This is a genomic window from Opitutia bacterium KCR 482 (assembly GCA_029269845.2).
GTDB lineage: Bacteria > Verrucomicrobiota > Verrucomicrobiia > Opitutales > Intestinicryptomonadaceae > Merdousia.
Genome location: CP149973.1, coordinates 1 through 230,686 on the forward strand (window position 1 = coordinate 1; position 230,686 = coordinate 230,686).

Annotated in this window: 188 protein-coding genes, 3 tRNA genes, 2 other RNA genes and 1 riboswitch (1 of these 194 cut by a window edge); of the genes, 110 read left to right on the top strand and 83 right to left on the bottom strand. The window is 55.9% G+C overall.

What is annotated here, in order from left to right; genetic code table 11:
* Nucleotides 1-21 precede the first annotated feature (21 nt).
* Together dnaA and P3B99_000010 are read left to right on the top strand one after the other, a co-directional pair.
* Nucleotides 22-1,395 carry a chromosomal replication initiator protein DnaA gene (dnaA, locus tag P3B99_000005; protein WYJ07512.1) on the top strand — a complete coding sequence of 458 codons (1,374 nt, stop codon included), beginning with the start codon at nucleotides 22-24 and terminating at the stop codon, nucleotides 1,393-1,395.
* A gap of 230 nt (nucleotides 1,396-1,625) precedes the next feature.
* On the top strand, nucleotides 1,626-2,366 hold the full coding sequence (locus P3B99_000010; protein WYJ07513.1) for a GDSL-type esterase/lipase family protein: 741 nt from the start codon (nucleotides 1,626-1,628) through the stop codon (nucleotides 2,364-2,366).
* Between the two features lie 316 nt (nucleotides 2,367-2,682).
* Here P3B99_000010 and P3B99_000015 read toward each other — a convergent pair whose 3' ends face one another.
* From P3B99_000015 to P3B99_000040, 6 genes are all read right to left on the bottom strand, one after another.
* On the bottom strand, nucleotides 2,683-4,119 hold the full coding sequence (locus P3B99_000015) for a hypothetical protein (protein ID WYJ07514.1): 1,437 nt from the start codon (nucleotides 4,117-4,119) through the stop codon (nucleotides 2,683-2,685).
* Between the two features lie 18 nt (nucleotides 4,120-4,137).
* Nucleotides 4,138-5,568: a hypothetical protein gene (locus tag P3B99_000020; GenBank protein ID WYJ07515.1), complete on the bottom strand. Its 1,431-nt coding sequence runs from the start codon at nucleotides 5,566-5,568 to the stop codon at nucleotides 4,138-4,140.
* 66 nt (nucleotides 5,569-5,634) lie between these two features.
* Nucleotides 5,635-9,084 (bottom strand): hypothetical protein, encoded by a 3,450-nt coding sequence (locus P3B99_000025; protein WYJ07516.1) that lies wholly within the window; start codon nucleotides 9,082-9,084, stop codon nucleotides 5,635-5,637.
* A 218-nt stretch (nucleotides 9,085-9,302) separates the two neighbouring features.
* Nucleotides 9,303-10,256 (bottom strand): TIM barrel protein, encoded by a 954-nt coding sequence (locus tag P3B99_000030; GenBank protein ID WYJ07517.1) that lies wholly within the window; start codon nucleotides 10,254-10,256, stop codon nucleotides 9,303-9,305.
* Between the two features lie 60 nt (nucleotides 10,257-10,316).
* Nucleotides 10,317-11,420, bottom strand: coding sequence for a tRNA 2-thiouridine(34) synthase MnmA (gene mnmA / locus P3B99_000035; GenBank protein WYJ07518.1), 1,104 nt, complete (start codon nucleotides 11,418-11,420; stop codon nucleotides 10,317-10,319).
* On the bottom strand, nucleotides 11,417-12,967 hold the full coding sequence (locus P3B99_000040; protein WYJ07519.1) for a sigma 54-interacting transcriptional regulator: 1,551 nt from the start codon (nucleotides 12,965-12,967) through the stop codon (nucleotides 11,417-11,419). Before P3B99_000040 ends, mnmA begins: the two co-directional genes overlap by 4 nt.
* A 107-nt stretch (nucleotides 12,968-13,074) precedes the next feature.
* Between P3B99_000040 and dnaX the strand changes: the two genes are divergently transcribed.
* From dnaX to xerA, 5 genes are read left to right on the top strand one after another with little or no spacing between them, the layout of a single operon-like run.
* The gene (gene dnaX, locus P3B99_000045; GenBank protein WYJ07520.1) at nucleotides 13,075-14,220 is read left to right on the top strand and encodes a DNA polymerase III subunit gamma/tau; all 1,146 of its coding nucleotides are present in this window, start codon (nucleotides 13,075-13,077) and stop codon (nucleotides 14,218-14,220) included.
* Entirely contained in the window at nucleotides 14,162-14,539 is a 378-nt protein-coding gene (locus tag P3B99_000050) for a hypothetical protein (GenBank protein ID WYJ07521.1), read from the top strand. The genes dnaX and P3B99_000050 overlap by 59 nt, the downstream gene beginning before the upstream one ends.
* Nucleotides 14,539-15,873 carry a DNA recombination protein RmuC gene (locus tag P3B99_000055; GenBank protein WYJ07522.1) on the top strand — a complete coding sequence of 445 codons (1,335 nt, stop codon included), beginning with the start codon at nucleotides 14,539-14,541 and terminating at the stop codon, nucleotides 15,871-15,873. Before P3B99_000050 ends, P3B99_000055 begins: the two co-directional genes overlap by 1 nt.
* Nucleotides 15,863-16,966, top strand: a complete 1,104-nt coding sequence (gene meaB, locus P3B99_000060; GenBank protein ID WYJ07523.1) for a methylmalonyl Co-A mutase-associated GTPase MeaB — start codon at nucleotides 15,863-15,865, stop codon at nucleotides 16,964-16,966. Before P3B99_000055 ends, meaB begins: the two co-directional genes overlap by 11 nt.
* Entirely contained in the window at nucleotides 16,959-17,897 is a 939-nt protein-coding gene (gene xerA, locus P3B99_000065; GenBank protein ID WYJ07524.1) for a site-specific tyrosine recombinase/integron integrase, read from the top strand. The genes meaB and xerA overlap by 8 nt, the downstream gene beginning before the upstream one ends.
* Before the next feature lie 38 nt (nucleotides 17,898-17,935).
* Here the strand turns inward: xerA and P3B99_000070 are convergent, their stop codons facing one another.
* Nucleotides 17,936-18,496, bottom strand: coding sequence for a manganese efflux pump MntP family protein (locus tag P3B99_000070; protein ID WYJ07525.1), 561 nt, complete (start codon nucleotides 18,494-18,496; stop codon nucleotides 17,936-17,938).
* Nucleotides 18,497-18,586: 90 nt separating this feature from the next.
* Between P3B99_000070 and P3B99_000075 the strand changes: the two genes are divergently transcribed.
* Nucleotides 18,587-19,498, top strand: a complete 912-nt coding sequence (locus tag P3B99_000075) for a hypothetical protein (GenBank protein ID WYJ07526.1) — start codon at nucleotides 18,587-18,589, stop codon at nucleotides 19,496-19,498.
* Nucleotides 19,499-19,504: 6 nt separating this feature from the next.
* Nucleotides 19,505-19,963, top strand: coding sequence for a D-aminoacyl-tRNA deacylase (gene dtd / locus P3B99_000080; protein WYJ07527.1), 459 nt, complete (start codon nucleotides 19,505-19,507; stop codon nucleotides 19,961-19,963).
* 684 nt (nucleotides 19,964-20,647) lie between these two features.
* Here dtd and P3B99_000085 read toward each other — a convergent pair.
* From P3B99_000085 to P3B99_000095, 3 genes are all read right to left on the bottom strand, one after another.
* Complete coding sequence (locus tag P3B99_000085) at nucleotides 20,648-21,493, bottom strand: hypothetical protein (GenBank protein WYJ07528.1); 846 nt, start codon at nucleotides 21,491-21,493, stop codon at nucleotides 20,648-20,650.
* Between the two features lie 137 nt (nucleotides 21,494-21,630).
* Complete coding sequence (gene amt, locus P3B99_000090; protein ID WYJ07529.1) at nucleotides 21,631-22,953, bottom strand: ammonium transporter; 1,323 nt, start codon at nucleotides 22,951-22,953, stop codon at nucleotides 21,631-21,633.
* 28 nt (nucleotides 22,954-22,981) lie between these two features.
* Nucleotides 22,982-23,323 (bottom strand): P-II family nitrogen regulator, encoded by a 342-nt coding sequence (locus P3B99_000095; protein ID WYJ07530.1) that lies wholly within the window; start codon nucleotides 23,321-23,323, stop codon nucleotides 22,982-22,984.
* Between the two features lie 280 nt (nucleotides 23,324-23,603).
* On the opposite strand from P3B99_000095, the gene P3B99_000100 reads away from it, so the two are divergent.
* From P3B99_000100 to P3B99_000125, 6 genes are all read left to right on the top strand, one after another.
* Nucleotides 23,604-23,735, top strand: coding sequence for a hypothetical protein (locus P3B99_000100; protein ID WYJ07531.1), 132 nt, complete (start codon nucleotides 23,604-23,606; stop codon nucleotides 23,733-23,735).
* A gap of 10 nt (nucleotides 23,736-23,745) precedes the next feature.
* Entirely contained in the window at nucleotides 23,746-24,381 is a 636-nt protein-coding gene (locus tag P3B99_000105; protein WYJ07532.1) for a CPBP family intramembrane glutamic endopeptidase, read from the top strand.
* Nucleotides 24,375-25,331, top strand: coding sequence for a tRNA-dihydrouridine synthase family protein (locus P3B99_000110; protein WYJ07533.1), 957 nt, complete (start codon nucleotides 24,375-24,377; stop codon nucleotides 25,329-25,331). The genes P3B99_000105 and P3B99_000110 overlap by 7 nt, the downstream gene beginning before the upstream one ends.
* Nucleotides 25,316-26,539 (top strand): hypothetical protein, encoded by a 1,224-nt coding sequence (locus P3B99_000115; GenBank protein WYJ07534.1) that lies wholly within the window; start codon nucleotides 25,316-25,318, stop codon nucleotides 26,537-26,539. Before P3B99_000110 ends, P3B99_000115 begins: the two co-directional genes overlap by 16 nt.
* Before the next feature lie 146 nt (nucleotides 26,540-26,685).
* Nucleotides 26,686-27,708: a metallophosphoesterase gene (locus tag P3B99_000120; protein ID WYJ07535.1), complete on the top strand. Its 1,023-nt coding sequence runs from the start codon at nucleotides 26,686-26,688 to the stop codon at nucleotides 27,706-27,708.
* Nucleotides 27,709-27,871: 163 nt separating this feature from the next.
* Nucleotides 27,872-28,711: an ATPase gene (locus P3B99_000125; protein WYJ07536.1), complete on the top strand. Its 840-nt coding sequence runs from the start codon at nucleotides 27,872-27,874 to the stop codon at nucleotides 28,709-28,711.
* A gap of 115 nt (nucleotides 28,712-28,826) precedes the next feature.
* On the opposite strand, the gene glmS is transcribed toward P3B99_000125, so the two are convergent.
* Complete coding sequence (gene glmS / locus P3B99_000130) at nucleotides 28,827-30,677, bottom strand: glutamine--fructose-6-phosphate transaminase (isomerizing) (protein WYJ07537.1); 1,851 nt, start codon at nucleotides 30,675-30,677, stop codon at nucleotides 28,827-28,829.
* A gap of 190 nt (nucleotides 30,678-30,867) precedes the next feature.
* Between glmS and P3B99_000135 the strand changes: the two genes are divergently transcribed.
* The 7 genes from P3B99_000135 (at nucleotide 30,868) to P3B99_000165 (ending at nucleotide 37,234) form a co-directional block, all read left to right on the top strand.
* Nucleotides 30,868-31,443, top strand: coding sequence for a LysM peptidoglycan-binding domain-containing protein (locus tag P3B99_000135; protein WYJ07538.1), 576 nt, complete (start codon nucleotides 30,868-30,870; stop codon nucleotides 31,441-31,443).
* 5 nt (nucleotides 31,444-31,448) lie between these two features.
* Nucleotides 31,449-32,390 (top strand): ParB/RepB/Spo0J family partition protein, encoded by a 942-nt coding sequence (locus tag P3B99_000140; GenBank protein WYJ07539.1) that lies wholly within the window; start codon nucleotides 31,449-31,451, stop codon nucleotides 32,388-32,390.
* The gene (locus P3B99_000145; protein WYJ07540.1) at nucleotides 32,390-33,313 is read left to right on the top strand and encodes a hypothetical protein; all 924 of its coding nucleotides are present in this window, start codon (nucleotides 32,390-32,392) and stop codon (nucleotides 33,311-33,313) included. Before P3B99_000140 ends, P3B99_000145 begins: the two co-directional genes overlap by 1 nt.
* Before the next feature lie 71 nt (nucleotides 33,314-33,384).
* A complete protein-coding gene (locus P3B99_000150) occupies nucleotides 33,385-34,242 on the top strand; it encodes a prephenate dehydrogenase (protein ID WYJ07541.1) in 858 nt (285 codons plus the stop codon).
* An 11-nt stretch (nucleotides 34,243-34,253) separates the two neighbouring features.
* A complete protein-coding gene (aroA, locus tag P3B99_000155; protein WYJ07542.1) occupies nucleotides 34,254-36,248 on the top strand; it encodes a 3-phosphoshikimate 1-carboxyvinyltransferase in 1,995 nt (664 codons plus the stop codon).
* On the top strand, nucleotides 36,249-36,908 hold the full coding sequence (locus tag P3B99_000160; GenBank protein ID WYJ07543.1) for a lysophospholipid acyltransferase family protein: 660 nt from the start codon (nucleotides 36,249-36,251) through the stop codon (nucleotides 36,906-36,908).
* A 2-nt stretch (nucleotides 36,909-36,910) separates the two neighbouring features.
* On the top strand, nucleotides 36,911-37,234 hold the full coding sequence (locus tag P3B99_000165) for a multidrug efflux SMR transporter (GenBank protein WYJ07544.1): 324 nt from the start codon (nucleotides 36,911-36,913) through the stop codon (nucleotides 37,232-37,234).
* Nucleotides 37,235-37,348: 114 nt separating this feature from the next.
* Here the strand turns inward: P3B99_000165 and P3B99_000170 are convergent, their stop codons facing one another.
* Nucleotides 37,349-37,591, bottom strand: a complete 243-nt coding sequence (locus P3B99_000170; protein WYJ07545.1) for a hypothetical protein — start codon at nucleotides 37,589-37,591, stop codon at nucleotides 37,349-37,351.
* A 104-nt stretch (nucleotides 37,592-37,695) separates the two neighbouring features.
* Here P3B99_000170 and P3B99_000175 point away from each other — a divergent pair, with 104 nt between their 5' ends.
* A complete protein-coding gene (locus tag P3B99_000175; GenBank protein ID WYJ07546.1) occupies nucleotides 37,696-38,109 on the top strand; it encodes a DoxX family protein in 414 nt (137 codons plus the stop codon).
* Here P3B99_000175 and P3B99_000180 read toward each other — a convergent pair.
* From P3B99_000180 to P3B99_000200, 5 genes are all read right to left on the bottom strand, one after another.
* A complete protein-coding gene (locus tag P3B99_000180; protein WYJ07547.1) occupies nucleotides 38,102-39,040 on the bottom strand; it encodes a LacI family DNA-binding transcriptional regulator in 939 nt (312 codons plus the stop codon). The two genes, P3B99_000175 and P3B99_000180, sit on opposite strands and share 8 nt — an antisense overlap.
* Nucleotides 39,041-39,237: 197 nt before the next feature.
* Nucleotides 39,238-39,597 (bottom strand): 50S ribosomal protein L19, encoded by a 360-nt coding sequence (gene rplS / locus P3B99_000185; GenBank protein ID WYJ07548.1) that lies wholly within the window; start codon nucleotides 39,595-39,597, stop codon nucleotides 39,238-39,240.
* On the bottom strand, nucleotides 39,594-40,292 hold the full coding sequence (gene trmD / locus P3B99_000190) for a tRNA (guanosine(37)-N1)-methyltransferase TrmD (GenBank protein WYJ07549.1): 699 nt from the start codon (nucleotides 40,290-40,292) through the stop codon (nucleotides 39,594-39,596). Before trmD ends, rplS begins: the two co-directional genes overlap by 4 nt.
* Nucleotides 40,293-40,340: 48 nt before the next feature.
* Nucleotides 40,341-40,604, bottom strand: a complete 264-nt coding sequence (gene rpsP / locus P3B99_000195) for a 30S ribosomal protein S16 (GenBank protein WYJ07550.1) — start codon at nucleotides 40,602-40,604, stop codon at nucleotides 40,341-40,343.
* 373 nt (nucleotides 40,605-40,977) lie between these two features.
* Complete coding sequence (locus P3B99_000200; protein ID WYJ07551.1) at nucleotides 40,978-43,356, bottom strand: family 78 glycoside hydrolase catalytic domain; 2,379 nt, start codon at nucleotides 43,354-43,356, stop codon at nucleotides 40,978-40,980.
* 131 nt (nucleotides 43,357-43,487) lie between these two features.
* Between P3B99_000200 and P3B99_000205 the strand changes: the two genes are divergently transcribed.
* Nucleotides 43,488-44,591 (top strand): DNA polymerase III subunit delta, encoded by a 1,104-nt coding sequence (locus tag P3B99_000205; protein WYJ07552.1) that lies wholly within the window; start codon nucleotides 43,488-43,490, stop codon nucleotides 44,589-44,591.
* A gap of 2 nt (nucleotides 44,592-44,593) precedes the next feature.
* Nucleotides 44,594-45,220: an ElyC/SanA/YdcF family protein gene (locus tag P3B99_000210; protein ID WYJ07553.1), complete on the top strand. Its 627-nt coding sequence runs from the start codon at nucleotides 44,594-44,596 to the stop codon at nucleotides 45,218-45,220.
* A gap of 368 nt (nucleotides 45,221-45,588) precedes the next feature.
* On the opposite strand, the gene P3B99_000215 is transcribed toward P3B99_000210, so the two are convergent.
* Both P3B99_000215 and P3B99_000220 read right to left on the bottom strand, forming a co-directional pair.
* Entirely contained in the window at nucleotides 45,589-47,172 is a 1,584-nt protein-coding gene (locus P3B99_000215) for an endo-1,4-beta-xylanase (protein WYJ07554.1), read from the bottom strand.
* Nucleotides 47,173-47,192: 20 nt separating this feature from the next.
* Nucleotides 47,193-48,764, bottom strand: a complete 1,572-nt coding sequence (locus P3B99_000220) for an endo-1,4-beta-xylanase (GenBank protein WYJ07555.1) — start codon at nucleotides 48,762-48,764, stop codon at nucleotides 47,193-47,195.
* A 216-nt stretch (nucleotides 48,765-48,980) separates the two neighbouring features.
* Between P3B99_000220 and P3B99_000225 the strand changes: the two genes are divergently transcribed.
* Nucleotides 48,981-51,194 (top strand): hypothetical protein, encoded by a 2,214-nt coding sequence (locus P3B99_000225; GenBank protein WYJ07556.1) that lies wholly within the window; start codon nucleotides 48,981-48,983, stop codon nucleotides 51,192-51,194.
* Between the two features lie 64 nt (nucleotides 51,195-51,258).
* Here the strand turns inward: P3B99_000225 and P3B99_000230 are convergent, their stop codons facing one another.
* The 12 genes from P3B99_000230 to P3B99_000285 form a co-directional block, all read right to left on the bottom strand.
* A complete protein-coding gene (locus tag P3B99_000230; protein ID WYJ07557.1) occupies nucleotides 51,259-52,215 on the bottom strand; it encodes an alpha/beta hydrolase in 957 nt (318 codons plus the stop codon).
* A 126-nt stretch (nucleotides 52,216-52,341) separates the two neighbouring features.
* Nucleotides 52,342-54,840, bottom strand: coding sequence for a DNA gyrase subunit A (gyrA, locus tag P3B99_000235; GenBank protein WYJ07558.1), 2,499 nt, complete (start codon nucleotides 54,838-54,840; stop codon nucleotides 52,342-52,344).
* 15 nt (nucleotides 54,841-54,855) lie between these two features.
* Nucleotides 54,856-57,342 (bottom strand): DNA topoisomerase (ATP-hydrolyzing) subunit B, encoded by a 2,487-nt coding sequence (gene gyrB, locus P3B99_000240; GenBank protein WYJ07559.1) that lies wholly within the window; start codon nucleotides 57,340-57,342, stop codon nucleotides 54,856-54,858.
* A 310-nt stretch (nucleotides 57,343-57,652) separates the two neighbouring features.
* On the bottom strand, nucleotides 57,653-59,455 hold the full coding sequence (gene ispG, locus P3B99_000245; protein WYJ07560.1) for a (E)-4-hydroxy-3-methylbut-2-enyl-diphosphate synthase: 1,803 nt from the start codon (nucleotides 59,453-59,455) through the stop codon (nucleotides 57,653-57,655).
* Between the two features lie 2 nt (nucleotides 59,456-59,457).
* Nucleotides 59,458-61,218 carry a site-2 protease family protein gene (locus tag P3B99_000250; protein ID WYJ07561.1) on the bottom strand — a complete coding sequence of 587 codons (1,761 nt, stop codon included), beginning with the start codon at nucleotides 61,216-61,218 and terminating at the stop codon, nucleotides 59,458-59,460.
* A gap of 1 nt (nucleotide 61,219) precedes the next feature.
* Nucleotides 61,220-62,383, bottom strand: a complete 1,164-nt coding sequence (gene dxr, locus P3B99_000255; protein WYJ07562.1) for a 1-deoxy-D-xylulose-5-phosphate reductoisomerase — start codon at nucleotides 62,381-62,383, stop codon at nucleotides 61,220-61,222.
* Nucleotides 62,384-62,391: 8 nt separating this feature from the next.
* Nucleotides 62,392-63,234 (bottom strand): phosphatidate cytidylyltransferase, encoded by an 843-nt coding sequence (locus P3B99_000260; GenBank protein ID WYJ07563.1) that lies wholly within the window; start codon nucleotides 63,232-63,234, stop codon nucleotides 62,392-62,394.
* Between the two features lie 4 nt (nucleotides 63,235-63,238).
* Nucleotides 63,239-63,979 carry a polyprenyl diphosphate synthase gene (gene uppS / locus P3B99_000265; protein WYJ07564.1) on the bottom strand — a complete coding sequence of 247 codons (741 nt, stop codon included), beginning with the start codon at nucleotides 63,977-63,979 and terminating at the stop codon, nucleotides 63,239-63,241.
* Nucleotides 63,980-63,993: 14 nt separating this feature from the next.
* Nucleotides 63,994-64,092, bottom strand: an RNA gene (gene ffs, locus P3B99_000270) — signal recognition particle sRNA small type.
* A 173-nt stretch (nucleotides 64,093-64,265) separates the two neighbouring features.
* Entirely contained in the window at nucleotides 64,266-65,039 is a 774-nt protein-coding gene (tpiA, locus tag P3B99_000275; protein ID WYJ07565.1) for a triose-phosphate isomerase, read from the bottom strand.
* A 25-nt stretch (nucleotides 65,040-65,064) separates the two neighbouring features.
* Complete coding sequence (locus tag P3B99_000280) at nucleotides 65,065-66,273, bottom strand: phosphoglycerate kinase (GenBank protein WYJ07566.1); 1,209 nt, start codon at nucleotides 66,271-66,273, stop codon at nucleotides 65,065-65,067.
* Between the two features lie 567 nt (nucleotides 66,274-66,840).
* Nucleotides 66,841-68,397: an IMP dehydrogenase gene (locus P3B99_000285; GenBank protein ID WYJ07567.1), complete on the bottom strand. Its 1,557-nt coding sequence runs from the start codon at nucleotides 68,395-68,397 to the stop codon at nucleotides 66,841-66,843.
* Nucleotides 68,398-68,532: 135 nt separating this feature from the next.
* Between P3B99_000285 and P3B99_000290 the strand changes: the two genes are divergently transcribed.
* From P3B99_000290 to P3B99_000345, 12 genes are all read left to right on the top strand, one after another.
* Nucleotides 68,533-68,832, top strand: coding sequence for a hypothetical protein (locus P3B99_000290; GenBank protein WYJ07568.1), 300 nt, complete (start codon nucleotides 68,533-68,535; stop codon nucleotides 68,830-68,832).
* On the top strand, nucleotides 68,757-70,619 hold the full coding sequence (locus tag P3B99_000295; protein WYJ07569.1) for an alpha-galactosidase: 1,863 nt from the start codon (nucleotides 68,757-68,759) through the stop codon (nucleotides 70,617-70,619). The genes P3B99_000290 and P3B99_000295 overlap by 76 nt, the downstream gene beginning before the upstream one ends.
* 194 nt (nucleotides 70,620-70,813) lie before the next feature.
* Entirely contained in the window at nucleotides 70,814-73,078 is a 2,265-nt protein-coding gene (locus P3B99_000300) for a sodium-translocating pyrophosphatase (GenBank protein WYJ07570.1), read from the top strand.
* 588 nt (nucleotides 73,079-73,666) lie between these two features.
* Nucleotides 73,667-74,716 (top strand): LacI family DNA-binding transcriptional regulator, encoded by a 1,050-nt coding sequence (locus P3B99_000305; GenBank protein ID WYJ07571.1) that lies wholly within the window; start codon nucleotides 73,667-73,669, stop codon nucleotides 74,714-74,716.
* 279 nt (nucleotides 74,717-74,995) lie between these two features.
* Complete coding sequence (locus P3B99_000310; GenBank protein WYJ07572.1) at nucleotides 74,996-75,901, top strand: PfkB family carbohydrate kinase; 906 nt, start codon at nucleotides 74,996-74,998, stop codon at nucleotides 75,899-75,901.
* Between the two features lie 18 nt (nucleotides 75,902-75,919).
* Nucleotides 75,920-77,278 (top strand): hypothetical protein, encoded by a 1,359-nt coding sequence (locus P3B99_000315; GenBank protein ID WYJ07573.1) that lies wholly within the window; start codon nucleotides 75,920-75,922, stop codon nucleotides 77,276-77,278.
* 29 nt (nucleotides 77,279-77,307) lie between these two features.
* On the top strand, nucleotides 77,308-78,114 hold the full coding sequence (gene iolB / locus P3B99_000320) for a 5-deoxy-glucuronate isomerase (GenBank protein ID WYJ07574.1): 807 nt from the start codon (nucleotides 77,308-77,310) through the stop codon (nucleotides 78,112-78,114).
* The gene (gene xylB, locus P3B99_000325) at nucleotides 78,114-79,637 is read left to right on the top strand and encodes a xylulokinase (GenBank protein WYJ07575.1); all 1,524 of its coding nucleotides are present in this window, start codon (nucleotides 78,114-78,116) and stop codon (nucleotides 79,635-79,637) included. Before iolB ends, xylB begins: the two co-directional genes overlap by 1 nt.
* Before the next feature lie 17 nt (nucleotides 79,638-79,654).
* Nucleotides 79,655-81,100 (top strand): FAD-binding oxidoreductase, encoded by a 1,446-nt coding sequence (locus tag P3B99_000330; protein WYJ07576.1) that lies wholly within the window; start codon nucleotides 79,655-79,657, stop codon nucleotides 81,098-81,100.
* A gap of 19 nt (nucleotides 81,101-81,119) precedes the next feature.
* On the top strand, nucleotides 81,120-82,202 hold the full coding sequence (locus P3B99_000335) for a hypothetical protein (GenBank protein ID WYJ07577.1): 1,083 nt from the start codon (nucleotides 81,120-81,122) through the stop codon (nucleotides 82,200-82,202).
* 4 nt (nucleotides 82,203-82,206) lie between these two features.
* On the top strand, nucleotides 82,207-83,034 hold the full coding sequence (locus P3B99_000340) for a class II fructose-bisphosphate aldolase (GenBank protein ID WYJ07578.1): 828 nt from the start codon (nucleotides 82,207-82,209) through the stop codon (nucleotides 83,032-83,034).
* A gap of 70 nt (nucleotides 83,035-83,104) precedes the next feature.
* Nucleotides 83,105-84,361: an MFS transporter gene (locus P3B99_000345; protein WYJ07579.1), complete on the top strand. Its 1,257-nt coding sequence runs from the start codon at nucleotides 83,105-83,107 to the stop codon at nucleotides 84,359-84,361.
* Between the two features lie 91 nt (nucleotides 84,362-84,452).
* On the opposite strand, the gene P3B99_000350 is transcribed toward P3B99_000345, so the two are convergent.
* Together P3B99_000350 and typA are read right to left on the bottom strand one after the other, a co-directional pair.
* Nucleotides 84,453-85,529: an aldose epimerase family protein gene (locus P3B99_000350; GenBank protein ID WYJ07580.1), complete on the bottom strand. Its 1,077-nt coding sequence runs from the start codon at nucleotides 85,527-85,529 to the stop codon at nucleotides 84,453-84,455.
* Between the two features lie 168 nt (nucleotides 85,530-85,697).
* Nucleotides 85,698-87,536 carry a translational GTPase TypA gene (gene typA / locus P3B99_000355; GenBank protein ID WYJ07581.1) on the bottom strand — a complete coding sequence of 613 codons (1,839 nt, stop codon included), beginning with the start codon at nucleotides 87,534-87,536 and terminating at the stop codon, nucleotides 85,698-85,700.
* A gap of 137 nt (nucleotides 87,537-87,673) precedes the next feature.
* On the opposite strand from typA, the gene P3B99_000360 reads away from it, so the two are divergent.
* Genes P3B99_000360 through P3B99_000375 form a run of 4 tightly spaced genes read left to right on the top strand, consistent with a single transcriptional unit; the run spans nucleotide 87,674 to nucleotide 94,134 of the window.
* Nucleotides 87,674-88,339: a CerR family C-terminal domain-containing protein gene (locus P3B99_000360; protein WYJ07582.1), complete on the top strand. Its 666-nt coding sequence runs from the start codon at nucleotides 87,674-87,676 to the stop codon at nucleotides 88,337-88,339.
* Between the two features lie 20 nt (nucleotides 88,340-88,359).
* Nucleotides 88,360-89,475 (top strand): efflux RND transporter periplasmic adaptor subunit, encoded by a 1,116-nt coding sequence (locus P3B99_000365; GenBank protein ID WYJ07583.1) that lies wholly within the window; start codon nucleotides 88,360-88,362, stop codon nucleotides 89,473-89,475.
* 3 nt (nucleotides 89,476-89,478) lie between these two features.
* Nucleotides 89,479-92,643: an efflux RND transporter permease subunit gene (locus P3B99_000370; GenBank protein WYJ07584.1), complete on the top strand. Its 3,165-nt coding sequence runs from the start codon at nucleotides 89,479-89,481 to the stop codon at nucleotides 92,641-92,643.
* A 15-nt stretch (nucleotides 92,644-92,658) separates the two neighbouring features.
* A complete protein-coding gene (locus tag P3B99_000375; GenBank protein ID WYJ07585.1) occupies nucleotides 92,659-94,134 on the top strand; it encodes an efflux transporter outer membrane subunit in 1,476 nt (491 codons plus the stop codon).
* A 318-nt stretch (nucleotides 94,135-94,452) separates the two neighbouring features.
* Here the strand turns inward: P3B99_000375 and P3B99_000380 are convergent, their stop codons facing one another.
* Genes P3B99_000380 through P3B99_000395 form a run of 4 tightly spaced genes read right to left on the bottom strand, consistent with a single transcriptional unit; the run spans nucleotide 94,453 to nucleotide 100,216 of the window.
* Complete coding sequence (locus P3B99_000380) at nucleotides 94,453-94,878, bottom strand: hypothetical protein (protein ID WYJ07586.1); 426 nt, start codon at nucleotides 94,876-94,878, stop codon at nucleotides 94,453-94,455.
* Nucleotides 94,868-96,799 (bottom strand): RNA polymerase sigma factor RpoD, encoded by a 1,932-nt coding sequence (gene rpoD / locus P3B99_000385; protein WYJ07587.1) that lies wholly within the window; start codon nucleotides 96,797-96,799, stop codon nucleotides 94,868-94,870. Before rpoD ends, P3B99_000380 begins: the two co-directional genes overlap by 11 nt.
* An 18-nt stretch (nucleotides 96,800-96,817) precedes the next feature.
* Nucleotides 96,818-98,659 carry a DNA primase gene (gene dnaG / locus P3B99_000390; GenBank protein WYJ07588.1) on the bottom strand — a complete coding sequence of 614 codons (1,842 nt, stop codon included), beginning with the start codon at nucleotides 98,657-98,659 and terminating at the stop codon, nucleotides 96,818-96,820.
* Nucleotides 98,660-100,216, bottom strand: coding sequence for a hypothetical protein (locus P3B99_000395; protein ID WYJ07589.1), 1,557 nt, complete (start codon nucleotides 100,214-100,216; stop codon nucleotides 98,660-98,662). It lies immediately after the preceding gene.
* A gap of 76 nt (nucleotides 100,217-100,292) precedes the next feature.
* On the opposite strand from P3B99_000395, the gene P3B99_000400 reads away from it, so the two are divergent.
* From P3B99_000400 to P3B99_000420, 5 genes are all read left to right on the top strand, one after another.
* Nucleotides 100,293-101,375 (top strand): DUF362 domain-containing protein, encoded by a 1,083-nt coding sequence (locus tag P3B99_000400; GenBank protein ID WYJ07590.1) that lies wholly within the window; start codon nucleotides 100,293-100,295, stop codon nucleotides 101,373-101,375.
* A 3-nt stretch (nucleotides 101,376-101,378) separates the two neighbouring features.
* Entirely contained in the window at nucleotides 101,379-101,912 is a 534-nt protein-coding gene (locus P3B99_000405; GenBank protein WYJ07591.1) for an NUDIX domain-containing protein, read from the top strand.
* Nucleotides 101,913-101,936: 24 nt separating this feature from the next.
* Nucleotides 101,937-103,262 carry a glutamate--tRNA ligase family protein gene (locus tag P3B99_000410; GenBank protein WYJ07592.1) on the top strand — a complete coding sequence of 442 codons (1,326 nt, stop codon included), beginning with the start codon at nucleotides 101,937-101,939 and terminating at the stop codon, nucleotides 103,260-103,262.
* Between the two features lie 266 nt (nucleotides 103,263-103,528).
* Entirely contained in the window at nucleotides 103,529-104,626 is a 1,098-nt protein-coding gene (locus P3B99_000415) for a hypothetical protein (GenBank protein WYJ07593.1), read from the top strand.
* Between the two features lie 149 nt (nucleotides 104,627-104,775).
* Nucleotides 104,776-106,317: an HDIG domain-containing metalloprotein gene (locus P3B99_000420; GenBank protein ID WYJ07594.1), complete on the top strand. Its 1,542-nt coding sequence runs from the start codon at nucleotides 104,776-104,778 to the stop codon at nucleotides 106,315-106,317.
* A 180-nt stretch (nucleotides 106,318-106,497) separates the two neighbouring features.
* Here P3B99_000420 and P3B99_000425 read toward each other — a convergent pair whose 3' ends face one another.
* Complete coding sequence (locus P3B99_000425; protein ID WYJ07595.1) at nucleotides 106,498-107,514, bottom strand: glycoside hydrolase family 43 protein; 1,017 nt, start codon at nucleotides 107,512-107,514, stop codon at nucleotides 106,498-106,500.
* A 167-nt stretch (nucleotides 107,515-107,681) separates the two neighbouring features.
* Nucleotides 107,682-109,820, bottom strand: coding sequence for a glutamine synthetase III (locus tag P3B99_000430; GenBank protein ID WYJ07596.1), 2,139 nt, complete (start codon nucleotides 109,818-109,820; stop codon nucleotides 107,682-107,684).
* Nucleotides 109,821-109,866: 46 nt separating this feature from the next.
* Between P3B99_000430 and P3B99_000435 the strand changes: the two genes are divergently transcribed.
* The 6 genes from P3B99_000435 (at nucleotide 109,867) to P3B99_000460 (ending at nucleotide 120,402) form a co-directional block, all read left to right on the top strand.
* Complete coding sequence (locus P3B99_000435; protein WYJ07597.1) at nucleotides 109,867-110,193, top strand: hypothetical protein; 327 nt, start codon at nucleotides 109,867-109,869, stop codon at nucleotides 110,191-110,193.
* Nucleotides 110,194-110,214: 21 nt separating this feature from the next.
* Nucleotides 110,215-114,735, top strand: a complete 4,521-nt coding sequence (gene gltB, locus P3B99_000440; GenBank protein WYJ07598.1) for a glutamate synthase large subunit — start codon at nucleotides 110,215-110,217, stop codon at nucleotides 114,733-114,735.
* A gap of 7 nt (nucleotides 114,736-114,742) precedes the next feature.
* Nucleotides 114,743-116,167, top strand: a complete 1,425-nt coding sequence (locus tag P3B99_000445; protein ID WYJ07599.1) for a glutamate synthase subunit beta — start codon at nucleotides 114,743-114,745, stop codon at nucleotides 116,165-116,167.
* A 14-nt stretch (nucleotides 116,168-116,181) separates the two neighbouring features.
* A complete protein-coding gene (locus P3B99_000450; GenBank protein WYJ07600.1) occupies nucleotides 116,182-117,708 on the top strand; it encodes a sigma 54-interacting transcriptional regulator in 1,527 nt (508 codons plus the stop codon).
* Nucleotides 117,709-117,809: 101 nt separating this feature from the next.
* Nucleotides 117,810-118,745, top strand: a complete 936-nt coding sequence (locus P3B99_000455; protein ID WYJ07601.1) for a ThuA domain-containing protein — start codon at nucleotides 117,810-117,812, stop codon at nucleotides 118,743-118,745.
* 46 nt (nucleotides 118,746-118,791) lie between these two features.
* Nucleotides 118,792-120,402, top strand: a complete 1,611-nt coding sequence (locus P3B99_000460; GenBank protein ID WYJ07602.1) for an endo-1,4-beta-xylanase — start codon at nucleotides 118,792-118,794, stop codon at nucleotides 120,400-120,402.
* A 19-nt stretch (nucleotides 120,403-120,421) separates the two neighbouring features.
* Here the strand turns inward: P3B99_000460 and P3B99_000465 are convergent, their stop codons facing one another.
* Nucleotides 120,422-121,420, bottom strand: a complete 999-nt coding sequence (locus tag P3B99_000465; GenBank protein WYJ07603.1) for a tyrosine-type recombinase/integrase — start codon at nucleotides 121,418-121,420, stop codon at nucleotides 120,422-120,424.
* A gap of 222 nt (nucleotides 121,421-121,642) precedes the next feature.
* Here P3B99_000465 and P3B99_000470 point away from each other — a divergent pair, with 222 nt between their 5' ends.
* The 4 genes from P3B99_000470 to P3B99_000485 are packed head-to-tail and all read left to right on the top strand — an operon-like array spanning nucleotide 121,643 to nucleotide 125,530.
* Nucleotides 121,643-122,404 (top strand): hypothetical protein, encoded by a 762-nt coding sequence (locus P3B99_000470; protein WYJ07604.1) that lies wholly within the window; start codon nucleotides 121,643-121,645, stop codon nucleotides 122,402-122,404.
* Between the two features lie 10 nt (nucleotides 122,405-122,414).
* A complete protein-coding gene (locus tag P3B99_000475; protein WYJ07605.1) occupies nucleotides 122,415-122,759 on the top strand; it encodes a pentapeptide repeat-containing protein in 345 nt (114 codons plus the stop codon).
* Nucleotides 122,722-123,483 (top strand): pentapeptide repeat-containing protein, encoded by a 762-nt coding sequence (locus P3B99_000480; GenBank protein WYJ07606.1) that lies wholly within the window; start codon nucleotides 122,722-122,724, stop codon nucleotides 123,481-123,483. The genes P3B99_000475 and P3B99_000480 overlap by 38 nt, the downstream gene beginning before the upstream one ends.
* Nucleotides 123,398-125,530 carry a pentapeptide repeat-containing protein gene (locus P3B99_000485; GenBank protein WYJ07607.1) on the top strand — a complete coding sequence of 711 codons (2,133 nt, stop codon included), beginning with the start codon at nucleotides 123,398-123,400 and terminating at the stop codon, nucleotides 125,528-125,530. Before P3B99_000480 ends, P3B99_000485 begins: the two co-directional genes overlap by 86 nt.
* Nucleotides 125,531-125,638: 108 nt before the next feature.
* On the opposite strand, the gene P3B99_000490 is transcribed toward P3B99_000485, so the two are convergent.
* From P3B99_000490 to P3B99_000510, 5 genes are read right to left on the bottom strand one after another with little or no spacing between them, the layout of a single operon-like run.
* Entirely contained in the window at nucleotides 125,639-125,956 is a 318-nt protein-coding gene (locus tag P3B99_000490) for a hypothetical protein (GenBank protein WYJ07608.1), read from the bottom strand.
* A gap of 43 nt (nucleotides 125,957-125,999) precedes the next feature.
* Entirely contained in the window at nucleotides 126,000-126,995 is a 996-nt protein-coding gene (locus P3B99_000495) for a M23 family metallopeptidase (protein ID WYJ07609.1), read from the bottom strand.
* Between the two features lie 2 nt (nucleotides 126,996-126,997).
* Nucleotides 126,998-127,501, bottom strand: a complete 504-nt coding sequence (locus P3B99_000500; GenBank protein ID WYJ07610.1) for a hypothetical protein — start codon at nucleotides 127,499-127,501, stop codon at nucleotides 126,998-127,000.
* A complete protein-coding gene (locus tag P3B99_000505; protein ID WYJ07611.1) occupies nucleotides 127,498-127,998 on the bottom strand; it encodes a hypothetical protein in 501 nt (166 codons plus the stop codon). The genes P3B99_000500 and P3B99_000505 overlap by 4 nt, the downstream gene beginning before the upstream one ends.
* Nucleotides 127,999-128,000: 2 nt before the next feature.
* Nucleotides 128,001-129,491, bottom strand: coding sequence for a carbon starvation CstA family protein (locus P3B99_000510; GenBank protein WYJ07612.1), 1,491 nt, complete (start codon nucleotides 129,489-129,491; stop codon nucleotides 128,001-128,003).
* A gap of 174 nt (nucleotides 129,492-129,665) precedes the next feature.
* Between P3B99_000510 and P3B99_000515 the strand changes: the two genes are divergently transcribed.
* The gene (locus tag P3B99_000515; protein WYJ07613.1) at nucleotides 129,666-130,091 is read left to right on the top strand and encodes a CrcB family protein; all 426 of its coding nucleotides are present in this window, start codon (nucleotides 129,666-129,668) and stop codon (nucleotides 130,089-130,091) included.
* On the top strand, nucleotides 130,088-130,462 hold the full coding sequence (locus P3B99_000520) for a CrcB family protein (GenBank protein ID WYJ07614.1): 375 nt from the start codon (nucleotides 130,088-130,090) through the stop codon (nucleotides 130,460-130,462). Before P3B99_000515 ends, P3B99_000520 begins: the two co-directional genes overlap by 4 nt.
* On the opposite strand, the gene tsaE is transcribed toward P3B99_000520, so the two are convergent.
* Both tsaE and P3B99_000530 read right to left on the bottom strand, forming a co-directional pair.
* Nucleotides 130,457-130,894: a tRNA (adenosine(37)-N6)-threonylcarbamoyltransferase complex ATPase subunit type 1 TsaE gene (tsaE, locus tag P3B99_000525; GenBank protein ID WYJ07615.1), complete on the bottom strand. Its 438-nt coding sequence runs from the start codon at nucleotides 130,892-130,894 to the stop codon at nucleotides 130,457-130,459. The genes P3B99_000520 and tsaE overlap by 6 nt on opposite strands.
* Nucleotides 130,894-132,075, bottom strand: a complete 1,182-nt coding sequence (locus P3B99_000530; protein WYJ07616.1) for a pyridoxal phosphate-dependent aminotransferase — start codon at nucleotides 132,073-132,075, stop codon at nucleotides 130,894-130,896. Before P3B99_000530 ends, tsaE begins: the two co-directional genes overlap by 1 nt.
* A 221-nt stretch (nucleotides 132,076-132,296) precedes the next feature.
* Between P3B99_000530 and P3B99_000535 the strand changes: the two genes are divergently transcribed.
* Both P3B99_000535 and P3B99_000540 read left to right on the top strand, forming a co-directional pair.
* Nucleotides 132,297-132,569, top strand: a complete 273-nt coding sequence (locus P3B99_000535; protein ID WYJ07617.1) for a metal-sensitive transcriptional regulator — start codon at nucleotides 132,297-132,299, stop codon at nucleotides 132,567-132,569.
* A 5-nt stretch (nucleotides 132,570-132,574) separates the two neighbouring features.
* Nucleotides 132,575-134,446 carry a cation-translocating P-type ATPase gene (locus tag P3B99_000540; GenBank protein WYJ07618.1) on the top strand — a complete coding sequence of 624 codons (1,872 nt, stop codon included), beginning with the start codon at nucleotides 132,575-132,577 and terminating at the stop codon, nucleotides 134,444-134,446.
* A 418-nt stretch (nucleotides 134,447-134,864) separates the two neighbouring features.
* On the opposite strand, the gene rsfS is transcribed toward P3B99_000540, so the two are convergent.
* Both rsfS and nadD read right to left on the bottom strand, forming a co-directional pair.
* Complete coding sequence (gene rsfS, locus P3B99_000545; protein ID WYJ07619.1) at nucleotides 134,865-135,461, bottom strand: ribosome silencing factor; 597 nt, start codon at nucleotides 135,459-135,461, stop codon at nucleotides 134,865-134,867.
* A 4-nt stretch (nucleotides 135,462-135,465) separates the two neighbouring features.
* On the bottom strand, nucleotides 135,466-136,062 hold the full coding sequence (nadD, locus tag P3B99_000550) for a nicotinate (nicotinamide) nucleotide adenylyltransferase (protein WYJ07620.1): 597 nt from the start codon (nucleotides 136,060-136,062) through the stop codon (nucleotides 135,466-135,468).
* A gap of 241 nt (nucleotides 136,063-136,303) precedes the next feature.
* Here nadD and P3B99_000555 point away from each other — a divergent pair, with 241 nt between their 5' ends.
* The 15 genes from P3B99_000555 (at nucleotide 136,304) to P3B99_000625 (ending at nucleotide 148,650) form a co-directional block, all read left to right on the top strand.
* Entirely contained in the window at nucleotides 136,304-137,269 is a 966-nt protein-coding gene (locus P3B99_000555) for an ROK family protein (protein WYJ07621.1), read from the top strand.
* Between the two features lie 178 nt (nucleotides 137,270-137,447).
* Nucleotides 137,448-138,134, top strand: a complete 687-nt coding sequence (locus tag P3B99_000560; GenBank protein WYJ07622.1) for a ThiF family adenylyltransferase — start codon at nucleotides 137,448-137,450, stop codon at nucleotides 138,132-138,134.
* A 56-nt stretch (nucleotides 138,135-138,190) separates the two neighbouring features.
* Complete coding sequence (gene thiS, locus P3B99_000565) at nucleotides 138,191-138,391, top strand: sulfur carrier protein ThiS (GenBank protein ID WYJ07623.1); 201 nt, start codon at nucleotides 138,191-138,193, stop codon at nucleotides 138,389-138,391.
* 1 nt (nucleotide 138,392) lies between these two features.
* Nucleotides 138,393-139,745, top strand: a complete 1,353-nt coding sequence (locus P3B99_000570; GenBank protein ID WYJ07624.1) for an MBL fold metallo-hydrolase — start codon at nucleotides 138,393-138,395, stop codon at nucleotides 139,743-139,745.
* 131 nt (nucleotides 139,746-139,876) lie between these two features.
* Nucleotides 139,877-139,950 (top strand) — tRNA-Gly (locus tag P3B99_000575).
* 49 nt (nucleotides 139,951-139,999) lie between these two features.
* Nucleotides 140,000-140,860, top strand: a complete 861-nt coding sequence (hisG, locus tag P3B99_000580) for an ATP phosphoribosyltransferase (protein ID WYJ07625.1) — start codon at nucleotides 140,000-140,002, stop codon at nucleotides 140,858-140,860.
* 54 nt (nucleotides 140,861-140,914) lie between these two features.
* Nucleotides 140,915-141,319, top strand: a complete 405-nt coding sequence (locus P3B99_000585) for a DUF3568 family protein (protein ID WYJ07626.1) — start codon at nucleotides 140,915-140,917, stop codon at nucleotides 141,317-141,319.
* 205 nt (nucleotides 141,320-141,524) lie between these two features.
* Nucleotides 141,525-141,887 (top strand): hypothetical protein, encoded by a 363-nt coding sequence (locus tag P3B99_000590; GenBank protein WYJ07627.1) that lies wholly within the window; start codon nucleotides 141,525-141,527, stop codon nucleotides 141,885-141,887.
* Nucleotides 141,884-143,281 (top strand): M20/M25/M40 family metallo-hydrolase, encoded by a 1,398-nt coding sequence (locus P3B99_000595; GenBank protein WYJ07628.1) that lies wholly within the window; start codon nucleotides 141,884-141,886, stop codon nucleotides 143,279-143,281. The genes P3B99_000590 and P3B99_000595 overlap by 4 nt, the downstream gene beginning before the upstream one ends.
* Nucleotides 143,265-143,732 (top strand): 6-carboxytetrahydropterin synthase, encoded by a 468-nt coding sequence (locus tag P3B99_000600; protein ID WYJ07629.1) that lies wholly within the window; start codon nucleotides 143,265-143,267, stop codon nucleotides 143,730-143,732. Before P3B99_000595 ends, P3B99_000600 begins: the two co-directional genes overlap by 17 nt.
* Nucleotides 143,729-144,346 carry a 7-carboxy-7-deazaguanine synthase QueE gene (locus P3B99_000605; protein ID WYJ07630.1) on the top strand — a complete coding sequence of 206 codons (618 nt, stop codon included), beginning with the start codon at nucleotides 143,729-143,731 and terminating at the stop codon, nucleotides 144,344-144,346. Before P3B99_000600 ends, P3B99_000605 begins: the two co-directional genes overlap by 4 nt.
* A 43-nt stretch (nucleotides 144,347-144,389) precedes the next feature.
* Nucleotides 144,390-145,076: a hypothetical protein gene (locus P3B99_000610; protein ID WYJ07631.1), complete on the top strand. Its 687-nt coding sequence runs from the start codon at nucleotides 144,390-144,392 to the stop codon at nucleotides 145,074-145,076.
* 75 nt (nucleotides 145,077-145,151) lie between these two features.
* A complete protein-coding gene (gene gpmA / locus P3B99_000615) occupies nucleotides 145,152-145,841 on the top strand; it encodes a 2,3-diphosphoglycerate-dependent phosphoglycerate mutase (GenBank protein WYJ07632.1) in 690 nt (229 codons plus the stop codon).
* A gap of 45 nt (nucleotides 145,842-145,886) precedes the next feature.
* The gene (locus P3B99_000620; protein WYJ07633.1) at nucleotides 145,887-147,617 is read left to right on the top strand and encodes a YgiQ family radical SAM protein; all 1,731 of its coding nucleotides are present in this window, start codon (nucleotides 145,887-145,889) and stop codon (nucleotides 147,615-147,617) included.
* A gap of 55 nt (nucleotides 147,618-147,672) precedes the next feature.
* Nucleotides 147,673-148,650 carry a glycoside hydrolase family 16 protein gene (locus P3B99_000625; protein WYJ07634.1) on the top strand — a complete coding sequence of 326 codons (978 nt, stop codon included), beginning with the start codon at nucleotides 147,673-147,675 and terminating at the stop codon, nucleotides 148,648-148,650.
* A 273-nt stretch (nucleotides 148,651-148,923) separates the two neighbouring features.
* Here P3B99_000625 and P3B99_000630 read toward each other — a convergent pair whose 3' ends face one another.
* The gene (locus P3B99_000630; protein ID WYJ07635.1) at nucleotides 148,924-150,324 is read right to left on the bottom strand and encodes a glycosyl hydrolase family 28 protein; all 1,401 of its coding nucleotides are present in this window, start codon (nucleotides 150,322-150,324) and stop codon (nucleotides 148,924-148,926) included.
* A 64-nt stretch (nucleotides 150,325-150,388) separates the two neighbouring features.
* Nucleotides 150,389-150,460: transfer RNA gene (locus tag P3B99_000635), tRNA-Glu, on the bottom strand.
* 153 nt (nucleotides 150,461-150,613) lie between these two features.
* Here P3B99_000635 and P3B99_000640 point away from each other — a divergent pair.
* Nucleotides 150,614-151,435, top strand: coding sequence for an archaeosortase/exosortase family protein (locus P3B99_000640; protein ID WYJ07636.1), 822 nt, complete (start codon nucleotides 150,614-150,616; stop codon nucleotides 151,433-151,435).
* 111 nt (nucleotides 151,436-151,546) lie between these two features.
* On the top strand, nucleotides 151,547-153,868 hold the full coding sequence (locus tag P3B99_000645) for a cation:proton antiporter (protein ID WYJ07637.1): 2,322 nt from the start codon (nucleotides 151,547-151,549) through the stop codon (nucleotides 153,866-153,868).
* A gap of 99 nt (nucleotides 153,869-153,967) precedes the next feature.
* Here the strand turns inward: P3B99_000645 and nrdG are convergent, their stop codons facing one another.
* From nrdG to P3B99_000680, 7 genes are all read right to left on the bottom strand, one after another.
* Nucleotides 153,968-154,501 carry an anaerobic ribonucleoside-triphosphate reductase activating protein gene (gene nrdG / locus P3B99_000650; GenBank protein ID WYJ07638.1) on the bottom strand — a complete coding sequence of 178 codons (534 nt, stop codon included), beginning with the start codon at nucleotides 154,499-154,501 and terminating at the stop codon, nucleotides 153,968-153,970.
* A gap of 24 nt (nucleotides 154,502-154,525) precedes the next feature.
* The gene (gene nrdD / locus P3B99_000655; GenBank protein WYJ07639.1) at nucleotides 154,526-156,703 is read right to left on the bottom strand and encodes an anaerobic ribonucleoside-triphosphate reductase; all 2,178 of its coding nucleotides are present in this window, start codon (nucleotides 156,701-156,703) and stop codon (nucleotides 154,526-154,528) included.
* A gap of 385 nt (nucleotides 156,704-157,088) precedes the next feature.
* Nucleotides 157,089-157,754, bottom strand: coding sequence for a thiamine phosphate synthase (thiE, locus tag P3B99_000660; protein WYJ07640.1), 666 nt, complete (start codon nucleotides 157,752-157,754; stop codon nucleotides 157,089-157,091).
* Entirely contained in the window at nucleotides 157,754-158,341 is a 588-nt protein-coding gene (locus tag P3B99_000665) for a hypothetical protein (GenBank protein ID WYJ07641.1), read from the bottom strand. The genes thiE and P3B99_000665 overlap by 1 nt, the downstream gene beginning before the upstream one ends.
* Before the next feature lie 52 nt (nucleotides 158,342-158,393).
* Complete coding sequence (locus P3B99_000670) at nucleotides 158,394-160,169, bottom strand: menaquinone biosynthesis decarboxylase (protein WYJ07642.1); 1,776 nt, start codon at nucleotides 160,167-160,169, stop codon at nucleotides 158,394-158,396.
* Complete coding sequence (locus P3B99_000675; GenBank protein WYJ07643.1) at nucleotides 160,166-160,762, bottom strand: UbiX family flavin prenyltransferase; 597 nt, start codon at nucleotides 160,760-160,762, stop codon at nucleotides 160,166-160,168. The genes P3B99_000670 and P3B99_000675 overlap by 4 nt, the downstream gene beginning before the upstream one ends.
* Nucleotides 160,755-161,627 (bottom strand): UbiA-like polyprenyltransferase, encoded by an 873-nt coding sequence (locus P3B99_000680; GenBank protein ID WYJ07644.1) that lies wholly within the window; start codon nucleotides 161,625-161,627, stop codon nucleotides 160,755-160,757. Before P3B99_000680 ends, P3B99_000675 begins: the two co-directional genes overlap by 8 nt.
* Nucleotides 161,628-161,793: 166 nt before the next feature.
* Between P3B99_000680 and P3B99_000685 the strand changes: the two genes are divergently transcribed.
* The 9 genes from P3B99_000685 (at nucleotide 161,794) to devC (ending at nucleotide 170,139) form a co-directional block, all read left to right on the top strand.
* Nucleotides 161,794-162,831: a CofH family radical SAM protein gene (locus P3B99_000685; GenBank protein ID WYJ07645.1), complete on the top strand. Its 1,038-nt coding sequence runs from the start codon at nucleotides 161,794-161,796 to the stop codon at nucleotides 162,829-162,831.
* Nucleotides 162,821-163,585 carry a menaquinone biosynthesis protein gene (locus tag P3B99_000690; GenBank protein ID WYJ07646.1) on the top strand — a complete coding sequence of 255 codons (765 nt, stop codon included), beginning with the start codon at nucleotides 162,821-162,823 and terminating at the stop codon, nucleotides 163,583-163,585. The genes P3B99_000685 and P3B99_000690 overlap by 11 nt, the downstream gene beginning before the upstream one ends.
* The gene (locus P3B99_000695) at nucleotides 163,569-164,627 is read left to right on the top strand and encodes a CofH family radical SAM protein (GenBank protein ID WYJ07647.1); all 1,059 of its coding nucleotides are present in this window, start codon (nucleotides 163,569-163,571) and stop codon (nucleotides 164,625-164,627) included. The genes P3B99_000690 and P3B99_000695 overlap by 17 nt, the downstream gene beginning before the upstream one ends.
* 1 nt (nucleotide 164,628) lies before the next feature.
* Nucleotides 164,629-165,372 (top strand): MqnA/MqnD/SBP family protein, encoded by a 744-nt coding sequence (locus P3B99_000700; protein ID WYJ07648.1) that lies wholly within the window; start codon nucleotides 164,629-164,631, stop codon nucleotides 165,370-165,372.
* On the top strand, nucleotides 165,366-165,938 hold the full coding sequence (locus P3B99_000705; protein ID WYJ07649.1) for a hypothetical protein: 573 nt from the start codon (nucleotides 165,366-165,368) through the stop codon (nucleotides 165,936-165,938). Before P3B99_000700 ends, P3B99_000705 begins: the two co-directional genes overlap by 7 nt.
* Nucleotides 165,939-165,981: 43 nt before the next feature.
* The gene (locus P3B99_000710) at nucleotides 165,982-166,686 is read left to right on the top strand and encodes a hypothetical protein (GenBank protein WYJ07650.1); all 705 of its coding nucleotides are present in this window, start codon (nucleotides 165,982-165,984) and stop codon (nucleotides 166,684-166,686) included.
* A complete protein-coding gene (gene xseA, locus P3B99_000715; protein WYJ07651.1) occupies nucleotides 166,661-167,956 on the top strand; it encodes an exodeoxyribonuclease VII large subunit in 1,296 nt (431 codons plus the stop codon). Before P3B99_000710 ends, xseA begins: the two co-directional genes overlap by 26 nt.
* A gap of 73 nt (nucleotides 167,957-168,029) precedes the next feature.
* A complete protein-coding gene (locus P3B99_000720; GenBank protein WYJ07652.1) occupies nucleotides 168,030-168,947 on the top strand; it encodes an efflux RND transporter periplasmic adaptor subunit in 918 nt (305 codons plus the stop codon).
* Between the two features lie 4 nt (nucleotides 168,948-168,951).
* Complete coding sequence (gene devC / locus P3B99_000725; protein ID WYJ07653.1) at nucleotides 168,952-170,139, top strand: ABC transporter permease DevC; 1,188 nt, start codon at nucleotides 168,952-168,954, stop codon at nucleotides 170,137-170,139.
* A gap of 66 nt (nucleotides 170,140-170,205) precedes the next feature.
* Here devC and P3B99_000730 read toward each other — a convergent pair whose 3' ends face one another.
* Nucleotides 170,206-170,769 carry a shikimate kinase gene (locus P3B99_000730; GenBank protein WYJ07654.1) on the bottom strand — a complete coding sequence of 188 codons (564 nt, stop codon included), beginning with the start codon at nucleotides 170,767-170,769 and terminating at the stop codon, nucleotides 170,206-170,208.
* Between the two features lie 146 nt (nucleotides 170,770-170,915).
* Nucleotides 170,916-171,914 carry a type I glyceraldehyde-3-phosphate dehydrogenase gene (gene gap, locus P3B99_000735; protein ID WYJ07655.1) on the bottom strand — a complete coding sequence of 333 codons (999 nt, stop codon included), beginning with the start codon at nucleotides 171,912-171,914 and terminating at the stop codon, nucleotides 170,916-170,918.
* A gap of 191 nt (nucleotides 171,915-172,105) precedes the next feature.
* Between gap and P3B99_000740 the strand changes: the two genes are divergently transcribed.
* Both P3B99_000740 and P3B99_000745 read left to right on the top strand, forming a co-directional pair.
* Entirely contained in the window at nucleotides 172,106-174,211 is a 2,106-nt protein-coding gene (locus P3B99_000740; GenBank protein ID WYJ07656.1) for a DUF6259 domain-containing protein, read from the top strand.
* Between the two features lie 11 nt (nucleotides 174,212-174,222).
* Nucleotides 174,223-175,254: a hypothetical protein gene (locus P3B99_000745; protein WYJ07657.1), complete on the top strand. Its 1,032-nt coding sequence runs from the start codon at nucleotides 174,223-174,225 to the stop codon at nucleotides 175,252-175,254.
* A gap of 120 nt (nucleotides 175,255-175,374) precedes the next feature.
* On the opposite strand, the gene ssrS is transcribed toward P3B99_000745, so the two are convergent.
* Nucleotides 175,375-175,562, bottom strand: a non-coding RNA gene (gene ssrS / locus P3B99_000750) — 6S RNA.
* Between the two features lie 217 nt (nucleotides 175,563-175,779).
* Here ssrS and P3B99_000755 point away from each other — a divergent pair.
* The 5 genes from P3B99_000755 to P3B99_000775 all read left to right on the top strand — a co-directional run bounded on the left by P3B99_000755 (nucleotide 175,780) and on the right by P3B99_000775 (nucleotide 182,346).
* On the top strand, nucleotides 175,780-176,073 hold the full coding sequence (locus tag P3B99_000755; GenBank protein ID WYJ07658.1) for a hypothetical protein: 294 nt from the start codon (nucleotides 175,780-175,782) through the stop codon (nucleotides 176,071-176,073).
* On the top strand, nucleotides 176,064-177,278 hold the full coding sequence (locus tag P3B99_000760) for an aspartate kinase (GenBank protein ID WYJ07659.1): 1,215 nt from the start codon (nucleotides 176,064-176,066) through the stop codon (nucleotides 177,276-177,278). Before P3B99_000755 ends, P3B99_000760 begins: the two co-directional genes overlap by 10 nt.
* A gap of 130 nt (nucleotides 177,279-177,408) precedes the next feature.
* Nucleotides 177,409-178,770 (top strand): threonine synthase, encoded by a 1,362-nt coding sequence (gene thrC, locus P3B99_000765; protein ID WYJ07660.1) that lies wholly within the window; start codon nucleotides 177,409-177,411, stop codon nucleotides 178,768-178,770.
* A 92-nt stretch (nucleotides 178,771-178,862) separates the two neighbouring features.
* Nucleotides 178,863-180,437: a citramalate synthase gene (cimA, locus tag P3B99_000770; protein ID WYJ07661.1), complete on the top strand. Its 1,575-nt coding sequence runs from the start codon at nucleotides 178,863-178,865 to the stop codon at nucleotides 180,435-180,437.
* A gap of 34 nt (nucleotides 180,438-180,471) precedes the next feature.
* Nucleotides 180,472-182,346, top strand: a complete 1,875-nt coding sequence (locus P3B99_000775) for a lysophospholipid acyltransferase family protein (GenBank protein WYJ07662.1) — start codon at nucleotides 180,472-180,474, stop codon at nucleotides 182,344-182,346.
* Nucleotides 182,347-182,466: 120 nt separating this feature from the next.
* Here P3B99_000775 and P3B99_000780 read toward each other — a convergent pair whose 3' ends face one another.
* From P3B99_000780 to P3B99_000795, 4 genes are read right to left on the bottom strand one after another with little or no spacing between them, the layout of a single operon-like run.
* Complete coding sequence (locus tag P3B99_000780; protein ID WYJ07663.1) at nucleotides 182,467-183,195, bottom strand: tetratricopeptide repeat protein; 729 nt, start codon at nucleotides 183,193-183,195, stop codon at nucleotides 182,467-182,469.
* A gap of 1 nt (nucleotide 183,196) precedes the next feature.
* A complete protein-coding gene (locus P3B99_000785) occupies nucleotides 183,197-183,991 on the bottom strand; it encodes a hypothetical protein (GenBank protein ID WYJ07664.1) in 795 nt (264 codons plus the stop codon).
* Nucleotides 183,988-184,824, bottom strand: a complete 837-nt coding sequence (locus P3B99_000790; protein ID WYJ07665.1) for an ABC transporter ATP-binding protein — start codon at nucleotides 184,822-184,824, stop codon at nucleotides 183,988-183,990. The genes P3B99_000785 and P3B99_000790 overlap by 4 nt, the downstream gene beginning before the upstream one ends.
* Complete coding sequence (locus P3B99_000795; GenBank protein WYJ07666.1) at nucleotides 184,821-185,099, bottom strand: acylphosphatase; 279 nt, start codon at nucleotides 185,097-185,099, stop codon at nucleotides 184,821-184,823. Before P3B99_000795 ends, P3B99_000790 begins: the two co-directional genes overlap by 4 nt.
* Nucleotides 185,100-185,276: 177 nt before the next feature.
* Here P3B99_000795 and P3B99_000800 point away from each other — a divergent pair, with 177 nt between their 5' ends.
* The 6 genes from P3B99_000800 to P3B99_000825 all read left to right on the top strand — a co-directional run bounded on the left by P3B99_000800 (nucleotide 185,277) and on the right by P3B99_000825 (nucleotide 192,286).
* On the top strand, nucleotides 185,277-185,993 hold the full coding sequence (locus P3B99_000800; GenBank protein ID WYJ07667.1) for an FKBP-type peptidyl-prolyl cis-trans isomerase: 717 nt from the start codon (nucleotides 185,277-185,279) through the stop codon (nucleotides 185,991-185,993).
* Nucleotides 185,994-186,183: 190 nt separating this feature from the next.
* Nucleotides 186,184-186,258, top strand: a tRNA-Pro gene (locus P3B99_000805).
* 269 nt (nucleotides 186,259-186,527) lie between these two features.
* A riboswitch (cobalamin riboswitch) is annotated at nucleotides 186,528-186,713 on the top strand.
* Between the two features lie 135 nt (nucleotides 186,714-186,848).
* Nucleotides 186,849-187,832 carry a DUF4465 domain-containing protein gene (locus tag P3B99_000810; GenBank protein WYJ07668.1) on the top strand — a complete coding sequence of 328 codons (984 nt, stop codon included), beginning with the start codon at nucleotides 186,849-186,851 and terminating at the stop codon, nucleotides 187,830-187,832.
* An 84-nt stretch (nucleotides 187,833-187,916) separates the two neighbouring features.
* Nucleotides 187,917-189,908 (top strand): TonB-dependent receptor, encoded by a 1,992-nt coding sequence (locus tag P3B99_000815; protein WYJ07669.1) that lies wholly within the window; start codon nucleotides 187,917-187,919, stop codon nucleotides 189,906-189,908.
* 2 nt (nucleotides 189,909-189,910) lie between these two features.
* A complete protein-coding gene (locus tag P3B99_000820) occupies nucleotides 189,911-190,888 on the top strand; it encodes a hypothetical protein (protein ID WYJ07670.1) in 978 nt (325 codons plus the stop codon).
* 159 nt (nucleotides 190,889-191,047) lie between these two features.
* Nucleotides 191,048-192,286: an FN3 domain-containing metallophosphoesterase family protein gene (locus P3B99_000825; protein WYJ07671.1), complete on the top strand. Its 1,239-nt coding sequence runs from the start codon at nucleotides 191,048-191,050 to the stop codon at nucleotides 192,284-192,286.
* A gap of 161 nt (nucleotides 192,287-192,447) precedes the next feature.
* Here the strand turns inward: P3B99_000825 and P3B99_000830 are convergent, their stop codons facing one another.
* A complete protein-coding gene (locus P3B99_000830) occupies nucleotides 192,448-193,494 on the bottom strand; it encodes a class I mannose-6-phosphate isomerase (GenBank protein WYJ07672.1) in 1,047 nt (348 codons plus the stop codon).
* Between the two features lie 110 nt (nucleotides 193,495-193,604).
* Nucleotides 193,605-194,582, bottom strand: coding sequence for a helix-turn-helix domain-containing protein (locus P3B99_000835; GenBank protein ID WYJ07673.1), 978 nt, complete (start codon nucleotides 194,580-194,582; stop codon nucleotides 193,605-193,607).
* A 201-nt stretch (nucleotides 194,583-194,783) separates the two neighbouring features.
* Here P3B99_000835 and P3B99_000840 point away from each other — a divergent pair, with 201 nt between their 5' ends.
* Nucleotides 194,784-197,531 carry a family 78 glycoside hydrolase catalytic domain gene (locus P3B99_000840; GenBank protein ID WYJ07674.1) on the top strand — a complete coding sequence of 916 codons (2,748 nt, stop codon included), beginning with the start codon at nucleotides 194,784-194,786 and terminating at the stop codon, nucleotides 197,529-197,531.
* A 106-nt stretch (nucleotides 197,532-197,637) separates the two neighbouring features.
* Here the strand turns inward: P3B99_000840 and P3B99_000845 are convergent, their stop codons facing one another.
* Nucleotides 197,638-199,446, bottom strand: coding sequence for a DUF5696 domain-containing protein (locus P3B99_000845; GenBank protein ID WYJ07675.1), 1,809 nt, complete (start codon nucleotides 199,444-199,446; stop codon nucleotides 197,638-197,640).
* 211 nt (nucleotides 199,447-199,657) lie between these two features.
* Here P3B99_000845 and P3B99_000850 point away from each other — a divergent pair, with 211 nt between their 5' ends.
* Complete coding sequence (locus tag P3B99_000850) at nucleotides 199,658-203,182, top strand: DUF4091 domain-containing protein (protein WYJ07676.1); 3,525 nt, start codon at nucleotides 199,658-199,660, stop codon at nucleotides 203,180-203,182.
* Between the two features lie 95 nt (nucleotides 203,183-203,277).
* On the opposite strand, the gene P3B99_000855 is transcribed toward P3B99_000850, so the two are convergent.
* Entirely contained in the window at nucleotides 203,278-204,558 is a 1,281-nt protein-coding gene (locus P3B99_000855) for a hemolysin family protein (GenBank protein ID WYJ07677.1), read from the bottom strand.
* 261 nt (nucleotides 204,559-204,819) lie between these two features.
* Between P3B99_000855 and P3B99_000860 the strand changes: the two genes are divergently transcribed.
* Nucleotides 204,820-208,050 (top strand): glycosyl hydrolase, encoded by a 3,231-nt coding sequence (locus tag P3B99_000860; protein WYJ07678.1) that lies wholly within the window; start codon nucleotides 204,820-204,822, stop codon nucleotides 208,048-208,050.
* 185 nt (nucleotides 208,051-208,235) lie between these two features.
* On the opposite strand, the gene P3B99_000865 is transcribed toward P3B99_000860, so the two are convergent.
* The 9 genes from P3B99_000865 to P3B99_000905 form a co-directional block, all read right to left on the bottom strand.
* Nucleotides 208,236-209,564, bottom strand: a complete 1,329-nt coding sequence (locus P3B99_000865) for a sugar porter family MFS transporter (protein WYJ07679.1) — start codon at nucleotides 209,562-209,564, stop codon at nucleotides 208,236-208,238.
* Between the two features lie 18 nt (nucleotides 209,565-209,582).
* On the bottom strand, nucleotides 209,583-211,649 hold the full coding sequence (locus P3B99_000870; GenBank protein ID WYJ07680.1) for a pyruvate formate lyase family protein: 2,067 nt from the start codon (nucleotides 211,647-211,649) through the stop codon (nucleotides 209,583-209,585).
* Entirely contained in the window at nucleotides 211,646-212,401 is a 756-nt protein-coding gene (locus P3B99_000875) for a radical SAM protein (GenBank protein WYJ07681.1), read from the bottom strand. The genes P3B99_000870 and P3B99_000875 overlap by 4 nt, the downstream gene beginning before the upstream one ends.
* Before the next feature lie 6 nt (nucleotides 212,402-212,407).
* Entirely contained in the window at nucleotides 212,408-213,484 is a 1,077-nt protein-coding gene (locus P3B99_000880) for an aldose epimerase family protein (protein WYJ07682.1), read from the bottom strand.
* 608 nt (nucleotides 213,485-214,092) lie between these two features.
* On the bottom strand, nucleotides 214,093-214,575 hold the full coding sequence (locus P3B99_000885) for a hypothetical protein (GenBank protein ID WYJ07683.1): 483 nt from the start codon (nucleotides 214,573-214,575) through the stop codon (nucleotides 214,093-214,095).
* 54 nt (nucleotides 214,576-214,629) lie between these two features.
* Nucleotides 214,630-215,016 (bottom strand): ACT domain-containing protein, encoded by a 387-nt coding sequence (locus tag P3B99_000890; GenBank protein WYJ07684.1) that lies wholly within the window; start codon nucleotides 215,014-215,016, stop codon nucleotides 214,630-214,632.
* Between the two features lie 15 nt (nucleotides 215,017-215,031).
* A complete protein-coding gene (locus tag P3B99_000895; GenBank protein ID WYJ07685.1) occupies nucleotides 215,032-216,363 on the bottom strand; it encodes a phenylacetate--CoA ligase in 1,332 nt (443 codons plus the stop codon).
* 24 nt (nucleotides 216,364-216,387) lie between these two features.
* On the bottom strand, nucleotides 216,388-216,864 hold the full coding sequence (locus P3B99_000900) for a 2-oxoacid:acceptor oxidoreductase family protein (GenBank protein WYJ07686.1): 477 nt from the start codon (nucleotides 216,862-216,864) through the stop codon (nucleotides 216,388-216,390).
* Between the two features lie 3 nt (nucleotides 216,865-216,867).
* The gene (locus P3B99_000905) at nucleotides 216,868-218,463 is read right to left on the bottom strand and encodes an indolepyruvate ferredoxin oxidoreductase subunit alpha (protein ID WYJ07687.1); all 1,596 of its coding nucleotides are present in this window, start codon (nucleotides 218,461-218,463) and stop codon (nucleotides 216,868-216,870) included.
* Between the two features lie 192 nt (nucleotides 218,464-218,655).
* On the opposite strand from P3B99_000905, the gene htpG reads away from it, so the two are divergent.
* The 3 genes from htpG (at nucleotide 218,656) to P3B99_000920 (ending at nucleotide 222,886) form a co-directional block, all read left to right on the top strand.
* Nucleotides 218,656-220,482, top strand: a complete 1,827-nt coding sequence (gene htpG / locus P3B99_000910) for a molecular chaperone HtpG (protein ID WYJ07688.1) — start codon at nucleotides 218,656-218,658, stop codon at nucleotides 220,480-220,482.
* A 218-nt stretch (nucleotides 220,483-220,700) separates the two neighbouring features.
* Nucleotides 220,701-222,266 (top strand): hypothetical protein, encoded by a 1,566-nt coding sequence (locus tag P3B99_000915; GenBank protein ID WYJ07689.1) that lies wholly within the window; start codon nucleotides 220,701-220,703, stop codon nucleotides 222,264-222,266.
* A 95-nt stretch (nucleotides 222,267-222,361) separates the two neighbouring features.
* Entirely contained in the window at nucleotides 222,362-222,886 is a 525-nt protein-coding gene (locus P3B99_000920) for a nitroreductase family protein (protein WYJ07690.1), read from the top strand.
* A 456-nt stretch (nucleotides 222,887-223,342) separates the two neighbouring features.
* Here the strand turns inward: P3B99_000920 and P3B99_000925 are convergent, their stop codons facing one another.
* Nucleotides 223,343-224,206 carry a cation diffusion facilitator family transporter gene (locus P3B99_000925; protein WYJ07691.1) on the bottom strand — a complete coding sequence of 288 codons (864 nt, stop codon included), beginning with the start codon at nucleotides 224,204-224,206 and terminating at the stop codon, nucleotides 223,343-223,345.
* Between the two features lie 105 nt (nucleotides 224,207-224,311).
* Between P3B99_000925 and P3B99_000930 the strand changes: the two genes are divergently transcribed.
* Entirely contained in the window at nucleotides 224,312-224,965 is a 654-nt protein-coding gene (locus tag P3B99_000930) for a phosphopantothenoylcysteine decarboxylase (protein ID WYJ07692.1), read from the top strand.
* A gap of 78 nt (nucleotides 224,966-225,043) precedes the next feature.
* Here the strand turns inward: P3B99_000930 and P3B99_000935 are convergent, their stop codons facing one another.
* From P3B99_000935 to scpB, 3 genes are read right to left on the bottom strand one after another with little or no spacing between them, the layout of a single operon-like run.
* Entirely contained in the window at nucleotides 225,044-225,301 is a 258-nt protein-coding gene (locus P3B99_000935; protein WYJ07693.1) for a DUF167 domain-containing protein, read from the bottom strand.
* Entirely contained in the window at nucleotides 225,301-226,362 is a 1,062-nt protein-coding gene (gene pheA / locus P3B99_000940; GenBank protein ID WYJ07694.1) for a prephenate dehydratase, read from the bottom strand. The genes P3B99_000935 and pheA overlap by 1 nt, the downstream gene beginning before the upstream one ends.
* Nucleotides 226,363-226,373: 11 nt before the next feature.
* Entirely contained in the window at nucleotides 226,374-227,297 is a 924-nt protein-coding gene (gene scpB / locus P3B99_000945) for an SMC-Scp complex subunit ScpB (GenBank protein WYJ07695.1), read from the bottom strand.
* Nucleotides 227,298-227,451: 154 nt separating this feature from the next.
* Here scpB and ilvD point away from each other — a divergent pair, with 154 nt between their 5' ends.
* Together ilvD and P3B99_000955 are read left to right on the top strand one after the other, a co-directional pair.
* Entirely contained in the window at nucleotides 227,452-229,290 is a 1,839-nt protein-coding gene (gene ilvD, locus P3B99_000950) for a dihydroxy-acid dehydratase (protein ID WYJ07696.1), read from the top strand.
* Between the two features lies 1 nt (nucleotide 229,291).
* Nucleotides 229,292-230,164: a YicC/YloC family endoribonuclease gene (locus P3B99_000955; protein WYJ07697.1), complete on the top strand. Its 873-nt coding sequence runs from the start codon at nucleotides 229,292-229,294 to the stop codon at nucleotides 230,162-230,164.
* Nucleotides 230,165-230,217: 53 nt separating this feature from the next.
* Here P3B99_000955 and P3B99_000960 read toward each other — a convergent pair whose 3' ends face one another.
* Nucleotides 230,218-230,523 carry a hypothetical protein gene (locus P3B99_000960; GenBank protein ID WYJ07698.1) on the bottom strand — a complete coding sequence of 102 codons (306 nt, stop codon included), beginning with the start codon at nucleotides 230,521-230,523 and terminating at the stop codon, nucleotides 230,218-230,220.
* 138 nt (nucleotides 230,524-230,661) lie between these two features.
* Between P3B99_000960 and rpmI the strand changes: the two genes are divergently transcribed.
* On the top strand, nucleotides 230,662-230,686 hold the 5' end (the start) of the coding sequence (rpmI, locus tag P3B99_000965) for a 50S ribosomal protein L35 (GenBank protein ID WYJ07699.1). The gene runs 167 nt beyond the window's last position; only the first 25 of its 192 coding nucleotides appear in the window; the start codon lies at nucleotides 230,662-230,664; its stop codon lies off the right edge, out of view.

A 230,686-nucleotide genomic window follows, 5' to 3' on the forward strand; every position in this document is an offset into this window, starting at 1 on the left:
ATGTGCCTGAATTTAAAAAAAATGGCCCCATTAACGATATCGACGACGCTGTCCGAAATTTGGCAAAAAGCCAAATCGGAGTTGGAACTCGTGCTCCCGCGCGAGGCCTTCGACGAATGGTTTTCGAATCTCGCGTGCGTCGGCGGCGACGAATCGAAAATCGTGCTCGGCTCTCCCAGCGCGTTCGCCCCGTATTGGATTACCGACAACTACCTCGACATTCTCTCCCAAAATTTGTCGATGGCGGCAGGGCACAACATTTCGGTTGAAATCACGGTCGTAAACTCCCCCGAACCCGCCGCGGCCGAAACTCCCGCGCCCCGCATGGCGAGGGCGGTCGTTGCGGAAGAGCCCAAGACGCTTCTTTCAATCAACCCGCGCAACACTTTCGAAAGCTTTGTCGTCGGCGAAAGCAACCAGCTTGCGCACGCGGCGGCTCTTGCGGTTGCCCAGAGCGTCGGCAAGGCGTTCAACCCGCTGTTCCTTTACGGCGACACCGGCTTGGGCAAAACGCACCTCATGCACGCAATCGCCCACTTTATCATAAAGAACAATCCGTCGGCAAAGGTCGTCTACATTTCGTCTGAGGCGTTTGTGAACGACTATATTAAAGCCTTGGGCGACGGCAACATAGCGTCGTTCCGCAAACGCTACCGCAACACCGACGTCCTGCTCATCGACGATATCCAGTTCTTCGCCAAAAAGGAGAGCAGCCAGAACGAATTTTTCCACACTTTCAACGATCTTTTCAACGCAAACAAGCAGATTGTGCTCTCTTGCGACAAGCCGCTCAACGAGGTTGAGGACATCGAAAAACGCCTTGTGTCGCGCTTCGCGTGGGGCATGTGCGTTGACATCAAAATGCCCGACTACGAAACGCGTCTGGCGATTTTGCGCCGCAAAGTGGCGTCGCTTGGCGACTCCGCGAACATCGGCGACGACGTTCTCGACCTCATCGCCCGCCGCTTTACAAAAAACGTAAGGCGCATGGAGGGCGCGCTCAACAAGCTGATAGGCTATTCGTCGCTGATAAATTCGAACGAACCCGTCTCCCTCGAAAAGGCGGCGTACCTTCTCGCCGACGACTTCGTTCAGGAGGAGGGCGCGGCGGTTGACGTGGAGCTTATCCAGAAGAAAGTCGCAGAGCACTACCATTTGGAGGTTTCCGACATTGTGGGCAAACGCCGCACGTCGATGATTTCGATGGCCCGCCAAACCGCGATGTACATTTCAAGAAAGCTCACAACGCACACTTTGCAGGAAATCGGCAAACGCTTCGGCGGGCGCGACCACGGCACGGTAATCCACGCAATGAGGACGGTCGAAACCCTGCTCGAACAGGACGAAAAGGTAAAGCGCACCGTCGCGTTCCTGATGAAGTCGCTTTCAGACTAATCTTTTTTCCCGCCGAATTTTAAAGCCTCCGAAAGGGGGCTTTTTTGTCGGTTAACGCGGGGGACGTCGAGGGCGCGGGGGACTTATTTCGCCGTTGCCGCGCGAAAATTTGCCGAGGGGTAGATAAGGCGTTTTTGCGCCGACGTTTTGGCTTGTGTTTCGTGGCGCGAAATGCTTTTCTTTTTATCGCAATCAATCGATTGCGGAACGGAATTTTAACGCAAAACATTATGAGAAAAATAGCAGTATCGTTGTTGTTGTCGCTTTTTGCGGCGACTCTCGCGTTCGGCGCAAATACCGCCGACAATTCAAAACAGGCAGTCCAGACCGTGAAACAGTCTAAAGACGCCAAGAAAAAGCCCGCCAAAAAACAGCGCGAATGGGCTAAGTTCGACCGCTACGAAAGCGCGAACGCGCGTATTAAAAAAGCGCCAGCTGCCGTCTTCATGGGCGATTCGATTACCGCCAACTGGTATTCTTTCCGCCCCGAATTTTTCGCCGAAAACAACTACGCGGGGCGCGGAATCAGCGGGCAGACTTCCTCCGAAATGCTCGTGCGCTTCCGCAACGACGTAATCAACCTCAAACCCAAATATGTGGCGATTATGGCGGGAACAAACGACGTCGCCGAGAACAACGGGAAAATCAAGCTCGAAAACGTTTTAAGCAACATCATTTCGATGGCGGAACTCGGCAGACTTCACGGCATAAAGGTTGTGCTGTGCTCCGTTCTGCCCGCAAGCAAAATTCCGTGGCGCAACATTCCGGAGCCTGCGCAGAAAATCGCAAAACTCAACTCGCTCATCAAGGATTACGCCGAAAAGAACGGCTTTGCGTACGTCGATTACTACTCGGCTCTCGTGGACGAAAACGGCGGGCTTCCCGAAAAATACTCGAAAGACGGCGTCCACCCGAAAAAGGAAACGTATCCTATCATGGAGGCGTTAATCAAGGCTGAGTTTGCCAAGTAGGGCGCGCTTCGAAAGCGGATTTTTAATTTAATTACAATATGCGGCGGCTGCGTTTTTGCTTTTTGCAGCCGCCGTTTTTTTTGCGATTGAAGCGGGAAGCAGGCAAAATTTTCGGTGTCCGCAAATTTTGCCGGCGGGGCGCATGCGTTCTGAATGTCCGCAGTTCTGGGCTTTCGACGGGCATTGCATCGGGGCGGCGGAAGCGCATTTACCCGTTTCCTGCGGGCGTCGGGCACAGCGGGCGGAAGCGCGTTTTCCGCTTCTACTGTCGCGCGGGTTTTGTTTGCGGCGGGAGGCGGGATAGTCGCCGCGCCCGCTATTTGCGGACGGGCAGTTCCCTCTGGTATGCGTTGCGCGGGCGGTTTTTGTCGAAATAGGCGATGCGGTCTTTCATCGAGGAGAAGTGTTCGGCAATCGCCTTTTCCCGCGCGGCGGAGTCTGTTCTGTCTACGAGAATGAATTTGCCTCCCGCGTTTCCGAGTTTTTTGAACGCGTTTTCGACGTCTGCGCCGCTTAGCGCGGGTATGCAGTTTTTGCCTTCCCGCGTGCCGTAGATATAGGTTTTTTTGAAAATGTAGAACACGTTGCCCTCGAACTCCGCCCCATTGCCGCCCGACGAAAAGTAGGCGGGCGCGCCCCACATGATGTTGTTGCGGATTGTCAGCCCCTCAACCGGTTTGCGCTCGTAGGAGAGTAGGGAGGAGTCCACGGTGTAGGGCGTGTCGAATTCGTTGAAGCCCGAATCAAAGGCGATGTTGTCGGAAAATTCGCAGTTTTCGTAGACGCTTTTTTCGTGCACCGTGGCGGTCCAGTGTTCAAACGCCTGACGGCAGCGCAGGAATCTGTTTTTGCGGAAGACTATGTTTTGGGGGCGCGACTTTTTGCCGAGGTGTCCCTGAATCGTCGCGCCGCAGTCGAACGTGCGCGAGATTGCACAGTTTTCTACGAGATTGTTGTTGCAGGGGTCGCTTTCGCTCATCCAAAATTCGATTCCGTTGCCGAAGCGCACCCAAGTTTTGTAGCTGCGCAGAATCGAGCCGCCGATGAGGTCGATGTCGAGATTGCGGAATTGGCAGCTCCACGCCTTGCTGATTCCGTGCGCTCCGAAGCCCTTGACCGCCACGTTTTGCACCGTGCAGTTGCGCAGGTTGCGAATGCCGAAATTATAGGGCAGAAGCGCGATTTTTTTTGCGAGCTTCGACGGGTGTGTCGGGCACTTGAAAAACAGGTGCGTGAACTTGTTGTTTTTGGGGGAGACTTCGCTTTTTTCGGCGTCGGACACCCAGAAGTCGCCGGTATCGCGCATGTTTTTGTAGTGGCGCGTCAGGCAGCCGTAGAGGCGGTCGTTTTCGATGTCGTAGACCGCGCCGATGTTGTTTTGCTCGCCGTCCGCCTTGAAGCCCGAAAATGTCGAGTGTTTTGTGAGGTCGAGCCGCCAGACGCCGTCGGGGAGCTTCTCCCACGCGTCCGATTTTTCGAGGATTTTCAGCCCGCAAAGGAGCGGCTTTTCGCCCTCGCCGTAGGCGTCGATTTTCGAGTTTTTGAAGCCGCTAAGCGATTCGAAGAAAACGTCGCCGCGTTTCAGAAACAGGTTTACGCCGTCTTTGGGGGCGGCGGCGATTGTGCGAAGCGGCGCGGAAAGCGAGCCGTCGTTTTTGTCGTCGCCCGCCGACGACGAAACGTAGACGTCTTTTGCGTTTGCCGCCGCGGCGAAGAGCGCGAGCGCGAATATCAGTGCATGTTTGATTTTCATAATTGTTGTTGCGGTTTGTTATTTTCTGTAAAAGAAGTCGCGGCGGTATTTTTCGCGGGTTTTTCTTTTGATTGTCTCTTTTTGCGCGGAGAACGATTCGAGCACCTCCTCTTTCAGCCGCTTGTCGCCGCGCCTTACAATTTTTACCGTGTTGCCGACGCCTCCGATTTTCCTTTCGAACGCCCCGGCGTCCGCGTCCGACTCCGCCCAGATTGTGTCGTCGGGCGAGCTTCTGTTGTAGTAGAGGTACTGCCCCTTGTAGACGTAGAACGTGTTGTTTTGCAGCAGCGCGGGGTGTTTCTGGACGCTGTAAACGGGCGCGCCCCAGAATATGTTGTTCTTTACGACAAGCCCCTCGACGGGGTTTCTTTCGTAGGAGAGCAGGTTGGCGTCGCGCGTTTCGGGCGATGAAAATTCGTTTTCGCCCATGTCGAAGCATTTGTTGTTCGAAAATTCGCAGTTTTCGTATTTCGCCGTTCCCTCCTTTGCGGTCAGGAAGTGCTCGAAAGCCTGTCTGCACCTGAAAAAAGAGTTGTTCGAGAACTTTATGTTTTTTGCCGACATGCCGTTTCCGCCGTGCCCCTGAATCGTCGCGCCGCAGTCGTATGTGCGCGAGATTCGGCAGTTTTCGACGAGGTTGTCGTTGCACGGGTCTTTGGCGGAAATCCAAAATTCGACGCCGTTGCCGAGCCTCACCCACTGCGAATACGAAAGCTGGACGCTCCCGCCGATGAGGTCGATGTCGAGGTTTCGGAATTTGCAGTTCCACGCCTTGCTCACGCCGTGCACGCCGAAGCCCTTGACGGCGATGTTTTGCACCGTGCAGTTGCGCAGGTTGCGGATTCCGAACGAGTAGGTTATGAAGCCGATTTTGTCGCGGGAGTCGGCGGGGTTTTTGTCGAACTTGAAATAGAGGTAGCGGAATGTCTGGCTTTTCGATGCGCGGACGTCGGAAGTCCAAATATTGTCTGATACCCAGAAGTCGCCGACATGCGACAGGTCTGAGAAGCTGCGCACCAAGTGCCCGTATACCTTGTCGGTTTTTGCGAAGTAGATTGCGCCGATGTTGTTTGTTTTTCCCTCCGCCTTGTAGCCTCCGAAATCCTCCCGCTTCGAGAGATCGAGCCGCCAGATGCCGTTGGGCAGTTTTACCCACGCGTCGTCGTTTTCGAGGATTTTCAGCCCGCAAAGAAGCGGCGCGTTGCCCTCGCCGTAGGCGTCTATTTCCGAGTCTGAAAAATCCTGCAAGGTTTCGAAGAAGACATCGCCGCGTTTCAGGAACAGGTTTACGCCGTCTTTGGGGGCGGCGGCGATTGTGCGAAGCGGCGCGGAAAGCGAGCCGTCGTTTTTGTCGTCGCCCGACGACGACGAAACGTATACGTCTTTGCCGAAAAGCGAACAGATTGCGGCAAATGCCACCGCGCCGATGAGAGCGAATTTTGATGCCATAAAAAATGTACCGTTCGAATAATCAGACGGTACATTGCGCGTAGAATTTCGTCAAGCCGATAAAACTCAGAGCACGAAGGGGTCTGCGCCGAGCGTTCCCGCCAGCGATTTCAGGTAGCCCATGCTCTTTACCGACTTAATCCGCGCCTTGACCGACTCTATTTCCGTCGCCGTTTGCGGCGTCTTTTCCTCGGCGGGCAGCGATTGCAGGTTTGCCAGCACCGTTTGCAGGTGGTTGACTTCAATCTGCTGTCTTGTGATGAGCCTTTCGGCGTACCACTCCGAGTTTATGACGCTTTCGAACGTGAACATTTTGCGGATAGACTCGTCTTCGAGCGTCTTGCCCTCGTAGTTGCCGTCTTTCATGATGTGCAGCAGTGCTTTGAGGGGCGGGCACGCGCCTTCGATTGAGCCGTCGTTGAAATACATTTCGGCGGCGCGTTTGTGCGCCCCCGCCATGTTGTCCATGCCGTCCACGAACGTTTCCATGTCTTGGAGTTCGGGGCGGAGCATGTCGGGGGTGAATATCGACGCGGGGGTCGAGAATATTCTGCCGAAGAAGCGTTTTACGAATTCGTCGGTGATTCGCCAGCCGAGGCGCGATGCGAGCACCTTTTTGCCCTTGTATTCGAAGTCTTTGCAGCGTTCTAGCATGCCGTCCTCGATGAGCTTTTCGGGGCGGAGTTCGTCGGGCTTCATGCGCGACCAGATTTCGGGCACGAGCAGGCTTATGTCGTGGTCGATTCTGTATTTCGGGCCGAGGTATCCCGTGCTGCTGAGCCAGCCGTCGTATTCCGTCAGCGCGAACGAGACGAGCGCGTTGTTGAGGTCGGTAATGGGGCAGAGCGCGTTGAACGGCGCTTTCGTCATTGCGCCCTCCAAGCCCGCTCCGACCGTGGACGGCGACTTGCCCGTCATCGACGCGATGTACTCCATGAAGAGTTCGGGAAGTTCCAGATAGTGCATGGGGCCGTGCACCGCAAGCGACCTTATGCCGTCGCCCGCGGGGTTGTTGCGTCTGCCAGAAATTACCGCGCACACGGGGTGCGGCACGGTTTTGTCGAGCGGAATGTGCCGCGCGAGCCTCATGCCTACGTTCGCCACATAGTACTTGCGCTTGTTTACGATGTCGTCCCTGTTTTGCAGGTAGCGGACGTTTTTGCTGGGCGCGCCATTTACGAGGCGCGGATTCGCCGAGCACACAACGTAGTCGGGCTTAGGCTCTTTGAGGAAGTGTTCGAGGTTCTCGCGCATGGGCGCGGTGAATTTGTCGAAGCGCAGCACGTCTTCGGCCATTTCCTGAACCTGCGGCCTGTCGAGCGGCTCGTAGTTCGAGAAGAACACGCCCTTTTTCGACATGTCCGATTCCGCGCGTTTGTCGTAGCCGCGCACCACCGCTTCGTCGGGACGCTGGAAGAGCCTGTATTCGCAGTTTTCCGTGAATTTTACCGACGCTTTCGGCTTCTTCGACATGTAGTCGGGCAGATAGTCAACACTGCTTCTTGCAACGACAACCGAGCTTGTGATGTCGTCCTCCATTTGCAGCTTGACCGACGGCGCGAAGTCTTTGCGCAGGCTGAACGTGCGCCACGAGCCGTCCTCCGTAAAGCCGATTCTAAGGTACGAGGTCAGCACGTTTGCGTTCTTGTATTTGAGCGTGTTGCCGCTTGTGCCGTTGATTGTGTCTACCGTGAATTTGTCCTGCCATTTGCCCTCCCATTCGGGGCGGTAGTGGCGTTTTACCGTCAGCACGATTTCCCTGATGTAGAACGGGATTGATTCGACCCACTTGTTGTATTCGTCGGTGAAGTCGTCCGAGGGCGTGAGCAGTTTTACTACCGAGCCCATCGTGCGGCGCGAATCCAGAATTTTGCGGCTGTTTTCGCCTTTGTTTTGCGAGGGGTCTTTGTTGCGGCTGCCGTAGTTTTTGTTGATGATTTCCTCAACGAGCGCGATGTCCTTCTTGAAATCGGCTACAATCGACGGCCCGTGGATAATGGCGTCGGAGATGTCTTTCGAGATTTCGCTCTTGCCGCCGCCCGAAACCGTCGCGGGCTTGTGGCAGTACATTCCCTCCTCGACCGTGCCGACAAGACGCCAGCGGCGGCTTTCGTGCGGCCTTGCCATTTCCACCTTGTAGCCGGCGGGGCTGATGTAGGTGATGTGCGGAAGCAGTTTTATGCTTTTCTGCTCGCCGTTTTTCTCCCATGTAACGGTTTGGGTTTTTAGCGAGAAATACGAGTCCTGGTCAACGTATATTACGTCGGGATATTTTTTGTCTCTCGCCCAGCCGTCGTCGAAAACTTCGATTCTGTCGCCGAGAAGCTCGACGAGTTCCGAGAACTTGCTGCGCGTGTTCGGCGCGTACGATTTCAGCCAGAAGTCTTCGCCGAGGTCGCGGCTTGCGAACGCCGTCGCGCCGCCGCTGTGCTCTTCCTCGCACTGTCCGTACATGTTCGCCGCAAAGCTGATTTGCGTTTTGATTTCCTTTTTGGAGTAGCCGAAATAGTTGTCGGCAAGCAGTGTTACGATTACGCCGCTCGAATCGCGGGCGGTGAGCTTGAAGGGCTTGCCGTCGTTGTAGATTTCGGATTCGTCCTTCCAGCACATGCCGTCGCGCTTTTGGCGGTCGGTTGCGTCTTCGAATTTGGGAAGCCCAAGCTCTTTCTTGGTGAGTTTTGTGAGGTAGGGGGCGAGCACGATGCAGCCCGTGTTGCCCGTCCAGGAGTCGTACTGGCGGTACGAGTCGTTCTTTTCAAGGTATGGATTTCCGCCGTTGCCGAAAATGCTTTCCACAAAGTCGAGGTTCGACACAAGCCCCCCGGGCGCGAAGAAGCGTATTTCCATTGTCTTCGCTTTCGAAACGTTCGGGATTTCGGGGCAGACAATCGGGCGCAGGAAGAGCGATACCCATGTGCGCGCCTTGTTTTTCTGCGTCGAGGTAATGGGCAGTTCGAGAATGTCGTCGGAGGCTTCGAACGCCTTTTTCCACATGTTTTTGAAGACGATTTTCGGTACCGCCTTTTTGTCGTCGGGAATCGGAAGCCCGCCCTCCGCGACGTGGAAGACGCCCGATGTCGTGCGCCTGTCGTTTTGCGGGTTGTTGAGAATGCCCTGACGCACCCTGAACGACTGCACGACTGAGTTTTGGTACATGTCGGAGTCGGGCGGCATGGAGAGCGTGCGCGCCGTGCCGAAATGGTCGAGCACAAAAGTTTTGTGCGGCAGGCTGGGCACGGGTTCGCGCTCGTCCATCACGTCTTCGAGGTAGGACTCTATGAACTCCATAATCCGCAGGTCGGACGGGCAGTAGATTTTAGACGAAAGTTTTGCGAACTCCCTGTAATTTTCGAGCAGCGGTTTTGCGAGTTCGAGAACCGGATAGTTCGATTCGTCGCCGAAAACGGGCTCGCCCGCAGCCGACAACCTCATGTTTACGTATTCGAAAAGCGCGTCGCCTCCGACTTCGTTTTCGCCGGAGTCGGGATTGATTCCGAGAGTTGCTCTATAATCCATAAAAACTAAAAAAATCAAGGCGCATGTTATAAGCAAAGCACGCCACTTCAAGCGAATTTTTGCGCCTTGCGGCAATAATTTTCCGTCCGAATTTCCTCCGAAATTTTCGCGGTTTTTTGCCGCAATTTGCTCAAACGCCCGCGTATATTATCGGACGAAAAAAAAATCCCGAAAACGCAATGTTTTCGGGATTCCGCTTCTCGGATTTTTTCGGAAGTCTACGCGACGTCGATTTCGCGGTACGCCCGCAGAACCTTTTCGTCGCCCGCTTCGGACTTGTCGCTTTGCAGGTGTTCCGCGCCGTAGATGCCTCGGTAGCCCTTGTCGTGGATATGTTTAATCAGGACTTTGTAGTTGATTTCTCCCGAAAGCGGCTCGGTGCGGTTGGGAACGTCGCCGAGGTGGTAGTAGGCGATTTCGTCCCATGCGGCGTCGATGTTGCGGATAAGGCTGCCCTCCGTGTTCTGCTGGTGGAAAACGTCGAAGAGGATTTTGCACGACGGGCTGTTTACCGCCTTGCAAATCATGTACGCGTCGGAGGTTTTTTGCAGCCAAAGACCGGGGTGCGCCGTGAACGAAAGCGGTTCGAGCACCATTATAAGCCCCGACTTCTCGCAGATTTCGGCGGCGTATTTGAGCTGTTCTACGACGTTCGCCATCTGGTAGGACTGTTCCAGCGAAAGGTCGGTATTGCCGATTACGACCGTCGTCCACTTTGCGTTGATTTCCTTGCCGATTTCGACGGTTTTCTTTGCCTCGGCCTTGATTCTTTCAATCGCCGCCTGTTTGTCGGGACGCGCCCCGCGCTTGTCGCTTTTGCAGGCGGTAAGCCACTTCCCGCCGCCTATCGACGACGTGAACACGCCGAAGTCCATGCCCAATTTTGCGATGCGGTCGGCAAGAGCCCTGCGCTTTTCGGGGGCGTATTTCATCATGTCGTTGTCTTCCATTGCGCGGAAGCCCTGGTCGTACCAGAAGTCGATTTTGTCTACGTCGGAAAGTCCCTTAGTGAGGTGGGGGCAGAGGTTTGTCCACTTGTAGATGTTAGCTGCGAATTTGCATTTGAAGGGCTTTGCGCCTTTTGCGCCGCCCGAGGCTTTTGCCGACGCGCCGATAACCGACGCGCCCAATATCGCGCCGAGCGTCTGTTTTGAGAATGTTCTTCTGGTCATTGTGTTGATGTAGGTTTGTGTTGCGCGGATTTCCGAATCCGCGGAGTGAAAGTTCGGAGACTATTTTTTGGAATTTTTAAAGTCAATATAAATTCCGCCGCCGAGGATTACCGACGGGTCGGAATCGTGAATGGCGAGCACTTGACCGCCCGCGATTGCCCGCTGGGGCTTCTCGAATTCCACCCTTGCGCGGTTGTCGGGAAGCGGCGTGAAGAGCACCTTTACGAGGTCGTCGCGGTATCGCACGCGGGCGTAGATTTCGCGCGGCTCCAAAATCGGCTTGTTAATCCAGTTGATTTCGTCGATTTCAGCGGACGCGCGCCAGAGGTCGGGGGCGTCGGGGGCGTCGAAGGCAACGACAAGCTCGTTTTTCTCGAAATTTTTTGCCACCACTACATACCTCTTGCCCTCGGCGTTCGACGGCACGCCTATTCCCTTGCGCTGCCCGATTGTGTAGTTGAACAGCCCCGTGTGGCGTCCGAGCACCTTGCCCGACGGATTCACGATGTTGCCGTCGCTTTCGGGAATGTAGTGTTTGAGGAAGTCCTGAATTTTGATTTTTCCGAGGAAGCAGATTCCCTGGCTGTCCTTTTTTTCGGCGTTCGGCAGCCCGTTCATGCGGGCGATGTCGCGCACTTCGCTTTTGAGCAGCGAGCCTATCGGGAACATTGCGTGTTGCAGCTGCCGCTGGGTAATCATGCAGAGGAAGTACGACTGGTCCTTGCTTGGGTCGGCGGCTTGCACGAGGTCGCGCGAGCCGTCGGGGTTCTCGCGCAGCGAGCAGTAGTGCCCCGTGGCGACGCGCCCGAAGCCGCGTTTTTCGGCGTAGTCGAGAAACTTTCCGAACTTCATTCTGCGGTTGCACATCACGTCGGGGTTGGGTGTCAGCCCGCACCTGTACCCGTCTACGAGGTATTCGACGATTTCCCTGTGGTACTCCTCTATGAAATCGACCACTTCGAACTCCACTCCCAAGTGCTCGGCGACCGCGCGGCAGTCGAGAATGTCCCGATGCCACGGGCAGTCTCCGAAAACGTCGATTCCCTCCTCGTTCACCCACGTTTTCATGTAGGCGGCGGAAACGTCCTCCCCCTGCTGGCGGAGCATTGTGAGTGCGACGGAGCTGTCCACGCCGCCCGAAAGGGCTGTCATTATCCTGCTCATTTCGAATTTTTGTACCACGACGCCGTTATGGCGTAGCGTTTGATTTTGTAGTTTATCACGCGTTCGGTGAGGTTGAGTTTGCGGGCGGCGGCGGCGGCGTTGCCCCTGTTGGCTTTGAGAGCCTCGGTTATAAGCTCGCGCTCGAACGACGCCACCATCGAGTTGAAGTCCACGTCCTCCCCGTAGGGAGCGGGTTTGTCCATGTAGCCCGCGCGGACGGCGGGGGTAAGGTTGTAGCCCGAAATCGCGGAGTCGTTCGACGACATCACCGCGCGCTCGATACAGTTTTCAAGCTCGCGCACGTTCCCCGGCCAAGTGTAGACGGTCATCATGTTGATTGCGGGCGTTGAAATGCGCTTGATGTTTTTGCCGTAGATTTTGTTGTATTTTTCAAGAAAGTGCTCGGCAAGGAGCACGATGTCGCTTTTTCTGTCGCGCAGGGCGGGGAGGTGGACGGTGTTTTTTGAAAGCGCAAGGTAGAGCTTTTTGTCGAAGCCGTTTTGCTCGACCGATTTTTCGAGGTCGGCGCACGATGCGCAGATAAGGCGGGCTTTCCCCGCGGCGTCGGTCGAGCCGTTGATTCTCCTGAATCTGCCCGTGGAAATGTATTCCGCAAGAAGCTTCTGGGCGGCGGGCGAAATTTCCGCGATTTCGTCGAGAAACACCGTTCCCCCCTTTTCGAGAAGCCCCTCCTTGCCGAAGTGCGCGTTTGCAAATGCGTCCTTTTCGAAGCCGAAGATTTCGCCCACAAGCGCGTAGTCGGGCAATGCCGCGCAGTTTACCACCGAAAACGGCTCTCCGCCGATTGCCCTTGCCACAAGCTCCTTGCCCGTGCCCGATTTTCCGCGTATCAGCACGGGCTTGTGCTGGCGCGAGAACCGCGCAATCGCCTCGTACACAATCTGCATCGCCCCGCAGTTGCCCAAGATGTTCGGCGGGCGCATGAGGGTTGTGCTAAGTTCCAGTTTAAGCCGCCTGTTTTCGTCGAGAAGCTTGTTGCGCTCCTCGTGCTTTAAGTAGATGAGCGCGACGGCGTCGGCGAGAATGTTGGCGACGGTTTCGAGCAGTTCGAGGTCGCGGTCGAGGTCGGCTTTTTTTGGCAGTTTGCGGTCTATGCTGAGAGTGCCGATGACCTGCTCTATGTAGATAATGGGCACGCAGACGAACGCGATTCCTTCGAGCGATTCTCCGCGGGTTTTCGTGCGGTCGAGAAATTCTGGGCTTTTTGAAATGTCCCTGATTACAACCGACTTCCCCTCCGCAGCCACGCGCCCCGTGACGCCCTCGCCCATTTTGTAGACGCCGCGCTTTATGGATTCGTCGTCCATGCCGTGCGACGCCTCTATAAAGAGATAGTCTCCGTCGCGCAGGGTGATTGTGCCGCGCAGAAGCCCCATTTCGCGGTCGAGAATTTCGAGGGTTTCGGCGATAAGCTCCGAGACGTTTTTTCTTCGCACCACCGCTCGGCTTATTTTGTGCAGCACCGACATTTCGAGGTCGTCGTATCGAATCTCGTTTTCGATGTCCTGTGCCGTCTTTTTTGCCATATTCGTCCATTTATTTCACGGAATCGGCGGCGTTTCAACAATAAATTCGGGCGGGCGGAAGCAAAAAAAACTTGTATCGACGGCAAGGCGGAATAGTCTTGGGGAAAATGAGTGAAGCTTACCAAGTCATAGCGCGCAGATACCGCCCGAAACAGTTTTCGGAACTCGTCGGGCAGGAGCATATCGTAAAGACCCTCACCAACGCGATAGAGTCGGGGAGGATTGGGCACGCGTACCTTTTCGTCGGTCCGAGGGGCACGGGTAAAACGACGGTCGCCAGACTTTTCGCAAAAGCCCTCAACGCAAAGGGCGGCCCGAATATCCACCCAGACGACAACGACGAAATCTCCCGCGCAATCATGGACGGCTCGTGCATGGACGTCGTGGAAATCGACGGCGCGTCGAACCGCTCGATTGACGAAATCCGCAATCTCCGCGAGGAGTGCCGCTACGCCCCTGCGCAGTGCACCTATAAAATCTACATTATCGACGAAGTCCACTCGCTGACCCCCGACGCATTCAACGCCCTTCTGAAAACGCTCGAAGAGCCGCCCGCGCACGTCAAATTCATTTTCGCTACGACAGAGGCCCACAAGGTTTTGGGCACAATAACGTCGCGCTGCCAACGTTTCGAATTCCGACCGATTCCCGAAAATCTCATCGCAAACCACCTTGCGGAAATCGCGAAGAAAGAGGAAATCTCCGCGACGCCAGAGGCGCTGGCGGCAATAGCGCGGCTCGCAAACGGCGGCATGCGCGACGCCCAGAGCATTCTCGACCAGATGATTTCTTTCTGCGGGCGCACGCTCGACGTCTCCGACGTAATCGGCGTCTACGGATTGGCGTCGGACGCGCAGATTTCGGGGCTTGTGGAAAACATGGCAAAGGGCGACTATTCCGCGGTGGTGAAGTCTGTGGACGAGCTTGTCAACGGCGGCTGCGACCTCTACCGCGCCTTGTGCGACATGCAAAACTATGTCCGCAATTCGATGATGGAGTCCTTCTCTACGGGCTACAAGGAGTTCGGCGGCAAACGCCTTTCGAGCGAGCAGATGATGCGCATGCTCGACGTGCTTCAAAACGCCGAAAAGGGACTGAAAAACGGGCTTTCCGAAAAGGCGAACTTCGAGGTCGCGCTCCTGAAAGCCGTCGAGCAGAGCAGGGCGCGGGCGATAAACACGCTCATCAAGGAACTTGAAAAACTTTCGAACGCCCCCGTCGAAGTTCAAAAAAAAAATAGCCCTTCTGCTTAGGGAGGTTTTGAAGGAGTCGCGCGACTTCGCCCGCGCATACGCGGCGGCGGTCGAACGCGCCCCGAAGGTCAAAAAATTCGCGCCGCCCACGGAGGAGCGCAAGGCGGTTGTGTACCAGTCGAACACGGCGGAGTTCGAGGCGGCGTTGGGCAAAATTTCGAAAGGGCTTCTGGCTGTGCTCGATTCGCAGTTCGGAAGCAAGCCGCAGTCGCTTGTTGTGGGCGGCATAAAAGATGAGCGTTCGGCGGAAAAGTCCGACGACGCCGCAATCGAGGACGAATCCGTTTTGCGGATTTTCGAAGAGGAGGATTCTGAATAATGGAACATGCTTTTATTTTGTTTTTCGCCGCGCTTGCCGCAATCGGGATTGCTTTCGGCGTTTGGAGGTGGCTGTCTGTCTCCCGCAACGCGAAGCGGCTTGCCGAAAACTCGGAGCGCGCTGCGGAGATGCTTGCGCGGCTCGCCTCCGAAACCGCCCGCGCCGACGCCGTGCTTGCCGAAAATTCCGAATTGAAGACGGAACGCGCCGCGCTCATAGAATCGAAAATCGCGGCGGAAAAAAAGCTCTCCGCCGCCGAGGAACGCGCCGCCGCGCTCGCCGAGCGCATCGCAAACCGCGCCGAGGAGGAACGCGCCTTGCGCGAGAAATTCGCGGCGGATTTCGAAAACCTTTCGAACAGAATCTTCGAAACCGCCCGCGGCAAAATGACCGCGGCGAACGCCGAGCAGGTCGGCATGGTTCTCGCGCCGCTAAAAAGCAGCCTCGGCGAGTTCCGCGAGCGCGTCGAAAAACTCAACGAAACGAGCGCGCGCAACAACGCGTCGATGGGGGCGCAGATAGAGTCGCTGCTGAAAATGAACACGCAGCTCGGCGACGAAGCCCGCAACCTGACGGCTGCGTTGCGCTCCAACAACAAAGTTGCGGGCAACTGGGGCGAGGCGGTTTTGGCGCGAATCTTCGAGTCTTGCGGCTTCATGGAGGGCATACATTTCCGCTCGCAGAAAAGCTACGCCGACACGCAGGGCGAGCAAAAACGCCTTATGCCCGACTACGTTGTGTATCTGCCGGACTCGCGCTCCGTCGTTGTGGACTCAAAACTCTCGCTTCCCGATTTCGTAGACTACTGCTCCGCCTCCGACGCCTCCGCAAAGCGCGCGGCGTTGACGAAATTCAAAAAATCCGTGCGCGAGCACCTCAACGAATTCGCTAAAAAATACAACGATTTGCCCGATATTACCTGCGGGTTCAAGGTTATGTTCGTGCCCGTCGAGGGCGCGTACAGCCTCATTGTCGAGGAGGACAAAACGCTTATCGCCGACGCCTACGCCGCAAACGTGCTCGTCGCCGGCCCTTCGGAAATCATGACCGTTTTGAAGTTCGCCGAAATCGCCTACCGCAACGAGGCGTTCGCAAAAAATCTCCGCGAAATCTGCAATGTGGGACGCCTTTTGCACGAGCGCGTCGAGCTTTTCTCCAAACGCTTCGAGCAGCTCGGAAACAAGATAACGACCCTCCAAAAGGACTACGACGACACCCGCAAAACGCTGTCGCAGGGCGGGCGGAGCGTGCTCGACACCGCGAAAAGATTTATCGAAAAATCAAAGAACGCAAACATCGACTTTGAAGAAAGCGAGCCAGAAAATGAGCGATGAACAAAAACGCCCCGAATGGGTTCCTGAAAACGCCGACAAACGGTTCTTCACGACTTCTGTAATGTCGGGAGTTCCGTCGCCGTCCGACGTTTCCTACGCGCCGCGCCCGAAGCGCAAAAAGCTCACTCTCGAAGACTACAAGGCGGGCGTGCTCGCCGCCGACAAAACCGTTCTGGCGCGGGCAATAACACTCGTGGAAAGCAATTCCGACGCGCACTTCGACGCCGCGCAGGAGCTTATCGCAAGCCTGCTTCCGCATTCGGGCAAGGCGTTCAGAATCGGAATTACGGGCGTCCCCGGCGCGGGGAAATCGTCGTTCATAGAGACTTTCGGCTCGATGCTCTGCAACGAGTTCGGCAAGAAAGTTGCGGTGCTCGCGGTAGACCCGTCAAGCTCGATAACCGGCGGCAGCATTTTGGGCGACAAAACCCGCATGGAAAACCTTTCGCGCAACGCAAACGCGTTCATTCGCCCGTCGCCGTCGGGCGGAGTGCTCGGAGGGGTCGCCCGCAAAAGCCGCGAAACAATGATTCTTTGCGAGGCGGCGGGCTACGACGTAATCCTCGTCGAAACCGTGGGCGTAGGGCAGAGCGAGGTCACCGTGCGCTCCATGACGGACTTCTTCCTGCTCGTGCAGCTTGCCGCGCAGGGCGACGAATTGCAGGGAATAAAAAAGGGCGTCATCGAGCTTGCCGACGGCATTCTCGTCAACAAGTGCGACGGCAACATGGTGGAACGCTCCAACCTCAAACGCGCCGAGCTTGCGGGGGTTCTCAACTTCCTCAACTCGCCTACGCCCGATTGGAAGCCGTTTTGCGACGTCTGCTCCGCGCTCACGGGCATGGGCATTCGCTCCGCGTGGGAGAAATTGGAGGAGTTCCGCAGGAAAACAACCGCCGACGGATACCTCGAAAAACGGCGCGGAGAGCAGGAAACCGAGTGGTTCAAGTCGCTGCTCGAACGCGAAATTTTGCGCAGATTCTACCGCCGCGACGGCATGGAGGAGGCAATCGCCCGCTACTCGAAACTCGTCTCCGACGCCGAAATTACCGCAGCCGCCGCCGTCAAAAAATTGATGTCCGACAATGGATAGCGGCGAACCGCAGATTTCCCCCGACCTCAAAAACACCGTGGCGGAGTTCCGTGCCTTTCTCAAAATGGAGCTTGGGCGGAGCGCAAACACGGTGGCTTCGTACACGTCCGACGTCGCGCAGTTCGCGGCGTTTCTACACGCGCGGAAAATAGAGTCGTTCGCCGACGTCGACGCCGACTCGCTTGTCGAGTGGATTTCGGGGATTGCCCGCAACACAAAGGCTTCAACGCAGTCGCGGAAACTCAGCGCAATGAAGTCGCTCGCGGGCTTCCTCGTAGACGAAAGGGTTTGGTCGAAAAACTACTGCGACCTCGTCGCGCGTCCGAAACTCAGGCGCAATATCCCCGAAATACTCTCCGCCGGGGAAGTCGCCCGCCTTCTGGAAGCCCCGCCTACCGACACCCCAGAGGGGCTGCGCGACCGCGCCATGCTCGAACTGATGTACAGCAGCGGGCTGCGCGTCTCCGAACTTTGCGGAATCCGCGAAAGCGACATCGACGTCGCCGAGCGCATTTTGCGCGTCGTCGGCAAAGGCTCGAAAACGCGCCTCGTGCCCGTCGGGGCGTACGCGCTTGCGGCAATCTCGGCATACAAGGCGGCGCGGCGCGACATCTTGGGGGGCGCGGAAGTTCCCGAACTTTTCGTAACGCGGCGCGGCGGGAAAATTTCGCGCAAAACGTTCTGGTATAATATAAAAAGATACGCAATAGCCGCAGGGATAGAAAAAAACGTAAAGCCGCACATTCTGCGCCATTCGTTCGCGACCCACCTGCTGCAAAACGGCGCAAATCTGATGTCGATACGCGAAATGCTCGGGCACAGCGACCTTTCCACAACGCAAATCTACACGAACCTCCTCAACGACGAAATCTGCGCCCAGCACGCAAAAAAACACCCGCGCTCGAAGATGGACGTTCCCGATTCGCTATGATTGCGCCGCGCCTGCAAAATGTTTGCGACTGATTGCGGCTATCCCGTAATCAGGATTTTTATTCCGATTAAAACAAGCACTATTCCGCCCGCCACCGCGAATTTTCCGTCGTACGAGCTTCCTATCCGCTTGCCGAACTTTATTCCGCACACCGAGAACGCGAACGTCGTAAGCCCTATGAAAATCGACGGGTACAAAATGGGGTATTTCGCGCACGAAAACGACACCCCGATTGCGAGCGCGTCGAGGCTCGTTGCAATCGCAAGCAGGAAAAGAACGCGGTAGTCGAGCTTCGGATAGGCGAAGCATTCGTCGATTTCCTCCTTCTTCGAAAATCCGTCGAACACCATTTTTCCGCCGACGAGCGCGAGCATCAAAAAAGCAATCCAGTGGTCGAACGCCGCGATGTACTCGTAGGCGAATTCGCCCAGATTCCAGCCCGCAAGCGGCATTATCGCCTGAAACAGCCCGAACGCCCCCGCGACTATCGCCGCGTTTTTGTTGGCGATTTTCGGCGCGCTTATTCCGCAGGCAATCGACACCGCAAACGCGTCCATCGAAAGCGCGATTGCGATAAATACCAGTTCGACAAAATTCATATCTTTCCGATAATGCCGCGCGCGCATTTTGGAACAAGAAAATTTTTGAAAATGGTTGAAAAACACCGCGTGTTTTGCGCTAATTGCCGCATGGAACGACTACTTCTCGACGGCGCGGAAATTTTGAAATTCAAAGCGGGCGCGTCAACATATCTTCTCAACCCAAAAGAGGGCGCGCGGCTCGTCAACTGGAACATTTCGATGGCGGACGGCGTCGTCCGCGACATTATCTACTGGGACGAAAACGCCCCGCTTTCGGGCGCGGATTTCGTTTCGGCTTCGGGCGGCATGTTCCCGATGTTCCCGTTCGGCGGGCCATCGTACGTCGACGGCAAAAAGGGCTTTTGGAAAAGCCCCGACGGCCGCGTTCTGCCCATGAAGCTTCACGGCTACGCATACGACGGCGTTTTCGAAACCGTCTTTTCCTCCGACTTCGACATTCGCCTGCGCCTCGTCCCCTCCGACGCCCTGCGCGAGGCTTACCCGTACAAGTGCGAATTTTTTGTCCACTACCGCTTCGGCGAGCTGTCGTTCTCTTGCGAGCTGATTCTCTCGAACGAATCGCCGGAAAAAATCCCGTGGGGCTGCGCGCTCCACCCTTATTTCTACCTGCCGTGGATTGGCGGAACTTCGCGCAAAAACTACCGCCTCCTCTCCGACGCAAAAAAGGCGTTTTCTTTCGACGGCGCAACGGGAACGTCGTCGCCCGCCGACATCTTCAAAAACTCTTTCGACGACCCCTCCATGGTCAACAAAGTCTGGACTTCCCTCAAACAGGCGTCCGCAAAGTTCGGACCGAAAAACGGCGAGGAGGACATTACCGTGAAAATCGGCGGCGGCGGCAAAGAGCTCGGCGCGTCGTTCATAACGTGGTCGAAGCCCGACGCGCCGTTCTACTGCGTCGAGCCGTGGATGTCTCCGCCGAATTCTGCGGCAAAACCCGTGCATTTTGTCGAGGCGGGTGAGACAAAATCTTTCTCGGCGGAATTTTCTCTCATTTAAAACGATATGCGGGCTGTATTTCAAAGGGTAAAAAACGCGGCGGTCGATGTTCTCGACGAGCCGCAGCACCGTTCAGCCGAAATCGGCGCGGGCGCGCTGATTTTGCTTGCTGTCGAAAACAACGATACAGAGGACGACGCAAAATGGCTTGCGTCGAAAATCGTCCGCATGCGCGTTTTCGGCGACGCGGAGGGAAAGATGAATCTTTCGCTTTTGGACGTCGGAGGCGACGCGCTTGTGGTGAGCCAGTTCACGCTGTACGGCAGCCTGAAAAAAGGCACAAGGCCGTCGTTCAACCGCTCGGCGAGGGCGGAAATTTCGAAGCCGCTGTACGAAAAATTTTTGGAATGCTTGGAGGCGGAGCTGGGAAAGAAAGTGGGAAGAGGCTTGTTCGGGGCAATGATGAACGTAAGCCTAACCAACGACGGGCCCGTAACCATTATCCTCGATTCTGACGGGGCGTGAAAATACCCCTCTAAGAGCGTTTCGCGAATGTCTCAGACTGCTCGCGTACATAAGTACGCCACGCACCCTGAGCCACTCGCAAAGCCACTCTTATAGGGGCATTTTGACGCCCCTAACAAGTGAGCGCACGGCGCGAAGATTTTTAGGTTGCTTTGGGATAAAAGCGGAGTAGGGCGTTTGTGTAGCCGACTTATGTTTGCGGATTGCTCGCGTACATAAGTACGCCACGCACCCTGAGCCACTCGCAAAGCCACTCTTATGGGGGCATTTTGACGCCCCTAAAAACGGCGCGTGAAAGCACCGTTGATGCGGCGTTTCCTCGCACACTCAGACCGCTCGCGTACAAAAGTACGCCACGCGTCCTGTCTGCGCGAGAAAGCCACCGCCTGAACGGCACTTTGACGCGCCTAACAAATGAGTGCTTGCGCACGAAGATTTTTTAGAGTGCGTTGGGGTAAAAGTTTCGTAATTAGTTAGCTGAGATTCCATGTTAGCGGATTTCCGTTTTCCCTTTTTTATCCGCGCAAAGCGCGTCTATTTTAATTTGTTTCTTACAAAACAGAGAATATCCCAACGCAAGTAATTGGCGAAGCCAATACGAACTGATACAAAAAAGGCGCGGTTATAGCCGCGCCGAATAATAACTATAAGGAACGAAGTTCCGTAGGGTGGCGCGACTCGCGCCTAGAAGCCGATGGAGGCTTTTGTGCCGAACCAAACTCTGCTTGCAGTGGATTCAAGTTCGGTGTAGTCGTTGTTGTATGCGTAGCGAACACCGACGGAGAGCGTGCAGTATTCGTTGATGGCAACGACAGCGTCTGCGGAAGCCGCAAAGTAGCTGTATCCGCCGCTTGTAGCGGTCGTCGTCCAGCCGTAGACGGCAGCGAGGTCGATTGTGCCCCAGTTTCTGTCGGCAATCCACTTTGTGACGGGAGCCGAGTAAGTCGCGCCGGCTTCGAGCGTGTAGACGCCGAGAGTGAAGTCGTAGTAGGCGGCGGCGGTCGGGCTTACGTTGAAGTCGCCGAGGAAGTCTACGGTGTCGTAGGAAACCGCGAATTTCATTTCGTGCGAGTTCGGGTCGACAGCGTTGTCCGTGTAGGTGTATGCCGTGTAGCCGAGGTCGAACGTGAAGTTCTTGATTTCGTATGTGATGCCGGCATAGAAGTCAATCTCGTCGGAAACGCCAGCCTTGGTGGGGGTGTTGGCCCAAACGCCGGCATAGGCCGCGAAGCCGTGGCTGAGGTCGTACGCCGCGTCGATTTGCGGATTGAGGGAAGCGCCCGCGAGAGCCATGCCGCGGAAGACGTATTCCGATTCAAATCCGAGCGTGAGCGACGCCGAGAATTTGTCGAGAACCTTCGCGCAGACTTCTTCGTCGGCGAGAGTGTTGATTGCTTTCGCTTCGGGCTGAGCTGCGGGAGCGGCAGCGGGAGCCGCGGGGGCTGCTACAACCGTAGCTTCCGCCGCGTAGGACGCGCATGCGCATGCGCATGCGATTAACGATGATATTGCTGTGATTGTTTTTTTCATGATGTTTGTAGTTTGAAAACGGGTAATAATTATTATTTTCTTACGTCATGCAACAAAAAAATGCAAACGCATTTACGTTTGCATTTTGGGGAAAAGGGCGATTCCGCCGGAGCTTGTCCGACGGAATCGCATGGTGGTTATTCGTTCGAGAAAATTTGGAATCCGTGGTAGGCTTCCATACCGTGTTCGCCTACGTCCAGACCTCTGAGTTCTTCGGAGTGTTCCACTCTCAGGCCGATTGTCTTCTTCAAGATGTAGAAGATGATTCCGCTGCTTGCGATTGCCGCAACCGCCACCGCGACTATGCCGATGATTTGCGGGACAAGCTCGTGGTCGGGCGAGAAGATGCCGACCGCCAGCGTTCCCCACACGCCGCATACCAAGTGTACGGAGAGCGCGCCGACGGGGTCGTCGATGTGGAGCTTGTCGAAGAAGTAGACCGCGAATACAACCACGACACCCGAAATTGCTCCGATTACGCAGGAGGCTGTAATCGAAACACAGTCCGCCGAAGCCGTGATGCCTACGAGACCCGCCAAGCAACCGTTGAGAATCATGGAAAGGTCGGGCTTCTTTTGTACGAACCACGAGGTGAACATAGCCGCCATCAAGCCCGCGGAAGCGGAGAGGGCTGTCGTCGTAAAGACGTATGCGACCATTGTGGTGTCGGCCGAGAATACCGACGCGCCGTTGAATCCGAACCAGCCGAACCACAGGAGGAACACGCCGAGTGTTGCGAACCCGAGGTTGCTGCCGGGGATTGCGTGCGTTCTGCCGTTTACATACTTTCCGATGCGCGGGCCAACCATAATCGCGCCAACAAGAGCCGCCCAGCCGCCGACCGAGTGCACGAATGTCGAACCCGCGAGGTCGTAGAATCCGAGGTCTTTGAGCCAGCCGCCGCCCCAGCCCCACGAGCCGATGAGCGTGTAGCCGAATGTGGCGTAGAGGATTGCAAAGACGATGTAGGCGTTAAACTTGATTCGTTCCGCAACCGCGCCCGAGACGATTGTCACGGCAGTCGCGGCGAACATGCCCTGAAAGATGAAGTCGGTCCAGTAGGAATAGAGGCCTCCGTTGTAGTCTATCGCCGCGCCTTCGGGGGCGGCGACTCCGAGACCTCCGAATCCGAGGAACTTGCCCAAAATCCAGGATTCGCCGGGGTACATCAGGTTGAAGCCGATTACGACGTACGTCAGAAGACCGATTGCAACCGTGATTATGTTCTTTGTTAGAATATTCACGCTGTTCTTTGCTCGGCACAAGCCCGTTTCGACAAGCGCGAACCCGGGGTGCATCGAGAAAACGAGAATCGCTCCCAAGAGAATCCAGAGATTGTTTACTGTGAACATTTCGGCGGACACCTTTGCGGGAGCCGCCGCCGCCGCTTCCTCTGCCCGCGCCGCGAGGCATGCGAGCATGGAGAAGACGGTGGTAGCCGTTAAAATTTTCCTGTTCATGATAGTGTAAATATAGAGTGTTAGTTTTTTAGCCTATTGCTTCGGGACCCGTTTCGCGCGTGCGAACGCGTATGCATTGCTGCATGTCGAGAATGAAGATTTTTCCGTCGCCGATGTGGTCGGTCTGCGCTCCTTTTATGATGGACTCGACCGTGATGTCGACAAATTCGTCGTTGACGCCGATTTCCAAGCGAACTTTTTTGAGCAGGTTCACTTCTATTTCGTTGCCGCGATAGTTTTCGCTGTATCCTCTTTGCCTTCCGCAACCGAGGGCGTTTGTCACTGACAGCCTGTAAATTTGGTTCTTGAAGAGTTCCTTCTTCACTTCGCCTAATTGTTCGGGCTTGATGTATGCTATTATGAGTTTCATTGGAGTATCTTTGTTGAGATGCTTTTTTATGATAAGCAGACCCTGTGCCAGTTTTTGTCTGGTTTTGTAAATTGCTTTAAATCATTGTTTGCGCGTTTTGCGGCAGTTTTTGCGCCAAAAATGTCGCTACCATTTTGTAGCGGTTTCAAGAGTGTCGCTACAAAATTGTCGCAATCGGCGGGCGGACTTCGGGAGAGTTCCGGCGCGGCGTTGCCGAATGTCTGCGAATTTTCTTGCGGTTTTGCTCCGAAAATGCGAAATCTTCGGGCGTAATACAGCCATGAAAAATACTACAAAATTGCCGACAGTACAAAAACGCAGAACCGACAAGTTTTTCGTGTTCGTCTACACTCTCGTCGCGCTGATGTTCGCCGCACAGATTGCGATTGTTGTTTGGGGCTATATTTTGTAGGGGAGGGACGATGTTTCAGGATAATCCCGTATTTTCGCTGCTTTCGCTCGGCGTCGCGGCGTGGCTTTTCTCCATGTGGGCGGGCGATTTGCGCCACTTCCGCAAAACGGGCGATTTGCGCAGGGGGGCGTTCGAGGGCGCGACTCCCGCGCCGTTCGGCTTGGTCGCAGCGGGGGTCGTTGCCGCGCTTGCGTTGCTTGCGGTAAACACTTGCGCCGAGCTTGCGGCGGGGGTGGAATCCGACCAGACGAAAGTCGCGCCGTGGGCGCTGCTTTCGTGGGTAGGGGCGGCGTTTGTGGAGGAGCTTATTTTCCGCGGATATTTGGTCGTGAAGAACCGCGGTCGGGCGGCGCTGGTCGGCAGTATTTTTCTGTTCTCGTTTCTTTTCGCGGCGGGACACCCGTTCCTTTGGGACTACACAGTTCCCAAAGGCGCGTCGGTCTTCGGCGGAACGTGGACTTTCGATTTTTCCGCGCAGCCGCTTATCAATACGCTTGCGGTTTTCGAGTGCTCGCTTCTGTTCTACGCGCTGAGGTTTGTGCCGCAGAACAAAACGCGCTCGCTTCTGCCGTGCGTGTGCGCCCACGCGGCGTACAACTGCGGAGTTTTCGCGGTGAAAGTGTGTCGGGGATTCGTCGAATGGTAGAGTTCCCCGAAGGGAAAAAGCTGCTGTTTTTGGCTCCGATGGCGGGCTTTTCCAACGAGCCTTGCAGGCGCATTTGCCGCGAGTACGGCGCGGACGTTTCCGTCAGCGAATTCGTGTACAGCAGGGCGGTTTTGAGCGGCGCGGCGCGGGTTTTCGAAAAGCTTTCGTTTACGGAGGGCGGGCGTCCGTTCGGGGTGCAGATTTTCGGCTCGGACCCAAAGGAGGTCGCCGACGCGGCGTCGCTTGTGGAGGAGAGGGTTGCGCCCGACTTTATCGACATAAACTTCGGCTGTCCCGCGCCGAACGCGGTTTCGGCGGGCGCGGGGGCGGCTCTGCTTAAAAATCCCGAACTCATGGGCAAGATTGTTGCGGCGGTGGCGGGGGCGTTGAAGCGCATTCCGGTATCGGCAAAAATGCGCATTGGCTGGGATAGTTCTTCCATTATAGTGCCCGACGCCGCCCGCGCCCTCGCCGACGCGGGCGCGAGCTTCATAACCCTCCACGGACGCACGAAAGCCCGCGGCTACGAGGGCGACGCCGACTGGGACTTGATTGAAAAAACCGCGCAGTCGCTCTCAGTGCCGCTAATCGGCAACGGCTCGGTCGAAAAGCTCGAGACCGCGCGTTTGCGCAATTCCGCGTGTGCGGGCTTCATGGTGGGGCGCGCCGCCTTGGGGAATCCGTGGGTCTTCGGGGAAATCCGCGCAAAAATGGACGGAACGGAATTCGTCCCGCCGACCCCCTCCGACCGCGCAAAGCTCGCCCTCCGCTACGCCGAGCTTGTCTCCGACGGCTCGTATTCGGGCATAGACGCGGGCAACCTGACGTTCGCAAAAGTGCAGATAATGCGCTTTTTGAAGGGCGCGGAGGGATTTAAAAGGTTGCGCGTCGGGCTTAAAAGCATAAATACTTTGGAGCAATTAAAGGAAATGCTATGCGACTACGTCTGATTTTTTCCGCAACGTTTTTTTGCGCGTCCGCGCTCTGCGCCGAGACCGCCGCCGACTACTTTGCAAACGGCATGAAATTCTTTCTGCGCGGCGACTTTCCCGCCGCCCGCGAGATGTTCGCGCTGTCGAAGTCGGACTCCGGCGAGTACGGCGCGCTTTCAAAATTCTACCTTGCGTCAATCGCGGCGAACGCGGGCGAGGACGCCGCGTACGGGCTTTTCGAGGAGTCGCTGAAAAACCCGCCGAAAGACTCTCTAAACAAAGTCGCCGCGCAGTACGCAAAGTACGCTTCGGCAAACGGCGAATACGGACGGCTTGCCCGCGCCCTCGCGCCCCTTGCGGAGTCGGACGCGGCGGATTCGCTTACAAAGTGGTACTACGCCGACGCGCTGTTCAATTCGGGCGAAGCAAAAAAGGCGGAGTCGCTGTGGTCGGCTTCTCTGAAAAAGTGCTTCGAGTCCGCCGATTCCGTCGGCGCGGACGTTTTTGCGCAGTCGTACTTTGACGGCGAAAAATTCGCGCGCAGCTTCGACATGTCGCGGCTTCCGGCATCGACCCCCGCGGCTCTCGCGCGCACCGAAATCATGGGGGGCAAAAAGATAACCCAGCCGCAGGACAAAATTAGCGCGTTGGCGCAAATCGCGCTTGCGGAGTCTGGCGCGGCGGTGGACGAAAAGCTCCTTGCCGAAACCGTCTACAAGTTCAGGGACGCCCCCTACGCGTGGCGCGGCTCGCTCGCGCTTGCGAGGATTGCCATTGAAAACAGGGACTACAAACAGGCGTACGTCTACGCGCACGACGCCGAGCGCCTTGCGCCGCCAGACTTCGACGCGCCGCTTTTCATCACCCTCGGCGACGCCGCGCGGCTCGTAAAAAAATACGACGAAGCCCGCTACTACTACCAAAAGGTTTTCATGAAGCGCAAACTGCGCGGAGAGCCGCTCGCGGAGTCGCTTTACAAAAACGGGCTTTGCTGGTTCGAGCAGGGCGACTGGGGCAAGGCGCACGCGTATTTCGAGCGCGTCTATATAGGCTTTTTCAACTTCGAATACTGGGGCAGCCGCTCGTATTACTACGGGGCGCGCGCTCTGTATTCGCTCGGGCTGCGGCGCGACGCCAACGCGGTGCTCATCGAATATTTCCGCCGCGCAAAAGACAAAAATTCCGAAATCTACAAAGAGGCAAAAAAGTTTTACGACGCAATTTAGGCGCACCCCTCCGCAACTATCCCTACACCCGTCGGAGCCGATTTATTCCGCCTGCGGAGCGGCACTTTTTTAAGTCGCAAAAATATTGGAAAATTTGCGTATTTTTGTGATTGACATGCCGGTGTTTTGCGGTTAGCTATTGCTATATGAATATTAAACGACGCAATTTCTTGGGGAGTGCGGCGCTGCTGGCCGGAGGTCTTGTTTCTCCGAAAGCGTTTGCCGCGGGGGACAATTCCGAAAGCGTAAAATTTTCGGTCTTTGCCGACATGCATTTCAGGGTTGGAAACTACAACTGGACTGTCGAGCGCATGGCGCAGATTCTCGAACGAGCCCGCAAAAACAAGGTCGATTTCATAATACATTGCGGCGACTTCTGCCACGACGTAAGAACCGCGGGCCCCGTGCTCGACCAGTTCAACAACTTCGAGCTTCCCCACTACCACACAATGGGCAATCACGATTTCGAGGGCACAAAGACGCTCGAAGAAGTTGTCTCCGCCTACCAGATGAAAGACGGCAATTTCTACTCTTTCGACAGGGGCGTATTCAGGTTCATCGTTCTCGACACAAACTATTTCCACCGCCCCGACGGTAGCATTATGCACTACGCGTCTTCGACCGCGTACGAAAAGTGCCACCAAAAAGAGGCGATTCTTACGCCCGAACAGCTTGTGTTTTTGCGCGAAAAACTCTCGACGGCAAAAGGTCCGTGCGCGATATTCTCGCATCACGGCTTCAAGTACACAAGCGGCATAACGAACGCCGCAGAGGCAAAGAACGCCGTGTTTGAATCGCAGAAATTCCCAGTAATCTGGATTAACGGACACCACCACAGAAATAGCCTCAAACTCGAAAAACAGGTCGCGTTTTTCAACCTCAACAGCACCACGAGCGAGTGGGTCGGGAAGCCGCACCGCGCGTATCCCGAAGAAATCATGAAAAAGTGCAACGTCTCGAAGCACGAGCTTCTTTTCGACACTCCCGTCCACGCAATCATCACGATGTCAAAAGACGGCGAAATAGACATCGACGGCATGAAGGGCGGAATGTTCATGGGTATCACTCCCGAAATGACGGGCAACAAGTCGCACGACGACGAGGGTTTGCCCGTCGAGGCGTATGTGCTTTCGTCGCATTTCAAGCTCTACCCGCCGAAGCGGGCGTAGCGTCGGTCCGCCGCGCGTTTTCCCGCAAACGGCGCGCGGGCGGTTCGGCGGACGTTTTTTTGCCGAAGCGTTGAGCGGCATTTCTTTGAACTGTTTTGACTTTTATTCCGATTCCGCGCGGTAAAATTTGACACGCGCGGAATTTTTTTTTACGCCTTTTGCGATGATTTTAATTGCAGACAGCGGAACTACCAAGACGGATTGGCGCGCGTTCGGCGAATCGGGCGAGTCGAAAATTTTGCGCACCGAGGGCATAAACCCCGTATTCCAGTCGCCCGAAATGCTCGACGGAATCCTTGCCGAAAACGTCAAGCCGCACGTTTCGGACGTTTCAAAAATCTATTTTTACAGCGCGGGGGTGGCGGCGTCGCACGAGGCAACCGCCGCGCTCCTTGCGGCGTTCGGGCGCAACTTCCCGAACTGCTCGTTTTTTGTCGAGACCGACAAGCTCGGGGCGGCGCGCGCCCTTTGCGGGCATTCGGCGGGCATTGCGTGCATAATGGGCACGGGGTCGAACTCGTGCTTTTACGACGGCGAAAAAATCACCGACAACAACGTGGGCGGCGGCTTCATCTTGGGCGACGAGGGCGGCGGGGCGTCGCTCGGCAGACGCCTGATTTCCGACTTTATCCGCAATCTCCTACCCGAGCGCGTTTCCGCCGAGCTTCGCAGCCGCTTCGGTTTGGACTATTTCAAGATTATCGACAACGTCTACAAACGCCCCATGCCCAACCGCTGGCTTGCGTCGTTCTCGCCGTTCATAGAGGAGTTTTTGTCCGACCCGTACATTTGCGAAATGGTGGATTCGCAGTTCGAGTCTTTTATCCGCAGGAATGTCCTGCGCTACGATGTCGCAAAGTACCCGATGAACGCGGTAGGCTCTGTCGGCGCGTGTTTTTCGGAAAACCTCGCCCGCGCCGCGGAGCGCACGGGCGTGAGGATAGGGCGCGTGATAAAGTCGCCGATAGATTCCCTTGTGGAATTCCACTCCGCCGATTTGTAGGCGCGGAATTTTCTTTGAAGGCTTTGCATAGCGGACAAAAAAAGACCGCCATTGGATTTCCTCTGCGGGCGGTCTTTTCCTTTGCGGTTTGCGGGAAGCGCGGCGCTTCGGCGGGCTACTCCACGGTAACCGCCTTCGCCAAGTTGCGCGGCTTGTCGACGTCGCAGCCGCGCTTGCGGGCGATGTAGTAGGCTAGCAGTTGCAGGGGAACTGTCGCCAAAATTCCGCGCACCGATTCGTGCACTTTCGGCAGGGCGATGATGTCGTCGGCGATTCCTCCGAAGAGTTTGGGCTGGTCGCTCACGACGATAATCGGGCCTTTGCGCGCCTTGATTTCCTGGGCGTTCGAGACGATTTTCAGCGCGATTTCATCGGAGTTTGCAAGCATTACCGACGGGCATTCGGGGCACACCAGCGCAATCGGGCCGTGCTTCATTTCGGCGGCGGGGTAGCCCTCCGCGTGTATGTACGAAATTTCTTTGAGTTTGAGCGCGCCTTCGAGGGCAATCGGGAATTCCGAGAGCCTGCCGAGGAAGAGGAAGTCGTCGAACTGCGCGTATTTTTCGGCGATTTTCTCGATTTCGGGGGCTTGCGCGAGCACGCTGTTTACCGCGTCGGGGAGCTCGTCGATTGCCTTGACGATTTCGCGCCCCTCCGCAAACGAAAGGTCGCGCATTCTGCCGAGGTATAGAGCGATTAGCAGGCAGATTGCCACCTGCGACGTGAACGCCTTTGTGGACGCAACCCCAACCTCCTTGCCCGCATACTGGTACAGCCCGCCGTCGGACTCGCGCGAGATTGTCGAGCCTACCGAGTTTGTAATCGCCAGCGTTTTGAAGCCCTTGCGCTGCGATTCGCGCAGCGCTTCGAGCGTGTCGAGCGTTTCGCCGCTTTGGCTGATTACGAACACGAGCGTGTTTTTGTCGATGGGGGCGTTTTTGTATCTGAATTCGCTTGCGTATTCCACCTCCACGGGAATGCGGGCGTATTTTTCGATGAGGTATTCCGCCGCAAGGCAGGCGTGCCAAGCCGTTCCGCAGGCGCAGAAAAGAATGCGGTCGAACTGCCTAAGCTCGTTGGGGGTGAGGTTCAGCCCGATGAGGCGGGCGGTCGAAAGGTCGTCGGAGATTCTGCCCCTTATAGCGTTTTTGAGCGATTTGGGCTGTTCGAAAATCTCCTTTTCCATGTAGGTTTTGAAGCCGTCGAGGTCGGCGTTTTCCAAGTCCCAGTCGATTTCGTTTATGCGGACGTCCACGGGCGCGTTTGCGGTCGTGATGATGTCGCAGTTGTCGCGCGTGAGGCTTGCGATTTGCCCGTCTTCAAGGTAGATTACGTTTGTGGCGCGTCCCGCGAAGCCGAGAACGTCGCTCGACACAAGGTACTCGTCCTTGCCGACGCCTATGATAAGCGGCGAACCCTTGCGGGCGGCAATCATTTCGTTGGGGGCAAGCTTGCTTATTACCGCGAACCCGTAGGTTCCCTCGACGTGCCTTAGCGTCTTGCGGACGGCTTCAAGAAACCTGTTTTTGTCGGCAGGGGACGTTCTGTTTGTGTAGTGGTAGGCGATGAGATTTACGAGGGCTTCGGTGTCTGTCTGGCTTTTAAACGTGTAGCCCTTTTCGATGAGGAACTTTTTTATGTTTTCGTAGTTTTCGATAATGCCGTTGTGGACTATCGCGAAATTGCCGTCGCTCGAAACGTGCGGGTGCGCGTTTGTGTCGGTCACCGCGCCGTGGGTTGCCCAGCGCGTGTGGCTGATTCCCATGGTCGCGTAGAACGGGTGCTCTTCGACCTCCTTTGCAAGAACGGCAACGCGTCCCTTTTTCTTCATGACGTCGAGCGTTCCCTTGTCGTCGAGAAGCGCAAGCCCCGCGGAGTCATACCCGCGGTATTCGAGCTTCAAAAGTCCCTCTATAAGAATCGGCGTCGCGTCCCGACACCCAATGTATCCCGTGATTCCGCACATAAATAATCTTAATTGTTGTATTTAAAAGGCGAATATTTAGATTTATTTGACACTTGCAAGCCTAAATTGTCGCGCGGGTTTCCGTCCGCGCCCCAAAAAAGCGCGTTTGCGGCGGAAATATGCTTGAACACGACGGCCCGCGCTATAAAAATAGCGGGAAATCGCAAAACAATAATACCGGATTTATAAAATGATGAAGACTTTTAAACTCGCCGCCGCGTTGTCGGCGGCATTCGTTGCGGCGACGCCGCTCTTTTCGCAGTCTCTCGGAGACATGCAGCAGGACATGGCTCTTTTGAAGCGCGAAGTGGGCAACCTCAGGCTCGAAGTCGAACAGCTTACGCGCCAAAACGAGGCTCTCGAACGCAAAATAAGGCAAATGCAGTCGTCGAATACGTCGAGCGACTTGGTTCGCTCGCAGGTGGCGTCGGTGCGCTCGGACGTGTCGTCGCAAAACGAGGCGATGAAGCGCGAAATCATAAAGCTTGTCAAAAAGGACATCGAAAGCCTCGCCTCGCAGACGAACGACGCAATCGAAAAACTCGCCAAGGCGATAGGGCAACGCCCGCAGGCTCCCATGCCGACAACTTTTGGCGACGACTACCCCAAAATGGGCATTACCTACACCGTGAAATCGGGCGATACGCTCGGGAAAATCGCCCGCGCCAACAACTCGAAAATCAAGTGGATTCAGGACGCCAATAAAATAGAGGATCCCAACCGGGGTCTGCGCGTCGGCGAATCAATCTTCATTCCGCAAAAATAAAGAACATGTCTATACAACGCAAATCTTTGGGCAGGGGGCTTAGCTCCATAATCTCGGCGGGCGCGAAAAAGGCCGCCGACAGCGGCGCGCGCAAGGTCGCCGCGCAAACGCAGTCCGCGCTAGCAAAAGACGTGAAAATAGCCTCGCACGGACTGTTCAGCGAAATCGCCGTAGATAAAATCATTCCCAGCCCCTATCAGGCGCGCGCACAGTTCGACGAGGAACAGATTTCACAGCTTGCAGATTCGATTGCCTCGGAAGGTCTTTTGCAGCCGCTGCTCGTCCGCCAGCTCAAAGACGGCACTTACGAGCTTTTGGCGGGCGAACGCCGCTTGCGGGCGTGCCGCAGCCTGGGCATGAAGAAAGTCGTGGCGTGCGTGCAGTCGGCAAGCGACGCGTCCGCCGCGGCGAAGGGGCTTATCGAAAACCTCCAACGCTCCGACCTCAACCCGATTGAAGAGGCGCGGGGTATCCTCAACATGATGGAGAATTTCCATCTGACGCAGGAGGCGGCTTCGCAGCGTTTGGGCAAGCCGCGTTCGAGCATTGCAAACTCGCTGAGGCTTCTGAAACTTCCCGAAGAAATACGCGGATACATTTCGAAGGGGCTGCTTTCGCTTGGGCACGCCAAAGTCATAATGGGCGTGGACGACCCTGTAAGACAGACGATTCTCGCGCGGAAAATCATCGAGGGCGATCTCAACGTACGCGCCGCCGAAGACGCCGTCAAGCGCATGAAAACCGCCGCCGACGGAATTTCCGCAACGTCGCCGGCGTCGGTTGTGGCGCAGAACGCGGTCATACGCGACATTCAGAACAGGGTGTCGTCGAAGCTGAACGCGGAAGTGGAAATCAAACACAACCAGAAGCGCGGGAAAATCATAATTTCCTACGTCGGCAACGACGACTTGCAGCGCATTCTCGACATTTTCGGCGTCAAGATTTAATGAAGAAATTTGCGGCAGTCGCGGTTTTGGCGGCGGCGTTCGCGCTTCCGTGCCTCGCCGTGAGAAGCAACGACTTCACAAAGGCGTCGAACTCCTATTCGCGCAAATACCAGAGCGACAAAAGCCGCTACGGCGAGGAGAAATCGCGCATGCAGGGCGAACGCGCCGGCATGGGCAAAAGCTTTTCGCCGAAAACCGAAACGTCGCGCTTTCAGGGCGAAGCGGCGCGTCTCGACGGCGCGGCGGCGGAGTATTTTTTCGACAAGACCGCGCCGGACGCCTCCAAAAAATTCGGCGTAAAAGACTATTCGGGCATGTCGGGCGATTGGAGCAGAGGCGATACCCGCGCAAGCCTCAAAAACTCCGACGTGAACCTCTCGAAAAAATACGCGGGGAAAATCGACGTCTACCGCCGCGATACAGACAAACAGCGCGAAATAGACGCGTACTATTCCTCGATTTCCGAACGCTCGATGTCGGAAATCAACAAATTCTACTCGCGCACTCCGAACAGTTCGGCGAACGACGACATGATAAAAAAAGCGGGCGCGCAACTCGGAGGGGAGGGCGACGACGGCGGATTTTTCGACTTCCTCTCCTCTCACGAGAAAATCAAACGCGCCCCTGTATCTTTTAAAAGCAGACCCGCGTCAAGTTCGGAATTTTCGCGCAAAGGCTCTGCGCCCGCCGAAACCGTCCAAACTCCGACGCCCGCGGCGGTTTCGGAAAGCGCGGCAGCCCGCCGACAGTACGTTCCGCAGGAGACGTCGGCGACGGTTTTGTCGCGCCCGACGCAGTCAATACGCTCGAACGTTTTGACGGAGGAAATTCCGCTTGAACGCGCCAAAAAACTGCGCTTCCTAAACGTCCCCGAAGAGCTGCGCTCGAACGCGTCAATCAAAGTCCGCGTGAAGGAGGACTGAGCGCGTTAATTTTGAATTTTTTGCGTCGATTTTGTTTGCGGGCTGGGCGCGGATTTGTAAGCTTTTTGCGTATGAAATTAATCGGAACAGTCGCCGTTTTGGGAACGGGTTTGCTCGGCGCGTCGCTCGCGCGGGCTTTAAAAAAATTCGGGGTTGCCGAAAAGGTCTTCGCGTGGTCGCGCTCCGAATCGACGCGCGAAAAATGCGCCGCGCTTCCGTCGGTCTTCGACGGCGTTTTCGACTCTCCCGAAGCCGCCGTCCGCGACGCCGACATGGTCGTGATTTGCGCGCCGACCGCGAACATTCCGCAGCTCGCCGAACGTATCGCCCCGAGCCTCAAAAAAGGCGCGGTGATAACCGACGTCGGCAGCGTGAAAAAATCCGTCTGCGAACAGTGCGAAAAGGCTCTCGCCGGTAGCGGCGCGGTCTTCGTAGGCTCGCACCCCATGGCAGGCTCCGAAAAAATCGGCATAGACCACTCCGACTCCGACCTCTTCGCTGGGCGTCCGTGCTTTATAACGCCGTCCTCCGATGCGCAGGCGGACGCCGCGGATTTGCTCGAAAAAATCTGGACGGCTGTGGGCATGCGGGCATACCGCGCAACGCCCTCCGTGCACGATTCGATTGTCGCGCGGGTAAGCCACCTGCCGCACATCGTGGCAGGGCTGCTTTGTTGCAGCGCGGCGGATTTCGAAAACGGCGACCTCCGCAACTACGCAGGCCCCGGGTTCAGAGACTCGACCCGCATTTCGTCGGGCAACCCCGAAATTTGGGATTCCATAATTGCCGACAACCGCGCGGAAATCCTCGCGGCGTTGAAAATATTTTCGGACAAGCTTTCCTCCATCATCGACGCCGTAGAAAATTCCGACTCCGAAAAAATCGGCGCAATGCTGCGCAAGGCGAAATCGTACAGAGACAAACTTTAATAACATTCCACATGAAATCCGAAATAATAATAAAACCTTTCCGCGCCTGCGCGGCGTCGGCAACTCCCCCCGGCTCGAAAAGCATTACGAACCGCGCAATGATGCTCGCGGCTCTCGCGGGCGGCGACACGCTTTTGGAGGGCGCGTTGTTTTCGCGCGACACGCTCATCATGGCGGACTGCCTCGCAAAGCTCGGCTACATCGTAAAGCCCGACAAGCTCGCGGGGACGGTCGAAATAGACGCGGGGCTTGGCGGCATTCCCAATTCGGAGGCTGAAATCGACGTGGGCAATGCGGGCACGGCGGCAAGGTTCATTACGGCTCTCGTCTCTCTGCGCAATGGCGGCAACTATCTGCTCGACTCCGACAACGCGATGTACGCGCGGCCGATTAAGGGGCTTATAGACGCGCTGAAATCGCAGGGGGCGGCTTTCGAATTTCTCGGCGAGCGCGACAGATTCCCGTTCAGAATACGCACATGCGGATTGCGCGGAGGGACGGCGGAAATCGACGCGGGAGAGTCGAGCCAAATGCTTTCGGGGCTGTTGATGGCGTCGGTTTGCGCGCAGTCGCCGATGGAGGTTCGCCTTTCGGGCGGGACGGTCTCCAAGCCTTTCGTCAAAATGACAATCGAGATGATGCGCGAGTTCGGATTCTCCTGCGAGACCGACGGAAACGTCTACAAGCCCGCGCTCAAAAAGGGCGTGGTGCAGTCGCCGCGCGTGTACAGAATAGAGCCCGACGCAACTGCGGCGAGCTACCTTGCGACGCTTCCGATTGCAGTCGGCGGCGTTTCGGAAATACGCAATTTCGGGGCGTGCAAATTGCAGGGCGACGCCGCGTACATCGACGTGCTCAAATCGATGGGGCTTGTCGAAACGCGCACTGTCGGCGACAACCTGCTTGTTTTCGCAAAGGACGGCGGGGCGTATCCCGAACTCGTGGAGGTTGATTTCAACGACATTTCCGACACATTCCTTTCTCTCGCGGCGGTGTCAATGCTGCTGCCGTTCAAGCTCCGCATTACGGGCATTGCGCACACGCGCAGGCAGGAGACCGACAGGGTGGCGGCGGTTGCCCGCGAGCTGCGCAAATTCTGCGCGTCGGTCGAAGAGTCGGAGGGCGGGCTTTTCATTGCGCCGTACCCCCGCGCCGAGCTTGCCGAAAAAATCAAGGGCGTCGTTTCCGTCGAAACATACGACGACCACAGAATCGCAATGAGCTTTTCGATTGCGGGTTGCGCCGACATTCGCGGCGACGGCTCGCCGTGGATTAAAATCGAAAATCCCGAATGCACGTCGAAAACTTGGAGCGAATTCTTCGAGGTGCTCTACACCGCGCGGGAGGATTCGCGCAAGTTCAGGATTGTGTCGGTCGACGGCGGCGCGGCGGTCGGGAAATCGAGCGTCTCGCGCGAGACGTCGAACATCTTGGGCTACATGCACGTCGATACGGGGGCGCATTACAGGACTGTCGCCTACGGGCTTCTCGAAGCGGGCGCGGACTCCGCCGACTTGGCGGGGGTGCTCGCGAACCTCGCAAAGCTCGAAATCGGCACGAAGCTCGACGGCATGTCGGCGAAAATCACGCTCGGCGGCGGGGTCGTACCAGACTCCGAAATACGCAACGAGCGCATAAATTCGAAAGTTGCCGAATTTGCCGCGATTCCGCAGGTGCGCGACTTCCTCAAAAACTACCAGCGTTCCATGGCGGACTTCGCCCGCAACAGCGGCTTCGGCGGCATGATTATGGAGGGGCGCGACATCGGCTCGGTCATTTTCCCCGACGCCGACGCCCGCATTTTCCTCGACGCCGACGAGCAGACCCGCGCCGCCCGCCGCGCCAAGGAGGGCATTACCGACTCGGTCAAAAAACGCGACGAGCTTGACAAGTCGCGCAAAACCGCGCCGCTTGTGTGCCCCAACGGCGCGACGCTCATCGACACCTCGAAAATGTCGAAGTCGGAGGTCGTCGAAAAGACGCTTTCAGTAATTCTCGAATCGTAAATGAGAACGCGCTTTTTCAAGGTAGGGAAGGGCAAATACATCTACAAAGGCTGGTGGATTTTGTCGTCCGTAATCTGCGACGTGTTCGGCAGAATAGAGCTTTACGGCTACGAGAACGTCCCGAAAGAGCCGTGCATAATTGTAGCCAACCACGTCAGCTATCTCGACCCCATGGCGGCGGCGTTCTTCCACGAGACGGAGCTTTGCGCCGTCGCGCGCGACACCCTCATGGACGGCAAATTTTCGGGCGCGTTCTTCCGCAGCCTCAACGCGATTCCGATTAAGCGCGGGCAGTCGGGCAATCTGGGCGCGTTCCGCGAGGTGCTCGCGCGGATAAAATCGGGCGTGGGCGTGATAATTTTTCCGGAGGGCACGCGCAGTTTCGACGGTAAATTGCAGCGCGGAAAGGCGGGCGCGGGCTTGCTTGCGATAAAATCTGGCGCGCCGATTCTGCCGCTGAAATTCGTGAACATGTACGACATTCTTCCTCGAACGGGCAGGCTCCGCGGCGGCACGCGCCTTATTCTTTGCGCTGGGAAGCCGATTAACCCGAAGGAAATCGACCCCGGAAAGGACGCCCCCGACAGGGCGCAAATTATAGTTGATAGAATAATGGAGCGGATTGCGGAAATCGAACCGCCCGTATTGAAGGAAATTTAAAAATGATAAACTGGATGTGTCTTTTTGTCGCGGGATTGCTCGAAATTGTCTGGGTGGTCGCGCTGAAATACGCCGAAAACTTTTCAAAGCTTCTGCCCACTGCGGTGTTTGTGGTTTCGATTGTATCGAGCTTTTTGCTGCTCAATTTTGCAATCCGCACGCTTCCGATCGGGCTGTCCTACGCCATTTGGACGGGCATGGGCGCGGCGGGCGCGGTGGCTGCGGGCATAATTCTCTTCGGCGAACCGACGGGCTTTTGGCAGCTGCTCTTCCTCTCGATGATTGTCGTGGGGATTATCGGAATCAATTTCGTCTCCGAACACTAAGCGGCGCGGTTTGGGCATGGACGCGGGGCGCAAAAGGGAATTTTGCGCCCGCCTTTTTGCGGCGAATCGGCGTCTTGCGCGTTCGTGAAGCCTGTCGGCAAAGGGCGCGGCGGCTTAGCCGAGGTATTTGGTAAGCTCCTCCAAGATTTCCTTTTCGGCGGCGATTCGGCGTTTGATTTCGCCCGCGTATTCGGGAATGTCGCAGGCGTGCACGCGCGGCGGGAATCCCTTTTCCTCGCAGCCGCATTTTTCGCTTACGAAAAATCCGTCTTCGTCGCGGTGTATTGTGATGAAAATTTCCTGCTTGCACAGGCGGCACTTGCGCCCCATCGACATCGTGGTTATTTCCTGATTCATGCGTTTCCTTTCTTGGCGGAATTAAAAAGCGTTTTCGCGGTTTTTTCAAACCGAATTTTTCACGCGCCGAATTTTAAATCGGAATTATTTTCCGATAAAAAAGCATGAACAATACTTTGTATAATTTTACGCTGTTTTTCATGCGCCTCGCGCCGTCGCTTGCCATGCTCTACTACCACGGGGCGGCGAAGGTGTCGATGGTTTTTGCGGGCAAGACGCAGGGCTTTCCCGACCCGCTCGGCATGGGTTCGGGGGTGTCTCTCTACGCAGCGACTTTTGCCGAAACGCTGTGCCCCGCGCTCATAATTCTCGGCGTCTTCACGCGTTCGGCGGCGTTGATTGCGTGCGTCAACATGGCGGTCGCCGTTTGGTATTTGCACACGCAGGCGGGGTCTTCGTTCGAGCTGCCCGTTCTCTACTTGGCGTTTTTTGCGGCAATCGCGTTTGCGGGCGCGGGCGAGTGGTCGGTGGACGGCGCGAAGTCTTGGAGCGGTTGGTTTTACCGCGATTCTAAGTAAGGCGGAAGTCGCCCGAAGCGAGCCCGCCGAATTCCTCCGATTCCGCCGAAACGTAGCGCGTGTGGATTTTCTCCGAGACCCGCTCTCCGCTTTCGATTTGTCCGACTATCGCGCGGCACGTCTTTTCTATTAGTTCGGTTGTAGACGAAAATATTGCCCCCGCGACATTTTCGCCGTTCAGGAAGCTTCCCGCGCAGTTTGCGTGCGCGAAGATTTTGCCGAAGCCCCCGATTTTCCGCATGGCGCGGAGCGTCAGCCAGCCGCTTGCGAAAACCGCGTCGGGCTTTGTTTTTGCGATTTTTTCGAGCATGGCGAAGCGTTCGTCGGGCGGCGTCGGCAGAATTTCCACGTCGGCGTTTATTCCGAGTCTTTTTGCGCACGCCTCGAACGCTTTAATCCAGAGCGAGTGTTCGAAAAATAGACCGAGCGTTTTTCCTTTGAGGTTTTCCATTGCATCGGCGAGCGCGCCGGAGATATCGAGATTGATTTCGCACGCGCCGGCGATGTGCCTGTCGTTTACGGCGACGGGGATTTGCATGCCGCTTGGGGGCTTTCCCGCGCCTGCGTAGATTATGCCGTCAACTTCGCGCGAAAGCAGCGATTGCACGGGGTCGTAGTCGGGCGATTCGAGGGCTATCAGCAGTTGGTAGTCGCGCGGGCGCAGTTCCTTCAACGCCAAGTTTGCAATGTGCGCGTAGTACGCGTTTGTGAGGTCGCCGACGACAAGGCCTATCGCCTTGCTCCTGCCGTAGCGGAGCGCGCGCGCCGCCGCCGACGGGCGGTAGTCGAGCTTCTGGATTGCGCGTTTTATGCGCTCCCGCGTTTCATCGGTCATACGCGTCTGCGGATTCGCCGTCAAATATTTTGAAACGAGCGTGAAATTCACGCCCGCCTCTCTGGCGACGTCTTTCAATGTGATTCTCGATTTCACTTGAAACAACAATCGTTAGAGCGTTTTTGTTGTCAAGAATTCTTGTGCGCTTTCGGGAGTTTTTTACGGGCGGAGGCGCGTTGAATTTGTATGCGCGGCGGCTTTTGTAAGCGAGAATTTCAACAAAAAAAACCCGCCGCGAAAGCGGACGGGTTTTGCGTTTGCCGCGCATGTCGCGCGGTTTTGCCGAAGCTTATTTATTGGGCAAGACGCGCTTCCTTAACCTTGGAAGCTTCCTTGCCGATACGGTCGCGCAAGTAGTAGAGGCGGGCGCGCATCGGGACGGATTCGCGGTCTACTTCAATCTTTGCGATGTTGGGCGAGTTTACGGGGAACACGCGTTCAACGCCTTCGCCGTAGGAAATGCGGCGAACCGTGAATGTTTCGTGGATTCCGCTACCCTTGCGGGCGATTACGATGCCTGCGAAAATCTGGATACGTTCCTTGTCGCCTTCGCGTACTTTCGTGTGTACCTTAACGCCGTCTCCGACCTTGAATTTGGTCATGTCGGCTTTGATTTGGTCTTTTGTGATTTCTTTCAACAAGTCTTGGTTCATTGTTTTTCTTCTTTCTGATTTAAAATGTCTGCTCTGCGTTCTTTTGTCTTTTCGATTTGTCTTGCGCGTCTCCACTCCGCGATTTTTTGGTGGTCGCCCGACATCAGCACTTCGGGAACGTCCATTCCCCTAAACGACGCCGGTCTTGTATATTGTGGAAACGACAGGAGGTTGTCGTTAAACGAATCGAAGGTCAAGGAATTTTCTTCACCCAAAACGCCTTTGACATACCGCGCCGTAGCATCCGCAACGACCGCCGCTGGGAGTGTGCCGTTCGTAAGAACGTAGTCTCCTATCGAGATTTCCCTGTCTATGAGACAGTCCCGAATGCGTTGGTCAATGCCTTCGTAGTGTCCGCTCAGAATTATCAGATGACCCGCCTCGGCGAATTCCGCCGCGTGTTTGGGCGAAAATTTTTCGCCGTCGGGGCACATGTAGATTCTTGTGCAGTTCGGTGTTTGGAGTTCCTCAATGGCGGCGAACACGGGTTCGGGCTTCATCAGCATTCCGGGGCCTCCTCCGAAGGGGCGGTCGTCGGTATTCTTGTGTTTCGATGTCGCCCAGTCGCGGATATTGTGGACTTTGATGTCCAGAATGCCCGCCTCTTGGGCGCGTCCGAGCATGCTTTCGCTCAAAAAGCCTTCGAGCATCTTCGGAAAGAGCGTAAGGAAGTCGATTTTGAGGTGCGCTGCCATGTTTTCGGCTTAAACCGATTCGTTTGAAAAAAAACGCGGGAGCGGAGCTTATTCCGCCTTTGCCTTTGCCAGACGCGCCTTCTTGATGACGGTCTTTGCCGTGTCGCTGGGGAGAGCGCCAACGCTCAGCCAGTAGTCTACGCGGTCGAGGTTGACCTGTGTTTCGACGTCTTTGCCGCGCGGCTTCGGGTTGTAGAGGCCGAGGTTTTCGACGAATTTTCCGTTGCGGCGCGACGCGCTTTCCGCCACGACCATGCGGTACATCGGGTTGTGCACGGAGCCGTGCCTTTGTAATCTTATTCTGAGTGCCATAATTTGGTGTTTTTGAATTTTGAAAGCGCTTCATTTCATCTCGTTTTTTCGTTTTGTAAAGCTTATTTTTTCAATTTTTTACGAAAAAACCCATCTCGCGTTTTTCGACCCCGTTTTCGGGGCTTTTTATCGCCGTTATTTGGAACAGTTGTTTTGCGGCTTTCGGGCGCGTTTTGCCGTTTACGCATCGACTTTTACGATAGACTGTTAGGCGATGTCCGCGCTCTCGTTTTTTTATGTCTGTTTTCCCCGAATTTCCGCGCTTTTCGTCATGCCGGAATTTTCCGCCACGCGCTTCAAAAAAACAAAAAAGGCGCGGAGTTTTTTTGCTCCGCGCCCGCAAATTTTCGGGAAAATCGTTCCGCAATCCGCGCTATTTTACGATATCCACGCCTTTGGGTTTTTCGATTTTGCTCGAAAACGTGCCGTCGGCGTTTTTGCGCCATTCCACTTTTATATCGCCCTGCGGCGTGGGGTAGACGACTTTCGCGTAGTCTTCGAAGAAATTGGGTTTGAACGAAATTTTCGTCCAGCCCGCAGCCTCCTGCTTAACGCCGCCGAGGATTTGCGGCAGCATGAACACCGGGTGCGCGCTCCACGCGTGCGAGTGCGTGTTCCACGGCTTTTCCTTGAAGTCTTCGAATGTCGTGCCGTATTTTGTGTAGTTTTCCCAGTTGCGTTTGATGTATTCGTAGACTTCGCGGTTGTAGCCTGCGTCGCACATGACTTTGATGACGTACACGGTCCAGAACGCGGACGGCGGAGCTTTGAATGTTTTTTCGCCCTTGATGTAGGGCAGTAGGATTTCGTTTTTCGCCTTTTCGAAGTCGAAGCCCTCTATGTTGCACATGCGTGCGAGCACCTGCGCGTGGACGCCCGTTTCGGGGTTGAGTTTGCCGTCGGGCAGAATGCCGTCGGAAATCAGGCCGTCTTTCCTGAGCAGGTTGTCGGTGATTGCCTTGCGGACTTTTGCGGCGCGTTCTGCGTACATTTTGGCGTCGCCGCCGATTCCGTTTTCGGCGCAGAGCTTTTGCATGCTTTCGAGCGCGTTGAGCAGCCAGAAATTCAGGATTGCGGGCTGTCCGTTTTTCTGCGTGGGAGTCCAGTCGAGGAAGAGCCAGTAGCGGGGATCGAATTCGGCAAGCCCCGTCTTGGGGTTGGTGATTCCGTCGAAGTACGAGAGAATGGAGGCCACCGTGTCTTTGTGCGAGAGGTAGGCTTCGGGGTTGCCCGTCTGCCAGTAGTGGTCGTAGACGGTGAGAATCCACGTCAGGGCGAAGTCGGGCAGAATGCAGGAGTGCGCCATTGTCGGAGCGTGCCCGTAGGTAAGCCCGTTGGGGGCTTTTTGCATCGAGATTGAGCGAATGCCGCGGCGCATCAGACGCGCGTCGCCCGAAATGAAGAATGTGTTCCACGACTGTACGCGGGCGTCGCCCCACCACTGCGCCTGTTCGCGGTATGGGGTATCGACGTAGGCGTCGAGCGAGCATATTTTCTGGGTGTGTTTGCAGGTTTTCCAGATTTCGTTGACGAGGGCGTTTGAGGTTTCGAATTTGCCCCTGTCGCCGAGCGGGTACGCGCTCCACATGAGAGACGGCGTGATTTTAAGCGTCGAGTCTGGATTGTTTCTTACCCTGATTGTCATGTAGCGGACGCCCATGATGTTGTAGAACTGGTGGGTTTGGTCGCCAGCGCGGCAGACGAGCCTGTTTCCGTAGGCGGGGGAGGAGCCGCCTGTTGACAGTCCCGTTCCGTTTTTGAGGATTTCAGTCGTCAGGATATCGACGATTTCCCCGCCTTTCGCGCCTTCCACTTTAAGAATCGGCATGCCGACCTGCATTCTGCCCATGTCGAAAACGAACGACTGCACGGCGTCCTTGCTCGGCTTTGCCTCGACGCTCTTGACGTTTTCGGTCTTCATGACGTGCGGGACGTTTTCTTCGCCGATGAGCTTTGCGACGTCGAACACGCGTTCGGCGTTCGACCCAGATTTCCCCTCGCCGCGAGAGACGAGGGCGGTCGGGAAGATTTCAAATTCCTCCAACATTGGAATCATGCGCGACTCCATCGAGTAGTAGGGCATGATATTGTAGTGGAAGCATTGGGGGGTGTTCCAGCCGGAGTCGTCGAAGTCGGCGTTTATCCAGTCGGGATTTTCAACGCGCAGGTCGATGTGCTCCTGATTGTTCAGCTGGATTGTGAATTGGGCGGTGTTTCTGTCGCAGCCGCTTTGGCGGCGCACTTTTACCTTGCCGTCCGACAAAATGTTTTTGCCGTTGCCGAGTTCAAGCGCGAAGATGAAGCCCGCGCGTCCCTGCGTGATGTAGCCGAATGTGCTGCGCCCCGCGTTGTAGGCGCGGACGGCGATTATGTTTTTGCCTTTTTTGAGGTATTTGGCAACATCTATTTCGTCGAAAGGCCACGAGTGCTGGTAGCCGCGCGCGGGGCCGGAGCACACGAATTTGCCGTTAATGAAGAGCCTGTAAGACTGGTCTGCTGTGATGAAAAGCGGGGCTTTTTTCGGAACTGCGTCGAGGTCGAAAGTTTTGCGCCCCACACAGTATGTGTTTACGATTTCGGCGAAAGCCGCGGGGTATTTGTCCCACAGCCATTTTGCCGATTTGAGCGATTCGGGAATGTTGCTCCAAATTGCGGGCGTTTCCTTTATCGGCGTGAATTTGTTTTCAACCGCAAAAAGCGGCGCGGCGAGGGTCGCGGCGGCTGCGGCAAGCAGAATTGCGTTTTTTATCATGTGCGTTTTTTCCTCCGTAATGTGTGAATCTTTTTGAAAGTTTGACATTATTGCGCTTTTCGGCCGCTCTTTCAAGCAGAAAAAAACGTTTGTGGTTGACAAAACCGCGATTGAAAAAAACATCGTATTCAATGGCATCAAAAGCGGTATACTTCATTACGGCAGACGACGATTTTATCGCCGCCAACCGCGCGCGCGAAATCTTCGACGAACTCTCCGCCGACGTTCTTGACGAAATGTCCCTCGAAATCATTGACGGCGCGGCGGGAAAGACCGACGAAGCCGTTTCCGCGTGCGAAAAAACCATTGCCGCCGCCGCGACTCCCTCGATGTTCGGCGGCAGGAAAGTTGTGTGGCTCAAAGGCGTGAACTTCATTTCCGACGGCGTGGCGGGGCGCTCCGAGGGCACGAAAGCCGCGCTCGCAAAACTTGCCGAATTTCTGGAAAAGCTCGCGCCCGACGTCGCGTCGGTTGTGGTAAGCGCGTTTCCGGTGGACAGGCGCAAGCCGTTTTTCAAAAAGTTGCAGTCGTTTGCAGAGTGCGAGGATTTCCAGAGCAAAGATCCCGTTTCGGCGTGCGCCGAAACGATTTCGCGCCACTGCCGCGTAAACAAAATCGCAATCGACGGCGGCGCGGCGGAAACGCTTGCGGCGATTGTCGCGGGGAATCCGCGCATGGCGGTTTCGGAAATCGAAAAGCTCGCGACCTACGCCGGCGGCGAACGCCCGATTTCCGAGCGCGACGTTATCGAAATGGTGCCGATTTTCGGCGAGGGCGGCTCTTTCGACATCTCAAACGCATTCTATTCGGGCGACTTGGCGGCGGCTCTCGCTGCGCTCAAACGCTATTTCTTCGCCAACAAAAAGGCGTCGGCGCGTCCGATAATCACTTCGTTGCAGAGGCAGAATTCGCTTCTGATTCAGCTGAGGTCGCTCATGGACGGCGGTGTTTTGGCGAAGTCGGCGTATCCGCAGCCGAGGGGCGCGGTCGAGGCGGCGGCGGGGCGTTTTGCCGAGGCTTTCGGCGACGCCGACGAAAAATCGAGCTACAACATTTTTTCGCAGAACGCGTGGTATGCGGGCAACAAGCTTGCGCCGATGGCGGGGGCGACTTCGCTCAAAAGGCTTATCGACTGCCAAATGAACCTCGCAAAGGCGTTCGAAGACCTCATCAACAGACCAAACTCCGACGAGCAGGTTATGCGCGATTTGTTCGTGCTGTGCATGTCCAAATAGAAATGCGGCGCGTGTTCAAAGTGGTGTTCGTTTTGCTCGCGGCGTTCGCGCTTGCGGGGTTAGGGCTGTTTGCGGCGGCAAACCTTGCGATTGCCTCATACGGGGTTTCCGACTCTCTCGACAACGTGCTTCCGCGCAAATATGCGCTTCTTTTGGGTACGTCGAAGTTCACGCGCAGCGGCATGGTGAACCCGTATTACAGGTACAGGATTGTCGCGGCGGTAGAGCTGTACAAGGCGGGGAAGGTGAAAAAGATAATCGCAAGCGGCGATAATTCCTCCAAGTACTACAACGAACCCGCCACCATGCGCGACGACCTCGCCGCGGCGGGCGTCCCGAAGGACGACATTTTAATGGATTTTGCGGGCTTCCGCACGCTCGATTCCGTCGCGCGGTGCAAGTCGAAATTCGGCGTTGAAGACCCCCTTATAATCACGCAGGCGTACCACGCAAAACGCGCCCTCTATTTGGCGGACAGGCTGGGGCTCTGCGGCGCGGCGGCGTATGCGGCAAAAGCCCCCGACAGCGCGTCGTACAGGCTGCGGAACGAACTGCGAGAGTCGCTCGCAAGGACGTTGGCTTTTTTGGATACCTCCGTTTTCGGCACGCGCCCGAAGTTCGAAGACTGACGCGTTTGCGGGTAGGGCGCGCGGTTGCTTTTTCTTTTGCGGCTTAGCATGCAAATTTGCGCATTGTGTTGGCGGCTTCGATTGAGCTTTTCCGCAAATCGGCGTTGGGAATACGGACGCGCTGCGCGGCGCGTTTTACGCGCAAAGGGCGCGTGTGTTTTCTTTGTCGGCGGATTTTTTTCGGCGCGGGAAAATCGCGGTAGTTTTGTTTTGCGGAATCGGATACTTCGCGCTTTGCCTTACTTTTTTCGGCGTGTGAAACGCCGTCCGCCGTAGGCGCGAACGAGTCGGGCGTTTTGCGTTTTGCGCGGCGCAAAAAAAAGCCGAAAGCGGTGCGGCTTTCGGCTTTTCGATATTTGCGTGTTTTGTTATTTCACGTTTACGATTTTGAACTGCTCCTTGCCGTCCTTGTCGAACCACGAGAGCCTGTACTTGCCCTTGAAGCCGCGGAATTTTACGTTGCCGTCGGCGTCGGGAGAGGCTGAGAGGTTTGTGCGCCATTCGCGGTTTATGAGCTCGTCGAGCGCGTAGAACGCGGGCTTGGGGTTCATGCCGCGCGTGAACAGCCCCGAAAGCGAGGGTTCGCCGGGCGCACCGCAGTCGTCTACGACATTCCACCATGTGATGCCCATAAGCGGCTTTATGCTGAACCACAGGCGGTAGATGTTGCGCGTGATGATAGCCTGAATCATGCGCCCGCGTTCGGTTGTGTCTACGGCGGTAATCGTGATTTCGCTCAGGTGGATTGGCCTGCCGACGTCGATTGTCTTCATTGCGGCGTAGACGTCCTTGGGGTTGATTCCCGCGGGAATCTTGCCTTCGGAGACTTCCCGACTCGTCTTGGGGTTGAAAAGGTGCATTTGCGCTCCCACGATGTCGATTTTGCAGCCGCGCGAGATAAGCTCCTTTATCTGCTTGCGGTAGGGCGGCATGAGATGAAAGTCGTTTATGTTGAGCTTTACCTTTTCAGGGAAGCTTTTTTGCGCCGTCTGGAAAGACTTGTAGGTGAAGTCGGAGGGCATAAGGCCGCCCCACGCGCCGAACGTCTTCATGAGCGTTGCGCCTTTCGCCTCGTCGAAACGCCCTTTCGAGTACGCCATTGCCGATTCGTTTACGACGTCCCAGCTGTCGACCGTGTCTCCGTAGTATTCGGCGATTTCCCTGATGTGCTTTTCGAACGCGCGGTTGAGGTTTTCGGCGAAGACGGGGAATTTTTCTGAGAGCTGTTGGGGCGTCGTATTTTTGAACGCCTCCGTGTACTGTTCCGAAAGGCTCTTGTTGCCGTAGACGGGGTAGGCTTTGAGCATTTCCTTTTCGAATGCTTCGCGCTCCTTCGGGTCTGTCAGGCAGCTTTTGATGAGCCAAGCAGGCATGTGCCACGAGCGGTTGTCCCAAATGAGCGGGTGCCCGTGTATGCGGATTCCCATTTGCTTGCAGAATTTGATGACGTTTTCGGGAGCGGGGCGACGCCAGTGCGGCTCGGTTTTGGGCGATTTCGTTTCAGCCCAGAATTTCTGTCCGTCCCAGTATTCGGAGTTGAAGCGCGGGCGTCCCTGCTGCATTTCGAAAGTATACCAGTAGAATGAGACCGTTGCGGAATTGAAGAGCGTGCCGTAGAGAGCCTTGTACTTTGCGTCGAGGGCGGGGTCGCCGAGCTGGTCGAAGTTGAAGATGTGCGCGCCGAAAATGAAGTCATGCGAAATCTGCTCTACGACAACCTGCGTGCCGTCCTTGACTTGCCCGACGTTTACGACGGCGTCCGCCTTGCGGTTCGCCTCGATGTCTGCGTCGATTCGCTTTTGAAGTTCGGGGTTCCAAATGTCCCAATACTTTTGGGTCATGATGTTGCCTGTATCCTCAGCGGCGTTCTTTGGGATTTTTACGTCGCTTGCGAGCGAAGTAAATGCGGTTAATGCTGCGAGCGCGCCCGCCATCATATATTTTATCCTCATAATGCTTCCTTGTTTTAAGGTTATTTCACGTTTACGATTTTGAACTGCTCCTTGCCGTCCTTGTCGAACCACGAGAGCCTGTACTTGCCCTTGAAGCCGCGGAATTTTACGTTGCCGTCGGCGTCGGGAGAGGCTGAGAGGTTTGTGCGCCATTCGTGGTTTATGAGCTCGTCGAGCGCGTAGAACGCGGGCTTGGGGTTCATGCCGCGCGTGAACAGCCCCGAGAGCGAGGGTTCGCCGGGCATTCCGCAGCCGTCAACAACGTTCCACCAAGTGATGCCCATCATCGGCTTTATGCTGAACCACAGGCGGTAGATGTTGCGCGTGATGATTGCCTGAATCATGCGCCCGCGCTCGTCGTCGCCGGCGGCGGTGATTGTGATTTCGCTCAAATGAATGGGTCTGCCGACGTCGATTGTTTCCATGATTTTCCTTACGCCGTCGGGTCTGATTTTTTCGGGAATGTTGCCTGCGGCGATATTGAGGCTCGCCTTGGGGTTGAAGATGTGCATTTGCGAGCCTACGATGTCGATTTTGCAGCCGCGAGAAATCATTTCCTCAATCATATTGCGGTAGTCTTTCGACATTATGTAGTCGTTGATATTAAGTTTCACTTTTTTTGGGAAGTGTTTTTGCGCCGTTTGGAACGCGTCGAACACGAAGTCGGCGGGCATGATTACCCCGAAGCGCGATTTCATCAGCTTGTCGCCGTCTTTGAAGCCGCCCTTGGAGTAGGCTTCGGCGGCCTCGTTTACGACGTCCCAGCTGTCGACCGTGTCTCCGTAGTATTCGGCAAGCTCTATTATGCGTTTTTCGAACGCCTTTTTGAGGTTTTGCGCGAGCACGGGGAACATCTTGGAGAGGTCTTTGCCCGTGAGTTTTTTGTAGTTTTCCGTGTACTGTTCGGGCTTCGGGCGCACGCCGAATTCGGGCAGTTTTGTGATAATGTCGCGCATGAAAACCTCGCGCTCCTGCGGGTCCGTCAGGCAGGAGTCGAGCAGCCAAGTGGGAATGTGGAAAAACCTGATGTCCCAAATGAGCGGGTGCCCGTGTATGCGGATTCCCATTTGCTTGCAGAATTTGATGACGTTTTCGGGAGCGGGGCGACGCCAGTGCGGCTCGGTTTTGGGCGATTTCGTTTCAGCCCAGAATTTCTGTCCGTCCCAGTATTCGGAGTTGAAGCGCGGGCGTCCCTGCTGCATTTCGAAAGTATACCAGTAGAATGAGACCGTTGCGGAATTGAAGAGCGTGCCGTAGAGAGCCTTGTACTTTGCGTCGAGGGCGGGGTCGCCGAGCTGGTCGAAGTTGAAGATGTGCGCGCCGAAAATGAAGTCATGCGAAATCTGCTCTACGACAACCTGCGTGCCGTCCTTGACTTGCCCGACGTTTACGACGGCGTCCGCCTTGCGGTTCGCCTCGATGTCGGCGTCGATTTGCTTTTGAAGTTCGGGGTTCCAAATGTCCCAATACTTTTGGGTCATGATGTTGCCTGTATCCTCCGAGGCGTTCTTTGGGATTTTTACGTCGCTTGCGAGCGAAGTAAATGCGGTTAATGCTGCGAGCGCGGTTGTAATGATTATTCTTTTTGCCATATGCGAAAACCGTTATATGCGTTGCGGATTTTTTTCAAACGTATTGTCCGAAAAATTTGTTAAACTGTTTACTTGACTGGGAAGCGCCGCTGGTCGGGCGATATGGCGATGCTCGGGGGGGGGGACGGCAAAATAATCTTGTGTTTTCGGCGGGGATATATTTTATTCCAATTAGCTTATTCTACATCAGACAAGTAAACACACCAAGGACAATATATGATAGGAAAAATAGCACTTGCCGCAGTTCTCGCGCCGACCGCGCTTTTCGCGCACTGGTCAAACACAACGGGCGGAAACGGCGACAGCGTCGACAAGGGAAAATACGCGTGCGCCCTCATTTCTAACGGCAGCATTTCCACGCAAATCGACAATCTCGGCGTGCAACGCCAAAAGAAATACGTTTCGTTCACGCCGCAAGTCGCATGGGAGGGGCGCCGCTACGGCGCGCCGAAAGACGCGCTGATTTCGCACGGCTACTTCGACACCGCCTTTTCGGTGGACGGCAAGGTTCAGGACAAACCCGTGAAGTGGTCGCAGACGCTCGACAACAAGTCGGCGTTCTCCGAAAACACCGTGGAATATCCCGACGCCACAGTAAAGACCGTAGCGTTCGTTCCGGCGGGGCACGACATGCTCGTGGTAAAAAAAGTCATCACCCCCAAGAAAGAGGGCGCGGTGAAGTTCGATTTCATCTACAAGTTCGCGCCGCAGACGCGTTTCAAGGAGCGCGAACGCGTATCGACTGTAAACAAAATCATAGAGCCGAACCGCGCGACTTTCGAATACGTGGCAATCGGCATGAAGACGTACAAGGGCATGATTTCGATTATGTCCGACTTTCCGTCCGCACCGAGCTTCCCCGACGGCGACACCGCCGTTCTTGCGTCGGAGGCAAAGGCGTCGCCCGCAAGCCCGATTGAAATCAACTATTTCGTCTCGTTCAACGACAACTACGGAAAGCCCGACTACAAAGCCGCCGACTCCGCCGCAAAGGCGTTCGTGCTCGCAAACGGCTACGACAAAATTTTCGCCGAGCACAAAAACGCGTGGGCGAAATACTGGCAGGGCTCGCATATCAACATTCCCGACAAGGAAATCGAAAAGACATACTACACGGGTCTGTACCACCAGCGTTGCAACTCCACAAAGTGGTCTTTGCCCGTGGGCGTGTTTGTCGGCTCGCACTGGGACGGCAGATTCTTCGGCTGGGACGAGGCTTTCAACTCGATGGCGTTTGCAACAAGCGGCAAGTTCGAGCACTCGCGCAAGGTTTCCGACTTCCGCACAAGCCGCATCTGGAAGGCGACTTATTGGGTGAACAAAGACGGCAAAAAACGCAGCAGCGGCGCGCGCTTCGTATGGGAATCGACGGAGGAGGGCGACGAAGCCGCGCCGTTCGGCTTTTGGATGGAACACATCTTCCACATGTCGAACATGGTCATGGCGACGTGGGGGCACTACCTCTATTCAAACGACGTGGACTTCCTCAAAAAGAACTACGAACTCATGGTTGAATCGTGCCTCTACTACGTCAAGAACCGCCTTTACAACATCGACGGCAAGCTCAAAGTGGGCTACTGCACCGACCTCGAAAGAATGGGCGAGGCAAAGCTCAACCCCTTCATGACCTCCTGCGGAATCATCTATTCGCTCGAAAAAACCGCCCAAGCCGCCGACATATTGGGCGTAGACAAAGACCTCGCAAAGCAGTTCCGCGAGACCGCCGCAAAGCTCAGGCAGTCGCTCCCCAACGACGGCGAAAAATACGTTCCCTACGAAGGCAGCAAAGACTACTCCATCGGCAGCGTCGGCGGATTCTATCCGTATTCCGTTCTCGACCCCAACAACCAGCTCGCAAAAAAAGCCGTCTACGACTTCCACAAGAATATCGACAAGGGCGGCAACATGTATGAAATGGGCAAGGGCGTAAACGCATGGTACGCGGGCTGGATGTCGTCGGCTCTCGTGAACTTCAACGACAGGGAAAATCCCGCCCAGCTGCTCGCGGGCGCGGCAAAGGAGGTCGGCTCGTTCTACGACACCTACGAAATCAACGAGCCCGCCAACAAAGTCCAGAAGTGCCCGTGGTTCTCGACGGGTTCGGGCAACTTCGTCTACGCGCTCAACCAGATGCTCGCGCGCTGCACGGAGGACGGCAAAATCTACGTCTGCACCTCCGTTCCCGATTCGTGGAACGACATCGACTTCAACCTGCCGTGCTACGGCGGACTTTGGCTGAAAGCCGACATCAAGGACGGACGCCTCGCTTCCGCCGAGCTGTACGCCCGGGGCAAGGGCAAGAACGGGGCGGAACGCACGGTCGTGATTCCCTCGCGCTTTGTGGATACTTCGCGCATTCTTGCCAAATGGGTCAAAAACGGCGACTTTATCGAAATCAAAGCCGAATCGGGCAAAAAGTTCTACAAATAGTCTCCGTTTCGGAGCGCAAAAAGGCGGATTTAAATCCGCCTTTTTTTGCGCCTGCGCTCCGCGCCTACAATCGCGCGACGAATCCGAATGTTTCGCGCAGCGCCGCCGCGTATGCCCTGCCGTGGCATTCCGATATGTACATATGCGCGGCGTTCGCAATTTCGACATGCCGCGCTTTCGAAAGCTTCTTTGCAAGCTCTCGGCACTGGTCGCGCAGAATGTCGCAGCCCGACGAAACCAGAAGCGTCGGCGGAAGCTCCGCAGTCCTGTCGTAGAGCAGCGGCGACGCGTATTGAGAGAGCCGCTGTTCGGGCTTCGGCAGGTACGCGAGCGTGAACGATTCCATCAACTCGGCGTCGAGCGCGAATCCGCTTCCGTATTTCCGCCAAGACTCGCAGTTTTGCGGCTCAAACACGCTTGCCACGGGGTAGTATAAAATGAGTCCGTCGGCTTGTTTTTGCGATTTTTCGATGAGTTTTATTGAGACTGCAAGCGCAATATTTCCGCCGGAGCTGTCGCCCGCAAGCGCGAATTTTCCGCTCGAAATCCCCAGCTTTTTCGCGTTTTCGCGGACGTATTCGAACGCCTCGAAGCATGCGCGGGGCTGTTCGGGGAATCGGCGTTCTGGCGCGAGCGGGTAGTCTACCGACACCACGGCGCAGTTCGCTCCCGCGGCGAAATCGTTGCAGAATTTCGACTGCGCCCGTCCGAGCGTCCAGCCGCCGCCGTGGAAATACACCGCGCATTTGCGGCAGTTTTTCGGCGCGTAGACGAATGCCGAAAGCTTGCCGCAACTTGTGGGGATTTCCGTTTTGCGTATTTCTATGTTCAGGTCGGGCGTGAACGGTTCGGCGGGCATTGCGCGTGCGCAGCGCAGAAATTTTGGCTTTCCGCCGATTGCGTCGGCTATCGCGTTGCGGAGGATTTCCGTTCGGCGTTGCGTAAATTTTTTTACGAATTTCGCGGTTTCCGACTTCGGAACGGAAGTGTCGATGAGTGGCGTAAAATATTTTTTTTGCATTTTCTGTCGGCGAAAAATTCGGGCGGGGAATTGCGGTTTGCCTGCGCCGCTTGCCGCCGCCCGCGTTTTTATTCATACAAAAAAGCGGAGGGCGCAAAGCCCTCCGCCTTTTGCGGAATGCGGTTTTTATTCTTCCGTCAGCTGGGTATCCGCGCCGTCGGGAGCGTCGTCAGAGGCGTTTGAGGAAGCCTCCGCGCCCGCGTCGCCGTCCTTGATGTCCACAATTCGGCAGATGCCTATGAGCTTGTCGCCCTCCGCGAGGTTGATAAGCCTTACGCCCTGCGTGGTGCGTCCGATTACGCGAATGTCCTTTACGGGCGAGCGAACCGCCTGTCCCGCGTGGGTGAACATCATGATTTCGTCGTCTTCGCGAACCGAAAGCGCGCCCGCGACTCCGTGTGTTTTAATTGCGATTACGCCCGAACCGCCGCGGTTTTGCAGTCTGTATTCGTCGTAGTTCGAACGCTTGCCCTGACCCATTTCGCCCGCGATGAGCAGCGTGGCGTCGGGGTCTACAACGACAATCGCCTTCACGCAGTCGTTTTCCTTTTTGAGGCTTACGCCGCGCACGCCGCGCGTGTCGCGACCCTGCGCGCGCAGGTCGGCTTCGTTGAACCTAATCGACATGCCCGCGTATGTAATCAGGACTATGTTGGAGTCCTGCTCTGTGAGCACAACGCCGATGAGGTCGTCGCCGTCGTCGAGGTTGATTCCCTTGATGCCTCCCTTGCGGCAGTTTTTGTACTCGGAGAGCATTGTCTTTTTGACGACGCCGTTTTTGGTAGCCATCACGAGGGCGTGTTTGTCGTCGTCGAGGCTCTTTACGCAAATCATTGCGGCTACTTTTTCGTCGCTTTTGAGGTCGAGCACGTTCTTGATTGAGCGGCCCTTCGAGACGCGCGAGCCTTCGGGAATTTCGTAGACCTTTTCGACGTACACGCGGCCGTTGTTCATGAAGAACATGATGTAGTCGTGCGTGGAGGCGGTGAAGATGTGTTCGATGAAGTCTTCGTCGTACTGTCCGCTGCCGATTACGCCCTTGCCGCCGCGTTTCTGCGAGCGGTACGCGCTTACGCCAGTGCGCTTGATGAAGCCGTTGTGCGAGACGCTGATTATGCAGCCCTCGTTCGCGATGACGTCTTCCATGCGGAATTCGCCCTCGGCGGCTATCAGTTGCGTGCGGCGCGGCGACGCGTATTTTGCGCGCATTTCCATCAGCTCCTTTTTGATGACGGAAAGCAGTTTCTTTTCGCTTTCGAGAATCGAGCGGTACTCTTCGATGAGCCTCATCAGCTCCATGTATTCCTGCTCGATTTTCTCGCGTTCTAGACCCGTCAGCTGGTGGAGTCGGAGGTCGAGAATCGCGTTTGCCTGACGTTCCGAAAGCGGGTATTTTGCCATCAAAGCGGTTTTCGCCTCGTCCCTGTCTTTCGACGCCCTGATGATTTTGATGAAGTCGTCGAGGTTGTTGAGGGCGATTTTATAGCCCTCCAAGATGTGCGCCCTGTCTTCGGCCTTGCGCAGCAGGAACTGCGTTCTGCGGTAGACGACCTCGCGGCGGTGCTCGATGTAGCATTCGAGCATTTCCTTCATATTCATCTGCTTCGGCTTGCGCTTGTCGATAGCAAGCATTATCACGCCGAACGACGATTCAAGCTGCGTGTGTTTGAAGAGCTTGTTGAGCACAACCCGCGGGGCTTCGCCGCGTTTAAGCTCTATCACAACGCGCGTGTTTTCGTCGGACTCGTTGCGGATATCGCTTACCTCTGTGAGCACTTTTTCCGACACGAGTTCCGCGATGTTTTCAACCAGCGAGTTGCGGTTTACGTTGTACGGAATTTCCGTGATTACAATCTGCTCCTTGCCGTTTTTCAGCTCTTCGACCGTCGCCACGCCGCGCACTTTCACGATTCCGCGACCCGTGCGCATGTAGTTTTCGATTCCAGATTTTCCCACGATTACGCCGCCCGTCGGGAAGTCTGGGCCTTTGATTACGTTCATCAGCTCCGCGAGCGGAACTGCGGGGTTGTCGATGAGCATGCAGATTCCGTCTATAAGCTCCTCCAAATTGTGCGGGGGAATGTTCGTCGTCATGCCGACCGCGATGCCCGTCGAGCCGTTCATCAGGAGTGTCGGCAGGGCGGAGGGGAGAACCGTGGGTTCGGAAATCGTCTCCTTGTAGTTGGGCATGAAGTCCACGGTGTCGCTGTCGATGTCGGCGAGCAGGTCTTCCGAGATTTCGGCGAGTTTACATTCGGTGTATCGGTAAGCCGCGGGAGAGTCGCCCTCAATCGAGCCGAAGTTGCCCTGCGGAATCACCAGCGGATAGCGCATAACCCAGTCCTGCGCGAGGCGCGTGAGGGTGTCGTATACGGACGAGTCGCCGTGCGGGTGGTAGTTTTTCAGCACTTCGCCGACGACGCCCGCGCATTTGTCGAACGCGCGGTTGTGGAGCAGCCCTTCGCGGAGCATTGCGTAGAGCACGCGCCTTTGCACGGGTTTGAGGCCGTCGCGGGCGTCGGGCAGGGCGCGGGAGATGATGACCGACATCGAGTAGTCGATGTACGCGCTCTGCATTATCTGCGTAATGCTCGATTCTATTATTTTTTCATTTTCGGTATACATTTTAAATTCCTTCGGTTAGATGTCGAGGTAGGACGCGTTGAGCGCGTTGTCTTCGATGAACGCGCGCCTAATCGGAACGTCCTCGCCCATGAGCATTGAGAACGTTGCGTCCGCCGCCGCGGCGTCTTCGATTGTGACTTTCAGGAACGAGCGTTTTGCGGGGTCCATCGTGGTTTCGAAGAGCTGTTTTGCGTTCATTTCGCCAAGCCCTTTGTAGCGTTGGATTGACATGCCCGTTTTGCCGAATTCGCGGATTTTCGCCACCAGTTCGAGTATCGAGAAAATCTTTACCGACTTCGCCTTGCCCGATTCGCCCTTTTCGGCAATCACGTAGCGCGGCTCTTCCGACGGTCTGAACGACTCCTCCGCAAGTCCCGATTTTGCGACCTCCGCGAGCATTTTTTCAAGCGGCGCAGATTCGTAGATTTCGTAGACGTTGATTCTCTGCTGGACTTTCACGCCGAGTTCGTTCACGACTTCGCGCACCGTGTTGCCCTCGAAGATGTCTTCGGGGTTGCCGTATTCGATGTAGAACGACGAGCGTTCGTCGTCGGAGAACAGGTATTTAAATTCCTCCTTGTTGCCCGTGCGGATTCTTGCGATGTACTTGGGCAGCTTGCCGTCGCGGTTGGTGTCGAGGTATGTCGCCAAGTCGCAGCCGTAGCGGGTGATTCCGTGCCCGAGCGTTTCGATTCTCGCGAACGCCTCCACGAGCTTGTCGAGCTTCGTTTCGGGGAATTCGAAGTTGTCGGAAAGCCTTGTGAGGGTTACGTCGGCCGAGCCGAGGTTGAGCAGAATTTTGTTAAGCTCGGCGTCGTTCATGACGTAAGTTTCCTTCTTCTTCCTCTTGATTTTATAGAGCGGCGGCTGGGCAATGTAGACGTAGCCGTTTTCGATAAGCCCGCGCATCTGGCGGAAGAAGAACGTAAGCAGCAGCGTGCGAATGTGCGAGCCGTCGACGTCGGCGTCGGTCATGATTACCACCTTGTGGTAGCGAGCCTTAGAGGCGTCGAACGCGCCTTCGCCCGATTCGCCGATGCCCGTGCCGCACGCTGTGATGATTGTGCGCACTTCCTGATTGTTCAGAACCTTGTCGAGCCTCGCCTTTTCGGTGTTGATGATTTTGCCGCGAATGGGGAGAATTGCCTGATATTTTCTGTCGCGCCCCATCTTCGCCGAACCGCCTGCCGAGTCGCCCTCGACGATGTAGAGTTCGCAGAGAGCGGGGTCTTTTTCGGAGCAGTCGGCGAGTTTGCCGGGGAGTCCGCCGCCCGACATTACGGTTTTGCGGACGGTTTCGCGCGCCTTTCTTGCGGCGTCCCTCGCGCGGGCGGCCATCACGCATTTGTCGATGATTTTCTTCGCCGTGGACGGGTCTGTCTCGAAAGCGTATTTGAGCTTTTCGCCGACGATTTTCTGGACTATGCCGTCAACTTCGCCGTTCGAAAGCTTTGTCTTTGTCTGCCCCTCGAAGCGAGGTTCGGGAACTTTCACCGAAATCACCGCCGTCAGACCCTCGCGGCAGTCGTCGCCCGAAATGGACGGGTCTTTGTCTTTGAGCAGGTTGTTTGCCTTTGCGTAGTTGTTTACCACGCGCGTGAGAGCCGTGCGGAAACCGCTCAGGTGCGTGCCGCCCTCGACGTTGAAAATGGAGTTCGCGTAGGCGTAGACCTGTTCGGTGTACGAGTCGTTGTATTGGAGCGCGATGTCAACGACGATGTTTGAGTCGCTCCCTTCCGCAGCGGGCGCGGAGCCGCCGAAAGCTATTACTTTCGGGTGCACCGTCGTCTTGTTGCGGTTGAGGAATTCGACATATTCCGCGATGCCGTTGCTGAATTTGAATTCGTCGGAGTGGTTTGTGCGTTCGTCGCTGAGCGAAATCGTGATTCCGGGGTTGAGGAACGCCAGTTCGCGCAGACGCTTGGAGAGGATTTCGTACTTGAATTCGCGCGTGAGCGTGAAAATTTCGGGGTCGGGCAAAAACGTGATTTTCGTGCCCGTCGATTTCGTGTTGCCGATTACCGTCATCGGCGTGATTGTCTTGCCGCGCGAAAATTCCATTTTGTAGATTTTGCCGTCCTTGCGGACTTCCACTTCGAAGTGTTCGCTGACCGCGTTTACGCACTTCGCGCCGACGCCGTGCAGCCCGCCAGACACTTGGTACGCGCCCTTGCCGAACTTGCCGCCCGCGTGGAGGTTTGTCATCACGAGTTCGAGGGCGGGGATTTTGTATTTCGGATGTATGTCCACGGGAATGCCGCGTCCGTTGTCTTCAATAGAGCACGAGCCGTCGGAGTGCACAGCAACCTTGATTTGCGTGCAGTAGCCCGCGAGGGCTTCGTCTATGGAGTTGTCGACGATTTCGAATACGCAGTGGTGGAGTCCGCGTTCGTTTGTGTCGCCGATATACATGTCGGGGCGTTTTCTTACGCCCTCCAAGCCTTCGAGCTTTTGGATTTTCGACGCATCGTACCTGTCGTTTTGTTTGATGTCTTCTGGCATATTTTGATGTATTTTATTGTGTTTAAATTGGAAATTCGCGCCGCGTTTTCCGTGTCCGAAAAGCGGAACGCGCCGCGGTTTTTGCGGCGTTGCGGAAAGTGCCGCCGTGCCCCGAAAAAACAGGCACAGCCCACCTTTGTCCGAATCCGTATTTAATATATAAGAGGGGGCGCGGCATGCAATACTTTTAATCCGAAATATGCAAAAAAAACGCCGGTTTTTCTTCGCGAAAATCGGCGTTTTAAAACGGACGGCGAATGCGTTTTTTGTCTGGTTCGCGCAACCGCCTTTTTTGGGAAAAGAGGGGGGCTTATTTTGCGGGCGGTTCGGTCCACTTGCCCTCCGCCTTGATGAATGCTATCAGGCGTTCGATTGACTCCTCCTGCGGAATGTTTACCTCTATGCACTTGCGGCCTTTGTAGAGGTTGATTTTCCCCGGAGCGCCGCCGACGTAGCCGAAGTCGGCGTCGGCCATTTCTCCCGGTCCGTTTACGATACAGCCCATGACGGCGATTGTAACGTCTTTGAGGTGCTTTGTCGCCGCCTCGATTTTCGCGACGGCGTCCTGAATGTTGTAGAGCGTTCTGCCGCAGCTTGGGCACGCGATGTATTCCGCCTTCGAGCGGCGGGCGCGCGCGCCCTGCAAAATCGCCAGCGCGTACTCCGCGTTTTTGTCGGGGCAGGGGCAGATTTCGACCGACGCGATGTCGCCTATTCCGTCGGCGAGCAGCGAGCCTATGTAAATCGACGCCTCGTTGAGTTTGGAGAGCTCGTCGGCAGATTTGTTCGCGAGTTTGCTTTCGTCGAATTTGAGCCAGAGCGGATTTTTAAGCGAGTTTTCGCGAAGGGTTGCCGCGAACATTCTCGCCTCGCCGACCGCGTGCCTTGCGTCGGCGGGCGCGGGCGCGATAAACACGACCTTTGCGTTCCGCGCGGTGTCGGCGAATTTCGCGATGTCGGCGGTCGCGATTTCCGCGGCGACTGTCGCTCCGTCGGACAAGTCGGCGGCGAGTGCTTCGGGCGTTGCGTATTTGCCGATTTTAATTTTTCCGCCGAAGTCCGCCGCTCCGTTTTCGACCGAGAAGTCCGCCTTGACGCTCTTCCCGAACGACGCCACCGCGGGCACTGCCGACGCGCCGATTTTTCCGCCGGCAAGCGACGCCGTTTCGCGGCGGTTGTAGTTGTAGAAGTCTATTCCCTCGTCCTTTTGGGCGACTGCGCGTTCGGCGCGGATTTTCTCGGCGAGTCTCGCCAAGTCTTGCGCAACGGGGATTTCCTGCACGGGGTCTTCGGTCAGCGACACTCGGATTGTGTCGCCCAGCCCGTCGAACAGGAGTCCGCCGATGCCCATCGAGCTTTTGATTCGCGCGTCGATTCCGAAGCCCGCCTCTGTCACTCCGAGGTGGAGCGGGTACGAGAATCCCTCCTCCTTCATGCGTTTTGCCGCAAGCCTGTACGCCTGCGTCATCACGCGCGTGTTGCTTGCCTTGAACGAGAAGAGGAAATTGTGGAAGTTCAAGTCGCGGCAGATTCGCGCGAATTCGAACGCCGCCTCGACCATTCCGTATGGGGTGTCGCCGTATCTGAGGCGGATTCTGTCGGACAGCGAGCCGTGGTTTGTGCCTATTCTAATGGCTCTGCCAAGCTCCTTGCAGCGCAGTACGAGCGGCTCGAATTTTGCGCGTACTTTTTCAAGCTCCGCCTCGTATTCCGCGTCCGTATATTCGGTTTTGCCGTCGATTTTCTTGTCGGTGAAGTTCCCGGGGTTTACCCTGATTTTTTCGACGTGTTCCACAGCCTCCATCGCCGTTTGCGGCAGGAAGTGAATGTCGGCGACAAGCGGGGTGTCGAAGCCCGCCGCGCGGAATTTTTTCGAAATGTCTTTGAGTGCCCGCGCCGCGTCGAGGTTTTGCGCGGTGAGCCTTACGATTTCGCAGCCCGCTTCGGCAAGCTGAATGCACTGCTTCACCGAGGCTTCGACGTCGCATGTTTTTGTGTTCGTCATCGACTGCACGACGATGTGGTTGTTCCCGCCGATTTTCACGTTGCCCACGCTTACTTCGCGCGTGGGCGTGCGGACGCTGTTAAATCTGGATATGCAATAATTTCCCATGTTTAGAATTTTATTTCGTTCAAATAGTATTCGGAATTTTCCCCGCTTTCAAGCTTTGAATCGCCCGACCACCTCATGAATCCGTTGTAGACCACGAACGCCATGAGCGCAAGTAGCATTACCGAGAATCCGCCCTGAACCGCCGCGAAGAACGAGGGCGGCAGGGGTTTGCCGCGCAGTTTTTCGAGCAGGGCGAAGAGTATGTGCCCGCCGTCGAGCACGGGAATGGGCAGCATGTTGAGTATTGCGAGGTTTACGTTGAGAAGCACCGCGAACGACAGCACGAGCGCGAAGTCCGTAAGCGAAAGTTTGTAGATTACGCGCCCGATGTCCACGGGGCCGGCGAGGCTTTTTATGCCGACGTCGCTCTTGGGGTTCACGAGGCTCGACAGCGCGTTGTACGTTCTCGACAGGCTGTCGCCGAACTGTTCGGCGATTGTCGGGTGCGCGGTAATTGTCGAGGGGGCGAGCATGTAGCCTATCATGTTGCGCGTCTGCGGCGGCTCTATTTCCGCCTTTGCCGAAATCGGCATGGAGACGTCGTACATCTGCGGGCCGAGCATGTCGAGGCGCGGGCGCGTTTTTGCGCCGTTGACTGCCGCTTCGAGCCGCGCGAGCGAGTTTATTTCGCGCCCGTCGAGCGCGTAGAGCGTGTCGCCTACCGCGAATTTGTCGAAGACTTCCGCGCCGCGCTTTACCGAAAACACTTTGAGAAGCCCCGTGTCCGACTTCGGGTTTTTCCTGTTCGAAACCATGAACGAAACCGAGCCTTTTTCGTCGGGAATTTCAAGCGTTGCGAGGCTTTTTGTAAGCTTCACCCTTTGGGGCTTCGCCGAAATTTCCGTTTTCGCGCCGCCGCGCAGAATTTCGAGCTTCACGGTAGCCCCGTCTTTGAGGGAGTCGAGGTATGCGCCGAGTTGCGCGTTCGAGAAAATCCTGCGGCCGTCTATTCCGACAACTTCGTCTCCGACCTTTATTCCCGCCTTTCCCGCGGGCGAGTTCGGCATGATTTTCCCGACCGTCATCGGCGCGGCGGGCGACACCCCTATCATGCGGATTTCGTCGCCCGTGGAGACGTTTGTTTTTATTAGAATTGGATTGATTTTGACATTCAGTATTTTGCCATCGCGCCCGATTTCTAGGCTTGCCGACGGCTTTCCGTCGGCGTCGCGCCCAGAGCCGATTGCCACAAGTTCCACGATTTGCGAGAAGTCGCCTACTTTGCGGCCGTCGATTGAAACGATTTTGTCGCCCTCGCGCAGTCCAGCGAGTTTTGCGGGAGACTCGTGCTTGTTCCCGTCCACGTCGGTAATTTCGTTCGCCACAAAGCCCACCGTTGTGGACTCCATCGCCGCGCTCTGCTTTATTCCCATTACCCAGACTATCGCCGCCAACGCCGCCGCGAACAGCAGGTTGAAAAACGCCCCCGCCGCGCTCACTATGATTTTGTCGGCGCACGACGCCTTGGGGAGTTTTTCGGTTTCGCCGCCTTTGCCGCCTTCGAGCGCGCCCATGTCGGCAAGCTGGGGCAGGGCGACGTATCCGCCGAACGGCAGAAGCGAAATTATGTATTCGCAGCCGTCCCTGCCTTTTGCCGAAAAGAGTTTGGGCCCGAAGCCGATTGAAAAGCGCAGTATTTTCAGCCCGCGCATGCGCGCGGCGAGAAAGTGTCCGAGTTCGTGGACGAAAATCGAACCGCCGAAAAACAGCATCACGAGGGCGAATGCCCAAGTGTTCGAAAAAATGTCGGCAAACTCTCCCATGCTAAACAAGCGATGCTGCCGCTTCGCGCGCCTTTGCCCGCGCTTCGGCGTCCGCGGCGAGAACGTCGCCGAGTTCGGCGGGGTCTATTGCCGCCGTGGATTCGAGCGTCTTTTCAATCACCTGCGGAATTTTTATCCACGGCAGTTTTCCCGCGATGAAATTTTCAACCGCGACTTCGTTCGACGCGTTGAAAACGGTCGTCGCCGTGCCGCCCGCGCGGAGCGCAGCAAACGCGTGTTTGAGGCAGGGGAAGCGGTCGGTGTCTGGCGGGCGGAAGTCTACGACGAACGGCTTTGTGAAGTCGAGCGGCGGGCGCACGAAGTTTCCGCGTTCGGGGTAGAGCAGGCTGTGCGAAATTGCAAACGTCATCGACGGCGGCGACAAGTGCGCAATCACCGAGCCGTCCACGAACTGCACCATCGAGTGCACAAGGCTGTCCTTTTGGACGACCACCTGAATTTGGTCGGGCGAGACGCCGAAGAGCCACTTCGCCTCGATAACCTCCAAGCCCTTGTTCGCGAGCGTTGACGAGTCTATCGTAACTTTCGGGCCCATTTTCCAGTTGGGGTGTTTGAGCGCCTGTTCGGGGGTGATTGTGAGCATTTGCTCGCGCGTGTAGTCGCGGAACATGCCTCCCGACGCGGTGATGAGCAGCTTAGCGATGTCGCGCTTGCGCTCGCCGTTTATGCACTGGAAAATTGCGTTGTGTTCGGAGTCGAGCGGCAGCATTTGCACGCCCTTGCGCTCCGCGCCGCCCATCACGAATTTGCCCGCCATCACGAGCAGCTCCTTGTTTGCGAGCGCGATGTCCTTGCCCGCCTCTATTGCCGCGAGCGTGGGTTTGAGGGCGGTAGTGCCGACCACCGCCGCGACCGTCGTGTCGGCTTCCGAAAGGGTCGCGATTTCCGTAAGCCCCCCGATTCCGCCGTAGAGCTTGCGCCCCTTGAACAGCCCCGATTCCCGCGCTTCGGCGAGAGCCGCGTCGTCGAAAATTCCGACGTGCTTTACGTCGAACTCGTCGGCGATTTTCGCGAGTTTGCGGAAGTTCTTTTTGCCCGCGATTCCCACCACGTTGAGCCTGTCGCGGTTGCCCCTTACGACTTCGAGCGTGTTGTCTCCGATTGAGCCGGTCGCGCCGAGTATTGCCAAATTTTTTGCTTTCATTGTGCCTGTTATAAAATGATTGCCAAAATCAAAACGCCGAAAGGCGCGGAGAGCAGAAGCGAGTCCGCAAGGTCGAGCGCGCCTCCGATTCCCGGAATGAATTTGCCCGAATCCTTGACGTCCGCGCGTCTTTTGAGCACCGATTCGAGCAGGTCGGAAACAATCGCGACCGCCCCGATTAGCGTGCCCGCCGTCGCCGCGAGAATCGGCGTAAAGTTCTGCGGAAGAATCGGCGCGAAGCCCCGCGCGATTGCCGCCGACACCGCCGCCGACGAGAACAGTCCGCCGACCGCGCCCTCCCAAGTTTTGTTCGGGCTGATGTCGGGCGACATTTTGTGCCGTCCGAACGCCGCTCCTATGACGTATGCGCCGATGTCAGAGAATTTCGCCGCCGCCACAATCCAGACCGAGAGCACTACTCCCGTGTAGCGCGACGCCTCCGTCGCCGCCTCAACCCCCACGACCGCCAGCAGGTTCAGCGGGAGGGACACCGCAAACAGCGCGGCAATCGTCGGCAGAACCGTTTTCGCCGCGAAGTCGTCGTAGGGCGAGCGCACCGTGAGCATCGCAAAAAACGCCGCGAAGCACGCAAGCACAATCGCGCCGCCCGCGTTGTGGAGTATTCCGAAGTGCGGGAACGCCCACGCCGCCGCGAATGCCGCCGCCGCCGCCGCTTGCGCCGCGCCTTTCATGGGCTTCATTCCTAGCTTTTCGAGAAGTCCGAAAGTTTCGCGCAACGCGCCGCCCGCGAGAACCGCAAGCAGAGCCGTCCAGCCCGCCGCGCCGAAATAAATTACCGCGAGTATCGTGATTGTCCAAAGTGCGAGCGTGCTGAAAATGCGTGCGTACATAAAATTATTTGAGTTGGTCGCCCGTGAGTCCGTAGCGGCGTTCGCGGCGTTTGAATTCGTCTATCGCCTTGGCGAATTCGTCGCGCCCGAAGTCGGGCCAGTATGTTTTTGTAAAGTACAGTTCCGCGTATGACGACTGCATCATGAGGTAGTTGCTCAGCCGCATTTCGCCGGAGGTGCGCACAAGCAAGTCTGGGTCGGGAATGTCGGCGGTGTCGAGGTTTTCGGCAATCGTATCCCAAGTGATTTTGTCGATTTCGCCGTCGCGGAATTTTTTTGCAATTTTATTTACCGCCCTCGCAAGCTCGTCGCGCGAGCCGTAGTTGAGCGCGAGCACAAGCGTGCGTTCGCCGAAATTTTCGGTGAGTTTTTCGAGCCTGCGAATGTCGGCAATGCAGGCTGGGGGCAGGGCGTCGATGTCGCCTATCGTGCGGAAGCGGATTTTGTTTTTCGAAAAGTGTTTTTCGTTTTGCCTAATCGACGCCGACAGCAACGCCATCAGCGCGTCGACCTCCTCTTTGGGTCTGTTCCAGTTTTCCGAAGAAAACGCGTAGAGGGTGATGTATTGCACGCCGAATTCACGCGCGGCTTCGAGCACTTTTTCTATCTGCTTCGCCCCCTGTTTGTGCCCCTCTATTCTCGGCAGCCCGCGCTCTTTTGCCCACCTGCCGTTGCCGTCCATTATGATTGCCACGTGTCGCGGATTTTTGTCTTTCGGGGGATTTATGGCTGACGGTTCTGGCATAGGAAATTATAAAAAGGGGTCAGGCTTCCCACGGCACAGATGTCGTTTCACTACCGTTGCTTTCTTCCGAATCTGGCGGGGTTCGCGAACGGCAAATTGCATGGGGCCCGACCTTCCCCTTATTCCCTCAAATTTCCCCCGCCATTGCAAGACAAAAACGAAAAAATAGGGCGTTTCGTTTCGGGTTTTTTACGCCGTCTGTTCCGCCCTGCGCACGACTTTGCCGAAACCAAAAACCGCTCCCGAATTGGGAACGGTTTTTGAAGCGTTCTTCGAATGCGTCGGACTACGCTTGCGCCGCCTTTTTCGCGCTTTCGACGAGAGCCGCGAAAGAGTCGGCTTTGAGAGCCGCGCCGCCGATAAGGCCGCCGTCGATGTCTTTTTCAGCCAAGAGGGCGTCGGCGTTTTCGGGCTTCATCGAGCCGCCGTAGAGAATCTGGATTTTCTGCGAAACTTCTTCACCGAAGAGCTTTGCGAGAATCTTTCGGATTTCGGCGTGGACTTCCTGCGCCATTGCGGGAGTCGCCGTTTTGCCCGTGCCGATAGCCCAAACGGGTTCGTAGGCAACGACAACCTTTTCGGCGTCTTCCTTCGAGAGGCCTTCGAGCCCGCCGACGGTCTGCGTCGAAACGACGTCGATTGTCTTGTTGGCTTCGCGGTCTTCAAGTTTTTCGCCTACGCAGAGAATGGGCTTCATGCCGTTAGCCAAGACAGCCTTGACTTTCCGGTTGATGAGGGCGTCGTCTTCCTTGAAGTACTGGCGGCGTTCGCTGTGGCCGAGAATGACGTATGTGCAGTCGAATTCTTTGAGCATGTCGGCGGCGATTTCGCCCGTGAACGCGCCCTTTGCTTCGAAGTACATGTTCTGCGCGCCGAGCTTTACGGTCGAGCCTTTGAGGGCTTTGCTTGCCGCGTCGAGAGCCGTGAATGTGGGGCAAACCGCGACGTCAACCGAAGTTTCGCCGCCGATTTTCGCCTTGATTCCGTCGATGAGTTCGACGGCTTTCGCCGCCGTGTTGTTCATTTTCCAATTACCCGCGATGAAATATCTGCGTGCCATTTTTATATCCTTTTTTATTTTGAAGTTAGCATTTTTTGTCGAGAACCGCGACGCCGGGGAGTTCCTTGCCTTCGAGGAATTCGAGGGACGCTCCGCCGCCCGTGGAGATGAAGCTTACGTCTTTGGCAAAGCCGCTCTTCTTGATTGCCTTTACCGAGTCGCCGCCGCCGATGATGCTGATTGCGCCCGACTTCGCCACAGCTTCCGCGATTGCGAACGTGCCCTTTGCGCAGTCCTTGATTTCGAAGATGCCCATGGGGCCGTTCCAGAGGATTGTCTTGCTCTTGGCGATTTGTTCTTTGTAAAGCTCGACCGTCTTCGGACCGATGTCTACACCCGCCCAGCCGTCGGCGATGTTGCCGTCCATGACTTCCATCGGGCCGACTTTGCCGCCCGCGAAATCGATGGACTGCGTAACCGCGTTGTCGATGGGAAGCAGGAACTTTACGCCCTTCTTTTCCGCCTTCGCCAAAGCCGCCTTTGCGAGGTCGATTTTATCGGGTTCGACAAGGCTTGTGCCCGTCGTGCGACCCTGCGCGAGCGCGAAGGTGTACGCCATTGCGCCGCCGATGAGCATTGCGTCGCACTTGTCGAGGAGCGAGTCGATAACCGTGATTTTGTCGGAAACTTTAGAGCCGCCCAAGATTACCGTGAACGGACGGACGGGGGTTTCGGTCTTCGAACCGAGGAATTCGAGTTCCTTTTCGATGAGAAGACCCGCAACCTTAATCGGCAGGTAAGCAGCCACGCCCGCTGTTGTGGCGTGCGCTCTGTGCGCCGTGCCGAAAGCGTCGTTTACATAGGCTTCCGCGCCCGTGTCTTCGACAAGCTTCTTTGCAAATTCGGGGTCGTTCTTCTTTTCTTCGGGGTAGAAGCGCGAGTTTTCGAGGAGAACTACGTCGCCCGCTTTCATTTTCGAGCAGGCTTCCTTTACCTTTTCGCCGATGCAGTCGTCCACGAAAACGACGGGCTTGCCGAGCTTTTCGGACAGCGCCTTCGCCACGGGAGCGAGCGAGAACTGCGTGTCGGCCTTGCTTTTCGGGCGGCCGAGGTGGCTCGTGAGAACGACCATTGCGCCTTCGTCGAGAAGGTACTGGATTGTGGGCAACGCCGCCACAATGCGGGTGTCGTCGCTGATATTGCCCTGCGCGTCAAAGGGCACGTTGAAATCGACGCGAACGAAAACTTTCTTTCCCTTCAAGTCGACGTCTTTGATGGTCTTGATATTTGCCATAGTTCTTACCTATTGAGTTTTTTTGGAAAATTAAGCCTCCCATATTTATGCCCGCGCAAAAAATTGCAAGTTTTTTTAAACGCTTCGAATTTGCGCAAAATTGCCGCGCAGGGCGCGTGAAACACAACCATATCCGCCGCGCGAAAAAAAATCCGAATTTTTCCTCAAACGCTTGACTTTTTGCGGGAAAAACCGCCCAAAACGCCAAAACTTTCCTCAAACCGCCCCGTGCGCTTTTTCTTATTCTCCTGCGCAACGCGCGTCTATTCAAACCCGTTTCTTGCAAAACATCGCATACCCCAACGCGAGTAATTGCCGCAGGCAATACGAACTAAAACAAAAAAGGCGCGGTTATAGCCGCGCCGCATAATCACCATGAGGAACGAAGTTCCGTCGGGAGGCGCACCTTGCGCCCAGCCTTTTGGGGGCGGCAAGCCCCCTCCGTTTGCGTCAAGTAGCCTTGGGGGGAGCGGGTGGTGAATTTCGCAGAGCGAAATCCACCCCTGGGGGCACAGCCCCCAAGTTTCGAGTGGCGCGGCTCGCGCCCCGTGCAGACTGCTAGTCTGCTTATTTGGAGGGTTGTTTGATTTCGATGATGTCGTGGGGAGCGCTTTCTTTTTGACCCGCGCCAGTGAGACGGGTGAAACGCGCATTTTTGCGAAGCTCGGGGAGAGTCTTCGCGCCGAGATAGCCCATGCCGCTCTGAATGCCGCCGACAAAAATCTTCAAAGCTTCGTCGAGAGAGGAGGAGACTTCTTTGAGAGCCTCGACACCCTCGGCGGTAATTTTGTCGCTCTTGACTTTAAGGTCGTGCCCATAACGCGCGGCACTGCCTGCTTTCATCGCCGCAAGACTGCCCATGCCGCGGTATTGCTTGTACATCTTGCCGTTGATTTCCATAACCTGACCGGGGGCTTCGGGGCAACCAGCAAGGAGACCGCCGCAAATCATGGCGTCGGCGAGGGTGAGAGCCTTGACCATGTCGCCGCTCTTTGTAATGCCGCCGTCGGCAATGATTCTAACGCCGCATTTCTGGGCGGCTTTCGAGCAGACATAGAGGGCTGTGAGCTGGGGAATGCCTACGCCCGCAACAATGCGCGTCGTGCAAATCGAGCCTGGACCTTGCCCGATTTTGATGGCGTCCGCGCCGCATTCGGCGAGATACTCAACCCCCGCGCCGTTCGTTACGTTGCCGCCGATGAGCGTGAGTTCGGGGAAAGCCTTGCGGAGAGCCTTGACCGTAGAGCCGACGCCCTCGGTGAAGCCGTGCGCAGTCGAGACCGCGGCGACGTCCAAGCCCTCGTCTACGAGCGCGCCGACGTGGTTTATGATGTTTTCGAAATCGACCGAGCCGTCCTTGTTGCGCATCATCGCAATGGACGCGCCGCAGAGAAGCCTGAACTTGGAGTCGCGGGCGTTCTTTTGGGGAGCTCCGCGCTCTTCGGAAATTCTTTCGATGTCGGAGAGCGTGAAGAGCCCTCGGAGCGTATCGTTGTCGTCTACAACAAGGAGCTTGTGGACGCCGAAATGCTCGTCAAAGAAAGCGTCGGCAACGGCGATGGGATCCGCGCCGAGTTCCTTCTGGTTGACCGTGAAAACGTCCTTGCGGGGCGTCATGGTCTTGGCGACCGAAAGCGCTGCGTAGCGTTCCTTTACAATGCTTCCTGGGAGAAGCCCCACAAGCTTGTTTTGCCCGTCGACGACGGGGAAAGTGCGGAATCTGAAATTGCGGTCGGTTACGATTTTGAGGACGTCGCCGATATGCATTTCGGGCGAAACCTTGATTGGCTCTTGAATCAGACCGTGAATGTAGTTCTTGACGCGGGCAACTTCTACAAGCTGCTCCTTTTGGCTCATGTTGCAGTGGAGAAGTCCGAGACCGCCGTTGCGCGCCATGCCGATTGCCATTTGCGATTCGGTAACGGTGTCCATGTCCGAGGAGATCATGGGCAGGGAAAGCTTGATAGAGTCGGAGAGGGAGGTGTCGAGCCTCGTTTCGCGGGGGAGAACGTCGGAGTACTGGGTGGCGAGCGAAACGTCGTCGTAAGTCAGACCGTAGCCCGCGTTGGAGGTGAAGAACGCGTCGGCGTCCAGAAAGAATTTGTCGTCAATATTATTGCTCATAGCTAGATGATTTACCCTCACGGTAGTTAGAAGCATTTTTTTTGCCTGTCAAACAATTTTTCGCAAAATTCTGCGAAACTCCGCTCTACAAAAATAGCCTTTACAAAAAAATCCCGCTTGTTAATCGTTTGAGACATGAAGAAAATACACATTTATGGGAAATATACGCTAATCGCGCTGTCGTTTGCGGCGTGTCAAGTTTTCGCAAAACCCTACGCGACGCTCGACGGCGACACGCTTAAAATCGGCAACGACGAAATCGAAAGAACCTTCGAGTACAACGGCGGCGATTTGCGCACGCTCTCGGTTCTCGATAAAAAGTCGGGAATTTCCACTCGCTCTACGGCAAAATCGCCGACTTGGCGATACCGTCGCAAAACGGCGACGCGCGGGACGGCTACTTCAAAACGCGCGACGTGGCGGATTCGGACGTAGAGGCGGGGCGGCTCGAATGCGAAATCGGCTTCCGCAAGGGAAATTTGGAAGTAAAGAGGATTTTCAGAATATACGAAAAATCGCCCGCAATCGCATGCCAAATATATTTCAGGGGAAAGCCCGACGCGCGGGACTGGATAGGCTCGCGCGCGTCGTCGGCTGACATGCAGAATATAGAGACAATCACGGCGCGGGGCTTCGGACAGTCCGCGCTTGCGCTCGACACGCTGTCGTTTGCGGGTCGCCAGTGGAATCTGCTCGCCGCCGAGTTTTTCGACGTTACCGACCACCACAACAACCTCGTCCGCGAAGTCTCCGCGTTGTCCTACCGCAAAATGCCCCTGAGGGGCAACATTCTGTTCATGGAAAACAAGGAGACGGGCGCGGGCTTTTTCTGGCTTAAAGAGTCGCCGGTGTCGCTCGTGCAGCTGGCGTACCCCGCGGCGGACTTCTTCGCCGAGTGGGGAAAGTTTCTGCTCGTGGGCGCGGGCGTCGACGCCTCCGACATCTCCGCCGACAAATGGACGCCCGCATACGGCTATGTCTTCGGCGTCTGGAACGGCGGCGAGCGCGAACGCCTGCTCGCGCTGAGGTCGTACCAAAAGAACCTCCGCCGCTTGAAGGAGGGGCGCGACGAAATGGTCATGCTCAACACTTGGGGCGACAGAGGGCAGGACACGAAAGTAAACGAGGCGTTTTGCAAAGAGGAAATCGCCCGCGCAAAAAAAATGGGCATAACGCACTTCCAAATCGACGACGGCTGGCAGGCGGGCAAGAGCGGCAATTCGGCGTATGGCGGCTCGTTCCTGAACATATGGGCGAACCCCGACTACTGGAAACCCTCGCCCGAAAAATACCCCAACGGCTTGCAGACGGTCGTAGACGCTGCCCGCAACGCGGGAATCGAGCTTTGCCTGTGGTTCAATCCGAGCTGGCCAGACGACTTCGCCGACTGGCAAAAGGACGTCGCCGCCCTTACTTCGCTCTACGACAAATTCGGAATCCGCACGTTTAAAATCGACGGAATGAAAATCCGCACAAAGCTCGCCGAAGAGCGCGTCCGCGCCATGTTCGACGCCGTTTTGGCGCACACAAAGGGCCGCGCCGTGCTGAACCTCGACGTCACCGCGGGGCGCAGGGGCGGGTATTTCTCGTACTCGAAATACGGCAACATATTTTTGGAAAACCGCTATACCGACTGGCAAAACTACTACCCGTACTGGACGCTCCGCAACATCTGGACAATCTCGAAATACGTTCCCGCCGAGCGTCTTCAAATAGAATTCCTCAACAACGACCGCAACACCGAAAAGTACGGCGACGACCCGTTCGCGCCCGCAAAGTACGATATCCGCTACCTCTTCGCAACGACAATGGCGGCGCAGCCCTTGGCATGGATGGAGGCTACGGGGCTGTCGGACGAAAACATCGAAAAGCTCGCGCCGCTCGTGCGCGACTATAAAAAAGTGTCGCACGATTTCCACACGGGGACAATCATGCCGATTGGCGAAGAGCCGTCGGGACGCTCGTGGACGGGCTTCCAGTCGGTGAAGTCGCCGACTTCGGGGTACGTAATCGCCTACCGCGAGTTCAATCCCGCAGCGTCAAAGAAAATGGCGACGCGCTTCGATGCGGGCGCGGAAGTTTCGTTCGAGCCGGTGCTGGGAAGCGCAAAGGCGTTCAGGGCGGAAGTCGACGCCGATTCGCGCGTCGAATTTTCGCTTCCCGAAGAAAATTCCTTCGGCATGTGGAAATACACGGTGCTTAAAAACCCGTCCAAGAAATAGGGGTAGGGCTTCCCCGAACGCGAACCGCGCCGAACTGGCGCGTTTTTTGCGCGGGCGGATACGCCGCAAAAAACGAAAAAAAAGTGTGGCGGTTTCCGTTTTTTGGGTTCATTATGTTTTCCCGATGTGCGTTCTCGCGGCGTTCGGAGGCCGGGGGGGGCGCGCAACGCATAAATTTAACAAATCGCAGCACTATGAATATCGAAAACCTAAACGTTTTGGCGGCGTCGGCGTCGCCCGAAATAAACCCCGTCTTTTGGCTCGTGCCGACGGCGTCGATTATCGCGCTCGGCTTCGCGCTGGCGTTCTACAAAGGCATGAAAAAAGAGGAGGAGGGCACCGAAATCATGCGGAAAATCGCCCTGCACGTCCGACACGGCGCGCTTGCGTATTTGAAGCAGCAATACAAAATAGTGGGGCTTGTGTTCGTCCTGCTGTTCTTTTTCTTCGCGTTCTTGGCGTACGGTCTGAACGTCCAAAACGGCTGGGTTCCGTTCGCGTTCATCACGGGCGGCTTCTTCTCCGGGCTTGCGGGCTTCTTCGGCATGAAAACCGCAACATACGCTTCGAACAGGGCGGCAAACGCCGCAAAAAATTCGCTCGACCACGGGCTGCGCGTCGCGTTCCGTTCGGGCGCGGTCATGGGGCTTGTGGTCGTGGGGCTTGCGCTGCTCGACATCTCGGTATGGTTTTTCGTTCTCAACTATTTTATAGAAGACATTTCGCAAACGCATAAAATGGTCGTGATTACGACCACAATGCTTACTTTCGGCATGGGTGCAAGCTTGCAGGCTCTCTTCGCGCGCGTCGGCGGCGGCATCTTCACGAAAGCCGCGGACGTCGGCGCAGACCTCGTCGGCAAGGTCGAAGCGGGCATTCCCGAAGACGATCCCCGCAACCCCGCGACAATCGCCGACAACGTGGGCGACAACGTAGGCGACGTTGCGGGCATGGGCGCGGACTTGTACGAATCATACTGCGGCTCGATTCTTGCGACTGCGGCTCTCGGCGCGGCGGCATACATGACAGACCCAATCACGCAGATGAAGGCGGTTCTCGCGCCGATGGTAATCGGGGCGATTGGCGTTGTGCTTTCGGTTGTGGGGATATTTTTCGTGCGCGTCAAAAAGGGCGCGTCGAGCAAAGAGCTTCTGGACGCTCTGGGGCTCGGCGTAAACGCAAGCTCCGTGTTCATCGCGCTGGCGTCGGCTGGCATTCTCTATTTGCTCGGTCTTGAAAACTGGCTCGGCAACTGGGGCTCGATTATGGTGGGGCTTTTCACGGGCATTTTTATCGGCAAAATTACGGAGTACTTCACGTCGGAGGCGTACGCGCCCACGCGCGGCATTGCCGAACAGTCCAAGACGGGCCCCGCAACCGTTATAATCGGCGGCATTGGCACGGGCATGGTCTCCACGTTCTATCCCGTGGTGGCAATCGTAGTGGGCACGGCGTTGGCGTACGCGTTCTCGGCGGGCGGCGAATTCTCGAACATGAGCCAGGGGCTTTACGGAATCGGAATCGCCGCGGTCGGCATGCTCTCGACCCTCGGCATTACCCTCGCGACCGACGCCTACGGGCCTATCGCCGACAACGCGGGCGGCAACGCCGAAATGTCCGGCTTGGGCAAAGAGGTAAGACGCCGCACCGATATGCTCGACTCTCTCGGCAACACGACCGCCGCAACGGGCAAGGGCTTCGCAATCGGCTCGGCGGCGTTGACCGCGCTCGCCCTGCTTGCCTCCTACGTCGAAGAGCTTAGAATAGGGCTTGTGAGAATCAAGGACAGCTCCGCGCTTTCCGACTACGCGCAAAGCACTATCGACGCTTTCGAAAAGCTCGGCGGAAAAATCGAAACAGCCTCCCTTGCCGATTTCATGCAGGTCTATCAGGTGAACCTCATGAATCCGAAAGTTCTGATGGGCATGTTCGTCGGCTCGATGATGTCCTTCCTTTTCTGCGGTCTCACGATGAACGCCGTCGGCAGGGCTGCGAACCAGATGGTGAACGAAGTCCGCAGGCAGTTCCGCGAAAATTCGGGAATCATGGAGGGCAAGTCCGACCCCGACTACGCGCGTTGCGTGTCGATTTCCACAAAGGCGGCACAGCGCGAAATGCTCTTCCCCGCGCTTTTGGCGGTTGCGGCTCCCGTGATTATGGGGCTTATTTGCGGCGTTGCGGGCGTGCTCGGTCTGCTCGGCGGCGCGTTGGCTTCGGGCTTTGTGCTGGCGGTGTTCATGGCCAACAGCGGCGGCGCGTGGGACAACGCAAAGAAATACATAGAGCAGGGCAATTTCGGCGGAAAGGGTTCCGACGCCCACAAGGCGGCGGTAATCGGCGACACGGTCGGAGACCCGTTCAAGGACACGTCGGGGCCGTCGCTGAACATTCTGATTAAGCTGATGAGCATGGTAGCCATAGTAATGGCAGGGCTAACCGTAAGCTATTCCCTCTTTTAGACGGCGCGTGAAAGTACTTCCCTAAGGGCGTTTCCCTGTGCACCCAGACCGCTCGCGTACATAAGTACGCCACGCGCCCTGTGTGCACAGGAAAGCCACCCTTATGAAAGCACTTTGACGCGCCTAAATAGTGAGTGCTGGCGCACGAAGATTTTTAGGTTGTTTTTTGATAAAAGTGTAGTAGGGCGTTTCGTCAGCTGGCTAATATTTGTGGAAATCCGCGTACGCCACGCATCCCGCAAGCGCGTGAAAGCCACCGCCTGAACGGCACTCTAACGCGCCTAAAATTACACGGGGCGTGAAAACGCCCCTCTAAGAGCGTTTCGCGAGTGTCTCAGACTGCTCGCGTACATAAGTACGCCACGCACCCTGAGCCACTCGCAAAGCCACTCTTATAGGGGCATTTTGACACCCCTAAAATTACAGTGCTGGCGCACGAAGATTTTTAGCGGGCTTTGGGAGAAAAGTTTAGTAATTGTTTAGCGGAGATTCCAAGATTTTGGGGTTTCCGTTTTTTATTTTTTCCGTGCAAAGTGGTTTATATAGGGTTGCAATTATCTATGTGGGGTGTTTGAGTTTTCGGTGTGTATGGAAAGTAAAAAGACGACACTTGCGGACATTGCTAAGAAGTTGAAGATATCCAAGAGCGCGGTTTCGCTGGCTTTGAAGGATTCGCCCATGGTATCCAAGCGTACGCGCGACAGGGTCGCGAAAGCGGCGCGTTCCATGGGTTATGTCCGCAATGAGCTTGTTTCCTCGATGATGTCGAGCATGAAGAAGAACGCCTTCGGCGCGTTTGCCGAGTCTGTTGCCCTCATCAACGGCAACATTGACGAGTATGCCCTCACCAACCACCCGACGCTTCCCAAGTACTACGTCGGAATCAAGGAGGAGGCAAAGCGTCTTGGGTACAGCATAAATGAATTTTGGCTTCACGACCCGCGCCTGAATGCCGAAATTCTCGCAAAGACTTTCCGTTCGCGCGGCATACGCGGCGGCGTGATAATCGGGCACTCCGCCGACAACGTTTTTCCCGCCGAGTACGAGTCTGTTTGGCGCGACTTCTATTTCATTTCCGTCGGCATTCAGACATTCAATCCGACCCTCGAAATGGTTTCCGCCGACCAGTATGCCGTCGCCTACGGGGCGACAAAAAAGGCGGTGGAACTCGGCTACAAACGCCCCGCGCTCGTGATAGAAAAGCACATCGACGAAATCGTCGGCGGGCGGTTTGTCGGCGGCTTTCTGCGCGCGCAGTTCGACCTGCCCGCGGCCGACAGAATCGCGCCGTTCACATATTCCGACACGCTTTCGGGCTATGTAGACAAACTCTATTCGTGGCTCGACAAGCGCAAGCCCGACGTCGTTTTGTACCTGCTCGACTCCACCCGGGAAATTATCGCCGACAAGCCCAGAAACGGCGGGTGCATACCGCTTATCCAGCTGGAGCGGCGCGGCTACGTTCCAGAATGGACGGGCATGGAACAGAACAACGACCTCGTCGGGCGCGTCGCCCTCAGGCGTCTTTGCGACATGCTAAACCGCAATCCCGCGCGCGGCGGCGAGGCGTCAAATCTCCTGACGCTCGTCCCGCCGACGTGGATAGGCTCTTCGTCTGACTTGGAGCAGAAGATGTAGCGCGCGCTTCCGCGGCACGCGCGCCGCGCCGGGCGGGAGGCTCGGTGCAATGCATAGCGGCTTTTACTCAACTGTACAGTAAAAACGTTCTAAATTTTGGTTGAAGTCCGCGGGGCTTTCGAAATATTCGGTTTCTGTTGACGGGGGCGAACGCCGTCGGCGGAAATACCACTTTTGCGCGGGCATACCACAAATATGGATTGCGGAAAACCGGTTTTTAGCCTAAGATGCGGGCGTCCCGAAAACGCTTCGGCACAACATTCAAACACGGCGATAATTATGAAACAATGCGACTTTGTGGGACTCGGCTTTTGCAGCAACGACGACCTTTCCCTCCTGCCAGAAATCCCCTTCGACTCGAAGGTGAAAATCATAACCCACACAATTCAGGGCGGAGGCCCCGCCGCAACCTCGACGGTCGCCGCCGCGCGATTGGGCATGAGCGCGGGCTTCATCGGGGTTGTCGGCGACGACGACGCGGGAAAACGCATTCTATCCGACTTCGAGTCGGAAAAAGTCTCCACAGAGGCGATGGTCGTCCGACGCGGCAAAACCTCCGCCGTCGCCTACTGCTGGATTGACCAGCCCACGGGCAAGCGCAGCGTTGCGTGGGAGCGCGGCGACGCCCCCGAATTGGAAGCGTCCGACGTTTCGCTCGACCTCGTCGCAAAGGCGAAGATTCTGCACATAGACGGGCACAACCCCGTCGGCGCGCTTGCCGCCGCAAAGAAAGCGCGGGAGTGCGGCGTGCTTGTGAATTTCGACGCGGGCACAATGCGCGACGGCGTCGCCGAGCTTCTTCCGTACGCCGACATTTTGATAGCCTCCGAGGCGTTTGCGCGGGGCTGGACAAAGCGCGAAAATTTGGAGGACGCCCTCAAAGTCCTCGCCGAATACGGGGCGAAAGTCGTGGGTTGCACGATGGGCGCGGAAGGCTCGATGGTCTACGCGGACGGCGGGTTCATAAAGTGCCCAACGTTCAACCACATCAAGCCCGTCGATACCACGGGTTGCGGCGACGTCTTCCACACGGGCTTCGCCGTGCGCTACCTTGAAACGCGCGATTTGTACGAGTGCCAGCGGTTCGGCGCGGCGGTGTCGAGCCTCAAATGCCTGAAACTCGGCGGCAGGGCGGGAATCCCCACGAGGGCGCAGGTTGACGAATTTTTGGAAAACAACAAATAACAAAACAGGAGCGTAATTATGAAAAAGAAGTTTAAAATAGGGTTTCTTCCCCTCACGAAGGCGAACTGGACAAACGACGTAATGGAAGCGCAGCGCGCAAAGGCTCGCGAAATGCTCCAAGCCATTCCCGATGTCGAAGTCGTCGGCGGAGAGGCTATGATAGACGTCGAGCCGAAGGCGATGCGCGAATACGAAATTTTCGAAAGGGAGCGTCCCGACATCATTGTAGCGTTTTACGCCACGTTTGCGCTCGGCGTGATTGTTCCGCGCTTTGCGAAAAATCTGAAAACGCCCGTAATCCTCTGGTCGATACCCGAACCCGACCCCGCGGGCGGACGCTTGCAGGCAAATTCGTTCTGCGCGACAAACATGAACGCGCACTTCCTCTGGCGTTTCCACGTTCCGTATTTCCACGTCCACGGCGCGATAGACTCGGCCGAGGCGCAAAAGGGATTGGAACGCGCGGTAAGGATTGCGCGCGCGGCCGACACTGTTTCCAAAATGCGAATCGGGGTAATCGGCGGGCGCGTCCCCGGCTTCTACACGTCGTGCTGTTCGGAAATGCTTTTGCGCGACAAAATCGGGCCGGAAGTGAAATACATCACCATGCTCGAAGTCGTAAACGCCGCAAAGAACATGCCCGAAGAGCGCGTGGTTGAGGCTCTGAAAATAATAGAGTCGGACACTTGCTGCGCGCCGACCGCGTCGGCTGGCGACGTCCGCAAGTCCGCCGCGCTTTTTGCCGCCATTGCCGAAATGAAGGAAAAATTCCTTGTGGACAATTTCACGCTCCGCTGCTGGCCCGAAGTCATTTCGGAAGACCTCTACGGAATCACCGCATGCTCGACAATCGGACACCTCAACAACCACGGGCTTCTCACCGTCTGCGAGGGCGACGTCTACGCCGCCGTCATGCTGCGCTTGGAAAAGGAGCTTTCGGGGCAGGACCCGTTCTTCTGCGACATGATTGTCTGCGAGGGCGACCACGCCGTTCTCTGGCACTGCGGCGCGGCTCCGTGCTCTCTGCGCAAGGAGGGCTTCAAGAGCAAACTCACAAACAGCTCTACCGTCGTAAAGTGCGGCGTCACGCACGAGTTCCCGCTCAAAGCGGGGCGCATAACGCTTGCGCGTCTGGGCGAAACGCGCGACGGCAGCCGTTTCAGAATGTTCATCGCAACGGGCACGGGGCTTGATACCGACCTGTTTGTGCGCGGAAATCCGCTCAAAGTCAAATTCGACGCGGGTTGCGAAAAAATCCGCGACGTCGTGTTCAATCAGGGCTTCGAGCACCACTTCTCGATGGCGTACGGCGACATCTCCAAGGAGCTTCTGGAATACTGCCGCATAATGGACATCGAGCCCGTTCTTGTTCAATAAATTCGGTTAATTTAAACTAAAAATACATTATGAGCAAGGGAAAATACCTTATCAATCTTGCGCCCAAACAGGGCTACAATAAAATCTTTGACGTAGGCGAATACGGCATGAACCTCACGTCGTTCGGGCTGATAAAGCTCGCGGCGGGAACATCGTACAGGGGCGACACGGGCGGCTTTGAAGTCGCGCTGGTGGTGCTCGGCGGCAAGTGCTCGGCGAAGGGCGACGGCTTCGAATTCGCGGAGGTCGGCGGACGCAAAAATCCCTTCGACGGCGCGCCGCACACGCTCTACCTGCCGCGCAACACGAAGTACGAGCTTACCGCGACAACCGACATCGAGATTGCCTACAACGCGTCTCCCGCCTCGCGCGACACCGCAAAGCCTACTCTCATCACGCCCGACATGACGTGCTCGTTCGAGCTTGGCCGCGAAAACTTCACGCGCCGCGCGACCGTCATTTTGGACGAAAAATTCGAGTCGGAGCACTTCTATATCGGCGAGGGCATGATACCGTCGGGCAACTGGTCGGGCTATCCGCCGCACCGCCACGACATCGACAATCCGCCCGACGAAATCGACATGGAGGAAACCTACTTCTACATGTTCGATCCCGCGCAGGGCTTCGGAATCCAGAAGATTTACACGCCCGACGGGCGAATCGACGAAACCTACACCGTCAAGAACTACGACACCGTCGCAATCGCGGAGGGATTCCACCCGCTGTGCGGCGCGCCTGGGTACTCCATGTACTACCTTTGGACGATGGCGGGCAAAAACAACCGCGGTTTGATTTCGTCGCTCGACCCCGAACACAAATGGGTTGTCGGAAAATAATGGACGGAGTTCGCGACATCTTGCTCGGCGTCGATTTCGGCACGGGAGGCTGCAAGGTCTCGGCGTTGTCGGCGGCGGACGGGCGTTTGCTGGGCGACGCGTCGGTCGAATACGCAACCGAGTACGCGCATGCGGGCTGGTCGGAGCAGAACCCCGACGATTGGTATGCGGCGATGCGCGGGGCAATCCGCGCGGTTGCGGCGAAGGGTGTCGATTTGTCGAAAGTGCGCGCGCTCGCGTTCGACGGCTCGACCCACAACGCGGTTCTCATGGACGCCGGCTACAAGCCAATCCGCAAGACAATCATGTGGACCGACCAGCGCAGCGTCGCCGAGTGCGCCCTGTTGCGCGAAAAGTACGGCGAGACGATTTTAAAAACCGCATACCAGTCGCCCAGCCCGACGTGGACGCTGCCGCAAATGATGTGGCTTAAAAACAACGAGCCTGAAATTCTAAAAAAGACAAAGCGCGTGCTCTTCGTGAAAGACTACGTTCGCTACCTGCTCACGGGAGTCGCCGTAAGCGACTACATCGAGGCGCAGGGCACGCTGTTTTTCGACATGAAAACCATGTCGTGGAGCAGGGAGCTTGTGGAGCTTTCGGGGCTTGATTTCGACGCCCTGCCGAAGCTCGTCAAGCCCACCGACGCCGTCGGGCGCGTCGGCGCAAAGGCGGCAGCCGACACGGGGCTTCCCGAGGGCGCTCTCGTAGTCTGCGGCACGAGCGATTCCGCCGTGGAAGACTACGGCGCGGGTGCGGTAGAAGTAGGCGACTGCATCGTAAAGCTCGCCACCGCGGGCAACGTGAACGTCATGACCGCCGAACCGCACCCGTTCAAAACCACGCTCACATACTCGCACGTCGTTGAGGGCATGTGGTACACTGTGTCGGCGACAAACGCCGCCGCGCTCTGCCAACGCTGGTTTAGGGACGCGTTCTGCGGGCTTGAAAAAATCGAGGCGGAAAAGTCGGGCGGGCGCGTTTTCGCGATGATGGACGCCGCCGCGGCGGAGTCTCCCGTAGGCGCAAACGGCGTAATGTTCCATCCCTACTTGCAGGGCGAGCGTTCGCCGTATTGGGACGCAAACTTGCGGGCGAGCTTCACGGGAGTTTCGATTTCGTCCACAAAGGGCGATTTTATCCGCGCGCTTCTCGAAGGCGTGGCGTTTTCGCTCAAAGACTGCTACGGGGTAATCGCCGAAATGGGGCTTCCTGTCGGGCGCATATTTCTCATCGGCGGCGGGGCGCGGAGCGCGTTGTGGAGCGAAATAGTCGCTGACGTTTTCAATGTCGAAGTCGCGGTGCCGTCCCCTGGGGACGCGTCGTTCGGCGCGGCGCTGCTTGCGGGCGTCGGCGCGGGATTCTTCGCCGACGCGAAGTCGGCGGTCGCCAAGTGCCTTAAAATCGACAGGACCGTAAAACCCGACCCCGCGCGCGCGGCAAAGTACGCGGCGCTTTTCGAAAAATACAAGGCGGTGCACGACGCCCTCGCGCCCGTCTACAATTCAAATTTCCAAAAATAAAAAGGAGAAAAACAGAAATGTTCGTATCAAAAGACAGCTATATGTTCGAAATGATTAGAACGGAACTCGCCGACGCCGTCGGCGCGGATTTCGTCAGCACGGGAGATTCCGACAAGTTCGGGCACTCCATTGACTACTACTGGATTCCCGAAATGTGGCACGACCGCGGACTCCCAACTCCGAAGCCCGATTTCGTCGTCCACCCCGGAAGCGCGGAGGAAGTGGCGAAAGTCATGAAAATCGCCAACCAGTATAAAATTCCCGTCGTTACATGGGGCGGCGGTTCGGGCTCGCAGGGCGGCGCGTTGCCCGTCGCGGGCGGAATCGTCCTCGACACGAAACGCATGAACAGGGTTTTGGCAATCGACGAGGAGTCGCTGACTGTTACCGCGGAAACCGGCATCATCATGCGCCAGCTCGAATGGGCGGTCAACAAAAAGGGCTATTCGACAATGCACCTTCCAGCCTCAATCGCGTGCGCTACAATCGGCGGATTCCTCGCGCACAGGGGTACGGGCGTCCTCTCCACAAAGTGGGGTAAAATAGAAGACATGGTTATGAGCCTCGAAGTCGTGACGCCGACTGGCGAAATTATCAACACGCTTCCCGTGCCGCGCCACGCGTCGGGTCCCGACCTTACGATGATGTTCCTCGGCAGCGAGGGCACGCTTGGAGTAATCACGAAAGTCTGCCTGAAAATCCACCCCAAGCCCGAAGAACGCCAGTTCCGCGCGTATCTCTTCAAGGACTTCCACACCGCCATGAGCGCGGGCGCAGACCTCATGCGCAGCCGCCTGCGCCCCTGCGCCGTGCGCCTCTACGACGAAACCGAAACCCTCACGCACGTCAAAAAAGTGTTCGGAATCGACATCGGCTCGGGCGCGTATCTGGTCTTCGGTTTCGACGGCAACAAGGACATCGTCGAATTGCAGATGAAGCACGCCCGCGAAATCATGGAGGGCAAGTACAAGGGTACCGACCTCGGCAGCAAGGGCGGAGACCTCTGGTGGAAGAACAAGTACAAATTCTTCTACCCAGGCTACATGTTCCACCTGCCGCAGGCGTTCGGCACGCTCGACACGGTCGCCGACTTCGCCCACATCGAAAAGGTCTATTGGGCGATGAAAAAAGTGGTCAACGAAAAGTTCCCGAAGGCGCGTTTCATCGGGCACTTCTCGCACTGGTACGAGTGGGGCTGCATGCTCTACGCCCGCTTCATTTTCGAGGGCAAGGACGTTCCGCAGGATCCCCGCGAGGCGGCGGCTCTCTACAACGCCGTTTGGGACGCCGCAATCCGCGCGGCAATCGAAAACGGCGGCGTAATCAACGAACACCACGGCGTGGGCTTGAAGCTCGGCAGGTACATGAAAGACCTGTACAAAAACAGCTTCCCGATTCTCGAAGGAATCAAGAACACGCTCGACCCCAACCACATTATGAACCCAGGGAAAATGGGACTCTAATAAGGAAGGATATTTTAACATGAATATTGACAATTTTGTAGAAGACGTAAAAAAGTGCCGTTTCTGCTTCATGTGCCGCCACCTTTCGGGCGTGGCAAACGTGAGCTTCCGCGAGGCCGACACTCCCAGAATCCGAAGCTCCATGGTTTGGGGCGCAATGCTCGACAACTCGAAGCTCGCCAACCCCGACTTCATCGACACGATTTACTCGTCCGACATGTCGGCGGCGTGCCGCTTCCACTGCGTCAACAAGTGGGACGAAAACGGCATAGTGCTCGCCGCCCGCCGCGACATCGTGGAGGCCGGTCTTGCGCCTGCGGAGGTCGCAAAGCTTGCAAAGAAGCTTGCGGCAACCCCCGCCGCCCCGAAAATTTCGGGCAAGGCGGAGCTGCTCTACTACGTCGATTCCGACACCGCAGCTCTTGCGACGGAATCGGCGGCGTTCGAAAAACTCGCAAAAGCCGCGGGCGTTAAGTTCGCCACGGCAAGCGAAGGCAATTGCGGCAAGGCGCTCAAAGTTTTGGGATATGCCGAAGACGCAAATAAGAAGCTTGCCGAATTCGTCGAAGCCCTGAACGCGTCGGGCGCGAAGAAAATAGTGGTGTCAAGCCCCTATGTCTACGACGCTCTTGTAAACGACACGACTGAATGCGGACTTAAACTTTCGGCGAAAGTAATGCACGTCTCCGAATTTGCGGCGACAGCGAAAATCAAGTACGCAAAAAAGGCCGGCGCGCTCTACTACCTCGAAAGCGACTACCTCAAAAACTACAACGACAACCTCAAATTCCCCCGCGCGCTCCTCGCGAAAATCAAGGCGAAAAGCCCGCAGGAATTCACCACCGACATTCAGGAAACGCCGATAGACTTCATGTTCGGCACGAACAACGAAGAGTCGTACACATGCGGCGAGGGCGCGGTTGTGCTCAACATAATCCGCCCGAAGCTTGTCCGCAAAATGGCGAAGTATGTCGAGTCGAAAGCCGACGACGTCAAGAACGACGTGATTGCCGTCGCAAGTCCGTACACGAAAAGCCAACTTGCCAAGTACACCAAGCTGAAAGTTCTCACGCTTGCGGAACTCGCGGCGCAATGCCTGTAATGCCATGCCGCTTGTATCGTTAAGGGAAATTCTGCCCGAAGCGCGCCGCCAAAAGCGCGCCGTCGGGGCGTTCAATGTGGCGAACTACGAGTGCGCGCTCGGCGTTATCAGAGCCGCCGAGGGAGAAAAGTCGCCCGTGATAATTCAGGTGTTCCAGCGTCTGTTCCGCTCCGAAAAAGGCGCGGACTTGGCGGGAACGCTGCTGCGCATGGCGCACAGGTGCTCGCAGCCCGTCGCCGTCCACCTCGACCACGGCGCGGAGGCATCGCAGGTTCGCGACGCCCTCGCGGCGGGATTCTCGTCGGTGATGTTCGACGGCTCGAAGCTTCCGTTCGACGAAAACGCCGCTCTCACGAAATACTCCGCCGACTACGCGCACGCCGTCGGCGCGAGCTGCGAGGGCGAAATAGGGCACGTCGCCATGGGCGACGAAAGCGCGATTACGACCGTTGAGGACGCCGTGAAATTCTACGACGCCACAAAGGTGGACGCCCTCGCGGTGTCGGTCGGCACCGTCCACGGCTTCTACACCGCAGAGCCTAAAATCGAGGTCGGGCGTTGCCGCGAAATCGCCGACGCCCTTCCCGAAGTTCCGCTCGTGCTCCACGGCGGTTCGGGAACTCCCCCGCAGGACGTCCGCGCACTCATCGAAAACGGCGTTTCCAAAATCAACATCGCAACCGAGTACATGGACACTTTCCTGAAATCGGTAAAAAAACAGCTCGATTTGCTCGACGGAAAATTCAGGCCAATCGACCTGTTCATGGACCCCGTAGTCGACGACTGCGCCGCACACGTTTCGCGGCTGATTCGCTTCTTCGCGGGAAAATAGGGCATGCGGGGCGTCCGTCCGCGACTGCGGACGCCCCGATTTTTTTCGAAACTCAAACCACGGCGTTATTATGAACAGGGAAAAAAGCAACGAGATTTACAAATGGGTTCTGCTCGGACTTCTATGGGTGGCGTACTTTTTGCAGCAGGGCACGCGGCAGATTTACAACGCCGTAATTCCGCAGATACAGTCGGACTTCGGCGTAGATTCCGTGCACATCGGGCTTGTGGCGACGGTCTTCACTTTCACCTACGGAATCTGCGTGCCGCTGGCGGGAATCGCAAGCGACATTTTCAGGCGCAAATGGGTAATCGTAATCGGGGTGGGGCTGTTCAGTTTGGGGATATTCTTTTCGTCGTTCGCAAGCTCAATCGGCATTCTTCTTATCACATACGGCCTGCTGAACGGAATGGGGCAGAGCTTCTACTTCCCGCCCGCGTCGTCGCTGATGGGGCAGCTTCACAGCGAACGCCGCTCGACGGCGTTTTCGATACACCAAACCGCACAGTATTTGGGCGTCGTGATTTGCAGCTGCGTGGCGGGCTATTTGGGAATGCTAAAACCCGTGGCGGGCTTTTCGGGCTGGCAGTTGCCGTTTCTGCTCTTCGGCGGAATCGGCATAGTCTGGGCGTTGATTCTTGCGTTCACGATGCGCTATTCGCGCCCGACGCCGCCGACGGTCTCGCGCGTGGAAATCGCTAAATCCTTCAAGGAGGCGTCGCTGATGATGGTTCGCAAGCCGTCCGCGCTAATACTTTCGCTCGCGTTCGGCTTCATGGTCTACGTGGACATAGGCTTCAAAACGTGGATGCCGACATACCTCTTCGAGACCTACGGAATGTCAATCGGCGAGGCGGCGTTCAACGCCGTGATTTGGCACTACGCGGGCGCGTTCCTCGGCGTAATGATAGGCAGCAGGGTTATCGACAGGCTCGTTATGCGGAAAATCCACACGGCGCGTTTCGACGCCGACATCGCGGGCTACTTCTTCGCCGCGCCGTTCATATACCTGATGGCGAACGCGTCGGGGCTGCCGATATGCATTCTGGCTCTCTTCCTTTTCGGCGTGTTCAAGGGCGTTTGCGACGCGGGCATTTTTGCGTCGTTCCTCGACGTCATCGTTCCGCAGTACAGGGCGTCGGCGATGGGAATCATGCTCTGCGTGGGCTTTGTGATTGGCTCGACGGCGTCAACGGTGCTCGGCTTCATGCGCGACCACTTGGGGCTGACCGCGGGGATTTCCTCGCTTGCGCTGCTCTATTTTGTAAACGCCGCGATGATTTTTGCCGCAAGAAAATTTTTCTTCCGCCGCGACTACGAAGGTTAGGCGGGATAGTGTTGGTGAAAAACGCCCGACGTTCCCTTGCGGAGCGTCGGGTCTTTTTTTTGCGGGTTCGATTGCGGCGCGTTGCGCGGTTTTATTCGCGCACTCCGAATTTGTAAACGCAGGCGTGCCTGTATTCGCCGCCCGCGCGGAGGACGGGCGACGGAAAATTCGGCTTGTTCGGCGCGTCGGGGAAGTTTTGCGTTTCGAGGGCGATTCCCGCAAAACGCGCGTAGGGAAGCCCGTTCTTGCCGTTTTCGCGCGAGGCGAACGTTCCGCCCGCAAAAAATTGCAGCCCCGGCTGGTCGGTGAACACTTGCAGCTCGCGTCCCGACTGCGGGTCGTACAGCGCCGCCGCAAGCTCCGCCTTGCCCGATGCGCCAGCGTTCAGAACCCAGTTGTGGTCGTAGCCGCAGCCGCGTTTGAGCTGCTCGTTTTCGTCGCCGATTCGTTCGCCGATACGCGCGGGATTGCGGAAATCGAAAGGAGTGCCGCGCACGCCGGCAAGCTCGCCCGTCGGTACGAGGTTTTCGTTCACGGGGGTGTATCTGTCGGCGAAAATTTGCAGAATGTGGTCGGAGGTGTCGCCGATTCCCTCGCCGTGCAGATTGAAGAACGAGTGGTTGGTGAGGTTTACGATTGTGTCGGCGTCGCTTTCGGCGCGGTAGGAAATTTTCAGCGCGTCGTCGTCGCCGAGTTCGTAGCGCATGTCGACGGTCAGAGTCGCGGGGTAGCCCGCGTCGCCGTCGGGAGATACAAGGCGCATGTCGATTTTCCCTTCGTCGGCGTCGAGCACGTCCCAAACCCGCATGTCGAAGCCGCGCGAGCCGCCGTGGAGGGCGTTCGAGCCGTTGTTTTTTTCGAGCAGGTATGTTTTGCCGTTAAGCTCAAATTCGCCGTTTGCGATTCTGTTTGCGAAGCGTCCGACCGCCGCGCCGAAAAACCGTGCCGCCTTGAAATTCACATATTCGCCGAGCGTTTTGTGCCCGAGAACGACGTCGGCAAAACCGCCGCGCCTGTCCCGCGCGAACAGCTCGACGATTCTTCCGCCGAAGTTCGTTATGGACACTTCCGTGCCGTTTTTGTTTTTGAGTGTGTAAAGCGACGTTTTTTTCGAATCTACCGTCGATTCGAAGTCGGATTTTTCGATAGCGGAGAGCAACTTTTTCACGCCTAAAATTAAACGCGTTTCGCGCGCGGAAGTCGAGCCGAAAACGCCGTCTCCGCCGAATTTTCCGCGCCGCGTTTTCCGTTCGCTGCGAAGGGCAGACCGCAAAAAAAAATCCCGACGGGGCGCGTCGGGATTTTTTTGATTTAAAATGCGCGGATTTGTCAGTTTTTACGAATTTTCAAGGTTTTTCATTTCGCGGTGCGCCGCGCGGTTGCGGGCGTTCGCGTCGAGAATCCTCTTGCGCATTCTGATATTGTGCGGCGTTGCCTCTACAAGTTCGTCCGCCTCGATGAACTCGATTGCGCGTTCGAGCGAGAATTTTTCGGCGGGGGTGAGCACTACCGTCTGCTCTTTGTATGACATTCTGATATTCGTCAGGTGCTTTTCGCGGCAGGGGTTTACGAGCATTTCGATTCCCTTCGGCTCGTAGCCCACAATCTGCCCCGCGTAGATTTGCTCCTGCGGCTCGACGAACAGGCGTCCGCGCTCTTCGAGAATCAGCAGCGCAAAGCGCGTCGATACGCCGTTTTCGATTGAAACCAGCCTGCCCGACGGGTTTGTGGCGAACTCTCCGCAGTAGGGCGCGTATTCGCGGAAGAGGTGCGAGAACACTCCGTGCCCCGACGTCGTGTTCATCAGTTCAAGCTCGAAGCCGATAAGCCCGCGCGTTGGCATTCGCGCGGTAATGCGCGTGCGCTTGCTTATTTCGGAGGTTTCCATTTCCTCGATTTGCGCCTTGCGGGCGGCGAGCATTTTCATGATTGCGCCCGTGTTGTCTTCGGGAGCTTCGACGTATACGGTTTCGAAAGGTTCTAGCAGCTTGCCGTCGGCGTCGCGGTGCATGAGCACTTTCGGGCGCGACACGCAGACCTCGTAGTTTTCGCGGCGCATCGTTTCGACAAGAACCGCAATCTGCATGGCTCCCCGCGCGAAGATGTTGAAGACGCCCGCCCTGTCGGTGTCCTCAACCTTGATGGAAATGTTCGTGCGCATTTCGCGTTTGAGGCGTTCGCCGACGACTCTCGACGTTACATTTTTGCCGTCCTGCCCCGCGAGCGGGCCGTCGTTGATTGAAATTTCCATCGAGACCGTCGGCGGGTCGATTGCCACGAAGGGCAGGGGCTGCATGTCCTCGCGCCCGCAGAGCGTTTCGCCGATGTCCACGTTTTCGAACGCCGCGACGCCCACGATATTGCCCGCAACCCCGACCGCCGAGTCTTCCGTGCCGAGCTTTGAGTATTCGAAACAGCGCAAAACCTTTCCCGAAAACTTCGAGCCGTCGCCTTTCATGAGCCAGACGGTGTCGCCCTTTTTGACGCTGCCCGATGTAATTTTTCCGATTGCGACCCTGCCGACGTAGTTGTCCCAGTCGATGTTGGAAATGAGCATGCGGAAGTCTTTTTCGTCGTCCACTTTCGGCGCGGGAATGTACTCGACGATTTTATCGAGAAGCGGGGCGCAGTCTGCGCGCGGCGCGTCGGGTGAGTCGGCAAAATAGCCGTCTTTTGCCGAGCCGTAGAGCACGGGGGCGTCGAACTGTTCCTCCGTCGCGCCAAGCTCCAAGAAGAGTTCGAGCACCTTTTCGAGCGTGGCGTGCGGGTTGGCGTTCGGACGGTCGATTTTGTTTATCACGATAATCGGCTTCAAGCCCTCTGCGAGTGCCTTTTTGAGCACGAAGCGCGTCTGCGCCTGCGGGCCCTCGAAAGCGTCCACCACAAGCAAAACGCCGTCGACCATTTTCATGACGCGCTCGACCTCGCCGCCGAAGTCGGCGTGCCCGGGGGTGTCCACGATGTTCACGGTATAGCCGCGCCATTCGATGGAGGTGTTTTTCGCCTTGATTGTAATGCCCTTTTCGCGTTCGAGATCCATGGAATCCATGGCGCGTTCGGTGACGGTTTGGTTTTTGCGGTATGCGCCACCCGCGCTCAGCAGACGGTCTACGAGAGTCGTTTTGCCGTGGTCTACGTGCGCGATGATTGCAAGGTTGCGGAATTTTGAATGCATATTGAATTGGCGCATATCCAAGTACCATTCAAGAGTATAGTCAAGAATTATGCGCGTTTGCCCTCCGCCGCGCCCGCCGCAAAAAAAGCGAAAAAAAATTTGACAAAGCCGCCGATTCAAACATTTGATTGAAACATATGATTGAATGCGGTCTGATACAAAAAGTGGCGTCGGGCGACATGTCCGACCCGAAAGTGCGCATAGCCCGCGCCGCGATAGAGGAGTTTGCCATGCGCTCGCTCGACGGCGCGAGGATTAGGGAAATCGCAAAAAAATCGGGCGCGAACGTCGCGGCAATCAGCTACCATTTCGGCGGCAAAAAGGCTCTGTACAATGCGGTTGTGGAGGGCGTTTCCGACTATTTTGAAGACTCGGTGAAGCCCTTTTACGACAGGGGAGAGGCGGTTTTCGAAAAAAACGACTCCGCCGCCGCCACGAACCTCGCACGCGAATTTCTCATCGGCACAATCCGCAAATTTTCGGAGGTGGACATAGTTCCCGCGTTCTGCCTGATAATGGCGCGCGAAACGGCGTCGCCCTCCGAGTCTTTTCGGCGCGTTTACGACTCCATTTTCCGCAAGCCCGTAGACTTCCTCTCGCGGCTTTTGCAGGTTGCCTCAAAGGGGCGGCTCGCCCGCGATGTGGGGGTAGTTTTCGCGCAGGCATTGTGGTCCAACGTGCGCTCGTATTCGTCGAAAAGCGGCGCGATTCTTAAACTACACTCGTGGAAAAATTTCGGAGACGCCGAGCTTGAATTGCTCGATTCCGCGCTCTCGAAAGTGCTTTCAAAAACGCTGAAATAAATTTAAAAAAAGGAAAAACAATGAATATAAAATACGCATTCGCCGCATTGCTTGCGGCGTCAACCCTAGCGGGTTGCGGAAAAAAACAGCAGCCCGCACAACACTCGGCGGAGCTTCCGTCGGAGGTCGTCGTGTCGCGTCCGATTGTCCGCGATTTCGAAAAAAACGCCTCGTATTCCGCGAAAATCGGCGCGAACGAGTATGTTGAAATCCGCGCGCGCGTGGGCGGCTATCTCGATTCCGTCGAATTTAAAAAAGGCGCGAATGTCAAAAAGGGCGACGTGCTTTTCAGGATAGACAGCCGTCCCTACGCCGCCGCTCTTGCCGCCGCCGAGGCGAACGTCAAGGCGGTTGAGTCTAAAATAAAACTCGCCGAGGAAAACGCCTTGCGCGCGCGCGGGCTTTTCAAGCGCAACGCGATTTCGAAAGAGGCGTACCAGACCCGCGAGACCGAGCTTCTTGTGGCAAACGCCAAGCTCTTGGAGGCTAAGGCGGCCGAGCGCAACGCGCGTCTGAACATGGAGTTTACCGAGGTTGTCGCGCCCGTGTCGGGCAGGGTGGGCGAGAATTTTGTGGACGCGGGAAATCTGGTCGCCGCCCACGCCACGAAGCTTGCGCGGATTGTGGACAATTCCGTGGCGAAAGTCTATTTCGAGCTAAACAGCGCGGACGCCGTCCGCTATAAAAATTCGGGACTGCTCGCCGACATCGACGCGGGCAGGGGCGCGAAAGTTTCGGTCGTCATGAAGGGCGACAGCCGCGCCTACAAGGGCGTTCTGTGCTACTACGACAACGCGCTCGGCGCGGGCACGGCGTCGCTCGTTCTCCGTGCCGACATTCCCAACGCCGACGGCGCGCTGATGGCGGGCGCGTTCGCCGACATCACGGTTTCGGAGGGCGTGGCGAAGAACGCGCTTCTCGTGCCGGAGGACGCAATCGGAACCGACATGGTCGGACGCTTCGTCTGGGTTGTGGACGAAGCCGACACCGTGCGCCAGACTCCCGTCGTGCTCGGCGCGGCGGACGGCAATCTGCGCGTTGTCGAAAGCGGTCTCGACGCAAATTCGCGCGTCGTGGTAAAGGGGATACAGCGTGCGTCGTCGGGGCGCAAGGTCAAGCCCGTCGAGGAAAAATAGGCAATGAAAAACTTCTGCAACTTTTTCATCGACAGACCGATTTTCGCGACGGTCGTGTCGGTCGTCATAGTGCTTCTTGGCGCGATAGGCTTTTCGCGCCTGCCGATTTCGCAGTACCCCGACATCGTTCCGCCGACAATCGCAATCGACGCCGCGTACCCTGGGGCGTCGCCCGAAGTTCTCATGGAAAACGTCGTGACCCCGATAGAGCAGGAGGTCAACGGCGTTGAGCGCATGATGTACATCACAAGCAGGTGCAATTCCGACGGCACGGTAAGCATTGAAATCGCCTTCGAGCTTGGAACCGACATCAACGCCGCGCAGGTGCTTGTGCAGAATAGGGTGGAGGTCGCAAAGCCGCTTCTGCCCGAAGAGGTGCGCAATATCGGCGTGCGCGTTGTGAAGCGTTCGCCTAGCCTTCTCTTGGGGCTTGCCATTTACTCGCCCGACAAATCGCGCGACACAACCTACATAACCAACTACTACCTCACGCAAATGCGCGACAGAATTCTGCGCGTCGACGGCGTCGGCGACCTCGTCGCGTACGGCTCGCGCGAGTACAGCATGCGCGTGTGGCTCGACCCCGACAAGCTCGCCGACTTGGGCATATCGCCGCTCGAAGTCTACGCCGCCGTGCGCAACCAGAACAGGCAGGTTGCCGCGGGCAAAATCAACCAGTCGCCGATTTTCGACAAATCCGCCGCCCACGAGCTTCTCATCGAGACAAAGGGCAGGCTCGCCGACGTGTCGGACTTCGGAAACATCGTCGTGCGCAAGCTCGGAGACGGGCGCATTGTGAAGCTTCGCGACGTTGCGCGGCTCGAACTCGGCGCGTACTCGTACTCGAACGCCGCGTTTTACAAGGGCGGCGACGCCGTCGCGCTGCTCGTCTACCAGACCCCGGGCTCGAACGCGTCGAACACCGCAGGCAACGTGCTAAAACTCTTCGAGGAAATGAAAAAGGACTTCCCCGCGGGCTTGGACTACGACGTCGGCATGGACAACACCGTCTACATTGCCGACTCAATCATGGCGGTTTTCCGCACGATATTCGAGGCAATCGTGCTCGTGGTTTTCGTGATGATGCTGTTTTTGCAGAACTGGCGCGCGGCGGTGATTCCGCTTTTTGCGATTCCGATTTCGCTAATCGGCACGTTCTTTTTCATGCACCTTTTCGGCTTTACAATCAACAACCTCACGCTTTTCGGGCTTGTCTTGGCAATCGGGATTGTCGTTGACGACGCAATCGTGGTGGTCGAAAACGTGGAGCGCAACATGCGCGGCGGGCTCGACGCAAAGGAGGCGACGAAAAAGGCGATGGCGCAGGTTGCTGGCGCGCTTGTGGCAATCGTGCTCGTGCTATGCGCGGTGTTCGTGCCGACGGCGTTTGTGGAGGGCATTACGGGCGAATTTTACAGGCAGTTTGCGCTGACAATCGCGGCTTCGACGATAGTTTCGGGTCTTGTGTCGCTGACTCTCACCCCCGCGCTTTCCGCGCTTTTCCTGCGTCGCGCCGAGCGTCCCGACCTCTTCACACGCTGCTACGACTTCATACTCGGACGCCTGTTCTCTGCGTTCGACAGATGCTTTGAATGCGCCGCCGACCTTTACGGGCGTTTTGTGCGGGCAATCCTGAAATGGTCGTGGGCGTTGCTCGCGTTGTTTGTCGCGCTCATCGCGCTGACCGTCGTGGTTTTCAGGATGACTCCGAAAGGGTTTATTCCCGCGCAGGACACCTGCTACTTCTACATAGCCGTGCAGCTGCCCGACGGCGCGACGCTCGAACGCACGGCGGAGGTCATGCAAAAGGCGGAAAAAATCGTCGGCGAAACGCTTCCCGAAGCGCGGAAATACATGAGCTTGGCGGGGCTTAACATCGCAAACTTGGGGCGCATGTCGAACGGCGGCACGATGTTCATTCAGCTTGAAGGCAAGGAAAGCCGCGTCGCAAAGGGCATTCCGCTCGACGACAGTATCGGACGCCTCATGGACGCGTTCAATATGCGGATTCCCGAAGCGCAGTTTTTTGCGGTGAAGCCGCCCGTAGTGTCGGGCATAGGCATGGGCGGCGACTTCAAGGGATACGTTCAGGACAGGAAGTCGCTCGGTCTTGCGGCGGTAGAACGCAAGGTTTCGGAGGCGGTTGATTCCGCCCGCACGGAGGATTCCATATCGACCGCGCTTACCATGTTTTCAATAAAAAGTCCGCGCCTGAAACTCGACATCGACCGCGAGGAGGCGGAGCGGCTCGGCGTCGGCGCAAGCCCGATTTTCGACGCCCTTCGCTTCAACTTGGGCTCGACCTACATCAACGACTTCAACATTCTCAACCGCTCTTACAGGGTTGTCGCGCAGGCGGAAAGCCGCAACCGCGCCGCGCCCGAAGACGTTCTGAAACTGCGCATTCCCGCGCGCGGCGGCTCTTCCGTCCAAGTGGGGAGCGTCGCAAAACTGCGCCGCACGGTGGGGCCCGAAGTCATCACGCGCTACAATCTGTATCCCGCCGCCGAAATCATGGGCAACGTTTCCGCGGGGCATTCGACGGGAGGGGCGATTTCCGCAATCGAAAACATCTGCGCGAAAATCCTGCCCGACGGCATGGGTATCGAATGGACCGACTTGGCGTTTCAGGAAAAGCGCGTCGGCGGTTTCACCGCTTTGATAACGTTTGCGCAGAGCGTGGTGTTCGTGTTTCTGATTTTGGCGGCTCTCTACGAAAGCTGGCGGCTTCCGCTTTCGGTAATCCTCATTGTCCCGCTCGTTCTGCTGTTCTCCGTTTTGGGCGTGCGCGGCTTGGGCATGGACATAAACGTGATGACGCAGGTAGGGTTCATAGTGCTGATAGGGCTTGCGTGCAAAAACGCAATCCTGATTGTGGAGTTCGCAAAACAGCGGCAGGAGGCGGGAGAGGACGTCGTGGGCGCGGTGTCGAACGCCGCCCGAAACAGGCTTCGCCCGATTCTCATGACATCGTTTGCGTTCATTCTGGGAGTGCTTCCGCTTGTGCTAGCGCGGGGGACGGGCTCGGAGCTGCGCAACGCGCTCGGAACGCCCGTCTTTTTCGGCATGCTGGGCGTGACGGCGGCGGGGCTTGTCTTTACGCCCGCATTCTTCTACCTCATCAGGCGGAGCTTTTCTCCGAAAATTAAAACGGGCAAAAAACAATAGGAACGGTCTGTTAAAATGAAAAAATATTTGAAAAAATTTTCGCTTCTCGCGGCGGCGGTTCTGCCGTGCGCTTGCATGGTGGGTCCCGACTACGAAAAGCCCGACAATTCCGAATTCGTGGATTTCGAAAAATTCGCCAACGAAAACGGTCTGTGGAAAAACGCCGCCCCGCGCGATACCGCCGCCCGCGGCGACTGGTGGGAGGTATTCGGCGACGCGGAGCTTTCCAAATACATGCGCGAATGCGCCGAAAGCAACCCCGATTTGAAATCGCTTTTCTTCCGCGTCGAGCAGGCGCGCGAAAACGCCGGCATAAAGCGCGGCTCGCTCTACCCGCACGCGGGTGTGTCGGGCGACTGGTTCAGGACGGAAGTCGGAGACCGCTCCATTTTGCGCCCGCTCGGCTCGCGCTTCGAAGACTGGGCAATCGGGGCTACCCTCACTTGGGACGCCGACCTTTTCGGCAGAATCCGCAGCGTTCTGGCTGCCTCCCGCGCCGACGCTCAGGCGGCGCAAAACGAGTACGAAAGCGCGCTGCTTTCGCTGCGCACGCAGTTTGCTGCGCTGTACTTTTCACTGCGCGAGTTCGAGGCCGAGAAAATTTTGCTCGAAAAGACGGTGGAAATCCGCGAGTCCGAAACGCGCTTCGTGCGCGACAGATTCGAAATGCAGACCGCGACGGAGTCGGACCTGCAACGCGCGACTGAGCAGGAGTTTTCGGCGAAAGCCCAGCTTACCGACATGCTCGAAAGAATCGCGCTCGCAAAAAACCTCGCCGCAAACCTGCTCGGCACGACCCCCGCGAAGCTCGCAATTTCGCCCGCGCCCCTCGACGGCGTCGCGCCCGAAATTCCGCGCGTTCTGCCGTCCGAGCTTCTCGAAAGGCGCGCCGACGTCGCCGCCGCCGAACGCGCGGTTTGCGCGGCGAACTTCCGCATAGGCGCGGCGCAGGCGGCGTTCTTCCCGACGGTTTCGATTACAAGCTCGCTCGGCACGGAATCGACGGCATTTTCGAAGCTTCTCAATTCAAGTTCGTTCGCGTGGGGCGTAAGCCCGCAGGTCTACATTCCGATTTTTCAGGCGGGCAGGCTGAGCGCGCAGAAGCGCGTCGCCCTTGCAAAGCACAGGGAGAGCCTCGAAAAATACAAGGCGACCGTGTTGAAGGCGGTTCGCGAAACGGAAGACGCACTCGCGAAAGCGTCGCTTGCAAAACAGCGCGTCTCGGAACGCGCGGTTGCCGCCGCCGCCGCCGCGAAGGTGGAGGAGTTTGCCCAGACTCAGTACGAGGGCGGCGTTGCCGACTATTTTCAGGCGGGCGAAGCGCACCGCTACGCGCTCATGAACAAACTTGCCCTGATTAAGAGCAGGGGGGACGAGTTCAGGGCTGCCGTCGAGCTTGTCCGCGCCGTCGGCGGTTCGTGGACGCCCGAACGGCCCGAAGAGTCCGGCGTTGTCGAAAAGGCGGAAAGGGCGTTCGAGCGCGGATTGTAGCCGCTCGGCGTCGGCGACCGCGAAAAATTGCGCAGCTAAAACAAAAACCGCCGCGCGGGCGCAAATTCCGTTTCGGGAGCTGTCGGCATTGCGGAAATCGCGAAATGCCGTCTGCCGCTCGTCGCGGGAATGCAAAAAATCCGCAACCCGCCGCCGCTTTCAATATGTCGCTTCGTGCGCAAAATTACGACGGCGTTGGCGTTAGGCTTTTTTGCGCTTAAAATTTGGGCGGAGCGTGGGAATCCCGTTCCGCCTTTTTATTTGTCAAATTTTCGCCGCGTAAGCGCGCGTAGGTTCGGGAGGTTTGCGCGGAATCCGCTATTTTTCCTCTTCGGGCGCGGGGTATTTTACCATCACGACGTCTCCGACGAGCGCGGTGCCGCTCACCGTTTTGAACGACGCGCAGGCGCGGTGCACAATGCCGTCGCTTTGCAGAATCGCGGTCGGTCGCATTTCGATGTCGCACGCGTAGTACACGGGCGCGCGGCCTTTGACCGAGTTCCGCGAGAGCACGTTTACGATGACGTGTTCGCCGTGTTTTTCGACAATTCTTCCGACGTACAGGTCAATGTCCTTTTGCGGCGCGGCTTCCGCAAGACGGCGTATCGACGGCGATTCCGCCGTGCGCCCCACGAGTCCGCGCCGCGCCGACTGCGCAGCGACTTCCCCGACGCCCGCCGCGAGCGAAAAAAACGCCGCACACAAAACCGTGCGCGACGCGAGAATCGAAAGTCTATTCGGCATCTTTCGTCTTTTTGAAGTGGTCGAAGCCGGGGCCTTTTGCGTTGTCTTCGGCTTCGAAGAATCCGTGGAGCTGGCGGATACGGGTGGGGTGTCTCATCTTGCGGAGAGCCTTTGCCTCAATCTGCCTGATTCTTTCCCTTGTTACATTGAACTGTTTGCCGACCTCTTCGAGAGTCCTCGAATAGCCGTCCTGCAAGCCGAAGCGGAGCGTGAGCACCTTGCGTTCGCGCGGCGTGAGCGAGTCGAGAACGTCCATGAGCTTTTCGCGCAGGAGCGAGTATGCTGTCATGTCGTAGGGGTTTTCCGCGCCCTTGTCTTCGATGAAGTCGCCGAAATTCGTGTCGTCGGAGTCTCCCACGGGGCTTTGGAGCGAAATCGGCTGTTGCGCCATTTTCATAATCGACTGCACGCGTTCCACGGGGAACTGCATTTCGTTTGCCACTTCCTCCGGCGTCGGCTCGTGCCCAAGCTCTTGCAGAAGCTGTTTCTGAACCTGCATGACCTTGTTGAGCGTTTCAATCATGTGGACGGGAATGCGGATTGTACGCGCCTGGTCTGCGATTGAGCGCGTGATTGCCTGCCTAATCCACCAAGTGGCGTATGTCGAGAATTTGTAGCCGCGCTTGTATTCGAATTTTTCGACCGCCTTCATCAGCCCCATATTGCCTTCCTGAATGAGGTCGAGGAAGTTCAGCCCGCGGTTTGTGTATTTTTTTGCAATGGAAATCACGAGTCTGAGGTTTGCGCGAACCATTTCGGTTTTCGCCTTGTGCGCCTCGCGCATCGACTGCCGCACCGACTTCACCAAATCGACGAGTTCGGCGGGGTCTATGCAATATTTGTTCCTGATTTCGTTCAGGCGGGCGTTGATTGCGTTGCTGTCGCCGATTTTAGTTTTCTTGCCTATTTTCTCTATCGCGCGGAGTTTGTAGAGCAGGTCTTCGATTTCGCGCAGTGTGGGCGCGAGCGTGTCGAGAAATTCCTCGAAAACTTTGAGCTTGAATTTGAAGCCCTTGACGTAGATGTCTTTGAGTTTTGCTTCGAGGTTTTTGAAAAGCGTTATATGGCGCTTTTTGAGGGCGGTGTTTGTTGCGCTTTCCGCGCTTTCCCAAGATTTGTCGAGCTTCGTCTGAATGTCCTCCGCCTTTTTGATGTATTCGGGCAGTTCCGCAAAGTAGTTTTCGCGGACTTCGACCTTTTTATCGAGCACGATTTTATCGAAGCGTTCCTCTTTTGCCGCGAGCTTTTTTGCGATGTCTATCTGAAATTTGTTCGTCAGCGAGACCGAGAACAACGCCTTGACAGCCTTGTTTTCCGCCGCCTCTATGCGCTTTGAAATCGCCACTTCCTCCTCGCGCGTGAGCAGCGGCACCTGTCCCATTTGTTTGAGGTACATGCGGACGGGGTCGTCGAGAGTGTCCGCCTGCAAGGCGCGTGTCTGGCGTTCCTCGTTCTCCTCTTTGCGGGTCTTGTAGTTTTCGACCTCCTCGTCGCTGTCGAGAATTTCGACTTCGAGGTTTTCGAGAATATTGATTACGTTGTCGAATTCGCCGGGGTCGCTTAGCGTTTCGGTAAGGTACTTGTTGATGTCCTGATTTGTCAGATAGCCCTTTTCCTTCGATAGGTGTATGAGCTGGCGGATTTTGTCGTTGAGCTTCTTTTTGTGCTCGGCGGCCTGGTTTTTCGGCTTCTTCGAGCCTTTCGGTTCATCGTCGATTGCTTTCGCCGCGGCGGGTTTTGCGGGAGATTTCGCCTGCGCCTTCGATGGCTTTGCCGCCGCCTTTGCCGCTGGTTTTACGGGAGTTTTTGCCGCCGCTTTCGCGGGGACTTTTACAGGGGCTTTCGCGGTGGCTTTCGCCGCAGGTTTTTTCGCCGCCTGCTTTTTGGCGGCGGTTTTCGTTGATGTTTTCTTTGTGGCCATATTCGTTTCTCTTAAAGTTTAGAATTCCTCGATTTCCGACGGCGGTTTCTTCGACTCGCGCCGCAGCCGAGACAGCTCTTTGAGCAGTGCCATCGACTCCTCCGAATCCGTCGCCTGCGCCCTCACGAGCCTTTTGTTTAGCGATTCGATTTCGTCGGCGTAGAAGTTTTTGTATATTTTACGCACGCAGTCGTTTGCGTACTTTACGGGATTTTCTATCGAGGATTTCTCTTCCGAGCATATTTTATATATGAGGTTTTTTTCGTCGTCTCTTTCAAAGCACGTGTCGATTTCCGAAATTTCGAAGCCGACACCTTCGCGGTGCAGCGCCAGAAGCCGCCTCAGTGTGCGCGCCTCTACCGCATCGCCGCGAATCCAAACGTCGTCGAGAATCTGCGACAGACCCTCCGCGACATTTTCGTAATGCAAACTCACTAATAAAGCGTCGTATACGGCGTTTGTCAACATTCCTTGACTGCGATTTTCCCCGTTTTGTTCCGTTTCCTCCTCCGAGCCGCGTTTTATGTTGCGTTGCGACCATTCGGCGTAGTCCTGCGCGATGGCGGCGTAGTCGGCGATTGTGGCGGTCGAGATTTCCCTGAGGTAGTCGTCGCGCAAAACCCGCGAGCGGCAGGCGGCGACCATTTCGAACAGCGAGAGTATAGCGTTGCGCTTGTCCTGCGGGGTGGGGTCGGGGTTGTCGGCGAGAATGTATTTCGCCGCGAAGCTCAGCGCGGTGCGCTTTTTGTTTTCGACAAGCTCGCGCATGGCGTCGACGCCGTGTTTTTTTATGAAAGAGTCTGGGTCGTCGCCGTCTGGGATAACCGCCACGAACGGTTCAAGCTCAGCCTGAAAGCAGATTGGGATAACCCTCAACGCCGCGTGAAGCCCCGCGTTGTCGCCGTCGAAAAGCAGAACCACCTTGTTTGCGTAGCGTTTTATCAGCGCGAAGTGCTCCGCGCCCGCCGCCGTTCCCTGCGTGGCGACCGTGTTCTTGAAGCCGGAGCAATACATGCGGATTGCGTCGAGCTGCCCCTCCACGACTATGCAGGCGTTCCTTTCCTTTGCGGAGTTTTTCGCCTTGTCCATGTTGAACACGACAAGATTCTTCTTGAAAATTTCCGTATCGCGCGAGTTTACGTACTTGCCTTCCTCCGACGGCGCGACGGGCGTAAAGCGCGTCTTTCTTGCGGTGAATGCGATTACCCGCCCCTGAATGTCGCAGATCGGAATTGTCATACGGCCGCGGAAGCGCGGGTGGAAGTTGCGTATGTTTCTGTCGCCTTCGTGCGCGTAGAAAATGCCCGACGCCACGATTGCCTCCGGCTGGTACTTCTTTTTATAGAGCAGGCGTTTCAGCTCGATTGAATCGACGGGGGCGAAGCCTATGCGCAGTTCCTTTGCGTCGTCGAGGGTGAAGCCGCGGTCGTTGGTCCAATAGTCGCGGATTTCCTTTGCTTCGGGGGTGTCGGCAAAAAACTGCTGGGCGTACCACTCGGCGGCGTCCTCGTGAATGTCGAACAGCTGCTTTCTAAGCGACGGCGGAGCGCCGTTTCCGCCCGCCTCGTACTCCAAATTGATTGCGTATTTCTTTGCTATAAATTCGACGGCTTCGGGAAAATTCAGGTTTTCCTTGACCATCGCGAATTTGAAGAGGTCGCCGCCCTGCGACGTGCTGAAACAATAGTAGAATCCCTTTTCGGGGTAGACGAAAAACGACGGGGTCTTTTCGTGCGTGAACGGGCTAAGCCCCTTCAACGCCGAGCCGCTTTTTTTCAGCGCGACATAGTTCGATATAAAGTCGGCGAGGTTGACCCTCGCCCTGACTTCCTCTATCGACGATTGTTTGATTCTCGCCATTTACTGCTTGTTTTCGGAGAACTGTTTGTACTCCTCCTCCATTTCGTCGTAGAGAATGTGCTCTTTGGGGGTGTTCGCCAAGAAGTGGCGGTAGAAGAAAAGCGCGTTGCGCTTGTCGCCCATGAGCTTGTATGTCCGCGCCAAATCGACCCAGATTTCGGGGTTGTTGGGGAATTTCTCGTGCGCAAGGTAGACCTTGTTGAGGAATTTCTCGTTGTTGAGAACTCTGCTTGCGTTGCGGAGGTAGAATAGGGTTGCGTCTATGTCGTCGGGGTTGCGTTTGTACGCCTCCGATGCCGCCATGTACGAGTCGTTGTGTTTGTCCGACATTTCGTAGGCTTTTGCGAGCGCGCGCCACGCGGCTTCGGGCGCGGAGTTTTCGGCGATGGCAAGATGCGCCGATTTTTCAGCCTCCGCGGCGTCTCCCTTTGCGATTGCGTCGTAGCATTTCTGGATAAGCGTGTCGTACTCCGAGGGCTTCGCGGGGGTGTCGGTTTCGTCCTTGATGTCGGTCTTCTGCTCTACGGGAGCGTCTTCGGCTTTTTCCTCGACGGCTTCGTTCTGGGTAAGGTCTTGCGGTTTGGAAGCGTCGGCTTCGGGCTTTGCTTCGGATTTTTCGCTTTCTGCCTTTTTTGCGTCTTCGGCGACCTTTTGGGCTTCGGCTTCCTTTGCCTTTTTTGCCTCCTCGGCAGCTTTAAGCTCTTCCGCTTTCTTTCTTTCGGCGTTCTTGATTGCCTCTTCCGCGGCTTTGAGCGAGTCTTTGAAGTCTTGGAGCTGCTTGCGGAGCTTGGGATATTTCTGGTCAATCTCGTTGGGCGCAATTTTGTCAAGCTCGTTGACTGCGGTGTCGAGCAGGGCGGTTTCCTTTTGCGCAAGGTAGACGGTAATCAGCCCCACGAGAATTTCCCTGCGCGTTTCGACGTTTTCGGGAAGCGTCGCCTTGAATGCGGCTTCGAGCCATTTGCGGGCTTGGATTGCGTTGCCCGTTTTCACGAAAAGGTTTCCGATTTTCGCGGCTTCCGCCGTGTTGGGGTTGCGTCCTGATACGCGAAGCCCCTCCATCATCGAGTTGAGGGCTTCGGGGTATTTTTCGAGCTTTTCGTAGCACGAGGCGAGGGCGCGGCGCGCGACGGGGTCGGCGGGTTTGATTTTCAGGTATTTTTCGTATGCCTTTGCGGCGGAGTCGAACGCTTTTGACTGTTCGTAGGCTTTTGCCGCGCTGATTTGAAGCTCCGCGTCGCCGCCTTTTTGCGCCGCCGCGTTTTCGAAGAACATAGCCGCGCTTGCGAGCTGTCCGTTTTGCATGTACGCGTATGCGAGGTTTTCGCAAAGTTCGGGGCGGCTGCCGCATTTCTGGTAGGTTTCTTCGAGCAGTTTGATTGCCTCCGCCGACTTGTTTTCGAACATGAGCACCTGCGCCCGGCGCACTGACAGTTCGCTTTGTTTTTTGTTTTCCGCCGCGATTTGTTCGGGCGATTTTTCGCCGCAGCCCGAAAGGAGCGCGACCGCCGCCGCCGTTGCGCAGAAAATCAGACAAATGTACTTCGATGCTTGCATAAATTCCAAAATTCGCTTTTATAACCCGATTAATTTTATTATTCAGCCAAATTTTTTTCGGCGGGGCAATATAATTATGAAGAAATACATCAAAAAACTTGCAATTTTTCAAGTGTTGGCGGCAATCGGCATTGCTTCGCTGTCCGCCCAGACGCCCGACGCGCCTCGACAGACCGCCGCCGACCGCCTAAACGACACGCTTTTCGAATGCCGCGTTCCCGGCTTCGCCCAATCAAATTACGACAGGGCGGTTTCGGTTTTGTTCTCGGCTTTCGAGAGGGAATCTGGCGAGAAAATCGCGCCCGCCTCGAAGGGCAGGGTGGGGCTTAAAATCTACACGAATTCGGGGGTGGGAATGTGCACGCCGCGCGCGCTTGTAGACGCGGTGGTGTCGCAGCTCGAAAAGCGCGGCTACAAGCGCGAGAACATCACGCTTGTCGATATGAGCCGCCGCAAAATGCGCGACTGCGGATTCCTCCCGCGCGTCTCCGCCCTCCAAAACGGCACGCCCGACAACTACAAAGGCTCGCCGGTAGCAGACATCGAAAGCGGCAAATTCTTCGACAAAAACTGGTACTACGACAATTCGCTTATGCCGAAGTCGATGAAAAACATCAACATGTCGTCCGACCTCTACAACCCCGAACTGCGCAAAAGCTACCTGCCCGTGCCGCTTTTCCTGACTGTCGATTTTTGGATTAACCTGCCCGTCATCACCGACATGGAGGGCTTGGGCGTGTGCGCTGCAATCGGCAACGCGAGCATTTGGAACATGTCGAACAACGAGAGGTTTTTGAAACAGCCCGCGAACGCGTCGATGGCGGCGGCGGAAGTGTCGGCGATTCCCGAACTGCACTCGTCGAACCTGCTTACGATTCTGTCGTACGAGCGCGGGCAGTTCGTTGGCGGGGCGATATTCAATTCGCGCTGCTCGTTTTCCGAAAACACAATTTTGATGAGCTCGAATCCCGTCGTCATAGACTACTTGGCGTGGAACACAATCAACAAGTACCGCCGCAGCTTCGGCTTTGCGCCGATAGACCCCATGCCGCCGCTTCTGAACTACTGCAAAGAGCTTAAAATAGGAGATTACGACATGCGCAAAATCAGGCGCGTGAACGTGCCCTACGCGCCCGCAAAAACGAAATCGGGGAAATAAGCCGTGGCGGACGACATTTTCGACATTGTGGACATGTCCGACGGCGTCGTCGGGAACGCGCCGCGCTCGGTCGTCCACGCGAAGGGGCTTTTGCACAGGGCGTCGCACGTTCTGATGTTCAGGGGCGCGGGGGCTTCGCGCGAAATACTCCTGCAAAAACGCTCGATGAGCAAGGATTTGTACCCCGGAATCTACACAACGTCGTGCTCCGGACACGTCGATAGCGGCGAAGACTACGATACCGCCGCAGTCCGCGAAATGCGGGAGGAAACGGGGCTTTCGGTAGACATCTCTCGGCTCGAAAAAATCGGCAAAATTTCGCCCTGCGCCGAGACGGGCAACGAATTCACTTTCGTCTACGAGATGGAGTGCGACGGCTCGGAAAAATTCGAAATTCCGCCCGACGAAGTGGCGTCGCTCGACTGGGTGAAAGTGTCCGATTTCGGGCGCATGATTGCCGAAACTCCGCAAAACTTCACGCCGTCGTTTTTGCGCGTCTACAAATTTTATTTGTCGAAACGGCAAAAAACGCTTTAATTCGAAAATTTCAACATAGCAAAAATGAGTAAAGTAAGAGTAAGATTTGCCCCCAGCCCGACGGGCTTTTTCCATATCGGCAGCGCGCGCACCGCGCTCTTTAACTGGCTGTACGCCAAGCACACGGGCGGAACGTTCGTGCTGAGAATAGAGGACACCGACGAAGAGCGCAATTCGGTGGAATACCTCAACATTCTCAAAGACGGAATGAAGTGGCTCGGTCTGGATTGGGACGAAGGCCCCGATGTCGGCGGCAACTACGGCCCGTATTTCCAGAGCAAACGCGCCGACATTTACAGGGAATACCTCGAACTCCTCCGCAAAAAAGGCCGCGCGTACGACAAGGACGGCGCGGTGTTTTTCAAGGTTTCGGGCGAGGCGCAGGTGCTCCACGACGCCGTTTACGGAGACGTCGAGCGCACCGAGGAAAAAGACTTCCCGATTTTCCGCTCTAACGGAACTCCCGTGTTCCACTTTGTGAATGTCGTTGACGACATCTGCATGGAAATCACAAACGTCATCAGAGGTCAGGACCACCTTACGAACACCAACAAACACATCGAACTCTTCAAGGCGTTCGACGCCCCCATGCCGCAGTTTGCGCACATTCCGCTGATTCTCAAAAGCGAGGGGCAGGGCAAGATGAGCAAGCGCGACAGAGGCGCGCTCATCGAGGAATATCAGGAAAAGAACTTCATGCCCGAAGCCGTCCGCAACTACCTTTGCATGCTCGGCTGGAATCCGAAAAACGGCAAGGAGGTAATGCCAATCGAAGAGATTATAGAGCTGTTCGACTTTTCGGGAATCGTCAAGAGCAACGCGCGCTTCGACGAGCGCAAAATGGCGCACTTCAACACCGAACATATCCGCGCCCTTCCGCCCGCAAAATTCCACGAGCTTGCCCGCCGCGCAATGGCGACCGAAAGCAAGGTCGATTTGGGTACGGACGAAGAATATATCGGCAAGGTTTTCGACCTTTGCCAGCCGAAAGCCGCCAACATGGAGGGGCTGCCCTCGATGGTCGAATACTTCTTTACCGAAGACTACCCGTTCGACACGGCGGGGCGGGAAAAGGTCTTCAAGAAGGGCGAACCGCTCGCGCGTCTCGACGAAGCCCTCGAACTCTTCAAAAAGCTCGAAAAATTCGACCACGACTCCATTTACAACGCCGTTTGCGAAATGGCGGAAAAGGCGGGGCGCAAGTCGAACGAATACTTCCAGATTGTCCGCTACGCCGTAACCGGACAGGCGGGCGGCCCCGACCTCTTCCCGATGCTCGAAATCTTGGGCAGGGACAAGGTTGTCGCAAGAATAGAGGCGGCAAAGCCGAAGCTTGCACAGGGCGCGTAGGCAAAAAATTCCGAAATTTTTGCGGACGGCGCGGATTTTTCCGCGCCGTCTTTTTTTTCGAGTTATGAAACTGCCGAAAGCGCCGCAAATGCGGCTCGGCGGCGCGGGGGAGTTAACGGGCATAGTCGGCGGAAATTTCCGATTTTGCGGATATTTTGCAAATTCGGGACGAGTTTGTTGTTGACAATTCACGGACTGACCCTTTTTTTGTTATCATATTAATCTTAACCCATATTACAATACACATTAAGGAGAGAAATAAAAAAATGAAAAAGGCACTGCTAATGTCTCTAATAGCGGGCGCGGCGGCGGTTTCCGCAACTGCCGCAACCGTTAGCGAAGTAAGCTCGCCCATCACCGAAGGCACGACGTTTGTCGGCGAGCAGGTGTTCGAAGGCCAGCTTGAAATCAATCAGGTTTTGCTCCAAATCGGCACGCAAGACGGCTCGCAGACGGGCGTCCTTACAATCAAAAATGCGACCGACCCTCTCGCAAACAAAGGCAGAATTCAGGTAAACAAGGGCAGCACGCTCTACGTCTATACGGGTAATAACCCCGGTTGGAGTACGGCGTCGAAAGGCCAGCGCATAGACATTTACGGCACGGTTGAAACCGCGTACGGAACAAATTCGGCGCAAATTCCCACCGACACCAACGGCTACAACCTTGAAGTCGTCGGTTCCGGCAACGAAATGCGCGTGTTTGACGGCGGCGTTCTCAACTTCAAAAACGGCTCGATGAGGCTCAGGGACGGCGGGATTATAAACCTCAAAGAAGGTTCAAAAACAACGGTCGGAAGAATAATTTTCGGCGGCACCGGCGCTAAGCTTATCATCGGCGCCAACGACGTTCTTTCGACGGCAAGCGGCGGCAAACCAAGCATTGTTCTCGGTTCGGCAACAAGGGGCATTATCGACGTTTCGGCGACGACAGATTTGAAGCTCGGCAATATCCAATTTCAGGGTAGGTCGTCGCTTACAATCAACTTGTCCGCCACGCACGGTCTGCTCACTGCCGCAAAGCTCGACGTAAACGAAGTAAATACCTACCCGTTCGACGGAACGGAATCGCTTATTCTTAACGATTTCGTAAACGACACGTTCAAAATCAACGACACAAGCAACATTGAACTTGTAGGCGATGCCCTCCTGAAAATCACGAAACTCGGCAATACTTCCGTCGTAAAAAACATTAAGCTTGTAGCATACGACAAGGACGGCAAAACGCTTTGCGGAGAAGGCGAACACTGGGAAATCCAGAACGGATTCCTCAACATCGTTTCAAACATTCCCGAACCCGCCGAATGGGCGGCGATTTTCGGCGGCATCGCGCTCGCGCTTGCGCTCTACCGCAGACGCCGTTAATCCGGAATTTTTCTCATGGTCAAAGCCCGCATTTCGGCGGGCTTTTTTTATTTTTGCGCGCAACTCATTCTGCTTGCGTTTGTCAAAATATAATACATTAATAGTGGAAATTTTTTCATAAGCGTTTCCGCGCCCACTACTCTGTAAAAATGAATTTAGAAATATTTGACTGGAACTCCATTGTCCTCGGCGTCTTGGCGGCGTGCCTGTTTGCCGAGTGCATCATTCTGGTGGTGCGGGTAAATTCGCTCCGCAACAAAATGGAGTCGGAGGCGGAAACAATCAGAAACGACGAACTTGTCAAATACGAGAAAAAGCGCAACGAGCTTGAAATGCTCCTGAAAGAGCGCGAAATCGAGATGAAGTCGGAGTACGAGGACATGCTTTCGCTCGCCCGCGTCGCCAAGCGCGAGCAGGACGAAAAGCTCGCCGAGGCGAAAATCCGCGTCCAAAACGCCGAACGCGCCGCCGAACGCGCCGACGCCGAATTTACGCGCTTCGCAAAAATGAAGGAGGACTACCGCAGGAAGTCGGAGGAATATGCCGTCAAACTCGCGCAGCTTGCAAAGCTCGACATCGAGGACATTCGCGGCGACGCCAAGCGCGAAATCGAAAAGAAGTGCGTGGAAGACCTCGCCCTCTACCGCTCGGCACTCCTCGAAAAATCGAAAAAAGACGCGGACGACGCCGCGCAGCGCATTTTGGTTGACGCCATGCAGCGCATCGCAACCTCTCTTCCGCAGTCCGTTCAGGCGTGCGCCGTAAAAATTCCCGACGACGCCATGAAAGGCAGGCTCATCGGCAGGGAGGGGCGCAATATCCGTTCGTTCGAGGCGGCTACGGGAACGACGCTCGTAATCGACGAAACGCCCGACAGCGTTTCGGTGTCGTCGTTCAATCCCGTCCGCAGGGAGGCCGCAAAAATCGCGCTCGAAGCGTTGATAGCCGACGGCAGAATCAACCCCGCGTCAATCGAGCATGCGGCGGAGTCGGCAAAGAAAAACATGGAGCAGCACGTCTACGACATCGGCTCGAAAGCCGCCGAAGATCTCGGCTTGGCGCGTGTGCACCCCGACGTTTTGGCGACTTTGGGCAGGCTCTCTTTCCACCTTTCGCTCAACCAGAATACCCTTGCGCATTCCGTCGAAACCGCGAAACTCTGCGCGCTTATCGCGGCGGAATTGAACTGCGACACCTCGATTGCAAAGCGCGTGGGGCTTTTCCACGACATCGGCAAGGCTCTGCCCGATTCTGACTTGTCGCACGCAAAGGCGGGGGCGGCGTTGCTTGCGCATTCGGGAGAGTCGGACACTGTTGTGAACGCGGTGGAATCGCACCACGGTGAAGTGGGAGCGGCGAGCGTATACTCGGTGATTTTGCGCGTGGCGGACACCCTTTCGGCGACGCGACCGGGGGCGAGAATGGAGGCGACCGAGGGCTATATCCGCCGAATCAAGACGCTAGAAAGCATCGCGCTTGAATTCGACGGCGTGGCGGGCGCGTACGTTTTGCAGGCGGGGCGCGAACTGCGCGTCGTAGTTTCGCCCGACGCCGTAAGCGACGTCGAGGCGCAGGAAATTGCGGGAAAAATCCGCAGAAAGATAGAGGAGACGGTAGACAACGCCCTCGCCGTAAAAATCACCCTCATACGCGAACAACGCTTTACCGAATTCGCAAAATCCAAAGTGTAGCCGACTATTTTCGGCATTTGATTCAATTTCAAGTAAAACACAAACGCCGCGCGGAACATGCGCGGCGTTTTTCATTTAGCACTGTGCCGGCGCGTTTTTTTTTGATTCGGGTAATTTAGCTTATTTTTGAATCGCGCAGGTGTCGGGGCTTTTGGTTCCTGCGCCGCGCCGGCGCGGCGGCTATTTCAGCGGGCGCGGCTCGACGCCCTGTTCTGTCATCTTTACGGGCAGGATTTTGCCGTCGGCGTCGAAAAACATTTTGTCTATGCAGACAACGCGGTGGTGTGTGCCGCGGTTCGGAATGGGGCGGCGGTGGTAGCAGATGTACCAGTCGTCGGTGTTCGGAATGTTTACAACGCTGTGGTGTCCCGCGCCCGTCGCAAGCGGGCGTTCCGATTCCAAGACAGTGCCGAGCCTTTTGAACGGCCCGAACGGCGTGTCGGCAATGCCGTAGGCAACCTTGTAGTTGTTGCCCGCCCACACGCCTTCCGACCACATGAAATACCACTTTCCCCTGCGCTCGAACATCACCGAGCCTTCCGTGTAGCCTTCGGGGGTGATGTCTTTGTAGATAGAGCCGTCGGGCAGCTTGTCGAGCGATTTGAAGTCGTCGGCAAGTTTTACGATATTGCATTTTCCCCAACCGCCGTATGTCATGTAGTATGAATTTTTGTATTCGAAAACATACTGGTCGATAGGCTGCGCCCCGTTGTAAAATTCGTCCACAAGCGGCTTGCCGATGAGGTCTTTGTACGGGCCTTCGGGCTTGTCGGCGACCCCGACGCCGATTCCGCCGTATTCGCGCTCTCCGAATTTGCGTTTTGCCATGTTGCCGTTTTTTTTGTCGACGGGGGTTGCGTCGTTGCAGGCAAAAAACAGAAAGTATTTGCCGTCTTTTTCAATTGAATCGGGCGCCCAGAGGGCGCGTTTGAGCCACTTTACTTCGTCTGCGGTGATTATGTTTTTGTGGTGTGTCCACGTTGCCATGTCGGGCGACGAAAAGCAGTCAAGGAAAACCTGTTTGTCGTAGGCGTCGGAGTATGTCGCGTAAATCCAGTACTGCCCGTTGTAGATTCTTATTTGCGGGTCGGCGTACCAGCCGCCTATGGCGGGGTTGCGCGTAGTTTTTGTCCCGCCGAATGCGCATGCGCAAAGTGTGCAGGCAATCGCAAGAATTTTCAATGTGTGTTTTTTCATGGGGAATTTTTCTACCGTACCCTCCGATTTCTTGCAAGCATGAAAGCAAGAGCGGACGCCGCATTTTTTGAGGAGTCGGCGAGCCTCCGCAAGTCGCGGTGCTCCGCCGCGCGGGGCGCAAAAAAAAAGGACGCCCGAAATCGGGCGTCCCTGCGGATAGATGGAGATTAGTATATGAAAAGCAACTCCGAATATTTCGGCATCGGCCAGAGCGCGTCGTCCAGTTCGACTTCGAGCTTGTCCACAATCGTGCGGACATCGCCCATTGCCGCGAGCTTTTTGAGCGGGTCGGCGTTTTCCACAACCAGCTTTTCGAGCTTGTCGTTCGCGCTTGCGAGCTTGTCTACGAGAGCGTTAATCAGTTTGCCCTTGGCTTCCAAGCCCTTGTTTTTGCCGAACTTTGCGTCCGCGACGTTTTTCGCCGTTTCGGCAAGCTTGCCGAGGTATTTTTCCGCGGCGGGCATGATGATTGTCTTGGAGATGTTCAGCGCGAGAGCCGTTTCGATGTGTACTTTCTTGCTGTATTCCTCCATGAACACTTCGTAGCGCGAGAGCATTTCGCTCGAATTGAAGACGCCGTACTTCTTGAAAAGTTCGATGTTCTTCGGGTCTTTGAGCGGTTCGAGCGCGGCGGGAGTATTGGGCAGGTTGGGCAGACCGCGTTTTGCGGCTTCCTTCTTCCAATTTTCCTTGTAGCCGTCGCCGTTGAAGATTACGCGCTTGTGCGCCTTGACAATCGATTGGAGAATCTTTTGCAGACCCTTCTGGAAGTCGGCCTTCGGCAGGGCTTCGAGCTTTGTCGCGATTTCGTCGAAAGCCTCGGCGACAATCGTGTTCAGCACGATGTTCGGGCTTGCGCACGACTGCGACGAACCCGCCGCGCGGAATTCGAACTTGTTGCCCGTGAAAGCGAAGGGGCTTGTGCGGTTTCTGTCCGTCGCGTCCGTCGGGAGCGGGGGCAGGGTATCGACGCCGACTTTGAGGTAGTTGCTGTTCTTCGAGCTTTTCGCCGCGCCGGCTTCGATTTGGTCGATGATGTCGGCAAGCTGTTCGCCGAGGAACATCGAGATGATGGCCGGCGGTGCTTCGTTCGCGCCCAGACGGTGGTCGTTGCCGGCGCCCGCAGTCGCCGAGCGGAGCAGGTCGGCGTGTTTGTCTACCGCCTGAATTACCGCGCAGAGAGTCGTGAGGAATATCGCGTTTTCGTGCGGATTCGTTCCGGGGTTGAGCAGGTTTCTGTCGCCGTAGGAAATCGACCAGTTGTTGTGCTTGCCCGAACCGTTGATTCCCGCGAAGGGCTTTTCGTGCAGCAGGCATACCAAACCGTGTTTTTCCGCCACGTTGCGCAGAATTTCCATAATCATCATGTTATGGTCTGTCGCCAAGTTCAGCTCTTCGAACACGGGCGCGATTTCGAACTGCGCGGGCGCAACTTCGTTGTGGCGCGTCTTTGCGGGAATTCCGATTTTCCAAAGCTCCAAATCGACGTCGTGCATGAAATTGATGATGCGCGGCTTGATTGCTCCGAAATAGTGGTCTTCAAGCTGCTGGTGCTTTTGCGGAGGAGCGCCGAAGAGCGTTCTGCCCGTCTGCATGAGGTCGGGGCGTTGTACGTAGAGTTCGCGGTCTACGAGGAAGTATTCCTGTTCCGCGCCGAGCGTTACGTTTGCGCGGGCGTCCTCTTCGATTCCGAAGCACTTCATCAGGCGTTTTGTCTGCGCACCCAAAACCTGTATGGAGCGCAGAAGCGGCGTCTTTTTGTCGAGCACTTCGCCCGTGTAGGAACAGAACATTGTGGGAATGCAGAGCGTCGCGACGCCGCCGCTTCTTTTGATGAATGCGGGGCTGGTCGGATCCCAAGCGGTGTAGCCGCGGGCTTCGAACGTGGAGCGCAGACCGCCCGACGGGAAGCTCGACGCGTCGGGTTCGCCGAGAATGAGGTTTTTGCCCGAAAAGCGCGTGATTGCCTGACCGTCGCTTGTGGGGTCGAGGAATGCGTCGTGTTTTTCCGCGCTCGAACCCGTGAGGGGCAGGAACCAGTGGGTGTAGTGGGTCGCGCCGCGGCTCATAGCCCAGATTTTCATTGCGTGCGCCACGTCGTCGGCGACAGCCGCGTCGAGGGCAACTCCCTGCTCAATCGTATTGCGAAGTCTTTTGTAGATGGGCTTCGACAAGTACGCCTCCATCGTTTTGAGTCCGAACGTATCGACGCCGTACTGGGTGTCGATGTCGTAGGGAGTTTCGAGATTTTCGTAAACCTTGGGGGTTTCCGAAATCTTCGTCAATGCTTGTTTTCTTGCATTCATGATTGTCCTTGTGTTGTTTAAAATGGAACTGCTGATAGTGTAGCAGATGCCGTGCCAGAATTTTTCAAACGGCGGTATCGGCGTATTTTTATCGGCTTTCGGCGGTATTTTGCGCCTTTATGTTATATATACTATGCAGATTGTAGCTTTACCCCGAAATGTCAATTTTCAAAACGCCCAAACCGCCGATTTGCGCCAATTATGTTGCGACAATTTTGTGGCGCAAAAATGCAGCCCGCTACAAAATTGTCGTAAATCTGAAATGCGCCGCCGCCCCAAAATTGTAGTTTTGGCAATAAAACATTGTTCTGCGCTGGTTATTAGTAAATTGCGAAAAGTGCTACAAAATTGGCACGGAATGTGCTTGAAGTAAATCATAATTACCAAAACAAATATGCAACGAATACAAAACAGTTATTACCCGCAGCCCCAAGGGCTGTACAATGCATCTAACGAACACGACGCCTGCGGCGTCGGAATGGTAGCCGACATCAACGGCGTAAAAAAGCATTCCATTGTAGACAACGGCGTGCAGATTCTCGAACGCCTGATGCACAGGGGCGCGGTCGGCGGAGACTCGCAGACGGGCGACGGCGCGGGTATAATGGTTCAGATTCCCGACGAATTTTTTCGTGCGCAGATTTCTGGTTTGCCTAAGGCGGGCGAATATGCCGTCGGCATGATTTTCCTCCCGCGCGAGGAAGACCTTGCGCAAAAGTGCAGGGCGGTTGTGGAAGCGGCGGTCGCCGAAGAGGGAATGTCTATCATAGCATGGAGAAAAGTTCCCGTTGACGAATCGGCAATCGGGGGCGTCGCGCTTTCGACATGCCCGCGCATAGAGCAGGTTTTCGTTTCGGGGCGCGGCGAGCGCAGCGAGGCGGACTTCGAACGCGCCCTTTACATTTTGCGCCGCGTGATTGAAAAGAACATCGACGCCAAGACTTCCGCGGGCGACACATTCTACGTCTGCACGCTCTCGTGTCGCACGATAGTATATAAGGGACTTCTGAACGCCCCGCAGTTGAAGGCGTTCTATCCCGACCTCGCCGACAAGACTTTCAAGAGCGCAATCGCGCTCGTCCACCAACGTTATAGCACCAACACTTTCCCGACTTGGCAGCTCGCCCAGCCGTTCAGATATTTGGCGCACAACGGCGAAATCAACACGCTGCGCGGCAACATCAACCAGATGCGCTCGCGCGAGACGCACTTCGAATCGCCGCTGTTCGGCGAAAACATTTCCAAGGTAATCCCCGTAATCCGCGAAAACCAGAGCGACTCCGCCTGCCTCGACAACGCCGTAGAGCTTTACGCGTCGGCGGGCAGAAGCCTTGCGCACACAATGCTCATGCTTGTTCCGCAGGCGTGGGGCAAGAATTTCTACGTTAGCAAGGATATCGCTGGATTCTTCGAATACAACTCTGGCGTTTCCGAACCGTGGGACGGCCCTGCGGCTCTGGCGTTTACCGACGGCACAAAGGCGGGCGCGTTGCTCGACCGCAACGGCCTGCGTCCCGCCCGCTACACGATTTGCTCGGACGGTCTGTTCGTCTTGGCGTCGGAAACGGGCGTGCTCGACATTCCCGAAAACTTGGTGCTCCGCCGCGGCAAGCTCGGCGCGGGCGAGATGATCTACCTCGACCTCGAAAAGCACAGAATCCTTTTCGACAAGGAAATCAAGACGCTCGTTGCCCGCGCAAAGCCCTACCGCAGGTGGGTTGACGACAACCGCATTACCCTTAGCGGTATTTTCGAATCCGTGCCCGACCCGATTGTCGGCGAGAACCTCATTCAGCGCCAGAAGCTCTTCGGCTACACCGCCGAAGACATGGACATGATTCTGCGCCCGATGGCGGAAAATGGGCAGGAGCCGAACGGCTCGATGGGCAACGACGCGGCGTTGGCGGTTTTGTCCGACAAGGCGCAGCTGCTCTACGACTACTTCAAGCAGCTTTTTGCGCAGGTTACCAACCCGCCGATTGACCCGATTCGCGAGCAGCTTGTGATGAGCCTGATGACGTACATCGGCAACCAGGGCAACACGCTTGTGGAGCTTCCGTCGCACGCGCACCTCTTGAAGCTTCCGCACCCGATTCTCGCAAACCGCGACGTAAACTGCATTTGCACCTCGAAGGTCGAGAACTTTCAGGCGCGGAGAATCCTCGCCGAATTTTCGGCGGCGGGCGGCGCGCACGGCTTGGAGCTTGCCCTCGACAAAATCTGCGCCGAAGCCGAGCAGGCAGTCCGCGACGGCAAGAGCGTCATAATTTTGAGCGACAAGAACCTCTCCTACGGACACGCCCCGATACCGATGTTGCTAGCGGTTGCGGCGGTCAACAGACACCTTGTCGAAAAGAACATGCGCACAAGCGCGGGCATCGTGGCGGAAACGGGCGAGGCACGCGAAATCGCGCACTTCTGCCTGCTTTTGGGCTACGGCGCGACGGCAATCAACCCCTACTTGGCAATCGAAAGCATAGCCAACATGGTGGAAGAGGGTCGCATTAAGAACATCGACGCGGCGGGAGCGGTCGCCAACTACATCAAGGCGATTTGCAAGGGCATTTTGAAGGTAATGTCGAAGATGGGCATTTCCACGCTCCGCAGCTACCGTCAGGCGCAGGTGTTCGAGGCGGTCGGTCTCGGCGCGGACTTGGTGGACAAGTATTTTGCGCCCACGGCGTCGAGAGTCGGCGGAATCGGGCTTACGGAAATCGCGTCCGAGTCTCTTGCCCGCTACCACAACGCGCACTATCCGAAGCCGAACTTCGAAAATGTCCTCGAAAACGCAGGCAAGTACAAGTTCAAGAAGGACGGCGAACACCACCTCTGGACTCCGCAGACAATCACGCTTCTGCAACGCGCCGTCCGCGAAAACGACGAGGCGAAGTACCGCGAATACGCAAACTTCATCAACGACCAGTCGCACCACCTCTGCACGCTCCGCGGGCTGTTCAAGTTCAAGCCCACAAAGGCGATTCCGATTGAGGAGGTCGAACCCGTCGAATCCATTATCCGCCGCTTTGTAACGGGAGCGATGAGCTTCGGCTCAATCAGCCCCGAAGCGCACGAGACAATCGCGCTTGCCATGAACAGGCTCGGCGGAATGAGCAACTGCGGCGAGGGCGGCGAAGACCCCGCGCGCTACGCCAACATCGGCAAGGCGGGCGACATTTCGAGCGCAATCAAGCAGGTTGCAAGCGGACGTTTCGGCGTCACCGCCGAATACCTTGCTAACGCAAAGGAACTGCAAATCAAGGTGGCGCAGGGCGCGAAGCCCGGCGAGGGCGGACAGCTCCCCGGCTACAAGGTAAACGAAATCATCGCGCGGGTCCGCCACGCGACCGCCGGGGTAACGCTTATTTCCCCGCCGCCGCACCACGACATCTACTCAATCGAAGACTTGGCGCAGCTCATCTACGACCTGCGCAACGCAAACGAACAGGCGCGAATTTCCGTAAAGCTCGTTTCGGAAGTCGGCGTGGGAACTGTCGCCGCGGGCGTCGCAAAGGCTAAGGCGGATGTCGTGCTCATCAGCGGGCACGACGGCGGCACGGGCGCGTCGCCGCTTACAAGCATTAAGTACGCGGGTCTGCCGTGGGAACTCGGCATCGCCGAAGCCCAGCAGACGCTGCGCCTCAACGGACTGCGCGACAAGATTCGCGTTCAGGTTGACGGACAGATGAAGACGGGGCGCGACGTCGTAATCGGCGCGTTGCTCGGCGCGGAGGAATTCGGCTTTGCTACTACGATTCTCGTAACGCTCGGCTGCGTGATGATGCGCAAGTGCCACGACAATTCCTGCCCCGTCGGCGTCGCCACGCAGGACCCGCGTTTGAGAAAGTGCTTCAAGGGCAAGCCCGAACACATCGAAAACTTCCTGCGCTTCCTCGCAAACGAAGTCCGCGAAATCCTCGCGTCCCTCGGTCTGCGCTCAATCGACGAAGCGGTCGGCAGAAGCGACCTTCTCGAAACGAACTACGCAATCGAATTCTGGAAGTCGAAGAACCTCGACTTCTCCAAGATTTTCGAACAGGTCGGCGACGCGTCCCTGCCGCGCAGAAGCGCGGGACTCGCTCCGCGCGAACTCGCCGGCGCGTACGACAAGAAGATTCTCGCGCAGGTAGAGCCGAATATCCAGAGCGGCGAACCCGTCGAAATCAAGATGGAAATCCGCAACTCCGACCGAAGCGTGGGCGCAATGCTCGCAAACCACATCGCCAAGAAGTACGGCCACGCGGGGCTTCCCGCCGACACCGTGAAAATCGACTTTACCGGCGTTGCGGGGCAGAGCTTCGGAGCGTTCCTCCCTGCGGGGGCTACGTTCATTCTCGAAGGCGAAGCCAACGACTACATGGCAAAGAGCCTTTCGGGCGGCACGATAGTCGTGCGCCTGCCCAGAGACTCCAAGCTCGACAGCTCGTCGAACGTAATCGCGGGCAACGTCATAGGCTACGGCGCGACAAGCGGCAAGGTCTTCGTGAACGGCAAGGCGGGCGAGCGTTTCGCAATCAGAAACAGCGGCGCGACTTTCGTAGTGGAGGGCGTCGGCGACCACTGCTGCGAATACATGACCGGCGGGCGCGTAGTCTGCCTCGGCCCGACCGGCTTCAACTTCGCGGCGGGCATGACTGGCGGCTTCGCGTACGTCTACGACGAACTCGGAAACTTCGACATGCGCTGCAACTTGCAGTCGGTGGACTTGGAAAGCGTCGCGGAAGGCTCGGCGGACGACATCGAATTGAAGTCGCTCATCGAAGACTTCTACATCTCGACGGACTCCAAGCGCGCAAAGGAAATTCTTGTAAATTGGGAAAACGAACTGCCGAAGTTCGTCAAGGTCTTCCCGATTGAATACAGAAAAGTTCTCGGAAAGCTCGTCGGCGGCGACGAGGTGAAGGAGAAGCACGTCTAAAAAAACAATGTCGTCCGAATTCTTAAACATACCGCGCCTGAACGCGGGCTATCGGGAGGGGCGCACGGCGGACTTCGACGAGGTCGAAATCCACCCGACTCTCGAACAGGCGGAAGTTCAGGCAACACGCTGCATGGGCTGCGGCATTCCGTTCTGCCACGGAGCGGGGTGCCCTCTCGGAAACTCGATTCAGGAGTTCAACAAAGCCGTCCGCGAAAAACGCATGCGAGACGCCTACTATGTGCTCTCCGAAACGTCGCCTTTCCCCGAGTTCACATCTCGCGTGTGCCCCGCCCTGTGCGAGGCGGCATGTTGCGCGGGCTTGTCGTCCGATCCCGTTTCGATTCGGCAGATTGAATACAACATCATCGAAAACGCCTTCCGCAAGGGATACGTAGAGCCGTACAAACCGTACAGGCACACGGGCATGCGCGTGGCGGTCGTCGGCTCCGGGCCTTCGGGGCTGGCGGCGGCGGACGCGCTCAACCGCTGCGGGCACGAGGTCGTTGTGTTCGAGCGCAACGACAATTTCGGCGGACTCCTCCGCTACGGCATTCCCGACTTCAAGCTCAAAAAGAGCGCCGTAGAAAGGCGAATCGACGTGCTGTCGTCGTCGGGGATTTTGTTTGAGGGCGGCGTGGAAATAGGCTCGGACATTTCCGCCGAATACCTGCGCCGAAAATTCGACGCCGTGTGCCTCTGTCTCGGCACGCAGGTTCCGCGCGGACTGGGCGAAAACGTCGCGGGGCGCAACCTCGACGGCGTGCATTTCGCGCTCGAATTTCTCACTTCGCAAAACCGCGTAAACAGCGGCGAAATCGACGAGCCGACAGTTTCGGCAAAAGACAAACGCGTGCTGATTGTCGGCGGCGGCGACACGGGTAGCGACTGCATGGGTACGGCGTTTCGACAGGGGGCGAAATCGGTCGTGCAGGTGGAAATCATGCCCGAACCGCCCGCCGAACGCCACAGCTCCACGCCGTGGCCGGACTGGCCGTACAAGCTCAGAACTTCGAGCAGCCACTTGGAGGGCGGCACGCGCATGTGGGCGGTCAACGTCAAGGAAATACACGGCAAGGCGGGCGCGGTTAAGTCGGCGTCGCTTGTCGCGTGCGACTGGGCTTTCGACTCTCTCGGACGCCCCAAATCTTTCACCGAACGCCCCAATTCCAAATTCAAAATCGAGGCGGATTTGATTCTGCTTAGCATGGGATTTACGGGTGTCGATACGCGCGGAATCGTGGACAGCCTCGGCGTAATGCTCTCGCCGCGCTCGATGATTAAAGTGGACGAAAATTTCTCGACAAACATAGAGGGCGTTTTCGCGGCGGGAGACTCCGTAAGCGGGCCGTCGCTTGTTGTTCGGGCTATCCAGTCGGGAAAAAATCTCGCCCGCAGTGTTGACTTGTACCTGAAAAATTTGATAAAGTGAGCGCATATTAATTTATGAGCCTCCACGTAGAAGTAGCCGTATTAAACAAAATCAGCCATCTCGTCGCTTTGAGGACGAGCGTGCCAGACCTTTTGCGCGAAGTGCTGAAAATTCTCCATCTCGAAATGGGGCTGCTTCGCGGCACTCTCACCATGCGCGAGGGCGACGTCCTTGTAATCGAGGCGTCCGAAGGGCTTAGCAGAGAGGAAATCGACCGCGGGCTGTACCGCGTGGGCGAGGGCATTACGGGGCAGGTCGCCGCGACGGGCAAGGGAAAAATCATTCCAGACATCTCGAAGGAAAAGGGCTTTCTCAACCGCACAAAAGCCCGCGACGGCGAAAAGGGCGTGGCGTTCATCTGCGTTCCGATTGTCTATAAAGACGACGTAATCGGCACGCTCAGCATTGACCGCAAAGTCGAAAAAAATACCGACCTTAAAGCCGACTACCACCTCCTCGAAACAATCGCAAACATCACCGCGGACGCGATTTTCGCCGCATACTCCGCGCACGAGGAAAAGGAAAAACTTTTAAGCGAAAGCCTCGCCCTCAAACTCGAACTCGAAAACAAGCTGCGCCCGACGGAAATCATCGGGAATTGCAGCAACATGAAAAAAGTCTATTCGATGATTTCGAAAGTCGCCGCCTCCAACGCGACGGTTCTGATTCGCGGAGAGTCGGGCACGGGCAAAGAGCTTGTGGCAAAGGCGATACAGCGCAATTCGCTACGCAGGGAAAACCCGTTCGTGGTAGTAAACTGCGCGGCGCTCCCCGAAGGGCTTATCGAAAGCGAACTTTTCGGGCACGAAAAGGGGTCGTTTACGGGGGCGGTCAACCGCAAAATCGGGCTTGCGGAGCTCGCCGACAAGGGCACGCTCTTCCTCGACGAAATAGGAGACCTTTCCCTGCCCATGCAGCTCAAACTCCTGCGCTTCATTCAGGAGCACACTTTCTACCGCGTGGGCGGAAACGAGGAACGCAGGGTTGACGTGCGCATTATCGCCGCAACCAGCCGCAACCTCGAAGAGATGATACGCGCGGGAACTTTCCGCGAAGACTTGTACTACCGCCTCAATGTCTTCCCGATTTACATGCCCGCGCTCAGAAACAGAAAAAGCGATATCGTGCTGCTCGCGGAACATTTTTTGAGGAAATATAATAATATACACTCAAAACAGATAATCAGGATTTCTACCCCAGCAATAAATATGATGACTTCATATTATTGGCCGGGGAATGTCCGCGAGCTTGAAAACTGCATAGAGTACGCAGTCCTCAATACCTCCGACAACGTAATCAGCGGATACAATCTGCCGCCGTCCCTGCAAACCGCCGAAAACACCGAAACTTCGCTGACCTCGGCGACCGCGGGCGGAGACTACGAGTCGCTTGTGTCGAGCTTCGAAAAGGAGCTGATTGTGGAGGCCCTGAAACTCAAAAAGGGCAACGCCTCCGCCGCCGCCAAACACCTCGGCGCAACGCAGCGGGTAATCCTCTACAAAATCAAAAAACTCGGAATCAACCCCGAACTCTATAAGTAGACAACCCCGTTTGCGCGTTTCCGCGCGGGCGTGGGCGACTTTTGCGCGGGGCGTTTGCGTTTCTGGTTGCAATGCCTCTGCCGCCTGCTAAAATCGTCCGCATGTTTAAAGCTTTTAATTTTGCGGTTTGCGCGGGCGCGGCGGTTTTGTTGGCGGGGTGCGCGGCTTCTCCCAAGAAAGTCGTTTTTGTTTCGGGTAATTCAATCCACCTGTGGGGCGACCACGAGCACGCCATCATGTGCGAAGAACTCGTCGGCATGGTCAACGAGTCGATGGGCGGGAAAGTCCGCGCCGAATGGCTCGATACCGAAAAAACTCCCGACCTCTCCGCGCTCGCCGACGCCGACGCCATCGTGATTTCGACCGAGGGCGAGAAAAACCACCCGTTCGCCGGCAAAACCGACCTGCTCGAAAAACTCAACGCCAAGGGCGTGAACATCGGCGCATTCCACTACACGCTCATGTTCGACTCTCCCGCCGACAACGCCGCGTTCGATTCGCTGATTGGCGGGCACTATCAAAATGGCTTTTCCTACAATCCGTTCTACGCCGCCGATTTCAGGCTCGGCTCGCACCCCGCGCTCAGCGGCGTCAAACCGTTTTCGATTTACGACGAGTGGCACTTCAACATAGCGTTCTCAAAAAACGCGGCGCAGAAAATCACGCCGCTGATTCAAACGCAGGTTCCAGACAAAATCCGCAAACGCCGCAGCGCGCCGAAATCGGTGCAGGCCGAGCTGGGGAAGGGCAGGTTCGAGACAATCGCGTGGGTTGTAGAAAACCCCAACGGCACGCGCGGCTTCGGAATCATGGGCGGGCACGTTCCGTGGACGCTCGCGCAAAAAGACTATCGGAAGCTCGTGCTGAACACGATTGCGTGGCTTGCCGAAATCGACATTCCCGAAAACGGCTACGACGCCTCCTTGCCGCCGTTTGAAAGCCTTGCCGCAAAAATTAAGAAGCCGAAACGCGGCGACTACGACTATTATATAAAGGATTGGAGCGACCTCGACGCCAAGTGGCGCGCTGAAAAATAGGAAATCTTTCTCGAAACAACAACAACAATCAGGAGGGAATCAAATTATGAGAATATCTGTTATTGAGGGCGGGCTGGCGGCTTTTGCGCTTTGCGCGGTTTCGGCGTTTGCGTCGGAGATAAAAATTCCGAAAAACGGCGCGGAGGACACGCAGGGAATTATGGCGAAGTCGTACTGGGAACAGTGGAACGGCGACCTTAACTCCGACATTGACCGCGATATCGAGGCAAACCGCAAGGCAGACGCAACGCTTTATGTCGGCAAAATCGCGGCGGGAACAAAGGTGAAAGTCGCGCAGATTTCGCACGAATTCTATTTCGGGGCGCACATCTTCAACTTCGACCAGCTTGGCGACAAAACGCTCAACGCAAAATACAAGTCGCTCTTCGGCACGCTCTTCAATTCGGCGACGGTCGCATTCTACTGGGGCAAGTTCGAAATGCAGGACGGCCGCATGCGCACAGCGGGCGAATACTGGGACTCTCAGGATTTCTGGGCAAACGCCGAAAATCCCAAGACGCAAATCCACTGGCGGCGCCCGCCGACCGACCCCGTCGTGAACTTTTTGAAAGACAGGGGCGTGCGCGTCCACGGGCACGCGCTGATATGGGGTAATAAAACTTATCAAATTCCGGTTTGGCTCTACGACAAGTGCCTTACCGACGACGAACGCGAAAAATTCTCAAAACTTATCAAAACGCCTATGAAAGACGGCGTGAAAGTCGTCCGCGAACAATACACTCCGCTTTACAGGAAAATGTCCGCCGCCGACCTCGACGCCTACATTCCAGACTTCGGCAAAAACCTCAAACGCCAGTTCGCCCGCCGCATTGCCCGCCTTGCCGAATACTACGGCGACAAAATCGAAAGCTGGGACGTCGTCAACGAGAGCCTTGAAGACTTCGCCGACGGACATATGAACGTTGGCGGAATTTTCTCCAAGGGCGTCCGCTACGGAATTTTGCCCGCCGACTACGCCTACGACGGCTTCCAAGTTGCGCAAAAAGCGTTCCCGCAGAGCGTAAAACTCAACATCAACGAAAACCCCTACGGGCCGTTCCGCCTTGAAAAATACGACACTCAGATTCGCGACCTCGTCGCCCGCGGCTGCAAAATCGACGTCGTCGGCTGGCAAATGCACCTTTTCAAGCCCGAGGTCGTGAAGCTAATCGCCGACGGCAAGCCGACCGACAACAAACGCTTCCGGCTCGACATTCTGAAAATTTCGCCCCAACACATGCGCGAGGCGTTCGAAATGGTCGAACGCGCAAACCGCCCGATTCACATGAGCGAAATCACAATCAGTGCGCCCGATAATACCGAACGCGGAAAAATGATACAGGCTATCATTACGCGCAACCTGTATAGAATGTGGTTTAGCCGGAAGTCGGTGGTCGGAATAACGTGGTGGAACGTCGTTGACGATTGCGGCGCACCGGGCGAACCGTCGATTTCGGGTCTTTTCACCCGCGAGATGAACCCGAAACCCGCATACTACGCGCTATCGGAACTTGTGGAAAATGAGTGGCGAACGAATTTGGAAGCCGAGCCGAACGAAAACGGCGAAATAAAATTCAGGGGCTTCAAGGGGAAATACAGAGTGTCGTGGACGACCGAAAAGGGAGAGGAAAAATCCGCCTTCATCACGGTAAAATAGGGCGGCGGAACGCAGACTCTTAGTTGAAAAAATAGCGGGCTTCAAGCCTCTCAATGCCGTGCATGTTGACATAGCGCGAACGCAAAAGCGCGATGTCTGCATGCCCCATGTTCAGCTGTAAACGCGGCAGGTCGGAATAACGTTTGGCGTGGAAACTGGCGTAGGTGTGGCGGAGCACGTCGCAAACCCAGAGCTTGCGGAATCCCGAAATGTCGCGGATTCTGCGCCAGCGGCGCACCCAGCCCGTCGGGCAGATTTTAGACTCCTCCGATTCGGGGCATACCGCATTCAAGAGCCTGTTCAGGACGGGCGGAATTTCGACCTGCCGCACCCCGCCTGTCTTTGAGCATTGCGAACGCACGGTTATGACGTTTTCGGAGGTATCGATGTCGCGCCAGAGCAGGCGGCGCACTTCGCGCGGGCGGATTCCCGTGTAAATGAGAATCGCGGCGGCGACGGCGCATTGCGGACTTTCCTTGCGGGCGTTTTTTATCAGACGCCTTATCTGGAAAAGTTTTAGCGGAACAATCTCCCTTTCAACTACCTTGCGGCGTTCGATGTGCTTGATGGGGTTGACGTCGCACCAGTCGCGGCGGATTGCAAATTCGAACAAAGCGTGCAACATTGCCCGTCCTTTGTTTTGCTGGGGAAGGGTTGAGAACGCGGAATTGAGCCAAGTTTCGCACTCTAACACCGTAAGCTCCGAAAAATTGCGCTTGGAAAGTTCGGGATTCGCGCGTAAAAGACGGTTGCCGATGCAGCGGATGTCGCGAATAGAGTCGTGCCGCAAGTGCTGCTTGCTCTGATAGTAAATGGCGAACCCCTCCTCAAACGACATCTCCGTCGAGCGCATGTGCCGCACTCCGTTTTCGATTACCTTGCTTATGAACTGGGCGTCGGTCAACTTCGAGCCAGCAGGCTTTGCGTCTAAAATGTTGCGGATAAAACGCGCACAATCAATAGCCGAAACCTCGACATGCCCTAAAACGTCCGAAATAGAATTGAGTATAGTGTCCATCGTATTTAAAATACGAGTGTCAAATCTAAATTGCAAAAAAACTTTTGAAGTATTTGAAAAACGGCGATTAGACGCGGTTTTTGTTCCGCACATATTGTAGTATTCCGCCGTCCCGCCGCCGAAAACCGATTTCTTTTAAATTTTGCGAATCAATGTATTGTAATCAAATCAATGTATGTCGTATTTTAAATACGATAGTCATTTTTCAGTTTTTTTACTCCTATGGACTACGAAAAATTTATAGAGGAAATTCGAAAGATGCTTTCCGAGTATTCGGGAAACAAGTTGCTTGTACCCACATTAGGCGGAAAGTCTTTGTTCTTGGTTTGTATATCCGAGGGCAAACTTAAAATTGTTAATAAGGAGTGTAAGCCGTATTCATTCAGGGCTGACGAATACGAGGCTATAAAACAAAGGTTTGTTGAATCGCCAGTTTTTGCGTCGTTGAAGACGTGCAATTATACAAATACAAAGGGCAGCAGCGCGCGTTGCATAGGCTGGCGCGCCGAGAACGGCAATGGAAACGAAATATACTGGGGATACCTGCCCGCGGTTTTTCGCGAGCTTTACGCGCGTGAAGGAGTCTGCGTGGGAAATACCCCAAACTATCAGTCGGCGGATATGCGCTCATATGTTCCTGCCGATTGGAACGCCTTTGTCCGCACGGTAGATGTATGTAAAATATTGGAGTCTATTTCATATAACTCGTATAAGTTTAATATAACCGTCAGCGCACAGACTTTCGCGTCAGCTAAAAACGAAGTGCTGAAACTTTTGACCGGCGGTACTTGGCATGCCATCTGCAACCTTTGGAACGATGCCTTGTGCACAATAGGAGACGAAGTTTTGCGCTATGTGATTTTGTTTATTATGGGAGAAATGAGGGAAATAATTGTCGAGAAATTAAAAAAGTGGCGAACCCAAAGAAAAATAAACAAACACCCGAGCCGCAACTGCAATAACTGCGATAAAGCATCAAAATAGGACTATGTTTATGAAAAAATATCTAATTACACTTTCCCTCTTTGCCGCCGCCGCGGCATTTGCCGACAACGACGTACACACAGGCGAACTTAGCGGCGATTATTGGAAAGAAAGCCACGTGGACTCCATTTGGCGCAATACTTACGTTAAAAATGGATCGAGTGTTATATTTTCTCATTATGACAGTGAAACTGATTATACGAGAGCGGATTTTACAAATGCAAATTTAAGTTCGGCAGGCTTTGAAAGAGCAACATTAGCGGGTACAAATTTCCACAATGCTAACCTAACTGATGCAAATTTTTTGGTTTGCGACGTTGACAAATGCAGACTTTGCCGATGCAAATTTAACTAATGCTAAATTTACTGATGCGGCAGTAAATGGAGCTAATTTATCGAATACCGTAGCCAAAGGTTTTACAGAAAGCCAGTTGAAATCAACGAAGAGCTATCAAGACAAAGACCTAAGTGGAATAAAGCTTGGTTCAAACGATTTGAGTGGCTGGGATTTTAACGGGCAAAATCTGACTAATGCAAACTTTACCGATGCGATAGTAAACGGAGCTAATTTTAGGAATACTGTGTCCAACGGCTTTACAGAAAGCCAGCTGAAATCAACGAAGAGCTATCAAGATAAAGACCTAAGTGGAATAATCCTCACTTCAAACGATTTGAGCGGCTGGGATTTTAACGGTCAGAACCTAACTAATACAAACTTTGGTTGGTCGACGTTGACTAATACAGACTTTAGCAATGCGACAGTAAAAGGAGCTAATTTTTCGGATACCGTGTCCCAAGGTTTTACGGAAGCGCAGTTGAAATCAACGAAGAGCTACCAAGATAAAGACTTAAGCGGAATAGATCTTAGTTATAACGATTTGAGTGGCTGGGATTTTAATGGGCAAAATCTGACAAACGCAAAGTTTACCGACGCGACAGTAAACGGAGCTGATTTTTCGAATGCCAAAGGTACAGAAGTCGGCAAAGCATGGCATGACGAATATTATCCTTTCGAACAACGACTTTTCGGCTGCTGCTTGGAGTTTCGACGGCGCGGACTTGACGAATACAAAGCTTGAAAACAGTGAGCTTAGCAATGTGAATTTCAGCGGCGCAACGTTGGCTAATACAAGTTTTACCGATGCGACAGTAAAAGGAGCTAATTTTAGTTCAAGTGGTATTACAGAAATCCAGCTGGAATCGACGAAGAGCTATAAAGACAAAGACCTAAGTGGAATAAAGCTTGGTTCAAACAATTTGGAAAATTGGGATTTTAACGGTCAAAACCTAAGTGGTGCAAGCTTTGAGAATGTGACTTTTGGCGGCACAGATTTCACAAATGCCGACACAACCAACGCCAACTTCTCAAAGACTGCCGGCAAGGGCTTCACCGAATCGCAGTTGCAATCGACAAAGAGTTTTGCTGACAAAAATCTTTCTGGAATCAACTTCTCCGAAAACGATTTGAGCGGCTGGAATTTTGCGGGCTTGAACCTTTCGAATGTATTGTTCAAAAACGCGACGCTTGATGGCCTCGATATATCCGCCGCGAACCTTACCAACACGACGGCGGGCGGTCTCACAAAAGAGCAGTTTTACGCAACGAAGAACTACAAAGACGGCGACCTTTCGGGCATCGATTTCTCGCAAAATGACCTTTCAAATTGGAATTTTGCTGGCAAGGATTTGAGCAACTCGAAGTTCGCCTCCGCCAAGCTCGAAGATTCCGAGATCAGCGGCGCGAACCTCACGAACGTGGCGATAAAAGACCAGATTTCTTCGACCAAAAGCTACAAGGACAAGAACTTTGCGGGTACAAACTTCACGAACGTCGACCTGAGCGGCGTAGATTTGCAGGGGCAGGATTTCACTAACGCAATTCTCGCAAGCGCGGATTTTTCGAATGCGGAAATCGGCAGCGCGAACTTTTCAAACACCATTGCCAACGGTTTCACCGAATCGCAATTCGCTTCCACGAAGAACTATGCCGACGGCAATTTGCAGGGTGTAATTCTTGCGGGGAACAACCTCTCCGGCTGGAATTTCGCCGAAAAGGATTTGTCTGGCGCGGGCTTTGAAAATGCCGACATCACCAACGCCGACTTCGCAAGCGCAAACCTCTCGAACACGACTTTGAACGGCTTGACATTCGCGCAATTCGAGAAAACTTCGACGTACAAAAACGACAAGCTCGGCGGTTTGAATCTTTCAAACAACGACCTTTCGGGCTGGAATTTCGCCGAGAAGAACTTGCTTGGCACGAATTTTACCGACTCGAAAATCGCCGGCGCCGACTTGACTGCCGTAACATATTACGGCTTCGACAAAGCCCAGCTCTACGCTACGGCAAGCTATAAAAACGGCGACCTATCCAACACGAATCTTTCCGACAATGATTTCAGCGGATGGAGCTTTAAAAAACAAAATCTGCAAAACGCCGACCTCACTCTCGCGGTTCTCGACGACACCGACTTTTCGGGCGCGGATCTGCGCGGCGCAAGTTTCGACAAGAAGCCCGACGGTTCGCCGATTTACAAGAACACGATAATGAGCGACGGCGTAATCAAAAACTTTTCGATGGCTTCCGCCGCGGAAAGTTTTTCAATCCGCAAGTATGTTTCGTCCGCGCGTTCCTCCGCGATTTTCGCGAAGATTTCGGAAAGCGACGCGACAATTTCGGGCGGCGCAAAGCTTACGCTCGACCAGGGCGCGGCGTTCGAAATTACAAACGGCAAAACTCTGACGCTTGCTTCCGACGGTCAACTTCTCATAAACACCGATTCCGCAGGGTCGACGATTTTCAAGGTTGACGCAAATTCGGGCTTGGTTTTTGAAGACGGCGCGATTCTTACCGTAAACATTGTGGACGACATCACGACACGCGACGCTTTCACGATTGCGCTGATTTCGTTTGAAGACGATTCCCTTATTTCGGGTTTTAACAACTTCGTAAAAGACGAATCTCTGATTCTTACTATAAACGGCGAAAAATACGACGGCGCGTGGGACTACATCGTTAAAGGAAGCGGGTTGTACATTTCCGTAAACGTTCCCGAACCCGCGACGTATGCGGCGGTATTCGGCGCGATTGCCTTGGCGTTTGCCGCGTGGCGCAGGCGCGGGTAGGGCGCGTTGTCTTGAAATTGAAAGCCGTCGCGGGGAACGCGGCGGCTTTTTTATGGGCGCAAAAAATGCGGCAACAGCTGTTGCCGCGTTGCGGTTTGCTATTTTTAGTTAGAACTTTTGCAGGAGTTCTATGCCGATTCCGTCTTCTTCGACGAATGCCGCCTTGATGTGCGGGAACGGCTCGAACGGCGGCACAAGCACCTTTTTTGCCGCCTTCAATTCCGCGTCGAGGTCGTCCACAAAGTAGGCTATATGTGTCCGCTTTTGTATGACTTCCGGCATCGGGCAACCTTCCTCGAAATACAGAAATTCAAGGTTGTTTTTTGTGTCGGCGGGGTCGCTAACGTAAAGTTTCGCCCCCGCAAGATATGTGCCTTTTTCGGGCACGCGGTCGGTCGGTATACCGATATGTGCGATTGTTCTCATGTCTCTTATGAAACGTCTGCGCGGTGTTTCGCGCAAGCAATTTTTACGGAAAAATGCGTTTCAGTTGGTCTTTGAGTTCGTTGCGGATTACTATATTTCCCTTTTTATCGAACTCCACCATTCTGCGGCACTTGCGTTTCAGCTCGGCGGGGTTATATTTGACTATTTCAACGTCCCCCTCTCTCGCTCCCGCCCGCGGATTTTTTATGCGCTCGAATTTTGTCGGCATTCCGAACCATGTGAACGAGATATCCCAGCCGCATTTTTCGCCGTCGTTCGACACCAGTTTTGGATATTTTTTTACAAAATCGGGCGTTCGGCGTGTATAGATTCTTACGACGATCGCCACGGGCAGCGAGAGTATATGTCCTTTGAAGCCGTCGTCGATTTGTCCGTCTCTTGCCTTTGTGTAGAAGTCGAGCGGGTCGAAGCCCACGAGGTTGATTCCGTTATAGTTGCCGAAAAAGTTTTTCTCCTTAAAGCGTTTCGATTCGGTATACCACTTGTCGAATCTGTCGCTGAGCATGAGTCCGATTTCGAAGTGCAGGTGCGCCTGCGGGCGGGCGATGCTGTATCTTGCGCTGCGCCCCATTTGTCCGAGTCTTGCGCCAGCCTTGACTTGCGAGCCTATCGAAATATTCGGGTCTATTGCCGACATATGCGCGTAGAGTGTGTAGACTTCGACGTCGCACTGCGGGTGGATTAGCACGACGTATCTGCCGTAGCCGCTGTTGCCCGCGAGCTTATTGACCATTGCGACTTTCCCGTCCATTGCCGCGTAGATGTCGTCGAGCGGTTCGCCTTTTCTGTTGCGCTTGGTGGGTTTGATGTCGATTGCCTCGTGGAATCGGTAGCCGTTGTTGCGCACGTCGCCGAAGCCGCCGCTTGCGGGGTTGCCGCTGACTGTCGGTTGGAGAAACTCGGCGGGCGGTTTGCCTTGCGCGAAATCTTTTGAGGGGGTCGGCCAGCGGATATCGGCGTTTGCGGTAGCGAGGGCGGCGGCGGCCAGAATCGACAGCAGGAATTTTTTTGCGGGCATGGCTAATCGTTGATTTTGTGGGCGATTTCTATCGACTCGTTCAGGTCTTCGGCGGTCTTGTCGATTTTCGCGCCATTGGGGGCGTCGAAGACCATGAATATCTTTCCGTCGGCGATAGCCATGTCGATGCGGCGCAGGGCGAAGGGTTCGCCGTTGATTTTAGCCACGATGAAGTTGTTGAGGTTTGCGGCGGTTGCGGTGAAGAGGCGTTTTGTGCCGCGTTCGTTTGCGGTGAAGTAAAGCCCGTCGAGCGAGCCGCCTTCGGGGAGGTTCACTTTTGCGACGTCCACGCGCATGAGGTCGTTGTTATACATGAACGGCTCTTTGTTGCAGACGAGCGTGAAGCCCGAAGTGGGCATGAGCAGCGGCTCTCGCGCGAACGATGTCGGCATTGTTTCCGACGTTGCGACGTGGAAAGTTACGAGGTTTTTGATTTCGTTGCCCGCGCAGCCCGCGAGTGTTGCGAGCGCGGCGAGTGCCGCGAAAATTTTTGCGATTTTCATCATATGATAATGCTTCCGAGCTGGTTTTGGATTTTAAACACCAAGTCTTCGTCCAGATTTTTTTGCGGGACGAGAAATTCGCGTTTGGTAGACGGTTGGACGTATTTCTGGAATCCCCCCGCGGGGCGTCCGACCGCCCGCAGAATGCGTTTGCGTTCGAGGAGTAGGGCGAGCATTTGTTTTACGACGTCCGCTTCCTCTGTCTCGATTTGCGTGTCGGCGTCGAAGAGCGACACGAAGAAGTCTTCCGAGCTTTCGAGCGACATTCTTCGGGCGGCGCGTTCGTCGGCTTCGGGGTGTTCCGAGACCACGCGCTCCCATTTGCCGAGAATGCGTCCGCGCAGTTTGGAGTCGTCAAATTCGTCCTTGTGGCAGTCCATGCGGTCGAGCTGTCCGAGTTCGTTGACGTAGACGGCGCAGACGACGGTGTCGCCCGCCCTGATTTCGCGGTCAGAGAGGGCGGACTTTTTCGAAAGCGGTTTTATCTGCCAGTCGAGCACGGTTAGCCTTCGGCTTCTTCGTTGGGGAGCGTGTTTGCGTCGGCGGAAAGTTCGGCGCGTTTGCCGCGCTTGTACGCCCAGACCGACAGCACAATCGTGAGCGCGCCGCCCAGCCCGTAGGCATAGGCGAGGTCAAGCCCGAAGCCGACGGGGCCGCCGTGTTCGGGCGAAATCCACAGAATGTATGTAAGCACGATGAACGCCATGAACATTCCGGGAAGCAGCGCCACGAATCCGTTTTTCGAAAGCCTGAACAGCCAGACCGACGCCGCAAGCAGCGTAGACGCCGCGAGCACTTGGTTGCCCCACGCAAAGTAGTTCCAGAGGTTGTTGAAAGATTCCGCGCTGATTTGCGACCACGCCAAAAGCCCCGTCGTGCCGATTATAAGCGGGAGGGTTGTGAGCAGGCGTTTCGAAATCGGTTTTTGGTCGATTTTAAAGATTTCCGCAATGCTCAGGCGCATGCTTCTCATGGCGGTGTCGCCCGAAGTAATCGCCAAGATGACGACCGCGAACACCGTGACGATTCCCATCCAAGTGCCGAGGAAGTGTTGCGAAACGTAAATGAGGACGTCGGTCGGCGTTTTCTGGAAGTATTCGGGCTTCATGTTGTAGACGGCAAGCCCCGCCGCCGCCCAAATCATGGCGATTACGCCTTCAAGTACCATCATTCCGTAGAATGTGGAACGCGCCTCGCGCTCCGAGCGCATTGTCCGCGCGACAATCGGCGACTGCGTTGCGTGGAAGCCCGAAATAATACCGCACGCAATCGTAACAAAGAGCAGGGGAATCACGGGGTGTCCGTTTGCCGCGCACCATTTCATTTCGGCGAATTTCGCGCTTTCGCCCAGAACTTCGGGCGACTCAATCAGCTTGAAGCAAATCGACACGAAGACCGCGAGCGTTCCCACAAGCAGCATTAAGCCGAAGAGCGGATAGATTTTGCCGATGATTTTATCGACGGGAAAGAGCGTCGCCAAAACGTAGTATGTGAAGATTGCCCCGACCGTCCACCAGAAGATGCTGATTTGCGGAAATTCCTTGTCTATGAGGTTTGCGGGCACGTTGATGAACACCGCAACAACAAGCAGCAGCAGCAGCACCGTGAACGCCGAGAAAAATTTTGAGTACGCCGAGCCGAGGTTTTGGCGGATAAGCGCGGGCAGGTTTGCGCCGCCGCCGCGCAGCGACATCATTCCCGCCAAGAAATCGTGCGTAGCCCCCGCGAGAATGTTTCCGACGGGAATTATTATAAACACCATCGTCCCGAATTTTATGCCCAGTATCACGCCGATTACGGGGCCCACCCCCGCGATGTTCAGCAACTGGATAAGCATGTTTTTCCAGTGGGGGAGCGTGAGAAAGTCTACGCCGTCGCGCTTCGAGACGGCGGGCGTAGCCCTGTCGTCGGGGGCGAGGACTTTTTCGATAAAGCTGCCGTAGGCGAAGTAGCCCGCGACGAGCAAAAGCAAACCTAAGAAGAACAATAGCATATATGGTAATCCCGATAATTTAAGTGTAAGTTTTTGCCGTATTTTTCCGAACAACCGTTGGACGGCATAATCGCGAAAGTATCCGACTTTTCCTCCGTTATGTCAAGCTTGCGCCTGAAATTTTTATCGACAAACGGCGTCGGCGCGTCCACTTTTTGCGGAATGTTCAAATTCGTGAAATTGCGCACATTGGCTGCGGTAGGTCTCGGCGGCGCGATTGGCGCGTCCGCCCGCGTCGGCGTTTGCGCCGTTGTTGACGACGGCATTTTGGCGATTCTTGCGTGCAACATTGCCGGCTCTTTTCTGCTTTCCGCCGCCGTCGAGCTGCGCGAATCCGTACACCCCGATTTCGAAAAACTTGTAGCCGTCGGCTTTTGCGGCGGGCTTTCGGTCTTTGCGGGCTTTTCGCGCGATTCCGTTTCCTTCCTTTCCGCCGACGCCTACGCGCCTTTCTTCTTGAACCTGCTGGGGAACTTTGTGCTGTGCGTCGCCGCCGTTTTTGCCGCCCGCGCGTTGTTCCGTGTTTTTCGCAAGCCGACTCTTTCCGAAAAAATCGCGGGCTTTTTCGACAAGTCCGACAGGGGAGGGCGCGGCGAATGAACGCGCTTTTGATGTTTTCCGCTGCGGCTCTCGGCGGCGCGTTCGGCGCGCTTGTCCGCTATTTTCTTGCGGCGGCGTGGGATAGAAAGGCGTTTCCGTTCGGGACGTTCGCGGCGAATATGTCGGCGTCGTTCATTTTGGGGACTCTTACCGCGCTTGCTTCGCGCGGCGTATTGGAGGGCGACCTTGCGGTGTTTTCGGAGGCGGGCTTTTGCGCCGCGCTCTCCACGTTTTCGTCGCTCGCGTTCCAGATAGCCGAAATGCTTTCCGAAAAAAGGTATCTGAGCGCATCTTTTTACGCAACGACCACGCTCATGTTCGGCATGGCGTTGTTTTTGTCCGCCGAGCAGTGCATGCTTCGGCTGTTATAGAATCGTAATTGCGTGGCGCCCGTCGGGGAGTATCGACATCTCGATTTTTATTGCCTCCTGCGGGACGCATTCGGCGACGTTCTCCCACCATTCCACGCATACGCAGCGCGGGGCGGGGGCGACTTCGTCGAGGGCGAGGTTTTCGAAAGCTTCGGGAGAGTCGAGCCTGTACGCGTCGATGTGCGCGAGCTTGCGCCCGTCGGGGGCGTCGTAGAGCGAGAGTATATTGTACGACGGGCTTTTCACCCGCGCCGAAATTCCAAGACCCTCGGCGATTCCCTTGACGAACGCGGTTTTGCCCGTGCCCAAATCGCCCGAAAGCGCGACGAACGCGTCGTCGGGCAGGTTTTTTGCGAATTTTGCGGCGAACGCGCGGGTTGCTTCGGGCGAGTCCGAAACAAAGCGCGCGCCGCCTGCGTGGTTTTTTGGCATTAGAGCTTTGCGCAGAATTTCTTCGTGCGCTCTATTCCCTTTACGATTGTTTCGTCGGCGACGGCGTAGCTGAAACGAATGTTCGCGTCGGCTCCGAACGCCACACCCGGGACTACCGCCACAAGCTCCTCGTCGAGGAGTTTCGAGCAGAAGTCGGTAGACGAAAGCCCGAAAGACGAAATGTTCGGGAAAAGATAGAACGCGCCCTTCGCCCTGCGGCACGAAACGCCGTCGATTGAGTTGAGACCCTCCCAGAGCGTGAGTCTGCGCCTGTCGAAAACCGCGAGCATTGCTTCAAGCGATTCCTTTGCGGCGGCGGGATTTTTTATCGCCTCCAACGCGCCGTACTGCGCGAAAGTCGTGGCGTTCGAAGTCGTCTGCGTTTGGAGCTTCGCCACCGCCTTTGCGATGTCGTCGGGGGCGCACATAGAGCCGAGCCTCCAGCCCGTCATCGAGTACGCCTTGCTGAAGCCCGACACCATGATTGTGTGGTTGCGGGCGTCTTCCGAAAGCCCCGCGGGGCTGAACGCGTGCGTGCCGTCGTAGGTGAGGAAAGAGTAGATTTCGTCGCTCATGACGATGATTCCGTGCTTTACGACAACCTTCATGATGGCTTCAAGCTCGTCTTTTGTGTAGACCGAGCCTGTGGGGTTCGAGGGGCTGTTGAGCACAAGGAGCTTTGTCTTTTCCGTAATGGCGGCTTCGACCTGTTCGGGCGTGAGCTTGAAATCGTTTTCCTCCGTCGCCGAGACGAAGACGGGAACGCCGCCGCAGAGCTTTGCCATTTCGGGGTAGCTTACCCAGTAGGGCGCGGGGATAATCACTTCGTCACCTGGGGAGACAACCGCCTTCATCGCCAGATAGCAGCTGAACTTGCCGCCCGCGCTGATTATGATGTTGTCGGCGGAAATGTTTTTGATGTTCTTTTTCTCTCCGTAGAACGCCGCGAGCCTTTCGCGGAGTTCGGGCAGACCCGACGAAGCTATGTATTTTGTTTTGCCTTCGTTTATCGCCTTGATTGCGGCTGCCTTGATGAATTGGGGCGTGTCGAAGTCGGGCTCGCCTGCGCCGAATCCGCAGACGTCCTTGCCTTCCGCCTTCAATTTCTTCGCCTTTGCGTCGACCGCGAGGGTCGGCGACGGTGCTATATTCTGTGCCCAAACTGAGAGTCTGCTTTTCATAATTATCTGTCTCTTACTTAAAATTCGGATAACGCGGTTTATCAAAACTTTTTCGATATAATCGCCGATTTCCTACAAAAATGGACAAAGTTGCGCGGTTGTCGAGTAAGAATTTCGCTTTTGTTTCAATCTTTTCGGAGTCGCGTGAAAAAATTCCTCAAAAAAAAGCTTTACAAAGTTCAGTATACCCCCTACGGGTATAGGGTATAAATTTTGAGTTTATGAAAAACTGTGTCGATTACGAAAAGGTCGTCAAGCGTCTGAAAAGGGTTCAGGGGCAAATCGGCGGCATAATAAAAATGATAGAGTCGGAAAAGGACTGCGAAGACGTGCTTATCCAGATTGGCGCGGCAAAGGCCGCCCTCCACAAAACGGGGCAGTCGGTCTTGGAGGGGCACCTGCACCACTGCGTGCTCGACGCAATCAAGGAGGGGCACGGCGAGGAGGCTCTCGACCACCTCTCCGACGCAATCGAACAATTTTTGAAAATCTGACGGACATGGAAAAGATTGAAGAATTCATGGAGTTTCTCGAAAGCGGGAAAATGACCGTCGTCGGCGGCGTCTTCCTTGCGGCGAGCTTTGCTTTAATGATGTCGGGCGCGGATTTCCCGCTCGACCCCGCGTGGATTACCGCGCTAATCTGCGGCTTGCCGATGATGTTCGAGGCGGCGGAGGCATTGTTTTGCCGCCGCAAAATTTCGTCGCCGCTGCTGATTTCAATCGCGATGCTCGCTTCCGTCTGCATAGGAGAGGTTTTTGCGGCGGGCGAAATCGCGTTCATCATGGCGGTTGGCGAAATCCTCGAACACATGACGGTTGCCCGCGCGAAACGCGGAATCAAAAACCTCGTGAACCTCGCCCCCGACACGGGGCGCGTGATTGTCGGCGGCGCGGCGAAAACCGTGGCGGTTGCCGAAATCAAAGTGGGCGACACCGTGCGCATTCTCCCCGGGGAGACCATTCCCGTTGACGGGAAAATTCTTTCGGGCAACACTTCCGTAGACCAGTCCGTCGTGACGGGCGAGTCCATTCCCGTGGACAAATCCGCGGGCGACGACGTGTTCTGCGGAACGGTAAACCGCTTCGGGGCGATTGACGTTTCGACAACCCGCGCGGGCGGCGATTCCTCGCTCGACAAGCTTGTGCGGCTCGTCCGCGAGGCGGAGAAAAACAAGTCGCCGTCGGAGCGCATTGCCGACAAGTGGGCGTCGATTCTCGTCCCCGCCGCGCTGCTTGTGGCTGTCGCCGCATATTTCGCGACGGGCGACATCACACGCGCGGTGACGGTGCTTGTGGTCTTCTGCCCGTGCGCTCTCGTGCTCGCAACCCCGACTTCCGTAATGGCGGCGATTGGTCAGGCGACGAAATTCGGCGTGATTATCAAATCGGGCGCGGCTCTCGAAACAATGGGCAAGGTTGACTGTGTAGCTTTCGACAAAACGGGCACTCTCACCGTCGGAAAGCCCGTCGTGAGCGACCTGTTTTCGGAAACCTCGCAGGAGGAACTTTTGGGACTTGCGGCGTCGGCGGAGTCGATGTCGGAACACCCGCTCGGCGCGGCGGTGGTAGAGTGCGCAAAGTCGCGCGGGGTTGAAATTTCGGAGGCGTCCGACTTCAAGATGACCCCAGGGCGCGGGATTTCCGCGAACGTCGGCGGACGGCTTGCGGTCTGCGGAAACGCCGCGTGGCTTGCCGAAAACGGAATCGTAATTCCCCGCGCCGCGCTCGACAAATTCGAACTCTTTTCCGACGAGGGCAAGGCGTCGATTTTCGTCGGCGCTGGCGGAAAATTCGCGGGGCTTGTCGCGCTTTCCGATACCCCCCGACCCTCCGCAAGGGAAGTTGTTTCCGAGCTTGATTCGCTCGGCGTGGAAAGCGTCTTGCTCACGGGCGACAACGCGCGGGCGGCGGAATTTTTCGCAAAAAACGCGGGCTTGAAACGCGTCTGCGCGGGGCTGCTCCCCGCCGAAAAGCTCGAAAAAATCGAGGCTCTGAAAGCCTCAAAAAAAACCGTGTGCATGGTCGGCGACGGCGTGAACGACGCCCCCGCGCTGAAATCTGCGAATGTCGGGGTTGCAATGGCGTCGATGGGAAGCGATATCGCGGTCGAGGCGGCGGACATCGCGCTGATGGGCGACGACATTACGAACATACCGTATTTGAAACGCCTTTCAAACGCGACGGTTCGCTCGATAAAGGTGAATATCACGCTTTCAATGCTGATAAACTTTGCGGCGGTGCTGCTGTCGCTGGCGGCGGTGCTGACGCCGATAACGGGGGCGTTGGTGCACAACTTAGGCTCAGTCTTGGTAGTCCTGAATGCGGGACTTCTTTACGACCGCAACTTACGGCGCGGACACGGCGCGTGAAAGCACTTCCCTAAGGGCGTTTCCCTGTACGCCCAGACCGCTCGCGTACGATAAGTACGCCACGCGCCCTGTTCGCACAGGAAAGCCACCCTTATGAAAGCACTTTGACGCGCCTAAAAATACAGCGCACGGCGCGGAAGATTTTTAGAGTGCTTTGGGATAAAAGTTGAGCGTACAAAAAGCGGAAATTCCAAGTTGTGGGATTTCCGCTTTTCTTTTTTTCTCCGCGCAAAGCGCGTCTGTTTAAATTGGTTTCTTGCTTTGCAAGGAATAATCCTAATGTCAGTAATTGCCGTAGGCAATACGAACTGATACAGAAAAGGCGCGGTTATAGCCGCGCCGCATAATAACCAAAAGGAGCGAAGCTCCGTCGCCGTACAGGCTGCAGCTTGTCGGTTATAGCCGCGCCGCATAACAACTACAAGGAGCGAAGCTCCGACGGCTGGCGCACCTTGCGCCCGTCGCGCCAGAGGGATTCTATGCCGTAGAGGCCGCGTTGTTCGGGGAGGAAGATGTGAGCCATGAAGTCGAAGGCGTCTACAACGACCCAGCCGCTCGACGTGTTGTAGTCGCGCCCGACGGACTTTACGTTGAGGTCTTTGAGGGTCTTTTCAAGCTCGTTGGCGAGGGCGCGGAGGTGCGGCTCGGAAGTGGCGGTCGCGACAATGAAGTAGTTTGTGATGGGCGATTTCCCGCGAACGTCGAGAACGCTGATGTCCTCGGCTTTTTTGTCGTCGAGAGCCTGCCAACATTTCTTTACAATTTCGAGAGTCGGGTCAAGGTCGGCAACTTTTTTCGCCGCCGACTTTTTCGCAACAGTCTTTTTTGTCGCAACCTTCTTCGCGGGGGTCTTCTTGGCAACAGCCTTCTTCGCCGCTACTTTTTTGGTGGCAACTTTCTTTACCGCAGTTTTCTTGGCAACGGCCTTTTTCGCGGTTGACTTCTTCGCCGCGTTTTTTTTCGCGGGACTTGCGGCTTTTTTCGCCGCCGATTTCTTTGTGGCAGATTTTTCCATGACTTTATGTATTATATAATTTGTTTTTGAATATGTAGCTTTCGACGTCGGGGTCGAGCATTTTCAGATTTTTTTCGCCGCGGGCGAGCCGCGCCCTGATTTCGGTGGAACTGTAGGGCAGAGGGGCGAAGGCAAAAAATTCGAAATGCAGGGAGGGCGGAAGTTTCGATGTGTCGGCGTCGAAACCGTCGCGACGCGCGCAGATGAAGTCGGCGAGCTTCGCGATTGCGTCGATGTCCTTCCAGCCGTGGAGCTTTGCGATGTGGTCGCCGCCGAGAATCCAGCGCAGGCGTTTTTGCGGATATTTTTCGGACAGAAACTTCACGGTGTCTACGGCGTAGCTGATTCCGCCGCGGTCAAGCTCGAAAGTGCAGGCGGAGTGCGGAAACGGAAGCTTGGACGCGGCGATTTCGAGCATTTTAAGCCTGTGGACGCTGGCGGCGCGTACGGGGGCGTCGCGCATGGGCGCCTGAGCGGCGGGGACGAAAACTATTTCGTCTACGCGCCCGTCGTCGAACGCCGACTGCGCAAGCGCGATGTGTCCGAGGTGCACGGGGTCGAAACTGCCGCCTAAAATGCCGAGTCTTTTGGATTGATTCATTGTCCGCATATTATTGCGGATTTTTTGCGAAAAAAAATAAAAATTTTGCCGAACAAAAACGATTTTGCGGCGTCTATAATTATAGGTGTTTGTAGTTTGTAGTGGTTGGTGCGCCCCCTTTCGTAAGATGGGGGCGCATTTTTTTCGAAAAAATTTCGCGCAAACGCTATTTTTAAATTGTGATTTTGCGCACATTGTGCAAATTAGATTGCGATATACTACATTCAACTTTGCTTTTAATATGAAATTGAAATACGCAATCGGCGTCGATATCGGCGGCACAAACACGAAACTCGGAGTTGTTGACGAAAAGGGAACGGTTCTCAAACGCCACGACTTCAAAACGACCGACTATAAGGACTTTGCCACATACGTCGAAGCGCTCGAACGCGCAATCACATTCCTTACTTCCAACACCGACGGCGACTGTCAGGGCGTGGGTATCGGCGCGCCCAACGGCAACTACTACACGGGCACTATCGAATACGCCCCGAACCTCCCGTTCGGACGGAGCGTCCCGATTGTCGAAACGCTCCGCATGGCTCTCGGCTTCGACACAATCTGCCTGAGCAACGACGCAAATGCGGCGGCTCTGGGCGAAAAAATCTACGGCGGCGGACGCAACCTTTCGCACTTCATAGTAATCACGCTCGGAACGGGCTTAGGCTCCGGCATTATCACCGACGGCAAGCTGCTTCTTGGCGCGGACGGCTTCGCGGGCGAGCTCGGACACGTCTGCGCAGTGCCGAACGGCCGCCTTTGCGGCTGCGGGAAACGCGGCTGCCTCGAAACGTACGCGTCGGCGACGGGCATTAAGCGCACGTTCCTCGAAATGGTCGCAAAATACAACGGCGACTCTGCAATCGCGAACGTTCCGTGGGAAAAGCTCGACGCCCGCGTTATTGAAGACGCAGCCCGCGCCGGCGACAGGGCGGCGGCGGAAACCTATCAAATTACAGGCAGCATACTCGGCCGCGCTTTGGGAGACTTTGTGCACTTCTCGCGTCCGTCGGCGATTTTCCTTTTCGGCGGGCCAGTCAAGAGCGGCGAGCTTATCCTCGAACCCACGCGCATCGCGATGGAAAAGAACCTTATGCCCGTGTTCCGCAACAAGGTAAACGTTCTGCCGTCGGAACTTCCCGAAAGCGACGCCGCAATTCTTGGCGCGTCGGCGATGGTGTGGGCGGCAAACAACGGCGCACACTAAGCCGAATTTTTTTTACACTCCGCAAAACCGCGTCCGAAGGCGCGGTTTTTTTTGCGGGCGGATTGCGCGGCGGCGCGGAGGAATTGCGCGTTCGCGGGTTGCGCGTATCTCCGCAATCTCGGTATTTTTTTCAAAAAAACTTTTGACCGCGCCGCCCGCGCGGGACAATCTTTTGCGCATGGAAAATTTCGAAAAATACGCGCGGCAGACGGCATTGCCCGACTTCGGCGCGGAGGGACAACGGAGGCTTGCCGAATCGAGCGTTGCGCTCGTCGGGGTAGGCGGCGTGGGAAGCGCGGTTTTGCCGCTGATTGTCGGCGCGGGCTTCGGGCGCGTCGCGTTGTTCGATTCGGATACCGTTTCCGCCCACAACCTCCACAGGCAGACGCTCTACGCGGCGGCGCAGGAGGGGCGATTCAAGGCGGAGCTTGCGGCGGAGTCCGCAAAAAGGCTGAACCCCGACGTGCGCGTCGATTTCTTTTGCGAGAAAATTTCGGCGGAGAACTCGGCGGAGATTTTGCGCGAGTCTGCGCTTTGCATAGACGCTACAGACACATTCGAGGCTCGCGCCGAAGTGTCGGCGCTGTGCGCGGCGGCGGGTATCCGCGAGATTGCCGCAAGCGCGGCGGGCTACGTCTCGCAGAATTTCCTTTTCGGCGACGGCTTCTATTTCGGCGACGTTGCGAAATCCGACGGCTCGCCCGCGCCGCGCGGACTGCCGATTTTCCCCGCGGCGGCGCATTTGAGCGGCGTTTGGGCGGCGTCGGCTGCAATCCGCGCGGTCGCCGTAGGCGGCTTCGAAATAGGGCGGTTCTCGATGTTCGACCACGCGGCGTTCAAATATTTTTCGGCAAACATACGCTGACCGCGCCGCGCGTTATCTTCTTGAAAAAAACAAAAAAAACGCTTTCATAAAAGGCAATGAAAATTACCGCAAATTCGAAACAGTACGAAATCGCAGAAAACACGACGGTGGCGGCGTTCATAGAATCCACGGGCGTGAAAGCGGCGCGTTGCGTGGTGGAGCTAAACGGCGCGGCAATGCGCTACGACGCCTTTGCCGACATCGTTTTGCGCGAGGGCGATAGGCTCGAAATCATGCAGATAGTGGCGGGCGGCTAAAATGATTTATACCGATTTAAATACGGAAATCGACGTCGGATCGAGCGGACACCTGCTCGAAATAGGACGCTTCAAGGCGTTGATAGACTGCGGTCTCCACCCGAAATACATGGGGCTTTCGGCGTTGCCGAACCTCTCGAAAGTCGCACCCGAAACGCTCGACTTCATCGCAATAACGCACACGCACCTCGACCACTGCGGCGCGTTGCCCGTGGTTCTGCGCGAGCAAAACCACGCGCACGTTCTCGTAGCCGACGAAAGCGCGGATTTGCTCCCGCGCATGCTCCGCAATTCCCGCGCGGTAATGGCAAAACAGCGCGAGGAATTCGACATCAAAGAGTATCCGCTCTTCGACTCGTCGTCAATCGACGCTCTGAAACCGCGCATAATGCCGATGGCGTTCCACCGCGAGAGGCAGTTCGAAATCGACGGCGAGCGCATAAATATCACGTTCACGCCCGCGGGGCATATTCCGGGGGCGGCGTCGGTAATGTTCGAGCACAAAAAGCGGCGCATTCTCTTTTCGGGCGACATCTCGTTCCATTCGTCGGGAATCTTGAAGGGGGCTGTTCCGCCCGAGGGCAGGGTCGATACGCTTGTTGTCGAAACAACGCGCGGGTCGTACTCGCGCCCGAAGGGGATAACCTACGACAGCGAAGTCGAGCGGCTGGTGTCGTCGATATCGCTCGTTTTGCGCGGCGGCGGAAGCGTGCTGATTCCCGCATTCGCGCTTGGGCGCATGCAGGAAATAGTGTTCATTCTCCACAACGCAAAGGCGCGCAAATTCATTCCCGACGTGCCGATTTTCGCGGGCGGGCTGGGCTTGGATATCGCCGAGTATTTTATAAAAGGGGCGAAGAAATCGTCCACATTCTTCTTCGGCAAACAGCACATGGAGGGCGTCAAGCCGTTCAGGGGCGAAATCGTCCCCGGGCGCGACTTCGAAACGCAGGGCATTTACGTTTTGGGAAGCGGCATGATGGTTGAACACACGCCGAGCTATATTGCGGCGTCGGCAATGATGGACAACCGCGCAAACGCGATTTTCTTCGTGGGCTATTCCGACCCCGACACGCCCGCAGCGCGCCTCCAAAAAACGGCTTACGGCGACCAGTTTTCGTTCGGAGATCTATTCTATGTTGGCAATGTCAACTGCCGCGTCGACAAGTTCGACCTCACTTCGCACGCCGACAGGGAGGAGATTTTCGAGTTCATTATGGAGAAAGACCCGCGCTGCGTTGTGCTCACCCACGGCAGCATGGAGTCGCGCGAGTGGTTCATGGACGAAATTCTCGACCGTTCACCCAAAACCGCTGTGATAATCCCCGAACCGTCGGAATCGATAGAGTTGTAGCCAGTTGCGAAATTCCGCCGCCCCGAACCCGCGCTTTCGGGCGCGGAATAAATAGCCTAAATGCGCAAAAAATGAAGAAAAGAGCTTGACGCCGCGCAAAAAAACGCAATCATTCAAAACTTTAAATTTAAGCGGGCATAGTTTAGTGGTAAAACCCCAGTCTTCCAAACTGGTGATGTCGGTCCGATTCCGTCTGCCCGCACCATTTTTGTTCAACCTAAATTCAGGTAAATATCGTGAGTACTCCGCTTTTAATGTTAGGTTTGCCCAAGGGCAGTCTTGAAGAATCAACAATCGCGCTTTTCGGTAAAGCGGGTTGGAAAATCACAAAGAGCTCGCGTTCCTACAAGCCGTCGATTGACGACCCCGAACTCGACGGACGCTTCGTCCGCGCACAGGAAATCAGCCGCTATGTGGAACAGGGCTTCTTCGACTGCGGGCTTACGGGCTACGACTGGATTCTCGAAAACAACAGCGATGTCGTCGAAGTTTGCGACCTCATTTACAGCAAGGCGACGGCGTTGAAATCGCGCTGGGTTCTCTGCGTAAAGGAAGACTCGCCCATAAAGACAGTGAAAGACTTGGAGGGCAAGAGAATCGCGACGGAACTGATGAACGTCACCAAGAAGTACCTTGCCGACAACGGCGTAAACGCGGAAGTCGAATTCTCGTGGGGTGCGACGGAAGTCAAAGTGCCCGACTTGGTTGACGCAATCGCCGACATCACCGAAACCGGCTCGTCGCTCCGCGCAAACAACCTGCGCATTGTAGACACCATGCTTTACACAAATACCAAGCTCATCGCCAACAAGGCGGCTTGGGAAAACCCCGAAAAACGCGAAAAGATTGAGTCTATCGCAATGCTGTTGCAGTCGGCTCTCGACGCGGCGACAAAGGTCGGTCTTAAAATGAACCTGCCCAAGGCGAACCTCAGCAAGATTATCGCCGCTCTCCCCGCGCTCCGCAAACCGACGGTCTCGCAACTGTCCGACCCCGCATGGGTCGCCGTCGAAACGATTGTCGAGGAAAAAACCGTGCGCGAAATTGTCCCCACGCTCAAAGCGAACGGCGCGGAGGGCATTGTTGAGTATCCCCTCAACAAGGTGATACCATAAAAGGCTAAATTTTTGTTGTAAAAATCCGCATAGCGTTATTATATTAGTAGTACTATGAAAAAAACATTGTCATTTGCATTTGCGGCGGTCGCGCTCTTCGTGTGCGCCTGCACCACAAACGTTGTTGTAGACTCCGCCGCCCACCCCATGGGCACCTACGATAATATGACCGGCTCTTTCCACGGAAAGCTTTCGGGCAATATCAACACGGCGTTCAAGGCAACGAATATCGCGCTCGAACGCGACATGAAGCTTTTCCGCGTAGGGCAAATCCCCAAAGACAACGAATGGTACGTCTACGCCCGCGCGGAGCTTGACATTCAGATTGTCGTTTTCCTCAAACAGCTTCCGAACGACGAAGTTGACGTCAAAATCGAATACGGCGACGGCAACCTGATGAAGAGCCAGCAAATATTCAACGCAATCGCAAAGAATATGCGCGCGCTCGAACGCCGCTAATTCGGCGGGTTCGCCGGAATCTTTTTGAATTTTTCCATGCGCTCCGGCGGTTTCGCGGGGCGCATTTTTTATGCAAAGGCGGATTTCGCCGCAGGCGCGCCCCGCAGCGCGGCAATGGAAGGAATCGGCGCAGCCGGCGGACGGCTTCGACGGTTAGGGAAAGGCAGATTGCGCCGCAAAAATCGCGAATCGAAAGGGAAACTGAATGCACAAATTTTTGCCGTATTACGAGGAAATAAAACTGCTGGGGCATTTCGGCTGCGCGTTCGTCTCGGCGTATCTCGGAGGCGCCGCGCTGTGGTTTGCGTCTCTTGCGTCGAAATCCAAGCTGACATTCGAGAGAAGCTTTGCGTTCTCGCTCTTCGCGTCGGTCTGCGTGTGGATTGTGCCGTTCTACGCCGACGAGGAAAACTGCATTATTATAGCGGCGGCGATTTTGCTTGCGTGCCTGCCTATTTTAAAATTTCTATCCGATAGTAAATTCAAAACGGCGTCGATACTCTGGGCGGCATATACCGCCGCGCAGCTGGCGCAATTCGGACTTGTATATTATTCGCTAAACAAATGAAATTCGAAATTACAGATTTTATAGCGCGGCTCGTGAAATTCGAAAGCGTGTCCGCAGACTCTGCCCGCGCGGGACAGGTGGAGGCGTGCGCAAAGTTTTTGTCGGACTCGCTCGAAAGCTTCGGCTTCGAATCGACTCTGCACAAAACCGCGCTCCACCCGATTGTCTTCGCCGAACGTCCGTGCAAGTCGGGCGCGCCGAAACTGCGCATACTCTGCTACGGACACTACGACGTGCAACCCGTAGACCCCGTCGAAAAATGGAAAACGCCGCCCTTCGACGCAGTGATAAAAGACGGCAAAATCTGGGGGCGCGGCACCGCCGACAACAAAGGGCCGTTTTCGTGCCTCTTGGGCGGACTGCTCGCGTTCCTCGACAAACACCCCGACGCGCCCGTCGATTTCGGAATCATGCTCGAAGGCGAAGAGGAAATCGGCAGCCCCAGCATGGCGAAATTCATTTCCGACAACGCCGAACTTATCGGCGGCTACGACATGCTTCTGCTAAGCGACACCTCCGCAGCGTCGCACGACACCCCGATAATCACAATCGGGCTTCGCGGCACGGGCAGCTTCGACGCGGTTTTCAAAGGCCCACAAACCGACATTCATTCGGGCATGTTCGGCGGAATGGTCTACAATCCCGTTCAGGCTATGTTCGAAGTGTGCGCGTCGCTCCACGGCGCGGACGGGCTTGTAAACATCGACGGATTCTACGACGGCCTGGCGAAGCTCGACGACTGGGAAAAATCGGAAATCGCAAAAAATCCCTTCGGCGACGACTACGTTAAAAAACTGCTCGACGTGGACGCCCTCTACGCCCAGCGCGGACACACCCCCGCGGAGGCTGTGCGCGTTCTGCCGACCGTGGAATTTACGGGAGTCGGCGGCGGCTATCAGGGCGAAGGCTCGAAGTCGGTTATTCCGTCGGAGTGCTTCTGCAAAATTTCATGCCGAACGGTCGCGCCCCAAAAAACGGAGGAGGTCATGAAGCTCGTCCAGAAAACGATGGCGGAGCGCACGCCCAAGGGCGTGAAAATCTCGTTCGTGGAGTACGACTCCGCGGGCGACGCCTACTTTGTAAACCCCAAAAACTGCGGCTGCGACGCCCGCGGAAAAACAATGGCAAACGCGTTCGCCGCGGTCGATAAATGCTCGCTTGCGGCGTTCGGCAAAAAGCCGCTCTACCTGCGCGAGGGCGCAAGCATTCCGCTGATTTCGCGCATCAAGCGCATCACGGGGCTTGATTCAATAATGTTCGGGCTTTTCACTGCGGAAGACAATCTGCACGCGCCGAACGAGGGCTTCCCGCTTGCGACAATCGAACGCGCCGTAAAATACTACGGCATGTTCTTCGAGGAAATCGCGGAATCGGCGAATGTTAAAAACGGATAGAACGGGGCAGAAAATGCTTACATGTAGGAAAGTATACTTCGACATTCCCTTCGCCCACAGGCAGCACATGCACGACGGGCACTGCTCGTTCGTGCACGGGCACAACTGGGACATAGCAATCACTTTCGCCTGCGACAAAACCGACGAAAACGGCTTTGTCGTGGACTTCGGCAAGCTGAAATTCATCAAGGGCTGGATTGACGAAAATCTCGACCACGCCTGCGTGTTTTCCAAGTCCGACCCTCTGTGGCGGACTCTGCGCGACGCCGCCCCCGAAGCGTGGAAAATCTGCCTTGTCGACGAATGCTCGTGCGAGGGGCTTGCAAAATATTTCTTCGAGGTGTTCGGCAAAATGGTCTCGGAGGCGACTTCGGGCAGGGCGCGGGTCGCCGCCGTGGAGGTCAGCGAGGACAAAAAGAACACCGCAAAATACACCCCCGATTCGCTATGAAATACCCGCTCGACGAAACGTTTTTTTCGGTGCAGGGCGAGGGTTGCCACGCGGGGCGCAGGGCGTATTTCGCAAGGCTTTTCGGGTGCAACGTAAAGTGCCCGTGGTGCGACACCCGCGCGTCGTGGAACGGCAAACCCGCAATGTCGATGTCGGCAGAGGAAATCGCGGCGGAGGCCGCGGCGACTCATGCGGAAATTGCGGTGATTACGGGCGGCGAGCCGTGTTTGCACGACCTCTCCCCGCTGTTGAAGCGGCTTGCCGACGCGGGGATTGCGGCGCATCTGGAAACGTCGGGCACGCTCGAAATCAGGGAGTCCGACGAAGCGAAATTCGCGTGGGTCGCGCTAAGCCCGAAGCTTTTTGCCGCGCCGCTCGAATCGTCGCTGCGCCGCGCCGACGAGCTTAAATTCATAGTCTCCGACCTCTGCGAGCTTGACGCCTACGCGCCGTTTGCCGATGCCGCAACCAACGCCCAAGCCGTATGGCTTCACCCCGAATGGACCCGCCGCGCCGACCAAAACCTGCTCGACGGGCTTTGCGATTTTGTAAAGTCGCGCGGCGGCAAATATCGGGTCGGCTGGCAGTTGCACAAATGCTATTTTGCGCGTTAGATACTTCTTGCAAAAAGCGGAGTCCGCGCTTAGCGTGCGCGGTATGAAAATTTTAACGTCATCACTTGTTTCGTTCATAATCGCGGCGGCATGCGCGCACGCGTTCAGCTTCGGCGAGCTTGCAAAAAACGTAAGCGAAAGCGCGATTGCGGCAAGCGCGTCGTCCAAAAACATCGAAGAGCTTAAAACAAAGCAGGAGGCAACGCTTGCCAAATACAAGAAAAGCAAGGAGGACTTCCTGAAAGGCTTCGCGGAGGTCGCGGACTCGTGCGGCGCGGAGACTTACGCAAAACAGGCAAAGGACGCGCTCGGAAAAGTCGAGGCGCAGTCGGCAAAAACGCTCGACGTGCAGGGCGCGGCGCAGCTTACCGACGAGATAATCGAAAAGACATCAAACGGCACCGCGCTGAAACTTCCCGAAGACGCGGCGGCGGCGGCAAAAACCGCGGCAAAGTCGGGCCTTGCAACAATGGGAGAGGCAATCAAGGGCGAAATGGAGGTCGGGCGCGATGTCGCGGAACTTGCCGAGAAAGTCCGCGATGTCATGAAAAACGGCACGACCGCCGAAAAAATCGCGCTCGGCTCGACGCTTTCGCCGACGCTCGAATTGGCGAAACTCGTGCCGTCGGACATCTCGAAGTCGAAGGACGCGGCGGTATCGATTGCGAAGTCGCTCAAAGAGGGCGGGGTGAAAATTCCGTCGTCGCTGGCTTCGGCAATCGGCCTTTAAATTTAGAAAAAATTTCCGATTCATTACGTCGTCCGAGGGCATTTCCGCCCAGCGGGCGACGAATTATTTGCGGATATGACTACTTTGATTTTATTAAGACACGGCGAAAGCCAATGGAACGCCGAAAACAGGTTTACGGGCTGGACGGACGTCGATTTGACGCCGAAAGGCGAGTCTGAGGCGGCTCGCGCGGGCAGGGCGATAGCCGCCGCAGGCTTGGGGTTCGCCGCCGCCTACGCGTCGGTCTTGAAGCGGGCGGTGCGGACATTGCACATCGTAGAGCGCGAGACGGGGCTTGAAGCCGTCCCCGAATACAAAACTTGGCGGCTCAACGAACGCCACTACGGAGCTTTGCAGGGGCTGAATAAGGCGGAGACTGCGGAAAAATTCGGTGCAAAGCAGGTGAAAATCTGGCGTCGAAGCTTCGACGTTCGTCCGCCACTGCTCGAACCCGACGACCCGCGCTCGCCGCGCTTCGAGCGCAAATACGCGTTTGCCGACAGGCGCGTACTGCCGCTCGGAGAGTCGCTCAAAGACGCAATCGAGCGGGTGCTGCCCGTTTGGAGCGACTTTATCGCGCCCGATTTGAAGTCGGGCAAAAACGTAATCGTCGCCGCGCACGGAAACAGCCTGCGGGGGCTGATAAAATTCATAAAAAACATCGGCGACGCCGAAATCGTCTCGCTCGAAATCCCCACTGCCGTCCCCTACGTTTTCGAGTTCGACGCCGACCTGAATTTGAAGTCGGAGCGCGTTTTGCCTTAGTTCGTTCTTGCCTTTCGGCGGCGGGTTTGAGAATATCCGCGCGTTATGGACAAAGCGGAGCTTTCGAAATTCGTGCCCATGCGCCGCTGCGAAATGGAGGCGCGGGGTTGGGACGCAATCGACATTCTGATTGTGTCGGGCGACGCATACGTTGACCACCCAAGCTTCGGGGCGTCGCTGATTGCCCGCATTCTGCTTGACGCGGGGTACAGGGTGGGAATCGTCGCCCAGCCCGACTGGAAGAATCCCGAAAGCCTCAACGAATTCGGGCGGCCGCTAATCGGTTGCGGGGTGTCGGCGGGCAACATAGACTCCATGCTCAAAATCTACACTGCGGGACGCCGCATGCGCCACGAAGACATGTACGCGCCCGACGGCAAAACGGGGCTTTGCCCGCCGCACGCGTCGGTTGTCTACTGCCAGCTTGTCAGGCGGGCGTTCCCCAAACTGCCCGTAATTCTCGGCGGCGTAGAGGCGAGCCTGCGCCGCGTTGCGCACTACGACTATTGGCAGGACAAAATCCGCCCCTCCGTCCTTGTGGACTCGAAGGCCGACCTCCTTTGCTACGGCATGGGCGAGCTTACAATGCTCGAAATTTTCGACCGCCTCAAAAACGGCAAATCCCTCGACGGCATTCGCGGAACGTGCCGCTATCTGGGCGGAACGGAGTCGGCGGGCTTCCCGCCGGAGGGCTGCGTGGAGCTGTCGTCGTTCGAGGAAATGTGCGCCGACAAAACCGCAATCATGCGCGAGACCAAGACGGTTGAGTCGGAAATGAACCCATGGAACGGCAGGCGGCTTATCCAAAAAACAAACGGAAGAATTCTGCTCATAGAACCGCCGCGCGAGCCGATGACTTCGGCGCAGTTTGACAAATTCTGCGAGCTTCCGTTCACGAACCTGCCGCATTGGAGCTACTCGGCGAAAATTCCCGCGTGGGAGATGATAAAAGACTCCATCACCGTCGTGCGCGGCTGCCCCGGGGGCTGCGCGTTCTGCGGGCTGGTGTCGCACCAAGGGCGGCACCTTGTGTCGCGGACGCCAGAAAGCGTCGTGCGAAGCGTCGAAAAGCTCTCGCGCGAGCCGTATTTCAGGGGGACGGTCAGCGACGTCGGCGGAGCCGCGGGCAACATCTACGGGCACGTTCCGCGCGACCGCGAGCTTTGCAAAAAGTGCCGCCGCTACTCGTGTATATTCCCCAACTTTTGCAAAAACTACCGCGCCGACGGCGCGCCGCTCTCGAAACTGCTCGACAAGTTGAAGTCGATTCCGAAAGTAAAACACGTTTTCGTAAATTCGGGCGTGCGCCTCGACCTCGCGCTTTTGCAACCCGAACTCACCGAAAAAATCATAGCAAACCACGTTTCGGGGCAGATTAGCGTAGCCCCCGAACACCTTTCCGACCGCGTCCTTAAACTCATGCGCAAGGGTAAGGCGGGCGAGTTCGAGGAGTTCCGCAGAATCTTCGACAAAGTGAACGGGCGCACGGGCAAAAAACAGTACATGGTGCCGTACTTCATCTCGAATTTTCCGGGGTGCACAGAGGCGGACATGAAAGTTGTCGATTCGTACCTGTCGAAATCGAACTGGAAATTGCAGCAAGTGCAGGACTTCATTCCGCTTCCGATGACGATGGGCTGCGCAATGTACTGCTCGGAAACCGCCCCCGACGGCTCGCCGATAAAAGTCAACAAGGGGCTTGCCGAACGTCGAATCCAGCGCGACATGCTCCGCAGCGGCCACAAAAAACCGAAGCGCAAATTCGGCGCAAGGTAGGGCGTTTTGCCGCTTCCTTGCTTAAAATGAATTTTAATATCAAGTATAAATCTATATGAAAAACACACTAAAATACTTAATCACAACGCTCGCCGCCGCCGCGTTCCCTCTCTGCGGATTCGCGGCGTTTACGGAAGTGAGCGTTAAAGACAAACCCGTCGTGCAGGTGCCGTTCAAGCCCTTTGCCGACGAAGCTCCGAGCCTTCTGCCGCCGAACAAAAAGTGGAAGCTCGTCTGGAACGACGAATTCAACGGCGCGGAAATCGACAAGACAAAGTGGATGTGCCGCGAGTCGTTCTGGGGGCAGGATTTCCCCGCGTTCGCGCACAATTTCGAGGGCGTCGAGATGACGGGCAAGACCGTGCGCCTACACCTGCTCCGCAAGGGCGACGACTTCTGCTCGCCGCATTTGCAGACAGGCTCGCTCACCTACGACATTCCCAAAGATTCAAAGGGCTTCTGGCCGTTCGGCAAATACCGCAAGCCGCTTTTCATGCACAAATACGGCTACTATGAAATCCGCTGCAAACAGCCCAAGAACGCGGGTTGGCACTCGGCGTTCTGGCTGCAGTCGCCGGGGATTGGCTCGACGCCGAACCCCGAAGTCTCGGGCGTCGAAACGGACATCATGGAAAACTACAAGCAAGTTTCGGAGGGGCGCATTGTCGGCGGCAACGGCTGGAACGGCTACGGCAAGGACGGCAAGTGGTTCGGGCATTTTTCGTGGGAGTACGAGGCGGACGCCGACGGCTGGTGCTATTACGGCGTCGATTGGTCGCCGAAAGGCTACACGTTCTATGCAAACGGCAAGAAAGTAGGCGAGCAAAACAGCCCCGTTTCGCACGTCGAGCAGTTTGTTCTTGTTTCGACCGAGCCGCGCGGATACCGAAACGCGCAGGGCAACGACGGCGGGCTTTCCTCCGGCTCGCGCGTTTGGGGCAAGCCCGCGCCCGAACTCTTCAAGGCGGTTTTGCCCGACTATTTCGAAGTGGACTTCGTGAGAGTCTACGACGAAGTTCCCGACAAACAATAGCCGACTTCGCGCCCCGCTTAAACTCCGCGCGGTAATTTCGGCGACGTCGAAATGTTATTGCAGAAAACGTCAATCGCAAGACCTGCCGAAAACGGAATAGGGAGCGGTCAATTCAAACCGCGCCCGCAAAACCCGCCTAAATTACGGCGGGTTTTTTTGTGGCAATTTTGCGTCGCATTTAAATCAAAGCGAAAGCGGCGGAGGAACGTTTCCCGAAAAAAACAACCCGCGCGGGAAGTGTGCCACGCAGGTTAGCTGCGACGCCGAATGCCCCTATTGCGGCTTTCGTACTCCGAAGCGGCAGGTTTCCGAAATTCGGCAGTTATCCACGTTGACCGTCCGAACCGCGTTTGTCCATGGGGAATTTTTCCCCCTTAGCAGAAGTCGGCAGGCGTCGAACGAAATGTCTTTTGCGTGCAGGACAATCAGCGCGTCTGACGTGCATTTTACTTTGCGCCAGTCGTCCATGGTCTTTATCGGGACGGGGTTTTTGCAAATCAGCGAGCCGCCCGACATGACGAAGTCGCAGTTTTTGAAAGCGACGCCGAAAATGTTTTTATGCAGGTTCGCCGCAATTATGCTCGTTCTTGTGCCCGAAAACACGCAATTCGAAAACACCACATTCCCGATTGACGAAGTTCCGCCCGCCTTGCCCCAGTTAAAGCTGTCCGACATCATGTTGAGCGGTCGGGACGCGTAGACGGATACATTCGAAATATTGATGTCGGAGATGTCAACCCCGCCGTTCGAGTGGTACGCGCCTATGAATGAAATGCCCTGAAACGATTTCTTTATCACCACGTTGTTGATTGAACAGCGTCTGATTGCCCCCGTGCCGACACCTATTCTAATGCCGTTGCAGGTGGACTGCAACACGCAGTTAGAAACGACCACATCTTCGCAGGCGGCATTTTTGTTTTTCAGGCGCGACGTTCCCGCCCGCAGTGTCAGGGCGTCGTCCTCCGTTTGGATTATGCAGTCGCTCACTGCGACGTTGCTGCAAGAGTCTATGTCGATGCCATCGTTGTTGTGTCCGCGAGGGTCGTTTTTTATCAGCAGGCGCGTGATGAAAACGTTTTTGCAGCCGTGGAAAAACGACGTCCAGAACGGGGCGTTCAAAAGCCTTACGTCGCGGACGGAAACGTTTTCGGATTCGCAAAAAAACAGCATTTGCGCGGGACGCCATTTGGGGTATTTGAATTTCGACGGGTATTTCAGCTCTTTGTTCCCCTCGACTTGAAACCAGAAGTCAAGCCCGCTGCCGTCTATTTCGCCGCCGCCGAAAATCGACACGTTTTTCACTTCGACCGCGGAAATCAAATGCGCCCCCGACGCGTGCTCCTTTTTTATGACGCTGTTTTGCGGACAGTAGTCGTCGGCGTTGTAGGCGGAAGGGTCTGTCGTAGCTTTGAGGGTTGCCGACGGCAGGATTTCAAGACCTACGTTGTCTTTAAGGTAAATCGTGCCCGAAATGAATTTTCCGCCTTCGAGCCTTACGATGCCGCCGCCGTCTTTCGCCGCGGCGTCAACCGCTTTTTGTATCGCCGAAGTGTCGATTGAAACGCCGTCGCCTTTCGCGCCGAAATTTCTGCAATTATAGATTCCGCCCGCCGCGAAAACCGAGTTCGCTGCAAAGGCAAAGAGGCAAAGCCCGATAAATTTGCCGTACGCCATAAAGCTATCCAAACGTTAAAGGTTTTGTTTTGCGCTCAAAAACAAACAGCGCGGCAATAAAACGCACCCCCGAACGGATTCGAACCGTTGTCGCCTGAATGAGGTTCAGGAGTCCTAACCACTAGACGAAGGGGGCAGTTTCAATTTAAAGTTCGTATTATCTTCGACGTTCCCGCAGTTTGTCAAGCGTTTTTGTGCGCCGAATGCATTTTGGTGCGCATTCGGACGGATATTTTCACAAAAAACTTGAACGCCGTTCCGACGCGCTATTTTCTGTGTCTGTTATAAAGTGGAAAAACAAAAAGACAGTTCGTGGCTCGATTCGTTTGCGTGGCTGTGCGCGGCGGCGGCGTTTTCGCCCGCGGCGTACTGGCTGTATCTTGCGCTGTCGAAAAGCGGGCAGCTGCGCGACGCGGTCGTAGTGCTTGCGACTGCTCTTGCGGTGCTTGCAATAGAATACAAAATACGCCCGCACAAGCCCGCGTTTTCGGGCGACTCGGCTTGCTGGCTTGCGGGCGGCTACGCGGCGATTTTCTCCGCAAAATATTTCGGGGCGGCTGGGGCGATTGTGTCGCTTGCGGGTTTTTGCGCGGCGATTGTAGCCCTCGGTCTTGCGTGTTTCGACAGGCGCAGGTACGTCTACGCGGGCGGCGGCGCGTTTTTCGTCTTCGTGCTGCTTTCGTTTTTCCTAAGGGCGTTCGACCTGCCGCTGCGGATTCTGGCGGGCAGGCTTTCGGCGCGGATTCTCTCGCTTTTCAACGATTCCGTAGCGCTGGTTTCCTACGGCGGAGAGTCGGCGCAGATAGGTCTGCGGGCGGGCGGCAGAAGCTACCTTGTGGCGACGGAATGCAACGGCTTCGGGATAATCGCAGGTTGCGTGCTTTTGTCGGTAGTCTGCGCGATTTTCGCAAAAAACGTTTCCGTCTGGAAGCGCGTCGGGGCGGTCGCGCTTGCGGGGATTTTTGCTTATTTGGTAAATTCGCTCAGAATCGTCGCGATAGTTTCGCTTGCGCCGTTCGTTTCCGACTACCATTTCATGCACGAAACCGTGGGCTACATATTTTTTGCGTCCGCGCTGCTTGCCGTATGGACGTTCTCGCGCAAGTTGTAGAAAGGGGGGAGGGGCGTTTTTTGCGTCAAATATTTGTTGATATTTGCGCCTTGTTGTATTGATATTTCCGCCGACAAATAATCGGAGCTTTGTCCGCAAACCTTATAAAATATGGACTCCCATTCCTCGACCCTTTTATTGAAAGACTTGGCGATAATCGTAGTTTCGGCGACGGTTTCGATGCGCATCTTTTCGATGCTGAAACTCCCGCTGCTGCTGGGGTTCATAATCGTAGGCATTCTGCTTGCGCCCGTCAGCGGGCTGATTTCCTCCGCGGGCGACATCGCAGAACTCGGCGAACTCGGCGTGATGTTCATGATGTTTTTTGTCGGCATGGAGTTCAACCTCGAACGCCTGAAAAAGGTTTTTGCGCCGAGCGTCTTGGGCATCGCGTTCCAAATCGGAGCGATGGGCGTGCTCGGCATGATTGCGGCGGGGCTGATGGGGCTTTCGAAAATCGACGGCGTGTTTTTGGGCGGCGTGCTGGCGATGAGCTCGACAATCGTAATCGTCGAAATTTTCACCCAAAAGCGCGACCTCTCCAAGCTGTACGCGCAAATCGCGATAGGCATTCTCATTATAGAGGATATTTTTGCTGTGTTTTTGCTCGTCGTGCTTTCGGGACTGTCGTCGGGCACGCTACCGTCGGGAATGGAGCTGCTACGCTCGACCATCGCGTTGCTAAGCTTCATGATAACGATTTTCGTTGCGGGCAAGCTGTTTATTCCCAAGTTGCTGCGCAAATTCGCCGTCAGCGGAAACCAGCAGGAGATGATAATGCTCATTTTCTGCCTGATTATGGGCTTGGGCGAACTTGCCGAGCTTTCGAATTTGTCGCTTTCGCTCGGCGCGTTCATGGCGGGTTCGATTATATCGGGTTCGGACGTTTCGCGGCGGGTTGAGCACATTACCGACCCGTTCAGAAACCTGTTCGTTGCGCTGTTTTTTGTGTCGATTGGCACTCAGATTAACCCGCATTTGATTCTCGAACTCTGGTTGCCGATTGTCCTGATTTCCGTCTGCGTAATCGTGTTCCAGACTCTCGCGTGCTTCTGCGGAATAGTGCTCGGCGGCGTGAGGTGCCGCGACGCTTATTTGGCGGCAATCAACAAGGCGCAAATCGGCGAATTCAGCTTTGTCATCGCGGGCTTGGGGATTTCGAGCGGCGTGATGGATTCTTCGATTATGGCGATTGCCATGGGGGTGTCGTTCCTGACGGTGTTTTTGAACCCGCTTGTGGCGGGGCAGTCGGAGCGCGTCATGAGGGCGGCGCATGCCGTCGCGCCGAAGAAGTTTCTCGACTTTTTGGAGGTTTACAGGCGTTCGGTCGGCTCGCTTTCGAAATCGACTTCGGGCAATTCGAAGCTTGCGGCGTTTCTGCCGAACATCGGCGCGATATTCGTCTACACGCTCATGTTCAGCGCGTTGATGTTTGTTGCCGCGCACTTTGCCGACATCGTAAAAAGCGAGGACACTCCGTATCCCGACTGGATTGCGTTCGGAATCTGGGTGGCGGCGGCGGCGTTGTCGGTGCCGATGCTCGCGGGCATTTTGAAGTCGTCGAGCGCGTGCGCGGCGAAAATCGTCGACGGCGTGGACGCGCACTACGGGCTTGCGTCGGGCGCGGGCGGCAAACTCCACGCGCTTTTGCGCGGCGTGTTTTCGGCGTTTATCATGCTTGCGTTCGCCGTGGTGTACTTTGCGTTTGTGTTCAATTTTCTGCCAATCGGCAACGCCCTCGCGCTCTTCGGCGGGACGGTCGCGCTGATGGCTTTGTTCTTCCGCAAAATGATGTCGAATTTCAGGCATTCGATGGAGGGCAAGTTTGCGACGGTTTTGAAGCGGCATCTTGAAAACGCCGAGCACAACAAGCGCGAGCTGTTAATCGACAACGTTCGCGCAAGCCACAACTGGGCGAAGAGCGTCTCGGAGGTCGAAATCGGCGAATTTTCCGACGCCGCGGGCAAGACCGTCGGCGAGCTTGCCGTAAGGCGTCGGACGGGCGCGGAAATTGCGGCGGTCAAGCGCGGCGCGTTCTCGATTTACGACATTGCCGCCGACACCCGCCTTTATCCCGACGACATCGTGATTCTCTGCGGCGCGGAAAGCCAGCTTGTCGAGGCTGAGAAAATCCTCACGCGCCCCGCGGAAATTTCCGGCGACATTTCCGAAAATTCGGGAGGCGCGGCGCGGCTTGCCGATTTTGAAGTGTCGGAAAAATCGGGGCTTGTCGGCAAAAATCTGCGCGAGCTTGCCTTGCCCAAGAATTTCGGAATAAAGGTGATGGGCGTTTTATGCGAGGGCGACGTAGAGTCTACACAGCCCGATCCCAACAGGGCGTTTGTAGCGGGCGACAGGCTTCTTTGCATGGGCACAAGCGCCGCGTTCAACCGCATTGCCCACGAGCTTAAACTTGCCGAAATTGCAGAATAGGGCGCAACGCCCCCGCGCGGATTGCGTTTTGCCGATTTCTGCGCGAGCCGCGCAAAATAGGAAGCTTGCCGGAGCGCAACGCCCGCGCGGCGGCTTGCGCTAAGGGGTCTTTTTAGGCTCTTTCCAGAGGACTGTTTCGCCGAGGGCAAGCGTCTTTTTCAAGTCTATTATCCGCTGGTTTGACGAGCCTCTGTACGCAAGCGAGATGTCTTTGAGACTTTCGACAAACGGACCGTCAACCAAAATGTCGATGTTCGCAAGAAGTTCGTCGGTCGCCTCGCAATGCGCTCGCCCCGCGAGAATGTCGCGTTCAAGCACGCAGCCGCTGTACGCCCAAATCGTTTTTTGCGGAAACGCCTTTTTTACGCGCCTTACAAGCGGCAGAAGGGCGCGTTGGTTTTCGGGTTCAAACGGCTCGCCTCCGAGCAGCGAAAGCCCCGTCAAATGGGGCGGTTCGAGCAGTTTCAGGATTTTCTCCGCCGCGTTTTCGTCGAAAGGCTTTCCGTAGGAGAAATCCCAAGTTTTCGGGTTGAAGCAACATCTGCAATGGTTGCGGCAACCCGACACGAACAACGAAACCCTGATACCCTCGCCGTTTGCGATGTCGAGTGGTTTAATTTCGCCGTAGTTCATTGCGGAAAGCCCTGCGCCGCGCCCTTAGAGGTGCAGGACGCGCTCGCGGATTTCCTGCGTGCGTCCCTGATTCCAGAACTGCGTGCCGATATATCCGCATGTGCGGCGGGCGACGTTCATTTTGCTTTCGTCGGTATTGCCGCATTTGGGGCAACGCCAGATAAGCTTGCCGTCTTCGTCCTTGACGATTTCTATTTCGCCGTCGAAGCCGCAGACTTGGCAGTAGTCGCTCTTTGTGTTCAGCTCCGCATACATGATGTTGTCGTAGATATATCTTATGACAAGCAGTACGGCGGGAATGTTGTTTTGCATGTTCGGCACTTCGACATAGCTGATTGCCCCTCCCGGCGAAAGCGTCTGGAACTTTGATTCGAGCGAAAGTTTCGCGAACGCGTCTATTGGTTCGGTTACATGCACATGGTAGCTGTTTGTGATGTAGTTTTTGTCGCTGACGCCTTCGATTACGCCGAAGCGGCGTTGGAGTGCCTTTGCAAATTTGTATGTGGTGCTTTCAAGCGGCGTGCCGTAGAGAGAGTAGTCTATATTTTCGGCTTCCCTCCACTTTTTAGTGTACTCGTTGAGCTTGCGCATGATTTCCAAGCCGAGGGCTTCGCCTTCGGGGTCGGTGAGCTTCTTTTTGATGAGGCTGAACACGCATTCCCAAAGCCCCGCGTAGCCGAGCGAGAGCGTCGAGTAGCCGCCGTGCAGGTACTTGTCTATCTTCTCTCCCTTTTTCAGGCGCAAAAGCGCGCCGTGTTGCCAAAGGATAGGTGCGGCGTCGGAAAGCGTTCCGCTGAGTCGTTCGTGGCGGCATTGGAGCGCGCGATGGCAGAGATCCATGCGTTCGTCGAAAATCCGCCAGAAAGCGTCCATGTCGCCTTTTGCCGAAAGCCCGATGTCGGGCAGGTTGACGGTGACCACCCCCTGGTTGAAGCGTCCGTAGTATTTCGGCTTGCCGTTTTCGTCGACGTAGGGCGTGAGGAAACTGCGGCAGCCCATGCAGGTGTAGCAGTGCCCCTCGCCGTTCTTGTCGATTTTGTTGCGGAGCATGATTTTCTCCGAAATGTAGTCGGGCACGAGGCGTTTTGCAGTGCATTTTGCCGCAAGCTCTGTGAGGTAGTAGTAGGGCGAATCGGGGTTGATGTTGTCCTCTTCGAGAACGTAGATAAGCTTGGGGAACGCGGGCGTGATGTATGTGCCAGCTTCGTTCTTGACGCCCTGATAACGCTGTTTTAGAACCTCCTCTATGATTATCGCCAAGTCCGCCTTTTCGCGTTCGTTGCGGGCTTCGCCGAGGTACATGAAGACCGTCACAAACGGCGCCTGTCCGTTTGTTGTCATCAGTGTTACAACCTGATACTGGATTGTCTGCACGCCGCGCGCAACTTCCTCGCGCACGCGCTGTTCGAGAATTTTCGAAAGGTGCTTTTCCGAAACTTTTGCACCCGTTTCCGCGAACTCCTCTTCAAGCTCCTTTCGGATTCTTTCGCGCGAGACTTCCACAAACGGCGCAAGGTGCGTGAGCGTAATGCTCTGCCCGCCGTACTGGTTGCTTGCCACCTGCGCGATAATCTGCGTTGCGATATTGCACGCCGTCGAAAAACTGCGCGGCCTGTCAATCATCGTGCCCGAAATTACCGTGCCGTTTTGGAGCATGTCTTCGAGGTTCACGAGGTCGCAGTTGTGCATGTGCTGCGCAAAGTAGTCCATGTCGTGGAAGTGGATAATCCCCGAATTGTGCGCTTCGACGATATCCTGCGGCAGAAGGATTCTCGACGCGATGTCCTTGGAGACTTCGCCCGCCATGTAGTCGCGCTGTACGCTGTTGATGGTGGGGTTCTTGTTGGAGTTCTCCTGCTTGATGTCCTCGTTGTTGCATTCGATGAGCGTGAGAATGCGCTCGTCGGTGCTGTTGGAGCGGCGGACGAGACTGCGGACGTAGCGGTAGGTGATGTATTTTTTCGCCACTTCGAACGCGCCCGCCTTCATAATGCGCGTTTCCACGATGTCCTGAATTTCCTCGACGGTCAAGGCTCTGTCTCGGGCGGCTGCGATGCCTTCGATGAAGTCTGCAATTTCCCTGATTTGTTCCGATGTGAGCGCCGAGTTGAAGTCTACCGTCTGGTTCGCCTTTGTGATGGCGTTTACGATTTTGTTGACGTCGAACACGGCCTCCGCGCCGCTTCTCTTTAAGATTTTCATTTTTATTCCTTGTTGGTTGGTAGCTTGTCGGTTGTGTCCGCGCGTTTTTGCGCGCGGGGTTCAATGGGTGTTTTCCGTTCGGCAAAAGCCCGCTTTGTCGGAAATTTTTTCGGCGCGTTCGACGCGTTTTTTTTCGATTCCCGTATTTTTTGAAGTCCATTCAAAGCAAATAGGGAACACACGCAAGCGATTTTTTTAAGTTTTTTGCAATGCTTTGAATATCCGCCTATTATTTGCTTTTATTTGAACGGCTTTACATTATCCGAAAGCGGCGTTTTTTTTACGCCGAAAGCGCAAACTCCGCAGTCGAATTTACTTCCGCCCGCTTTTTGAAAAACGGCGGGGTTTTGGGACGCATTTGCGCCCGCGCGGACGCCCGAAAATGCTATGGTCCGAGGAACTCGGCGACCAGCTCTTTTACCGCAATTTCGGTGTCGGGCGCGACCAAAACGTCGGAGACTGCCACAATGCGTTCCGCGCCCGCCGACCTTACCGCCCGCGCCGTTTTTTTGTTCACGCCGCCGATTGCAAACCACGGCAGAAAGGATTTTTTGCCCGCAACGTATTCCACAAGCCCAAGCCCGACGGGTTTGCGCCCCGGCTTTGTGTTTGTGGCGTAGACGGGGCCCACCGCGAAATAGTCGAGAATGACGCGCAGTTCGTCGGCGGCGTCCGCCTGTTCGGGCGAGTGGGTTGAAAGTCCGAGAACGCGGTTTTTGCCTATGAGTTTGCGGGCTTCGCGCGGGGGCATGTCGTCCTGCCCGACGTGCAGACCCGCGTTGGGAATGAGCCGGCAGATTTCGGCGGCGAGTTCGGGGGAGTCGTTAATAATGAAAAACGGGGCGTTTGCGGTCTTGAAAAGCGGGAGGATTTCAAGCGCAAGTTCGCGCTTTTCCGCCTCGCTCTCCTTTTTTGCCCTCAGTTGGACGATTTTCGCGCCCGACGCCAGCAGTTGGCGGCATTTTTCGAAAATGTTTTCCCGCGCGACGTAGCCCGTGTCGAGGATTCCGTAAAAAGTCGCGTTCCTCAGTTGGTCGGAAAGCTCTGCCATTAATTGTCCGATTCGTCTTTTTTGATGTCTTCGCCCGAATTGAAAACGGTGTCGGAAACAGACAGGACGTCGTCGTCTTTGATGTCGGGGGCGGGGGGCAGGAATTTTGTTGCGGGCTTGTAGATTAGCCCTTTGAAGCCCGTCACGCGCACGTCTATTCTGCCGAGCTTTTCCACGCCCAAGTGTTCGCGGAAAGCGGAAGTCAACGCCGACTGGATTTCGCTTGTGGCGTCGGTGAGCTTCTGTCCGGATTCGAGTTTTAGGGCGACGTTCATGCAGAGTTTGCCGCGCTTTGTGTAGATTGAGACGTCGGGGCGGTTGAGCGCGCCGAGGCTATAACAGACGCTTTGCACAAGCTCGTCGAGAGCCTTGCGCGAAACTTCGACGACCCCCGCGCGGTTGTCGAAAAGCCTAATCGGCTTGCGGAAATTCTTGATTTTGCGGTAGAGCACAAGCAGGACGAACGCCGCGAGCGCGCCGCCGAGCATTTCGGGCGCGTAGGGTTGTTCCCATGCGGTTTTCACCAGTTTGATTGCGTTTTCAATCCATTCTCCCGCGGTTTTGATGTAGGCGTCGATATTGTCCATTTTTATTCCTTAATTACGGTTATTTAAGAGTCGGAATCGTTTTTTTTCAAGTTTATTTGTCGAAGGAGAGGTCGTCGGGCCACTCGCGCGTGTGCCCGTCGGCGGCGTTCTTTTTGCAGGCGTCGAGCAGGCAGGGCTCGCCGAATATTATATCGCGCGACGGGTCGGTATTGTTAAAGATTTTCCAGAGAATTTTCGAGTTGTCGGAAATATCGACTTCCGGGTCGAAAATGGCGGCGACCTTGAAATGTTCGGCGAGGTCGGGCGCGTGTTTGAGCTTCTCCAAAATGTCTCTCCCGCGAGACTCTCCCTTTTTCACCGCGACCGCGCAGAAGAAATCGCGCGCGCAGAGCCTGTCGAACTGCGGAAGTTCGGCTTTCAGGTACGCCCCGATTTTCGCGACTGACGATTCGTCGGCGGGCGAAAGTTTTTTCACGCTTCGGGGGGCTTCGCCGTCGGTTCTTTCGGTGAGGTCGATTGCGATTTTCGCGCCGTGAAGCGGGTTTGGCGCGGAGTGGTCGAGCGCGTCGAGAACTCCGCTTGAAATCATAGCGTCCGACTTCGGGTCGAAGCTTTCCACGAATTTGCGCCAGACCGCCCGCAGGTCGGACGGGTCCACGCTTTCGTCAACCACCGTGAGCGATTTGCAGAAGCTCATCTGCCCCTGTCCCCACAGCCCCGACGCCAGTTTCTGCGCGTGCGCGGGGAATTCCTTTTCAATGGAGACTACCGCGATGTTGTGGAAAACCCCCTCCCACGGCAGGAAATATTCTTTGATTTCGGGCATGACGGTTTTCAGCAGCGGCAGGAAAACGCGCTCCGTGGCTTTTGCCATGTAGCAGTCTTCCATTGGCGGCGGGCCGACGAGCGTTGCGCAGTAAATGGGCTTTTCCTTTCGGGTGATTGCCGTGAGGTGGAAGACGGGATACATGTCGGCGAGGGAGTAGTAGCCCGTGTGGTCTCCGAACGGGCCTTCGAGCCGCCGCTCGTCGCAGTCCACATAGCCTTCGAGAACGAACTCGGCGTCGGCGGGAACTTCCATGTCCACCGAGATGCACTTTGCCATCGGCACGCCTTTTTTGCGGAAGAAGCCCGCCAGAAGAAGCTCGTCTATTCCGCGCGGCATGGGGGCTGTCGCCGCGTAGATTGTGGCGGGGTCGGCTCCGATTGCGACCGCCACGGGCATGCGTTTTTTCGCTTTTGCGTACTCTTTGAAAAAGTGCGAGCCGTCTTTGTGGACATGCCAGTGCATGCCCGTAGTGTCGGCGTCGTAGACTTGCAGTCGGTACATGCCCAGATTCCGCTTTTTGCCGTCGGGCGACTTCGTGAAAACGAGCGGAAGGGTGATGAATCTGCCGCCGTCGTGCGGCCAGCATTTCAGCACGGGGATTTCGGAAAGGTCGATGTCTTTGCCCGTTTTTACGACCTCCTGACACGGCGGGCAGCCTCGGAATTTCCTGGGCAGAATGCGGGCGAGCGGGAGCGTCTTTTTTGCCAAGTCCCAAAAGTCGGCAAAGGATTTCGGCGGGTTTGCCTCCGTAAGCTCGGCGATTTCTCGACCCGCGTCGGCGAGCCTTTCGATTCCGAGAGCCGCCGACATGCGCCTGTCGCTGCCGAAAAGGTTGACCGCTACGGGGAAGGACTTTCTGCCGTTGTCCACCACGTTTTCGAAAAGCAGAGCCTTGCCGCCGTCGGGCTTTTTCGATTCGGCGTCGGCGTATTTCGAGATTTCAACAATCGGCGAAACCTCGTCTTTTATGCGCACGAGTTCCCCCGCCGCGTCGAGCATGTCGATAAATTCGGATATGTTTTTGTAGGATTTTTTCACAGTCCCCACTCCCTTATGAACGTTTGTTTGAAGCCCATCGCCTGCACGATTCGCGCGGCGATTGTGTCGGCGATGTCGTCGGCGGTTTTCGGTTTTCCGTAGAACGACACGCACGGCGGAAGCACCGTAGCCCCCGCAAGAAAAAGCGTTTCCATGTTGCGGATATGCGAGAGCGCAAGCGGCGTCTCGCGCGGGCAGACAACCAGCCTGCGGCGTTCCTTCAAGGCGACTTCCGCCGCGCGTACAATCAGGTTGTCGGCGATTCCGCACGCGAGCTTTCCGAGGGTTTTCATCGAGCACGGCGCGATTGCCATTGCGTCGAATAAAAACGAGCCGCTCGCGGGAGGCGCGCGGAAATTGCACTCGTCGAAAAATTTTACCGTCCGAGCGGACACTCCGAGCCGTTCGAGAGCTGCGGCGGCGTCGGACGCGCCGTCGATTTCGTCGGGTATGATTTCCGCGGCGGCGTCGCTTACAATGCAGTATACTTCGGCGGCGGCGCGGACGAGCATCGCCGCAGTCCGTATCCCGATTGTCGCGCCCGAAGCCCCCGTAATCGCCACGACCGCGCGTTTTTTTTGTGCGCTATCCATGTCGAAAAATTATGTTGGAAAGCGTTCCCGCGAAAATCAGCGCGGAAATCGAAACGCTTTCGTAGAAGAAAACGAGCTGGGTTTTAGCCTCGCCGAATTTCGTAATCGCGTAGATTCCGTAGGCATACATGGCGGCGATTGCCGCAACGCATGCGTAGTAAACCCAGTTCAATCCGAAGAGAACGCCCGTCGCCGCAAGGCACGCCGCCGCCGCCGCGAACGAAACCGACGCAATGCGGAGCGTGTTTTTGCGCCCGAACCTCGCGGGCACGGAATGCAGGTTGTGGGCGATGTCGAACTTTTCGTCCTGCAAGGCGTAGATGAGGTCGAATGCGGAAATGTTGAAAAACAGGGCGAAGCCGAGAGCCAGAATGCGCGGGTCGAGGGAGTCCGTCGCCGCAATCCACGCGCCTATCGGCGCGAGCGCGAGCGCGGCCCCCAAGATGTAGTGCGCCGCGCAGGTGAAGCGTTTTGCGTACGAGTACCCCAGCAGCACGACGAGCGCGGGGAACGACAGCCAAAAGCACAGCCGGTTTATCATCGCCGCGGAAAGCGAAAAGACCGCTACCGAAATCGCCGTAAAAACCGCGGCGTCTCGCACGGAGATTTCGCCCGTGGCGGTGGGGCGGTTTGCGGTGCGCGGGTTGAGAATGTCGAACTTTCGGTCTGCGATTCTGTTGAAGCCCATCGTCGCCGACCTCGCCGCCGCGAACGCAACGACCGTCCAAAATATTTTGCCCGCCCCGAAGCCGAAGCCCGCCAAATGCGCCAAACACAACGCCGAAAGCGCGAACGGAAGCGCGAACAGAGTGTGCCCGAGCTTTATCATTTCGGCGTAAATCTTTGCGGATTTAAAGAAATTCATTGTATCCATCTTTGCGTTTTCGGAAAAAATCGCAAACCAAAAGTGGCGGACGTCCGCCCGAAGCCGCCGCCGAGCCGCCCGCAATTCGCGGAGGAGAGGAGTGCCGGAGCGTTTGTTCCGCGCCTGTCTGCTTGACAAAAGCGCGGCTTGTGCCATGCTTGTCCGAATGGAAAATTTTGCAGACAGAAGCGGATGCATCGGACGCGAAGAGGCTCTCGAACTTTTGAAATCGGGCAGTCCGCTCGATTTGGGCGAACGCGCCGACGCCGCCCGCAGGGCGCGCCACGGCAACAAGGCTTATTACGCGGTGAACGCGGCGATAACGTATTCGAATATTTGCGAGGCTCTCTGCCCCATTTGCTCGTTTTCCAGAAAGGAGGGGCAGGAAGGCTCCTACCTGCTTTCGCCCGACGAAGTGCGCGAAAGGGCGGCGAACTTTTCGAAAATGGGCGCGGAGGAAATCCACATCATCGGCGGCATGTACTCCAAGCTTCCGCTGGCGTACTACATCGACGTTGTGAAAGCCGTGAAAGACGCCGACCAAAAGCTCAACGTGGTGTCGTTCACGGTGTCGGAATGCGTGCTGATGTCGCGGGTGTCGGGGCTGCCGCTCGAAACCGTAATCCGCATGCTCATGGACGCGGGAACGGGCGCGCTCCCCGGGGGAGGCGCCGAAATTTTCGACGACGCCGTGCGCGAAAAAATCTCGCCGAACAAGCTCACCGCCGACGAATGGCTCGGCGCAATGCGCGTCGCCCACCGCTGCGGCTTGAAGACAAACGCCACAATGCTTTACGGGCACATCGAAACGCCCGAAACGGTCGTAGACCATCTGTTCAGGCTGCGCGAATTGCAGGACGAAACGGGCGGCTTCAAGGCGTTCGTGCCGCTTCCGTTCAGGCGCGGCGCAAGCGCGATTAGCTCGAAGGCGTCGGGCGTGTACGACCTCAAAATATGCTCGCTTGCGAGAATCGTTCTCGACAATTTTCCGCATATCCGCGTGCCGATTCCGCACTTCGGCGACAGAATGGCGCAGATACTGCTTAACTTCGGCGCGGACGACATCGGCGGAACGCACTGGCATGAGGAGGTCGCGGCGGCGGCGGGAGCGGCTAAAACGGAGCGCACCGAAGAGTTCATGCGGCGCACGATAGCCGGAGCGGGCTTCGAGCCGGTGAAATGCAATTCCAATTATGGCGCATAGTTTCGGCAGGGTTTCGTACATCAACAGCATTCCGCTTTTCTGCGCGGAACCGCCGTTCGACGTGCGCGAGGCAGTGCCGTCGAAGCTTAACGCCGCGGTCGAAAGCGGCGCGCTCGACATCTCGCTAATCTCGCGCTGGATTTATCCGAAAGTCGCAAAAGACTATGCGGTTATCCCCGATTTTTGCATAGGAGGCGACGGCGAAATAATGTCGGTAAAGCTGTTTTCGCGCGCGCCCCTCGGGCGGCTCGGCGGGCGCAAAATTTTCATCACTTCCGAAAGCGGCACGTCAATCAGGGCGTTCCGCTACGCGATGGTCAAAAAATACAAAATCGACATCTTTGCGCTTCCGCGCGCCGACGGAATCGCCGATGCCGACGCCGTTTTGCTTATCGGCAACCGCGCCCTTTCTTTCGACGCCTCCGACTACGGCTTTGTCGCCGACTTGGGCGAACTCTGGAAAGAGGTTGCGGAAGTGCCCATGATTTACGCGGTGGCGGTTGCGCGGCGCGGAATCTTCGGCGGGGCGGAGGGCGAAGTGCGCGAATATTTCGGAAAGTCGCTCGAACTGTTCGAATCGCAAAAGCCGCGCTGGCTCGACGTCGCCGCAAGACGCTTCGAGCAGTCGGAGGGCGTGCCGATTGCGCGTTCGGTTTTGGAAAAATACTACTCGCGCCTGATTTACAGATTCGACGGCGGCGAGTTCGAAAAATCATTTAAATATGTGGAGGCTCTCGATGGATATATCGGATAAAATCGCAAACGGCGGGCGCGTTTCGGAGGCGGAGGCCCTCGCGCTTTTCGACGCGCCGCTCTTCGAATTGGGGCGCATGGCCGACGCCCGCAGGCGCAGTCTCGACCCGTCGGGAGAGGCGGGGTATATCGTCAACCGCATGGTGAACTATTCCAATGTCTGCAAGGCGATGTGCGCGTTTTGCGCGTACCACGCAAAGGCGGGCAGAATCTCGCCGTACACGCTTTCGGACGACGAAATTTTGCGGCTTTGCGGCGACGCCGTCGAGCGCGGCGGCGTCCAGCTGATGTTGCAGGGCGGCCTCCACCCCGACTTCCGCCTCGAATGGGCGGAGGGTCTTTTGCGGCGGATAAAGGCGGCGTATCCCGATCTTTGGCTGCATGTGTTTTCGCCGTCCGAAATCGTCTGGTTCGCGAGGGGCGCGGGGATTGCGATTGCCGACTGCGTGCGCCGCCTCAAAGACGCGGGCGCGGATTCCGTTCCGGGGGCTGCCGACATTCTCGTGCCGCGCGTGCGCGCCGAAGTTTGCGGCAACAAGTGCACTGTCGAGGAATGGACCGAGGTTATGCGCTCGCTTGCGCATATCGGCATGTACTCGTCGGCAACAATGACTTTCGGCATAGGCGAAAACCTTTCCGAGCGCATAGAGCACCTTTCGCGGATAAGGAAAATTCAGGACGAAACGGGTGTCTTCAAGGCGTTCATCGCGTGGCCCGTCGCCCCCGAAAACACCGAAATAGAGGGGAAAGTGGAGCGCGTCGGCTCGCCCGAATTTCTGAAAATGCTGGCGGTCTCGCGCATATTTTTGGACAACGTAAAATACGTGCAGTCGGGCTGGCTGACCGAGGGGCTGAGGGCGGCGGAAGTCGCGCTGCTTTTCGGGGCGAACGACGTCGGCGGGGTGCTCATGGACGAAATGGTGGTCCGCGCAGCGGGAATCGACAACAGGGCGACCGCCGAAAACATGCGCAGGGTTATCCGCAACGCGGGTTTCCGCCCGCGCGAACGCGACGGTCTCTACAATACAATACGCGCATTCTAAAATGAAATTCGCAATCACACCCTGTCCCAACGACACGTTCACATACTTCGGGCTAATCGACGGCGCGGTTGAGTCGGACTTCGAATTCGTTTTCGACGACATCGAAAACCTCAACCTCGCCGCCGAAAACGGAACGTATCCGATTACAAAAATGTCCTTTGCCCAGTACGCGAAGTGCGACGGCAAATACGAGCTTCTCGACGCGGGCGCGGCTCTCGGAATGGGCACGGGACCCGTGCTTGTCGGGCGCGGGGAAATCGACGCCGACTGCGTATTCGCAGTCCCCGGCATAAACACGACGGCGGCGCTGCTGCTCAAACACAAATTCGGCAAAAACGTAAAAATGCGCCCGATGCACTTTCGGAAAATCGCAGACGCCGTGGCGGCCGGCGAATTCCGCGCGGGAGTGCTCATTCACGAGGGGCGTTTTGTGTACGAATCTCTCGGACTCGAACTGCTGTGCGACTTGGGCGCGGAGTGGAGCAACTCGACGGGGCTTCCCGTGCCGCTCGGCTGCATCTGCGTGCGCCGCGATTTTTCGGAACGCCGCCCCTCGATCGAGTCGGCAATCCGCGCAAGCCTGAGCGCGGCGTTCGCCGACCCCGAAAAAACCTACCCGTATGTCGCAAACATGGCGCAGTACCTCGACCCAGACGTGCTGAGAAAACACATCTACGCGTTCGTCAACGACTACTCTTTCGACATCTCCCCGATAAGAAAAAAACTTCTGGATTCTCTATGCTAAGAGCCGTATTTTTCGCAACCCGAATGGAGGCCGAGCGCGTTCTCGCCGAAAAAAAATTCGGATACAAACAAATCTGCGCCGAGCCGTTCAGGGTCTGGCGCAATCGGCGGAATCTGATTGTAATCACGGGAATCGGGCTTGTGAACGCGTCGGTCGCGTTCGCGTGGGCGGCGCGGAAATTCAGGTTCGGCGACGTTCTCAACGTGGGCGCGGCGGGGGCTACGGCGTTCGGCGGCAAACCCGTCGAGATGGGGAAATTCTACAAAATTTCGAAAGTGGTGTGCCTCGAACCCTACAACGAAATGACGTTCAGGCTCGGACGCGCGGGCAGGGCGTTGGTGTCGAGCGGCAGCCCCGTTTCGACGCGCGAGGAGCGCGAGTATGCGGGAAAATTCGCGCCGCTTGTCGACATGGAGGGCTACGCGCTCGCGCGGGCGGCGGAGGTTTTCGGCAAAAAAATTTCGATGGTGAAAATGGTGACCGACTTTTCGCACGAATGCGATATTTCCGGAAACATAAAAAAGATGTCCGAAAAATTCGCGCAAATGGAGGGCGTCTGGATTTAACGCTTGAAAATCCGCGGGCGCGGCAAAATAGTCTTCGTTTTTTATGAGAAAATTTTTCGAAAGCAGAAAGGCAAAACTGGTTCTCTTCGGCGCGGCGGCGGTCGCGCTCGTATTCGCGTGGACGCTCTTTCTTTGGCGCGACGAAATCATGGGGGGTGTCGCCGAACTGGGGGTCTATTTCCGCGACAGTGTGAAGATTCTCGACGGCGTGCCGCTCGCGTTCTACGCGCTTGCGATTTTCGCCCTGCCGCTGTTTTTCCTGCCCGTAACCCCCGTGTTCGTCGTGGCGGCGGCGCGTCCCGAACCCTACTGGGTTGTGCTGCTGTTCTGCCTTGCGGGAGTTTCGGCAAACGTTGTGGTGTCGTATTTCATCTCGCGGAAATTCGGGTTGTTTCTCAGGCGGGTGCTCGAAAAGCGCGGCGTGAATATTCCCGAAATCCCGCCCTACGAGCAGTACGAGCTGACGTTTCTGATGCGCATGATTCCCGGAAATCCTCTGGCGGTGCAAAACTACGTTTTGGGCGCGGCGAACGTTTCGTTTTTCAAGTACGTTGTGGTGTCGCTGCCGATTCAGTATTTGCAAATTTCGGCGTATGTGTATTTCGGCGAGGGGATTTTCGAGGGCGGAATTTCGAAGATAATTCTGGGGTCGAGCCTGCTGATGGTCGTCGCCGTAATCGCCCGAATGCTCGAAAAACGCTACGGGCACAAACTCAAAAAAAATGGAATTTCTAAAACAGAGCGATGAAATTTTGAGCGTCGGCGAATTCTCGCGGCGTTTCAAAATGCTGGTAAAAACGTCGGTTCCCGAACTGTGGCTAAGCGGCGAAATTTCGAACCTCAAAACCTATTCGAGCGGACACACATACTTCACGCTCAAAGACGAGGACGCCGCGATTTCGGCGGTGCTCTTCAAGGGCAACGCCCGTGCGGTGTCTTTCCCCCTGCGCGAGGGCATGAAGATTTTCGCGTACGGCGAAATCTCGGTCTACGAACAGCGCGGCAACTACCAGCTTATTGTCCGCGCGGCTCTGCCCGACGGCGCGGGAAGCCTCGCCGAACGCTTCAACGCGCTCAAACGCAAGCTTGCCGACGAGGGGCTTTTCGACGCGGAGCGCAAAAAACAAATTCCGACGCTTCCCAAAAACGTGGCGGTCATAACTTCGCCGACGGGGGCGGCAATCCGCGACTTCTGCCGAATACTTACGCGCCGCGGCTGGCGCGGCAACGTGTGGATTCTGCCGTCGAGGGTTCAGGGGGCGGAGGCGGCGCGGGAAATAGTTTCGCAAATCGAATACGCGCAGACGCGCGCCGCGCCCGACGGCTCGCCGTTCGACCTCCTTGTGCTCATGCGCGGCGGCGGAAGTTTGGAGGACCTGTGGCCTTTCAACGAGGAAATCGTCGCCCGCGCCGTCGCGGCATGCCCGATACCCACGATTTCCGCGGTCGGGCACGAGATTGACTTCACCCTTTCCGACTTCGCCGCAGACCTCCGCGCCGAAACTCCGAGCGCGGCGGCGGAACACATTTCGAGCGCGTACATCGAGGCGTCTTCGGCATTGCGCGAGACTTTCGAAAATATCGCAAAACGCGCGCAATTCAGACTGGCCGCGTTGCGCGCGGAGCTCGACGCAAAGGCGGGCGTTTTGCGGGCGAATTCGCCGACGGAAAAAATCGCAAACTACGCGCTGAGGCTCGACGAAATGTCGGCGCGGCTCGATTTTTCGGCGGCGCAAAGAATCCACGCGCTCCGCTCGGAGCTTGCCGAAGCCCGCGCCCACTTCGCCTCGGTTGCGCCGCTTCCGCGCTTGGCGGCGATGTCGGACAGGCTTTCGGCGATGTCGAAACAGCTCGAAATTTTGGGCGTTGAAAACACGCTAAAACGCGGCTTCGCGCTTGCGACCGATTCCGACGGCCGCGCGGTTTCGGCGGCGACGGCAAAAGTCGGCGAAACTCTGGACGTGCGCTTCTCCGACGGCTCGGTTTCCGCGACGGTCGGAAGCGTGGCGCGGCGTTAGCAAAGCGCGTCCGATTGCGCCGATTTTCCAATTAAGTATTGTAAAACGAAAACGGAAAACTAATCTTGCCTTTATGAAAAAATCGCTTTTTATTCTGTCGATATCGCTTGCGGCTATGCCCGCATTTGCCGAATCCGCGCTTGACTCCGTCGCCTGCATGGGCAGGGTCGCGCCCGCCGAGCGCATTGCAAAGCTCACTGCGGCGTCGCCGACGGGCGCGCAGCCCGTTGTCAAAACGCTCTTCGTGAAAAAGGGAGACTTTGTCGAAAGCGGCGCGAAGGTCGCCGAAATGGCGGGGATTGACAAGGCGAAGGCGTCGCTCGAACGCGCCGAAGCCGTGCTCGCGGCGGTGAAGAGCGCGTCGGCAATCCGCGTGCAGCAGCAGAAAAATCTTGTGGACGACCTCGGCGGCTCGTTCGCGCAAAACAAAAAAATTCTCGACGAAAAAGACCCGCCGCGCCGCGAGCGCGAGGAAATCGAGTACGAGCAGGAGTCGCTTGCCCGCAAAATCGGACAGGCAAAAGGCATGCTCGCGCTTGTCGAGGCCAACGAAAAGAACGTCGTTGCGGAAGCCGAAAAAGTCGTCGCCGAGTCTCGCCGCCATTTCGAAGAATTCACACTGCGCGCGCCCGTTTCGGGCGAAATCGTCGAACTCAACTGCGAGCGCGGAGAGGCGGTCGGCGCGGAGGGCGTCTGCGAACTCGCAAACACCCGCGAGATGTTCGTAAACGCCGAAGTCTACGTTGCCGACATCGCGAAAATCAAGGTCGGCGACAGGGCGGAAATCACCGCCGACGCGCTCGGCAAAAAGGTTTTCGGCGGGGCGGTCGTGCAGATTTCGGGCTATGTGAAGTCGAACAGGCTGTTCAGCACCGACCCAAGCGAGTACTCCAACACCCGCGTGATTGTCGCAAAAATCAAGCTCGACGACGCTTCGAGCTTCAAAAACCTCATCGGCTCGCAGGTAAACGTGCGCATCCTTTTGAAGTAGCAAAGTGGCGCGGAACAAAAAAAGTCTTTTCGAGAAAATCGTGCCGCTCGGCATTCCGCTTGCGTGGCTACAACTGGCGTCCGAAAGCAAGCGGTTTGCGGTGGCGCTTGCGGGCATCACGTTCGCGGTGGCGATGATGCTCTTCCAAATGGGGCTTCAAACCGCGCTCTACAAACAGGTTGTCGGCCCGCTCCTGCTGCTCGACGGGCAGGTTATGATTGTAGGCTCGCACTACGAATATTTCGGGGTGGGGCGCGGCTTTGCAAACGTAAGGCTGCATCAGGCTCTCGCGAACCCCGACGTTGTTGAGGCGAATTCGATAAAGCTCGGCTGCGCGTCCTTCAAGAGCGTAGGCGACGGCCGCGAGCGCGACATCTTCCTTATCGCCTTCGATCCGTCCCGAAAGGTCTTTTTATCAAAAGATATTTGCGAACAGCAAAATTTATTAAAAAACCACGGAACGGTTCTGTTCGACTCGCTCTCGCGCTCGCAGTACGGCGACGTCGGCAGGCTGTTCGAAAGCGGCGGAAAAGTCCGCACGGAAATCGCGGGCGAAAAGTCGGACATTGTGGGGCTTATCGAAATAGGGCCTACGTTTGCCGCCGACGGCAACGTGCTTATGAGCCTTGCCACGCTCGAAAAATTCTGGCACTCTCCGTCGGGCGTAAGCGATGTGGGTGTCCTGAAACTGCGCGAGGGGGCGAACCCCGACGAGGTTGCGGAGTCGCTGAAAAAGATTTTTCCGCAAAACGTGAAGGTGATGACAAAAGACGAGTTTGTAAAGTCGGAAAAGGCGTACTGGGGCAAGCGCACGCCCATCGGCTTCGTAATCGGCGCGTCGATGGCGGTTGCGATTTTCGTCGGAGCGGTTATCGTCTACCAGATTTTGTACACCGACGTTTCCGACCACATTCCCGAATACGCTACATTGAAAGCAATCGGATTTGCCGACTCTTTCTTTGTGGGGATAATTGTGCAGGAGTCTTTCATTCTGTCGTTCTTGGGCTTTATCCCCGGGGCGTTGCTCGCCGAGCTTCTCTACATTATGACGCGCGAGATTGCGGGAATGCCGACGTACATGTCGCTCGACAGCCTGCTTATCGTCTTCGGTCTGTCGCTTTCGATGTGCGTTTTTGCGGGGCTTTTGGCGACGCGCAAGCTCCGCAAGGCGAACCCCGCCGACATCTTCTAAGCAAGCCGCCGAAGCGCGTCTGCATGGGCAAGAAAAAAGCCGGCCTTCGTTAAGGTCGGCTTTTCTTTATTTGGCGTTTCGTTTTTTTGCGAGCTTTCTGCGCTTTGCCGCGTAGATGCGGAAGATTCTGTCTTCCGAAACTTTGAGGTTGGGGTCTGCGGCAATCGCCACGCCGCTTCGCATGTAATAGGGCGTGCGTTCGGCAAGCAGGGATTTTATCTTTTCGAGCCTGTTGTCAACGTTCAGAAGAGGGCGTTTGTCGTTGCCCGAAACGCGGGCCAAAATTTCGTCGGGCGAGCTGAACAAAACCACGCTTACGCCTTTCGATTTCACAAGTTCGGGCATGTCGCCGCGGCAGCAAAGCCCGCCGCCGCACGCCACCACGCAGCCGTGGTCGGGGTGTCCGCTTTCGATGAATTCGCGTTCGAGCTTTCTGAAATATTCCTCGCCGTATTTTGCGAAGATGTCTTTTGTCTCCATTCCGCACTTGCTCTCGATTTCGGCGTCGGAGTCTATAAAGCGGAAGCCGAGCCGTTTTGCGAGCCTTTTGCCGAGCGCACTTTTGCCCGTGCCCATAAATCCGAGGAGATACAGGTTGGGCGAAAATTTTTTGTCGGAGCTTTGCGGCATGGTATTTTCAATATTTCACATACCGCTTTTATTGCAAGCCGAAAACGCGCCCGCCGCCTCCTAAAATTCCGACAAGCGCAAAAAAAAAGACGGCGCAATGCCGTCTTTTTTTTGCGGAGACGAATCTCCGCGTTCGAATGCCGCAATTACTTGGCGATAACGCGAGCCATTTCGAGAACCTTGTTCGAATAGCCCCATTCGTTGTCGTACCAGGAAACGACCTTGACGAAAGTCTTGTCGAGCTGGATACCGGCCTTTGCGTCGAAGATGGAGGTCTTCGGGCAGTTGCGGAAGTCCGTCGAAACGACTGCGTCTTCGGTGTAGCCGAGGATACCTTTGAGTTCGCCTTCGGAAGCAGCCTTCATAGCGGCGCAGATTTCGTCGTAAGTGCATTCCTTGTTGAGTTCAACCGTGAGGTCGACAACCGAAACGTCGGAGCAGGGAACGCGCATCGACATACCCGTGAGCTTGCCGTTGAGTTCGGGGAGAACTTTACCGACAGCCTTCGCAGCACCCGTCGAGGACGGAATGATGTTTTCGAGGATACCGCGGCCGCCGCGCCAGTCCTTCTTCGAGGGACCGTCAACCGTTTTCTGGGTAGCGGTTGCAGCGTGGACAGTCGTCATCAAGCCGCGCTTGATACCGAACTTGTCGTTGAGAACCTTCGAGATGGGAGCCAAGCAGTTGGTTGTGCAGGAAGCGTTCGAGATGATTTTCTGACCGGCATAGGTCTTGTCGTTTACGCCGTAAACGAACATCGGAGTAGCGTCCTTCGAGGGAGCCGACATGATGACTTTCTTCGCGCCGGCTTTGAGGTGCGCCGAAGCGAGTTCTTCCGTGAGGAAGAAGCCCGTCGATTCAACAACGACGTCAGCCTGAACTTCGTCCCATTTGAGGTTCGCGGGGTCTTTTTCAGCCGTGATGCGGATTTTCTGGCCGTTTACGACGAGGAAGTTGCCTTCTACGGAAACTTCGCCGTTGAATCTGCCGTGAACCGAGTCATACTTGAGCATATAAGCCAAGTATTCGGGGTCGAGCAGGTCGTTGATGCCGACGATCTCGATGTCCTTCGAGAAGTTTTCGAAAGCTGCACGGAAAACCATGCGGCCGATGCGTCCGAAACCGTTAATGCCTACTTTAATCATTTTATTTTCCTTTTCTATTGGTTTAATAAAAATTGAAGCTTCGCATTATCGCGCGGACTTTGATTCTTGCAACTCTTTTTTTCGATTTTTTCTTCTCCCGTCGGAAACGGCGGGCGGGCGCAAAAAATTCTCGACTATTCCGCGGACTTCCGTTTATTTATCTGCGCAAATACCAACACACATATCTGTATATGAGAAAAAAACTGGCATTTTTTGCGGGACTTGCGCTTGCGGCTTCCGCGCTTTGGGCGAACGTGAGGCTCGAAAACGGCAAGCTCGCCGTCGAGTTCGACGACTTGGGCAATCTTGCATTGCTCAAAAACAAAATTTCGGGCGAAAACTATGCGGGCGGGCAGGGGCTTTGGCGCATAATCTACACGCAGAACGAGCTTCTCGAAGAGCCCGTCGAGTCGGAGAGCGTCCCCGTGAGGGTTGAAAAAAAGTCCGACACGCTCGCGACGCTTTCGTTCGGCGGAGAATTTCCCGTGGAGGTCGCGTGCCGCTTGGAGGCCGAGGAAGTCCGCTTTTCGGCGAAAATTTCGAACAACTCGAAAGACAAAATCCTGCGCGAATTCCAGTTCCCGATGATTAAAAACGCGGGCATCGACAAATCGGCAAGCCTCGTGAATTCGGGCGGCGGCGGCGCGCTTGTACCCGACTTTTACAAGCATGTGGAGCGCGCCGAAACCCAGTACAAATCGCAGGACAACATCGCCGTCGAGCACTACGTCCCGTACCCGATGTCCCGCACGATGAACATGTTTGTAATTCAAAACCCAAAAGGCTCGCTCTACTTCGCCTCGATAGACCCGAATTTCGAGCTTACCCTGCATTTGGCAAGATACCGCAAGGAAAACGGCAAATTCAAGTTTCTCGACGTCGCCATGGTGAAGTACCCGTTCATAAAACCGGGGGAATCGTACGCAACCGCGGAGTTTGCCGTCGCCCCGACCGTCGGCGATTGGCGCGAGGGGGCGCGTCTGTACGCCCGCGCGTGCGAAAGCTTCTTCAAAATTCCCGAGCGTCCCAAATTCATAGAAAATATGAACGGCTGGCAGCGGATAATTATGCGCCACCAATACGGGCGCGTGTTCTTTCCGTATGCGAAGCTCGACTCCGAAATCGGCACGGCTGGCTTCGAATGCGGACTTGACACCATTCTGCTTTTCGGCTGGTGGAAAGAGGGCATGGACGCCGGCTATCCCGACTATTCCCCCGAAACGGAGCAGGGCGGCGACGCCGTTTTGCGCGAAAACATCAGGAAATACCAAGCCCGCGGCGGAAAAGTGCTGCTCTATTTCAACGGACAGCTCATCGACGTTTCGACCGACTACTACAAGAGCGGCCGCGGAGAAAAAGTCTGCGTAAAAACTCCGAGCGGGCTGCCGCACATCGAACGCTATCCCTTTGGCGGCGACGGCACGGGACTCCGTGTGCTCGGGCACAAGACCTTTGTGACGGCGTGCCACGGAACCGACGAATGGGAGCGCGTGCTCAAAGGATATGTGGACCGCGCGGTGTCGCTGGGTGTCGACGGAATATTTTTCGACCAGCTCGGAAGCGGCAGCCAAATATGCTGGGACGCTTCGCACAAGCACAAAGTGCCGTGCACCGACATGATGAGGCACAAGTCGGAAATGCTCGGAAAAATCCGCGCATACATAAAGTCGAAAAAACCCGATTTGGCGTTCGGCACGGAGTATGTGGGCGACGCAACCTCGCGGCACATCGATTTTGCGCATTCGTGCGGCATGGACTATTCCGCCGCGAAAAAGCGCCCCGACGGCAAGCCGCTTATGCGCTACGTTCCCCTTTTCAAATACGCTTTCCCGAAGGTGATTTTTTCGGACCGCACAATCCGCGACGACTCCGACATCGAACGCCGCGTGAATCTCTGCCTGATGTGGGGCTGGACGAGCGACGTCGAAATCTACCGCTGCCGCGCGACGATAGACGAAACCCCGCGCTACAAGGCGTATCTTTCCGCCGCAAACGCCCTGCGCGGCAAATACCGCAGTCTCATTCTCAACGGGACATACCGCGACCGCGACTTGGCGGAAGTCTCCGACGACAGGCTCGACTACACCACATTCGAAAACGATTCGCAAATCGCTGTGTTCGTCGCCAATTTGTGGCTCGACAAACCCGTGTCGGCAAAGGTCTCCGTGGACGGCGCGACGTTTGCGAAATCCGAAACTTTGGGAAAGGCCGAAGCTTCGGGCGGGGGAGGCAACGCGGAAGTTTCGCTCGGCAAAAACGGCATGGCTCTTTTGATATTCGATAAAAACAAAAAATAGCGCAAAATATCATGAAAAAACTTACGGTCCTTCTTTTCTGTGCTTTCGCCTCCCTTGCCGCGTCGGGCGCGAATCTTGCGGATTTTCCGCGCCTCGACGGCGAAACTTCCGACTCGCCGCGCCTTGCCCGCGCCGTCGCGAGCGTGCCGCTCGGCGTGCTCGACATTCCCGAAGGCAGGTACGAGATTGACTCCACCCTAAACGTCGCAAACGGCGCGTCGCTCCGCATGGAAATTACCGCGAAGTTCGTCGCCGTAAAGCCCATGGAGTTCATGCTCTACTACGACGCCGCAAGTGCTTCGAAAAGCCGCCGCAACAACGCTTTCATTTCGGGCGGGGAATTCGACGCAAACGGGCTTGCCGACGGCTGCGTGAAAATCGTAAACTTCCAGCATTTCACCTTTCGGGACACGCTTTTCCGCAACCCCAAAAAGGCGGGGCTTACCGTGGGCGATGCCGAAAAGCGCGGCGGCTACGAGCTTGTAGCAAACAACCTGTACTTCCGCAACACAATGCGCGGTCTTGCGGGGAACGCAGGCATGCAAATTTACAGCGGCGACTGCCATTTTACCGACTGCATTATTGTAGACTACACAATAGGAATCGACCAGCGGCGCGGAGGCTCGAACCGCTACACGCGCTGCCACGTTTGGGGCGGGCCGATACCTCCCGCAAAAAAGGGCGGGCTGCCCGAAATGCTTGCCGATTCAATCTGCTTCAAGCTCTCAGGCGGCGACACGCTTTTGCGCGACTGCTACGCCGACACGGGGCTTATCGGCTTTCTTGTCGAGGCGAATACGCGCCTTTTGGGGTGCTCGTATTTCAACAACTACAAGACTTTTAAAATGGACAACCCCGTAGCCATTGTGCACAGGCGCGGAACGCTCATAGTATCCGACGGGTATTTTACGAAAACGTCGCCGAACGCGCGCCTGTACAAAGAGGAGTTCGAGCGGAAAGGCTCCGGAAAGCTCGTCTGGCGCGACAACTTTATAAACAGATTCAATTCCGAAGATTTGCACCTGCCAAGCTCCGTAAAATAGGCGTCGGACGGTCGAACTTGGGCAAAACAAAATGCGCTTCGTTTGAAGCGCATTTTTTGTAGTAGGATTTCCCCGCGTTCCTGATTTCGACGCGTGCAAAGCCCAACGCATAAAAAAGGGGAAACCCCCGCCGATGCCGCCTTGCCAGTTAGGTTAACGCAACCTCTTTTTAACGAGGTGGGTGCGGCCGGCGCGACTTTTGCCTTCCGTTCCGGACGGCTTGACAGCCACCGCGCGCGGCATGCTCCCTGAATTGATGTCATTAAGGATGGGAACCGAGTCGGCAGTATCGAACAACGCAGAGGTTTCTTATTTTTCTTATCTCAAAACCGCGTCGGATTTTCAAGCAGTTTTTTTCTTTATTTCTCGCAAAAAACGTCGGGCATTCTCCGCCGCGAATAATTCTTCGATGCTTTCCATGCCCGCATTCCGCAGGCAATTTTGCGGAACAATTACGCGCATTTTGCAAGACGGGCAGTCCGCCCGCCTATGCGTTGTTTTTGCGATTGTTTCGAGATATCGAATATGAAAATCGAAACAACAAGGAAAATGAAGAATTTTAAATATGTTTTAATGGTGTTTGCGGGCGGCGGTTTTGGGCAAAAGGGTGGAGGCACTCCAAGTTGCGGGAATCGTCGCAATGCTTTTCGGAATCGCCCTCATGAACCTCCGCAAGGCGCGGGCTGGCTGACGCCGAACGGCACGGATTCCGCGCCCGCGCCCCGCGCTATTTTAGCGAAATTGCTTGACAGTATTGCCGATATTATCAGGATATTCCGACTGATTTTTTATTTTAAAAACACTTGCATATGGCTCTGATTGTACAGAAATACGGCGGCACGTCCGTCGGCGATACCGACAGAATACTCAATGTCGCAAAGCGAATCAAAACGTTCGTGGACGGCGGAAACAGCGTCGTCGTGGTCGTCTCCGCCCGCAGCGGAGTGACAAACGAACTTATCGCCAGAGCGAAAACGTTTTCCGCAACTCCCGACGAGCGCGAGATGGACATGCTCCTTGCCGTCGGCGAACAGGAGACAATCGCGCTTACGGCGATGGCGTTGCACTCGCTGGGGCTCAAAGCGGTGTCGAGGACGGGCGCGCAGGCGGGCATCATTACAGACGACGCCCACACCCGCGCAAGAATAGTCGAAATCACGGGCGGCGACATTCGCGAATGCCTGTCGCGCGGAGAGGTCGTGATAGTCGCGGGCTTTCAGGGAATCGACCGCCACGGCAACGTTTCCACGCTCGGACGCGGCGGAAGCGACCTTTCTGCAATCGCGCTGGCGGCGGCTCTCAAAGCCGACATCTGCCAAATCTACACCGACGTCAGCGGCGTCTACACCGCCGACCCGCGCGTGGTCAAAAACGCCCGCAAAATTCCCGAAATGTCGTACGAGGAACTTTTGGAAATGGCGTCGCTCGGCTCGAAAGTCATGCAGGCGCGAAGCGTGGAATTTGCGCAGAAGCACAACGTAGTTTTCGAAGTGCGCTCAAGCTTTAACAACGAACCCGGAACAATAGTGAAATCGGAAGCACCATCATTGGAAGACGTCGTAATCAGCGGCGTGGCAATAGACAGAAACCAGACGAAAGTTACAGTAAGCGACATTCCCGACAAGCCCGGCACCGCGGCGGAAATCTTCCGCGAACTCGGCGAGGCGGGAATCGTGGTCGACATGATTGTCCAGAACGTCGGACGCGGCGGCAAGGCGAACCTCACCTTCACGGTCTCGAAAGACGACGCGGCGAAAGCCGAAAAAGTCCTGCGCGCGCATTGCGAAACTATCAAGGGCGCGACGGTTTCGATTACGGGCGACATCGCCAAGGTTTCGGTCATCGGCACGGGCATGCGCTCGCACAGCGGCGTTGCGGCAAAGTTCTTCCGCACGCTCGCCGACAACAGCATAAACGTGCAGATTATCACGACGAGCGAAATCAAGATTTCGGTCGGCATCTCGCTTGAAGACGCCGACGCGGCGGCGAACGCGCTCCACGCGGCGTTTGCGCTCGACAAATAGTTTCCGCGCCCCGACGCAAAGCGGTGCGCTTTTCAAATTTTGCGTTCGAAAAAAATGTTTCGGACCAAGGCAATGCGCCGTTAACGCGGCGCAAATTGCCTATAAAAAAGACAGAACAGACAGGCTTGAAATGGAATACATAAGCACACGCGGACAAAGCAAAAAACTGGCGTTTTCGGAAGCGGTTTCCGAGGGGCTTGCGCCCGACGGCGGCCTCTACGTTCCCGCGTCGATTCCCGACATTTCCGGAAAACTGGCGTCGTGGGAGGGCTTGACGTACCCCGAAGTGTGCTTCGAGTTCCTAAAAATCTTCGCCGACGACATTCCCGAAGCCGACCTCAAAAAAATCGTGGACGCGTCGTATAAAAAATTCGACGACCCGCGCATTGCCCCGCTTACGAAGCTCGACGAATCGCATTATCTGCTCGAACTCTACCACGGTCCGACGCTTGCGTTCAAGGATTTCGCGCTCCAATTCGTGGGGAACCTGTACGAATATCTGCTTTCGAAAAGCGGCGCAAAAATCAACGTGCTCGGCGCGACGAGCGGCGACACGGGCAGTGCCGCAATCAACGGGCTTTTGGGCAAGAAAAACGTAAACATTTTCATACTCTATCCCGAAGGCAGAATCTCGCCCTTGCAGGAACGTCAAATGGCGTGCACGGGGGCAGAAAACGTTTTCCCGATTGCAATCCGCGGCACGTTCGACGACGCGCAGGCGATTGTAAAAGGGCTTTTCGGCGATTTGGATTTCAAGGCAAAGTGGAATCTTTCGGCCGTAAACTCCATCAACTTGGCGCGAATTCTCGCGCAGTGCGTCTACTACGTCTACGCGTGGCTTAGCCTGCCGAAACAAAAGCGCGAAAGCATCACGTTTGTAGTGCCCACGGGCAATTTCGGCAACGTGTTCGCGGGCTGGCTTGCGCACAAGGCGGGCTTGCCCGTAGCGGGGTTCAGGGTTGCGACAAACCGCAACGACATTCTCTGCCGCCTCTTCAATTCGGGCGTCTACGAGCTTTCGGGGGTCGCGCCAAGCTACGCGCCGTCGATGGACATTCAGGTTGCGTCGAATTTCGAGCGTTTCATCTACTACTTCACGGGCGGCGACTCAGAAAAAGTCCGCGAGATAATGTCGGCGTTCAAGCGCGACGGCAAGTGGTTTTTCGAAGACTTCAAGGCGGGCGAATTCAGCGCGTCGAGAATGTCGGACGAAGAGATTGCGGCGACGATTTCCGAAATATACAAAAAGTACGGCGTTGTCATAGACCCGCACACGGCGTGCGCGTTCAAAGACCTGCCCGAAAGCGGAACAAAGGTTGTGCTTTCGACGGCGCACGCGGCGAAATTCCCTAAGCTCATAGAAGACACGCTGGGGATTCACCCGACGGCGGAGTCGCTCGAAAAGCTTCTCGACAGGAAAATCGTAAAGGAAATTTCCGACGCCGACGCGGGGAAAATCCGCGCATACATAGAGGCGAAAGGCATTAGATAGCCCGTCCGATGCAAGGCGGGCGGGCGTTTCCTCACTCCCAAACGGCGGCGGATTGCGCCGCGAAAAAAAATAGTGTCAAAAGCCAAAAAACTATGGGCAAAAATAAAATTTTCATATACGATACAACACTGCGCGACGGCACTCAATGCGAAGGCGTTTCGCTTTCCGTCACGGCAAAATTACGACTCGCCGAAAAGATGGACAAGTTCGGCTTCGACTTCATCGAGGGCGGCTGGCCGGGGTCGAACCCGCGCGACATGGCGTTTTTCGAACAGGCGAAAAGCCTCAAACTTGCCCACGCAAAAATCGCGGCGTTCGGCTCGACGCGCAGGGCGAATACCGCGGTTGCGGACGACAGGCAGGTTGCGCTGCTTCTCGAATCGGAAGCGCCGGTCATAACGATTTTCGGCAAAACGTGGCTTCTGCACGTCGAAGAGGTCATAAAAACCACCGCCGAGGAAAACCTCAAAATGATTGAGGAAACCGTGGCGTACCTCGTGTCGCACGGCAGAACGGTCTTCTACGACGCCGAGCATTTCTTCGACGGCTACAAGGACAACCCCGAATACGCGCTCGCAACCCTCGACGCCGCAAAGCGCGGCGGGGCGGCATTCGTCTGCCTTTGCGACACAAACGGCGGCACGATGGTTGACGAATTCGGCGCGATTGTCGAAAAGGTCGTAGCCCACATGGACGGAATCCCCGTGGGCGTGCACTGCCACAACGACTGCGGACTGGGCGTCGCGGTTTCGCTCGAAGGCGTCCGCAGGGGCGCAACCATGATTCAGGGCACGATAAACGGGCTTGGCGAACGCAACGGAAACGCAAATCTCTGCACGATTATCCCGAACCTCGTTCTGAAAATGGGCGAGAATGTTGACTGCGCAAGAAACCTCGCAAAACTGCGCGACCTCTCGCTGTTCCTCGACGAAATGGCGAACCTTAGAAGCGACACGCGCCTGCCATACGTCGGCGCGTCGTCTTTCGCGCACAAGGGCGGAGTGCACGCCGACGCCGCAAACAAGGTAAAGCGCAGCTACGAGCATATCGACCCGTCGCTTGTGGGCAACCGCACGCGCGTGCTTGTAAGCGACATGTCGGGCAGGGCGTCGGTCATGATGAAGGCGCGCGACATGGGCGTTGACGTAAACTCGAAAGACCCGGTAATCGGGCAGTTCCTCGACGAGCTTAAAAACCTCGAATTCAGGGGCTACGAGTACGAGGCGGCGGACGCGTCGTTCGAGCTTCTCCTCTCGAAATTCCTGAAAAAACACAGCGACCACTTTGTGGTGCGCGGGTACAGGGTCATTGTGGAGCGCGACGAATTTGCGAGAATCACGAAGTCGGAGGCAACGGTGAAGCTCGAAATCGGCGGCACTATCGAACACACCGTCGCCGAGGCGCACGGGCCTGTCGCCGCGCTCGACCTTGCGCTCCGCAAGGCGTTGGTCGAAAAATTCCCGCAAATAAAAGACATCGAGCTTTCCGACTTCAAAGTGCGCATAATCGACAGCGGCGCGGGCGCAAACGCAATCACGCGCGTGCAGATAGAGTCGAAAGACTCGAAGCGCGTCTGGGGCACGGTCGGCGCGTCCGACAACATCATCGTAGCCTCGTGGGAGGCGCTCAAAGACGCAGTCGAATTCAAACTTTCGGAAGAGGATTGATTTCTTCGATTTTTTGTGCCAACATAAGCTCCCGATGGATTCAAACGAAGAATACAAAGTCGTCGATATTGGCTCGGCCATCTCGAACAAAACCCTCAAAAAATTCTACGGCTTTATAAAAAAGCCGTTCGAGGGCTTTCTCGGCATCACAAAGCTGAACTCGACATACGATTTTCTCAAAAGACACACGTCGGGCAACTTTTACGAACGCGCAATCAAGGCTATCGGAATTAACTACGAAATCGACGACGACGACTTCAAGAAAATCCCCAAAGACGGCGCGCTCGTGGTTGTCTCGAACCACCCGCTCGGCGGAATCGACGGAATCATAATGGGCGCGGTGCTCCTGCGGGCGCGTCCCGACGCAAAGGTAATCGTCAACGGGCTTCTCGCAAAAATGCCCGAAATCAAGGAGTGGTCGATTTGCGTAAACCCATTCGGCGGCAAGGCGGCGACGGCGCAAAACGTGTCGTCGATGAAAGACACAATCCGCCACCTCAAAAACGGCGGCTGCGTGGGAACTTTCCCGTCGGGCACGGTTTCGCACATCCACCTCCGCGACTGCTGCATTAGCGACCCCGAATGGAACACGAACATCGCGCAAATCGCCCGCCGCACAAACGCGAACATTCTGCCCGTCTATTTTGAGGGGCGCAACTCGTGGCTGTTTTATATCGCCGGTCTTATCCACCCGCGCCTGCGCACAATGCTGCTAATCCGCGAAATGTTCGGAGTGGCGAAACGCAGGAAAATCAAGATGAAAGTGGGCGGCGTGATTTCGGCGCGGAAACTTCCCGAATTTCCGACCGACGACGAGCTGACGTCGTGGCTTCGCATAAACTCGTACGTCTTGGGCGGGCGCAACAACAAGGGCGAAAAACAGAACCCCACACAGTTGCAGATTATCCAGCGCAGCATAGAAAAAATCTTCCCGATTATGCACAGGGAAATGCAGGAGCTTATCCTGCCAATCGACCCCGACAAAATGGCGAAGGAAATAGGCGCGCTTCCGCAGTCGGCGTGCATGATTCGCGGCGGGAAAATCTCGGTATTCTGCGCCGAGGCGTGGCAGATTCCGTGGACGCTTCTGGAAATCGGGCGGCTCAGGGAAAAGACTTTCCGCGAAGTCGGCGAAGGCTCGGGCAAGAGCGTCGACAACGACGAGTTCGACCAGTACTACCTCCACATGTTCATGTGGGACGCCGAAAACAGGAAAATCGCGGGCGCATACAGAATAGGGCGCACCGATAAAATCATGAATTCGCTCGGCGTGCAGGGGCTGTACGCGTCGACGCTCTTCCAAATTCAGCGCGAACTTATCGACAGAATCAACCCCGCGCTCGAAATGGGGAGGTCGTTCATCGCGAGCGAGTACCAGAAAAAACGCTCGACGCTCGCGATTCTGTGGAGGGGAATCGGCGAATACCTCTACCGCAACCCCCACTACCGCACGCTCTACGGGCCTGTCAGCATAAGCACCCACTACAATTCGATTTCGAAAGACCTGATGGTTCAGTTCCTGTCGGAGCGCAAAACTTCGGAAGAGCTTGCAAAATTCGTCAAGGCAAAAAAGCCGCCGAAAGTGAAGATGAAAAACATCGACAAAAAGGCTCTGCTTGAAGGCGCGCACGACATCGACCACATCTCCGCGCTCGTCTCGGAAGTGGAAATCGACAACAAGGGAATCCCGACGCTGCTCAAACACTACTTGAAGCTCGACGGCGAACTGCTGGCGTTCAACGTAGACCCCGATTTCGGCTCGTGCATAGACGGACTTATCATGGTGGACATGCTGCGGGTAGACCCCAAACTGCTGAAATCCTACATGGGCGACAAGCAGGCGGTCGAATACCGCAAACACCACGGCTTGGATACCGAGCTTTTCGAAGCCCGCCAAGCCGAAAAATAGCCGCGCAAAAGCTCCGCCGCAAAATCGCGGGCGGCGCAGGCGCATACTAAAAAGCGGGAGGGCATTTCCGCCCGTATTCCCCGAAAACCGTGAATCGTCCGCGAACATTCGGACGCTTTTTTATTGCGTCTTTTTAAGCATCAGGCGCGTGCGGGCAATTTGGTCTTCCAGAAGTTTTTTTAGGGGAGAGTCGGCGTCGGTTTCCGCCAAGACCGACTCCAAAACATCTATCGACTTTTGAAACTTGCCGTTTTTTGCAAGCAGCGACGCATAAATTCTGCGCGAGTAAACGGTGGGGGCGGGGCGCGTAGCAAGCCGCGCGTAGCACTCTTCCGCAAGTTTGTTGTCGCCGATTGAAATTGCTATTTGCCCTTTTTGCAGCCAGAGCTGCTCGCTGTCGGGGTGCAGCTTCAAGCCGCGCTCGACAAGTTTCAGCGCAATCGCCGCCTGACGCTTTTTCAGCAGGCGCAGGGCGGATTCGTCGCGCTGTTTTGGCGGCAGTTTTTGAAGAAGCCAGTGGGGGGTGTCGAATGCAATCATCGCCGCGCCCTGAGTCCAAAACGTAATCATGGAGGGGTCTATTTTTGTGGCGAGGTCGATTGCCGCCATGCAACCGGCGACGTCCTTTTTCTCCCAGTCTATGTAGCCCTTTATCCACGCGAAGTCCGAAACAAGGGAGCGGTACCCGCCGAGTATTCCCCAGAGCGCGCCGCCGCCCGCGCCTCCGAGCGATTCCGCAGAAAGCGTTTCGCCGCCGACAGCTATCGCGTTTTTTACTGGCATGCCCGCAATCGCCGCCGCGCCGAATGCCGCCGCCGCAAAGAGGAAAATCTGCGTTTTCTCGAACATGCTAAAATTCCCTTTTGGAAAACGCGAATGCCGCAGCCGCAATCGCCGCCGCAGAATAAGCCGCGGCATAGGCTAACGCAGCCGCGAACGCGCCGCAGTCGACGGGCGCAAACGCGAACTTTTCGAGGGCGTTGAACATGTTGAAATCGGGAAAAGCATAGGAGGCGATTTTTGCAAAGCCCTCCGTCTTTCCGCCGAGCCAGAGCGTGATTTCGCCCGCGGTCGAAACCGCAAGCGCCATGAAAGACACTACCGCCGAGAAGAGCAGGGAGGTTGACACCGAGCACACGAACGCCGCAACCGCCGCAACCGCGCAAAGCTTGCACCATTGCGCGAACGCGTACGCGCAGACGCCCGCATAGTTTGTTTCAAGCCCCCCCGAAAGTCGCTCCGCCGCCTCTCCGAAACCCGCCCGCGTGATGAAAAGCATAAGGCACGTCGCCGCCGCGATTACTGCGGCGAAAAGCGCGAGAGCCGCCGCCGCGCCCAGAAACTTTCCAGCCGCAAACTGCGCGTACCCGACGGGCTTTGAGAGCAGGGTGATGACCGTCTTGTTTTCAAGCTCCGAATGGAAAATCTGGCAAGTGGCGACGACCGCGATAATCGAGCCGAAAAATCCGAGCGCGCCCGAACCGAAGTCGAACACAAAGCGCAGCTGTTCGTGCCCGAGGTCGAGCGACAGCAGGTATTTCGAGGAGAGCACGAGCGCGAGCGCAACGAGCGCCACAAGAATCATCAGCTTCTGCCTGAGCGTCTCGCGCAGAGTGTTTGCCGAAATCAAAAAGACGTTTCTCATTTTCCCTCCACGGTTTTTTTGAAAAATTCTTCGAGCGAAATTTTAGACGCCGATTTTTTCACGACATTCGCGCCGAGCGACTCGGCGAAGGCTGCTATTTTCGCAAGCCCCTCCGCGTCCGCGCCGTCGATGTCGAGGCTCGTGCGCCCGCCGATTTCAAGCAGTTTGTCGATTTCGCCGATTGCCGCGATTCTGCCCGCGCTAAGGACAGCCACACGAGAGCACAGCCGCTCGACCTCGCCCATCATGTGCGAGCACAAAAGAATGGTCTTGCCCGCGTTTTTGAGCTTCACGACGATTTCCGCCATCGCCGACGTTCCAACGGGGTCGAGCCCCGACGCGGGCTCGTCGAGAATGACGACTTTCGGGTTGTGGACAATCGCCTGCGCAAGCCCCGCCCGCTGTACCATTCCCTTTGAATAGAGGGAAAGCGGGCGGTTTGCGGCGTCGGAAAGCCCGACAGTTTCGAGCGCGTTTTCTGCGGCGGCGCGGGCGGCTTTTTTTCCCAGCCCGCAAAGTTCGGCGTAGAACGAAACGAGCTCAAGCCCGCTTAGGAACTTGTAAAAATAGGGGTTTTCGGGAAGGTAGCCGACTTCGCGCTTTGTAGCGCGGCTTGTCGGATTGCCGAGAATTTTGCATTCGCCCGAATTTTGCCTGAGTAGCCCCAGCAGAATTTTAATAGTCGTGCTCTTGCCCGCGCCGTTCGGCCCGACAAGCCCGAAAACTTCGCCTTCCGCAACGTCGAACGACACGCCGTCGAGGGCGCACACGCCGATTCCGCGTATGCCGTAGCGGTAATATTTTTTGAGATTTTTTATCTCTATTGCGTTCATAGTCTGATTTCGAATCCCTTGTAGGAAACGTCGGCGGTGTCGGCGCGTTCGTCGGTCGATTTAATGAAGTCGCGCATGACTTTCGCGATTTCGTCGGCAAACGCCCGCGTTTCGGATTCGTCCCCGACGGCAAGCAGGTGCACGCGCCCGTCATCGAGATTTTCCACAAAGCCGCACACGTCGAAGCCCGCCGCAATCTGCGTAGTTTTGTATCTGAACCCGACGCCCTGAACGCGCCCCGTGTACCAAATCTGCAATCTGTGTTTTTCCGCCATGGCAGTTTCATCTCATATAGTCGGCGGGCTTGCAACTTTTTTTACGCCGCAAACCGCAGTTCGGCGCGGGGGGAAATTTTGCGCTTGAATTTTGGAACGCCGGCATATTTAATTTGTCTTAAAAGTCGTCGATTACATTTTGTAAACCGACGTTAATTTATAACAGAAAGAACTAAATTGAAAAAGACATTCATCTCGACAATGGCGGCGCTCGCCGCGCTTACGTCGGCAACATACGCCGCCGACAATACGAACGACGAATACATCAAGACCTTCGGCATGATGATGTTCGAACGCAACGGACTTTCCGACCTCAAACTTACTCCCGCCGAATTCGACGTTTTTGTCGCGGGTATGAAAGACTCTTTCGAAGGCAAGAAAATGCCCGAAAACATTCAGGAAATCGGCCCGAAAATGCTCCAATACCTGAGCGCGCGCGCCGAAGCGAACATCGCAAAGGAAGCCGCAAAGGCGGAAGCTGTCGCCGCAGAATACTGGAAAGAGCTTGAAAAGAAAGAGGGCGTCAACAAAACCCAGAGCGGTCTTGCGTACGAAATCATCGCAAAGGGCGACGGCCCGACGGCTAAGGAAGACTCCGACGTTACAATCAAGTACACGGGCAAACTCATCGACGGCACGGTTTTCGACACCACCGAAAAGGCGGGCGGCAAACCCGCAACTTTCAACCTTTCAAAGGTAATCCCCGGCTTCCGCGAAGGCTTGCAGAAAGTGGCAAAAGGCGGCAAGGCTCGCCTGCACATTCCCGCAAAGCTCGGTTACGGCAACCAGCCCGTCCCCGGAATCCCCGTCAACTCGACGCTCATTTTCGAAGTCGAAGTTATCGACGTAGATTCCGCGCCCGCGAAGATTCCCGCCGCTCCCGCCGCAAAATAGCGCGACAGATTTTTTTTCGAAACCGCCTCCTGAATCGGGGCGGTTTTTTTGTTTCGCGGCGGCGGCGCAATGCCGCAAAATTCCGCAAACGCGCCCACAGGAAAACGCAAACTTGCTGCAAAATAAAAACGGGAAGCGTTATATCTTGACATTTTCGACGCAATTCAAATTATCTTCCGAATATTTTGTACGGGTGGTAGCGCAGCCTGGCTAGCGCATCTGGTTTGGGACCAGAGGGTCGTGGGTTCGAATCCCACCCGCCCGACATTTGGCAAACGCTTTTCGGTCAGAGCGCCGCCACTTCAAAAACCTGCTACTCTCGCGTACCCAAGTACGCCACGACCAGCAGGTTTTCTTGTGTCTGCGCTCTGCCTCAAAAATCGTTGCGCCAAAACAAATCCCGCGCGTTGAAAGTTCCTACAATTATTTGCGTTTATTGTCGCAAAAAAAAATGTTCCGCAACGTTCCGCATTTTCGGCGAAAAAAAAACGGTTGACAAATTTCCGCGCATAATTTTTTTGTCTTAACAGTTCATTTAACAGGGTGGATTTCGATTCCGCCTACGACATTTTTCAGACAAACGGAAGCCCGTGAGAATCGGGCGCGGTCGCGCCGCTGTAAGTGTCCGTTTCGCGCTAAACATTTTGCCACTGCAACAGCGGGAAGGCGTTTTGCGCGGGGACACAAGCCAGAAGACGAGTCTGAAAGATTCACCCTTTGATTCCCGCGCAAGGATTTCCGAGGGCTTGTCGCGATGTTTCCGCGGGGCTTTTTATTTTTTTGTTTGCCCCGCAGTCTTTTCGCGTTCGGGCTTCACGGTTTTCTCCGCGGGGCAACCAACGGAAAAGACAAGCTATGAAATACCAATTAACATCAATACTCGCTTGCGGCGCGCTCATCGCGGCCTCAGCAAATGCGGCTACAATCTCGTTCGAAGACGTTTCTCTTCGCGGCGACTGGAACTACGAAGGCGTTGACTACTCCGTATACGGCGGGGAAGACTACTATACTTGGAAGCCCTCTTCGAGCGGCAAAGTTTCGTCGTGGCAAAAGATGCCCGAAAGCGTCGGGCGCTTCGAATGGAATTTCGGAAAAATCACGAGCGGCCTGCATTTCAAGACAACATCGTATAATTATAATTACTATAATGCGGGCGGATTCTTGCTTTCGAATTCGACAAACAAGTCCGACACAACCTACGCGAACGACCTTTGCTCGATTACGGGCGGCGGCGCGGGCGGTTCGTCGCAGTACGGCGTATTTTTCGGAAGCGTTGCGGACTCCAATTATGTTGCGCAAAAGCAGACTTACAAGGGCAGGGAATATTATTCCACGCTTGCCGGCGAATATCAGCTGACATTCGACGACGTTTACAATGTCAAGTCAATCGACATCACAAACACCGCCGTTAACGGAAAAATCTTCGGCTCGCCCGACTCCGCCAGCAACATGGGCTACACGACCGACGACAACGGGAAAATCACATACAACAGCGTGTTCAACACCGAAGACGCGTTCATTGCAGTTCTCGTTCGCGGCATAGACACAAACGGCGAGCTTACGCCGCTTGACGACGCCGCGACTTTCGTGCTCGCCTCCTACGGCTACCTCTGCGCCGATTGGGGCACGCTCGACTTGTCGAACCTCGCGACCGACGGTCTTATCGGGCTCGACTTCCAGATTATTTCTTCGTTCGGCAACACATACGGCATGACTTCGCCCGCATACTTTGCCTTCGACAATATTCTCCTGAACGTACCCGAACCCGCGACATACGCAATGTTCTTCGGAATAATCGCGCTTGCGTTCGCCGTTCGCCGCAGGTCTTTGCGCAAATAAAAAATAGCGGGGCACAAGCCGTTTTTTTTCGTTTTCGGCTTGCGCCCCGCTTTCCATTTTTTTATAAAATAGAAAAACAGAAGAATGTTTGACTTTATCGGAAAAACCGCGTTTGCGGGGGCGTTTGTAGCGTTCCCGCTCGTTTTGTTTTGCGCGGAGCCGCAAATGCTCGAACCCGTCGAGGCAACGGCGTACCGCTTCGAAACCGACGCGCTCGACCAGCCCGTAAATTCGACCGTAATCACCTCCGAACAAATCGAAAAAAGCGGGGCTATTACCGTTCCCGAACTTTTACAGCGCACGGGCAATATACGCTTCATGAGCTACACGGGGGATTCGTCGAACAGCAATATTTCAATGCGCGGCTTCGGCGAAAATTCGCAAATGCGCGTGCTTGTGCTCGTGGACGGGCAGAGGTACAACCGCGCCGACATGTCGGAAACAAACTGGCTGCAAGTGCCGCTTTCCAACGTCGAAAGCATCGAGATTTTGAAAGGCTCGCAAAGCGCGATGTACGGCAACAACGCAATCGCGGGGGTCGTAAAAATCAACACGAAAAAGGGCGCGCCCGAAAACACGCTCGAAGTAAACGGCATGATTGGCTCGTACGGCTTGTACAACGTGGACGCCGCCTTCAAGGGAAGCGCGGGCGACTATCTCTACAACCTCGACGTCAACCGCTACAACAACGACGGCTACCGCGAAAATTCGCGCTCGTGGGCGGACACCGTAAACGGGGCTGTCGGAATGGACATTACGGATTCGATAAAGCTCGAACTCACGGGCAACTTTTCGCTCTCCGAAACCGAATACGCAAGCGGCGGAAATTGGGAGGACGACCCCCGCAAGGCGGACCTCCAAATGCTCTATAAATACAAGGGCGGAGTCTATGCGGCGACCCTCAAAACGGAGTCGTCGGCGGGCAGGGGGGAAGTCCAGTTCGGCGCGAATTTCAGAAACAGGATTATCGAAGAGCCGAACGCTCTCATCAAAACGCAAAAAGTCAACGACCAGCTTACTTTTACGCTTTCGCCGCGCTTCGAGCTGGACAAATTCGAAGACTGGACTTTCTATACGGGCATAGACTCCGACTTCACCAAAATCGATTTCGACTCCCTCCGCTTCTCTCGCTATGGGCTGCAAAAACCCGACACCGCCGACGTCGAACGCGGCGACATCGGCGGCTATATCGGCGCGGAGTACGATTTTTCCGAAGACCTGATTTTCTCGGCGTCGGGACGCGCCGAAGGCTCGTTCACAAGCGTCGACTACAAAAAATACCGCTATGTCGGAGCGCGTCCGCCGCAGTTCCTTCCCGATAAATCGTACGACGAAAGCCAGTGGCAGGGCGGTTTTGCGGGGTCGTTCGGCGCGACATACAAGCTCGACTCCGAAAATTCCGTCTACGCCCGTTTCGACCAAATCTACCGCTATCCCTCCACCGACGAAATCGCGTTCTATCAGGGCTACGACACGGCGTCGTTCCCGTTCAACAAAGACTTGAAGCCCGAAATTGGGCAGAACTACGAGCTTGGCTACAAATTCATTTCGGGCGGCTGGAACGTAAACGCGAGCGGCTACGCAATGTTCCTCGACAACGAAATCATGTACGTCAAATCCACAAACCTCAACGAGAACCTCGCGCCCACAAGACGGCTCGGCGCGGACGTGTCGGTCTCGTACGACGCCCGATATTTCGGCGTCTTCGCGGGAATGTCGGCGGTGGATGCGCGTTTTTGCGGGGGAATTTACGACGGCAAAAAAATCCCGCTCGTCTCGCCGTTTTCGGGTTCGGCGGGGGTCGTGGCAAAGCCGCTCGAACGGCTCGACATCACCGCCCGCGGCAACTGGTCCGTCCCGCAGGTCATGGGCGACGACTTCCGGAACGTCCAGCAAAGCGTTCACGGCTATTTTACTTTCGACCTCCTTGCAAACCTGACCCTTTGCGACTACGCCTCGCTCTTCGGGGCAATCGAAAACGTCTTCAACGAAAAATACGCGGTTTTCGCATATTCAAACAAATACTATTTCTGCGCGGGTAGAACTTTCAAAATAGGAATTAAAATAAGGTATTAAAGATGAAAAAGACACTTGCAATATTATCCATAATACCGTCGCTGCTATCGGCGGGCGAATATTACATTCCGCAAAACGGCGAAAGCTACACCATCGACGACTTCGGCATTCAGTATTGCGGAGCGGCGGGCGAAGACGCCTCGAAAACGTCGGAGGTCTTTTGGAGAAACAGCAAAATCAAGGCATGGGCGACGGGCTACAAAGACCTTGCCTACGGAGCAAACGTAATCGACAAATGGAAGACGCCCGAAAAGGCACTCGGCTCGGCGGGGCTTACCGACTACGGCAATACGGACCCGTCTTCGCCCAACTACGACCCAGACGCAAGCTCGCTTTACCATATTGTTTCGCTCGGCGACGGCGGCTCTATTACAATGACTTTCGACCGCGCAATCACGAACGGGGGCGGATTCGATTTTGCGGTTTTCGAAAACGCGGTCAACGCGGGATTCCTTGAACTCGCATACGTCAGCGTTTCGACGGACGGCATAAACTTTGCGACCTTCCCGAATTTCTATGTAGGCGGAGACCCGATAGGCTCGTACGACAACGTGAACTATCCCGAATACGTCTACAATCTGGCGTCGAAGTACGTCAACGAATTCGGGCACGGCTTCGACCTCTCCGAGCTTGAATTCGCCTACAACTACGCGAAAGCGCACTACGACCCCGAAACGGACTCGGTTATCAATAACAGCGCGTTTTCGCTCGAATACACCAAGCATATCATGGAGTCTTTCGAATTGATAGACATTAACGAAATCAACTACATTAAAATAGACGACATCGTAGGCGACGGCTCGTGCGTGGACAGCGCGGGCAACCCGATTTACGACCCGTACCCGACTTCCGAAAGCGGCGGCTTCGACCTGAACGCAATCGGCGTGCTCAATCAGGTTCCCGAACCCGCCTCGACCTGCGCGGTATTCGCGGTTGCGTCGCTTGCGATCGCCGCGTTCGCAAGAAGAAAACGCGCATAGCAAGCCTTTTCCGAAAACGGAGTTTTGGGCGCGTCCCGAAGCTCCGTTTTTTTATGCAAACACGGGCGGCGCGGATGTAAAACGCGTTTTTGTTTGACACGCTCGGAGTATGTTTTAACATCGAATTTTTAAATCTGTTGTTATCTAAAAAGGGGTATTATGACTGTCAAAGGATTGGGAAAAATCGTTTTGATTGCGGCGTTTGCGGGCGTTTTCCCGCTGTCGTGCTTCGGGGCGCAGGCCGCTTCCGCGCCGGCCGACGGCGGAAACAAAATGACAAAGGCGGATTTCAGGCGCATTAAAATTACGCACGGCCCGTGGGTGCATTCGCTCACAGACGCAAGCGCAATCGTCCTGTGGACGACCGACTGCGACGCCGTCTCGTGGGTGGAAGTCGCGCCCGACGACGGCTCGCACTTTTACGAAAGGGAACGCAAAAAATTCTATCAGTCGCCGCTCGGAAAAAAGGCGGCGGGCACTTTGCACGCCGTGAAAATCGACGGTCTGAACCCCGACACCCTCTACAATTACAGGGTGTTTTCAAAAAAAGTGATGTTCGAGCAGGGCGAGGCAACGTACTACGGCTTCACCGCCTCCACGAGGGTATACCGCAAAGATCCGCTTAAATTCAGGACGCTTGGCTCGTCAAAAAAGGAAATCAGATTCTCGGTTCTGAACGACACGCACGAGCGCGTAAAATACATTAAAAACATGCTCTCCGTCGTCCCCGAAAAAACGGACTTCCTGTTGCTAAACGGCGACATGGTTTCGAACATCGTCTCGCGCGACGCCTTCCTTTCGTCGTTCGTGGACGACTTCGCCGCGTTCTGCGCAAACGGGACTCCCATGTTCTACGCCCGCGGCAACCACGAGACGCGCGGGGCGATGGCAAAGGACATTCTCGAATACTTCCCGACCGACACAAACAAGACATACTACACGTTCAAGGTTGGGCCTGCAATGTTCGTCGTTCTCGATTCGGGCGAGGACAAGCCTGACAGCGACATCGAGTATTTCGACCGCGCCGACTTCGACAGCTTCCGCGAACGCCAAGCCGAGTGGTTCAAGCAAGTTGTGGCGTCAAAAGAGTTTAGGGAAGCTCCCGTGAAGATTTTGATTTCGCACATTCCGCCCGCGTGGGGGAATTGGCACGGCTCAAAGCACTTCCAGAAGCACTTTGCCGAAACAATCAACGGCGCGGGATTCTCGCTGATTTTGAGCGGGCATCTGCACAAGCACGAATTCTACGCGCCGTCGAACTTGATTAACGTGCCGAACATCGTAAATTCGAACAAGGAAATGCTCAATGTAAAAGCGGGCGAAAGGAAAATCGAAGTGGCGTTTGTCAACGAAAAGGGCGAAAAGGCTCGCGACACTCTTGTGTTCGACGTCAAGTAAACCGGAACTCCGAGTTGCGGGAGGCGGCGCAATTCCCGTCGCTTCCGTCGTCCACGAAAAGAAAGCAAGCGCAGGCGGGCGCGGACTCCGCAAAAAAACGGTCGGGCTTTCCAGCTCTACCGTTTTTGCGACTCGATTTTTACGTTCGCGCGTTCGGGCATTTACTCGGAGCGCGGCGGAAGGCATTCGGCAAATTCGATATTTCCCGAAACTGAAATCCGACCCTTCAACTTGTGCGGCAGCAGAAAATAGTCTCCCTTTGCGAATTTGCGCGATTTCGAACCCCACGACAATTCTCCGCTTCCGTCGGTTGCTATGTAGATTGCGGGCGCGGAGGGCAAAACCGCCGACGCGCCGGTGAGCCGAAAGCGGTTTACGGCAAAGCACGGGGTGTCGTCGTAGCCTATCAGCCGCTCGATTTTTACGCCGTTTTTTTCGAGCAGTGTGCGGGGCGTCATGGCGCATTTTTTCACGGCGTCGCTCCCGAATGTATCGAAGTCGAAGCACTCCATTGCCGCCTTTTTGTCCAAGCCGAGGAAGCGCGTGGTGTCGTCGATTTTCCTGCCGAGGCACCACGATTCCGAAATAATCGTGAAGTCCGTCGGCTCCTGCACCTCCAAAATCAGGCAGCCCGCGCCGATTGCGTGGACGATTTTCGGACGTATCAGAAACACGTCGCCGACTTTCGGCGTAATTGCGTTCATGCGCTTTTCGAACTCTTCGGGCTTTTCTTCGGCGGCGTCTACGCGCTCCAAAAACTCTTCGGGCGTCATCTTTTCCTTGAAGCCGAAATACAGCTTGGGATTTTCGCGGACGCCGAGCACAAGCCAAGACTCGGTTTTGCCGTAGCCGCTGCCGAAATATTTTTTCGAAAACGGCTTGTCGGGGTGAACCTGCGACGGCAGGCGGATTGCGCTGTCGAGCACTTTCACGAGCACGCCGAAATCTTCCGCGCCGCCGAGAATTTCCTCCCCGCGCGTTTCGAGAAGCTCGGCAAGCGCAATGTCCGTTCCCTCAACAACCGACATTCCCTCGTTCGGCGGGCGGTTGGGCTTTATGGATTTCACGGCGGAGGCAACCCATTCTTCGGGATATTGCCCATCGACTTCCTCGTCGCCGAAGAAATCTCCGAAGAGTTTTCCGCCGCTGTAAAGGCGGTAAACCCTGTTGCGTTTGAAAAAAATCGGGGAGTCTATTTCGTATTTCATGCGCGTAAACTTCGCCCGCAAGTCTATCGGTTTCGGATATTTCGCGCCATAAAAATAAATGGTATGCGCCCGCCGATGTGGTATGCGGAATTTGCGCCGAACGGGCGACTTCAACCCTTTTCCCGACGAGCCGCCGACGGCGTTGTCCCGAAATGCCGCTTGAACGCGCGCGAAAACGCGTACTGGTTTGCGTAGCCGAATTTCTTCGACGTTTCGGCGACTCCCGCGCCGTTTTTTAGCATTTGCATTGCGCCGTCAAGGCGCAGTTTGAGCGAAAGTTTCGCGAAGCTTAGCGAGTACTTCAAGCGGCAGAATTTTTCGAGAGTGTCAGGCGAAACTGCAAGCGATTTCGCCGTCGCCGCCGCCGAGCGGAAACGCGCTTTTCCCGCCGAAATTTTTGCAAGCTCCGTCTCGATTTTGCCCGCTTTTGCGTCGGGGGAGGGCGAGCCGCAGGCGATTCTGCGCATGATTTCGGTTATCGACTGCGCGGTGTTTGCAAGAACGGACGGCGACTGTCTGCCTCTGAAAAGTTCGCACTCGTAGGCGTGAGCAAGGGCGAGCAGGGTTTCGGAGTCGGAAGGGGACTTTTTTACGGATATTTCGGCGCGGCTTTCGTCGAGCCAGTCGGGGGCGATGTGCGCCCAGAGAATCGAGGCGTCGGTTTTTTCGGCGCGTATTTGAAGCAAATCGGTTTCGGGCGGCGCAATCAAAACGTCCCCGCGGGCGAGGACGCCTTTTTTGCCGCCGCCCGAGAATATTAGATTTCCGCTTTCCACAACAAACAATGTTATGAAACGCTGCCTGCTTATTATTTGGCAGTAGCCGCGCGCCTTGTTCGAGAAGCCTATTCGCATGATTCCGCAGCGTTCGAAAAACTTGGGGACCGGTTTCTCGGAACGCTTTATATGCCGCCCCGCATCGCGTTTCAGGAAAGAGTCGGACATCAACAGCGGCGAGCCTTCGAGGTACACGTTTGTGGAGCGTTCCGTCCAGCGGAAGAGGTCGTTGTCTCCGCCGTATTGCCAGACGTATTTGCCGCCGCATTGTTCCGATTGTTCCATGAGGGCGACTATTTTCAAAATCGCCATTCACCGCAAGAAAATATTTTCTTCCGACCGAATCGCGGGCTTGCCGCATTGCGGGAGCATATGAAAACGGCGTCATAGAACTTTGTTTTTTGTAGGATTTGTATGATTAATGTGTTGACGCGTTCGGGGCGCATGGCAGAATTGAACGCAAATTAACGGGGGCGGAGGAATGCCCCGTTTTGTTGTAAAAAAGGCATCTATATGAAGAAATATTATGCAATCTTTGCGGGGGCATTTGCGCTTGCCTGCGCGTCGTGCGTGTCGGGCGTTTTCACGGCGGGCGCGCCGACCGATTTGACTGTCGGCGAATTTTTCGAAAACCCGCTCGGCTATTCGCTTGAATCGCCGTCGTTTTCGTGGCGTTTGCCTGCGGGCGACGGGCAACGCCAGACCGCCTATCGGATTGTTGTTGCGGGCGAGCCGTCGATGTCGGCGGAATCCGTTGTGTGGGATTCGGGCAAGGTTGAATCGGCGCAAAATATAAAAGTGCCGTTCCCCAAAAGCGTGAAGTCGCGCGAAAAGCTTTACTGGAAAGTCCGCTTCTGGAACGCCGACGGCAAGCCGAGCGCGTGGTCTGCCGTCAACCATTTCGAGGCGGGGCTTGACTCCGCCGACTGGCGGGCGAGCTGGCTGTCGTCGTCCGACGAGCCGCAAGCCGCAGACAGAAAGTTCGACTTTCAGGAGCGTCAGGGCGTTCTGAAATACCGCAACGTTCCGCCGGCCTATTTCAGAAAGACTTTCGTGCTGAAAAAGGACGTCAAAAAGGCGCGCCTCTACCTCGCGTGCAGGGGGATTGCAAAGGCGCATGTCAATTCGGAGAAAATCGGCGACGACTATTGGTGCACGGGTTGGACCGAGTACCCGATACGCGTCCAGTCTACAAGCTACGACGTTTCCGAAAACCTCAGACGCGGCGCGAACGCAATCGGCGTCGAGCTTGCCGACGGCTGGTATTGCGGCATTCAGGCGTGGTGCTACCAGCTAAAAGGGCGCACGTCGCTCAACCGCTACAAGCCCGACTTCATTTTACAGCTCGAAATCGAATACGCCGACGGCACACTCGAAACCCTGCTCAGCGACGCTTCGTGGAAATTCTCCTACGGCGCGAGGCTCGACGCCGACATCTACAACGGCGAAAAATACGACGCCCGCCGCGAGTTCGGCGCGTGGGTTTCCGCCGATTTCGACGACTCCTCGTGGCGCAAGCCCGCTGTCGAACAACGCTCGGAAACTCCGCTCATCGAGCCGCGCCGCTGCGAGCCGATTCTCTGCACCGACACATTCAAACCCGTGTCGATTCGCAAGACGGGCGAAGGCGTTTTCATTGTCGATTTCGGGCAGAACTTTGCAGGCATAGAACGCCTGAACTTCCCGTCGCTTCCGTCGGGCACGTCAATCAAAGTGCGTTGCGCCGAAATTTTGAAGCCCGACGGCTCTTTCCACACCGAAAACTACCGCTCGGCGGAATCGACCGACGTCTACATTTCAAACGGAAAACCCTTCGTTTGGGAGCCCGCCTTCACATACCACGGTTTCAGATATTTGGAGCTTAGCGGGCTGCCCGCAGACTTCGAGCTTAAACCCGAACACATTGCGGGTCTTGCGCTCCGCACCGCCGCGCGAATGGCTGGCGGCTTCGAGTGTTCCGACCCCCTCATAAACCGACTGCAAAGCAATATCCAGTGGGGACAGCGCAGCAACTTCTTTTCGACCCCCACCGACTGCCCCCAGCGCGACGAGCGCATGGGCTTCACGGGCGACGTGCAGGTGTTCATGTCAACCGCGCTTTACAACATGAACCTCGACGCGTTCTTCGTCAAGTGGACGACCGACCTAATCGACGCGCAGGGCGAAGACGGCATCTACCCGTACTTTGCGCCGAATCTGCCGAAGTATTTGTACGCAACCCCGGGGTGGTCGGACTGCGGCGTCACCGCGCCGTGGGACGTCTACCTTTTCTACGGCGACAAAAAAATCTTGGAGCGCAACTACGGCGGCATGGTCAAATGGGTGCTCTACCAGCAGAAAAATTCCGACGGGCTGATAGCTCCCAACAGGGGAATCGGCGACTGGCTTCAACCCAACCCGAAGCCCAAAAAGCGCATGCACGGCAAACGCTACGCGCCCGACACCCCCGACGACCTCATCGGCACGGCGTACTTTGTCCGTACAGCCGACATTCTCTCGAAAACGGCGGCGGTCTTGGGCAGGGCGGAGGATTCGCGCAAGTTCGCGCAACTCGCCGAAGACGTCCGCGCCGCGTACATCAAACGCTTTGTGTCGCCCGACGGCTCGGTTGTTTCGGACGCGCAAACGGCGTATCTGATGACGCTCTCGAACGACATAATAAGAGACACCGCCCTGCGCGAAAAGTGCTTTGCAAAGCTTGTCGAAAGAATAGCCGCCGACGGCTACCAGCTGAACACGGGCTTTCTCGGCACTCCGCTGCTCAACCCAACGCTCTCGCGCTTCGGGCGCAACGACATTGCGTTCAGGCTGATGACGAACCGCACAATGCCCTCGTGGCTCTACGCCGTAGACAACGGCGCGACCACCATTTGGGAAACATGGGCGGGCGAGCCCGACATGTCGTTCAACCACTACGCGTACGGCGCGATTGGCGAATGGCTTTACAGATACATCGGCGGGCTGTGGCTCGACGAATCCGCGCCCGCGTTCAGGAACATAATTTTTGCCCCGAAGCTCGACGGCGTTTCGCTAAGCTACGCAAAAACTTTCCATATCACCCCCAACGGAAAGGCGGAAAGCTCGTGGCGCAAAACCCCGAACGGGCTTGTGTGGGACATCGCAATTCCGCCTAACTCCACGGGCACGATAGAGCTTCCGTGCTCCGACGCGTCAAAGGCGAAGCTCGACGGCAAGCCCGTAGATTCGCTCGTGATAAAGAATGTCGCGAGCGGCTCGCACAGGGTCGAAATCGCGAAATAGATTCGCAACGCCGAGCCTTTGCGGGTTCGGCGTTTTATCTGCAATAAACAAAAAAAAGGACGCCGCGTCCGCGGTGTCCTTTTGTTTTGCCGAATGCGTTTGACGCTTAGAAAAGCCTGCTCCAAAACGACGGCTTGAAAAGCCCGTACGACTTCGCCTTTACCGTCTCGCCCCGATATTCGAATGGAACGTCGCGGTAGTTGCAGAGCACTTTCTCGCCGTTCGAGTACTTGACAAGAAAAACGTCTTTTGCGATTTCGCGGTGGTCTTCGATGAACTGGAATTGCAGGTGGCGGAGTTTCATGTAGTCGTCGTACGCGCGTTTCATGGGCGCGAAGTCGGCGTTGTTGTAGTCTATGTAGTAGAACGTTGGCCTGCCGCCGAATTCAATCATTTTCAGATAGCGGTTTTCGGTCGAGCCGAGGTAGTTGAAAGACTCGTTGCTGTCGGAAAACTTCTCCGTATTGTGCGGGTAGGACGCGTCTATTGTGGCGTAGAACGGCCCGCCGCTCATGATTATTCCGTGGTAGACAACCTGCCAGAGCGGAACGGAGGTTTTGACGAATTTAGGATTTTTGAAATCGCCGCCGACCCAATCGACATACAGCGCGTAGTCGGTAGCCCCCGCGATGTGGTCTATGCCGCCCTCGCTGCTGAAACCTCCGAAAGCGTCGATGTACTTTTGCGAAACCCTGCGCTGCCATTCCGCCATTTCCTTTCTGTTGTTGGGGTGGAGCGGATTGTTGCAGGTTGCGGGCGGGCGCGCCGTCGTAACGTCGACGTGCATTACGCCGTCGATTCCCAGACGCTTTATGCCCGCGATGTCTTCGTCGAGCCACCTGTCGTGGACGACCTGAAAGCATGTGAAGTAGACCTGCCCGCCGGGGAGCACGGTGTATTTGAATTCGTTGCCCTTTTCGTCCCAAGCAACGTCCAGCTTGTTGTAGCGCGACGCCGACTGCACGGCGTCGTGGTTGTTGCCGTGCAGTGTCATTTGGAAACCGAGTTTTTTGCCGAAATCGATAGTCTCAACCATGCCCTTTTCGCCGCCAAGCTCTTGGGGAATCGGGAAGAGGTCGGGGTAGGGGCCGTCGTGCCCGCCTTTCTGCCAGCCCACAAAGCAGAATTCGACGTCGTCCATGCCCGCCTTTTTTATGCGGTCGAGAATCTTGCGCCCGTCTTCGAACGTGTACTGGACGGTCATGGGAATCTTCGCCCATTCCGAGTAGGGCACACCCCTGCGCACGCGCGTTGAAAATTTGACGCGCACATATATTGAGTCCGCCGCCTTTTTCAGGCTCTTGCTGTCCTTGACCCTCTCGGCAAGCGGGCGCACCTCGCCGCGCGAAAGCTGGTAGTTGCGGTAGACCTTTCCGACGTCCACATAGCTTGCGCCGTTGCCGAGCTTGTAGAAGTCTACCACGATGTCCTCGTAGGGGTCGCAGCGGATTTCCTTGATTTTGAAGCGCGGGAAGACTTCGTAGTTGCCGCCCGACGCCTCCGCCGTAGGCTCGAATTCAAGCCCCAAGCCCTTTACGACGACCGCCGCGCTTCCGCGGGGAGTCTTGAAGCCGAACAGCGGCATGCGTCGGCGGCACGAATATTTGCCGCTATCCTGCGTGAATTCTACAAGCGAGCCGTCCGCCAAGACGTACCAGCCGGCCTCGCCTTTTTTTGCCTTTGCGGCGTCGGCGACTACGTCGAGATACAGCGCGCCGCGCGGAATTTCGCGGACGGGTATTTTCACGCGGCGGACATCGCCGCCGTCGGGATTTTCGGCGGGTCTTTCCGCCTTTACTTGACGCGTTGAAACTTTGCCGTCGGGCATTGTGATTCGTATTGTCGCGGTATCGAGCGCGAACGCCGACGCCGCGCACAATGCCGCAAAAATCCCCGTTAATAATTTTTTGACCATCGTTATATTTATTGTTTGCGTTGTTGTTTTTAGCAGAGCGTTAAAATGCGCAGAAATCAAACACGCGCACGCGTTTTTTGTCAACTTATTAACGGCGGATTCCTCCCGACAAACGCCAATTTACTCTTTACAAACTCGACGTTCGCTCTATTAATTTTAGGCGTATTAACCTACGGCGCATAAACACAAAGAGAAACAAACAATACTATATATGAAAAAACTATTATTTGCCGCGCTTTTTGCGTGGGCTGGGGCATCGTTTGCGGCGGAGTGGCATTTTCCGCTGTATCTTGACGGCGGAGTTCCCGCGGCAAACAGAATTGCCGTGGACATTACAAACAAGGGAACGAAGCCCGCCGACGGCGACATTCTCAAAATTCCCGCGTCCGAGCTCGGGCTTGTCGGCAAAAAGAAAAAGTCGATAAGGGTAGTCGGCGCAAACGGCAACGAGCTTCTCTGGGCTGTGTCTCCCGACGCGGAGAGAATCGGCAAAAAAGCGTCGATTGTAGTTCCCGTCGAATGCGCCCCGCAAGGCTCTACGCGCGTCTGGATTTACTACAACGCCCCCGCCGCGCTCGAACAGCCCGACTACCTTGCCGTAGACAACGTGCTGTTCAAAGAGTCTTTCGAAAAGATGAAGTCTTTTGAAGAGGGCGGCTGGACGCAAAAGGACACCGACGAAAACCACGTCAATTCAATCACGACAAAATACGCCCATAAAGGCAAAAAATCCGTCCACACGCACGTAAAGGAGGGCTCGACGCCGAACTGGGTTGCGGTAAAGCGCACGTTCACGGTTTCGCCGTCAAAGGGCAGGGTCTCGATGTGGCTGAAATCGGAAAACGCGGTTGTCGAGAAAAACCACAGGGGCGTAAGCTTCTACGTCGCGCTCTTCCCGACCGAACGCGGAAAGAAAATCCTCTTTTTCTCTCCCAAAGTATGCCTGCGCGGAACGACGGACTGGACAAAAGCCGAGGCGTTTGTGGAAATTCCCGAAGGCTACAAAACAATGGCAATCGGAACCGTCGCGCAAATTTCGGGCGGCGACGCGTACTTCGATTCGGTGAATCTCGAATTCAAAAACGACGGCGTGGAGCTTGCGTACGCGCTCAACAAGCCCGAAAAGCTTTCGATTGAAAAAATACCCGAAGCCGACACTTGGGACGTTTCGCCCGACGAATACGATGTCCGCATGGTGTCGTCGGTCTACAACCTTTCCGAAAAACCGTCGATGGCGGGCTTGGGGTATATCCCGATTAAGCGCGTGTCGGCTGGCAATTTTTCGCAGTCCGACTTCGCGTTCTTCCGCGGCGGCAAAAAAGTGGATTTCATGCTGATGGGCGACTATATGCTCTTCGCCGTAGACCCAATCGCCCAGAAGTCCGAAATCCAATACTCGCTTTATTTCAAGCGCGACAGAAAAAACCAAATCGTGCAAACGGGCGGCACAAAGCAGTCGAGCTACGTCATGAGCGACCAGCAGGCGAACACCCGCACGGTTGTAGACGACGCGGCGTTCGAAAAAATCGTGGCGTCGCCCTCGAACATGCTCAAAAACCCCGTTTTTGCAAACGGGCTTGACTCGTGGCGAAAACGCGTGGAAACAAGCGACGAAGGCGCGGTCGTGGACGCCGACGGCAAAAAGGCGTTCCACCTCAAAATAACAAAAGACGACAAAAAATGGTACGGCGTGTACCAGAATATCGACGTGCCGCGCGGCTCGTACATCTATCTTGCAAAGCTGAAATCGAAGAACAAGACGGTAAGGATTCCGAGGCTTAGCCACTACAAGCGCGGCGGCAAGCAGCCGACATACCTGATGACGAAAACCGATGCCTCGGACGACTGGCAGTACAGCGCGCTCATCTCGCAAAACCGCTTCGACAGGGGAATATACACGGTAAACATCAACGAGTCGGGCGAGACCGACTGCCTTGTGTCGTCGGTCTATTTCGGCTCGGTGCGCCGCGCGGAAAACTACGATTACAGAACCGCGTTCGACGACGGCAAAAACGGAAAACTCGCCGCGTGGCAGGTAAATTCCGTCGCCAAGGTTTTCCCGTTCTACGCGCCGCCCGCAAAGAAAACTGCGGCGAAAATTTCGCTCGCCCGCAACGAGGTAGAAAACCTGCAACTCGCAGTACGCGCAAATACGCGCCTGAACGGAACGGAAATATGCGTCTCCGAAGCGGTCTCGGCTGACGGCTCGAAGCTGTCGGCTTCGCAGACGGCGGTCGCGGGCTATGTGGTCGTAGACTCGAAGTCGAACTACTACGGATTCTCGGAGCTGAAATTCCACGAGCTTTGCGTGCCGCCGAACTCCATGGCGGAAGTCTATCCCGACCCGATTATTCCGCAAAAGACAATCGACCTTTCGCCGAACAAAACGGAGTCGGTCTGGATTGAATTCAAGGCGGACGAAAACACGAAAGCGGGCGTCTACAAAGGGACTGTCGAATTCAAGGCGGACGGCAAGGTTGTGGGCGCAGTCCCCTACGAGGTCAACGTGTTCGATTTCACGCTACCGAAAAACACCCACCTCATGGCTCTTTTCGACAAGCGCAGCGAGGGCAGCAGCGGAACATGGCGTCAGCCCGCCACCCAGAGGGGCATTCACAACAAATTCTACGACCGCACCGCGCTCCAACGCTTCATGGCGACAAAACGCGTCTCGGTGGACTCGCACGACCGCCTTTCGTTCAAAATCGAGAACGGCAAATATTCCGCCGATTTCACCGAGTTCGACAAGTTCTGCAAGCTCTCGTTCGACGAGCTCGGACTGCCGATGATGTACCTGATGCTTCTGCCGGGGCACGCGTTCGGCATGCCGATTCCGAAGGTGGACGGCAAGGCTCCCTACGACACAAAATGGCCGTATACCGACACAAAAGACTACTCAAAACTTTCGCCCGAATTCGTCAACGCGGTATCGCAGCGTGTTAAGCTTGTCTTCGACCATATCCGAGAAAAGGGCTGGGCAAAAAACTTCATTCTGTTCATGTCGGACGAGCCGTATTATTGGAACAAGAACGTAGCAGACATGCTCAACGCGTACTTCGGGCTTATCCACAAAAACGCCCCCGACGCCCGCGTCTACACAAGCACGTGGGGCTACGCCGAACCGCTCGAAAAGCAGGTCGATGTCTGGGGGCTGAACGTCTCGGCGGCGGCGACGCCCGCGGAAATCGTAAAAATCGACAAACAGGGACAGCAAAAAGTGTTCACAACCGACGGCAACTATTGCATAGACACTCCCTACAACGCGCAGGAACGCATGATGGCGGCGTTCTGCTTCGCGGGCGGATTCCTCGGCTACGAATACTGGGGGGTTGACTGGTACATGCAGAACCCGTTTAAATGGGGCATGCACAAAGACAGAATCAGCGCGCCAGCCCCGGGAATCAAGCGGCGCAACCGCTTTCCGAACGGCGACGGCTACTTCATCTACACGGGCGAAATCATCGGCCGCAACGAGATTTTCTCTTCGGTTAGAATGGAGTCTGTCCGCGACGGACAGGAAGACTTCGAATACTTCGTCATGCTCGACAAGCTCGCAAAGGAAACGGGCGACAAAGACGCGCTCGCTACGGTAGAAAAGATAAAGTCGTACGCAGTCTACCCGAACCCCGGAGCGAGAAACTCCGCCGAAATGATGCCCGACCCCGACGCCTACACAATCACACTGCGCGAAGAGGTCGCAAGGCAAATCGAAAGGCTGTCAAAGCTCAAAAAGTAGCATTCCTCCCGACAAAAACAGGGCGACCATCACACAACAGCGCGGCTTAGCTCCGCGCCGTTGTTTTTATAAAAATGCGTTCCCTTTGCGGAGATTTATTCTTCCGAATTTTCCAGACGCTTTACAATTACTTTGTCGATTCTCGCGCCGTCCATATCGGCAATTTCGAACTCGAATCCGCCCCACTGGGCAATTTCCCCCGCGCGGGGAATGTGTTTTAATACCGAAAGAATCAATCCCGCAACGGTATTGTATTCGGCGTTTTCTCCGTCGTCCTCGACATCGAAGAAAATCAGAAAATCGTGAAACGGGCACTGCCCGTCCACAAGAAATGTGCCGTCGCGACGTTTGACTATATCCGTTTCTTCGTCGGCTTCGGGCATATCGCCGAGCACGGCGTCGATAATGTCGTTTAGCGTTACCATTCCGAGCGTTACGCCGAACTCGTTTGAAATTATGGCGTTTTTGAGCCGCAACTCGCGCATTTGTTCGAGCGCGCTGTAAACCTGCGTGTCCTCTTTGAAAAAATGGGCGGGCTTGACAACAGAAAGCACCGAAAAATTCGGATTGCCGAGTTTGCCGAAGAGGGATTCCAGCTTTACCGTTCCGATTATATCGTCGAGCGAGCCTCCGCGCGTTATCGGATACACCGAATGCTGGGTCTTCTCCACGATTTCCGAAATCTCCGCGTTTGAAAGCGATATATCTATGCTTTTCATGGCGTTTCGCGGGGTCATTATCGATTCCACGCATCTGTCGCCGAGCGTAAAAACGCGTTCTACGATGTTGCGCTCCACGGGTTGGACTTCTCCGTCGGATTCGCCTTCTTCGATTAGGGATTTTATTTCGCGTTCGGTGACTTTCGATTTTACGTTTTTTATCCCCAAAAGCCCGAGCACCGCCGAACTCGATTTGCCGAGAATCCAGACAAACGGCGCGGTTGCGACGGAAAGCGCGGTCATTGCGCCCGACACAAGCTTCGCCACTTTTTCGGGCGCGGCAAGTCCGATTCGCTTGGGGACGAGTTCTCCGAAAACCAAAGTTAAATAGGTTGCGGCAAGCAAAACCGCCGCCTGCCCGCCGAAAACCGCCCAGCTTGCGGGTATTCCGAGCTCGCGCAGGCGCGCTCCGAGCTTTCCCGCTATTGCGTCGCCCGAATAAATGCCCGTGAGAATTCCGATAAGGGTAATTCCGATTTGGACGGTCGAAAAAAACCTTTCGGGGTTTTCGGCGAGTTCAATGGCGCGCTTTGCCGATTTACTTCCGCGTTTTGCGTCCGCCGCCAGATTTGCCTTGCGAAGCGACACAAGGGCTATTTCCGACATTGCGAGTATTCCGTTTGAAATTATCAGGACGGCGATTATAACAAATTCCATAAAGTCCGCTGAATAGTACCTGCGCAAAATTTCGAGTCAAGAAAACTTTGACAGAAGCAGGGCGTTATTTGAATACCCCAGACATTATCGTAATTTTTCCCGAAAAACAACGGGCGGAAAGTGCGGGCAAAATATAGGCATAAAATCCAGACACCTCCGCGCCGAACAATTTTCTGTAAGTTTCAAAGAAAATGTTGGAAAAAGATTGAAATTTATTTGGGCGTTTGTACATTAAATTCCGTCAAACGATTTATGTCATTTATGAATTATAAAAAACTACCTTGCCTACTTTTCGCATTCGCCGCACTCGGAATGGGCGCGTGCACGGGCGGCGCCGACAACGCGCAATCCGCGCCCGAAAAAAAATGCGCGGTCGATTTGAACTACGACAAAAATTCGCAGTTCTCTCTTGAAGATTTCAAGAATCCGCCCGACGCGTACAGAATTGTTCCGTTCTGGAGCTGGAACGAAACAATGGAGCCCGCGGAGGTTCGCCGCCAGCTGCGCCTCATGAAAGAGGCGGGGTGGGGCGGCTCAATGGTTCACAGCCGCACGGGACTGCTGACCGATTACCTCGGCGAAGACTGGTTCAAGGCGGTCGACGCGTGCGTAGACGAAAGCCGGAAGCTCGGAATGTTCGTTTGGCTTTACGACGAAGACAAGTGGCCGAGCGGGTTCAGCGGCGGCACGGTTTTGCAAACCGACATCAACTATGCGATGAAGTCGCTCTTCGCCCGCCCCGTCGGCGCGGAAGTTCCCGCCGAAGCAACGCCAATCGGAAAGCCGAAGGACGGTATTCAAATTTATGTATACCGCGCAAAACAGGGCAATCCTTGGTTCAACGGTACGTCGTATGTCGACACGATGTCGAAAGCGGCAATGGGCGAATTCAAACGCTTGGCGTATGAGTCGTACTACAACCGCTACAAGGACGTTTACGGTTCGACGATTGTCGCAGAGTTTACGGACGAGCCTGCGATCTCAAACCGCAGTGTTTCCGAATGCTGGACAAACAGTGTTCCGTATTCGTCGGACTTCATCGTAGCATTCAAGAAAGCATACGGGTACGACCCTGTTCCGCATTTCCACAAGCTATTCAGCGATTGCGACGGCGCAAAAAAGTTCCGCCTGCAATATTTCCGCACGCTCAACTCGCTCTTTGAAAAGAATTTCATGGGTCAGCTTGGCGACTATCTCTCAGCCCGCGGCGCGGCTCTGACTGGCCACTGCATGGCTGAGGACGCTGGAACCATACAACACACTTGGAGTGGCAGGGTAATGCCGTACTACCGCAAAATGGGAATTCCGGGAATCGACCATTTGAGCCGCAGGGTATTTGGAATCCAGACGGGAAAACAATGCCAGAGCGTCTGCAACCAAATGGGTAAAACGCGCATGCTTTCCGAAATGTATGGTTGTAGCGGCGGTTCTTTGACATTTGAAGACCGCGAATGGATTACACACCAGCAAATGATTTTGGGGGTCAACCTCATCGTGCCACACTTGAGCCTTTTCTCTATGACGGGTTGCCGCAAGCGCGACTTTCCGCAAAATATCAACTACCAACAGCCGTGGTGGAATCTCAATTCTTATGTTGACGTTCCGCTCGCACGCGCCTGCTACGCGATGGCGCAGGGCAAATACGCCGCCGACATTCTCGTACTTCACCCACAGGAAAGCATCGCAATGAATTGGTTCCTTGCCCCCAAAGACGGCGGGCCTTATTCAAAACCGCGTGTCGTGCGCGAGCGCGTTTCGAAAATTTCGGAATCGTTTCACCCCGTTCTCGCGCAGCTTTGCGGCCAGCAGCTTACATTCGACTTGGGCGACGAGCAAATGCTTGAAGAAAACGGATTTGTAGACGGCAAGAGAATCGGAATAGGGCAGATGTCCTACGGCGTGGTTGTCGTGCCCGAAATCGATACAATCAGACCCTCGACCTTCGACAAACTCAAAAAATTCAAGTCGGCGGGCGGTTTGATTCTGCGCACGGGAAGCGCGCCGAAGTTTATCGACGGCGAAAAGTCGGCGGAGCTTGACACGTTCTTTGCCGACGTAAAATCCGTAAACCCCGAAGACTTGGGCGGCGAAATCGAGAAATTCTCGCCAGCATTCGTAAAGCTCGAAAAGAAATCGGGCGATTCGTCGCAACTGTGGACGCACGTCCGCAACCTCAACGACGGCTCGCGCCTGATTATGCTGGCAAACCTCAGCCGCGCCGAAAAGCTCGACGGCGTCGCGAAAATTCGCGGCGGATTCTCCCGCGCACAGGTGCTCGACGTCGAGACGGGAAAAATTGCCGACATCGCCGCCGCGAAAGAGGGCGACACTCTCGAACTTCCGATTTCAATAGAAACTGCGGACGCACTGTACGTCCGCGTTTCAAGGGAATCGCCCCAACCCGACGCCGCGCAGCCGAAAGCTGTCGCCGAACGCGAAATTTCGGGCTGGAGCGCAAAACGCCTCGACGACAATTCAATGACCCTCGACTACGTTTCGTTCTCGTACGACGGCGGCAAAAAGCGCATCGACGGCGAAGTTCCCGTTCTCGAAGCGATGAACTATTTGAATTCGATTAAGTACGACGGCGACGTAAAGGTTGTCTACGCTTTCAACGCCAAGAATTTCGACCCGAACCGCAAACTGCGCCTTGTGGTAGAATACCCCGAACGCGCGGAAATCAGGGTGAACGGAAAGGAAGTCAAGTACGCAGGCCTGCCTGCGTGGCGCGACTTCCGCTGGCTGCCCATTGACATCACGGGGCTTGTCAAGGACGGCAAAAACACAATCGAAATGCACTACCGCGACTTTAAATACGGCGACCTCGCCACATACAAGCCGCAGTGGCGCAGATACGGCACGGAGCTTGAAGCCGTGTACTTGGTCGGCGACTTCTCCGTCGTTTCGGTCGATACGGGAGCGCGCCCCGTCAACCCGCAGAACCTTGACTACAAGGCGAAAATTCCTAACATCGTGATGATAAAAAAAGACGCGCTCGCAATCACAAACCCCGCGCCGCTCAAACTCGGCGACGCAACTACGAACGGACTTCCGTTCTACGCGGGCAGACTCGCGTATTCCGCAAACGTCAAAACGCCGAAGAAAGAGGGCGAACGCATCGTGCTCAAACTCGGCAACCTCGACTGCCCCGTGGCGGAGGTTCTCGTTGACGGCAAACGCGCGGGCGTAATAAAGAACACGCCGTTTGAAATCGATATTACCGGTTCTGTCTCGAAGCCCGAAAGCAAAATCGAAGTAGTCCTGTACGCCTCGCTGAGAAACCTGATGGACTGCCCGCACCACGCGCTCGGCGAACTCATGAGCATCTGGCCGCGCTTCTACACAATCCAAGACCTGCCGCGCGGCGCAAAATTCTTCGATTCGCTCAAAGCGTTCGCAGACGGAACGTGGAAATCCAAGGATTGGAATTGGGACTATTGCCAAATCGAATTCGGCAACGTCGGCAAAATTTCGCTTATCACGAAAAAGTAGCGAATAAAACAAAAGCGGGGCGGCATTGCAACCGTCCCGCTTTGTGCGCAAAAACCCTTTTCAGACAGCGCAGCGCAACGTTTTGTTTGCAGAGCGTTTTCTCCGCTTCGAATCGGTAATTGTAAGCGTGCCTTGTCAAAAAAACAATAAACCGTGCCGAATGCATATTCGGCACGGCTAAAATCCTATTGTCCCGTAAGCTCGCGTTGGATTTCCTCGAGCGATTTGTCTTTCGTTATCGGAAGTTTTAGGGCGAATACGAACGTCAACGCCGCCATCAATGCGAAAAAGCCGAACGTGCATGTGGAAAGTCCGCTTTCGACGAGTATCGGAAACGCCCACGTCAGAAGCGCGCACCAGAACCAGTGTGTCATACTGCCCAAGACCTGCCCCTTCGCGCGGACGCTCGTCGGGAAAACCTCCGAAATCAGAACCCAAATTACCGCTCCGAGCGACAGCGCGAAAGCCCCGATAAACAGCATCAGCGAACCGAGCATAAAGTACCCGCCAAGCTCCTTATACTGGAAGCCCGCCGCCACGGAAAGAAGCGCAATAGTCATAAATACCGAACCGATGTAGAGCAGATTCTTGCGCCCGAACTTGTCGATAAGCAGCATTCCGAGCATCGTGAAAACAAGGTTTGTCATACCGATGAGGATTGACTGCAAAAGCGCGGATTCGCGGAACACGCCCGCGCTTTCGAGGATTCGCGGCGCGTAGTAGTTGATTGCGTTGATGCCCGAAAGTTGGTTGAATGTTGCTACAAAGAATGCGATTGCGATGGGCTTCCAGTATTTCTTCTGGAAGAGCGGCTCGGAGGCTACGGTGTCGGCGAGCGAAGTTTTGATGTCGGCAAGCGACTGCGAAACGTCGGTGTCGCCGATTTTGTCGAGCACTTCGGCGGCGCGCTTTTCCGCGCCGGTTTTTACGAGCCAGCGCGGGCTTTCGGGAATCGTGAAAAGCAGCGCGGCGAAGAGTACCGACGGAAGCGCGAGAACCCCTAACATCCAGCGCCAGTCGTTTTCGATTCCGAGCGTGCTAATGTACCAGTTCGAAATGTACGCGCTGACAAGCCCGAAAACGATGTTGAATTGGAAGAATGCAACGAACCTGCCGCGCCAGTTCGACGGCGCGATTTCGGCGATGTACATAGGTCCCACAACCGACGACGCGCCCACCGCAAGCCCGCCCATAAAGCGGAAGAATACGAGCGTCCACCAGTTCAAAATGACCGCGCAGCCGACCGCCGAAAGGAAGTACAAATACGCAACGACCTTCAGCGATTCGAGCCTGCCGTACTTTTCCGCGGGCTTGCCGCAAACGAGCGCGCCGACAATCGTGCCGAAGAGCGCGACCGCCATCGTAAAGCCGTGAACCCAACCCGAAAGCCCGTAGAATTGCTGAATCCCCTTTTCCGCGCCCGACACCACCACCGTGTCGAACCCGAAAAGAAAGCCGCCGAGCGACGCCACGAACGCCACATAAAACATATAGCCTTTTACTTTTTCCTTCATAAAAACAATCCTTTTCTACTATCCGAGGGCGAACTCGGTCCGTGCGATTACGTGGTCTTGGTAGCATTCGTCAAGCTCGACAAAATAGCCGCTCCAGCCCCAGACGCGCACGATTAGGTTGCGGTATTTTTCGGGATGCGCCTTTGCGTCCAAAAGCTTTTCGCGGTTGACTGTGTTGAGCTGCAACTGGTGTCCGCCGAGCGTTATGAACGTGCGCACAAGCATTGCAAGCTTGCGCACCGACTCCTCGTTGCGGAAGACCGACGCGTCGAATTCGAGCGTCAAAGGCCCGCCGTTTGCGACGTTTTTTAGGTGCGGCTTCGCAAAAGACTTCACAACCCCCATCGGGCCTTTCTGCGACAGGAAGAGGCTCGGCGAATAGTTGGCGGGCAGCGGTTCGCCCTCGAGCCTGCCGTCGGGCGTTGCGGGACGGTCCTTGCCGTGGAAGACGTAGAACATTGCAGTGCCCGTTCCCGCGCGGTAGCCGCCGCCGCGCTCGTTGCGCTTGTCCCCGAACGCGTCGGCGAAAGAATCCAGAAGGCGCACGGCGAGCGCGTCGGCGCAGTCGTCGTCGAGACCCATTTTCGGGGCTTCGTTGCGGAGTTTTCTCAGCAGCTCGGGCGCGTTTTTGAAATTCGTGCGGACGGCCTCGAGCATATCGGAAGCCGAAACGGATTTTTCGTCGAAGCAGTATTTTTTCACCGCCGCCAGCGAGTCAACCGCCGTCGAAATACCCGTTCCGTGCACGCCGTAGTTGTTATATTTAAGGCCGAACGAAATGTCGCGCCCCCTTTCGATTGCGTCCGACATAACCGACATCATCGGCGCGGGCTTCATATAAATGTTGCGGTGGCGCAGACACATTTCGTCGGCGCGGGCTTTGATTTGGCGCTCGACGAGCGAGTAAAACTCGTCGAAAGTTGCGCAGGTCGGCAGGTCGGCAAGCGCGAAGCTTACGCAGTCGACGAGCGAAAGCGCGTCGATGTTGGGAATGTCCGTGCCGCACTTGGGCACGATAAACTCCCAACACGCGGCAACCACGTATTCGTGCGCGTCCTCGGGCGAATAACCCTTCTCGATGAGGCTCGGAATCACAACGTCGTCGTTGCTGTACTGCGGGAAGCCGAGCCCGATTTTGGTAAGCTCCGACCCCTTTTCGAAAACCTCGAGCGGCGTTTTCGAATCTACGCGGATATTGATTTTGGGGTCGATTAGCGCAAGTTCGTAGCTTGCCCTCAGCGCCATTTCGGAAAGCTCGTTGAACATATATTCGCCCGAAAGCGAACGCCCGCCGAGCACAAGGCTCTGCCCGTTGTCGCCCTGCTGCATTCCGATGTAAAGGTCGCTGTCCTTGTTGCACGAAAGGAAAAATTCTTCGAGCAAATCGAACGCCTCATCTTTCGAAATTTTGCCGCCGTCGACGTCTGCGCGGTAGTACGGATAAAGGTATTGGTCAATCCGTCCGAGCGTGTTGTGGTAGTTGCCCGCCGCCCATATCGAGAAGTGCATAATGCGTAGCAGCTGCAACGCCTGGCGGAAGCTTTTCGCCGCGCCTCCGCGCACTGCCCGCAGGACTTCGGCGATGTCCGGCTGTCCGATTTTCTCCGCTTCTATCGCATACCTGTCTATCAAATTCTGAACGGCTTCAATCGAGCGGATTGCCGATTCCAGAAAGATGCGCCCCTGCGCGTCGGCCGTTTCGAGCCCTTTTTTTGCCGCGGCCTTGCGCGAGTCCAAACCCTCGGCGAGAACGCGCTCGTAGTCGGGCGAAAGGTTGAAGACCTCTCCCTTTTCGTGGATGAAATGCGTCGTCGAAATCTGCTCCCATTCCGACGGCGTGAAGTAGTCGGGAATGTCCCTTATCGTGCGGGTGAAAACTATTTTTTCGTTCGGCAGAATAACGGGAGTTTCCGCGGCGAGAAACGCCTCGAACATTCTGCCCGACCGCTCCTGCGCCGTCATTCCCGCCGCCCGGAAGTCCTCCGCCAGTTCGTCGAGACGCGCCGATTTCGCGTCGCGGCGGAAGGCTCTGTGAAGCCTGTCGTCCACGATATATTTTTTTAGTGATTGTATGCGTTTGTTCATAGAACAGTATATTTTATATTGTTTTTTGTGAATTCGTCAATAAAATGCGGTTGTTTCTCTGTGTCGAATGTCGGAGAATATTTTTTGCCTACCATGTAATATTTTGCGCCGGCCGTCTTGTGGTACGGCAGAATTTCGACGCGGACAAGGCTTTTCGCCCCCGCGAGAATCTCCGAGAGCGCGAGCATATTTCCGCGCGTGTCGTTGACCGCCGGAATCAGCGGAACGCGCACGATAAACGGGCGCGCTGCGGCGCAGAGCCATCGCAGGTTTTCGAGGATTTTTGCGTTGTCGACCCCCGTAAATTTTTTGTGCGTTTCGGAATCGACGGCCTTGCTGTCCATTAGAACCAAATCTACGGCTTCGGCGATTTTGCGGAACACTTTCGGCTCGGCATAGCCGCTCGTTTCGACCGCGCAGTGTACGCGCCCCTTGAGGCGCGAAACAACGTCGAAAAGGAATTCGTGCTGGGCAAGAGGCTCGCCGCCCGAAAAGGTTATTCCGCCCTCGTTGAGAGCGAATATTTTTTCGTCGCGCAGAAGTTTTTCGGCAAGCCAGCCCGACTCGACAACGCGCCCGCAGACCGAAGTTTCGCCGTTTTTTTTGACGAGCGTTTCGGGCGCGAACGAAAGCCCCTCCGGGTTGTGGCACCACTGGCAGCGCAGCGGGCAACCCTTCAAAAATACGGTCGTGCGAATCCCCGGTCCGTCGTTTACGGCGAAGTCTTCGATGCTGAAAACCGTCCCGAGCATTGCCGTTTAGCGTGCCGAAAATGCGTAGCGGCAGACGTGTTTGTAAACCCGCCCCTTTTTCAGAACTGTCGACGGAAAATCCGGCTGGTTCGGGCTGTCGGGGAAGTGCTGCGTTTCGAGCGCGAAAGTACCCCTGAATGCGTACGGTCTGCCGCTTTTGCCGATTTCGCCGTCGAAGAAATTTCCGCCGTAAAACTGCATTGCAGGCTCTGTCGTAAAGACCGACAAAACGCGCCCCGAAACGGGGTCGAAAACCTCGGCGGCGAAGTCGAGCGCGCCCTCCGCGGATTTGTTCAAAACCCAGTTGTGGTCGTAGCCGTTGCCGCGCTTCAGCTGGATGTCGACGCACCCCAAACGCGAGCCTATTACCGTCGGGCGCGTGAAGTCGAACGGCGTGCCCGCAACGTCCATAAGCTCGCCCGTGGGAATCATATTTTCGTCGATAGGCGTAATGCGCGAAGCGTCGATTGTCATAACGTGGTCGTTGATGTCGCCGACGCCCTCGCCGTGCAGATTGAAGAACGAATGGTGCGTAAGGTTTACGATTGTGTCGCCGTCGCTTGTCGCGGTGTGGACTACTTCAAAGGCGTCGTCGTCGGTAAGGCGGTATGTCATATCGACGGCGAGCGTTGCGGGATAGCCTTCGTCGCCGTCGGGCGAGAGAAGGCGGAATTTTATTTCCGATTCGTCCGCCGAAACGACGTCCCAAACTTTCATATCGAAGCCTTTGAAACCGCCGTGAAGCGAATTTTCGCCGTTGTTTACGGGCAGCTGATACGCCTTTCCTCCGAGCGAAAACCTGCCCTTTGCGATGCGGTTGCCGAAACGCCCGATTGTCGCGCCAAGAAAACGCTCGCCCTTGTAGTTTACGTATTCGTCGAGCGTTTTGTGCCCGAGCACAACATCGGCAAATTCGCCGTTCCTGTCGCGGACAAAGAGTTCGACCACGCGCGCGCCGAAGTTTGTGACCGACATTTCGGTGCCGTTTTTGTTTTTCAAAATGTAAAGCCCGACCTTTTTCGAATCTATTTGCGCGTCGAAATCGGCTGGGTTGAGTTTGCTGAATTGTTTTTTCCGCTGCATTAAAAGAGTTGAATACCCTTTTGACGTGTTTTGCGAGAAAAAAAACTCCTTTCGCGGTCGGAGTTTGCATTTCTCGCAGAAGTTGGAAATAATGGCAGAAAAGCGCGGGGTAGGGCTGTTGTCCTTTCTCCAACGCAAACATTCTTTTAACCATTGTTCCGATGGAAATCGTCGGTGAATACGCCAAACTTTGCGCTTTTCTTAATGATAAATCTTGTGCGATACGTTTGAATTGAGCATATTGGCGCGGAATTGGCGCGATTGCTGCTCATAACCCGTTAGAAAAGTGCGATAAGCCCCACGATTGAGTCAAAAAGGGGCGGTTTTTAGCTTATAATAGACAGACTGTTTAATAATATTTTCGCTATTTGCCGCGATTTTCAACCCAACAAACGCCTTCATAACTAATTTATATTACGTTTGTTATGTTTATTTTCGCAGGCCGGACACGCGAAACAAAACCCAAGCGCTTTTCGATTTTCACGAATTAGACATAATATATATTGTGCGACAAATTTGTTCGGCGGAGTTTGATTTATTATGCGCTTTTTTGGTGCGGCTTTCTTTGCAACGCGCTTTGTGTTGGCGCGTTTTTCAATAATTGCCGTTTAGAATTTGATAACATATTTTTTCAGGTCTTTGCGCTGGTCGGAGCTATATGAGTATATTTTAAGTAGCGACGTTGCAAACCATGCGGCGAATCCGATTCCCGTAAAAATCCACGGCGTCATTGTGCCGAGCACTTTTATCGGGTTCGGGTCTACCGCGTTTATTATCATGAAATTGAACGAAATCACCGCCATGGTGAAGTCTATTGCGAGCATTATGCCCAAGTCGAAAAAGCTCACGCGTTTTATGAAGTCGCCGCGTTTCGACACTATATGGTCGCCAAAATAGCTCAGCCATGCGAACGGTCCGACCAGCACGATGTCCGTCAGGAAAAGCGCGAGCGACATGAACATTTTATAGCCGTCCAGAAAAGCCTTGCGGAACGACAGGCTCACTTCGGGATATTGTTCGGCGACAAGCCTCAAATTCTCGTCGCTCGTGAAGTTAATATATGTCAGCGCAAAAAACGAAACGCCGAGCAACGCCCAAAAAAGTTTGCGCGTTATGCCTGCCGGTTTTCGATTTTGCGCCGCCATTTAGCCGAAAATGCGCTCCGCCGCGTCGATATCCTTAAACGACATCACCATTACGGGCTTGTCGTTTACGGGGCGCGTCATTGCGTACATATATTCCACATTCAGCCCGACTTCCGACGCCTTTCTGAGGATTTTCGAGAGTTCGCCGGGTTTGTCTTCAACTTCTATTGCAAGCACTTCGACGAGTTTTGCAAAAAATCCGTTATCTTTGAGCGTACGCGCCGCTTTTTCGGGGTCGTCCACGATTGCGCGGACAATTCCGTAATCTTTTGTTTCCGAGATTGTTATGGTGTGGAGATTAATGTCCGCCTCGGCGAGCGTCTTGCAGACTCTTTCAAGGTGTCCGGGGGTGTTTTCCAAGAATACGGATATTTGTTTTATTCTCATGTCGGGTTTTCCTTTCTAAATTTTTCGGTTGTCGATGACTCTTTTCGCCTTGCCGTCGGAGCGCGGGATTTTATTGGGTTCGACAATTTTCACTTCGATTTTGATTCCGACTATGTTTGCAATCGACGTTTTGATTTTCTTGCGGAGCGCGTCTAGCTCCGAAACGCTGTCGGCGTAGTATTTTTCGTCTACTTCCACTTCGACCGTCACGGTGTCGAGGTCTTTTTCCCTGTCGAGAATGATTCTGTAATTCGGCGTGCATTCCTCGACCCTCATCAGCGCGACTTCGATTTGCGACGGGAACACGTTTACGCCGCGGATGATGAACATGTCGTCGCTTCTGCGCCCTATTCTGCGAATGCGTCGGAGCGTTCTGCCGCATTTGCACGGCATGGTGATAATCGACGTAATGTCGTGGGTGCGGTAGCGGAGAATCGGCATCGCCCTCTTCGCCAATGTCGTGAGGACAAGCTCGCCCTCTTCGCCGTCGGGGAGCGGTTCGCCCGTTTCGGGATCTACGATTTCGGGGTAGTAGTTATCCTCCAAAATGTGGAGACCGTTCTGTTCGGAGCACTCGCAGCCGACGCCGGGGCCCGTGATTTCGGAGAGTCCGTAGATGTCGTGCGCGACGACGTTCGTGTTTTTCTGAATGAAATTGCGCATTTGCTCCGACCACGGCTCCGCGCCGAAAACGCCGTGCGAAAGCGGCAGTTTTTTCATGTCGATTCCGTATTTTGGCGCGACTTCAATCAAGTGGATAAAGTAGCTTGGCGTGCAGCAGATTGCGGTTGTGCCGAAGTCGCGCATAATCATGAGCTGGCGTTCGGTGTTGCCCGTCGATGCGGGGATAACCGTGCAGCCGAGTTTTTCCGCGCCGCCGTGCGCGCCCAGACCTCCCGTAAAGAGCCCGTAGCCGTAGCAGATTTGGACGAAGTCTCCCCTATTGATTCCGCTCATGAGCAGGCAGCGCATGACGGAGGTTTTCCAAACGTCCATGTCGTCTTCGGTGTAGCCTACGACAATCGGCTTGCCCGTCGTGCCGCTCGATGCGTGCAGCCTCACGACCTCGTTTGTGGGGACTGCGAAAAGTCCGTATGGATATGTGTCGCGGAGGTCGGTTTTCTGTGTAAACGGAAGCTTCGATATGTCGTCGATGGACTTGATGTCGGACGGTTTCACGCCCTTTGCATCCATTCTTTCGCGGTAGAGGGCGACGTTTTCATAGGCGTGCTCTACCATCGCCGAGAGCCTTTGGGACTGGATGAATCTGAGCTGTTCGCGCGGCAGGTAGTCCATCGCGCTTACGGGGTTGAATTTTCCGTTTTTGTCGTTCCAATTTTGAGCCATATGTGTACGGAAATTGTGCTGCTGTTATTTTTTCGAATTGCGCCCGAGCTTGAAGGCCTCCTCGTTTGCATCGCGGAGTTTTTCGGGGAAGAATTTTGCGATTGTTTCAAGCCAGCGGTTTTCGGGAATGTCGAGGTAGTTGCTGAGCACGCCGAGAGCCGCTACGTTTATAGCCTTCGCGCTTTTGAGCTTTGATACGTCGAAGTCGGCGGGCGAAATCACCACGCCGTCGGGCGCGAGCGACGACTTGTGGACGTCAGACCATTCGGGTTCGAGCGACAGCAAAAAGTCAATCTTGCCCTCTCCTATCATCGGGCTTACGACTTTTTTGCCGAAGCGCACGTCGCTTGATATCGAGCCGCCGCGTTGCGACATTCCGTGGACTTCCGCCTTTTTGACGTCGTAGCCCTCTTCGAAAAGCAGTTCGCTGAGAATAAGCGACGCCTTCAAGACGCCCATGCCGCCGAGACCCGCAGTGCGAATGTTTGTAGTTTTTTCCATGGTTTAAGCCTTTTTCATTTTTGCGAGGTTCGCCGCCGCAAGCAGGCAGGGCTGTTTGAGAATAATCAGCGTAAGCTCGTTCGTAGCCAATTTTTCTTCGAGGTAGCTCTTGATTTTTTCGCCGTCGCGCACGGGGTTGAACTCAACCACGTTCTGGACGCCGATTGCCTTTGCGACGTCCGCAATCGAAACCTTGTGCGGCGCGGGTGTGTGGTCGAGCTTTCTGCCCGTTCCGGGGTGTTCCTGTTGGCCTGTCATCGCGGTCGTGGAGTTGTCTACAACCACCACGACGTGCCCCGTTGCGGGCGGATTGTAGACCATTTCGAGAAGCCCCGTGAGACCGCTGTGCATGAAAGTGCTGTCGCCGATAACGCTTACGACTTTCCGCGCCTGCTCTTCGGGAAGGACTTTCCTAAGCCCTATTCCCATGCCGATTGACGCGCCCATGCAAATTTGCAGGTCCATTCCGCTTACGGGGCGCATTGCCGCGAGCGTGTAGCAGCCGATGTCGCCCGAAACTATGCAGTTGAGTTCCACGAGCGGCTTGAAGCTGAAAGCGTGAGGGCAGCCGTTGCAGAGTTGCGGCGGCTTCATTTTGAGAAGGAGCGCGGCGTAGTCTGTCCTGCCCTCTATTTGCGCCTTTGCCCTGTCGGAATTGAATTCGCCGAAACGCCACACTTCGTCGCGCGGCTCGACGTTTGCGCCGCCCGCAAGCAGCAGTGTAGACATGTAGGGGTCGCCCTCTTCCACCACTACGCAACGCTTGTATTTTTTCGTAAATTCGGCGATTTTCTTTACGGGAAGCGGGTTCGAGAACGAGACTTTGAAGAAGCCCGCGTCGGGAGCCGCCTCCATTGCGTGCTGGAACGCCACGCCGCTTGCGATTATCCCCAGCTCGTCCGACTTGCCCTCGATTATTTTGTTCGGCGATTCGCCGGACTCGTTCCACGCGAGCATGTCGGCGTGCTTCTTGCGGAGGCGTCTGTGCGCGGGCTTTGCGTGCCCGGGGACCATGACGTGCACTGTGATGTCTTTTGCGTAGTTCGCGGGGTGGATGTCTTCAACCGCGTCGAGGTCGTACGAAACAACCGTATTGCTGTGGGCAATGCGTGTTGTGGTTCTAATGATGAACGGAATCCCCCATTTGCGGGAAAGTTTGAACGCAAGGCGCGTGAGGTCGTAGGCCTCCTGCGAGTCGGCGGGTTCGAGGACGGGGAGTCCGCCCGCGTATGCAAGCGAGCGGGTATCCTGCTCGTTTTGGCTCGACGCCATTCCTGGGTCGTCTGCTACGACCGCTACAAACGCGCCCTGAACGCCGCTGTATGATGCCGTAAAGAACAGGTCTTGGGCTACATTGAAGCCGACGTGCTTCATTGTTACCATGGAATTTGCCTCCGCAAAAGCCGCTCCCAGCGCGACTTCCGCGGCAACTTTTTCGTTCGGCGCCCATTCGGCGTTTCCGCCGAGCAGGGAAAAGTTTTCGAGAATTTCGGTCGATGGCGTTCCGGGGTAGCCCACTCCGAGGGCGCAACCCGCGTGGCGTGCGGCGAGGGCTATTGCCTCGTTTCCGCTCAAAAGTTTCTTTACGATATTTGACATACTTTACGGATAATCCGACTTTTCGCGGAAATATTCAACATCATTTTCCCGATTTCGGAAAAATTTTTGTCTTTTGTTCTTTAAAAAACGCGAAGCTGTCCGATAATTCACAATTAAACACGGGGCGCGCGCGGGTCGGGAACAATCCGCGACGCTTGCATATTTTCAAAAAACAAAACACTATAATAATATATGGACTACAAATTCAAAGCGGAAGTAAAACAGGTACTGGACATCGTCGTAAACTCGCTCTACACCGACAGGGAAATCTTCGTCAGGGAGCTTGTCTCGAACGCCGCAGACGCTTCCGAAAAACTGCGCTTCACCAAACTTTCCTCAGGCGGGAAAATCGCCGACGACGAGCTTAAAATCACCCTCTCGACCGACGAAAAGGCGAACACTTTCACAATCGAAGACCGCGGCATAGGCATGACCTCCGAAGAGCTTGTCGCGAACCTCGGAACAATCGCGCATTCAGGCTCGAAGGCGTTTTTGCAGGCTCTCAAAGAAAACAAGAGCGACTTGTCGGAAGGGCTTATCGGGCAGTTCGGCGTGGGCTTTTACAGCGTATTCATGGTTGCCGACAAGGTTGACGTCTACACGAAAAGCGAAAACGGCGGCGGACTCCACTGGTCGTGCGCGGGCGACGAGAACTTCACGATTGAAGACTTTGACAAGCCCGAACGCGGCACGAAAATAGTCGCGACCCTCAAAAAGGAATACTCCGAATTTTCAAAGCCCGCGCGAATCAAGGAGATTGTCGAAAAGTACAGCGCGTACGTCGATTTCCCGATTTACTTCGGCGAAGAGAAAATCAAGACGATGCAGGCAATCTGGCTCAAAGCGAAGTCGGACATCACCCCCGAACAGTACGAAGACTTCTACAAATTCCAGACCCACTCTTTCGACAAGCCCATCGACTGGCTGCACTTCAAGGCGGACGCGCCCGTAGAGCTTAACGCGCTAATCTACATTCCCAACGAAAATCCCGAACGCCTCGGCTTCGGGAAAAGCAAGTGCGAAGTCTCTCTGTACTGCAAAAAGGTTCTGATTGACTCCGAACCCAAGAACCTCTTTCCCGAATGGCTGCGCTTCGTAAAGGGCGTAATCGACAGCGCCGACATTCCGCTGAACATCTCGCGCGAAAGCATGCAGGACAGCGCGCTTGTCAAAAAGCTCGGGCGCGTGGTTCTCAAACGCTTCCTTAAACACCTTGCCGACATCGCCAAAAAGGACACCGCCAAGTACGACATGTTCTTCAAGAAATTCGGCGTGTTCCTCAAAGAGGGAGCGGCGGTCGATTTCGAAAACCGTACAGAACTAACAAAGCTGCTTCGCTTCGAGTCGAGCCTCTACGCCGACGGAACGAAAGTGTCTCTCGACGACTACGTTTCGAGAATGAAAGACGGCCAGACGGAAATCTACTACGCGTGCGGCGCGGACAGGAAAACGATTGAAAGCGCGCCGTACATCGAGGCGTTCGCCGCCCGCGGGCTTGAAGTGCTCTACCTCTACGAGCCTATCGACACTTTCCTTGTGGGCAACCTCGGAAGCTACTCCGAAAAGCCGTTCGCAAGCGTTGATTCCGACGTAAAACTCGGCGACGCGCCCAAGCCCGCCGACGGAGAGGCAATCCCCGAAGAAGCCCTGAAATCGCTCAAAGACTGGATTAAATCAACCCTCGGCGACACAAAGGTCGAATCGGTTTCGAGCGGCGAAAGGCTTGTAGAAAGCCCTGTTGCGGCAATCAATACCGACGGCATCACGCCGCAAATGCGCATGATGTTGAAGGCGATGAACCCCGACAATCCCCTCCCCGCCCCCGCGGTGAAGCTTGAAATCAACCCGCGCAGCGACGTAATCAAGAACCTCGAAACTCTGAGGAACGCCGACGAGCCGCTCGCAAAGCTCGTTCTCGAACAGCTTTACGACAACGCGCTGCTCGCGGCGGGGCTTCTTGAAAATCCGCGAGCGATGGCAAAGCGCATGAACGAAATTCTCGCAAAAGTTAAGGCGTAAAACCCCGCCGCAACTTGTTGCGTTTTAAGGAACGCCCTTCGGAAACGGAGGGCGTTTTTTGCGCGGCAAAAGGCGGGGCAAATGTGCGTTTGTTTAAAAAAGTCAAAATAGTCCAAGAATCGGAGGATAAAGAACAAAGCGAATGTCGGATTTCCCTTGCTTATACAAACTTTTGTTTTTATTGTATTATAAATAACGAAAAGGAGAAAACCACATCAATGAAAAAATACCTCATACTATCATGCGCGCTTGCGGCGTCCTCCGCTTTCGCCGCAACTGTAACAATAAACGGTTCGGCGGTCTCGGGCGAGGCGCAACATAACAGCGTTGTCAGCTCGAACCCGGGCGACGACGTTGTTTTATCGGTAGACGAAACGCTCAAAAACTACCACTTCTTCGGCAAAAAAGACAACACCATGAAGTCAATGTCGTCCACTGCGTCGTACATACACTTCTTCGGGCCCTATCAAAACGGCGCGAACAGCGGCATTATCGACATTGCCGCGGAATCTGGCGAGGCCGACGCAATGAACTTTGCGGGCAAGTTCTACATGAACCTCGCAAACCTTAAGATTACAAATTCGGTCGGCGGAAAAAACGCCACGGCGAATTTGAAATTCGACATCTTTGAATTATGGAGCATGGCGATCGCGCCGAACAACCAAATCCAAAGCATTTCGTTCGAAAACGTCAAGGCTAGCGTAACGACGGCGAACGGCGCGATCATAGGCTCTACCGGCTACAATTATACGCCGAATGCTGCGTCGATAAACGTGGCGGCAAATGCCGAGGTTGCGTGGAACGGCGCGCAAACAGTCGAGCAGAACGGCATAATAAACGTTATGGGCTCGTATACAAACGCGGGCGCGCTGACTTTGAAAAAAGGCGGTCAGACCATCGTCGATAGCGGCGCGACCTACAACATCAACGCAGGCGGCACGATAGCGGGTAGCATTACGACAAGCGGCACGCTCAACGTCGCGGGCGGCACGACGTTCTCGAACGGCTCTAGCATCGACGTCATCGACGGCAACGTTGTTTTTGCCGACGACACAAAGTTCGGAACAACCGCCGCTATCAATATTTCGGGCGGCACGGTTACCGCGACAAAAGACCTCGAATTCGGCTCTATTATCAGCACGGGCGGCAAGCTCGTACAGACGACCGGCGACGGCATTAAAATCATCGGCAACTCGACGCTGTCCGACAACGGCGTTTGGGATATCAAAAACAAAGTTCAGGTAAACGGCGGCGCTTCGTTCACGCTCGACAACAGCAACCTGAATTTGTCCGGCACAAACCAGCGTTTCATTCTCGTCAACGACGGCACAATCACGCTCAACCAGATGTACAAAACCTCGCGGGCGGGCGGAGCTATTCCGATTGTGTTTACGGGCACGAAATCGGGCACTTTGATTATCGGCGGCGACATTTCGTTGGAGTTCATCAACAACATAAACGACAAAGTTGCTAACATCGTTCTCGCAAACGAAGACGCGGTGCTGAGGCTCGTTTCGGTTGACGACACGCTGAAATTCAAGAACGACAACGGCTTGGCTATCTTCAATTTCAGGGAAAACGCGATTTTTGTCGGCGATAGCGCGACCGAATCCGAACTTGCGCTCGTCAAGCTCTATTCGGGCATGGACGATTCGAGCTACATCGGAACGGCGAAACTTGTGAACGGCTGGCTGACGGCGGCTATCCCCGAACCCGCCGAATGGGCGGCGATTTTCGGCGGCATTGCGCTGGCGATTGCGGTCTACCGCAGAAGAAGGGCATAACTCCTTTTTTTCATAAGATAGTATTGGCGTCGCCCGATTTTCGGGCGGCGTTTTTTGTTGCATGGCGCAAAATTTTTCCGATAAACTCGTCTATTATGAAAAAGGATACAGCCGTTTTTACCAGACGCTCCGTCAGAGCCTACGACTCGTCGAAGCGCGTTTCGAAAGAGCAAATCGAAGACATTTTGGACGCCGCAATGCACGCGCCGTCGGCGATGAACAAACAGCCGTGGCGTTTTGTTGTGGCGACCGAAGACTCGGTCTTGGACGCCCTCACGAAAGCGCACCCCTACTGCGAGTCGGTCAAAGACGCGCATTCCGCGATAATCGTTTGCGGCGACTTGGACGAACAGTTCTCAACCCCCTGCGGCGGCTACTACGAGTACGACTGCTCCGCCGCCGCGCAGAACATTTTGATACGCGCAAAAGAGCTAGGGCTCGGCACGTGCTGGTGCGGTGTTGCGCCCGAAAAGGAGCGCATGGAGGCTATCCGCAGGCTTTTCGGAATGCCGAAAAACATAGCGCCGATGGCGTTGATAATTCTCGGCTATCCAGCGGAGTCGCCTGAGCTTGACGCCCCGCGCTACACCCCCGCCAAAGTCCACTGGCAAAAGTGGTGATGAAGCTTGGCGGATTCCCCAAGCTTTTCTTGGGCTTGTGAAGCTGGCGGATAAATGCGTTTCGCTTGTTGCGGCTTGGTCACGTACGCAAGTACGCTCCCATCGCCTCACTGCGCAAAGCCGCATTTCTTCGCTCAGCTTGACAAGCCTAAGCAGCGCGGCTGTGCCGCGCATGGAGTTTTTTAAACTTGTTAGCGGATAGCCGTTTTGCAGGCTGGAGCCTGCACGCCGACGGAGGGGGTTGCCGCCCCAAAAGGCGGTTTTCGCTACCACGAAAACTTCCGCCTGTTCCCCCACTGCACAGCTGCGCATGGAGTTTTTTGATTAGTATGCGGATTGCCGTTTTGAAAAAATGCTTCCGCATTTTTTGTGGCTTGGTGTTTTGCGGAAGCTTCGAAGAAAAACCGTGGATTAGCGGATACCACAAGCCCAATCGGGACTTGGGCAATATCCAACTTACCATTGAGGTTCGACGTGGACGTTGATTATCGACCTGCCGATGTTCGCCCTCAAAACGCGCTCGACCCGCTCGGAAATTTCGTGCGCCTCAACAATCGAAAGCGACGCGTCAACGTGAATGTTTACGTCTATAACGTACACGTTCCCCGACGCCCTTACACGCAGGTCGTGCGATTTTATCACGCCGTCAACGTCGCCTATGAGCGACGAAACCTTTTCGCGCAGTCCGTCGGGGGCTTTGTCCAAAAGCTCGTCAATCGCCCGCGACGAAAGTTTTATCGAGACCCAAATCACGATTATCGCAACCGCGAGCGCCGCTATTGCGTCCGCCGAATGGAAGCCCAAGAACGAGCCTGCCACGCCGAAAAACACCACCGCCGAGCTCCAAATGTCGGTGGAAAAGTGGAGCGCGTCAGCCTCCAACGCCTGACTTCTGTACTTTTTTGCCGCCTTCATCAGCGCGCGCGAACGCCCCACGTCCACGGCGATTGACGCAATCACAACCGCGAAGCTCCAAAAGCCGACCTCGATTGCGGAGTGCTTTAAAATCAGCCGCGCCACCGCCTCGTAGATAATCCAGCCGCATGTGATAAGCAGAAGCAGAGCCTCTATGAGCGCGGAAAAATTCTCTATCTTGCCGTGTCCGAAATTGTGCTCTTTGTCGGCGGGCTTGTCGGAAAGGCGCACGGCAACCCACGTCACGGCGGCGGCTACCAAATCGAGCGCGGAGTGCAAAGCTTCCGACAAAATGCCCAGGCTGCCCGTCGAAATTGCGACCGCCATTTTCAGCGCGACGAGTGCCGCCGCCGCTCCTACCGAAAGCATCGCCGCCCTGTTTTTTCCCTGTGAGTCCGCCGTCATTTTTAATTCAACATCGTACAATATTGCGCCGTTCGAAGCTGTCGCGCAAGCCGGCATTTTCAAAAAATGCTTTTTTTGAAAAAAATTTCTAGTAGGATTCGCCCCATGAAAAAAATCAGATGTTTGGTGACGGCGGGCCCCACCCGCGAATATTTCGACCCTGTGCGCTTCATTAGCAACCCCTCGACGGGCAAAATGGGCTGCGCCGTAGCCGCCGCCGCCCGCGCCAAAGGCTGGGACACCACCCTTGTGCTCGGACCTTCCGCCCTGCCAGACATCGACGGAGTAAAAACCCTGCGCGTAGTCTCCGCCGCCGACATGTTCGCCGCCTGCGACAAACTCTTCGACTCGTGCGACATTCTGATAATGTCCGCCGCCGTAAGCGACGTGCGCCCCAAAACTGTGCTTTCGCGCAAGGCAAAAAAGGACGAGATAGACCTCAACCCCCAGCTTGAACGCACGCCCGACATTCTGCTCGAATTATCAAAACGCAAAAAAAATCAGATTTTGATAGGCTTTGCCGCCGAAACCCAAAACGTGCTCGAATACGCAAAAGACAAACTCGAACGCAAGAACCTCGACGGCATAGTCGCAAACAACGTCGGTGCGGAGGGCGCGGGCTTCGCCGCCGACACAAACAAAATCGACCTGATTCTGCGCAGCGGCGAAGTTGTAGATTTCCGCAAAGGCTCGAAGTCGGAAGTCGCCGAGCTGCTCGTTTCGTTCCTTTCGGCGCGTTTCTTCAACGAGCCTATTTAACAATCACGCGCTGACGACGGCGCGCAATACTTCCGCCGTCAGCTTCGCCGCGTTTGGATTGACCGACGCAAACGCGCCCTATTCCGCCAAGAGCCTCGCAAGGCAGTTTTCGGAGTCCACTTCCACAAGCTTGTCGCGCGAGGTTTCGCCGCAGACAATGCGCACCGCGCCGCGCCCCACTCCGAGTTTTTTTGACAGAAATTTTACAAGCTCGGCGTTCGCCTTGCCGTCCATCGCCTGCGCCGCGATTTTTATTTTCACGGCGTCTCCGTATGCCCCCGCGCACGCGCTCTTGGGCGCGTTCGGAACAACCTGCACTTTGAAGCGTTCCGCCATCACATCGGGTAGCTGCCGAGCCACTTGACCATCGGGAGCGTCTTTTGCAGTTCGGCGACCGCCGTGCGGACGTTTTCGTCCTCCCAATGCCCCTCGAAATCGAGGAAGAAGTAGTAGTTCCACGCCTTTGTTTTGCTTGGGCGCGACTCGATTCGCGTGAGGTTTATGTTCATGCGGTTGAACGGCAAAAGCATGTCGTAAAGCGCGCCGGGGCGGTCGTTAAGCGAGAGCACGAGGCTTGTTTTGTATTTTACGCCGTCGGTTTTCGGGCAGAATTTTTTGCCCACAATCAGGAAGCGCGTCTGGTTGTTTTTCCTGTCCTGAATGCCGTGTTCGAGAACGGGCACGCCGTAGAAATCGGCGGCTATCGAGCTTGCGACGGCGGCGGTTTCGGGGTTGTCACGGGCAAGTTCGACCGCGGCGGTCGTGCTTTCGACGTATTCTATTTCGACGCTGTGGAGGTTGCGGCGCAGCCACTCGCGGCACTGGCCGATAGCCTGGTCTTTCGAGCAGACTTTGCGGATTGTTTCGAGCGTTCCGCGCGAAATCAGGCAGTGCTCGATTGGCATGTAAACCTGCCCCACTATATATAAAGAGCTGTCGCGGAGCATGTCCATTGAGTGGAAGACCGCGCCCTCTGTCGAATTTTCAATCGGAATGACGCCGTAGTCGGCATCGCCGCTTTCGACCGACGCGAACACGTCGGGAATCGACGGCATTGGGCGGTAGTCTACGCTCGAACCGAAGTTCTTGACCGCCGCCTGCTGCGTGAACGTGGCTTTCGGACCGAGGTATGCGACCATCAGCCGCTTTTCCGCCGAAATGCTCGCCGAAATTATTTCGCGGTAGATTGAGCGCAACGCGGCTTCGTCGATGCGCCCGCCGTTTTTGTCGGAAAGGTTTTTGAACACGAGCGTCTCGCGGCTGGGAACGTAGATTTCCTCGCCGTTTGCCGCCTTCATTTTCCCGATTTCCTTTGCGCACTCAATTCTGTGCGAAAGCAGGTCGAGAATCTGGGTGTCGATAGCGTCTATTTCTTTTCTGATAGCGTCTTTGTCCATCGTAAAAATTCCTATTTGTCGCCGTCGGAGACTTCGAATTCCTCTTCGCTGCCCGCGCTTTCCGCGCCGTCGTAGGAGAAGTGCGTTGCGCCCTCTTTTTGCGGGGTTTCGGATTCCGTTGCGGACGCCTCCGCCGCCGCGTCGGATTCGTTTTCGACTGAATCTGCGGAAGCCTGCGCCTGCGTTGAGACGCTGCGGCTGTTGTGCTCGGCGTCGTTTGAGGGAAGCCCGACGTCCTTTTCGGCGATGTCCGACGGCGAGCTTGCGCGGCGAATCCACTCCGAAATCTGGTTGGGGCTTAGCACGTCGGAGGCTGGCAGCTCTTCGAGCGAGTTTACCCCCGCGTAGTCGAGGAAGTTTTTAGTCGTCGAAAACTGTATCGGACGCCCGGGCAAATCGGCGCGTCCGCTTATGAAAATAAGCTCCTTTTCGGTAAGGCGCGTGATTGCGCTGTCGGCGTTAACCCCGCGGATTGCCTCTATTTCGGCGCGGGTTACGGGCTGTCGGTAGGCGATAATCGCCAGCGTTTCGAGAGCCGCCCGCGTGAGCCTCTGCGGGCGCGGGTCGTTGCGCAAAAGCCGCACCCACTCGGCATAGTCTTTCGAAATGGCGAGCTTGAAGCCCGACGAGCTTTGCAGAAGTCTGCACACGTCGCCGCTTTCCTCCAATTCCGCGGAAATCTCCTCCATCGCCTCGCGGATTTGCGTTGCGGTAAGGAGCGTGGGCACCTGCGCCATGATGTCCTCCATCTCCGACTGCTCGCCCTCCACGAGAGCTTCGGGGACTTCGGGCTGGCCGCCGTTTTTCGCCGCTTTTTTCATGTTTTCGCGCTCGTTGTGGTAGCGCGTGATGACCGCCTGAATATCCTTGATAGTCAGCGCGTCGCTCGTCGAAAAAAGCAGCGCCCGCAGAATCTTTTTTAAGTTGAAAGCCATTTTGATAAATTCTTGCCGTCTCATAATGGATTTTTTCCGCCGTCTTACAACAAAAAATTCTCCGCCCCCTCCGCGCGAAAACTTTTGTTGACGATTCGCCGCTTCGGTGATTTTATCAACGTTAATTTTACAAACAAAAAACCAAAACGCAATTATGCCAGAATATAAATCAAAGAAAAGTTTTAACGGTAGAAACATGGCGGGCGCGCGCGCGCTTTGGCGCGCAACGGGCGTAAAGGAGGAGGATTTCGGCAAGCCGATTATCGCGGTCGTAAATTCCTACACGCAGTTTGTCCCCGGGCACGTCCACCTCGACAAGGTGGGCAAATACGTCTGCGAGCAGGTCGCAAAGGCGGGCGGCATTGCGCGGGAATTCAACACAATCGCAATCGACGACGGCATAGCCATGGGGCACGAGGGCATGCTCTATTCGCTCCCCTCGCGCGAGCTTATCGCCGACAGCGTTGAATACATGTGCACCGCCCACTGCGCCGACGCCATGATTTGCATTTCAAACTGCGACAAAATCACCCCAGGAATGATGATGGCCGCCATGCGCATGAACATTCCCGCGATTTTCGTATCGGGCGGCCCGATGGAAGCGGGCGAGGCAAAACTCTCCGGCGGCGACGACAGAAAGCTCGACCTTATCGACGCGATGATTGCCGGCGCAAACCCCAATGTTTCCGACGCCGACAGCGAACTCATGGAGCGCAACGCGTGCCCCACATGCGGCTCGTGCTCGGGCATGTTCACGGCAAATTCCATGAACTGCCTCATGGAGGCAATCGGGCTTGCCCTCCCCGGAAACGGCACGATTGTCGCAACCCACAAGGCGAGAAAATCGCTTTTCGCAAAGGCGTCGAAACGCATTGTCGAAATGGCGAAAGCCTACTACGAAAAAGACGACACCTCCGTGCTTCCGCGCTCAATCGCAAAGCGCAATTCGTTCATGAACGCAATGAAGCTCGACATCGCAATGGGCGGCAGCACCAACACTGTCCTGCACCTCTTGGCGATTGCCCGCGAGGGAGAGGTAGATTTCTCGATGTCCGACATCGACGCGCTCTCGCGCATCACCCCCTGCATATGCAAAGTAGCCCCCAGCACGCAGAAAGTGCACGTTCAGGACGTCCACCGCGCGGGAGGAATCATGGCGATTATGGGCGAACTCGCGCGGGCGGGGCTTGTAGATATGAGGGCAAAGACAGTCTACGGCAAGACAATCGGCGCGGCGATTAAGGCAAACGACATCATGTCGCCCACATGCTCTTCGACCGCGCGCAAGCTCTACCGCGCAGCCCCAGGAGGCGTCCACAGCATCAAGGCTTGGTCGCAGGATAAATACTACGACGAGCTTGACACCGACCGCGCAAACGGCGCAATCCGCTCCGTCGAGCACGCGTTCAGCAAGGACGGCGGGCTTGCGGTGCTCAAAGGCAACATCGCAAAAGACGGCTGCATTGTAAAAACCGCGGGCGTGGACGAATCCATTCTGAAATTCAGGGGAACGGCGAAAGTGTACGACTCTGAGCAGGACGCAAGCCTTGCAATCCGCAGCGGAAAGGTCGCCCCGGGCGACGTCGTCGTTATCCTCTACGAAGGCCCGCGCGGCGGCCCAGGCATGCAGGAAATGCTCTACCCCACAAGCCACTTGAAGAGCATGGGGCTTGGCAAGGTCTGCGCGCTGCTCACCGACGGCAGATTTTCGGGCGGCACAAGCGGTCTTTCAATCGGACACGCCTCCCCCGAAGCGGCGGACGGCGGCGACATCGCGCTTGTCGAAAACGGCGACATGATTAACATCGACATTCCCGCGCGTACGATTTCCCTCGAAATCTCCGACGCCGAAATGGACGCCCGCCGCGAAAAAATGAAGGCAAAGGGCGACTTGGCGTACAAACCCGTGCGCGACAGAAAAGTCTCAAAGGCGCTCCAATCCTACGCTAAGTCGGTTTCCTCGGCGGCGGACGGCGCGGTGAGAAAGCTCTAATATGAAAAGCATGACGGGCTTCGGCCGCGTAAAAAAACAGTGCGCGGCTTTCGACATCGCAATCGACGTTTCGTCGGTGAACAAAAAGGGCTTCGAGCTTTCCGTGTCGCTCCCGCGCGAGTGGGCGCCCATGGAAAGGCTTTTCGCGCAGTTGCTGAAAAAGTCGGTAGCGCGGGGCAAAGTGTCGGTCTCGGTAAAAATCGAAAAAAAAGACGGCGGAGCGGCGGGCGTTCTCGACGCCGACGCCCTCGCAAAGCCCCTCGCCGACTTCAAGGCGGTTTGCGAAAAACTCGGCGCAAAGTTCGAACCGACGCCCGAATTGCTGCTCAAACTCGGCGAAATGCTCGCCGCAAACGAATCCGCGGCGGACTGGGAGGAAAGCTGGGCGGAAATCGAACCCGCCGCAAACGAGGCGGTCGAAAAGCTCGACGCAATGCGCATAACCGAGGGCGCGGCATTGAAGACGGACCTGAAAGCGAGGCTCGGTACAATCTCGGCTCTGGTCGCCGACGTCGAAAATTCGTCGCGCGGCACGGTGGAAAAATACAGGGAACAGCTCCTGCAAAGGCTCGCAAATTCGGGCTTGCAGCTCGACCCTAACGACGAGCGCGTCTTGAAGGAAATCTGCATTTTTGCCGACAAATGCGACATCTGCGAGGAAATCACGCGGCTCAAAAGCCACATCGCGCAGTTCCTCTCGACTCTCGAAGAGCCAGAAGCCGTCGGACGCAAGATGGACTTCATCTGTCAGGAAATGGGGCGCGAAATCAACACAATCGCAAGCAAGGCAAACTCGCTCGAATTGACGAAACTTGCAATAGACCTCAAAAACGAGCTCGAAAGAATCCGCGAGCAAACCCAAAACGTAGAATAGACAAAACAAAAGCGCAACGCGAACTCGGACACGCTCCAACAACAAAAACGCCGCTACGGCGTTTTTTGCTTTTGCGGAGCTTTCGGCGGCTTTGCGGGTTTGCCGAACTTCGGCGGAGGCGGAGGCGCAGGCGGGAAAGGCTCGCCGCGCTCAGTGCCGATTTCCACCTTTCCGTCAATGTCGGAATACACGGTGCGCTCGATTTTCGAGGGCTTGCGGACATCGACAACATTTCCGCGCGAATCGCGGTAGACCGTGTGCTGGCGGTACGGGTTCGGCGGCAAAACGGCAGTCCCCGCAAGACACATCGACGCCGCAAAAGCGCAGAAAACCGAACATAATAAGCGAATCGATACCATATTTATATACGACAGCCGAAAAATTCCGCCGTTTCGAGATTCGCGGATTTAAAAAAAAATAAAAAACGCAAAAATTTACTTTACAGACGTCGGTTTTCGTATTGAATTCAAAACTTTAATTTTCTTACACAACAAGAAATGCAAAAGACAAAGAAATCCATAG

Excerpts from the sequence above, each read along its gene's own strand:
- amt (WYJ07529.1), bottom strand. The coding sequence starts at position 22,953 with ATGAACAGGAAAATTTTAACGGCTACCACCGTCTTCTCCATGCTCGCA.
- P3B99_000875 (WYJ07681.1), bottom strand. The coding sequence starts at position 212,401 with ATGCTCGGGACGGTTTTCAGCATCGAAGACTTCGCCGTAAACGACGGA.
- dnaG (WYJ07588.1), bottom strand. The coding sequence starts at position 98,659 with ATGGCGAGAATCAAACAATCGTCGATAGAGGAAGTCAGGGCGAGGGTC.
- P3B99_000095 (WYJ07530.1), bottom strand. The coding sequence starts at position 23,323 with ATGAAACTCATAATAGCATACATCAAGCCCGAACAATTAGGCGAAGTG.
- P3B99_000170 (WYJ07545.1), bottom strand. The coding sequence starts at position 37,591 with ATGAATCAGGAAATAACCACGATGTCGATGGGGCGCAAGTGCCGCCTG.
- P3B99_000025 (WYJ07516.1), bottom strand. The coding sequence starts at position 9,084 with ATGGATTATAGAGCAACTCTCGGAATCAATCCCGACTCCGGCGAAAAC.
- rsfS (WYJ07619.1), bottom strand. The coding sequence starts at position 135,461 with ATGGAAAAATCTGCCACAAAGAAATCGGCGGCGAAAAAAGCCGCAAGT.
- P3B99_000015 (WYJ07514.1), bottom strand. The coding sequence starts at position 4,119 with ATGAAAATCAAACATGCACTGATATTCGCGCTCGCGCTCTTCGCCGCG.
- P3B99_000135 (WYJ07538.1), top strand. The coding sequence starts at position 30,868 with ATGATGAAGACTTTTAAACTCGCCGCCGCGTTGTCGGCGGCATTCGTT.
- dtd (WYJ07527.1), top strand. The coding sequence starts at position 19,505 with ATGCGGGCTGTATTTCAAAGGGTAAAAAACGCGGCGGTCGATGTTCTC.
- P3B99_000230 (WYJ07557.1), bottom strand. The coding sequence starts at position 52,215 with ATGCAAAAAAAATATTTTACGCCACTCATCGACACTTCCGTTCCGAAG.
- P3B99_000960 (WYJ07698.1), bottom strand. The coding sequence starts at position 230,523 with ATGGTATCGATTCGCTTATTATGTTCGGTTTTCTGCGCTTTTGCGGCG.
- uppS (WYJ07564.1), bottom strand. The coding sequence starts at position 63,979 with ATGCCAGAACCGTCAGCCATAAATCCCCCGAAAGACAAAAATCCGCGA.
- P3B99_000560 (WYJ07622.1), top strand. The coding sequence starts at position 137,448 with ATGGAAAATTTCGAAAAATACGCGCGGCAGACGGCATTGCCCGACTTC.
- P3B99_000495 (WYJ07609.1), bottom strand. The coding sequence starts at position 126,995 with ATGCCCGCAAAAAAATTCCTGCTGTCGATTCTGGCCGCCGCCGCCCTC.
- P3B99_000450 (WYJ07600.1), top strand. The coding sequence starts at position 116,182 with ATGAGCCTCCACGTAGAAGTAGCCGTATTAAACAAAATCAGCCATCTC.
- mnmA (WYJ07518.1), bottom strand. The coding sequence starts at position 11,420 with ATGAGCAGGATAATGACAGCCCTTTCGGGCGGCGTGGACAGCTCCGTC.
- thiS (WYJ07623.1), top strand. The coding sequence starts at position 138,191 with ATGAAAATTACCGCAAATTCGAAACAGTACGAAATCGCAGAAAACACG.
- P3B99_000105 (WYJ07532.1), top strand. The coding sequence starts at position 23,746 with ATGTTTCAGGATAATCCCGTATTTTCGCTGCTTTCGCTCGGCGTCGCG.
- P3B99_000400 (WYJ07590.1), top strand. The coding sequence starts at position 100,293 with ATGAAGAAATACATCAAAAAACTTGCAATTTTTCAAGTGTTGGCGGCA.
- P3B99_000630 (WYJ07635.1), bottom strand. The coding sequence starts at position 150,324 with ATGGCGTACGGCAAATTTATCGGGCTTTGCCTCTTTGCCTTTGCAGCG.
- meaB (WYJ07523.1), top strand. The coding sequence starts at position 15,863 with ATGAGCGATGAACAAAAACGCCCCGAATGGGTTCCTGAAAACGCCGAC.
- P3B99_000925 (WYJ07691.1), bottom strand. The coding sequence starts at position 224,206 with ATGACGGCGGACTCACAGGGAAAAAACAGGGCGGCGATGCTTTCGGTA.
- P3B99_000020 (WYJ07515.1), bottom strand. The coding sequence starts at position 5,568 with ATGGCATCAAAATTCGCTCTCATCGGCGCGGTGGCATTTGCCGCAATC.
- P3B99_000645 (WYJ07637.1), top strand. The coding sequence starts at position 151,547 with ATGGACTCCCATTCCTCGACCCTTTTATTGAAAGACTTGGCGATAATC.
- P3B99_000820 (WYJ07670.1), top strand. The coding sequence starts at position 189,911 with ATGAAAAAGACACTTGCAATATTATCCATAATACCGTCGCTGCTATCG.
- P3B99_000665 (WYJ07641.1), bottom strand. The coding sequence starts at position 158,341 with ATGGACAATATCGACGCCTACATCAAAACCGCGGGAGAATGGATTGAA.
- P3B99_000685 (WYJ07645.1), top strand. The coding sequence starts at position 161,794 with ATGGAAAATTTTGCAGACAGAAGCGGATGCATCGGACGCGAAGAGGCT.
- P3B99_000010 (WYJ07513.1), top strand. The coding sequence starts at position 1,626 with ATGAGAAAAATAGCAGTATCGTTGTTGTTGTCGCTTTTTGCGGCGACT.
- P3B99_000815 (WYJ07669.1), top strand. The coding sequence starts at position 187,917 with ATGTTTGACTTTATCGGAAAAACCGCGTTTGCGGGGGCGTTTGTAGCG.
- P3B99_000620 (WYJ07633.1), top strand. The coding sequence starts at position 145,887 with ATGGACAAAGCGGAGCTTTCGAAATTCGTGCCCATGCGCCGCTGCGAA.
- P3B99_000695 (WYJ07647.1), top strand. The coding sequence starts at position 163,569 with ATGGATATATCGGATAAAATCGCAAACGGCGGGCGCGTTTCGGAGGCG.
- P3B99_000200 (WYJ07551.1), bottom strand. The coding sequence starts at position 43,356 with ATGATAAAAAACGCAATTCTGCTTGCCGCAGCCGCCGCGACCCTCGCC.
- P3B99_000280 (WYJ07566.1), bottom strand. The coding sequence starts at position 66,273 with ATGGCAAATATCAAGACCATCAAAGACGTCGACTTGAAGGGAAAGAAA.
- P3B99_000810 (WYJ07668.1), top strand. The coding sequence starts at position 186,849 with ATGAAATACCAATTAACATCAATACTCGCTTGCGGCGCGCTCATCGCG.
- cimA (WYJ07661.1), top strand. The coding sequence starts at position 178,863 with ATGGGCAAAAATAAAATTTTCATATACGATACAACACTGCGCGACGGC.
- P3B99_000160 (WYJ07543.1), top strand. The coding sequence starts at position 36,249 with ATGAGAACGCGCTTTTTCAAGGTAGGGAAGGGCAAATACATCTACAAA.
- P3B99_000330 (WYJ07576.1), top strand. The coding sequence starts at position 79,655 with ATGTTCGTATCAAAAGACAGCTATATGTTCGAAATGATTAGAACGGAA.
- P3B99_000740 (WYJ07656.1), top strand. The coding sequence starts at position 172,106 with ATGAGAAAAAAACTGGCATTTTTTGCGGGACTTGCGCTTGCGGCTTCC.
- P3B99_000415 (WYJ07593.1), top strand. The coding sequence starts at position 103,529 with ATGAAAAAGGCACTGCTAATGTCTCTAATAGCGGGCGCGGCGGCGGTT.
- P3B99_000085 (WYJ07528.1), bottom strand. The coding sequence starts at position 21,493 with ATGAAAAAAACAATCACAGCAATATCATCGTTAATCGCATGCGCATGC.
- P3B99_000120 (WYJ07535.1), top strand. The coding sequence starts at position 26,686 with ATGAATATTAAACGACGCAATTTCTTGGGGAGTGCGGCGCTGCTGGCC.
- P3B99_000215 (WYJ07554.1), bottom strand. The coding sequence starts at position 47,172 with ATGAGGATAAAATATATGATGGCGGGCGCGCTCGCAGCATTAACCGCA.
- P3B99_000435 (WYJ07597.1), top strand. The coding sequence starts at position 109,867 with ATGCCGTGCCAGAATTTTTCAAACGGCGGTATCGGCGTATTTTTATCG.
- ilvD (WYJ07696.1), top strand. The coding sequence starts at position 227,452 with ATGCCAGAATATAAATCAAAGAAAAGTTTTAACGGTAGAAACATGGCG.
- P3B99_000880 (WYJ07682.1), bottom strand. The coding sequence starts at position 213,484 with ATGCAGCGGAAAAAACAATTCAGCAAACTCAACCCAGCCGATTTCGAC.
- P3B99_000395 (WYJ07589.1), bottom strand. The coding sequence starts at position 100,216 with ATGCAAGCATCGAAGTACATTTGTCTGATTTTCTGCGCAACGGCGGCG.
- dxr (WYJ07562.1), bottom strand. The coding sequence starts at position 62,383 with ATGAAAGCAAAAAATTTGGCAATACTCGGCGCGACCGGCTCAATCGGA.
- P3B99_000710 (WYJ07650.1), top strand. The coding sequence starts at position 165,982 with ATGAGAAAATTTTTCGAAAGCAGAAAGGCAAAACTGGTTCTCTTCGGC.
- rplS (WYJ07548.1), bottom strand. The coding sequence starts at position 39,597 with ATGAACCAAGACTTGTTGAAAGAAATCACAAAAGACCAAATCAAAGCC.
- P3B99_000675 (WYJ07643.1), bottom strand. The coding sequence starts at position 160,762 with ATGGATAGCGCACAAAAAAAACGCGCGGTCGTGGCGATTACGGGGGCT.
- P3B99_000220 (WYJ07555.1), bottom strand. The coding sequence starts at position 48,764 with ATGGCAAAAAGAATAATCATTACAACCGCGCTCGCAGCATTAACCGCA.
- P3B99_000680 (WYJ07644.1), bottom strand. The coding sequence starts at position 161,627 with ATGAATTTCTTTAAATCCGCAAAGATTTACGCCGAAATGATAAAGCTC.
- P3B99_000870 (WYJ07680.1), bottom strand. The coding sequence starts at position 211,649 with ATGAACAAACGCATACAATCACTAAAAAAATATATCGTGGACGACAGG.
- P3B99_000380 (WYJ07586.1), bottom strand. The coding sequence starts at position 94,878 with ATGCCGAATAGACTTTCGATTCTCGCGTCGCGCACGGTTTTGTGTGCG.
- P3B99_000225 (WYJ07556.1), top strand. The coding sequence starts at position 48,981 with ATGATAGGAAAAATAGCACTTGCCGCAGTTCTCGCGCCGACCGCGCTT.
- P3B99_000070 (WYJ07525.1), bottom strand. The coding sequence starts at position 18,496 with ATGAATTTTGTCGAACTGGTATTTATCGCAATCGCGCTTTCGATGGAC.
- xerA (WYJ07524.1), top strand. The coding sequence starts at position 16,959 with ATGGATAGCGGCGAACCGCAGATTTCCCCCGACCTCAAAAACACCGTG.
- P3B99_000530 (WYJ07616.1), bottom strand. The coding sequence starts at position 132,075 with ATGAAAAGCAGACTCTCAGTTTGGGCACAGAATATAGCACCGTCGCCG.
- P3B99_000165 (WYJ07544.1), top strand. The coding sequence starts at position 36,911 with ATGATAAACTGGATGTGTCTTTTTGTCGCGGGATTGCTCGAAATTGTC.
- P3B99_000410 (WYJ07592.1), top strand. The coding sequence starts at position 101,937 with ATGAGTAAAGTAAGAGTAAGATTTGCCCCCAGCCCGACGGGCTTTTTC.
- P3B99_000145 (WYJ07540.1), top strand. The coding sequence starts at position 32,390 with ATGAAGAAATTTGCGGCAGTCGCGGTTTTGGCGGCGGCGTTCGCGCTT.
- P3B99_000855 (WYJ07677.1), bottom strand. The coding sequence starts at position 204,558 with ATGGAATTTGTTATAATCGCCGTCCTGATAATTTCAAACGGAATACTC.
- P3B99_000845 (WYJ07675.1), bottom strand. The coding sequence starts at position 199,446 with ATGGTCAAAAAATTATTAACGGGGATTTTTGCGGCATTGTGCGCGGCG.
- P3B99_000030 (WYJ07517.1), bottom strand. The coding sequence starts at position 10,256 with ATGACCAGAAGAACATTCTCAAAACAGACGCTCGGCGCGATATTGGGC.
- P3B99_000540 (WYJ07618.1), top strand. The coding sequence starts at position 132,575 with ATGGAAAAGATTGAAGAATTCATGGAGTTTCTCGAAAGCGGGAAAATG.
- P3B99_000490 (WYJ07608.1), bottom strand. The coding sequence starts at position 125,956 with ATGAGAACAATCGCACATATCGGTATACCGACCGACCGCGTGCCCGAA.
- gltB (WYJ07598.1), top strand. The coding sequence starts at position 110,215 with ATGCAACGAATACAAAACAGTTATTACCCGCAGCCCCAAGGGCTGTAC.
- tsaE (WYJ07615.1), bottom strand. The coding sequence starts at position 130,894 with ATGCCAAAAAACCACGCAGGCGGCGCGCGCTTTGTTTCGGACTCGCCC.
- P3B99_000920 (WYJ07690.1), top strand. The coding sequence starts at position 222,362 with ATGAAAAAGGATACAGCCGTTTTTACCAGACGCTCCGTCAGAGCCTAC.
- P3B99_000830 (WYJ07672.1), bottom strand. The coding sequence starts at position 193,494 with ATGAAATACGAAATAGACTCCCCGATTTTTTTCAAACGCAACAGGGTT.
- P3B99_000205 (WYJ07552.1), top strand. The coding sequence starts at position 43,488 with ATGGCATCAAAAGCGGTATACTTCATTACGGCAGACGACGATTTTATC.
- P3B99_000125 (WYJ07536.1), top strand. The coding sequence starts at position 27,872 with ATGATTTTAATTGCAGACAGCGGAACTACCAAGACGGATTGGCGCGCG.
- typA (WYJ07581.1), bottom strand. The coding sequence starts at position 87,536 with ATGCATTCAAAATTCCGCAACCTTGCAATCATCGCGCACGTAGACCAC.
- P3B99_000835 (WYJ07673.1), bottom strand. The coding sequence starts at position 194,582 with ATGGCGATTTTGAAAATAGTCGCCCTCATGGAACAATCGGAACAATGC.
- P3B99_000850 (WYJ07676.1), top strand. The coding sequence starts at position 199,658 with ATGAAAAAACTATTATTTGCCGCGCTTTTTGCGTGGGCTGGGGCATCG.
- P3B99_000955 (WYJ07697.1), top strand. The coding sequence starts at position 229,292 with ATGAAAAGCATGACGGGCTTCGGCCGCGTAAAAAAACAGTGCGCGGCT.
- P3B99_000720 (WYJ07652.1), top strand. The coding sequence starts at position 168,030 with ATGAAAAAATCGCTTTTTATTCTGTCGATATCGCTTGCGGCTATGCCC.
- gyrA (WYJ07558.1), bottom strand. The coding sequence starts at position 54,840 with ATGTATACCGAAAATGAAAAAATAATAGAATCGAGCATTACGCAGATA.
- hisG (WYJ07625.1), top strand. The coding sequence starts at position 140,000 with ATGTTAGGTTTGCCCAAGGGCAGTCTTGAAGAATCAACAATCGCGCTT.
- P3B99_000610 (WYJ07631.1), top strand. The coding sequence starts at position 144,390 with ATGAAAATTTTAACGTCATCACTTGTTTCGTTCATAATCGCGGCGGCA.
- xylB (WYJ07575.1), top strand. The coding sequence starts at position 78,114 with ATGGACGGAGTTCGCGACATCTTGCTCGGCGTCGATTTCGGCACGGGA.
- P3B99_000930 (WYJ07692.1), top strand. The coding sequence starts at position 224,312 with ATGAAAAAAATCAGATGTTTGGTGACGGCGGGCCCCACCCGCGAATAT.
- P3B99_000895 (WYJ07685.1), bottom strand. The coding sequence starts at position 216,363 with ATGGCTCAAAATTGGAACGACAAAAACGGAAAATTCAACCCCGTAAGC.
- dnaA (WYJ07512.1), top strand. The coding sequence starts at position 22 with ATGGCCCCATTAACGATATCGACGACGCTGTCCGAAATTTGGCAAAAA.
- P3B99_000915 (WYJ07689.1), top strand. The coding sequence starts at position 220,701 with ATGAAAAAATACCTCATACTATCATGCGCGCTTGCGGCGTCCTCCGCT.
- rpsP (WYJ07550.1), bottom strand. The coding sequence starts at position 40,604 with ATGGCACTCAGAATAAGATTACAAAGGCACGGCTCCGTGCACAACCCG.
- P3B99_000700 (WYJ07648.1), top strand. The coding sequence starts at position 164,629 with ATGAAATTCGCAATCACACCCTGTCCCAACGACACGTTCACATACTTC.
- htpG (WYJ07688.1), top strand. The coding sequence starts at position 218,656 with ATGGACTACAAATTCAAAGCGGAAGTAAAACAGGTACTGGACATCGTC.
- P3B99_000780 (WYJ07663.1), bottom strand. The coding sequence starts at position 183,195 with ATGTTCGAGAAAACGCAGATTTTCCTCTTTGCGGCGGCGGCATTCGGC.
- P3B99_000150 (WYJ07541.1), top strand. The coding sequence starts at position 33,385 with ATGAAATTAATCGGAACAGTCGCCGTTTTGGGAACGGGTTTGCTCGGC.
- nadD (WYJ07620.1), bottom strand. The coding sequence starts at position 136,062 with ATGAATCAATCCAAAAGACTCGGCATTTTAGGCGGCAGTTTCGACCCC.
- P3B99_000600 (WYJ07629.1), top strand. The coding sequence starts at position 143,265 with ATGTTAAAAACGGATAGAACGGGGCAGAAAATGCTTACATGTAGGAAA.
- dnaX (WYJ07520.1), top strand. The coding sequence starts at position 13,075 with ATGAGTGAAGCTTACCAAGTCATAGCGCGCAGATACCGCCCGAAACAG.
- trmD (WYJ07549.1), bottom strand. The coding sequence starts at position 40,292 with ATGGCAGCGCACCTCAAAATCGACTTCCTTACGCTCTTTCCGAAGATG.
- glmS (WYJ07537.1), bottom strand. The coding sequence starts at position 30,677 with ATGTGCGGAATCACGGGATACATTGGGTGTCGGGACGCGACGCCGATT.
- aroA (WYJ07542.1), top strand. The coding sequence starts at position 34,254 with ATGAAATCCGAAATAATAATAAAACCTTTCCGCGCCTGCGCGGCGTCG.
- P3B99_000935 (WYJ07693.1), bottom strand. The coding sequence starts at position 225,301 with ATGGCGGAACGCTTCAAAGTGCAGGTTGTTCCGAACGCGCCCAAGAGC.
- P3B99_000250 (WYJ07561.1), bottom strand. The coding sequence starts at position 61,218 with ATGGGAGAGTTTGCCGACATTTTTTCGAACACTTGGGCATTCGCCCTC.
- P3B99_000470 (WYJ07604.1), top strand. The coding sequence starts at position 121,643 with ATGGACTACGAAAAATTTATAGAGGAAATTCGAAAGATGCTTTCCGAG.
- P3B99_000570 (WYJ07624.1), top strand. The coding sequence starts at position 138,393 with ATGATTTATACCGATTTAAATACGGAAATCGACGTCGGATCGAGCGGA.
- P3B99_000175 (WYJ07546.1), top strand. The coding sequence starts at position 37,696 with ATGAACAATACTTTGTATAATTTTACGCTGTTTTTCATGCGCCTCGCG.
- P3B99_000865 (WYJ07679.1), bottom strand. The coding sequence starts at position 209,564 with ATGAAGGAAAAAGTAAAAGGCTATATGTTTTATGTGGCGTTCGTGGCG.
- iolB (WYJ07574.1), top strand. The coding sequence starts at position 77,308 with ATGAGCAAGGGAAAATACCTTATCAATCTTGCGCCCAAACAGGGCTAC.
- P3B99_000755 (WYJ07658.1), top strand. The coding sequence starts at position 175,780 with ATGAAAATCGAAACAACAAGGAAAATGAAGAATTTTAAATATGTTTTA.
- P3B99_000900 (WYJ07686.1), bottom strand. The coding sequence starts at position 216,864 with ATGGAAAAAACTACAAACATTCGCACTGCGGGTCTCGGCGGCATGGGC.
- P3B99_000485 (WYJ07607.1), top strand. The coding sequence starts at position 123,398 with ATGACGAATATTATCCTTTCGAACAACGACTTTTCGGCTGCTGCTTGG.
- P3B99_000590 (WYJ07627.1), top strand. The coding sequence starts at position 141,525 with ATGCACAAATTTTTGCCGTATTACGAGGAAATAAAACTGCTGGGGCAT.
- P3B99_000905 (WYJ07687.1), bottom strand. The coding sequence starts at position 218,463 with ATGTCAAATATCGTAAAGAAACTTTTGAGCGGAAACGAGGCAATAGCC.
- rpoD (WYJ07587.1), bottom strand. The coding sequence starts at position 96,799 with ATGGCCACAAAGAAAACATCAACGAAAACCGCCGCCAAAAAGCAGGCG.
- P3B99_000520 (WYJ07614.1), top strand. The coding sequence starts at position 130,088 with ATGAACGCGCTTTTGATGTTTTCCGCTGCGGCTCTCGGCGGCGCGTTC.
- P3B99_000510 (WYJ07612.1), bottom strand. The coding sequence starts at position 129,491 with ATGCTATTGTTCTTCTTAGGTTTGCTTTTGCTCGTCGCGGGCTACTTC.
- gpmA (WYJ07632.1), top strand. The coding sequence starts at position 145,152 with ATGACTACTTTGATTTTATTAAGACACGGCGAAAGCCAATGGAACGCC.
- P3B99_000420 (WYJ07594.1), top strand. The coding sequence starts at position 104,776 with ATGAATTTAGAAATATTTGACTGGAACTCCATTGTCCTCGGCGTCTTG.
- P3B99_000375 (WYJ07585.1), top strand. The coding sequence starts at position 92,659 with ATGAAAAAATATTTGAAAAAATTTTCGCTTCTCGCGGCGGCGGTTCTG.
- P3B99_000110 (WYJ07533.1), top strand. The coding sequence starts at position 24,375 with ATGGTAGAGTTCCCCGAAGGGAAAAAGCTGCTGTTTTTGGCTCCGATG.
- P3B99_000760 (WYJ07659.1), top strand. The coding sequence starts at position 176,064 with ATGGCTCTGATTGTACAGAAATACGGCGGCACGTCCGTCGGCGATACC.
- P3B99_000365 (WYJ07583.1), top strand. The coding sequence starts at position 88,360 with ATGAATATAAAATACGCATTCGCCGCATTGCTTGCGGCGTCAACCCTA.
- P3B99_000500 (WYJ07610.1), bottom strand. The coding sequence starts at position 127,501 with ATGATGAAAATCGCAAAAATTTTCGCGGCACTCGCCGCGCTCGCAACA.
- nrdG (WYJ07638.1), bottom strand. The coding sequence starts at position 154,501 with ATGAACTACGGCGAAATTAAACCACTCGACATCGCAAACGGCGAGGGT.
- P3B99_000790 (WYJ07665.1), bottom strand. The coding sequence starts at position 184,824 with ATGAACGCAATAGAGATAAAAAATCTCAAAAAATATTACCGCTACGGC.
- P3B99_000100 (WYJ07531.1), top strand. The coding sequence starts at position 23,604 with ATGAAAAATACTACAAAATTGCCGACAGTACAAAAACGCAGAACCGAC.
- P3B99_000055 (WYJ07522.1), top strand. The coding sequence starts at position 14,539 with ATGGAACATGCTTTTATTTTGTTTTTCGCCGCGCTTGCCGCAATCGGG.
- P3B99_000595 (WYJ07628.1), top strand. The coding sequence starts at position 141,884 with ATGAAATTCGAAATTACAGATTTTATAGCGCGGCTCGTGAAATTCGAA.
- P3B99_000370 (WYJ07584.1), top strand. The coding sequence starts at position 89,479 with ATGAAAAACTTCTGCAACTTTTTCATCGACAGACCGATTTTCGCGACG.
- P3B99_000345 (WYJ07579.1), top strand. The coding sequence starts at position 83,105 with ATGAACAGGGAAAAAAGCAACGAGATTTACAAATGGGTTCTGCTCGGA.
- pheA (WYJ07694.1), bottom strand. The coding sequence starts at position 226,362 with ATGGACAAAGACGCTATCAGAAAAGAAATAGACGCTATCGACACCCAG.
- P3B99_000890 (WYJ07684.1), bottom strand. The coding sequence starts at position 215,016 with ATGAGAATAAAACAAATATCCGTATTCTTGGAAAACACCCCCGGACAC.
- gap (WYJ07655.1), bottom strand. The coding sequence starts at position 171,914 with ATGATTAAAGTAGGCATTAACGGTTTCGGACGCATCGGCCGCATGGTT.
- P3B99_000310 (WYJ07572.1), top strand. The coding sequence starts at position 74,996 with ATGAAACAATGCGACTTTGTGGGACTCGGCTTTTGCAGCAACGACGAC.
- P3B99_000730 (WYJ07654.1), bottom strand. The coding sequence starts at position 170,769 with ATGCCGCAAAGCTCCGACAAAAAATTTTCGCCCAACCTGTATCTCCTC.
- ispG (WYJ07560.1), bottom strand. The coding sequence starts at position 59,455 with ATGGGAAATTATTGCATATCCAGATTTAACAGCGTCCGCACGCCCACG.
- P3B99_000705 (WYJ07649.1), top strand. The coding sequence starts at position 165,366 with ATGCTAAGAGCCGTATTTTTCGCAACCCGAATGGAGGCCGAGCGCGTT.
- P3B99_000690 (WYJ07646.1), top strand. The coding sequence starts at position 162,821 with ATGGCGCATAGTTTCGGCAGGGTTTCGTACATCAACAGCATTCCGCTT.
- P3B99_000465 (WYJ07603.1), bottom strand. The coding sequence starts at position 121,420 with ATGGACACTATACTCAATTCTATTTCGGACGTTTTAGGGCATGTCGAG.
- P3B99_000340 (WYJ07578.1), top strand. The coding sequence starts at position 82,207 with ATGCCGCTTGTATCGTTAAGGGAAATTCTGCCCGAAGCGCGCCGCCAA.
- thiE (WYJ07640.1), bottom strand. The coding sequence starts at position 157,754 with ATGGCAGAGCTTTCCGACCAACTGAGGAACGCGACTTTTTACGGAATC.
- P3B99_000425 (WYJ07595.1), bottom strand. The coding sequence starts at position 107,514 with ATGAAAAAACACACATTGAAAATTCTTGCGATTGCCTGCACACTTTGC.
- P3B99_000335 (WYJ07577.1), top strand. The coding sequence starts at position 81,120 with ATGAATATTGACAATTTTGTAGAAGACGTAAAAAAGTGCCGTTTCTGC.
- P3B99_000305 (WYJ07571.1), top strand. The coding sequence starts at position 73,667 with ATGGAAAGTAAAAAGACGACACTTGCGGACATTGCTAAGAAGTTGAAG.
- P3B99_000785 (WYJ07664.1), bottom strand. The coding sequence starts at position 183,991 with ATGAGAAACGTCTTTTTGATTTCGGCAAACACTCTGCGCGAGACGCTC.
- P3B99_000625 (WYJ07634.1), top strand. The coding sequence starts at position 147,673 with ATGAAAAACACACTAAAATACTTAATCACAACGCTCGCCGCCGCCGCG.
- P3B99_000775 (WYJ07662.1), top strand. The coding sequence starts at position 180,472 with ATGGATTCAAACGAAGAATACAAAGTCGTCGATATTGGCTCGGCCATC.
- P3B99_000860 (WYJ07678.1), top strand. The coding sequence starts at position 204,820 with ATGAATTATAAAAAACTACCTTGCCTACTTTTCGCATTCGCCGCACTC.
- P3B99_000795 (WYJ07666.1), bottom strand. The coding sequence starts at position 185,099 with ATGGCGGAAAAACACAGATTGCAGATTTGGTACACGGGGCGCGTTCAG.
- P3B99_000460 (WYJ07602.1), top strand. The coding sequence starts at position 118,792 with ATGAGAATATCTGTTATTGAGGGCGGGCTGGCGGCTTTTGCGCTTTGC.
- P3B99_000745 (WYJ07657.1), top strand. The coding sequence starts at position 174,223 with ATGAAAAAACTTACGGTCCTTCTTTTCTGTGCTTTCGCCTCCCTTGCC.
- xseA (WYJ07651.1), top strand. The coding sequence starts at position 166,661 with ATGGAATTTCTAAAACAGAGCGATGAAATTTTGAGCGTCGGCGAATTC.
- P3B99_000825 (WYJ07671.1), top strand. The coding sequence starts at position 191,048 with ATGACTGTCAAAGGATTGGGAAAAATCGTTTTGATTGCGGCGTTTGCG.
- P3B99_000445 (WYJ07599.1), top strand. The coding sequence starts at position 114,743 with ATGTCGTCCGAATTCTTAAACATACCGCGCCTGAACGCGGGCTATCGG.
- P3B99_000285 (WYJ07567.1), bottom strand. The coding sequence starts at position 68,397 with ATGAGCAATAATATTGACGACAAATTCTTTCTGGACGCCGACGCGTTC.
- gyrB (WYJ07559.1), bottom strand. The coding sequence starts at position 57,342 with ATGCCAGAAGACATCAAACAAAACGACAGGTACGATGCGTCGAAAATC.
- P3B99_000535 (WYJ07617.1), top strand. The coding sequence starts at position 132,297 with ATGAAAAACTGTGTCGATTACGAAAAGGTCGTCAAGCGTCTGAAAAGG.
- P3B99_000605 (WYJ07630.1), top strand. The coding sequence starts at position 143,729 with ATGAAATACCCGCTCGACGAAACGTTTTTTTCGGTGCAGGGCGAGGGT.
- P3B99_000210 (WYJ07553.1), top strand. The coding sequence starts at position 44,594 with ATGCGGCGCGTGTTCAAAGTGGTGTTCGTTTTGCTCGCGGCGTTCGCG.
- P3B99_000260 (WYJ07563.1), bottom strand. The coding sequence starts at position 63,234 with ATGTACGCACGCATTTTCAGCACGCTCGCACTTTGGACAATCACGATA.
- P3B99_000115 (WYJ07534.1), top strand. The coding sequence starts at position 25,316 with ATGCGACTACGTCTGATTTTTTCCGCAACGTTTTTTTGCGCGTCCGCG.
- P3B99_000075 (WYJ07526.1), top strand. The coding sequence starts at position 18,587 with ATGGAACGACTACTTCTCGACGGCGCGGAAATTTTGAAATTCAAAGCG.
- P3B99_000360 (WYJ07582.1), top strand. The coding sequence starts at position 87,674 with ATGATTGAATGCGGTCTGATACAAAAAGTGGCGTCGGGCGACATGTCC.
- P3B99_000300 (WYJ07570.1), top strand. The coding sequence starts at position 70,814 with ATGAATATCGAAAACCTAAACGTTTTGGCGGCGTCGGCGTCGCCCGAA.
- P3B99_000840 (WYJ07674.1), top strand. The coding sequence starts at position 194,784 with ATGAAGAAATATTATGCAATCTTTGCGGGGGCATTTGCGCTTGCCTGC.
- P3B99_000455 (WYJ07601.1), top strand. The coding sequence starts at position 117,810 with ATGTTTAAAGCTTTTAATTTTGCGGTTTGCGCGGGCGCGGCGGTTTTG.
- P3B99_000315 (WYJ07573.1), top strand. The coding sequence starts at position 75,920 with ATGAAAAAGAAGTTTAAAATAGGGTTTCTTCCCCTCACGAAGGCGAAC.
- scpB (WYJ07695.1), bottom strand. The coding sequence starts at position 227,297 with ATGGCTTTCAACTTAAAAAAGATTCTGCGGGCGCTGCTTTTTTCGACG.
- P3B99_000555 (WYJ07621.1), top strand. The coding sequence starts at position 136,304 with ATGAAATTGAAATACGCAATCGGCGTCGATATCGGCGGCACAAACACG.
- tpiA (WYJ07565.1), bottom strand. The coding sequence starts at position 65,039 with ATGGCACGCAGATATTTCATCGCGGGTAATTGGAAAATGAACAACACG.
- P3B99_000140 (WYJ07539.1), top strand. The coding sequence starts at position 31,449 with ATGTCTATACAACGCAAATCTTTGGGCAGGGGGCTTAGCTCCATAATC.
- P3B99_000040 (WYJ07519.1), bottom strand. The coding sequence starts at position 12,967 with ATGGCAAAAAAGACGGCACAGGACATCGAAAACGAGATTCGATACGAC.
- nrdD (WYJ07639.1), bottom strand. The coding sequence starts at position 156,703 with ATGAAAATCTTAAAGAGAAGCGGCGCGGAGGCCGTGTTCGACGTCAAC.
- P3B99_000430 (WYJ07596.1), bottom strand. The coding sequence starts at position 109,820 with ATGAATGCAAGAAAACAAGCATTGACGAAGATTTCGGAAACCCCCAAG.
- thrC (WYJ07660.1), top strand. The coding sequence starts at position 177,409 with ATGGAATACATAAGCACACGCGGACAAAGCAAAAAACTGGCGTTTTCG.
- P3B99_000475 (WYJ07605.1), top strand. The coding sequence starts at position 122,415 with ATGAAAAAATATCTAATTACACTTTCCCTCTTTGCCGCCGCCGCGGCA.
- P3B99_000290 (WYJ07568.1), top strand. The coding sequence starts at position 68,533 with ATGAAGAAAATACACATTTATGGGAAATATACGCTAATCGCGCTGTCG.
- P3B99_000585 (WYJ07626.1), top strand. The coding sequence starts at position 140,915 with ATGAAAAAAACATTGTCATTTGCATTTGCGGCGGTCGCGCTCTTCGTG.